Below are 229,135 nucleotides of genomic sequence, written 5' to 3'. Positions count from 1 at the left end.
GCAGTTCGCGGCGCGGGGCGTCAACCTGTCGCGGATCGAGTCGCGACCGCTCGGGGACCGGCTGGGTCGGTACTCCTTCTCGATCGACGCCGAGGGCCATCTCGCCGACGAGCGGGTGTCCGAGGCCCTGATCGGGCTGCACCGCGTGTGCCCGTACGTGCGCTTCCTCGGCTCGTACCCACGCGCCGACGGTGCGGTCACGGCGGTCACCCCCGGCACGGCCGACGCCGATTTCATCGCCGCCCGAACCTGGCTCGCGACCCTGCGCCCCTCGACCTGACCGGACGTCTCGCCGCAGGGTTCAGGCGCGGATCACCAGGGCGCCGGGATCGACGCGCGCCGTGATCTCCAGGGCTCGGCCCAGGACGTCGCCGTCCACCTGGACCGCTTCGGGACGGTCGGCGACGACGTGCACCGTGCGCGCCCTGGCGTGGTCGATGCGGCCGATCTTGCCGCGCAGGTCGTTGCGCAGGCCGACGCCCTGCAGCCCGACCTCCCCGAGCAGCTGGGCCCAGCCCGCGAGGCCGCCGCGGGTGTCGATGGCGGCGATGTCGAGCCAGCCGTCGTCGAGCACGGCGTCGGGCAGCAGCGTGATCCCGCCCGGGAGGCGCCCGCAGTTGCCGACCAGCAGGCTCCGCACCCGGCGTGCGACGACCGGCTTGTCGTCGAGCGTGATCCGCAGCTTCGGCCGACGACCGTGCAGGTGGCGCGCCCCGGCGAGGAAGTAGGCGATCCAGCCGATGCGCGCCTTGAGCTCCTCGTCGGTGTCGGCCACCATCGCGCCGTCGAAGCCGAGACCCGCGATGACCAGGAAGATGTGCTCGTGCAGCTCGCGAAACGGCGCAGCGTGGGGATCGTCGGGCACCGCGCGAGCCACGCGCAGCCAGCCGACGTCGATCGGTCGACCCGGAGCGGTCAGCGCGAGGCGCAAGAGCTCGGGCATGTCGGTGAGCGGCAGGTCCAGGTTCCGGGCGAGCAGGTTGCCGGTGCCCTGGGGGATCAGCCCCATGGGTACCCCGCTGCCCGCGAGGGCCTCGGCGACCGCGCGCACGGTGCCGTCACCGCCGACAGCGATCACCGCGACGGCGCCCAGCTCGATCGCCTTGCGAGCCTGGCCGACCCCCGGGTCGGCGACCGTCGTCTCGAACCAGAGCGGCTCGGGCATGAACCGCGCCGCGCACGCCTGGATGGCGGCGTCGCGCAGCTCGCTCGCGCCCGGCTTGGTCGGGTTCGCGACGAACGCGACCAGGTCGCCGCGCGTCGGCGCGGGGGCCAGCGGCTGCACCTCGGCGGGAGCCGGCGCGAATGTGGCGATCAAGCGCCGGGCCGCCTGTCCACCTGCGGCGCGGCGGGCCGACAGGGAGAGCACGAGTGCCCCGCCCGCGAGCACCAGGGCGATCAGGCTGAGCCATTCGGACCAGGACATGACGCAACGTTAGGGCCAGAGCGACGCGGGCGCGCACCGCTTGCCCCGGCCGGTCGGGGCCGCCGCAGCGAACTGGGTCGTTACCCTCAGGGGGTGATCGACCTGCGAATCCTCCGTGAGAACCCCGAGCTAGTCCGTACGAGCCAGCGCGCGCGCGGCGACGACCCCGCGCTCGTGGACGCCGTGCTCGACGCCGACTCCCGGCGTCGTGCCGCGCTCACCGACTTCGAACGGCTGCGCGCCGAGCAGAAGTCGCTCGGCAAGCAGGTCGCCGACGCGCAGGGTGAGGAGAAGACGAGCCTGCTCACCCACACCAAGGCGCTCTCGCGCGAGGTCAAGGCCCGCCAGGCCGATGCTGACGCGGCCGATGCGCTGCTCACCGAGACCGCGTACAAGATCGCGAACGTCGTCGAGGAGGGGGTGCCCGTCGGCGGCGAGGACGACTACGTCGTGCTGCGGACCGAGGGCGCCGTACGCGACTTCGCCGCCGAGTACGGACCCGACTTCCGGGTGCGTGACCACCTCGAGCTGGGCGAGATGCTCGGTGCGATCGACACCGAGCGGGGCGCCAAGGTCTCCGGCTCGCGGTTCTACTTCCTCACCGGGATCGGTGCGCGCCTCGAGCTCGCGCTGCTCAACGCGGCCATGGACACCGCGCTCGCGGCCGGGTTCACGCCCATGATCACCCCGACGATGGTCCGGCCCGAGATGATGGCCGGCACGGGGTTCCTCGGCGCGCACGCCGACGAGATCTACCGGCTCGAGGCAGACGACCTGTACCTGACCGGCACGAGCGAGGTCGCGCTCGCCGGGTACCACTCGGGGGAGATCCTCGACCTGACCGCGGGACCGAAGCGCTACGCCGGTTGGTCCGCGTGCTACCGGCGCGAGGCCGGCTCGTACGGCAAGGACACCCGCGGCATCATCCGGGTCCACCAGTTCCACAAGGTCGAGATGTTCAGCTACACCTCCGTCGAGGACGCCGCGGCCGAGCACCGCCGCCTGCTCGGCTTCGAGGAGGCCATGCTCGCCAAGGTCGAGCTGCCGTACCGCGTGATCAACACCGCCGCGGGAGACCTCGGGATGAGCGCCGCGCAGAAGTTCGACTGCGAGGCGTGGTTGCCGACCCAGAACCGGTTCCTCGAGCTGACCTCGACCTCGAACTGCACGACGTTCCAGGCCCGCCGGCTGAACACGCGCGAGCGGACTGCCTCGGGCGAGACGCGTCCGGTCGCCACCGTCAACGGCACGCTCGCCACGACCCGGTGGATCGTCGCGATCCTGGAGAACCACCAGCAGGCCGACGGCTCGGTGCGCGTGCCGGCGGGCCTGCGCGGCTACCTCGGCGGCCTCGAGGTGCTCGAGCCGGTCACGCGGTGAGCAGCCTCTCGAGGGGCTCGGCGGGTTCGATGGGCGACCCGCCCCCGGCCGCGTCGGGGGTCGGTCGCTCCGGGCTCGTCGGGTCCGGACCGATTCTCGTCGCGCTCGACATCGACGGCACCCTGATGACGTACGACGGCGTGCTCTCGGACGACCTGCGCGCGGCGATCACCGCGCTGCGGCTCGCGGGGGCGAACCTTGTCCTGGCGACCGGGCGCTCGATCCACGCGACCATGCCGGTCGTGCGCGAGCTCGGCCTCACGAGCGGCTGGGCGGTCTGCTCCAACGGTGCGGTCACCGTCCGGCTCGACGCCGAAGCCGACGCCGGCTACGAGGTGATCGACCGCATCACGTTCGATCCCGGCCCCGCGCTGCGGCTCATGCACGCCGAGCTCCCGGATGCCCACTTCGCGGTCGAGGACCTCGACTCCGGCTTCCGCATGAACAAGCTCTTCCCCGCGGGCGAGCTCGCCGGGCACCACGAGGTCGTCGACCTCGAGGATCTCTGGAGCGACCACGTCACCCGGCTCGTCGTGCGCAGCCCGGGTCACACCAACCAGGAGTTCCACGACCTCGTGCAGCGGATGGGCCTCGACGAGGTCATGTACGCCGTCGGCTGGACGGCGTGGATGGACATCGCCCCGAAGGGGGTCTCGAAGGCCAGCGCGCTCGAGGTCGTCCGGCGCCGGCTCGGGGTCGAGCCCGCGCGCACGGTCGCGATCGGTGACGGCAACAACGACCTGCAGATGATCGACTGGGCCGCGCGCGGGGTCGCGATGGGCCACGCCCCGCAGACCGTCCGGGAGGTCGCCGACGAGGTCACCGGCACGATCGACGACGACGGCGCCGTCGTCGTCCTGCGTAGCCTGCTGCGCTGACCGCTGTGGCTCCGGGTGGACGCCCGCCCCTGGCGGGTGGCACAGTCACGGGCGTGGCGCATGGCATCGATGACGTTGCCCGAGTCGCTGGGGTCTCCACGGCGACGGTCTCCCGTGCGCTCCGAGGCCTGCCCAACGTCTCCGCTGCGACGCGCGAGCGGGTTCAGTCCGCGGCCGCCCAGCTGGGGTACGTCGCGTCGCCGTCGGCGGCCTCGTTGGCCTCGGGCCGCACCCGGACGATCGGTCTGCTGACCCCGTTCGTCAACCACTGGTTCTTCTCGAACGTCATCGAGGGCGCGGAGCAGGCGCTGCGCGCGCAGGGCTACGACGCGCTCCTGCACACCTTCGAGGTCTCCCGGCGTGCACCCCGGCTCCGGGTCGACCCGGACGTGCTGCGCCGCCGGGTCGACGGGATCCTCATCGTCGGCTTCCCGCTCGACGAGGCGGAGGTCCAGTCGTTGCTGAGCCTCGGGCACCCCATGATCTTCATCGGGTCGAGCGTGCCGGGCCAGGTCACCATCCGGCTCGACGACTACGCGACCGGGCGGGAAGCCACCGAGCACCTCCTCGGCCTGGGCCACCGCTGGATCGGGCACATCAGCGGCTCGCCCGACGACGTGACCCCCTTCTCGCCGCCGGTCGCGCGGCGCCGGGGCTGGCTCACGGCCCTCGAGGACGCCGGGCTCCCGCACGGGCCGGAGCTCGAGGTGCACGGGCACTTCGACCTCGACGGTGGCAGGGAGTCGATGCACCTGCTCTTCCGGCAGTGCCCGGACGTCACGGCGGTCTTCGCGGCATCGGACGAGATGGCGATGGGCGCGATCCTCGCCGCCCGCGATCGGGGCCTGCGCGTCCCCGAGGACCTGTCGGTCATCGGCATCGACGGGCACGACCTCGGCGAGCTCGTCGGGCTGACGACGATGGTCCAGCCCGCCGTCGACGAGGGGGCGAAAGCGGCCTCCCTCCTGCTGCAGATGATCGCGGGGATACCCGTCCCGGGCGATGTCGTCTACCAGACGGAGCTGATCGAACGGGGATCGACCGGACCTCCCCGTTCGGCCACAGCAGATGAGACCAAATTGTTACCTGATTGAGGCCCGTTATCGCTTGCATCTGCCAGATGTAAGCGCTTACATAGTGCCCAAGGCCCGTACGGCGCAAGACTTCTAAGCGCTCGATCCGTGCGAGTTTCCATGACCACAACGCAGTGGAGGTCACCAGATGTCCAGCATTCGTTCTCGCCGCGTCCTCGCGGCGGTCGCAGGGGGGCTGGGGTTCGCCCTCGTCCTGACGGCGTGTTCCAGCTCAGACTCGGGCAGCAGCAGCACGAGCTCCGCGAGCGGCGACTGCGCTGCTTTTGCGTCCTACGGAGACCTGTCCGGCAAGGAGGTCAATGTCTACACCGGCATCGTGACCCCCGAGGACACGCCGTACATGGACTCCTACAAGCCGTTCGAGGACTGCACCGGCGCCAAGATCAACTACACCGGCGACAAGGCCTTCGAGACGCAGATCCTGGTCCGGGCCAAGGCGGGCAACCCGCCCGACATCGCGATCGTGCCGCAGCCGGGCCTGCTCCAGCAGCTCGTGGCGACCGGTGCCGCGGTCGAGGCTCCCAAGGCTGTCTCCGACAACGTCGACAAGTTCTGGGGCGCTGACTGGAAGGCCTACGGCTCGGTCGACGGCAAGTTCTACGCCGCACCGTCCGGGGCTTCCGTGAAGTCGCTCGTCTGGTACTCCCCGTCGGAGTTCGCCGACGCCGGCTACAAGGTCCCCACGACGCTCGACGAGCTCAAGACGCTCTCCGACACCATCGCGGCCACGGGCAAGAAGCCGTGGTGCGCAGGCATCGGCAGTGGTGAGGCCACCGGTTGGCCGATCACTGACTGGATGGAGGACTTCATGCTCCGTCTGTCCGGGCCGGACGTCTACGACCAGTGGGTCACCCACGAGATCGCGTTCAACTCGGCTGCCCCCACCGCGGCGCTCGACGCCGTCGGCGGGTACCTGAAGAACGACGCGTACGTCAACGGCGGGCTCGGCGACGTCAAGTCCATCGCATCGACGACCTTCCAGGACGGCGGCCTGCCGATCCTTGAGGGCACGTGCTCCCTGCACCGTCAGGCGAGCTTCTACGCGTCGAACTTCCCGGAAGGCACGAAGGTCGCCAAGGACGGCGACATCTTCGCGTTCTACCTGCCGGGCGTGAAGGCTGACGACCACCCCGTCCTCGGTGGTGGCGAGTTCAACCTCGCGTTCTCCGACAAGCCTGAGGTCCAGGCCTTCCAGACCTACCTCTCCACCGACCTGTGGGCCAACACCAAGGCCAAGATCAGCTCGGAAGCCACTGGTGGCGGCTGGATCAGCGCCAACAAGGGCCTCGAGGTGGCGAACCTGACGAACCCGATCGACGAACTCGCCGCGACGATTCTTCAGGACCCGAACACGGTCTTCCGTTTCGACGGCTCGGACATGATGCCCGCTGCCATCGGCTCGAACGCGTTCTGGAAGCAGGCGACCAACTGGATCACCGGTCAGAGCACCAAGGACACGGTCGACAACATCGAAGCGGCGTGGCCCGCTTCCTGAACGACCGGTTCTGACCTGATTTGACCGATCCGCGGCGGCCCGGGCGTGCATGCGAACTGCGTGCACGCCCGGGTACCCGTTCGCTCTCACGAGGAGGTGATGAGCTCAGATGGAAACTGCATCGAAATTCTTGTCCATGGCTCTCGCAATTCTGATCTTCGTTGCGGTGGTGGGGGTCATCCTCTTCATCGCGGGACGGTCGGAGCGCAAGGGTTCTTCGCGCGTCGCATTCCTGTTCCTGCTGCCGACCGGAGTCATGCTCACGATCGGGCTCCTGTACCCGGCGGTACGGACGATGTACTACTCGTTCTTCAACGCCGCGGGTGACGCCTTCATCGGCATCGGCAACTACCAGACGATCTTCGGGTCGGCCGAGCAGCTGACGGTGCTGCGCAACACGGCGCTGTGGGTGCTGCTGACGCCCTTCCTGGCGACCGCGATCGGGCTGCTCTACGCGATCCTCGTGGACGGTGCCCGCGGCGAGGCGCTGTCGAAGGCGCTGATCTTCCTGCCGATGTCGATCTCGTTCGTCGCGGCGTCGATCATCTGGAAGTTCATGTACGCGTTCCGGCCCGACCAGGGGAACATCAACCAGATCGGGCTGCTCAACCAGATCCTCGTGTGGATCGGGTTGCCTCCTCAACAGTTCCTCATCAATACGCCGTGGAACACGTTCTTCCTCATCGCCGTGATGATCTGGATCCAGGCTGGGTTCGCCATGACGATCCTGTCGGCCTCGATCAAGGCCATCCCGGACGACGTCATCGAGGCGGCTCGCCTCGACGGGGTCAACCCGGTCGAGATGTTCCGGTACGTCACCCTGCCCGCGATCCGGCCGTCGGTCGTGGTCGTCCTCTCGACCATCGCCATCGGCACCCTCAAGGTCTTCGACGTCGTGCGCACGATGACCGGCGGGCAGTTCGATACCAGCGTCGTCGCGAACGAGTTCTACTCCCAGAGCTTCCGCAGCGACAACCAGGGACTCGGTGCGGCGCTCGCCGTGCTGCTCTTCGTCCTGGTCATTCCTATCGTGGTCTACAACGTCCACCAGCTGCGCGCTTCGGAGGCACGATGAGCACCGTGACGCCCCAGCTCGACCTCACGCCCGAGGAGATGGCTGCACTCAAGGCCAAGACCTCGCTCGCCGGCCGGGCCGCGATCAATGCGAAAAAGAAGCTGACCTCGCCGTGGGCCTCCTTCGCCGCGGTCGTCCTCGCCGTCCTGTGGACCATCCCGACCTTCGGTCTGCTGGTGACCTCGTTCCGCCCCGAGAAGGCGATCAAGACGACGGGTTGGTGGACGTTCTTCTCCAACCCGGAGGTCACCCTCGAGAACTACAAGACCGTCCTGAGCACGGAGGGTTCTGCAGGGCTCGGCGGATACGTCATCAACTCGTTCGTGATCGTCATCCCCGCGGTGATCATCCCGATCTGTCTGGCGATCATGGCCGCGTACGCCTTCGCCTGGATCGACTTCCGTGGGCGGAACATGCTGTTCGTCGCCGTGTTCGCGCTGCAGATCGTGCCGATCCAGGTCACGTTGATCCCGCTGCTCACGCTCTTCGTGGACGCTGGGATCCCGCCGTTCTGGCGGATCTGGTTATCGCACTCGACCTTCGCGCTCCCGCTCGCGATCTTCCTGCTCCACAACTTCATGAAGGAGATCCCGAAGGAGCTCATCGAAGCGGCTCGGGTCGACGGTGCCGGCCACGTGAAGATCCTCTTCCGGGTGCTCCTGCCACTCATGGTTCCTGCGCTGGCTGCGTTCGGGATCTTCCAGTTCCTCTGGGTCTGGAACGACCTTCTGGTCGCTCTGACGTTCGCCGGCGACGCCAACGCGTCCCCGATCACGGTGGGGCTCGCGAACCTCAGCGGTACCCGTGACAACGCGTGGCAGCTGCTGTCGGCAGGTGCTTTCGTGGCGATCATCGTCCCGGTCGCCGTGTTCATCACCCTCCAGCGGTTCTTCGTCCGCGGGCTCCTCGCGGGTTCGGTGAAGGGCTGAAAGTGCTCCACCGGTCGGTCCGCGCGTCGCGATAGAACGACGTGCGGGCCGACCGCTGCTGTGTGGCGCAGGAACGTCTGCGTCGGGAACCTCCCGCCGCGCCGCCCGCGCGGCCATCCACAACTTGAGCACCGGAGAGCGAGCGTCATGGACACGGCCGAGGTACGCGAAGGCGTCCAGCTGATTGCGTATGCGGACCGGTTCGGCGGCAGCGTCGGCGCGCTCCGGGAGGTGCTCGACGGCCCGTTGGCCGGCCTGTTCACCGGGGTCCACATCCTCCCGTTCTTCACGCCGTTCGACGGCGCCGATGCCGGCTTCGACCCCGTGGACCACGCCGCCGTGGACCCGCGCCTGGGCACCTGGGACGACGTGCGCGCTCTCGGGGCCGAGTACACGCTGATGGTCGACCTCATCGTCAACCACGTCTCGGCGGACTCGGCCGAGTTCCAGGACGTGCTGGCGCGTGGCGACGACTCCCCGCACGCCGGGATGTTCCTCACGATGGACGACGTCTACCCGCTCGGGGCGACCGAAGCCGACCTGGTCGGCATCTACCGCCCGCGGCCCGGCCTGCCGTTCGCCGTCCTGACCCTCGGGAAGCGCAAACGCCTCGTGTGGACCACTTTCACGAGCCAGCAGATCGACCTCAACCTGGCCAACCCCACCGCGCGCGCCTACCTCGACCGGGTGCTCACCACGCTCGCCGACGGCGGCGTCTCGATGGTGCGGCTGGACGCCGTCGGGTACGCGGTCAAGACAGCCGGCACGTCGTCGTTCATGACGCCGCAGACGTTCACCTTCATCGACCAGCTGACCGCCCAGGCGCGTGCGCTCGGCGTGCAGGTGCTCGTCGAGATCCACGCGCACTTCGAGCGGCAGATCGCCATCGGCTCCGCGGTGGACCGCGTCTACGACTTCGCGCTCCCGCCGCTCCTGCTGCACTCGCTGTTCACCGGCGACGCCGCCCCGCTGCACCGGTGGCTCGACGTCCGCCCGGTCAACGCCGTCACCGTGCTCGACACGCACGACGGGATCGGCGTGATCGACGTCGGCCCCGACCAGATGGGCGACGGCCGCCCCGGGCTGCTGACGCCGGACCAGGTGCACGACCTGGTCGAGGGCATCCACGAGCGCTCGGGCGGGCACTCGCGCCAGGCGACCGGGTGGGCCGCCTCCAACCTGGACGTCTACCAGGTCAACTGCACGTACTACGACGCGCTCGGCCGGGACGACGTCGCCTACCTGATCGCTCGCGCGATGCAGTTCTTCACCCCCGGGATCCCGCAGGTCTACTACGTCGGGCTGCTCGCGGGGGGCAACGACATGGACCTGTTGGCCGCGTCCGGCGTCGGCCGGGACATCAACCGCCATCGCTACACGCGCACCGAGATCGACGCCGAGCTCCAGCGCCCGGTCGTCGCGGCGCTCGCGGGGCTGATCCGGCTCCGCAACACCCACGCGGCCTTCGGCGGCGAGTGCACGGTCGGTGGCGAGGGCGAGCGGCTGAGCCTGACCTGGACCGACGGCGAGCACACCGCGTCGCTCGACGTCGCGTTCGCGAGCCGCCGCGTCACGCTGATGTGGACGGGCGAGGACGGGAACATGCGCGTCTGCAACGACCTGCTCGAGCTCGCCTGACGCCCACCGCGCAGAGGGCGCACTACCGTGTGGGCGTGCAACCCCGACCCGGCCCCGGCTCAGCCCTCGATCGGGTCCCCGCGCTCGCGCTGTTCGTCGTCTCGGGCCTGACCCAGTATCTGGGCGCAGCCCTGGCGGTGGGCCTGTTCGCGGTGATCGCCGCGCCGAACGTCGCGTGGCTGCGGATCGTCGTCGCCGCGGGGGTGCTGCTCGCGTGGCGCCGCCCGTGGCGGGTGCGCTGGTCGCGCCGCGACCTGCTCGCGGTCGCGGCGTTCGGCACGGTCCTGGCCTCCATGAACGTCACCTTCTACTTCGCCATCGACCGCCTGCCGCTGGGCACGGTCGTCGCGATCGAGTTCATCGGACCGATCGCGGTGGCGGCGATCACGGGGCGCGGCCGACGCGAGCGGTTCGGGATCGCGCTCGCGGCCGCCGGCGTCGCCCTGCTCGCGGGGGTGACGCTCACGCAGGATGCCGGGCCGGACGCCGTCGTCGGCCTGGTCGCGACCCTCGCCGCGGCGGCGTGCTGGGCGGGCTACATCGTGCTCGGCCGGCGGGTGGCCATGAAGGGTTCGGGGGTGACGTCGCTGTCGTTGGCCATGACCGCCGGCGCGATCGTGTTCGCCCCGTTCCTGGCGCGCGGGGCCGCTCCCGTGCTGCACGACTGGCGGCTCGCCGCGGCCGTGCTCGGGATCGCGGTGCTCTCGTCGGTGATCCCCTACGCGATCGAGCAGGTCGTGCTGCGTCGCGTCACCGCCGCCACGTTCGCGGTGATGCTCGCGCTGCTGCCCGCGACGGCGGCGCTGGTGGGCGCCGTCGTCCTACGCCAGCTCCCGACGCTCCTGGAGCTGGTCGGCCTCCTGGCGGTCTCGGCCGCGATCGCCCTCACCACCACTCCCCAACCCCAAGCCCACAAACGCGGTTAGAGGTATTGGCCCGGGGCCTCGGGGAGTGGGGCGGCTACCGCGCCCAGCTCGGTGAGGGCTGGGGGGAGGGAGCGGCGCATGTTGGCCAGCTGGGACTGGGCCGCCATCTGCTGGGCCACCAGCGCGGTCTGGATGCCGTGGAACAGGCCCTCCAGCCAGCCGACGAGCTGGGCCTGGGCGATCCGCAGCTCGGCGTCGGACGGCACCTCGTCGACCCCCAGCGGCAGCGTGATGCGGTGCAGCTCCGCGACCAGCTCCGGGGACAGCCCGTCCTCGAGCTCGCGCAACGAGCGTTCGTGCACGGCCGCCAGGCGCGCGCGGGCCGCCTCGTCGAGCGGTGCGCTGCGGACCTCCTCGAGCAGCTGCTTGATCATCGTCCCGATACGCATGACCTTCGCGGGCTGGTCGACCATCTCGGTGGGGTTCTCCGCGGTGTCGTCCGGCTCTGCAGTGGTGCTCACCTCCGGGCCGACGACGACGCCGCGCGCCGGAGTCGACCCGTCGGGCGCGCGCTCGGCAGGGGCCTGGGGTGCGGCTGAGCCGTCGTCGTCGGTCATCTAGCCATCATCGCCCGACGGCGCAGGTGCTGCCCGCGCATCACGGGATCAGCAGCACCTTGCCGAACACCTGGCCGGACTCGAGCAGCTCGTGGGCCGCGGCCGCCTCGTCGAACGGGAGCCGCGCATGGACGATCGGCCGGAGCCGGCCGTCGTCGAGCATCGGCCAGGCGGCGGCCCGCACGGCCGCGACGATGGCTGCCTTCTCCTGCGCCGGGCGGGCGCGCAACGTGGTGCCGATGATCGACGCGCGCTTCGCCAGGAGCAGCCCGAGGTCGAGGTCCGCGTGCCGTCCCTGCTGCATCCCGATCACGACGAGCCTGCCCCCGATCGCGAGCGACGCCAGGTTCGCAGCCAGCGCACCCCCGCCGAGCACGTCGAGCACGACGTCGACGCCACCGCCGCCGGTCGCGTCCAGCACCGCGCGAACCGGGTCCTGCGCCCGGTGGTCGACGACGACCTCGGCCCCGAGGTCCGCGCACCGGGCGGCCCGCTCGGGCCCGCCGGCGGTCGCCACGACGTGCGCGCCGAGGGCGACGGCGAGCTGGATCGCGATCGATCCGACGCCGCCCGAACCGCCCTGGATGAGCACCCACTGGCCGGCCCGCAGCGAACCGGCGTCGACCAGGTTCGACCACGCGGTGCACACCGCCTCCGGGAGGGCGGCGGCGCTCACCAGGTCCAGCCCCGCCGGCACCGGGAGGAGCTGGGTGGCCGGCGCGACCACGAGATCGGCGTAGCCGCCGCCGCTGAGCAGCGCACAGACCCGGGTGCCGACCGGCCAGCTCGACACCCCCGGCCCGACCGCGGCGATCGTGCCAGACACCTCGAGCCCGGGCCAGAGCGGAGTGCCCGCGGGCGGCGGGTAGTGTCCCTCGCGCTGGAGGACGTCGGCGCGGTTGATCCCCGCCGCGGCGACGTCGATCAGCACCTCACCCCCACCCGGGGCGGGGTCGGGGAAGGTTCGTTCGGCGAGGACGTGGGGTCCTCCGGGGGTAGTGATCGTCACGGCGCGCACGTCTGGGAGCGTAGCGGGACGGGACGAATGGGGCGCTCAGGCGAATGCGCAGACGAATATCGCCTTCGGCCTTATAACCTGCCGATCACGCGCCGATGGGATGTGAACGGCACCAGACCGATCAGGTCGGGTCGATCGTCGGCAGACCACGCCGACAAAGTGACGGAGAGGGACCCATGCTGCGCAGGTTGGGCATCCGCGGGAAGGTACTCGCGGCTCTCGCTGTGCCCATCGTCGTCCTTTTCGGCGCCGCGTCGATCATCTCCGCGCAGTCGATCGAGGCGGGCAACGTGGCCCGCGCGGTCAACGAGCTCGTCAGCACGGCGGACGAGCTCAGCGCCCTCACGGGTGCGCTGCAGGTGGAGCGGCAGGAAGAGCTGGCGTTCCTCGCCAACCCGGCCGCGCCGCGCGATGCGCTGTACGCGGCCCGCGCGGACACGGACACCAAGTCCGCCCAGTACGCCGTCGCGATCGCTCCGATCGACGTCTCTGTGCTTGACCCCATCGTCGGCGAGAACCTCAGGGCGTCCCGCAAGGCCCGCGACACGGTGCCGACCATGCCGGCGCGGTTCGATGTCGTCGGCGCGCTGATGCCGGCGGTCGTCGACGCGCAGTACACGGCGATCATCAAGCAGCATGTCGGGACCGCACGCGCGATCGCCGACGTGCTGTCCGACCGCTCGCTGGCCAAGTACCTCGATGCGTACGGTCTCGTCGGCGAGGCACGCGAGGCGATCGTCCACGAGCTGCCCAGCGCCGTCGGGGTGATCTCGGCCCGGGGCTCAGACGCTCGCGCCGTCGTCAACCTCGCGCCGTCGGTCGTGGTGAACACCGCGCTCCGCGCGCAGGCTCGCACCGCCGTCAACCAGCTCCGGCTGACCGACCTCCAGCTCACGACCCAGGACGCGGCCTATGCGAGCCAGCGCCTGCTCCTGTCCTCCGGAAACGCGAGCGTCGTTGCGACGATGGACCTCGCGTCGTTCCAGACGTACTCCACCGCCGAGATCAATGAGCTGTCGATGGTCGGCGACCAGGTGCTGGTGCTGGCGGTCGACCAGGCGGAGAGCAACCAGGCAGCCACGGTCCGTGAGGCTCGGCTCACGATCGCAGCGACGCTGCTCGTCGTGTTCATCTCGATCGCGATCGCGTTCCTCATCGCCGGTCAGATCGTCGTCCCGCTGCGCCGCCTGACGAAGGCCGTCGGCGACGTGCGCGAGGCGCTGCCCTTGCTGGTCGAGCAGGTCGCCGCGCCCGGAGAGGCACCCCAGCTCTCGCTCGTCCAGATTCCCGTGACCTCCCGGGACGAGGTCGGCCGGCTGGCTCGGGCATTCAACGACGTCAACGCCACCACGATCCAGATCGCCCAGGAGCAGGCTGCCCTGCGCGGCTCGATCGCCGAGATGTTCGTCAACGTCGCGCGTCGCGACCAGGTGCTGCTCAACCGGCAGATCTCGTTCATCGACGCCCTCGAGCAGACCGAAGAGGACCCGAACGTCCTGGGGAACCTGTTCCGGCTCGACCACCTCGCCACCCGGATGCGCCGCAACGCCGAGTCCTTGCTCGTCCTCGCCGGGATCGAGTCCGGGCGCCGCATGCGCGACGCGATGCCGCTCTCGGACGTGATCCGCACCGCGTCGTCCGAGATCGAGCAGTACGACCGGGTCCAGCTCGAGCTGGGGATCGACCCGCCGATGGTCGGTTTCAGCTCGCTCGCCGCCGCGCACCTGCTCGCCGAGCTGCTCGAGAACGCCACTGTGTTCTCCGAGCCGGGCACCCCGGTCGAGGTCGCGACCTCGATCGACGGCGAGTACGTCCAGGTCGTCGTCCGCGACCACGGGCTCGGCATGTCCGACGAAGAGATCGACGCCGCCCAGCTCAAGATCCGGTCGACCGCGGCGGGCGACGTGCTCGGTGCACAGCGGCTCGGCTTCTACGTCGTGGGCCGGCTCGCGTTGCGCCTCAAGGCGCACGTGATCATCTCCAAGGCCGCCAACGGGAAGGGCACCGTGGTCGCGGTGCGTTTCCCCGCGCGCCTGTTCGAGCTGTCCCACGTGACCGAGTCCGACCGGGCCGGATCGTCGACCTATGCCGAGCCGGAGCCTCCCGTGGTCGAGGCTGTCGACCTCGCGGCGCTGACCGACGGGGAGACCGCGTTCGGCCTGCCACGCCGTCGCTCGCGCCAGGACGTCGAGGCGCAGGCGTCGGTCGGGGACTCGCAGCCCGACGGCGCTGTGCCTGTTGCGTCCGAGGGTTTCGAGGTCCCCGCTCTCGAGGGCGACGTGCTCGAGAGTGCCGGGTCGCCCGTCGAGGAGTCTGTTCCAGAGCGTGACGGCCGGATGTTCGTGCTGCCACCGCTCGAGCAGGCCCGACTGACCCCGGAGCTCGCGGTCCGCACCGGCGGGTGGGCACCGGAGGTCCCGGCGTCTGCCACCGGCTCCCGGCTCCCGAACCGCGCCGATGCTCTGCGCAAGCCCGGCGTGGATCCGACCGTCCCCCAGCCGTCCGCGCCCAAGGTCTCCAGGGCGGACCGCGGCGCGCTCTTCGGCGGTTTCCGGGGCCGTGCCGCTGACGTGCCGGCGCCCGCCGATCGTCTGCCGCTCGACCTCCGTACGATCCCGGGCGCCCACGACGTGGCCGAGACGGACATCGAGTACGTCGTTCCCGATCTGGTGACCGACGACGACGATGAGGACGCCTTCACGATTCCGCAGCTCGAGCCGGACGAGGAGCCGTGGGCGCCGGAGATGCAGCTCGCGGACTCGGGGCTGCTCGCACGCGCCGAGGCACCTGTGGCCGACGAGCCCGTGGTGGCGCCTGTGGAGGTGGCGCGGGAGGCAGCACAGCCCGTCGCGACGCCGAAGGCCTTCGAGTCGACCTTGAACGAGGCTCGCGCCTGGGGCGAGGAAGACCTCAGCGCGTCGTCGTGGCGACCCGCGCCCGTACCCGGCGAGGAGCCCGTCGTCGACCAGCCCGTCGTCGACCGGCCCGTCGTCGACCAGCTTGTCCAGCCGGAGCCTGTGCTCGCGGCCGGCCTTCCGGTCAAGGTCACGCAGCCGGTTGATGTGCGGCCGGTAGACATGCTGCCGCTCCACACGGTCGAGGTCGAGGTCGAGGCCGTGGCACCCGTACGCGTGCCCGTCGCCGAGGCCGTCGTCGCCCTGCCGATTGCCCTGCCGATCGCCCTGCCGATCGCCCAGCCGGAGCCCGCAGCGTCAGCGCGCCCCGTCAAGCGCCACTGGTTCAGCCGCCGATCGAACGCCCCCGCGGCCGACCTGCCGGAGCTCGCCGCTCCTGTGGTGCCGGACGTAGTCGTCGAGGCGCAGGTCCCGGTCGAGCCCTTCGTCCCCGAACCGTTCGTGCCGCGCGAAGTCGTCGCGCCCGAGCCCGACCACGAGCCCGCGCCGGCACCTGCCGAGGCCCTGCCGACCCGCGGCACGCTCGGTCGCCACGGCCGGCGCGACGCAGCCGTCCCGGACGTCTCGGTCTCTGCCATGGCCGCCGTCGTGCCGCCCGTCGTCCCGGCTCTCGAGACCGGCCCGGTCGATCCGGCGGATGCGCATCGGTCCTTGCAGGGGTTCTTCGGCCGCGGGGCGGGTGTCACCGCCGCAGCCGCCGTCGTGCCTGAGGTCGTAGTCGTGCCTGAGGTCGCCGTCGTGCCTGAGGTCGCAGTCGTGCCTGAGGTCGCCGTCGTCCCTGAACCGATCGTGGACCTCGCGCCGTTGAAGGTGCCGTGGGCGCCGACGTCGGTCGCGAGGATCATCGGTGAGGCCCTCGACGTGGCTCCCGCTCCCGATGCGCCGGTGGCGGGCTCCGCCCCGGACGTCGCTCGCGGGCGCTGGGGTCGCAAGTCCGGCGAGCTGCTCGAGAACGCGCCGTGGTTCGCCTCGGCCACCGAGCTCCCGCCGCACCAGTCGGACGAGGACGCGTTGACCTCGGTGCCGGCGCTCTGGCGTGCGATGACGGGTGAGATGCCGATCGTGGCCGCCGCCCAGGTGTCGGACGACGTCGTTCCCCTCGAGCCTCCCGCCCCGGTGGAGCCGCCCGCTGCCCTGGTTGCTCCGGTCCCAGTTGCTCCGGTCCCAGTTGCTCCGGCCCCGGTCGCTCCGGTCGTCGAGCCTGTGGTCGTGGTTGCTGTCACGCCTCCAGCCGATGTCGCTCCCGCCGTCGGACCGCCGCCCGTCCCTGAGGTCCTTGATGCCGCTAAGCCAGCGCGACGCGGTCCTCGGAGCTGGCTGGGCCACAAGTCCGCCACCACCACCACCGAATCGGCAAGCCCCGCACTGCCGACGCGTCTGCCGACCCGGGAAGCAGCGAGCCCGGCGGCAGCCGACGCGGCCGCGGACGCCGGTCGCTGGACCCCCTCCGTACCCGCGCCCCACTGGACCCCGCAGCGTGATCTGCCCGAGGTCGACGTGTACGCACCGACCACCGCGGCACCCGCGGTCCCGTCGGGCGGCTGGGCTGGACCGGCGTGGACCGACCAGACCCCCGACGGCGACGCTCCGAACGTCGCTGCGGACAACCGCGGGGTTCCGACCCCGGCGCTTCCGCCCGTGATCCCGCCGTCCGTGACGCGCGGTGGTCTCGACGCCGACGTCGCAGCGATGCTCGCGCTCCGCTCCGACATCCAGGAGCAGGCCTTCGCGGAGCTCGGTCAGCTCGCGGCCTACCGGCCGAGCGTGGTCGGGGCGAGCGCCAGCAACTCTCTCAAGCGCCGCGTCCCGACCGTCGTCCCGCCCCAGGCACCGCAGCCCGATGCCGCGCGCGCCACGACGCGGGACGCCGCACAGCTTCGCTCGCGCTTGTCGAGCTTCCAGTCCGGGACGAGTCGCGGACGAATTGAGGCCGAGCACTCGGTCGATAACGTACCGGGGGACACGAACGAACCCACGGGCGCCGGTACGGTCATCACGCGGTCACGGACAGCAGATGCTTCCGGGACCTCACATGAGGAGGAAGAGTGACAGCGCTCAGCACTGAGGCGGCCAACTTCGGCTGGCTCCTGGACAACTTTGTCCGGACGATCCCGGGGACCCGCCACACGATGGTGGTGTCCGCGGATGGATTGCTCATGGCCATGTCGGAGCAGCTCGATCGCACGAGCGGTGATCAGCTCGCGGCAATCGTGTCGGGCATGTCGAGCCTGACTCGGAGCGCGGCGCGTCAGCTCCAGGCCGGCGAGGTCCGGCAGGCGATCGTCGAGATGGATGACCTCTTCCTGTTCCTCATGAGCGTGTCGAACGGCTCGGTCCTGGCCGTGGTCGCCGACTCGAGCTGTGACGTCGGCCTGATCGGCTACGAGATGGCCATGCTCGTGTCCCGCACGGAAGCCACCCTGACCCCGCAGCTCATCACCGAGATGCGTGGCCAACTCCCGATTGACGGAGCCACTCGTGCTCCCGTGGGATGAGGATCCACGAGCGGCACCGGGTGAGTACGAGACCCGGTCAGTCCGGCCCTACTCGGTCACTGGGGGTCGGGTCCGGTCAGCTACGCCGGACATGCCGCTCGAAGCACTTGTCGAAGTCCTCCCTGGGGCGGTGGGCGGCGAAGGATTGCCGCCGGAGAAACGGGCCATTCTCCAGCACACGGCCCACACGTTTGTCTCCGTCGTCGAACTCTCGGCGCTGCTCCATCTGCCCATCGGGGTCGTCCGCGTCATCGTGGCCGACCTTGCGGACGCGAAATACGTTCGCGTCCACTCGTCAACACCGGTCGACGTCCGTACCGGACAGTCGCCTGACCTGTCCATGAGCGTGCTGGAGAGTGTTCTCAATGGCCTATCCGCCCTCTGATACCTCGGTGGCGGCTCCCTCGACCACGGGAGCGCGAGTTGCGCCCACCGTCGTCAAGATCGTCGTCGCCGGGGGCTTTGCCGTCGGCAAGACGACCTTCATCGGGTCCATCTCAGACATCGAGCCGCTCAACACCGAGGCGGCCATGACGGAGCACTCCGTGGGCGTCGACGACGCCGGCGGACGTTCCGACCGCAAGACGACCACGACGGTCGCCATGGACTTCGGCCGCATCGCGCTGCCGGGCTCCTTGTGGCTGTACCTGTTCGGCACACCGGGCCAGGATCGATTCCTGTTCATGTGGGACGACATCGTGCGGGGCGCCATCGGCGCCGTCGTGCTGGTCGACACCGACCGGCTCGAGCAGTGCTTCCCGGCGATCGACTACTTCGAGAGCCGCGGCATCCCGTTCGTCGTCGGGGTCAACTGCTTCGACGGCGTCGCCAAGCACTCGCTCGACGACGTGCGCGAGGCCCTGACGATCCCGCCGGGAGTCCCCGTGCTCTACACCGACGCCCGGTCCCGGGCGGCGACCAAGCAGTCGTTGATCCATCTCGTCCAGCTCGCGATGCAGCGGATGCACGGGGCCTGACAGACACCGGTTCGCGCCCTGTGCGCACCCCGGGGCACGGGTCATCGGCGTCACGGTGGGCCGATAGGCTCATGGGTGAAAAAGGCGTCGTCCGGCGCGTCGTCGCGATCGGGGCGTGATGCAGGTCTATGTCGACGGGTCGTCGCTGAGGCGGTACCTCTTCGACCGCCCGGGTTCGCCGGAGTGGCGCGTGTGGGCCGGTGCCCACGAGGAGTCCTTGGTGACGAGTCCGCTCGGCATGATGGAGCTCCACCGCGCGGCCGACGGGCTCGATGCCGTGTCCCGGACACGGGCGTTCGAGGTCCGGGAACGGCTCGCCGTCGTCCGATTCTCCGACCAGGCGATCGCGACCGCGGCGATGGCCTTGACGGTGCTCGCCCCGTTCGGTGCGCTGCACCTCGGGGTGGCGTCGTCGGACCCGGAGATCTCCGGGGTAGCGACCTACGACAAGCTGCTCGCGCGGGTGGCGGTCATCTATGGGCTCGAGGTGATCAGTCCCGGGTTCGGGGACCGGTGGTGGGAGCGGTAGACGCGGTACGGCACAATGCGTACTGGAGGGCTGTCTGAGTGGCCGAAAGAGACGGTCTTGAAAACCGTTGGTGTGGGTAACCCCATACTCGTGGGTTCGAATCCCACGCCCTCCGCTCTGGTTGTGACGATGCGGGTCCTGAAGGCGCGGTGACCTTCGGCTCTACACCCCCGCAGGTGGACCGCGGAGACGTGGGTTCTCCTAGGGCCCGCGACCGGGCACGACCTCGCCGTGGGTCCCCTCGCAAAGGGGTGGGACAGGAGTACCGGAATACCGCCCGGGGACCATGGAGATCGGGTGCGAAGTCAACGGCAACTACTGGCTGAGCGCGTTCGTCGACGTGATCGGTCGGGTCGACGAACAGGGTGTTCAGGTAGGGCCGATGGGTGGTCCGTAAGCGCGGTGAGTCATCCCGGGGTCCTCGTGCTGCCCGGCACGAGGGCCCCGGCTCGTCGGCGCGGATTTCGGGCCGCCGGTGCGCGCAGTCATGATTGTCCTGTGACTGCAGATCCTCCCGCCGAAGAAACCCTCGAGCCCGTCGAGCTGATCCGCCAGTCAGGGATCGTGCTCCGGACCGGCCGGCTCATGCTGGCGGCCGGCACGGGCTCCTATCGCGTGAAGAACGCCATGCAGCGCGTCGCCCGCGCGCTGGGCCTGGATCGGCACAACGCGCACGTGACCCTCACCGAGATCACCGCCACGTCGCACCGCGGGTCCATCTTCCGGACCGAGGTCACCGAGGTGCGTTCGATCGGGGTCAACTCCGACCGGCTCGCCGAGCTGGAGCGCCTCTCGCGCAGCCTCGCGCCGCGGGTCACGGTCGACGAGGTCGCGGCCGAGCTCGACCGGATCGAGAGCAAGCCCCCGCTGTACCCGCCCTTGCTCAACGCGCTGTGGAGCTCGCTCGCCTGCGGGGCGTTCGCGTTCCTCAACAACGGCGGCCCCATCGAGATCCTCGGGGTCCTGGTCGGCGCCGGTCTCGGGCAGTACGTGCGTCGCGCGTTCGCCCACCGGCGCTACAACCAGTTCGGCGCGGCCATGGTCTCCGCGGCGGTCGCGTGCCTGGGATACCTCGCGCTCATCCAGGCCCTCGAAGCCATGGGGGTCGTCGATCCGCGCCACGAGATCGGGTACGTCTCGGCGGTCCTGTTCCTCATCCCCGGCTTCCCGCTCGTGACCGCGGCCCTCGACCTCGCCAAGCTCGACTTCAGCGCCGGGGTCGCTCGGCTCACCTACGCGTTGATGATTCTCACCTCGGCGGCCCTGAGCGTGTGGGCGGTGTCGTCGATCGCCGGGCTGAGCCCGGACCCGGTCGCGCCGATGGACCTCGCGCCCGCCGCCATGGTGGCGCTGCAGGCACTCGCGAGCTTCCTCGGGGTGCTCGGGTTCGCGCTCCTGTTCAACTCCCCGGGCCGGATGGCGCTGACCGCGGCCGGCATCGGCATGGTCGCGAACGTCGTGCGCATCCAGCTCGTCGGGGTCGGGGCGGCACCCCAGGCCGGTGCGGCCGCTGCAGCGCTGCTCGTCGGCCTGCTGGCCGCCTGGCTCGCGCCGCTCATGAAGATCCCCAGGATCACCGTTTCTGTGCCCGCCGTGGTCATCATGGTGCCCGGCGCGGCCGCCTACCGGGCCGTGTTCTTCCTCAACAACGGCGACATGACGCGGGCGATCGCGTACGGGATGTCCGCGGGTCTGGTGGTCGTCGCGATCGCCATCGGGCTGGCCGGTGCACGTATGCTGACCGACCGGAACTGGGCGTTCGAGCACTAGCCCATCACCCCTGGTGAGGACGCTTTGCAGGGGGGTGCATCGGGCAGGTACCCTGTCCCCGCCTGGAGATGTCGCATAGTCCGGTCTAGTGCGCGACCCTGCTAAGGTCGTGAAGGGGCAACCCTTCCGTGGGTTCAAATCCCACCGTCTCCGCATCGCACGGCCCCGATTCCCTGGTGGAGTCGGGGCCCTCTGCATTTGCCCCTCGGTGCGGCCCTGAAAGCCGCGGATCTGGGAGCCGGTTTGGGCGTTCGGCTCAGGGACGCTATCCTCGACTCCGGCCGTAAGGCCAGGCGCCCGTAGCTCAACGGATAGAGCATCTGACTACGGATCAGAAGGTTGGGGGTTCGAATCCCTTCGGGCGCACCACGCAGGAACAGCCGGAATCTCGGGTAAGTCTCCCCGAGGTTCCGGTTTTTTCATGCCCCGAGCCCGCCTGGTCGCCCGCACGCCCGGCCGGGGCTCCACTCAGGTCTTGACAGTTTCTCCAACGTAGTAGAAGATTTCGATCAGCATCTTCTACATCCTTGTAGAAGCTGCGGCTGGATGCTCCGGCGCTGTTGGCGGGGCGATCGCACGAACCATGCAGCACCGGGTGGGGCGTGGGCCAGGCGCAGCCGAGACGAGGGCCGGTGCGCGCAACCCACGGTCTCGTTGACGCGGCCCTGGACACCCCGGCCTCGTCGCCCCACCAGTTACTGACAATGACGTTCACGTAGCGAACTCGAGAGGGACACATAGTGACGAAGCAGAAGGCGGTCTTCGCGGCGGTTGCCGCTGTAGCCATGGCGGGCGTTCTCGGCGCGTGCGGGGGCGGAGACTCGACAGCGTCGGCCGGTTCCAACGCCACGAACTGCACCAACAAGATCATCAACAAGGACGCACCGGTGGTCTCGGTCTGGGCCTGGTACCCGAACATGGCGAAGGTCGTGGACAACTTCAACAACGCCCACACCGACGTGCAGGTCTGCTGGACCGTCGCCGGGCAGGGCGCACCGGAGTACGCCAAGCTCCAGACCGCCGTCTCGGCGGGCAAGGGCGCGCCGGACGTCGTCATGCTCGAGGCCGACCAGCTCACCGGCTTCGAGATCCAGAAGGCGCTCGTCGATCTCAGCGAGTACGGCGCCAACGACGTCAAGGCGAACTTCAGCGCCGGCGCCTGGAAGGACGTCTCGCAGGGCGACGCGGTCTACGCGATCCCGGTCGACGGCGGCCCGATGGCCATGATCTACCGCACCGATGTCTTCGAGAAGTACGGCATCACGACCCCGCCGACCACCTGGGCGGAGTACGAGGCAGCTGCGCAGAAGGTCAAGGACGCCGGCGGGCCGCTCTTCGGCGACCTCGGCAGCAACGTCCCGGCGGCGCTCACCGCGCTGATGGCCCAGAAGGGCGCCGTGCCGTTCACCTACGACCTCGCCGACCCGCAGAACATCACGATCAAGCTGGACGACCAGGCGACGAAGGGCGTGCTCGACTACTGGGCCGGGATGGTCAAGAAGGGTCTGGTCGGCACCGCTGACCAGTTCACGACCGACTACATCGCCGGCGTCGTCGGCGGCGACTACGCGACCTACGTCTCGGCCGCCTGGGCACCCGGCTACCTGAGCGGGGCCGGCGTCGGCCAGGGGGCGGAGAAGGGCCTGTTCGCGGTGGCCCCGCTGCCCCAGTGGGATCCGAGCAACCCGGCCGTGAACTGGGGCGGTTCGGCCTTCGCGGTCACGACCCAGGCCAAGGACCCGAAGCTCGCCGCCGTGGTCGCCACGGGCCTGTACGCGGACCCGGCGTCGCTGGAGGACGGCTGGAAGACCCAGACGATCTTCCCGCTCAACCAGGACGTGCTGACCTCCGACGCGTTCACCAACAACGAGGTCGAGTTCTTCAACGGCCAGACGGCGAACAAGGACGTCTACATCCCCGCGGAGAACAGCTACGAGGGCTTCAACTACAGCCCGTTCTCCGTGTACTACTACGCGCAGCTCCAGGCTGCCGTGGTCAAGATCAACGCCGGCGAGATCACGGGGTCGCAGGCCGCGACCGACCTGCAGGCCACGATGGTGACCTACGCCAAGGGTCAGGGCTTCACGGTCAAGTAGGCGCACGAGACGGCAGACTCGTCCGCTGATCAGCGCGCGCGTCCGGGGTCGGCAGGTGTTCGCACCGGCCCCGGACGCGGGCGCAACCCACGCCGCAGCAGTCGCACATCAACATCGAGGGAAGAGCTATGGCACCGACAGGGTCGACGGCGACCGCGACGCCGCCACCGAGAATCACGCCTCCACCGAGCTCGACCTCGCAGGGGCCTGCCCGGCGCTCGCGGTCGACGAGCATGAACGGCCGCAGGTCGCTCGTGGGCTGGCTGTTCATCGCGCCGTTCGGGGTGGTGTTTCTCGTCTTCCTGGTCGCGCCGCTGGCGTACGCGTTCTACCTCAGCCTGTTCTCCAAGGGCCTGGCGACCGGAACCACGTTCACCGGCCTGCACAACTACGTCAAGGCCTTCACCGACCCGGACTTCCTCAACGGGGTGTGGTTCGTCGCGAGGTTCTCCCTCGTGCTGATCCCGGTCCAGATGGCGGTCTCGCTGGCTGCGGCGCTGGTGCTCGACAGCCTGACCACGCGGATGGCCAAGTTCTCGCGGCTGATGATCTTCCTGCCGTACGCGATCCCGGCCGTGATCGGTGCGCTGATGTGGGGATTCCTGTACAGCCCGAGCTTCGGCCCGCTGAAGGACATCTTCGAGATCTTCAGCGCGCAGGCCCCGTTCATGCTCAGCCAGGGGAACGTCTTCTACGGTCTGTTGAACGTCGTGACCTGGCAGTGGGCCGGCTACTACATGATCATCATCTTCGCTGCCCTGCAGGGCATCGACCCGTCGATCTATGAGGCCGCGAAGATCGACGGCGCCAACGCGCGCCAGGTGGCCCTGCGGATCAAGGTCCCCATGGTGTCGTCCGCGCTGGTCCTCATCCTCGTCTTCGCCCTCATCGGCACGCTGCAGTTCTTCACCGAGCCGCAGGTGCTCGGCCCGATCGCGAACGGCTCGATCACGCCGACCTTCACCCCGAACATCTACGCGTTCAACCTCGCGTTCTCGTACGCGCAGTTCAACTACGCGTCGGCGATCTCGTTCAGCCTCGGGATCGTCGTCTTCATCGCGGTGTACGTCTTCATGTTCTTCACACGCAAGCGCGGGGGTCTGATCAAATGAACACCGGCACCTTGGTCGCGGAACGGGCCAGCGAGGCACCGGTCGCCCGTCGCCCCAAGAAGCAGCGCCACACCGTCGCGCACCTGTTCCTGTTCGCGCTCGTGCTGTACATCCTCGTGCCGATCTGGTGGCTCGTCGTGGCCAGCACCAAGGACGCGCACGGGCTCTTCGGCGGCACCGGCGGAGCGCTCTGGTTCGACGAGAACTTCAACCTCGTCGCCAATCTCAAGGACCTGTTCACCTACAACGACGGCGAGTACCTGCGCTGGCTGGGCAACTCGGCGCTGTACGCGGTCACCGGGGGGATCGGGGCGACCATCCTGTCGGTCACCGCCGGCTACGGGTTCGCCAAGTACCGGTTCAAGGGACGGGACTTCACCTTCGCGCTCCTGCTCGGCTCGGTCATGGTGCCCCTGACGGCGCTGGTCATCCCGACCTTCGTGCTGGCCTCGAACCTGGGGCTCACCGACACGATCTGGGCCGTCATCCTGCCGTCTCTGCTCAGTCCGTTCGGGGTCTACCTGATGCGGGTCTATGCGGCCGACGCGGTGCCCGACGAGCTGCTCGACGCCGCGCGCATCGACGGCGCCGGGGAGTTCCGGGTCTTCCTCCAGGTCGCCGTGCCGTTGCTTCGGCCGGCCATCGTGACCGTGCTGCTGCTGTCGATCGTGGGGACGTGGAACAACTACTTCCTGCCGCTCGCGATGCTCTCGACGTCGAAGCTGTACCCGATCACCGTGGGCATCGGGCTGTGGTCCCAGCTGGCCAGCTCGAACAACGGCGGCGGGCACTCGCTCTGGAGCCTGATCATCATCGGCTCGCTGGTCTCGATCATCCCGTTGGTCATCGCGTTCGTCTCGCTGCAGAAGTACTGGCAGGGCGGCTTGTCGCTCGGCAGCCTGAAGTAGCCCCGCCCCGCGAGCAGACGTCGCGCCCGGCCCGCCCCACCGCACACCCCCACGAAAGCCGACCCATGCTCAACGCACACCTGACCCTCGACCCTCACTTCACCGTCGGTGCCATCGACCGCCGCGTGTTCGGGTCGTTCGTCGAACACCTCGGCCGTTGCGTCTACGACGGCCTCTACGAGCCCGGTCACCCCAGGGCCGACCCCGAGGGCTTCCGCCAGGACGTCATCGACCTGGTCAAGGAGCTCGGGGTGTCGACCATCCGCTACCCCGGGGGCAACTTCGTCTCGGGGTTCAAGTGGGAGGACAGTGTCGGACCGCGACCGGAGCGGCCGCGGCGGCTCGATCTCGCCTGGCACTCGACCGAGACCAACGAGGTCGGGCTGCACGAGTTCTCCGCCTGGCTCGACAAGGTCGGCAGCGACCTCATGCTCGCCGTCAACCTCGGTACTCGCGGCGTGCAGGAGGCGCTCGACCTGCTCGAGTACGCCAACATCGCCTCGGGCACGGCGCTGTCGGACCGCAGGATCGCCAACGGGAGGCCGGACCCGTTCGGGGTCTCGATGTGGTGCCTGGGCAACGAGATGGACGGCCCGTGGCAGCTCGGGCACCTGTCCGCCGACGACTACGGCAAGATCGCCGCCCGCACGGCCAAGGCGATGCGCCAGCTCGACCCGTCGCTCGAGCTGGTCGTCTGCGGATCTTCGAGCGCGCACATGCCGACCTTCGGCGAGTGGGAGCGGGTCGTGCTCACCCATACCTACGACGACGTCGACTTCATCTCGTGCCACGCCTACTACGAGGAGAAGAACGGCGACCTCACGAGCTTCCTGGCCTCCGCCGTGGACATGGACCGCTTCATCGAGTCGGTCGTCGCCACGGCGGACCACGTCAAGGCCGTCAACGGCAGCGCCAAGACGATCAACATCTCGTTCGACGAGTGGAACGTCTGGTACATCGACCGCTACCAGCTCCTCGACAAGGTCGAGGGGATCGACAACTGGCCGGTGGCACCCCGGCTGCTCGAGGACGCGTACTCGGTCGCGGACGCGGTCGTCTTCGGGAACCTGCTCATCTCGCTACTCAAGCACGCCGACCGCGTCACCAGCGCGTCGCTCGCCCAGCTCGTCAACGTGATCGCGCCGATCATGACGGAGCCGGGCGGCCCGGCCTGGCGGCAGACGACGTTCTTCCCGTTCGCGCTCACCTCCCACCTGGCCACCGGCACGACGCTCGAGGTGAAGCTGACGTCGGACCAGCACGAGACCGCGCAGTACGGGACGGTCAACACGGTCGACGCGGTGGCGACCCACGACGCGGCGACCGGGCGGACCGCCGTCTTCCTCGTGAACCGGAGCCAGACGCAGGAGGCGACCGTCGTCATCGACCTCGAGGCGATCGGCGTCGTGACCCTGGTCGACGCGCAGACCCTCGCGAACGACGACGTCACCGCCGCGAACACCCTCGCGCACCCGGAGCGGGTGGGACTGGAGCCGAACAAGTCGGTCGTCCTGGGTGCCGGGGTCGCGACGGTGGTCCTGCCCCCTGTGTCGTGGACCGCGTTGTCCTTCGGCTAGGAGTGCCGCCGGGCCGGGGTCTTTTCAACGTAGTAATCTTCAGCAGCGCCCAGGGGTCCGCACCTGGTCCGTCCGCCTACGAGTGCTGGGAGCTGGACTGATGTCGGTCACGATGCGTGAGGTGGCGAGCGTCGCCGGCGTGTCGATCAAGACGGTCTCGAACGTCATCAACGACTACCCGTTCATCAAACCGGCCACCCGTCAGCGGGTTCTCGATGCGATCGACGAGCTCCACTACCAGCCGAACCTGTCCGCGCGCAGCCTCCGCCTGGGCCGGTCCGGGGTCATCGGCCTGATCATCCCCGACCTCCGCAACGCCTACTTCGCCGAGCTCGCGGACGCGGTGATGCGCGCCGCGGCGCTGCGCGGGCTCTCGGTCCTGATCGAGCAGGTCGGCGGTGATCGGGAGAGCGAGCTGGCCGCGCTGCGCGGGCCGCGCTCGCGGCTGCTCGACGGCGTCCTGTACAGCGTCCTCGCGCTCGACCAGGACGACGTCGGCGTGCTCGAAGAGATCGACATCCCGATGGTGCTCCTGGGCGAGCGCATCTTCCACGGACCCACCGACCACGTCACGATGGCCAACGTCGCGGGTGCGGAGGCGGCCACGAGCCACCTGATCGCCGCCGGGCGTCGCCGCATCCTTGCCCTGGGGGCGCACGAGGGCGAGGTCATCGGCTCGGCGGGGCTGCGCCTGACGGGCTACCGGGCTGCGCTCGAGGCGGCCGGGATTGAGTTCGACGACCGGCTCGTGCGGCACGCCGGCACCTGGCACCGCCGCGATGGTGCGGAGGCCATGCGGATCCTGCTCGACGACGGGGTGGAGTTCGACGGCATGTTCGCGTTCAACGACGCCCTCGCGCTGGGTGCGATGCGCGTCCTGCAGGAGGCCGGCTTCCGCATCCCGCGTGACGTCGCGGTGATCGGGTTCGACGACATCGACGAGACCCGGTACTCGTTGCCCACGCTGTCGACCATCGCGCCGGGGAAGGACGAGATCGCCGAACGCGCGATCGCGATGCTGCTGGAGCGGATCGACGACCCGGACCGCACGATCGCGCCGCGGGAGGTCGAGACCGCCTTCAAGCTCGTCGTGCGGGAGTCGTCGAGCGGTAAGGCGGCGCCCAAGATCAGGCGCCGCACCGTGGCCGGCGTCCGTCCGGGTGCGGCCACCCCCGCAGGCGGTGGAGCACGATGGGAGCCATGACCACATTCGAGAGACTCACCGCCGACCTGACCACGTCCATGAAGGCCCGCACCGCGTTCCGGACGAACACGGTGCGTCAGATGATCGCGGCCGTGCGGGTTGCGGAGAAGTCCGGGACCGCCGCGCACGAGCTGACCGAGGAGCAGGTCCAGGCCGTCCTGGCCGGCGAGGTGAAGAAGCGTCGCGAGAGTGCCCAGATCTACACCGGTGCGGGCGCCACCGAGCGGGCCGAGACCGAGACGGCCGAGGCCGACCTCATCGAGGCCTACCTGCCGGCCGCCCTGAGCCCCGAGCAGCTGGACGCGATCGTCGCGGCGGCCATCGCGAGCACGGGCGCGACCACCGTCAAGGACATGGGCACCGTCATGAAGGCGGCCAACCTCGCGGCCGCGAGCGTGGGCCGCGTGGACGGCAAGGCCCTCTCCGGAGCCGTGCGGCAGGCGCTGAGCGGCGGTTCGGCGGCCTGACGCCTCCGCCCGGCCCGCCCAGCGCGGTCAGCGGGGCGCGACGCGTCCCACGAGGCACTGGGCGGCCGCGATGACCAGGGCGTGGTCGTAGGTGACGACGAAGTCGAACTCGCGGTCGCCGTCGGCCCCCTGGCTGCCGGCGTCGCGCGCCACGAGGGCCGCCGCCCGGTGGGCACCGAGGACGACGACGGTCCACTCGCGGGCGAGCGGGTCCTCGGGGGTCAGCGGCTGGCCGCGTACCCCGGGAGCGGGCGTCATCGGCATGTCCAGGCCGAGCGCGCACACGAACGCCAACCGGTGGGCCAGCTCGGTGTACCGGCGGGCGGTGGCCGAGCCGAAGAACTGGGCGCGCTCGAATCCCGCGACGAGCACCGGCGGTACCCGCAGGTCCAGCGCCATCAGCTCGAGCGTCCGGGAGATCGGGACGAGCATGCGTTTGGGTGCCCGGCGCACGTCCTTCGCGCGTCCGGCGAGCTGGAACGGCGTCGTGCACGTCGTCTCCCGGGTCGCGTGCGCCTCGAACCGCCGCAGGTCCCACTGTGCCGGGCCGACCGCGGGGGTGGGCGGCCCCCATAGCGAGCCCTGGCCCAGGGTGGCGCCGAGAATGAGCGCATGGGTGAGGTCGTCTTCGGTCTCGATGCCCTCGACGACGACCTCGGCGCCGGACACCTCGGCATACGCGCGGACCGCGCCGGCGATCGTGAGGGTCGTCCCCTCGCCGACGGTGCGCAGCAGGTCCAGGTTCAGCCGCACGACCTCGGGTCGCACCAACGGGACGAACGCGAGCGACTCCGGGCGGACGTCCAACGCGAGCGCGCAGCCCGCGTCGCGCAGCAGCTCGGCGCCCCGCAGGACCCCGGCGAGATCGTTTGCCAGGCCGTGCGCGGTGACCGCGACGACCACCCGGATGTCGGCGGCTCGATCGGCCACGGCGGCGAGGATCACCTCGGGTCGCTGGGTCAGCGTCTCGGGCTCGACCCGGACGAAGATCGTGACCGGCGTCGCGCGGGAGGACTGGGCGACGTGGGCCAGCGACGCGCGAAGCGAGCACCGCTCGAGATCGGCGAGACGGCCGTCCGCGCGCGCGGCGTTCAAGAGCACCCGGGGCGACTCCCACGCGCTGCCCGCCGGGCCCCGCAGCAGGGCTTCGTGAGCCACGACGGCGCGCGTGTCGAGGTTGACGAACGGCCGGTAGACGCAACGCAGCTCGCCCTCGCGCAGCAGGTCGTCGACCGGGACGCGAGGCGGACCGACGTCGGGCCGAGTCAGCGGAACCACCAGACCATCATTGATTAATAAAGGTACTACCACAGGCATTTGACGCGTGGAGATGGCGCAACGGCCCGGGCGGTGGATTCACCCCAGCCCGAGCACCCCGGCCGTGGCGGCCAATCCGTAGAGGAGATACACGGTCAGCGCGGCGCACAGCGCCCACTCCCGCGCGGACCCGGCGTTGCCGATCACCGGCAGGGCCACGTAGCCGCTGGCCTTCCACACGTGCCGCGTCCCCGGGATCGACCGGACGACGCGGGGTGGTTTGGGCAGCCAGGGCCAGAGCAGGGGCACGCCGGCGGTGGTGATCAGATCGCCCACGAGGTGCACCACGACCCCGACCATGACCGAGATCGGCAGCCACTCGAGCTGCTCCGGCGCCCGGACCAGGACGATGACGACCAGCGCGGCGGAGCTCAGCCACAGCATCGCCGTCCCGCCACGGGTGAGGTCCAGGGCCTTGGAGGAGAACGCGACCAGCGCGAGCAGCAGGAGCGCCGACCCGGCGTGAACCAGGCCGAGCACAGGGACGACGGCGTCCCACCGACCGAGCGCTGCGGAGAGCACGGTGAACCCGGCGACCGCGAGGATCGAGTGCAGGCCGTGCCGGTGGCCGCCGGAGACCGTGCTGGCCGCGGCCGACAGCCCCCACGTGAAGACCCCGCCCGAGCGTGCGATCGTCGCGCTGCGATGGTCGACGTCGGGCAGGAGAGCCGCGCCCGCGGTGACCAGGGCGCCGAACACGACGGACGCGACCGGGAGCGGGTGGGCCCCGAGGGTGAACGGCACCGTCGAGGTCACGGCGACCCAGGCGGCGGCGCCGCTGATCGCGTGATGCCCGCCCATCATGCGGCGAGGCCGATCGTGGGCGACGGCAGAGAGGTCGTGCGGCTCATGACGAGGGACACCCTTCGTGGACAGGGGCGAGGGTACGTCGGGGCGACGGGCAGGTCGCGGGCGAGTCGGGAATCTGCGGACATATCCCGACGAGGGTCCTCTCACAAAGGTCACATTTTTGTCGATGAGCGATCTGCCGGGGGCAGAGCACCGCTCCCTCCCGAGGACCCGCACCGCTCCGCCGACTCCCGAGGACCCGCCATGAGCGCCGATCCGACGCCCCGAACTGCCCCTGCCTCTGCCCTTGCTCCTGTATCGCGCGAACGGCGAGGCATGAGCTCATGGCTCGTCGACCGGTCCATCCGCACCAAGATCCTCACCGTGATCGGTCTGCTCGCGGTCGTGGCGGTCGGGACCGGGGCCCTGGCGGTCTCGGCCATGGGGACGATGATGACCGACACCGACCACATCGTGACGATCCAGAGCGAGGTGAGCTACGAGCGCGGACTCATCCACCAGAACCAGCTCAAGGCCCGGATGCTCGTGGGCGAGCTGGCGGCGCTCGAGTCGCCGACCGACATCGAGACCTGGCTCGCCAAGCAGGACAAGAACGACGCCGAGCTCGCCGGGAACATCACGGCGTTCGCCGCGACGGAGGGGGCCAAGCTGCCGAGCTGGAAGCCCTTCTTGGCCGACTACGCCGCCTGGGTCGTGGTTCGGGACGCCGAGCTTGTGCCGGCCGCGATCGGCGACACCGGGGGGTACGACGCCGTCCTGATCGACCGGAGCCTTCCCTTGATCTCGGTCTTCGTGGACGACCTCGACGCGCTCGACGCCGAGGTCACGGCGCTCGCCTCCGACCTGAACCGGGACTCCGATGCGAACTACGCCTCGGCCGTGCGCACCCTGATGGGCTCGCTCGCCGTGGCCCTCGTGGTCGCGCTGACGCTCGGGTTCCTGACGGCGCAGAACCTGCGCGGCGGAATCGAACGGGTCAAGACCTCGCTCGAGGCGATGGCCCGCGGCGACCTGACCGTGCCCGCCGACCTGAACAGCCGCGACGAGGTCGGGCGCATGGCGCACGCGCTGACCGCCGCTCAGGACGCGCTGCGCAGCACCCTGGTGGGCGTGGGCGATACGGCGCAGACCGTAGCCGCGGCCGCGGAGGAGCTCTCGGCCGCCAACTCTCAGGTCGCGTCAGGTGCCGAGGAGACCAGTGCGCAGGCAGGCGTGGTCGCCGCGGCGGCCGAGCAGGTCAGCCGCAACGTGCAGACCGTCGCGGCGGGCGCCGAGCAGATGGGCGCCTCGATCCGCGAGATCGCGCAGAACGCGAACGAGGCCGCCAAGGTCGCGGGTCGGGCCACCGGCGTCGCGGCGTCGACCAACGAGCTGATCACCCGGCTGGGAGTGTCCTCGGGGGAGATCGGCAACGTCGTCAAGGCGATCACGTCCATCGCGGAGCAGACGAACCTGCTCGCGCTGAACGCCACGATCGAGGCGGCCCGCGCCGGCGAGGCCGGCAAGGGGTTCGCCGTGGTGGCGAGCGAGGTCAAGGAGCTCGCCCGCGAGACCGCGCGCGCGACCGAGGAGATCACCCGCCGGGTCGAGGCCATCCAGGTCGACACCACCGGGGCCGTGACCGCGATGGACGAGATCTCCACGATCATCGCCTCGATCAACGACTACCAGCTCACCATCGCGAGCGCGGTCGAGGAGCAGACGGCGACCACCAACGAGATGTCCCGGTCCGTCGCGGAGGCCGCCACCGGTTCGGGGGAGATCGCGGAGAACATCACCGGGGTCGCCACCGGAGCCGCCACCTCGAGCGAGGTGCTGGCGCAGATGGGTGGGTCGGTGAACGAGCTGGCACGCCTGTCGGCCGACCTGCGTGAACGCATCGCGGCATTCAGCTACTAGCCCGCCGCGAACAGCAGCCACTCCGAGGACACAGCACCGTCGCGCCTGCGGGCGGTTTCGAACCCGTTTCGCGGTGAAATGTCGTGCCCTGTGGGTTGTGCACCCGTATTCCCGGAGAAACCGCCAGAAAAGTCCCGGTTGGAGTCCTCTCAACGCCGTCGATTCCTTGTCGATCGTTCAGTTTGCGAGGGTTCGTTGCGTCCTTGGGCCGGGGGCGTGGGACCGATCGCGGCATTGCCGGTTGGACCGCATCCGCGGGCCGGTGAGATCGCGTCCTGCACCTCCATCCCGACCTGAACTGCCTGATCACGACCGCCTATTGCTGAGGGGACGTTCACGTTCCCAGGTAGTCGAGCGCGACCGATGAGGGCACCCGGTGACCGATGGAGGTCCTGCAGGCGTCCGCAAGGAGGAGCTCCATGTTCCGCAGCGTGTCTTTGAGAGACCGGCCCGTCGGTTTCAAGATCGGGTCTCTCGTCGTGGCATTGTTGTCGCTTTCGCTCGGGCTGACGGTGCTTTCCGTTGTTCGACTTGGGCTTCTGCAGGGCAGTATCAGCACGATCAACGACCAGGCGCTCACGACGTCGACCCTGGCCGACCATCTGACCAGCGACCTGCTCACCGAGCGAGTCCTCGTCCTCGCTCACGCGGGGTCCGTCGACCGCGCGACGAAGGACAAGTACGGTGCGTCGATCACCGCGGCCCGGGTGACCACCGATGCTGATCTCGAGGCTTACGTGGCTGCGGCGCCGCGGGGCGGTGACGCCGTGGTCGAGTCGATCCGGTCTGGCCTCGCGGCCTATCGGTCCGTGATCGATGACGAGTACATCCCCGCGAGCCTCGCGGGGAACTCCGCCCTCGTGCAGGACCTCCGGGACCACAAGGCCGCGCCGATCGTCGCGACCATGACCGAGACCCTCGCCGCGGTGACGAAGGAGCAGGCAGCTCACGCGGCCAAGCTCGTCGCCGAGGCCAAGTCCCTGGTCTCCTCGACCCGCACCACCACCCTCGTTGCGCTGGCGGTGGGATCGATGCTCGGTCTTTTGCTCGGCAGCTACGTCACTCGGATGGTCACCCGGCCGATGAAGACGGTGGGCGGCGTCGTGGAGGCGCTGTCTCGAGGCGACCTCACGCAACGGTCCGGGCTCGCGTCGAAGGATGAGATCGGCGTCATGGCCGCGGGACTGGACCAGGCGTTGGCGGCCCTGTGCGCGACCCTGACGGAGATCGGGGAGACCTCGCAGACGGTGGCCGCGGCGGCCGAGGAGCTCTCGGCGGCGAACACCCAGGTCGCCGCGGGTTCCGACGAGACGAGCGTGCAGGCAGGGGTCGTTGCGGCCGCCTCGGAGCAGGTGAGCCGGAACGTGCAGACGGTCGCGGCAGGTGCGGAGCAGATGGGTGCCTCGATCCGCGAGATCGCGCAGAACGCGAATGAGGCCGCGAAGGTGGCGGGCCGCGCGACCGGGGTTGCCGCCACCACGACTGACCTGATCACGCGCCTCGGGGTGTCTTCGGGGGAGATCGGCAATGTCGTCAAGGCGATCACGTCCATCGCCGAGCAGACGAACCTGCTGGCGCTGAACGCGACCATCGAGGCCGCCCGCGCCGGCGAGGCTGGGAAGGGATTTGCGGTGGTGGCCGGGGAGGTCAAGGAGTTGGCGCGGGAGACCGCACGGGCCACGGAGGAGATCACCCGCCGCGTCGAGGCCATCCAGGTCGACACGAGCGGCGCTGTCGTGGCGATCGGGGAGATCTCCACGATCATCGCGTCGATCAACGACTACCAGTTGACCATCGCGAGCGCCGTGGAGGAGCAGACGGCGACCACCAACGAGATGTCCCGGTCCGTGACTGAGGCCGCCGCCGGTTCCGGCGAGATCGCCTCGAACATCTCGGGCGTCGCCGCCGGGGCGGCTAGCTCAAGCGAGGTTCTCGTCCAGATGGGCGGATCCGTCGAGGAACTCGCTCGCCTGTCCGCCGAGCTGAGTCAGCGGATCTCGATGTTCGTCTTCTGACAGCGCGCCGGCTCGTGACGGACAGCCGGGCGCCCCCCTCCGCGCCAGCGCGAACGGGGGCGCCCTGGTGCGGCCTCAGCCGGCCGGGGTGTCCGGGCTCTCGGGCGTGGTCGTGGACATCAGCGTGAACTGCTCCCCGGAAGGACCGCTGACCCGCGCCACGCGCCCGAACGGGCTGTCGCTCGGGCCGTCCAAGACCTGGCCGCCGAGCTCGACGACCTTGGCGGTCGTGGCGTCCGTGTCCGCCACCGCGAAGTAGGTGCGCCAATGCGGCGGTGTGCCCGGGGGCCGCGCGCCGCTCGCGCCGACTCCGCAGACCGCCTCCTCGGCGCTCTTGCCGGCAAGGCTCACGGCCGCGTACTCGAAACCCGGCCCCGACATGTCGGCGAAGTCGTACCCGAAGACGGACCCGTAGAACGCCTGGGCCGCGGCGAGGTCGTCGCTGACGGCCTCGTTCCAGATCAGCGAGCCCGGCTCGTTGACGAGGTTCGCGCCGGTGTGCGCCCCGGACTGCCAGAGGCCGACGACGGCGCCGGTCGGGTCCGCGAGCACGGCCATCCGGCCGAACTCCATCACGCCCATCGGTTCCATGAGCACCGTGCCGCCGGCGTCGGCCGCGCGGCGGACCGTCGCGTCGACGTCGTCCACGGCGATGTAGGTCGTCCACATGGCGGGCGGTGCCGCTTCGCCGCCCTGGGGCTCGCCGAGGCCGGCGACCGGTTGACCGTGCTTGAGGGCCATGGTGTAAAAGCCCGTCTCCGGGCCCCCCACCTCGAAGGACCAGCCGAACAGCGGGCCGTAGAACGCCTGCGCGGCGAGCCGGTCAGGAACCATCAGGTCGATCCAGGCGGGCGTCCCCTGGGGCCAGGCTTCCTCGTGGATCATCAGCTGCTCCTCGGTGTCCGCACCGTCCGGGCGACGGTGCCCAGGAACATCAGACCACCGCAGGCCCCGCAGGGGAATGGCTAGTCGGCGCGAGCTCGCTCGCCGGGACCGAACCGCTGGCGGGCACGTGATCGGCGGCCCAGTCGAACATCGCGTCGAAGAAGCTCTGGCGTGCGACCGGCCCGGACAGGGCGAGGTCGTGCACGCCGTCGGAGATCTGGACGATCGTGACGTCGGGGCCGAGGTAGGCCGAACGCGCGACGATCTGCTCCACCCCGAGCACGCTGTCGGTGGTCCCGATGTCGGGGTGCAGGCGGTCGTACGGCCCGCTCGCCGTCGAGCAGCACACCAGCACGGGGACGTCGATGTCGAGCCCCTGGGCGATCCGGGCGTGCCCGCGACGGATCGTGCGCAGCCAGCCGGCGCGCACGGGGAAGCCCGCGTGCGGCTTCCAGGTCAGGTCGTAGTCCCACTCGCCGCCGGTGTCCCGGTGCAGGCTGCGCCCGTAGTCGGAACCGGTCGTCCCGATCGGCACGCGCGGGGCGAACCGGCCGACGACGTCGACCGTCCGGGTGAGGACCACGCGCTCGAACCAGCTGCGGTTGAGGTCGAACCACGGGCTGTTGAGCACGACGGCGTCGATCACGCCGCGCCCCCGCCGCGCGTGCGCCCACATGCTCGCGATCAGCCCACCGGTCGAGTGGCCCAGGACGACAAGGACGTCGTGGTCGTCGCGCACCCGGATGATCTCGGCGGCGGCGTCGAGCTCCTCGAGGTAGTCCCGCAGGTCGGTGACGTAGTTTGGCGACTGACCCGGGCGGATCGAGCGGCCGTACTTGCGCAGGTCCAGCGCGTAGAAGTCGTAGCCGTGCTCGGCCCAGGCGTCACCGAGGTGCGCTTGGAAGAAGTAGTCGTCGAAGCCGTGGAGATACAGCACCGCGCGGCGGCTCGGTCCGGTCACGGGGTCGGCGGCGGCCGGGTCGCGGCGTACGAGTGTGGCGAGCACGGCACCCTCGTCGTCGGGCTCGAGGGTGATCGTGCGCTGGGTCCATCCCGGCCCGAGCACGTCCGGGACGGCGTCGTCGACCTGGGGGGCGGGGTGAACCGGCAGAGGGGTCATGGGCCCGATAGTGCCACTGCGCGACGTTTCCCGCCGGTCGTCACTGCAGGGGAAACGCAGCGGTTTCGACGGGGTCTCGTGGCGGCGTTCGGGCGGCGGTCTCAGGCCTTGACCGTGACGACGGGCTTGACGGCGACGACGGGGCAGCTCGCGTCGAGCAGGATCTGCTGGGCGTTGCTGCCGAGCAGCAGCTTGCCGACCGGGCTGCGCCGGCGCAGCCCGATGACGATCATCGTGGCGCCGATCTCGTTCGCCAGATCGACGATCTCCTGGGACGGCTCCTTGCCGCGCACGAGCTGGCGGACCTGGTGCTCGACGCCGGTCGCCTCGAGGGTGCGGGCGACCTCGGCGAGGTCTTCCTCGCCGGCCAGCATGTTCTCGGGGTGCGCTCCCGTGCCGATGTTGACCACGACGAGGGACTCGCCGTGCGCGCGGGCCTCGGCAATGGCGTGCTGCAGTGCGGCTCTGCCCTCGGGCTTGGTCGTGTACCCGACGATGATCGGCATGCGCTCGGTCCTCTCGTATCTGCTGGTTCGCGCGGCTCTGCTGGTTCGCGCGGCCCGGCGCAGCCGGACACGGCGTCGTGACCCGGTGGTGGTCGCAGTGATCTTGCCAGGTCGTGGTGGCATTCGGGGGACCGTCCCGGCGTTGCGGGTCCGCGGGAACGCGGCGCGCGGCGAGACGGGCCAGACTCGGACCACAGGCGATCCCGGAGGACCCACTCATGGCTGACAAGCTCACCACCCGCACCCAAGAAGCGTTGGGGGATGCGATCCAGCAGGCCTCGGCCGCGGGCAACCCCCAGCTCGAGCCGGTGCACCTCCTGGGAGCACTGCTCGCGCAGGAGGGCGGGGTCGCCGCGGGTCTGCTGGACGCGGTCGGCGCGGACCGCGCCGCGCTCGGTCGGCGGGTGCGCGCGGCGCTCGTCGCACTGCCCACGGCGAGCGGCTCGGCCGTCGCCCAGCCGACGCCGTCCCGCGCGACGTCGGCCGTGCTCGCGGCGGCGCGCACCGAGGCCGAGGCGCTCGGCGACGAGTACCTCTCGACCGAGCACCTGCTGCTCGGGATCGCCGCGGGGCAGTCCCCGGCGGCGGACGCGCTACGGGCGGCGGGCGCGACGCGCGACGCGCTGTTCGCGGCGCTGCCGTCGGTGCGCGGCAACGCGAAGGTCACGAGCCCGAACCCGGAGAACACCTACAAGGCGCTCGAGAAGTACGGCGTGGACCTCACGCAGGCCGCCCGCGACGGCAAGCTCGACCCGGTGATCGGCCGCGACAACGAGATCCGGCGGGTGATCCAGGTGCTCTCGCGCCGCACCAAGAACAACCCCGTGCTGATCGGGGAGCCCGGCGTCGGCAAGACCGCCGTCGTCGAGGGGCTGGCCCAGCGGATGGTGGCCGGCGACGTGCCGGCGTCCCTGGTCGACAAGCGGCTGATCGCGCTCGACCTGGCGGCGATGGTGGCGGGGGCGAAGTACCGCGGCGAGTTCGAGGAGCGGCTCAAGGCGGTGCTCGAGGAGATCAAGAGCTCGGACGGTCAGATCGTCACGTTCATCGACGAGCTGCACACCGTCGTCGGTGCGGGCGCGGCCGAGGGCAGCATGGACGCGGGCAACATGCTCAAGCCCATGCTGGCGCGCGGCGAGCTGCGCCTGGTCGGGGCGACCACGCTCGACGAGTACCGCGAGCGGATCGAGAAGGATCCGGCGCTGGAGCGCCGCTTCCAGCAGATCTTCGTCGGCGAGCCGAGCGTGGAGGACACGATCGCGATCCTGCGCGGCCTCAAGGCGCGGTACGAGGCGCACCACAAGGTCGGCATCTCCGACGCCGCCCTGGTCGCGGCGGCGACGCTCTCGAACCGGTACATCCCCGGCCGGCAGCTGCCCGACAAGGCGATCGATCTGGTCGACGAGGCCGCCTCGCGCCTGCGCATGGAGATGGACTCCTCGCCCGTCGAGATCGACGTGCTGCGACGCGCGGTCGACCGGCTGCTGATGGAGGAGCTCGCGCTGGAGCACTCCGACGACGAGGCCTCGGTCGAGCGGCTCGCGAAGATCCGGGCCGACCTGGCCGACCGCAAGGAGGAGCTCTCGGCCCTCACGGTGCGGTGGGAGGCCGAGACGGCCGGTCACAACCGCGTGGGCGACCTCCGCGTGAAGCTGGAGGAGCTGCGCGGGGTCGCGGAGCGGGCCCTGCGGGAGAACGACCTCGCCCGCGCGAGCCAGCTCATGTACGGCGAGATCCCGGCGGTCGAGCGGGAGATCGCCGAGGCGGAGGAGCGCGAGCACAGCGCCACGTTGGCTGAGGCCGCGGCCGCCGGTCAGGACGTGTCGGTCGACGTCGTCGGCCCGGCGCCTGCCCCGATGATCGCGGACAAGGTCGGCGCGGACGAGATCGCCGAGGTCGTCGCCGCCTGGACCGGGATCCCCGCCGGGCGTCTGCTCGAGGGGGAGAGCGCCAAGCTGCTGCGCATGGAGGACGCGCTCGGCGCGCGCCTGATCGGCCAGCGCCAGGCCGTGGCCGCCGTGTCCGACGCCGTCCGGCGCGCGCGGGCGGGCATCTCCGACCCCGACCGGCCGACGGGCTCGTTCCTGTTCCTCGGGCCGACCGGGGTCGGCAAGACCGAGCTCGCCAAGGCGCTCGCGGACTTCCTGTTCGACGACGAGCGCGCGATGGTGCGCATCGACATGTCCGAGTACTCCGAGAAGCACACGGTATCGCGGCTGGTCGGCGCTCCCCCCGGGTACGTCGGGTACGAGGAGGGCGGTCAGCTCACCGAGGCCGTGCGCCGCCGGCCCTACTCCGTGGTGCTCCTCGACGAGATCGAGAAGGCGCACGTCGAGGTCTTCGACATCCTGCTCCAGGTGCTCGACGACGGTCGGCTCACCGACGGCCAGGGCCGCACCGTCGACTTCCGGAACGTCATCCTGGTGCTCACCTCGAACCTCGGCTCGCAGTTCCTCGTCGATCCCCTGCTCGCCGACGACGTCAAGCGCGAGGCCGTGATGAGCGCGGTGCGGGCGGCGTTCAAGCCGGAGTTCCTCAACCGGCTCGACGACATCGTGCTGTTCGACGCGCTGACGCTCGCCGAGCTCGGGCAGATCGTCGACCTGCAGGTCGCGCTGCTCGCGGCGCGGCTCGCCGACCGGCGGCTGGTGCTCGAGGTCACCCCGGCGGCGAGCGAGTGGCTCGCGATCGAGGGGTTCGACCCCGCGTACGGCGCCCGGCCGTTGCGCCGGCTCGTGCAGCGTGAGATCGGTGACCGGCTCGCGCGTCTCCTGCTCGCGGGCGACGTGCACGACGGTCAGACCGTCGTGGTCGACCGCGCCCCCGGGGATGCAGTCGGGCTGGTGCTCTCGGTCCGCTGACCTCGGGGCTTCGGGGCCCGCGCTACGGGACGAGGGACTCCGTCAGGGGGGTGCCGTCCGCGTGCCGGAGCAGGCACAGGCCCGTGCGGTCACCGTTGCCCCACCCCTGCTCGGTCGGCGCCCAGGTGAGCGGCGTGAGGCCGGCCTCGGTCTCCGCGGGGCTGACCTCGCACGCCGTGGCGACGCGCCGGTCGGCCGCCGCCTGCCCGGGCCAGAGGGCGTCCTGCTCGAACTCGTACTGCGAGATCACCTGCGCCGCGTGCGGGTCGGCGCAGGGCACGACGCGGACGGTGTCGATCTCGCCGTCGTCGGGCAGGGGGTCGAGGCAGTTGCCCGGCACGAGCTGACGCGCGTGCACGTCGCGGGGTGCGGCGACGTCGTCGGCCAGGGGACGGGAGCCGAGCACGGCGGTCAGGGCGAGCGCGCCGACCACCCCGGCGACGATCGTGGTGACGGCGCCTACCGCGATGCCCGTGATCGCGAGCCCGCGGCCGCGCGAGCCGTGCCGACCGATCCGGACCAGCGCGGCGATGCCCAGGCCGACGGCGACGAGGCCGAGCCCGACCAGGCCCGTCACGAGCGAGGCGATCGCGAACCCGTCGGTGGGCGGTCGGGGGGTCTGCCAGCCCGGTGCGTAGTACGGCTGGTCGGCGGTCGGCGGCTGGGTCATGTGGTGAAGGCGTCCGACGGGATGGCCGCGAACAGGGCGAAGAAGGCGACGGCCCCGACGACGAACGCGACGGTCATGACGGCCCCGACGACGATGCCCGCGATCGCGAGGCCGCGTCCCTGGGTCCCGTCCCGCTTGATGCCGTTCAGCGCGACGATGCCCAGGACCAGACCGACCGGCGCGGTGATCGCGAAGAGGAACGCCGCCAGGCTCGTGACCAGCGAGGCGATCGCCAGGCCGCTGGTGCGCTGTGCCGCGTAGGTGTTGCCCGGGCCGTACGCGTAGTTGTACGACGCCAGGCCCCGATCGGCACCCGGGACCGGTGGGCCGTAGGGGTCGGCGGCGGGCTGGCCGGCGGCGTACTGCCCTGCGGGGTAGCCCTGTGCGGCGTACAGCGGGGGCGCGTACTGGGGCGCGGCGTTCTGCGGTGCGGCGTACTGAGGTGCGGCGTACTGAGGTGCGGCCGCGGGCGGTGCGCCGAACGGGGCGGCGTCGTAGGGGCTCGGCGCGTAAGCCGGCGCGGCGTACTGCGGCGCGGCGTACTGCGGAGGCGTGTACTGGGGCGCGGCGTACTGCGGCTGCGGGTACTGCGGACCCGACGGCGCGCTCCCGTCGCTCGGGGCGGCGTGGTCCGGCACGCGGAACGGGTCGACCGGAGCCGGCGCCGTCGGCGGTGCGTTCAACCCGAAGCCCCCCACCGTGTCGTCCTGGATCGGTGCGGGCGGTGCAGCCCAGCGGTCGTCGGGCGGCTGCGGGGACCAGGTGGGTGGCGTGCTCATGGTTCCGAACTTAGTGGCGCGCGGGTGGTGACCCGACGCGTTGACCCGATTGCGCGGCTCGGATCTGAACAGCCGGCCCTTGGGAGGTCGGGTGGCGAGATGCGCGGCAGGTCAGGAGGGCACGGTCAGCGGGACGGAGTCGCGTCAGTCGGAGAGATCGAGGATGACGGGCACGTGGTCGGACGCGCCCTTGCCCTTGCGCTCGTTGCGGTCGATCTCGACCCCCGTGGTCCGGGCCGCGAGGGCCCCAGACGCGTAGGCGAAGTCGATCCGCATGCCTTCGTTCCGGGGGAACCGCAGCTGCTGGTAGTCCCAGTAGGTGTACTTGCGGTCCTCGGGGATGTGCTCGCGCGTGACCTCGGTGTACCCGGCGGTGGCGAACGCGGCGAACGCGGCCCGCTCCTCGGGGGTGATGTGGGTCAGCCCGGCGAACGCCGCGAGGTCCCACACGTCGGTGTCCCGCGGGGCGACGTTCCAGTCGCCCACGAGCGCGACCTGGGCGGCCGGGTCGCCGTCGGGCGGGGTGAGCCAGCCCTCGGCCTGGGACTTGAGCTGGGCGAGCCAGGCGAGCTTGTAGGCGAAGTGCGGGTCGCCGACGGCACGGCCGTGCGGCACGTACAGGCTCCAGACGCGCACCCCGCCGCAGGTCGCGCCGATCGCGCGGGCCTCGACGGCGGGCTCTTTGCCCTCCGCGCCGAACATCGGCTGCCCGCTGAACCCCGTCTCGACGTCGGCCAGGCCGACCCTGGAGATCAGGGCGACTCCGTTCCACTGGCTGAAGCCGAACGTCGCGACTTCGTACCCCGCATCCTCGAAGGCCACGCGTGGGAACTGCTCGTCCTTGCACTTGGTCTCCTGCAGCGCGAGCACGTCGGTGCCGCTGCGCTCGAGAAAGGCGAGCACGCGGTCCGCACGGGACCGGATCGAGTTGATGTTCCAGGTAGCCAGCCGCATGGGGGTCAGGCTAGCGGCCGGGACCGACAAGCCCGTGCCGAATCGACGTCGGCCGGGCGAGCCACGGGGGGCCTGCCGCGCGCGCACTGCCGCCCCCCGTAGGCTGACCTCATGGCTACCGTTCTGATCACAGGCGCGAGTGCCGGCCTCGGCCTCGAGTTCGCCTGGCAGCTCGCCACGGCTCGGCACGACCTCGTGCTCGTGGCGCGCGACACCGAGCGCCTGGGGCGCCTCGCTTCCCAGCTCCACGCCGCGGCGGCGGTGGACGTCGAGGTCTTGGCGGCCGACCTGTCCGTGCCTGCCGATCTGGAGCGCGTCGCCGAGCGGCTGCGCTCGACGGAGCGGCCGGTCGGCCTGCTCATCAACAACGCGGGCTTCGGGCTGCACCAGCGTTTCGTCGGCGGCGACCTCGCGCTCGAGCTGGCCGCGCTCGACGTCATGGTGCGCGCGGTCCTCGTGCTGTCGCACGCGGCGGCCGGGCAGATGACGGTGCGTGGGCGGGGCGCGATCCTCAACGTGGCGTCCGTCGCCGCGCTGTTCGCGACCGGGACGTATGCGGCCCACAAGGCCTGGGTGCGCACGTTCACCGAGGGCCTCGCGGTCGAACTTGAGGGCACCGGCGTGACGGCCACCGCGCTGTGCCCGGGCTTCGTGCACACGGAGTTCCACTCGCGGGCCGAGGTCGACATGACGAACATCCCCGAGATCGCCTGGCTCAACGCCGACGCCGTCGTCGCGACGGCCCTGGCCGACGTGCGCCGCGGCGCGGTCATCTCCACGCCGAGCCTGCGCTACCGCGCGATCTCGGGCGTGATGCGCATGCTGCCGCGGTCCGCTGTCCGCTCGATCGGCAAGTACCGCAAGCAGATGGATGCGGTACCGCCCACCCCCACTCCGTAGCGGGCCCGCCGAGGGGTAGCTCGCCGCTGGGAGGCTCTTCGCGGGGGTACCCCGTGACGCGTTACCGCACACCGCATCGGCCGATTGCTGGCGTCTGCGCTGGATGACCGCCACGTCGGGCGAGCGGCGCATCCTGGTCGCGACCTCACGACGCTGGTGTCGTGCTGCCCCGGTTCGCCGCTTGGCTTGCTGTCACGCGCCGGGACCACGATCCGGGGTGAACTCCCGACTTGATCGTGGTTAATGAACCGCCCCCAGCCGGCCCCCACGAATGCTAATCCACAGATTTCGGAATGTTGTTCTTTGTCCACATCCCCTGCCCGACGACGCAGCGGGGAATGTCAGTGCCCCCGGTTAGTGTGGATTGCATCGGAAATGGTGAGGGTTCACCGGTTCTGAGGCAGCAAGGGTATTCCTGACGAGCGGCGACGGGGGGGTGTGAGATGACCTTTGAAGAGGACGAGCGCGCATCGTCGCAGCCGCCTGCACCCGCCCCTCCGGCCGCCCAGCCGCCCAAACCCACGCCCACACCCACGCCCACGCCCACACCCACGCCCACACTTACGCCTACGCCTTCGCTCGGCCTGGGGCCGTCGTCGCAACCACCCGCACCCACGCCGCCGCGCTCGTCCGCGCGGCTGGCGTCGTTGTCGTTTGCGGATCGGGCAGCGGCGATCCGGGAGCACGTGGACGCGTTGGCAGACGTGTCTCCGCGGGATCTGGACGGGGCCGGGGCCTTGGAGTTGTTCGACGTGGTGTTTGAGCTGTCGGACCGGATGCAGGCCATCGCCACCCGCGCGCTGCCCGTGGTGGAGTCCGACGTGCCGTGGAACGTCAGCGGGGCACGGACGTTTCCGACCTGGCTGGCCCGCCGCGCGCACCTGACCTATGCGAAGGCGAAGCGGATGACGCGCCTGGCTCACGCGTTGCGGGACGAGTTGCCGGTGACCGCCGCCGCGGTGGTCACCGGCGGTGAGGGGCGGGTCAGTGTGGAGCAAGCCGAGATCCTGACCACCGCCGCCGCGACCAGCGACGTGCGCCGTCAGGTGTTGGCCGACCCGCACGCCCCGGTGGGGGAACGGTTCCTGCTGAACCAGGCCGCGCAGGTCAGCGCCGACATGTTGCGCATGCTCGCCCGCCGCTGGGCGGCCGCGGCGGACCCGGAAGCGGACGAGCGCGGGTACCGCGACGCCACCGAGCGGGAGTTCTTCGACGTGTCCGCCACCACCGGTGGGTGCCACCTGTCGGGCTTCCTGAACACTGAGCACGGCCAAGGGCTCCTGGTCGCGTTGCAGGCCGTGCAAGGCGTCCCGGCCGCCGGGGATGACCGCACCGCGTCGCAACGTCGCGCGGGGGCGTTGTCGGACCTGGCCCGACTCACGTTGGACCAGGGCCTGACCGGCAAAGGCGCCTCCGTACGACCGCACATCTCTGTGCTGGTGGACTACCCGACCCTGATCGCCATGACCACCCGCGCCGGGGTAACCCACCTGCTCGACCCCACCCTGCACCCCACCGACTGCGACCAGGTGGACCCGGCCCTGCTCTTCCCGCCACCCGCACCGGGCGGGCTGCTCGACCACGGTCCGCTGAACCCCACGGTGCTCGACCCCGCAGTGCTCGACCACGAGCCACTCAACGGGTCACCGCTGGTCCCACAGGTGCTTCGCCCGGCAGTGTTCGAGGACGGGCAGCCGGTCCCGCGCGTCGTACTGGACCGACTGCTGTGCGACGCGGAGATCAGCCGGTTCATGTTCAGCCCGGACTCGCAACTCATCAATATCGGCCGCGCCAAACGCACCTTCACCGGCCAACTACGTCGGGCGATCATTGCCCGCGACAAACATTGTCAGTACCCGGGTTGCACCGCGCCGCCGCGCATGTGTGAATGCCACCACTCCATCCAATGGTTCCGTGATCACGGCGACACCGATGCCACCACCGGGGTGCTGCTGTGCTGGCACCACCACGACCACACCCACGACCACGGCATCGAGATCACCTGGACACCTCACGGGTGGCAGTTCACCGACCGCCACGGCACCGTCATCCGCCGCTGAACCGCTGAACCGCTGAACCGCTGAACCGCTGAACCGCTGAACCGCTGAACCGCTGAACCGCTGAACCGCTGAACCGCTGAACCGCGGACACCGATCCCCGACGCCGCGCTGCGTGCTGTCGACCGACCGTCAGGGGCTACCTACCAGCGCAGGCCGTGGCCTGCCGGGAAGAGCGGGTCCACCGTGTCGGACGGGACATCCGGGCGGGAGGCACGCACGGCGTCCATCGAGCGTGGCAGCTGGAACGGCAGTCGACCCTCGGGCGGTACGGCACCGGTCAGGGCCGCGGCGAGCGCCGGGCCGGACGTGCCGTAGGTCCCGACGATCGCCGTCGCGACGTCGGCCAGCGGGGTGAGGATGGCCGGCCGCTCGAGGTTCGCGTCCAGCACGACCGGCACGTGCGCGGCGAGCGCGCGCACCTGCGCGACGACCTCCGCCGAGTACTCGAGCGAACCGGCGTGGAACCACGCCTCGAGGAACATCGTGTCGCGCGGCTCGAACGGCGGGGCCAGGCGCACCACGGCCACGTCGGCGTCGGCGACGTCGTCGACGACGGTGCCCAGGAGCGCGGCTTCGTCGGGCGACAGGCCGAGAGTGAAGACCCGCAGGCCGGTCGCGAGCGGCAGCAGGGGGCGCCCGCTGAGCGTGGTCGGCACGTTGTTGGTCGGGATGTTGTTGGTCAGCACGGTCACCGCGCGGCTCTGCGCCCGCAGCCCGGCCGCGACCAGGTCCGCGCGCCCGACGACGACCTCGGCAGCGTCCTCGTCGACGTACGGGTCGTCGAACAGCCCGAGCTCGAACTTCACGCGCAGCAGTCGCCGCACCGACTCGTCGAGGCGATCCTCGGTGACGCGGCCGTCGCGCACGAGCTCGAGGAGCAGGTCGGGGCACTCCTCGCCGCCGAACTGGTCGCAGCCCGCCGCGAGGATCTTCTCCATCCGACCCGTCGCGTCGAGGTGCTCGGCACCCCACGCGCGGGCCGCCAGGACCTGGCCGCTCGCCACCACGTTGTCGTTGACGAGCTCCCAGTCGGTCACCACGACGCCGTCGTACCCGAGGGTCCCGCGCAGCAGCCCGGTGACGATCTGCTTGTTGTACCCGAACCCGACCTCCTCGATCGGCTCGCCGTCCACCACGAGGCCGACGGGCATGCCGTAGTACGGCATCATCGCGGCGGTCTGGTGCGCGATCGCGACCCGGAACGGCGCGAGGTGCTCCTCGAACCGTCCACCTGGGTACACCTGCTCGCGGCCGTACGGGAAGTGCGGGTCCTCGCCGTCCTTCTGCGGTCCGCCGCCGGGGAAGTGCTTCGTGGTGCACGCGACCGACCCGGCGCCGAGCGTCCCGGCCGGACCCTGGAAGCCGTCGAGGTAGGCGGCGGTGAAGTCGCTGGTCAGGAGCGTGTCCTCGCCGAAGGTGCCGAGCTGGCGGGGCCAGCGAGGCTCGGTCGCGAGGTCGACGCACGGGTGCAGCGCCGCGCGGATGCCGACGGCGGTGTACTCCTGGCGCGCGGCGTCGGCGAACTCGCGCACGAGGTCGACGTCGCCGACCGCGGCCAGCCCGAGCGAGTCGGGCCACTGCGAGAAGTGCCCCGCGGCGAATGACACCCCGGAGTTCTCGTGGAAGGCGTGCCGCGGATCCGTCGAGACGGTCACCGGGATGCCGAGCGGGGTGCGCTCCGCGAGTGCCTGGAGGTTGTTGTGCCAGCGTGCGGCCAGCCGCGGGGAGGGCAGGCGGTGCACGTTGAAGTGGTTGATCCGCTTGCCCTGCACCACGAGCGTCGTCGGGGACTTGCTGATGACCCCGAGGGACTCGACGAGCGTGCCGTCGTCGGCCGTCTCGATGACCGTCTGGAACATCAGGCCGGCCTTGTCCTCGAGCGTCATGCGCCCGAGGAGGTCCTCGACCCGGGCGGCGACCGGCAGGCGGGGGTCCTCGTACGGGTCGAGGACGCCGTTGGCGTTCAGGTCGCGGAACACGGTGCCGTCCGGTGCGGTCACGGTCGTCAGGGGCGTGGTCATGGGTGTCCTCGGAACGCAGGTGGGGGGTGGTCTGGCAGCGCTGTCAGTGCCGCCTCGACCTCCAGGGTCCCACGGGCGCGCAGGTCGCCCGTCCGGGCGGCGCTGAGCACCGGGATCGATCGGTAGCCTGGGCGCGTGACCGGACCCGATCCCGCCCTGATGTCCCCGACCCCGCGCGAGCAGCTGCGCGACCTGATCAAAGAGCTCGCCGTGGTGCATGGTCGCGTGACGCTCTCGTCCGGTCGCGAGGCGGACTACTACGTCGACCTGCGCCGGGTGACGCTGCACCACCGCGCCGCACCGCTCGTCGGGCACGTGCTGCTCGACCTGCTCGAAGAGGTCGGGCTCGGGACCGCGGAGGTGGACGCCGTCGGCGGCCTGACGCTCGGCGCCGACCCGGTCGCGACCGCGCTGCTGCACGCCGCCGCGTCGCGCGGCCAGGATCTCGACGCGTTCGTCGTGCGCAAGGAGGCCAAGGCGCACGGCATGCAGCGCCGGGTCGAGGGCCCGGACATCGCCGGGCGCCGCGTCGTCGTGCTCGAGGACACCTCGACCACGGGCGCCTCGCCGATCGCCGCCGTCGAGGCCGCGCGCGAGGCCGGGGCCGACGTCGTCGGGGTCGCGGTGATCGTCGACCGCGCCACGGGCGCACGCGAGCGGATCGAAGCGCTGGGCGTGCCGTACTACTACCTGTTCGACCTGCACGACCTCGGCCTGTAGCCGCGGATCAACGAGGAGAAGACCGCCGGTGGACCTGTCCGTGCTGCTCGTGCTCTCGGTCTTCGCGGTGCCCGCCCTCGGGATCGTCGCGTTCATCCTGCAGCGTCGCCGCGTGCGCACGCTGGCGGCGTGGGCGGCGCTGAACGGGTGGGAGTACCGCGCCTCGGCGCCGCAGCTCACCGAGTGCTGGCAGGGGCGGCCGTTCGGTGTCGGGACGTCGCGCCGGGCTACCGAGGTGCTCTCCGGTACGTGGCAGGGCCGGCCGGCGACCTCGTTCTTGTATCGGTACACGGAGAAGTCCGGCGACAACCGCCAGACGCACTCGTTCCACGTGCTCACGCTGACCCTGCCGGCCTTCCTGCCGACCCTCGAGCTCACGCCCGAGGGGCTCGGTACGCGCCTCGCCAAGGTCGTCGGCGGCCAGGACCTGCAGTTCGAGTCCGAGGACTTCAACCAGGCTTGGCGGGTCACCTCGCGCATGCCACGCTTCGCGTCCGACGTCGTCCATCCGCGCCTGATGGAGCGTCTGCTGCGGCCGGGCTCGCGCACGAACCTGCGCATCGAGGGCACCGAGATCCTCACCTGGTCCGCGGGCACCACCGATCTTGACCTCATCGCCCCCCGCCTGGGCCTGCTCGACGCCGTCGTGCGCTCGATCCCGCGCTTCGTCTGGCTCGAGCATGGCTACGATCCGAGTCCCACCACCCCGCTCACCCCGTTCGAGGAGCAGAAGTGACCGCAGGAACCATCGCGCTGATCGTCATCGTCGCGATCATCGTCATCACCGTGATCTGGGCCATCTCGACCTACAACGGGTTCGTGCGGTTGCGCAACCTCGTCCAGGAGGCGTGGCGCCAGATCGACGTCGAGCTGCACCGCCGGCACGACCTCATCCCCAACCTGATCGAGACGGTCAAGGGCTACGCCGCGCACGAGCGCGGCGTGTTCGACGAGGTCACCCGGGCGCGGGCGGCCGCCGTCGGCGGTGGGCCCACGAGCCCGGCCGTCCAGGCCGAGCAGGAGAACGTCCTGAGCCAGGCGCTCGGGCACCTGTTCGCCGTCGCGGAGAACTACCCCGTGCTGCGCGCGAGCGAGAACTTCCAGCAGCTGCAGGCCGAGCTCACGAACACCGAGGACCGGATTGCTGCCGGGCGCCGGTTCTACAACGCGAACGTCCGGACCCTGAACACCAAGGTCGAGTCGTTCCCGGCGAACACGATCGCGTCCGCGTTCGGGTTCACGCGCGCGGAGTACTTCGAGACGCAGGACCCGGCGGTGCGGGCCGTGCCGAACGTCAACTTCGGCACCACGCCGACCGCCGACCCGTCTGCCCCGACCGACTGAGCCTCGCTGGATCTGGCCCGACCCGCCACGGCGGGTGGGTCAGACCAGGGGGACGAGGTCCGCGATCGAGTCGACGATGTGGTTCGGGCGGAACGGGAACCGGCCGACGTCCTCGGCGCGGGTCGAGCCTGTGAGCACCAGGTAGGTCGCCAGGCCGGCCTCGATGCCCGCCACGATGTCGGTGTCCATCCGGTCGCCGACCATCGCAGTGTGCTCGGAGTGCGCGTCGATCTGGTTCAGGGCCGAGCGGAACATCATCGGGTTCGGCTTGCCCACGAAGTACGGGGCCCGCCCCGTCGCCCGCGTGATCAGCGCGGCCACGGCGCCCGTCGCGGGCAGGTCGCCGTCCTTGCTCGGGCCGGTCGCGTCGGGGTTCGTCGCGATGAAGCGCGACCCGCCCTGGATGAGCCGGATCGCCTTGGTGATCGCCTCGAACGAGTAGGTGCGTGTCTCGCCGAGCACGACGTAGTCCGGGTCGGAGTCCGTCATCGTGTACCCGGCCTCGTACAGCGCGGTCGTCAGGCCCGCCTCGCCGATGACGTACGCGCTGCCGCCCGGCAGCTGGTCCTTGAGGAACTGGGCGGTGGCCAGAGCCGAGGTCCACAGCGCGACCTCGGGCACGTCGATGCCCGAGATGGCCAGCCGCGCACGCAGGTCTCGCGGCGTGAAGATCGAGTTGTTCGTCAGCACCAGGAACGGCAGGCCCTTGTCGCGCAGCGCGGTGACGAACTCCGGGGCGCCGGGGATCGCGTGCCCCTCGTGCACCAGCACGCCGTCCATGTCGGACAGCCAGGAGTGGATCTCGCGGGTCACGGCTGCACGGCGTCGCGCGCAGAGTCAGCCACGGCGTCGGTCACGTCTTCCGCGATCTCATGTGCAGCTCGGCGGGCGGCACGGCGCTTGCGCCACAGCTCGATAGCCACGGGCGCCACGGAGACGAGCACGACCAGGATCAGGAGCGCTTCGATGTTGTTCTTGATGAAACTGATGTTGCCCAGGGCGTAACCGAGGAGCGTCACTCCAACGCCCCAGAGCAATGCGCCGACGAGGTCGTAGGCGACGAAGTGGCGGTATTTCATCCGGCCGACGCCTGCCGATACTGCGGAGTAGGTCCGAACGAACGGGATGAAGCGCGCGATGACGATCGTCCGACCGCCGTAGCGCTCGAAGTAGGCGTTCGTCTGGTCGATGTGTTCCTGCTTGAACACCCGCGAGTCCGGTCGGTTGAACAGTCGGGGACCGACCCGGCGGCCGATCCAATAGGCCGTCTGGTCGCCAAGGAACGCCGCCAGGAAGATCAGCAGGCAGAGGAGCCAGAGTGGGAAGTCGAGCTTCTGCTGGGCGACAAGTGCCCCAGCCGTGAACAGCAGCGAGTCACCCGGCAGCAGCGGGAAAAGCAGGCCCGTCTCGACGAAGACCACGATGCAGACGCCGATGAGGGCGTAGGCGCCGAACGATTCGATGAGGTGGTCTGGGTTGAGCCAGTTCGGCCCGAGGGCGTGGATCGGTCCGGCTGCGGGCAGGGAGGCCGCGAGGGCCGTCAGTTCGAGCACGGCATACACAATAGCCGGGGCACCTGTGCCCGACCTGGGTGGCCGCTGAGCAGGGCGGGGATCGGCCGGCGCCGCTGCTCGTTAGGGTCGTGCCCGGTCGTGGCTCGCGCGACCGGGCTCGAGAGGGAGTGGATGTCTGACGGCGACGCGGTGGCGGAGGTACGGGGTCCTGAGGTACGGGGCGCCGACGGACCCGACGGCGCGGCGCAGGCTCGGGAACCGGTCGGCGTCGGCCCCTGGCCCGGCGGCCCGGGTGCCTGGCCCGACGACGCGCGGTACGACCAGGAGCTCCTGGCCGAGGGCGACCGGCGCAACGTGGTCGACCGCTACCGGTACTGGACGATGGACGCGATCGTGGCCGACCTCGACACCCGCCGGCACCCGTTCCACGTCGCGATCGAGAACTGGGCGCACGACATGAACATCGGCTCGGTCGTGCGCACGGCGAACGCGTTCGCTGCCGCCGAGGTGCACATCGTGGGCCGTCGGCGCTGGAACCGTCGCGGCGCGATGGTCACCGACCGGTACCAGCACCTGCGCCACCACCCCGACGTCGCGGCGCTGCTCGTCTGGGCCGACGGGGCCGGGATCCCGGTCCTCGGGATCGACAACCTGCCCGGGTCGGTGCCGCTCGAGGGGTACGCGCTGCCCCGCGAGTGCGTGCTGCTGTTCGGGCAGGAGAGCGTCGGGCTGTCCGACGAGGCGCGGGCGGGGGTGCGCGACGTGCTGCACATCGCGCAGTTCGGATCCACGCGCTCGATCAACGCCGGAGCGGCTGCCGCCATCGCGATGCACGCGTGGATCGCGCAGCACGCGCACGTCGGGTAGCACTGCCGGTAGCCCCGATCCGGTCCGACGTCGGCCTGGCCTGGGCGTCCATGGGCGGGACGTCCCGGCTTGCGGCCGGTCATCCGTGCCAGAATCGGGGGGAAAACACCACCCCACACGCTTGAGGAGATCCGTCGATGGGCATCGCAACCCCCGAGGTATACATCGAGATGCTGGACCGGGCGAGGGCCGGCAAGTTCGCCTACCCCGCCATCAACGTGACGTCCTCCTCGACCATCATCGCCGCCCTCCAGGGCTTCGCTGAGGCCGAGAGCGACGGCATCCTGCAGGTCTCCGTCGGTGGCGCCGAGTACGCGTCCGGCTCGACGATCAAGAACCGCGTCTCCGGCACGCTCGCCCTCGCGGCGTTCGCCACCGAGGCCGCGAAGAACTACGGCATCACCGTCGCGCTGCACACCGACCACTGCGTCGCAGCGAACCTGGAGACCTGGGTCCGCCCGCTGCTCGCGATCGAGGCCGAGCAGGTCAAGGCCGGCAAGCTCCCCACGTTCCAGTCGCACATGTTCGACGGCTCCACCGTCCCGCTCGGCGAGAACCTCGTCATCGCCGAAGAGCTGCTCGCGCTCTCGGTGGCGGCCCGCACGCTGCTCGAGATCGAGATCGGCGTCGTCGGCGGCGAAGAGGACGGCCACACGGCCGAGATCAACGACAAGCTGTACACGACCGTCGCTGACGGCCTCGCCACGGTGAAGGCCCTCGGCTCGGGCGAGAAGGGCCGGTACCTCACCGCCCTCACGTTCGGCAACGTGCACGGCGCCTACAAGCCCGGTGCCGTCAAGCTGCGCCCGGCGATCCTCGCCGAGATCCAGAAGGCCGTCGGCGACTCGCTCGGCAAGGTCAACCCGTTCGACCTCGTCTTCCACGGCGGATCGGGCTCGACCCCGGCCGAGATCTCCGAGGCTGTCGACAACGGCGTCATCAAGATGAACATCGACACCGACACCCAGTACGCGTACACGCGTCCGGTCGCCGGTCACATGATGGCCAACTACGACGGCGTCCTGAAGATCGACGGCGAGGTCGGCAACAAGAAGAAGTACGACCCGCGCGCCTGGGGCAAGCTGGCCGAGGCCGGACTGGCCGCTCGCCTCGTCGAGGCCTGCCAGCAGCTGCGTTCGGCGGGCACCAAGATCTCCTGATCTCGGTTTCCACCTAGCTTCACCGCACCTAGCTTCACCGCCCTGGCGTTCGAGCGGTGACGTCCCCACGGACGTCTCCGCTCGGACGTCAGGGCTTTTGTGGTTCTGGAGGGAGCTCGTCGGGGACGACGTCGAGCAGCTCGCCGATGCGGGTGACCTCCAGCAGGAACCCGACCGACGGCGGCACCCGGAGCAGGCGGACCGGTGTGCTGCTGCGGGTCGACAGCCGGGCCAGGAACGCGACCCCGGACGAGTCCATGAACGTCACGTGGTGCGTGTCGACCTCGATCGGCAGGCGTGCCCGCTCGGCGGCGGCGCTCGCCTCGTGCAGCACCGTGCCGAGCTCGGCGTCGATCTCGCCGGCGAGCACGATCCGGGTGCGTTCGGCGCCGAGGAAGACGTGCACCGTGCCGGGATCGGAGACCGGCGCCCCGAACGACCGCGTGGTGGGGAGGGAGGCAGGCGGGAGCGATGTGGGTGGGAGCGATGTGGGTGGGAGCGTGGTGGGCGGGAGCGATGCCGGGGGCAAGCCGCCCGGCGGGCCGTCTGCGTCTGCCACGTTGTGCCTCCCCCACTTGACTGCACCGACCTGCGTCCGCGGACGCGCAGCCGTCACATGACCTCGATCGCACGCTAGACGATCCGGGGCGCCCGTGGTCGGTTTCTCGGCAACCGACATGGTCCACACTGTCCGCATGAGCCTCGATCACCCGACCTCCCGCAACCTTCTCGACGGCCCGGCGCCTGTGCTCCTGCCGACCACGCACCCGGACACCGCGGCCCGCGCCGCGCTCGCCGCCGGCGCGCCGGTGCGCGACGTCGTCCGGCAGGAGCCGGCGTCGTCCTACCTGTGGGCGCTGCTCGCCGAGGAGGCGCTCGCGCCGGCCGACGGCGATCAGCCCGACCCCGTCGCGGCCTACGCCTACGCGCGGACCGGGTACCACCGCGGGCTCGACGCGCTGCGGCGGGCGGGCTGGCGTGGCCAGGGCCCGGTGCCGGTCGACCACGTGCCGAACCAGGGCGTGCTGCGCGCGGTCCTCGCGCTGTCCGAGGCGGCCGCCGCGATCGGCGAGACCGCCGAGGCCGAGCGGTGCGCCCAGCTCCTCGTCGACTCCGGCACGACGTCGGCCGAGGTCGCGGCGCTGCGCTGACGCGGCGCGATCGCCGTCGGGCACCGATCGCCGTCAGGCAGGCGGGCGGGCGCGTGGGACGGACGGGCCCCCGACGCCGCCACCCGCTCGGGTAACCTCTATGCGGGGTTCCGGGCCACTGCCGTCCGTGCCCCGGCTGACGCGGTTCGACCGGGTGCCAGCCACCAAGGCAGGGCGAGAGTGGGAATCAGATGCCAGCCGTCGTAGTCGTCGGCGCCCAGTGGGGCGACGAAGGCAAGGGCAAGGCGACCGATCAGCTCGGTTCGCACGCGGACTACGTCGTGAAGTTCAACGGCGGCAACAACGCGGGCCACACGGTCGTGCTGGGCGAGGAGAAGTACGCCCTGCACCTGCTCCCGTCGGGCATCCTCTCGCCCGGGGTCACGCCGGTGATCGGCAACGGCGTCGTCATCGACCTCGAGGTGCTCTTCTTCGAGCTCGATGCCCTGATCTCGCGCGGCGTCGACGTGAGCCGCCTGCTCGTGTCGAGCGATGCGCACATCATCGCGCCGTACAACCGCACGCTCGACAAGGTCACCGAGCGGTTCCTCGGCAGCCGCAAGATCGGCACGACCGGTCGCGGCATCGGACCCACCTACGCGGACAAGATCTCCCGCACCGGGGTGCGGGTCCAGGACCTGTTCGACGAGAACATCCTGCGCCAGAAGGTCCAGGGCGCGCTCGACGTCAAGAACCACCTGTTCGTGAAGGTCTACAACCGCCGGGCCATCACGGTCGACGAGACCGTCACCGAGCTCCTCAAGTTCGCCGAGCGCCTGCGCCCGATGGTCGCGGACATCTCGATCGTGCTGAACCGTGCGCTCGATGCCGGCCAGATCGTTGTCTTCGAGGCCGGTCAGGCCACGATGCTCGACGTCGACCACGGCACCTACCCGTTCGTCACGTCCTCGAGCGCCACCGCGGGCGGCGCGTGCACCGGGTCGGGCGTCGGCCCGACCCGGATCGACCGCGTGGTCGGCGTCATCAAGGCGTACACGACGCGCGTCGGCGAGGGCCCGTTCCCGACCGAGCTGCTCGACGACATGGGCGAGCGCCTGCGCCAGACCGGCGGGGAGTTCGGCGTCACCACGGGGCGCCCGCGCCGCTGCGGCTGGTACGACGCCGTCGTGGCGCGCTACTCGGGCCGCATCAACGGGCTCACGGACCTCGTCCTGACCAAGCTCGACGTGCTCACCGGCCTGGACAAGATCCCGGTCTGCGTGGCGTACGACGTCGCCGGGGTGCGGCACGACGAGATGCCGATGAACCAGAGCGACTTCCACCACGCGACGCCGATCCTCGAGGAGTTCGACGGCTGGACCGAAGACATCACGGCGTGCCGGACGTTCGAGGACCTGCCTGAGAACGCGCAGCGCTACGTGCTCGCGCTGGAGAAGATGAGTGGCACCCGGATCTCGGCGATCGGCGTCGGCGCCGACCGCGAGGCGACGATCGTCCGGCACGACCTGCTGGACTGACCCCGGCACCGACCTGGCCCGGGTTTCTGGGTCAGGTCGTGGCGTGGCGCTCGAGGAAGGCGTACAGGTCTGAGTCGTCGACGCCCGGGAACGTGCCCTGCGGCAGCGGCGCGAGGATCTGCGCGTGCAGGCGCGCACTCGGCCAGGACTGGTCGGCCCACCGGGTTGCGAGGTCGCTCGGCGGGAGCCGGCAGCAGGTTTCATCGGGGCAGCGGGAGACCGCGCGACGAGTCGTCTCCCGCCCGCGGAACCACTTCGAGTGCGCGTACGGCACTCCCACGGTGATCGAGAACGGGCCCGACGACGTCGCCCCGGTCTGCGTGGTGCACCAGTACGTCCCGTGCGGGGTGTCCGTGTACTGGTGGAACTCCGTGGTGCGGTCGCGGCGCGCGAACGCTGCCCGGGCCGCCCAGTGCTTGCACACGAGCTGGCCCTCGATCGCGCCGGTCGGGTCGGTGCGGAAGCCGACGCCGTCGTTCTCGTAGCCCCGGTACAGCGCACCGTCGTCGCCCACCCGCAGGAAGTGCAGCGGGATCCCCAGGTGCACGGTCGCGAGGTTGGTGAACCGGTGCGCGGCCGCCTCGTGCGTGACGCCGAACGCGTCGCGGAAGTCCTCGATCGCGAGGTCCTTGACCTTCTTCGCGCCTGCGAGGTAGTCGAGCGCCGCGGTGCGCGGGATCAGGGCCGCCGACGCGAAGTAGTTGATCTCCACGCGCTGGCGCAGGAAGTCGGCGTAGCTCGCCGGCCGCTCGTGACCGAGCACGCGGTGGGCGATCGCCTGCAGCGCGAGCGAGCGGAGCCCGTGCCCGCCCGGGATCGACGCCGGCGGCAGGTAGATCCGCCCGTTCGCCAGGTCGGTCACGGTGCGCGTCGAGTGCGGCAGGTCGCGCACGTGGATGATCGTGAACCCGAGCTGCTCGGCCATCCGCGCCACGGTGCGGTGCGTGACCGCGCCCACGGTGTACCCGGCGGTGCGCACCATGTCCTCGCCGAGCTCCTCGATGTCGGGCAGGTAGTTGTCCTTGCCCCGCATCCACAAGCGCAGCTCGGTGTTCGCGCGGCGCGCCTCCTCGGGGGTCGCGATCGACTGGTTCGCCCGCCGCGCGAGCTCCGAGTGCAGGCCGACCAGCGACTCGAGCGCCTCCACCGGCAGCTTGCGGCCGGGGCGCACCGCGGGCAGCCCGAGGGAGGCGTACAGCGAGCCGCGCTGGGCCCGGTCGAGCGCGATCTCGAGCGCGGCGCGACGGCTCGGTGGCTCGGTGGCCAGGAGATCCGCGAGCGGCACGTCGAGCGCCGCGGCGATCGCCCGCAGGAGCGACAGGCGCGGCTCGCGGTGCCCGTTCTCGATCAGGGACAGCTGGCTCGGGGCGGTGCCCACTGCGGCGGACAGGCGGTCGAGCGTGAAGGATCGTTCGGTCCGGAAGTGCCGGATGCGGCGCCCGAGGGTGATCAGGTCGGGGGTCGCGCCGCGCGAGTCTCCGGTCGTGTCCTCGCCGTCGTCGGTCAGGGATGTGGTGCGCGGCGTCGGAACCATCTCTTGACGCTAGATCAAGAACTGCGATTCTTCTCGTGCTTTCGACAGGAAAACTGGCTACGCCGAGCGGAGGCTGAGTGCAACAGTAAGAGATCTCCACCGCTTCGAGAGGCAGATCGAATGACGCTCCTGGACAACTCCGTGGCCAACGTCCGTCGCACGCGCCTCGAGCTTCCCGTATTCGGCGGCGGCGAGCCGGTGCAGACCCGGCACGCTCGCCTGCGCGAGTGGGTCGCCGAGGTGGCGGCGGTGACCGAGCCCGCGCGGATCGAGTGGTGCGACGGCTCGGAGCAGGAATGGCGCCGGCTCACCGACCTGCTCGTCGAGCGCGGAACCCTGCTCCGGCTCGACCCGACCCTGCGCCCCGACTCGTTCCTCGCGCGCTCCGCGCCGTCGGACGTCGCCCGCGTCGAGGACCGTACGTTCATCTGCTCCGAGCGCGCCGAGGACGCCGGCCCGACGAACAACTGGCGCGAGCCACAGGTCATGCGCGCCGAGCTCAAGGGCGTGTTCACCGGCTCGATGCGCGGCCGCACGATGTACGTGGTGCCGTTCTCGATGGGCCCGCTCGGCGGCCCGATCTCCCAGCTCGGCGTCCAGGTCACCGACTCCCCGTACGTCGCGGTCAGCATGCGCACCATGACGCGTATGGGCGCAGCGGCGCTCGACCTGCTCGGGGCCGACGGCGACTTCGTCCCCGCCGTGCACTCGGTCGGGGCCCCGCTCGTGGACGCGGACGGCAACGATCTGCAGGAGGGCGGGCCGGACGACGTCGCCTGGCCGTGCAGCGACACGAAGTACATCGCGCACTTCCCCGAGACCCGCGAGATCTGGTCCTACGGCTCGGGCTACGGCGGCAACGCGCTGCTGGGCAAGAAGTGCTTCGCGCTGCGGATCGCCTCGGTCATGGCGCGCGACGGCGGCTGGCTCGCCGAGCACATGCTGATCCTCAAGGTGACGTCCCCCGAGGGTCGCCCGTTCCACCTCGCCGCGGCGTTCCCGTCTGCGTGCGGCAAGACGAACCTCGCCATGCTGACGCCGACCATCCCGGGCTGGAAGGTCGAGACGATCGGCGACGACATCGCGTGGATGCGTCCGGGCTCCGATGGCCGGCTGCGGGCGATCAACCCGGAGGCGGGTTTCTTCGGCGTCGCCCCCGGGACGGGGCACTCGACCAACCCGATCGCGGTCGCGACCATGACCGAGCGCACCATCTTCACCAATGTGGCCCTGACGGACGACGGCGACGTCTGGTGGGAGGGGCTGACCGACCAGGCCCCGGCCCACCTGATCGACTGGACAGGCGCGGACTGGACGCCGTCGTCCACCACCCCGGCCGCGCACCCGAACTCGCGCTTCACGGTGGCGGCCGAGCAGTGCCCGATCATCGCGGACGACTGGGAGGCGCCCGAGGGCGTCCCGATCGACGCGATCCTGTTCGGCGGCCGCCGCGCGACCAACGTGCCGCTCGTCGCGCAGTCCTTCGACTGGGCGCACGGCGTGTTCATGGGCGCTACGGTCTCGTCCGAGCAGACCGCCGCCGCGGAGGGCACCGTCGGCGCGCTGCGCCGGGACCCGTTCGCGATGCTGCCGTTCTGCGGCTACAACATGGCCGACTACTGGGGCCACTGGCTCGAGCTGGGCGACGCCCTCGGGGACGCCAGGCCGCTGGTCTTCCAGGTCAACTGGTTCCGCAAGGGCGCGGACGGGACCTACCTGTGGCCCGGGTTCGGGGAGAACTCGCGCGTGATCGAGTGGATCCTGCGCCGGGTCGAGGGGGTGGCCGACGCGGTTCCCGCGCCGGTCGGGCAGCTGCCGGCCGAGGGGGCGCTGTCCCTGGACGGGCTCGACCTCGCCCCCGAGGCGGTGCGCGCGCTGTTCGAGGTCGACCGCTCGTCGTGGCTCGCCGAGTGCGATCTCACAGATGAGTACTTCGCCCAGTTCGGCGACCACCTGCCCAGCGAGATGACCAGCCAGCTCGAGGCCTTGCGGACCCGCCTGACCACCCCATAAGCCACGCCCGCCGAGGCGTCGATTTCCGCCTGTCCTCAAGGGGCGGACGGGCGGAATTCGACTTTTCGGCGGGTGTGGCGGGGGTGAGCGGGCGGATAGGTTGGGCCGGTGAAGATTCTGGTGGTCGGGACCGGTGCCCGCGAGCACGCCCTTGTCCGAGCGCTCGCGGTCGCGCCCGACGGTGGCGCGAGCCCCGAGCTGCACGCCGCGCCGGGCAACCCCGGCATCGGTGCGCTCGCCGAGCTGCACGCCGTCGACGCGTTCGACGGCGCCGCGGTCGCCGCGCTGGCCACGTCGCTGGGTGCCGACCTGGTCGTCGTCGGCCCCGAGGGACCCCTGGTGGCCGGGGTGGCCGACGCCGTCCGCGCCGCCGGGATCGCGTGCTTCGGCCCGAGCGGCGAGGCCGCCGTGCTCGAGGGGTCGAAGGCGTTCGCCAAGGAGGTCATGGCGGTCGCCGGGGTGCCGACCGCGATGGCGCACGTGTGCACGACCCTCACCGAAGTCGCCGACGCGCTCGACGCGTTCGGTGCACCGCACGTCGTCAAGGACGACGGGCTGGCGGCCGGCAAGGGCGTCGTGGTCACCTCCGACCGGGCCGAAGCCCTGGCGCACGCCGCGGTCTGCCTGGACAAGCCCGGCGGGACGGTCGTGATCGAGGAGTACCTCGACGGCCCGGAGATCTCCCTGTTCTGCCTGACCGACGGCGTCACGGTCGTCCCGCTCGAGCCCGCGCAGGACTTCAAGCGCGCGCACGACGGCGACGCCGGCCCGAACACCGGCGGCATGGGTGCGTACTCCCCGCTGCCGTGGGCGCCCGAGGACCTCGTCGCGGATGTCGTCGAGCGGGTCGCGCAGCCGACGGTCGACGAGATGGCCCGGCGCGGGATCCCGTTCGCCGGCGTGCTCTACGTCGGCCTGGCGATGACCTCCCGAGGCATGCGCGTGGTCGAGTTCAACGCGCGCTTCGGTGACCCCGAGACGCAGGTCGTGCTATCCCGACTGAAGACCCCGCTCGCGGGCGTCCTGCTCGCCGCGGCGACCGGGCACCTCGACGAGCTGCCGCCGCTGCGTTGGCGCAAGCAGGCCGCGGTGACCGTCGTCGTCGCGGCGCACGGGTACCCCGAGCAGGTGCGCTCGGGCGATCCGATCTCGGGGATCGACGCCGCGGAGCAGGTGGACGGCGTGCATGTGCTGCACGCGGGCACGGCGCTGTCCGGCGGGGCGCTGGTCGCCTCCGGCGGGCGCGTGCTGTCGGTGGTCGGCGTCGGTGCGGACCTCGCGGCGGCCCGCGCGGCGGCCTACGCGGGCGTCGACGAGATCACCCTGGCGGGCTCCCATCACCGCAAAGACATAGCGGCAGCGGCCGCCTCGAGCTGACGAGTCTGAGCCCACGAGTCTGAGCCCATCGGGTTAGCCCACCGGGTGAGTTCGCTGGTTCGGGCTGAGTTCGCTGATCCGGACCGGCGAACTCGCGCCGAACCGGCGAACTCGTTGCGTCCACCGAGCGTGGCGCAGGCCTCGGACCCGGTCGCGGCACGGATGCGGGAGGATGGCCGCGTGAGCCTGCCCCCGTGTCCCCGCCCAGCGGTGCCCCCGAGCTGGTGGGCTGGACCCATGCCTACGCCGGCAAGGTCCGTGACCTGTACCTGCCGTCCGCCCCGCACGCCGACGGCGACGTCGTGCTCGTCGTCGCGAGCGACCGGATCAGCGCGTACGACCACGTGCTCCCGACCCCCGTGCCGGGCAAGGGCATCGTCCTGACGCAGCTCAGCCTGTGGTGGTTCGACCAGCTGAGCGACCTCGTGCCCAACCACGTCGTGAGCCTGGACGTCCCGGCCGAGGTCGCCGGGCGCGCCATGATCTGCCAGCGGCTGGAGATGTTCGCGGTCGAGTGCGTCGCGCGCGGCTACCTCACCGGCTCCGGTCTGGTCGAGTACCGCCGCGGCGGGCCCGACGGCGGCAGCGTGTGCGGCGTCCCGCTGCCCGCCGGGCTCGTGGACGGCTCCCGGCTGCCCGCCGCGATCTTCACCCCGGCGACGAAGGCCGCCGTCGGCGAGCACGACGAGAACGTGAGCTACGAGGTCGTCGCCGAGGCGATCGGGGCCGACGACGCGGCGCACCTGCGCGCACTCACCCTGGCGGTGTACGCGCGGGCCGAGGCCATCGCGCGCGACCGTGGGGTGATCCTGGCGGACACGAAGCTCGAGTTCGGCCGCGCGACGCAGGGCCCGTATGCGGGCGCGATCGTGCTCGGTGACGAGGTGCTGACCCCCGACTCGTCGCGGTTCTGGCCCGCCGACAGCTGGGTGCCCGGCCGCGCGCAGGAGAGCTTCGACAAGCAGTACGTCCGCGACTGGCTGACGTCGCCGGCGTCGGGCTGGGACCGCACGGGCACGACGCCGCCACCCGAGCTGCCGGCCGACGTCGTCGAGCGCACCCAGGCCCGGTACCTCGATGCCTACGCCCGCCTGACGGGCCACCCCCTCCGCCACCCCCAGTTGTAGCCCGACCAGCGGCCGCGCGAGCGGCGCCGTCGGCGCGGAGCAGGTGGCGCGTGGTGCTCGTGGGTCGCTGGCGCCCGCCCGGTTGGCTCGCTGCGCCTCACTCGTCGCGCGCTCCGCGCTGGCGGGTGGCGCTGGCAGCCGTACGTGGTGCTGGCGGTGCAGATGGGGTGGCTGAGCAGTCCCCTCGACCACCACAGCTCCAGGTGTCTCCCGCGCGGCTGCCAGCGTCGGTCCGAGAGCCAGGAACCCAACCGGGCCGGTCGACCGGTGGGTGCTTGACCGGCGCGTACCCGGCCGGCCGGGCGCGCGTTCGGGACTAACCTCCGAGTTCGGCGACATTGCCGAGGCGAAGCGATGGGGTGGCGGTCTCATGAGTGGATCGGTTCTGCTGGGCGGTGGGCGCCTGCTGGGGTCGTCGCAGCTGGTGGACGTGCTGGTCAGCGGCGGTCGCGTCGTCAGGATCGGCCCGGCCTCGGCTCCCGGCACGCACCCCGACACACCCGACGTCGGCCCGGCCCCCGCGCGGGTCGAGCTCGGTGGCCGCACCGTGCTGCGCGGCCTGCGGGACGCGCACGTGCACCTCACGCAGTGGGCCCTGGCCCGGCAGCGGCTCGACGTGTCCGGCGCGCGGTCTGCCGCCGACGCCGCCGCCCTCGTCGTCGCGCGCCTGCGGGAGCAGCCGCTCGAGACCGGCGCGCCGCTCGTCGGCTTCGGTTTCCGCGACGGGTTGTGGCCCGACACCCCCACCGCCACGCTGCTCGACGACGCGCTGCACGCCGCCGGGGTGCCGGAGACCTCCGTCGTGCTCGTCTCGGGAGATCTGCACTGTGCGTGGCTGAGCTCGGCCGCCCTGGCGAGGCATGGCGTCGTCGGGCATCCGACCGGGGTGCTGCGCGAGCGCGAATGGTTCGCCGTCAGCGAGGCCGTGAGCTCGGTGCCGGCGCCGGTCCTCGACTCGTGGGTGGACGAGGCGGCCCGGGCAGGCGCCGCGCGCGGCCTCGTCGCGGTGACCGACTACGAGCTCGCCGACAACCTCACGAGCTGGCGTCGGCGGATCGGTGCGGGGACGGACGTGCTGCGGGTTGCGGCCGGCGCGTGGCCCGACTATCTCGACCAGGCCGTCGCGCTCGAGCAGGCCACCGGGGACGTCGTGTCCCGCACCGGCGGGTTGCTCACGATGGGGCCGCTCAAGGTCGTCAGCGACGGCTCGCTCAACACGCGCACTGCCTACTGCCACCAGGCCTATCCCGGGCTGGAAGGGACGACGGCGTCCCACGGGGTGCTTGCCGTCGGACCCGCCGAGCTGACCCGGCTGATGGCCAAGGCGACGCGGCACGGGATCACGTGCGCGATCCACGCGATCGGCGACCACGCCGTCGGGCTCGCGCTGGATGCGTTCGCAGGGACGGGGGCGCGCGGCAGCATCGAGCACGTGCAGCTGTGCTCGCCGCAGGACCTGCCGCGGTTCGCCGCGCTCGGCGTCGTCGCGAGCATCCAGCCCGAGCACGCGCTCGACGACCGTGACGTCGCCGATCGGCACTGGGCCGGCCGCACCGACCGGGCCTTCGCCTACGCGGATCTGCACGCGGCGGGAGCCACGCTGGTGCTCGGCTCGGACGCGCCGGTGGCGCCGCTCGACCCGTGGCTCGCGATCGCTGCGGCGGTGCGCCGCACGCGGGACGGTCGCCCGGCCTGGCACCCCGAGCAGGAGCTGCCGCTCGACGTCGCGCTCGCGGCGTCGACCGGGGGCCGGGCCCAGGTGGAGGTGGGCGATGTCGCGGATCTCGCGATCGTCGAGGTCGACCCGTTCGAGGCCGATGCCGCGACGCTGCGGGCCATGCCGGTGAGCGGGACGCTGCTCGCGGGCCGCTGGACCTGGTGCACGCTGGACCGGTGATGCCCCACGCCGCGACCCCCGACCTGACGACGCCCCAGCCCACGACGCTTCTGCCGACCACATCCCCGCACACCATGCGGGCGGTCGTCTTCGAGCAGTTCGGCGGGCCGCTCGCGGTGCGCGAGGTGCCGGTGCCGGCGTGCCCGGCCGACGGCGTCGTCGTGCGGGTGGCCGCGACGGGCGTGTGCCGCAGCGACTGGCACGGCTGGCAGGGGCACGACGACGGGATCACCCTCCCGCACGTGCCGGGCCACGAGCTCGCGGGCACGATCGCTGCGGTCGGGCCCGCGGTGCGCGACTGGCGCGTGGGCGACGCCGTGACCGTGCCGTTCGTGTGCGCGTGCGGCACGTGCACGGCGTGCCTCGCCGGCGAGGGGCAGGTGTGCGAGCGCCAGACGCAGCCGGGGTTCACGCATGCCGGGTCGTTCGCCGAGCTCGTCGCGCTCGACCACGCGGACGTCAACCTGGTCCGCCTGCCCGACGGCATGTCGCCCGTGACCGCCGCCGCCCTGGGCTGCCGGTTCGCGACCGCGTACCGCGCGGTCGCGGTGCACGCGCGACCGCGCGCCGGCGACTGGGTCGCGGTGCACGGGTGCGGCGGCGTCGGGCTCTCGGCCGTCATGATCGCCGTGGCCGACGGCGCCCGCGTCGTCGCCTTGGACGTGTCGCCGGCGGCGCGCGCGGCGGCGGCCGGGTGCGGCGCCGAGGTCACGCTCGATCCCGGCGCGTGCGGGACCGGGTCTGCTGACGACGTGGCGACCGCCATCCGCGCGGCGACCGGCGGCGGGGCGCACGCCAGCCTCGATGCGCTCGGCACCCTGGCGACCGCGCTCGCATCGGTGCTCGGCCTGCGGCGCCGGGGCCGGCACGTGCAGATCGGGCTGCTGCTCGGGGCGCACGCGCGGCCGCCGCTGCCGATGGACCGGGTCGTCGGGTGGGAGCTCGAGCTGTATGGCAGCCACGGCATGGCTGCGCACGAGTACCCGGCGATGCTCGCGCGGATCGCGTCCGGGGAGCTGCGGCCGGACCGGCTGGTCGGGCGCGTGATCGGGCTGGACGACGCCCCGGCGGCGTTGGCCGCCATGGGTGGGCCGCCCACAGGACCTGGCATGACGGTCGTCGTGCCGTAGACCGGCAACTTGCCCCGCCGCCCCGTTCCCGGCCCCAGTCCCGGCCCGCCCCCGCCCCCCGCATGCCAGGTGCGGACAGCCGCATCAGGGACTCCTGGGGCGGGTGTGGCGCAGGAGACTCCGCGCGTGCACCACGCACCCCACCGGCCCCCCGTGCGGCTGTGGGCACCAGGCGCCCGCGCGGAGCACGGGACAGGTGGGGCTCGCGTGACCGGGTCGACCGAGTTTTCGAGCACTTCGGCACCACCGGCACCATGCTCCGCGCCGACGGATCCCACCCGCGATCACCAAAACGCAATCACCAAAACGCAATCACCGGCGCACATAGGTCGTTGAGTGATATATATCGGTGGTGGCCTTCCGGATGACCGAGCAGACGTACCTGGTGCTCTTGGCGCTCGCGCAACAACCGCGGCACGGCTACGGGGTGGCGCAGGCAGTCAAGGAGCTCTCCGACGGCGTGGTCCGCCTCGGCGCCGGCACCCTGTACGGGATTCTCGACAGGATCGTGACCGAGGGGTACGCCGAGGCGTCCGGCGAGCAGATCGTCGACGGTCGCCTGCGCCGCTACTACCGCCTCACGGATGCCGGCGGTGACGCCCTCGCCGCCGAGACTGCTCGCTTGCAGGCGATCGCCCGCCGCGCGCAGGTCGTGCTCCGGGCCCGCCCGGCCGGCCAGCTCGGGTTTTCGGGGTTCGTGCTGCGCGCAGCGGCGGGTTCGGTCTGATGCCCGACGACGCCCGCCCCGCGGCGCCGTCCCCCGACGGCGCGTCGAGCCGTCAGCCCGCCGGCAGTCCGCCGAGCTGGCAGTCCCCCGACGCAGTGCCGAGCCGGCAGTCCGCCGGGCCGGCCGACATGCCTGCCCCTCCTGGTCGGGTCGATCCCCGGTTCGCGCGCTCGGCCCGGTTCTGGCTGCGCGCGTACCCGCGCCGGTGGCGCGCCGCCCGGGCCGCCGAGATGACCGAGGTCCTAGCCGATCTCGCCGAACCCGGCGCCACCCGGCTGGACCTGCGCGGCGCCGCTGACGTAATCCGCAGCGGCTGGGCGACCCGGTGGCGCGAGCACCCACCGCCGCGGGCGATGCTCGCGTACCGGCTGTGGGATGGCCGGATGCCGGAGCGATACCACCCGTGGCTCTGGGACGACGTGACCGGAGCGCTGTACAGCGTCCGGCGGCTATGGCCGGTGCTCTTCATCGTCGTGGTCATGTGGATCGACGGCAGCTCGTACGCGGTCGTCGGTGCGCTGGTCGTCTGGGTGATCATGGTGCTCACCACCCGGGGCTATGTTCGCCGGGAGGCGCTGCGCCGGTTCTTCCCGCCGGAGCCGTCGATCCCGCTGATCTTCGCCGGACCGTCGGGCTACCGGTACGTCCCCCCGGCGCGGCTCGCGGCGCGCCCGATCCTCGGCGCAACCGCACTCGTCGGCCTCACGTCGGCCGGTGCGATGCTCCTGGCCAGCAGGTTCGCCGCCCCCGGCGACCACGGTGCGACCTACGAGTTCCTCGGCGGGACGCTCACACTCCCGCTGTTCCAGTACGGGTTCCCCACCGCGCTCCAGGTAACCCTCGGCGCCGTCGCCGTCGCACTGACCGTTCCGGTCACCGCCGCTCTCCTCGTCGGCGTCCCCCGTCGGGCCACCGGTCGACCCGCCCAGCCGCACCGCACCCTCCTCGGCTGCGGACGTACCGCCCGCTGGGTCGTCGCCGCGCTCGTCGCCTGGCACCTCCTGCTGGCGCTGCTCGTCTCCACCAGCACCGGGGTCGACTTCACCGTCGGCGTCCCCGCGACTGCCCTCGGCTCGCTGGTCGGCCCGGCGGCGCTGATCGGTTGGCTCGTCATACGCCGGACCGAGCACGACGGCGGCGCCCCGCTCGCCCTGGGCGACCTCGCCCACCTGGTGGGCCGACGACGCCGTCGGCCGCTGGAGGTCGACCAGCCCATGGCGGTCTGGACCTGGCCCGACCCGTATGCGATCCCCACCCCCGCACCCCGGCCGACGACCGCGTAGGACGGACGGTGCGAAGGGCAGGCGCTCGCTTCGGTATCCTGGGCGCACAGCCACCCGCGCACCTTTTGGAGTGATCCCCGCATGGGACGTGTCGTCGTCGATGTCATGCCGAAGCCCGAGATCCTCGACCCGCAGGGCAAGGCCGTCGCTGGCGCGCTCCCGCGGCTCGGGTTCGCGCAGTTCACGAGCGTGCGCCAGGGCAAGCGGTTCGAGCTCGAGGTCGACGGCGAGGTCACCCCGGAGGTGCTCGCCGCCGCGCTCGCCGCCGCCGAGACCGTGCTGTCGAACCCGGTGATCGAGGACGTCGTGCGGGTCGCCGTCGCGCCCGAGGTCGTCGGCTCGACCGAACCTCTCGCCTGATGCGCATCGGGGTCGTCACCTTCCCGGGCACGCTCGACGATCGGGACGCCGCCCGCGCGGTGCGCCTTGCCGGCGGCGAGCCCGTCGCGCTGTGGCACGCCGACGCCGACCTGCGCGCGGTCGACGCCGTCGTCCTGCCCGGTGGCTTCTCCTACGGCGACTACCTGCGCGCCGGGGCGATCTCGCGGTTCGCGCCGGTCATGGGCTCGATCATCGACGGGGCGAACGCCGGCCTGCCGGTGCTCGGCATCTGCAACGGCTTCCAGATCCTCTGCGAGGCGCACCTGCTGCCCGGCTCCATGATCAAGAACGAGCAGCTCACGTTCGTCTGCCGCGAGCAGCAGCTCGTCGTGGAGAACGCCGGGACCGCCTGGACCCGCGACTACGCCAAGGGTGCGCAGATCACCGTGCCGCTCAAGAACCAGGACGGCCAGTTCGTCGCCGACGAGCGCACGCTCGACGAGCTCGAGGGCGAGGGGCGCGTCGTCGTGCGCTACCAGGGCTGGAACCCGAACGGCTCGCGCCGCGACATCGCGGGCATCACGAACGCGGCCGGGAACGTCGTCGGCCTGATGCCCCACCCCGAGCACGCGGTCGAGGTCGGCTACGGCCCGGACGGGGTCAACGGACCGCGCACCGGCACCGACGGCCTAAAGTTCTTCACCTCGGTGCTGCACAGCCTCGTCGGCTGAGCTGTCGGCTGAGCTCGCCTGCTGAGCTCGCCTGCTGAGCTCACCGGCCGGGGTCGCCGGGCGGCCTCGCGCTCCATGCCCGACGGCGGCCCGTCGTCGGGTCGGGTGCGGCGGTGCCCGCCTCAGGCCGCGACGAGCGGCCGGCCGAGCGCGAGCTCGCAGGCCTCCACCACGCCGCCGGCGAGGCGGTACTTGCCGCGGAAGATCGCGTCGAGCACCTCGAGGTCGAGGAGCACCTGGGGCCGGACCATGCCGCAGCCGAGCAGCGCGCCGAGCGCGGCGCGCTGGTGCCGGGTCATGTCGGTGAGCCGGTGGGTCCCGGTGGGACGCAGGCCGTTCCGCTCGAGCGCGTCCGCGGCCGTGCGCAGGGCCAGCCCGAGCTCGCCGCCGGGGTTCCAGGGCGGGTACGGGAGGGCTTCGGCGGTGTCCATGAGGGCTTGGACGCTAGCACCGCCGGACGACACCGCTGGGTGTCTCCGCCGGGGCTCTGTGCCAGGACGTCCCCGGAGGAGGGCCGCGGGACTCACCCCTCCCGCGATGCCCGGCGGCGTGACCAGCGAACTTGTACCTCGTCCGGCGAACGGTGACACTCGACGGTCGTGAGCCCCGTCAGCCGAAAGCGCCAGAAGAAGCACCGCCCAAACCCCTCCGCGAACCGGCCGCGGGCCACGGCCCGGACCGAGCCGGTCGGCCGAACCGCGCTCGACGCGGTGTACGCCGACCTCGAAGAGGCGCTCGGCGGCTCGCTCGCCGCCGACGACCCGCTCGACGCCGAGATCCTGGTCACGGAGCTCCTCGGGTCGATGCGAGGGATCGAGGACCACAACCCCGGCGTTCCCGTGGGCACGCTGGACGCCTTCATCGACGGACTCGCCGCCCGCGCGAACCCCGCGGCCGGCGCTGCGCTCGTCACGCTCGCGCGACTGGCACCGGGCGAACCGTCGCGCCTGCGCGCGCTGCGCCGCGTGCAGGAGCTGCCGGCCGGGACCTTGCCGTCCTGGGCCGACGCGATCGACGCGTGGACCGCGGACCGGGCGATGGTGCTCGCGGACGCGTTCGGCGACCAGGCGACCGTCGCCGTGGAGTTCAGCGGCACCGGCCGCACCCACGCCCTGCTCGCCCACGTCGACTTCTCGCACCTCGGCGGCTGGTGCCCGGAGGTGTTCGTCGTCGAGGACCTCGGTGCGCTGCGCACCGCCATGGCGCGGGACGGCGACGATCCGCTCCAGCGGTACGTCGAGCTCGACCTCCTTGCCGCACGGTTCCTGCTCGAGCGCGCCCTGGCGGCGACCGACCGCACGGACGAGCCGCACACCGCGGCCGGTTTCGACGACATGCAGGCCCTGGCCGTGGCCCGGCTGCGACTGCTGCCGACAATCCCGGCCCCCACCGGCCCGGCGACCGACGAGGTGCGTGGCGCGCTCGCGGCGGCGGGACTGCCCACGCCGTCGGCCCTCGACACGCGAGGCGTCGTCGACCCGGCGACGCGCGCCGCGCTCGTGGCGCAGTTCCGCGGGTCCTCGCCCGCGACGGCGTTCGCCGACCTCGCGCCGGAGTCGGTCGAGCTGCTCGCGCGCGAGCTCGTCGACTACGGCTGCGACTACGACGACGGCCGCCCGCTGCGGCTGAGCCCGGTCAAGCTCGCGACCTTCCTCGCGCGCTGGCTGCCGCGACGCCTGACGCTCACCGCGGCCGACCGGACGGCACTACCGGTGGTGGTGGCCGCCTGGGTCGACTTCAGCCTCACCGAGCTGCCGATGCCGTCGGCGGCGGTCGACGAGCTGCGTGCCACGCTCCCCGGGCTCCTGGCCGCGGTCACGGCCTAGCGGGCCGCCCGGGCCGACCTGGGCCGAGCCGAGGGGCCCGGAGCAGGCTCAGGCGCTGAGCTGCAGCGCCCGCGCCAGGTCGTCGATCAGGTCGAGCGGGTCCTCGAGCCCGACGGACAGCCGCACCGTCGTCTCGGCGATGCCCACCGCCGCGCGCCCGGCCGGACCGAGCTTGCGGTGCGTCGTCGTCGCCGGGTGCGTGACGATCGACTTCGCGTCGCCGAGGTTGTTCGAGATGTCGATGACCTCGAGCGCATCGAGGAACGCGAACGTGGCCTTCTTCGCGGCGTCCGTCTCGGTGCCCTCGGGCACGGCGAGGTCGAACGTGACCACGGTCCCGCCGCCCGACATCTGCGCCCGGGCGAGGTCGTGCTGCGGGTGCGAGGCGAGGAACGGGTAGCGCACGCGCGCGATCTCCGGCTGCGCCTCGAGCCAGGTCGCGAGCTGGAGCGCCGCCGCCGTCTGCGCGCGCACGCGCAGCGACATCGTCTCGAGCCCCTTGAGCAGCACCCACGCGTTGAACGGGCTGAGCGACGGCCCGGTGTTGCGCAGGAAGAGCTGGACCGGCCCGGTGATGAACTCGCGCGACCCGAGGATCGCCCCGCCCAGCACCCGCCCCTGCCCGTCGATGTGCTTGGTCGCCGAGTAGACGACGACGTCGGCCCCCTGCGTGAGCGGTTTCTGCAGCACGGGCGTCGCGAACACGTTGTCGATCACGACGACGGCGCCCGCGGCGTGCGCGAGCGCGCTCACCGCGGCGATGTCGACGAGGTCCTGCATGGGGTTCGACGGCGTCTCGAAGAACACCACGGTCGCGGGCGTCGCCAGGACGCGCTCCCACTGCTCGGGCACGTGCGCGTCGACGTAGTCGGTGTGCACGCCCCACTTGGCGAAGATCTCGTCAAAGATCACGAGGCTCGAACCGAACAGCGCGCGCGCGGCGACGATCCGGTCGCCCGCCTTGACCAGGGCGGCCAGCGCGGTGAAGACCGCGGACATGCCGGTCGCCGTCGCGTAGCAGGCCTCGGCGCCCTCGATCAGGCGCAGGCGCTCCTCGAACGTCGCCACGGTCGGGTTGCCGTACCGCGAGTACAGGAACCGGTCGGTCTGACCCGCGAATGCCGCCTCGGCGTCGGCCGCGTGGGCGTAGACGTACCCCTGGGTGAGGAACAGTGCCTCGGACGTCTCGGCGAACGGCGTGCGCACGTGCCCGCCGCGCACGGCGAGCGTGTCCGGGCGCAGGCGCTCGAGCGGCAGGGACCCGTCGTCCCACGCGCCGGGCCCGGGGACGGCGCCAGTGCCCGACGGCGACCGGCCGTCGCCGCTCACGACTGCCGCCAGGGCAGGCCGGCGGCCCGCCAGCCGGTGCCGCCGCGGTGCGCGCCGGGGTCGAGGTTTCCCTCGAACCCCTCGAGGATGTTGTAGGCCGGGCCGAACCCGATGGCGGTCGCGGCCTTCGCCGCGGCGACCGAGCGCACGCCCGAGCGGCACAGGAACACCACGGGTCGCCCGTCGCCCGCGGCCAGGCCGGCCTCGGCGAGCTGCGCGAGGAAGTTCGGGTTCACGGCGCCGCTGGGGTAGCCGACCCACTCGACGAGCGCGGCCGCCCGGCCCAGCGAGCCGACATCGGGCACGCCCACGTACCGCCACTCCGCCTCGGTTCGCACGTCGACGAGGATCGCGCGCTCGTCGGCGGCGAGCAGGTCCCAGGCCTCGGTCGGGGTCAGGTCGCCTGCGTACCCGCTCATGCCGTCGCCGCCGGCTGCGCCGTGATCGCGGTCCACGTCGGCACCGCAGGCGGATCGTCCTGGATCGCGTGGTCCAGGACGACGGCCTGCGCCACGATTACCCGGGTGCCGTTGAACGTCACGGCGGGGTTGCCGTGCAGGCGGTACCCGTCGTCGAGCGCGGCGCTGACGCGCTCGCAGAACGTCCGGTCGTCGGGCCCGGTCAGCAGGCGGTACCGCAGCCGGTCCTCGCCGGTCCCGGTCGGGTCCGTCGCGGGGGTGGTCAGGGTGCTCATGCGTCCTCCATCGGTCCTGGCGGTAGCACCCTCGACCGCGGCCGGGGCTGCGGGGGGTTGCTGCGGCGTCGTCGAGCCAGATCTCTCGGCCGCTCTGGATGGTGACGAGGATCGTAGGTGCCGGTCGCCGATTCCGCCAAAAAGCGAGACTCAATTGTTCACATTTTGAGACGTTCCGATTCGGCGTTGACAGTCCGGCGACGCGTGGCTGATCCTCGTCACAGGTCACGAGTGCCAGCAGATAGCCCCGGCTTGCTGGCCGGCAACCCTCCTTCCGCGGTGGGGTGCCCCGGGTGACGACCTGGCTTCGACCGTCCGGTCGAGGCAAGCGCGGACTGCCTTCCGGTGGTCCGAAAGACCTGCCGGAGGACTCTCATGACCACTACCGCGACGTCGACCTGTGCGCCGACGATCTCCGCCCTCCCGAGCGCGCACCGGCCCGACCGGGCCGACGGCGCACTGCTGCCCGTCGTCGGCGCCGCGACCCGCGTGCCGCTCGTCGATGGCACGACCCGCACGTACGCCAACCTCGACTACGCCGCCAGTGCGCCCGCGCTCGAGTCGGTGGCCGCCCGGGTGACCGAGGTCCTGCCGCTGTATGCGAGCGTGCACCGCGGCGCGGGGTACCTCTCGCAGGTCTCGACGGCGCTGTACGAGGCGTCCCGGCAGACCATCGGCGCCTTCGTCGGCGCGCGCCCGGACGACGTCACGATCATCACCCGCAACACCACCGACGCGCTCAACCTGCTCACCGGCTGCGTCCCGGCGGGGGGGCGGGTGCTCGTGCTCGACGTCGAGCACCACGCCAACCTGCTGCCCTGGCAGCGCCTGGACGCCACCGTGCTGCCGATCGAGGACACCGTCGCGGCGACCCTGGCCGCGCTGGAAGGCGAGCTGGCGGCGTCGTCGTACGCGCTGGTCGCGGTCACGGGTGCCTCGAACGTGACGGGCGAGGCGCTGCCGATCGCGGACGTCGTCCGCCTGGCGCACGACGCCGGCGCCCGGATCGTCGTCGACGGCGCCCAGCTCGTGCCGCACCGCGGCCTCTCGCTCGCGGCGAGCGGCGCGGACTACGTGGCGTTCTCCGGGCACAAGACCTACGCCCCGTTCGGCGCGGGCGCGCTCGTGGGTCGGCGCGACTGGCTCGACGCGGGCGAGGCCTACCTCGCGGGCGGGGGCGCCGTGCGCGAGGTCCGCGCGGGCCGCACGATCTGGACGACGTCGCCCGCGAGGCACGAGGCCGGGTCGCCGAACGTGATCGGTGCGATCGCGCTGGCGCAGGCCTGCGAGTCGCTCGCCGCGCTCCCGGCGGGCGCGCTCGCGGCGCACGAGGGTCGGCTGCGGGCCCGGCTGGTCGAGGGTCTCGAGGCGATCGACGGCGTGAACGTGTTCCGGATCTGGCCCGACTCGACCGATCCGGTCGGCGTCGTGGCGTTCGACGTCGTCGGCCACGACCCGGGCCTCGTGGCCGCGTATCTCGCCGCCGAGCACGGGATCGGGGTGCGCGACGGCCGGTTCTGCGCGCACCCGCTGCTCGCCCGGCTCGGCGCGCCGCAGGGCGCGATCCGCGCGAGCGTCGGCGTCGGCAGCGAGCAGGAGTCGGTCGACCGCCTCCTCGATGCGGTCCGCACCTACGTGACGACCGGCCCGTCGGCCCCGTACACGATCGTCGACGGCTGCTGGACGGTCCCCCACGACCCCCGCCCCCTCCTGGCGGTCCAAGGCCTGACGGCCCTAGCCGCAACAGCAGCAGCCTGCACCCCCACCCCCACCCGGTAAACCACCGGGGCCTGCGTGTGCGGGAGGGAGAGGGCTGGGTTCAGTCCTGGACCGTGAGGCCCAGGTGGGCGGCGAGGTGCGGGGCGAGGTCGGTGAGCTGGTCCGTCGAGATGGTGGCGCCGCGGAGGTGGGCCAGGCCGCGGAGCGCGCTGTAGTCCGCGCCGCGCAGGTCGACGCGGTCGAGCGTCGCGCGGGTCACGTCGAGCTGGCCGACGCGGCACCCCGTGAAGGTCACGCGCATCAGGCGGGCGCCGATCAGGTCGAGCTCGCCGATCACGCAGTCCTCGAACACCACGTCGGTGAGCGCGCCGTCGCGCAGGTTCACGTAGTCGAGCTTGCCGCCCGTGATCCGTACGCGGGTGAGGTGCGTGCCGTAGGCCGTCACGGCGCCCAGCCGGCAGTCCGTGACGGCGACGTCGCGCCACGCCGAGTCGATGGCGTCCAGCGTGTGCGCGCGGAGCTCGGTCAGCACGCAGTCGGCGAGCTGCGCGCGGGTGAGCGCGACGTCATCGAGCACGCAGCCCGCGAGCCGGCAGCCGAGGAAGCGGGAGTTCTCCGCGTTCTGACCGCTGAGGTCGAGGTTGAGCAGCTCGACGCTGTCATAGTCGCCGTCGGCCTCGAGCTCCCCCGAGAACGAGGTGAGCTCCGGGAGTTCCACATGTCCGATGCGCCGTTTCACGCCCCACCCTCCCACGCCCCCAGGCCCCGCGAACTCGGAGGTTCGGCTCGAGCTAGGACACCCGGGTGTCCTAGCTCGCCGGAAACCTCCGAGTTCGCGGGGCACGGCGGGGTTTAGAGGGGGGTTACCTTTCCCGTGAGGTGGAGTTTCGACGAACCGGCGTTCCAAGCCGCGTACGAGTAGCCGGGGGCGCCCTTGTCGGCGGCCGCTATGCGGACCGTGACCGTTCCGGGCAGGAGCACCGGGCTGGCGAACTCCACCGTCCAGGTGAACGCCTCCGTCCGCGCCGGGCCGACGCCGGCCAGCGCGCGCGACGCGGTGTACATCCCGTGCGCGATGGCGCGGGGGAACCCGAGCGCCTTCGCGGTCAGGGCTGAGAGGTGGATCGGGTTCCGGTCGCCGGACACCGTGGCGTACCGTCGCCCGACGTCCCCGGCCAACCGCCATTGCGCGGTCGGAACCGGCGGAGTCCACGGGTCCGACCCGCGGCGGCCCGCGGTGCGTCCGCCCTCGGATCCTGCGTCGCCGGCGGGGGAGCTCTGGTCCTCGCCCACCGTCTGCCCATCGCCCAGCTCGTCCGGGCGGAGATGGGTGCCCTTCGCCAAGTAGGTCGACGTGCCGCGCCAGGCGAGCTCGCCGCCGCGTGACCCGCCGGGCACGCGAACCTCGGTGACCAGCTCGACCTGGGTCCCGGCGCGGTGGGCGCGCAGGTCACGCGCGTACGCCCGCACGTCGAGCTCCTCCCCGAGCGAGATCGGGCCGAACTGCTCGACGCGGTTCTCCAGGTGCACCATGCCGGCGAGTGGCAGCGGGAAGTCCCCGCGCACCATCAACGCCGTCGCGACGGGGAACGCCAGCACGTGCACGAACCCGGCCGGCAGCACGTCGGACGCGCTCTCGCCGAGCAGGTGTTGGTACGCGGTGAGGTGGCCCGGGTCCGCGCGCACGCCGTGCGCGACGTAGACGACGTCGGGCAGGGCGTCGACCGCCCGGCCGAGGCGGGTCGCGACCGCGATCCGGGCCGAGCCGGCGACGCCGCGCGCGTAGAGCCCGCCGAGCCCGGGGACGGTGGCGAGCGTGACCTCGACCCGCCCGGACTCCGGCCCGACGTCGGGCGTCCCGGTCAGGGTCGCCCCTGCGCGGGACGAACCAGCGCGGGACGAACCTGCGCGGGACGAACCAGCGCGGGACGCCCCGCCCGGGCCACGCTCCGTCTTCGGCAGCGCGACCCCCGCCCGTGTCTCGGGCGCCCTCATGCGCCGACCAGGTTCTGCCCGCACACCCGCAGCACGCGCCCGACGACGCCCCCCGCGGCCGGTGAGGCGAAGAACGCCACCGCCTCGGCGACGTCGATCGGCTGCCCGCCCTGCTGGAGCGAGTTCGCCCGCCGGGCGATCTCCCGGGATGCGAACGGGATCTTCGCGGTCATGTCGGTCTCGATGAACCCGGGTGCGACGGCGTTCGCCGTCCCGCCGAAGGCCGTGAGCAGCGGCGCGGTGGCGCGCACCATGCCGATGACGCCGCCCTTGGACGCGCCGTAGTTCGTCTGCCCCCGGTTGCCCGCGATCCCGCTGGTCGAGGCGAGCGAGACGATCCGCGGCGCGCGCGTGAACTCCCCCGAGACGAGCAGCTGCTCGTTCATCCGCAGCTGGGAGGCCACGTTGACCGCGAGCACGGCGTCCCACTTCTCGGGCGTCATGTTCACGAGCAGCTTGTCGCGCAGGATCCCGGCGTTGTGCACGACGATGTCGAGCGCGCCGTACCGCTTCAGCGCCAGCGCGAGGATCCGCTCGCCGGCGTCGGGCGCCGTGATGTCGAGCTGGACGGCTGTGCCGTGGATCCGGTTGGCGACCCGGGCGAGCGCCTCGCCGGCTGCGGGCACGTCGACGACGATCACCGTCGCGCCGTCCCGCGCGATCGTCTCGGCGATCGCCGCGCCGATCCCGCGCGCCGCCCCGGTGACGACGGCGACCCGGCCGGCCAGCGGGCGGTCCCAGTCCGCGGGCACCGTGCCGGCGGAGGTGTCGACGGTCAGCAGCTGCCCGTCGACGTAGGCGGACCGGGCCGATAGGAAGAACCGCAGCGCGCCGACCGCGGACGGCGCATCGATGCCGACCCCGCCCGCGAGCTGTACTCCGTTGCCGGTCGCCCCGCCGCGCAGCTCCTTGGCGAGCGAGCGCAGCAGCCCGTCCACCCCCTGCCGGGCGGCCGCGACGGCCGGGGCGTCGTCGGCCGTCGCCACGCGGGAGAGCGTGACGACGCGGGCGCCGCGGGCGAGCGAGCGCAGGACGGCCCCCGCCTCGAGCACCGGCGCGGACAGCTCGTCCGGGTGAGCGATCTCCGTGAGCACCAGCACGACGGCGCCGAACCGGTCGCCCGGCAACGCGTGCCGGCGCACGTCGAGGTCCCAGCCGACCAGGCTCTGCGCGACGGCGTCCGCCTCCTTGGCGCTGCTCTCGGCCGCGAGCACGAGCACGGGTCCGCTCACGAGCGGCTGCCCGGGGCGGTACCGCGTCAGCGGCACGGGGCGGGGCAGACCGAGCTGCTTGGCGAGCTTCTTCGTGAACCCCGAGTTGACGAGGTTCAGATAGGTGTCGGTCACGCCGCCTCCAGGATGACTGTGACGCCCAGGCCGCCAGCGGCGCAGACGGAGATCAGGGCGCGGACCGGGCGGTCCGCGTCGGTCGTGCCGGCGAGGGACGCCTTGCGGTCGGCCACGAGCTTCGCCGCGGTCGCGACGAGGCGCCCGCCGGTCGCGGCGAACGGGTGCCCGGCGGCGAGCGACGAGCCGGTCACGTTGAGCCGGTCGCGGTCGACGGAACCGAGCGCGCCGGTCAGCCCGAGCCGGGCCTTGCAGAACTCGTCGTCCTCCCATGCCGCGAGCGCGCACAGGACGGTCGAGGCGAACGCCTCGTGGATCTCGACGAAGTCGAAGTCGTCGAGCGTGAGGTTGTTGCGGGCGAGCAGTCGCGGCACCGCGAAGACCGGCGCCATGAGGAGCCCGTCCTTGCCGTGCGCGTAGTCCACCGCGGCCGCCTCGGCGTCGACGACGACGGCGAGCACCGGCAGGTCGTGCTCCGCGGCCCACTCGTCCGAGGCCAGCAGGACGGCGGACGCGCCGTCGGACAGTGGGGTGGAGTTCCCCGCGGTCATGGTGGCCGGCGTCTCGAGCTTCACGCCGAACGACGGCGCGAGCTTGCCGAGCTTCTCGAGCGAGCTGTCCGCGCGCAGGTTCTGGTCCCGCGTCAGGCCCCGGTACGGGGTCACGAGGTCGTCGAAGAACCCGGCCTCGTACGCGGCCGCGAGCCGGACGTGGCTGGCGAGCGCGAGCGTGTCCTGCGCCTCACGCGTGATGCCCCACTCGGCGGTCGTCAGGGCCTGGTGCTCGCCCATGGTGAGGCCGGTCCGCGGCTCGACTATCCGTGGCGGTGCGGGCGCGAGGTCCTTCGGGCGGATCGAGGCGACGGCCTTGAGCTTCTGGCCCGCCGTGCGCGCGCGGGACAGCTGCAGGAGCGCGCGGCGCAGCTTGTCGCTCACGGCGATCGGCGCGTCCGACGTCGTGTCGACCCCGGCCGCGATGGCCGAGTCGAGCTGGCCGAGGCGGATCTTGTTCGCCAGCCCGATGACGGTCTCGAGCCCGGTCGCGCACGCCTGCTGCACGTCGTAGGCCGGGGTCTCGGGCGACAGTGCCGAGCCGAGCACCGATTCGCGGGTCAGGTTGAAGTCCTGCGAGTGCTTGAGCACCGCGCCCGCCGCGACCGAGCCGATCCGTTCACCCTGCAGAGCGAACCGCGCCACGAGCCCGTCGAGGACCGCGGTGAGCATGTCCTGGTTGCTCGCGTTCGCATACGGCCCGCCTGCTCGGGCGAACGGGATCCGGTTCCCGCCGACGACGACGGCGCGTCGCACCGTCGGGGTCGTGCGGGTGTCGGGGGAGTTCGTGGGAGATGCCGCCATGGCAGTTCCTCTCGCGTAGTCGTTTCAGTGGTGTCGGTCGGTTGCGCAATCCAGCCGTGGTTCCTCGTGGAATGGGGACTCCCGGGACGCACCCCCGGGACCTCCGGCCCAGACCGGCCGAACCCCCTGTGATATGTGTCCGGAACCGACAGTACCTGATACTGTCCGTTTCGTGAGCCAAATCACAGGTCCTTCGTCGGGAATGGGCCCCCCGCTTCCCCTGCCGGGCGAGTCCGTCGACGGCCGGTCCACGCGGTGGGTCGATCACCGCGAGGCGCGCCGGGCCGAGCTCGTGCGCATCGCCCGCAAGGTCGTGCACCAACGCGGCCCGGACGTGTCGATGGACGAGATCGCGGCGGCCGCCAACACGTCGAAGTCGATCGTCTACCGCTACTTCAGCGACAAGCTCGGGCTGCAGATCGCCGTCGCCGAGTCCGTCGTGCTCCAGATCCAGGGGGCGCTCGAGGGCGCGCTGCGGGCCTCGGCCACCCCTCGGGACGGGCTGCGGGCGATGGTCGGGGTCTACCTCGAGATGATCGAAAGCTCGCCGAACGTCTACTTCTTCGTCACCCGGGAGGGATCGCTCGAGTCGGGGTCGCCGCTCGGGCGCTTCCTCGACGCGGTGACCGACCTCGTGGCCGCCCCGTTCGCGCACGCGCTGACCGACGCCGGCTCGCCTGCCGGTCCCGCGAGCCAGGTCATGGCCGAGACATGGGCCTCCGGCGCGGTCGGGTTCGTCCGCGGCGCGGGCGAGCGCTGGCTGCGCCACGGCGCAGAGCCCGACGCGCTGACCCGCACGGAGCTCACCGCCCAGGTCGCCGCGTGGCTCTGGGCCGGTCCCGTCGGGTTCCTCGCGCGGGGCCGCGCCCTCACCCTGCACGACGACGTTCCCGAACTCACCTCAGTCGCTGTCGCACCACCCAGTACTGCCACATCCAGCACCACCACCCCCAGTCCCTCGACCTCACCCGCACAGGAGACCTGATGAGCACCATGAACGAGCACCCCGCCACCCTTCCGGCCACGGGTCCGGCCGCCGCCATCGACGTCGCGCGGCTGGAGAACCTCCTTCTTGGCAAGTACGCCGACGTGCGCCGCGAGGCGCGCGTGTTCGCCGGCGACCCGCGGTTCGCCCGCATCGAGGGCCTGTCCGTGGCGGAGCACCGGGCACGCGTTCTGACCCAGGTGCAGACGCTCGCCGTCGAGGGCGACGTGCTGCGTGCGTTCCCGGCCGAGTTCGGCGGCGCCGACGACCACGGCGGCAGCCTGGCGCGGTTCGAGGAGCTGGTCGCCGCCGACCCGTCCCTGCAGATCAAGGCAGGGGTCCAGTGGGGCCTGTTCGCCTCCGCGATCCTGCACCTGGGGACCGCGGAGCACCACCAGCGGTACCTGCCGGGCGCGATGTCGGTCGAGGTTCCCGGGGCGTTCGCCATGACCGAGATCGGCCACGGCTCCGACGTCGCCAGCATCGCCACGACCGCGCAGTACGACGTCGCGACGCAGGAGTTCGTGGTCCACACCCCGTTCCGCGCGGCCTGGAAGGACTACCTCGGCAACGCCGGCCTGCACGGCACGGCCTGCGTGCTGTTCGCCCAGCTCATCACGGGCGGGGTCAACCACGGCGTGCACGCGTTCTACGTGCCGCTGCGCGACCCCGCGACCATGGAGTTCCTGCCCGGGATCGGCGGCGAGGACGACGGGATCAAGGGCGGGCTGAACGGGATCGACAACGGCCGGCTGCACTTCGACCACGTGCGCGTGCCGCGGGCCAACCTGCTCAACCGCTACGGCGACGTCGCTCCCGACGGCACCTACAGCTCGCCGATCGCGAGCCCGGGCCGGCGGTTCTTCACGATGCTCGGCACGCTCGTGCAGGGCCGCGTCTCGCTCGACGGCGCCGCCGTCAACGTGAGCAAGCTCGCCCTGGTCATCGCGATCACCTACGGCAACCAGCGTCGTCAGTTCGCCGGTGGCTCGGACACCGAGGAGGTCGTGCTGCTCGACTACGCCGAGCACCAGCGCCGCCTGCTCCCGCTGCTCGCCGAGACCTACGCCGGGCACTTCGCGCACGACACGCTCCTCGACAAGTTCGACGCCGTCTTCTCCGGGGCCGCGGACAGCGAGGAGGACCGCGAGGACCTCGAGACACTCGCCGCGGCGCTCAAGCCGATGTCGACGTGGCACGCGCTCACCACCCTGCAGACCGCCCGCGAGGCCTGTGGCGGGGCGGGCTTCCTCGCCGAGAACCGCCTCGTGTCGCTGCGCGCCGACCTCGACGTGTTCGTCACGTTCGAGGGCGACAACACCGTGCTGCTCCAGCTCGTGGCCAAGCGGCTGCTCGCCGACTATGCGCGCGAGTTCGTCGGCGTCGACGCCGGCGGGGTGGCGCGCTACGTGGCGACCCGCGCCGCGGACGCCGCCCTGCACCGCACGCCGCTGCTGCGCGCGGTCCAGACCCTGGCCGACGGCGGCAACGTGCGCCGGTCGGCCGGTCAGTTGCGCGACGCCGAGACCCAGCGCGAGCTGCTGACCGACCGCGTCGAGGCGATGGTCGCGGAGGTGGCGGTGGCGCTGCGCCCGGCGACGAGGTCGTCGCGCGTCGAGGCGGCCGCGCTGTTCAACGCGCACCAGCACGAGCTCATCGAGGCCGCGCGAGCGCACGCCGAGCTGGTGCAGTGGCAGGCGTTCACCGCCGCGCTCGAGCGCATCGAGGACCCGGGCACGCGTCAGGTGCTCACCTGGGTGCGGGACCTGTTCGGGCTGAGCATCATCGAGCGGAACCTGGCCTGGTACCTGATCAACGGCCGGCTCTCCGCAGGGCGTGCCCGGACCGTGACGTCGTACATCTCCCGGCTGCTCACGCGGCTGCGGCCGCACGCGCAGGACCTCGTGGACGCGTTCGGCTACGGACCCGAGCACGTGCGGGCACCGATCGCGAGCGGGGCCGAGCGCGAGCGGCAGGATGAGGCACGGGCGTACTACCGGGCGCAGCGCGCCTCGGGGGACGCGCCCGTGGCGGAGAAGTCGGCGCTGCGCGAGAAGAAGAGCCGGCCCGCGGTGGCGTGAGCTGCGGGCTCTGAGCTCAAGGAGCTGAGCTCGGATCGCAGAGCTAGCGGACGTCCTCGGCCCCGGTCGCCAGTTCGGCGATCGGGGCTTGGGCGTCCCGGATCCCGTCGCGCACCGCGCGGCGGATCACCCAGTACACCGCCAGCACGACGATCGTGACCGAGACGGCCACGAGCAGCATCGGGAGAATCAGGCTCGCGATCGTCATCGGGTCCATGGGCCGATGCTAGGGCTGCACGGTGGACATAGCAGGACGAAACGGAATCTGCCGGCAGCGGCCCATCGTCAGGGCGTGGGCCCCTCGGGCCGGCGCACCGAGTAGCGCAGCCGGAGCCGGCCCCCGGCCTCCAGGTCCGCGCTCAGCAGATCGAGCCCGACCGGCGATTCGTCGGGGCCGAGCGGGGGTGCGTCGAACAGGGCCGGAGTTCCGCGGCCGCCGATCAGGGCCGGCAGCAGGTCGACGTCGACCTCGTCGACCAGCCCCGCGCGCAGCAGGGCCCCGCCGAGCCGGCCGCCGCCCGTGCACACGACCGTGCGGACGCCGAGCCGCTCGGCGAGCAGGTCCATCGCCGCCGGCAGGTCCACCGGCCCGGCGCCGACGACGAGGTAGGGGATCCCGCGTTCGCGCAGCAGTGCGAGGTGCTCCGCGGGGGCCGCAAGGCTGGTCAGGACGAGCGCATGCCAACCGGCCCACGCCGGGTCCGGCCACTCGGTGAAGGTCAGGTCGACCCGCCCGCGCCCGTCGACCACCGTGAACCAGCGCCGCCCCGTGGCCGTGGTCACCGCGTCCGGGAGGAAGTGCTCGCCCATCGCGGCCGCGCCGTCCCCGCTGCGGCTGCTGCCGGGGTACGGGGCGTCGTCGTCGGGCACGAAGGAGCCGCTGCCCTCGAGGAGGACCTCGGGGTCGTGCTGCGCGCGCGCCCACTCGTAGGGGTCGCCGATGTCGGCGGTCAGCGCCGTCCAACGGGCGTCGCCGGTCAGCAGGCTGACGCCGGGCGCGATGGTCAGGCGCCCGTCGACCGAGGCGAGGTTGTACGTGACGACGCGTGGTCGGACCATTTCAACACCGTGACACCACCCGCAAGGCGACGCCACCTCCGTCGACGGCGATCACGTCGACGGCGATCACGTCGATGCTGATCCCGTCCGCGCGGAGCAGGTGACGCCTGGAGCTGCCGGGGCGATCTGTTGCGTCCGGCAGGCGACTGACGCCCCTCGGGTCACATGCTCCGCGCGGACGGGACGCGGCTGGCCGCGTGGAGCCAGGCGGTCGTCGCCGGGGGCACCAGAACGGCATCCAACGACTCGGGCGACTCGGGCGACTCGGGCGACTCGGGTGAAGAGGGCGACCCGGCGGGCAGGGGGCCGGACGACGCCGCGACGTCCGCCCGGACCGCGCCCGGCAGCAGACGGGCCAGCGGCCAGGTGCGTTTGGACGCGTTGAGCACGACGACGGCATCCCCGCGGCGCACGACGAGTGTCCCGGGCGGGGACGGCAACCACTCAAGGGCGTCGGACGGCGGCCGGTCGGCGGCTGGCTGGGCGGCGGCGGGCTGGGCGGCGTCGGTCGGGGTCCAGAGCCCGCGGCGGACCGTGAGGGCGCGGTGCAGCACGGACCAGGGGGAGTCGGCGTCCGCCTCCTGGCGGGAGCGCGCTCGGGCGCCCCAACCGGTCGGGGTCGGCAGCCACGGGGTTCCGGTCGTGAAGCCGTAGCCGGGTGACTCGGCGGTCCACGGCAGTGGGATGCGCGCGCCGTCGCGGCTCGGCAGGCGGCCGCCGGTGCGCACCGCCTGCGGGTCCTGCCAGTCGGCGCGGGGCACGTCGACCTCGGGCAGGCCGAGCTCGTCGCCGGCGTACAGGTAGAACGCGCCCGGCATGGCGAGCAGGAACAGGTGCAGCGCGAGCGCCGCGCCGGGTCCGCGCCGGGTGGCAACACGTGCGGAGTCGTGGTTGCCCAGGACCCAGGCGGGCAGCGCCCCGACGGCGCCGTGGGCCGTCAGCTGCGCGGTGATCTCGCGCCGGATCGCTGCCGCGGACCAGGTCACGCCCAGCAGCGGGAACGCGAACGCCTGCCCGAGCTCGTCGGGGCGAGCGAAGGCCGCGGTCCGCTCGGGACGGCCCCACGCCTCGGCGACCGCGAACAGGTCGGGTCCGGCGGCGTCGAGCACCCGCCGCCAGGACCGGTAGATCTCGTGCACCTCGGACCGGTCCCAGTGCGGGTGCTCGAGCTCGGGGACGACGGCGTCCGGGTGCAGGGCGTCGGGGAGCTCGGCGTCGGGGAGCATCGCGGTCGGGGTCGACCGCGCCGGGAGGCGGCGCACCTCGCTGTAGGTCGGGTCCTTCGCGAGGCCGCCTGCGACGTCGACCCGGAAGCCGTCCACGCCGCGCGCGGCCCAGAACTCGAGCGTCGCGGCGAAGTCAGCGCGGACCGCGGCGTTCGTCCAGTTGAGGTCCGGCTGCTCGGGGGCGAACAGGTGGAGGTACCACTCGCCGTCGGGCAGGCGGGTCCAGGCGGGGCCGCCGAACATCGACTCCCACCCGGTGGGCGGCAGCGTGCCGGCCGGGCCGCGCCCGGGGCGCACGTGGAACCGCCGTCGGGCAGGCGAACCGGGCGGGGAGGCCACGGCCGCGCGGAACCAGGGGTGCTGGTCGGAGACGTGGTTGGGGACGAGGTCGACCACGACGCCGAGGCCGAGCTCGTGCGCGCGCGCGGCCAGCGCGTCGAACGCCGCGAGGTCGCCGAAGAGGGGGTCGACGCCGCGGTGGTCGGCGACGTCGTAGCCGTGGTCGGCCTGGGGCGACGGGTAGAACGGGGTGAGCCAGACGGCGTCGGCCCCGAGGCGGGCGACGGCGTCGAGGTGCGCGGTGACCCCCGCGAGGTCGCCGATCCCGTCGCCGTCCGAGTCCGCGAACGAGCGGACGTAGATCTGGTAGACGACGGCGCGGCGCCACCAGCCGGCGGGGCGCGCGGGCCGGGGAGCGGGGTCGAGCGCAGGCAGGCCCGCGGGGTGATCGCCATTGATCACCCCGCGGGCCCGCCCGCCGGAGATGGACTCGGTCAGGGGTTCACCGGCCGTCCATCGACGTAGCCGGAGCCGAACTCCTCCATCGCGATGAGGGGTCGGACCGTGGCCTCGACCGCGCCGGTGCTGAACGCGGTCTTGAGCATGTCTTTGCCGAGCACGTTGCCGAGCGCGCCCATGACGATGCCCTGGTCGAGCGACAAGTAGCGCTTGGCCTGCGTGTTGCTGCGGACCGCCACCGAGTCGTAGAAGCCGCCGGGTCCGTAGGCCCCGAGGACGGTCTTGATGTTCTTGAGGTTGTCCAGGGACTCCCTCGGCGCGTACGGCAGGGCGAGGAACGCGGCGTGCGGGGTCACGACGCCGTCCCCGAAGACCGGGGTCGGGTTGGTGGCCGGGCGGCAGCCGTCGTAGCCGTTGTCGACGTTGGTGCGCTCCTTGTCGGAGGCGTAGCCCTCGGGGTTCATCCCGATCTCGTCGACGCCGTACTCGCGGTAGTTGGCGAACGGGTCGCTCGCGGGCGAGAAGCCCCAGTAGCCGTAGTCGGCCTGGACCATGCCGTGCTCGATCTGCGCGCGGACCGCGAGCGGGTGGTTCAGGCCCCAGCTCTTCGGGCCCCACTTCGCCTCGGGGACGAACAGGTCGGGCATGAGCTCCTCGAACATGGTGCCGCCCCAGGTCGGGACGATGTTCATGCCGCGGTAGGTGAAAGCACCCTCGAAGACGTCGAGGCCCAGGTACTGCTGGGTGACGCCGACCGGGCGGGTCTCGAGCCAGGACCAGTCGCAGCTGGCCGGGAAGGTGCGGCTCGTGGCGAAGTACGCGTTGGCCGGGATCTGGCCGCGCGAGATGCCGATGTACGTCACGATGCGCGGCTCGGAGTTGAGGATGTCGTAGTGGTTGCAGGTGAACTGCACCGCTGTGCCGTCGGCGAGCGTGCCCGGGCAGGCGGTCTGGGCGGGCTTGTCGGCCCAGAATCCGCCGTAGACCATGCCGGGTCGCGTGCCGCCGAACTGGTTGAGGTCGTAGAACGCGCCGAAGTCCATGCCCGCCAGGATCGACTCCGCCTGCGCGGCCAGCGACGGCTCGGAGGCCTTGACGACCATGAGTGCCGCCGCGAACCAGCCGTTGTCGACGCTCGACAGGAACGGGTCGACCGGGTCACCGGTCGGGAAGGTGGTGAGCTTCGCGCCCGTCGCCTCGTCGTACCAGTTGTAGAACATGCCGCTCGGCTGGTGCCGCTCCATGCCGGCCAGGGTGCTGAGCGTCTGCTTGAGCCGCTTCTTGGCCTCGCGGGAGCTGATGAGGTCGAGCTCCTCGGCCACGACGGTGCTCCACATGTAAGCGCCGATGTTGGTGGGCGAGGTGTAGCCGGAGCGCGACGTCGGGTCGAGGTCGCCCTCGATGTTGTCGGCCGGGAGGCCCGTCTTCGGGTCGGTCATCGCGGCGAACGACTTCCAGGTGTCCCGGGCGTAGCGCGTGAGGTCCGCGCGGTCGGCGCGGGACAGGCTCGTGCCGGCCGGGCGCGGGTCCTCGTGCCGCGTGCTCGCGACGGCGGGCGCCGCGAAGGCGGTCAGCAGGCACGCGGCGCTGGTGGCTGCGAGCAGACTTCGGAATCTCATCGTTGAGTCCTTCGGTTGGGTCCAGCGGGCGTGACGGATCGCGTCACGTGGTGCGGGCTTGTGGGTCGTCGTGTGGCTGGCGATCACTTGATCCCGGAGGTGGCGATCCCCTGGATGATCTGCTTCTGGAGGAACAGGAAGACGATCAGGACGGGCGCGACGACGGCGACGGCGCCCGCGAGCATCAGGCCGTAGTGGTTCTCGTTCTGGCCCGTGCTGTACAGCGCGAGCGCGACCGGGAGCGTGTACTTGTCCTCGCTGCTCGCGACGACCAGGGGCCACAGGAAGTTGTTCCACGACCCGAGGAACGTGAGGATGCCGAGCGTCGCCAGGGCGGGCTTGCACAGCGGCATGATGATCTGCGCGAAGATGCGCAGCTCGCTCGCCCCGTCGATCCGGCCGGCGTCGATGAGCTCGTCGGGCAGTGCGCTGATGAACTGCCGCATGAGGAAGACCCCGAACGGGCCCGCCAGGAACGGCAGGATCAGGCCGGCGTAGGAGTTCACCAGGCCGAGTCGGCTGACCAGCACGAACAGCGGGACCAGCATGACGATGCCGGGGACCATCATCGTGCCGAGCACGAGCCGGAACAGCCAGTCGCGGCCCCAGAAGTCGATCTTGGCGAACGCGTAGCCGAGCATCGAGCAGAACACCAGGTTGCCGAGCGTGACGAGCACGGCCACGACGGCCGAGTTGGTGAAGAACTGGGGGAAGTTCAGCCGCGTGAACAGCTCGGAGAAGTTCTCGAGCGTGAAGGTCTGCGGCCACCAGGTCGGCGGGTTCGCCCGGATCTCCGCCTCGGGCTTGAACGCGCTCAGCACCATCCAGACGAACGGCGTGAGCATCACCACGAGGCCGATGCCGAGGCTCAGGTAGAGCCACCACTGCGGACGCGCCTCACCGATGGCGATGGAGCGGGTCTTGTTCTGCTTGACGGCGGTCGAGGTCGAGCCCGGCGCCTTGTGGGTCATGGTGCTCATCGGGTGCTCCCCTCGGGTGCGGTCGTGGGGCTCGCGGGGCTAGCGGCGGGGCTCGCCTTCCGGGCCTTCTTGCGCGGCCGGGGGTCGCGCTCGCTGAGCAGCCGGAACTGGAGCAGCGTGAGCAGCACGATCGCGAGGAAGAGCAGGTAGCTCATCGCGGACGCGATGCCGTAGTTGCCGAAGCCGAACTGCCGGTAGATGTACAGGGAGACCGACATCGTGCTGTTCAGCGGCCCACCGCCGTTGGTCATCACGAGCGGCTCCTCGAAGAGCTGCAGGTACCCGATGCCGGTGAGGACCGCGCCGAACAGCAGGGTCGGCCGCATGATCGGGACCGTGATGAGGCGCAGGCGCTGCATCGCGTTCGCGCCGTCGAGCGCGGCCGCCTCGTGCAGGGAAGCGGGCACACCTTGCAGGCCGGCGAGGAAGATGACGATGAGTGTGCCCATGCTGCGCCAGACCGCCATCATGATGATCGCGGGCATGGACCAGCGCGGGTCGCCGAGCCAGTTGGGTCCGTCGACCCCGAACCAGCTGAGCACCACGTTGATGACGCCGTTGTCCGGCTTGAGCAGGAAGCGCCACACGACCGCGACCGCGACGATCGAGGTCACGACGGGCATGAAGTACCCGACTCGGAAGAACCCGGACAGGCGCGTGATGCCCGTGTTCAGGGCGATCGCGACCATCAGCGAGATGAACATGACGAGCGGGACACCGACGACGACGAAATAGCCGGTGTTGCGCGCGGCCTGCCAGAACAGGGGGTCCTGCAGGACGGCCGAGAAGTTGTCGATCCCGACGAAGTTCACGTTGAACGGGTTGCGCAGATCGCGGCTCTTGATGTCGGTGACGCTCATCAGGAGCGACGAGATGACCGGCCACGCCGTGAAGACGAGGAACAGCAGCACGAACGGGGCGGCAAAGCCCCAAGCGGCGAGGCTGCGGCGGCGTCGCAGCGGCGTCGAACGTCGAAGTGCGGGACCCGCCCCCCGCGCCGGCTTGTGCGCCGGCGCGGGGGACTTCGCGAGGATCGTCGTGGCCATGAGCTACGCGACCTTCAATTCGTCTCGGGGATCCTGGATCACAGTCCGGTCCCGATGGCCTCCGCCTGCTTCTGGATAGAAGTGGCTGCTTCCTGCGGGTCGAGCCCGCTCCGGGTGACCTTCTCGAGCTCGGTGTCGATCACGGTCGCGATCTGCTCCCAGTTCGGGATCGACGGCGGCGCGACGGCGGTCTCGAGCTGCGTGCCGAAGACCTTGAGCTGCGGGTCGGTGGCGAGTGCGCCGGTCTCCCAGGCTGCGGGGACGGACGGCAGGTCCTTCACGGCGTCGTACCAGGCGGCCTGCGTGTCGGCCTGACCCAGCCACTCGATGAACTTCCAGGCGCCGTCACGGTTCTTGGCGTTCTTGAACACGGCGAGGTTGCTGCCACCGATGAAGGACGCGAGCTTCTCGCCCTTGGGCAGCGGGGAGAGCGTGAAGTCCTTGTACCCGGCGTCGTTGAGGATGCCGATGTGCCACGGGCCGGACACCATCGCGCCGAACTCGCCGGAGATGAGCGACGACTCGAGCGTGCCGACGGGGACGTCCACAGGGGCGACGCCGTCAGTGAAGAAGGACTGGTAGAACTTCAGCGCGTCGACGAACTCCGGGGTGTCGAGCGTGAGCTTGCCGTCGGTGCCGAGGATCTCGCCACCGGCCTGCCACACGAACGGCATGAACGTCTGCCAGGCGCCGGTCTGGCCGGCCTGCAGGGTGATGCCGTACTTCGCGCCGGCTGCCTGCATGGCGGCCGAGGACGTCTTCAGCTCGTCCCAGGTGGCCGGGGAGGGCGACACGCCGGCCTTCGCGGCGGCGGCGGTGTTGGTGTAGAGCACGCGGGTCTCGACGTACCACGGGATGCCGTAGGCGACGTCGTTGACGACGGTGGTGCCCCAGGCGCCCGGGAAGAACGAGTCGGGCGAGATCGAGTCCGGTGTCGGGTCGAGCGCGTCGGTGGAGGCGAACTCACCCATCCAGGTCGTGCCGACCATCGAGACGTCGGGGGTCTGGTTGGCCGCGATCGCGGTCGAGATCTTGTCGTGCGCGGAGTCCCAGGGGATCGCGGTGACGGTGACCTTGGCGTCGGGGTTCTCGGCGGTGAACGCCTTCGCGAACTCGCCGAGCTTCTCGCCCTCGGTACCCATCGCCCAGACGGTGATGTCGCCGGTGGCCTTTCCTTCAGCCACCGGGGCGGCTGAGGTGTCCTCGGCGGGTGCGGCGTCGCTGCGCCCGCATCCGCTCATGGCCAGCGTCGCGGTCACCGCGAGCGCGGCGACGCTGACGCGCAGAATCTTGCTCATCGTCTGTCTCCTTGGGGGTGTGCACCACAGCTCGACCGGACCACCAGTTCGGCGGGCAGGACCTCGTGCCGGGGTGTCGTGCGGGTTCGGCTGATGCGCTCGTCGAGCACCTCGGCCGCGTGAGCTCCGAGCAGCCGCATGGGCTGGCGGACGGTGGTGAGACCAGGCCGGGCATGGCGGGCCGCCATGATGTCGTCCCAGCCGGTGATCGCGACGTCGACGCCGACGACGAGGCCGAGCTCCTCCGCCGAGCTGATGGCGCCGAGCGCGATCTCGTCGTTCGCGCACACGAGCGCGTCCGGCCGGTCGGGACCGGTGAGCACGTCCCGGGCCACGCGCGTGCCCGACTCGACGTCGAGGTTGCACGGGGTCAGGTCGAGCCGGGTGTCGGACTTGGCAAGGCCCTGGAAGATCCCGGCCCAGCGTTCGGCGACGTCGTGCGACGCGTCGGGTGAGCCGAGGAAGCGGACGGACGCGAAGTGGTGCGTGCCGAGGTGCTCACCGAGCGCGCGGGCCGCGGTCAGGTTGTCGACCCGCAGGCTGTCGGCGTTGCCGACGGGCGGGCGGGCGAGCAGGACCACGGGCAGGCCCCCGGCCAGCAGCTCCTCGACGAGCGCGTCGGGCACGGTGCGCCCGAGGACGACGAGACCGTCGACCCGGCCGGCGAGCTCGCGGGCCGCGGCGCCGGCGTCGGGCCGGCCGTTCGTCGCCTGGATGAGGACGCTGCGACCCAGGCGCGAGGCGGCCTCCTCGTGCCCCATGACGACCTCGGCGTAGTACGGGCCGGACAGGTCGGGGAAGAGGATGCCGGCCGCGGCGTGCCGCTTCTCGGCGAGCGAGGTGCCGAGGTAGCTCGGGCGGAACCCGAGCTCGGCCACGACTCGCAGCACCTTCGCGCGGGTCGCGTCGGCGACCGGGGCGGAGCCGCGCAGGGCGCGGGAGACGGTGGCGATGCCGACGCCGGCGGCGCGGGCGACGTCGTAGATGGTCACGTTCGAGGGTGTGACAACCGCTTCGACCGGGGTCGACGACGACGTCGATCTCGGGTCACCGTCGTTGGTGGGAAGCGCTTTCATATGAGCAGGGTCACACGGATGTCAGTGAATGTCCAAATCGAGATCGAGTGACTACCAAAACGAGATCTAGAGATTCCCAAGAAGTCGTCAGCGGGCCGGTCCGGCGACCACCCGATCCAGCACCTCGTCGGCGCCGGTAACCTGAGGCGGTCTCCGGCAGACCACACGGCAGGGAATCGATGACCACCGCACCCGATCGCCCGTTCCTCGACACAGTTGCGCACGCGACGTCGACCCCCGAGGCTTCGCAGCCCTGGGCCGATCTCGGGCTCAAGCCCGACGAGTACCAGCGCATCCGCGACATCCTCGGTCGACGGCCCACCGCCGCCGAGCTCGCGATGTACTCGGTCATGTGGTCCGAGCACTGCTCGTACAAGTCGTCCAAGGTGCACCTCGCCCAGTTCGGCGAGAAGACCACCGACGCCATGCGCGAGCACCTGCTCGTCGGCATCGGCGAGAACGCTGGCGTCGTCGACATCGGTGACGGCTGGGCCGTGACGTTCAAGGTCGAGAGCCACAACCACCCGAGCTTCGTCGAGCCCTACCAGGGCGCCGCGACCGGCGTCGGCGGCATCGTCCGCGACATCATGGCCATGGGCGCGCGCCCGATCGCCGTCATGGACCAGCTGCGGTTCGGCGCGATCGACCACCCGGACACCCCGCGCGTCGTGCACGGGATCGTCTCCGGCGTCGGCGGGTACGGCAACAGCCTCGGGCTGCCGAACATCGGCGGCGAGCTCGTGTTCGACCCGTCGTACCAGGGCAACCCGCTGGTCAACGCGCTGTGCGTCGGGTCGATGCGGCACGAGGACATCCACCTCGCGAACGCGTCCGGCGTCGGCAACAAGATCGTCCTGTTCGGCGCCCGCACCGGCGGCGACGGCATCGGCGGCGTCTCGGTCCTCGCCTCGGAGACCTTCGACGAGCACGGGAAGTCGGCCGCGAAGCGACCCAGCGTCCAGGTTGGCGACCCGTTCCAGGAGAAGGTGCTCATCGAGTGCTGCCTGGAGCTGTTCGCGGCCAAGGTCGTCGAGGGCATCCAGGACCTCGGCGGTGCCGGGCTGTCGTGCGCGACCTCGGAGCTCGCGTCCGCCGGTGACGGCGGCATGCACGTCGACCTCGACCTCGTCCCGCTGCGCGACCCGTCGCTGCGCGCCGAGGAGATCCTCATGTCCGAGTCGCAGGAACGCATGATGGCGGTGGTTCGCCCCGACCTGCTCGACGCGTTCCTCGCGATCACCCGCAAGTGGGACGTCGAGACCGCCATCCTCGGTGAGGTCACCGAGACCGGCCGCCTGGTCATCGACTTCAAGGGCGAAACCGTGGTCGACGTGCCGCCGCGCACGGTCGCGCACGACGGCCCCGTCTACAACCGCCCCTACGCGCGCCCGTCCTGGCAGGACGGCCTCGCGGCCGACACCGTCGACGCCGCGGGCCTGCTGCGACCGGAGACCCCGGCCGAGCTGCGGGCCACGCTGCTCGCGCTGCTCGCCTCGCCGAACCTCGCCTCCAAGGCCTGGGTGACCGACCAGTACGACCGCTACGTCCAGGGCAACACCAAGCTCGCCCAGCCTGACGACGGCGGCGTCGTCCGCGTCGACGAGGTCACGGGTCTCGGCGTCGCGCTGTCGACCGATGCGAACGGTCGCTACACCAAGCTCGACCCGTACACCGGCGCGCAGCTCGCGCTCGCCGAGTCCTACCGCAACGTGGCCTCGACCGGCGCGCGGCCACTCGCGGTCACGGACTGCCTGAACTTCGGTTCGCCGGAGGACCCTGACGCGATGTGGCAGTTCGCCGAGGCCGTCCGCGGCCTGGCGGACGGCTGCCAGTTCCTCGGCATCCCGGTCACCGGCGGCAACGTCTCGCTCTACAACGGCACCGGCGGGGCGGGCAAGATCGACTCGTCGATCCACCCGACCCCCGTCGTCGGCGTCCTCGGCGTGCTCGACGACGTGGCGCGCGCGACCAGCTCCGGCTGGACCGCGGCGGGTCTGACGGTCTATCTGCTCGGCGTCACGCGGGCCGAGCTCGACGGTTCGGCCTGGGCCGACGTCGCGCACTCCCACCTCGGCGGCGTGCCGCCTCGCGTCGACCTGGCCGCCGAGCGCACGCTGGCCGAGATCCTCATCAACGCCTCGCGGGACCACCTCATCGACGCCGCGCACGACCTGTCGGAGGGCGGCCTCGCGCAGGCGCTCGTCGAGTCGTCGCTGCGGTTCCGCACCGGCGTGCGCGTGAGCCTGGACGCGCTGTGTGCCCGCGACGGCGTCACGCCGTTCGAGGCCCTGTTCTCCGAGTCGACGGCGCGTGCGATCGTGGCCGTGCCCCGCTCCGAGGAGGTCCGGTTCCAGGACCTGTGCGGCGCCCGCAGCTTCCCGCTGCTCAAGCTCGGCGTCACCGCCGACACCCCGCTGGCGATGGCCGACGACGACGCGCCCGCGCCAGCCGTCGAGATCACCGGGCTGTTCACGGTTCCGCTCGCCGAGGCGCGCGCGGTCTCGGACGCGACGCTACCGAGGTACTTCGGATGAACGGGTGTCCGGCATGACCGAGCCCGAGGCCGCCTACGTGCCCCTCGCCGTGACGCGCGGCGAGGTTCCGCTGCCCTACGGCGCACCCGATGCCGACGCGGGCGCCGAGGTCGCCGCGCCCGGCTCGGCCGAAGAGGCCGTGCCGCGCAACACCGTGACCTGGGTCCTGGTGCCGCAGCCCCAGATCGAGATCGCGGTGCAGGACATCGCCGGCGTGTGCATCGCGCAGGCTGCCGGCGCGGACCGGGTCGAGCTGTGCGTGGCCCTCGGCGAGACGGGTGGGCTCACACCCCCGATCGGGCTGATCGAGGCGGCCGTGGCGATCGGGTTGCCGGTGCACACCCTCATCCGCACGCGGCCGGGCGGGTTCACCTACGACGCCGTCGAGCTCGACGTGCTGGTCCGCGACGTGCGGGCCGCGGTGCGCGCGGGTGCGGCGGGCGTCGTCGTCGGCGCGCTGACGGGCTGCGGCGACGTGGACGAGGACGCGATCCGGGCGCTCGTCGAGGCTGCGGACGGCGCGACTGTGACGTTTCACCGCGCGTTCGACGTCGTCGCGACCCCGCTGACCGCGCTCGACCAGCTCGCCGACCTCGGCGTCACGCGCGTGCTCACCTCGGGCGGTGCGGCGCGCGCGATCGACGGCCGGGTCGGGCTCAAGGTTGCCGCCGCGCACGCGCTCGCGACCGGGGGCCGCGTGCAGATCATGGCCGGCGGCCGGATCCGGACGCCGCACATCGGCGCGCTGCTCGTCACCGGCATCGACGCCGTCCACCTCTCGGCTCGCCGTGCGGTCACCGAGCCGGGCCCGGCCGGTCCGGGCGGCGGCACCGGCAGCTACGACGAGACCGACGCCGGCATGGTCCGCGCCGCCGTCCGAGCCGCCCGCGCCTGACGGGCGTCCCCTGCGCCCCCTCACCGGTGGGGCGCTTAGCCTGGACTCATGCCCCCCCGCCGCCGTACCGATCCCGCTGACGGGCGCGCGGCACTCGCCGTGTGGCGGGCGGATCCCGAGGGCGCGCCGCGTGCGGCCGTGCGCACCGCCGTGCGGTTCACGCTCGAGGAGCTGGCCGACGTGGCTCCTGGGCACGCCGTCGAGGTGCGCGTTCCGCCGGACGGTGCCGTCCAGGCGATCGAGGGACCGCGGCACACGCGCGGGACGCCGCCGAACGTGGTGGAGACCGACCCGCAGACCTGGCTCGCGCTGGCGTGCGGCCTGGTGAGCTGGGCGGACGCCGTCGGGCAGGGGAAGGTCTCCGCCTCGGGGGACCGCGCGAACCTGGCGGCGAACCTGCCCCTCCAGGCCGCCCGGAACCGCGACCTCCCGCCCCACGGCGGGCGCGAGTAGCCCGCTGGTTCACTTCCGTCCGCGCGGAGCGGGTGACCTGGGTGGCTGGTGAGGCTCGTGTGCAAGCCAGTTCGGCTTCGTCGGACTCCCCTGCCGCATGCTCCGCGCGGAGGAACGGGGTACGGCGCGAACCGGAGGTCGGTGCGGCCGTCGCGGGCGGGGGCCGTCGCGTAGCGTTGGCCGACGTGAGCAGCCAGGATCCCGCCCCGACGCCCGACAGCACCCCGGCAACGCACGACGCAGCGGCCACCCACGGGGTCGCGCGCCCGGCAGGCGACCTCGGGCGCCCTGCCGACGATGTCGCGCGCACGCCCGAGCGGGAGAGCACGCCGGTGGCCGAGGCTGCCGTCGTGCGGCACGCGCCGAGGTTCGCGGCGTTCGTCCGCACCGGCGTGCTGCTCGGTGCGGTGATCGGTGTGCTCGCGGCGGCGCTGACGCCGGCGAGCCCGGGCTCGCCGCGGTCGGCCGTGATCGCGCTGACCGCGCTCGCGCTCGCCGTCCTGGGCGCGATCGTGGGGGCAGGGCTCGCCGTGCTTGCCGACCGGCGGAGTCAGCGCCGGGTCGACCGAGCAGCCGGGGACGGCCCCTCCTCCTGACGGGACCTAGCGGACGGGCCATTGCGGACGAGGGCCCTGCTGACGGGTCCCCGGCGGCGCCTTTCCTGACCGCCCGGCGGCCTGTGCAACCATTGACCCGTGGCCCCCCGCGGAGACGGACTTCTTTCACACGACCTCCTACCCGGCGAGAAGGGCCCGCAGGATGCCTGCGGGGTCTTCGGCGTCTGGGCACCCGGCGAGGAGGTGGCCAAGCTCGCGTACTTCGGTCTGTACGCGCTGCAGCATCGCGGACAGGAGTCCGCCGGCATAGCCACGTCCAACGGGGAGCAGCTGCTCGTCTACAAGGACATGGGCCTCGTGTCCCAGGTGTTCGACGAGACGGCGCTCAACGCGCTGACCGGCTACCTGGCGATCGGGCACACGCGCTACTCCACGACCGGCGCGAGCACCTGGGAGAACGCGCAGCCCACGCTCGGCGCGACGGCCGGGGGCACGATCGCCCTCGCCCACAACGGCAACCTCACGAACACCGCCGAGCTCGTCGACCTCGTCGCCGAGCGGTACGGCGCGCAGCGGCGCGGCGAGCTCGCCCGCGGCAACACGACCGACACCGCCCTCGTGACCGCGCTGCTCGCCGGCGATCCGGACCACACCCTCGAGATGACCGCGCTCGAGGTCCTGCCGCGCCTGCGCGGCGCGTTCTCGCTCGTCTTCATGGACGAGCACACGCTGTACGCCGCGCGTGACCCGCAGGGTGTGCACCCGCTCGTGCTCGGTCGGCTCGAACGCGGCTGGGTCGTCGCGAGCGAGACCGCGGCGCTCGACATCGTCGGCGCATCGTTCGTGCGCGAGGTCGATCCGGGCGAGCTCATCTGCGTCGACGCCGACGGCCTGCGCAGCCAGAAGTTCGCCAAGGTCGAGCGCGCCGGCTGCGTCTTCGAGTACGTCTACCTCGCGCGGCCAGACACGTCGATCGCCGGCCGGTCGGTGCACTCCTCGCGGGTCGAGATGGGCCGCCAGCTGGCCCGGGAGTTCCCGGTCGAGGCCGACATCGTCATCCCGGTCCCCGAGTCCGGCACGCCGGCCGCGGTCGGCTACGCCGCGGAGTCCGGCATCCGGTTCGCGCAGGGCCTGACGAAGAACGCCTACGTCGGACGCACGTTCATCCAACCGTCCCAGACGCTGCGCCAGCTCGGCATCCGGCTCAAGCTCAACCCGCTGCGCGAGGTCATCCGGGGCCAGCGGATCGTTGTCGTCGATGACTCGATCGTGCGTGGCAACACCCAGCGCGCCCTGATCCGGATGCTGCGCGAGGCCGGCGCCGCGGAGGTGCACGTGCGCATCTCGTCGCCGCCCGTGAAGTGGCCGTGCTTCTACGGCATCGACTTCGCCTCGCGGGCCGAGCTGATCGCGACCGGCCTCACGCCGGCCGAGGTCGGCGCCTCGCTCGGCGCGGACTCGCTCGGCTACATCTCGCTCGAGGGCATGGTCGCCGCCACTGAGCAGCCCGTCGCCCAGCTGTGCACGGCGTGCTTCACCGGCTCGTACCCGATCGAGCTGCCACCCTCGGCGTCGCTCGGCAAGCATCTGCTCGAGCAGAGCGAGCTCCCGCTCGGGGCACCCGAGGACGGCCTGCGCACGCTCCTGCCGACGACCGGTGGCGCGACCGCGCTCGAGCAGCCGTGAGCGCCGACCGCACGTCCGACGCCGCAGTGCCTGATTTCGCAGTGCCCGACGGCGCCTCGAGCGCCGGCCTCACCTACGCCGCCGCGGGCGTCGACACCGCCGCGGGCGATCGCGCCGTCGAGCTGATGAAGGCGGCCGTCGCCCGTACGCACGGACCGCAGGTGCTCGGCGGAGCCGGCGGTTTCGCCGGGCTCTTCGACGCGAGCTCGCTCAAGGCGTATGACCGGCCGCTGCTCGCCTCCTCGACGGACGGCGTCGGCACCAAGGTCGCGATCGCGCAGGCGCTCGACATCCACGACACGATCGGCTTCGACCTGGTCGGCATGGTGGTCGACGACGTCGTGGTGTGCGGCGCCACGCCGCTCGTCATGACCGACTACATCGCGTGCGGTCGGGTGGTCCCGGAGCGGATCGCCGACATCGTCCGCGGCATCGCCGCCGCCTGCGAGGTCGCCGGCGTCGCGCTCGTGGGCGGCGAGACGGCGGAGCACCCCGGGCTGCTGGCCCCGGACGAGTACGACGTGGCCGGTGCGGCGGTCGGCGTCGTCGAGGCCGCGGACCTGCTCGGTCCGGCCAAGGTGCACGACGGCGACGTCGTCGTCGCGATCGCGTCGTCCGGGCTGCACTCGAACGGCTTCTCGCTCGTCCGCAAGGTCATCGAGGTGGCCGGGTGGAAGCTCGACCGGGACGTGCCGGAGTTCGGGCGCACGCTCGGCGAGGAGCTGCTCGTGCCGACGCGCGTGTACTCGGCCGATCTCCTCGGCCTGGCCCAGGACGCTGCCGCGCAGGTGCACGCGTACAGCCACATCACCGGTGGCGGGCTGGCCGCGAACCTGGCCCGCGTGCTCCCGGTGGGTCTGACCGCGACCGTGGACCGTTCGACCTGGACCGTCCCGGCAGTCTTCGACGTCGTGCGCGGGCTCGGCGGCGTGCCATGGAGCGACCTCGAGGCGACGCTGAACCTGGGCGTCGGCATGGTCGCCGTCGTCGGTGCGGACGGGGTCGATGCCGCGCTGCGTCATCTCGCTACGTGCGGGCTGTCGGCCTGGGTGCTCGGCACCATCGGGGTCGACGACGGCGGCGTGGGCGCGCACATCGTGCGCGGGACCAAGGGCGTGCACGGCGGGGCCGTGCACATGACGGGCTCCTACCGGACGACGTAAGAAGGACCCGGCCTACGAGGCCGGGTCTGGGGGAGCCGATGCGGGAGAAGGCCTGCACCCGGGTCGCACGAGGCGACCCGGGGGGACATCAACGTTCGTCCGTGGCCCATCGCGTATACGTGTCGGGATCGACCTCGTCGTTCGCGTCTGCTGGAGGCCTCCGCGTACCGGTCGCTAGATCGGTACGGCCCGGCGACGTGAGCTCTTGCTCGAGAGCTCGGTAGTTGGTGTCAGGACTGTAGTACTTCAGGTCCCGAGCAACCTTCGTCTGCTTTGCCTTCTGACGGCCGCGCCCCATGGCACCGACCCCCTTAACGTAGAAGCGGGGCTGGCTCGTGCGTACACGCGCGGCCCCGGGGTGCTGGATAAATGTCTGTTCCTGGTGAACTTTACATGGTCCCCGGCTATTCCGACCACTGACTCGGACGGGCGCCCTGCGTCGGGCCCCCGGTGTCGCCCGACTGGGTCAGTTCGGGCGATGCCAGCGCCCGACGATCGCCGTCAGCCGGTGGGACCGCGCGAGTGGTGCGCGTTTTCGCTCCGGATCTGCTCCGTGGCCGGTTCTCGGCAGGACGGCCATCTCGCATAATGGACAAAGTTCCGCTGAAAGCGAACACGTGCGGCGGCAGGGGTTTGCTCGGATTCGCCACAGACCACCTGTCTGCGGGTCTTTGTCCCGGTAAGAGCGGTTTTTTCCACGGCTCACAGGTCGCGCACAGGCGCCTCGGGGGGGGTCTTAGGACCTAGGTCCTCCTGCCCCACATCGGTGGATTTGGTACACCTGTAGGTATGACTTTTCCTCCGGGCGACACTTCCGGGACTTCCGGAACCCCCGTTGGTAGCTCGAGTCGTGACCCGATCGAACCCAGCGCGGCCCCTGATCACCTGGAGAAACACATGTCGTCCCACGTCCCCGACTCGGAGTCCCTGCTCACCCCGTCGGAGGTCGCGACCCTCTTCCGTGTCGACCCGAAGACGGTCACGCGCTGGGCCAAGGCCGGCAAGCTCTCCTCGATCCGCACCCTCGGCGGCCACCGCCGCTACCACGAGCTCGAGGTGCGCAACCTTCTCAACGGGATCCCCCAGCAGCGCCCGCTCGACGCCTGACACTCATCTTCGTCCGGGCGCCACGCCCCGACGCCGGTGTCAGCCATAGGAGTCTGACTCGGACCCGGCCCTCGCTGCCGTGTCCGAAAACCGCAAGCCGGGCCACCGGTCGAGCCTGAGAATAGGGACGTGACACTGTCCCCCACCTCGGCCGGTTGGTCCGACCATCACGTCGCATGGCCAGACGATCGCGCCGCCTACCGCGCGATCAGCGGGCGAGACCCCCGGTTCGACGGCCGGCTGTTCGTCGGGGTGCTCTCGACGGGCATCTACTGCCGCCCCTCGTGCCCGGCGCGGACGCCCCGACCGGAGAACTGCCGGTACTACCCCGCCGCGGCCGCCGCCGTCGCCGCCGGGTTCCGCGCCTGCCGCCGGTGCCGACCGGATGCGCTGCCCGGGTCCCGGGACTGGGACAGCCGCGGTGACCTGGCCGCTCGTGCGCTGCGGGCGATCGGAGACGGAGCCATCGACTCCGACGGGGTCGAGGGTCTCGCGCTGCGCCTGCACGTCAGCCCGCGGCACCTGCACCGCGTCCTGGTCGCCGAGATCGGTGCGTCGCCGCTCCAGCTCGCGCGTACTCGCCGCGCGCAGCTCGCCCGCATGCTGCTCGACCAGACCGAGCTGTCGATGATCGACGTCGCGTTCGCGGCCGGGTTCGCGAGCCTGCGGCAGTTCAACGACGTGATGCGGACCGAGTTCGGCGCGCCGCCGTCGAGCCTGCGGCGCCACCCGACGGGTCCAGCGGGCCGGGACGATGGCGGGCGCACACCCGTCGACGGGGCCGTGCTCACGCTGCGCCTGCGCCACCTGCTGCCGTACGACGCCGCGAGCTGGTTCGCCCACACCGCCGGCCGCGCGATCCCGGGCCTCGAGCTCGTTGACGGAGCACCCGGCACCGGCGGCGCAGTAGGGCTCCCGGCAATCACAAAATTGCTCGCCGCGCCCGGCGGAGCGGCCCGCGTGACGGTCTCCTTCGGGGGGCCAGGGGAGATCCTCGCCCGGCTCCAGCTGGCCGACCTCGCCGACCTGGCGGGGGTGGTGGTCCGGCTCCGACGCTGGTTGGACCTGGACGCCGACCCGCAGCTCGTCGACGGCGCGCTCGTGTCGGACCCCGGGCTGGCGTCCCTCGTGACCGCCCGCCCCGGGCTGCGAATCCCGGGCACGACGGACCCGTTCGAGCTCGCGGTCCGGGCCGTGCTCGGCCAGCAGGTCTCCGTCGCGGGCGCCCGAACCCTCGCCGGGCGCCTCGTCGCTGCGCACGGCACTCCGGAGCGCGGCACTTCGGAGCAGAGCGGCCCAGTGCAGAGCGGCCCAGGGCAGAGCAGCTCGCGTGGTTCGGGTCCGGGCCTGCTCCTCTTCCCGTCCGCCGCGACCCTCGCCGCGGCAGGTCCCGACCGGTTGCGCGAGATCGGCCTGACGGGGTCCCGCGCCGCGACGCTCGCCGGGCTCGCGGCGGCGGTCGCGGGCGGTCTGTCGCTCGCGCCCGACGCCGACCGCGGCCAGGTCCGTGTCGCGCTGCTCGCGCTGCCGGGCATCGGGCCGTGGACCGCGGACTACATCGCGCTGCGCGCCCTGGGTGATCCGGACGTCTTCCCCGCCGGCGACCTGGTGCTGCGCAAGGCGCTGGCCGGGCTGCCGGGCGGCGTCGGGCAGGCGGTCGATGTGGCGACGGCGACGGCCCGGGCGGCCGGGTGGCGACCCTGGCGCGGGTATGCCGCCCAGCACCTGTGGTCGGCATGGGCCGGCCGGGCACCCGGGGGCGCCCCGTCCGAAAACCGCGAGCAGGCGGCGACGAGTTCGGGGGAGGATGTCGGGTGAGCGGCCGGACGCACGGCCGCCAGCCCTCGACCGGAGCCCCCCGATGAACACCCTGCCCCTGACCGCCACGGCCGTGCCGACCCCGGCCGGGCCGCTCGCAGTCGTCGTGACCCCCGAGGACGCCGTCGTGCGCGGCGCGGGCTTCGAGTCCGTCGACCGCACCATCGCCCGCCTCCCGGCCGAGCTCGGCGAGCGGGGCGTGCGCACGCTCAGCCTCGAGGACGCGACCCAGGAGCCGTCGCTGGCCGCCGTCGTCGCGGCCGTCCAGCGGTACGCGGCGGGCGACGTGGACGCGCTGGATGCGATCCCGGCGGAGCAGCCGGGCGCGCCCTTCTTCCAGGCCGTGTGGACCGCCATGCGCGCGATCCCGGCCGGGCGGACGGCGTCGTACGCGGAGCTCGCCGCCAGCGCGGGCCGCCCGGCGGCCGTGCGTGCGGCCGGCGGGGCCTGCGCCCGCAACCGGCTCGCGCCGTTCGTCCCGTGCCACCGCGTGCTGCGCACCGGCGGCGGGCTCGGCGGCTACTTCTACGGGCTCGCGACCAAGCGCGCCCTGCTCGCGCACGAGGGCGCCGTCGTCGGACCCGACCGGGTCGCGGCGAGCGACGCCCGATGACGTCGGGCGCGACCCGCGGCTGGCTCGGTCCCTACCTCGTCCTCGCGCTGCTGTGGGGCTGCAGCTTCCTGTTCATCGCGATCGCGCTGCGGTCGTTCGCCCCGACCCAGGTCGCGTTCGGGCGGATCCTGATCGGCTTCGCGCTGCTCGTGGTCATCGTCGTGGTGCGCCGCGAGAGTGTGCGGATCTCCCGGGCACGGCTCGTGGACCTCGTGATCGTCGGGGCCGTGATGACGGCGGGGCCGTTCGTGCTGTTCGCGCTCGCCGAGCAGCGGGTGAGCTCGGTGCTCGCCGGGCTCGTGAACGCGACGACCCCGCTGTTCACCGCCATGTTCGTGGCGATCCTGATCCCGCACGAGCGACCCGACCGGGTGCAGCTGGTCGGGATCGGGGTGGGGTTCGCCGGGATCGCGGTGCTGCTCGGGGTGTGGAACCCGGGGGCGATCGACGTGCTCGGCGGGCTCATGCTCGTCGGCGCGACGCTCTGCTACGGCTTCGGTAACGCCTGGAGCCGCCGTCGGCTCACCGGGATCGGGCTGTCGCCGGTCACGCTGCCCGCCGTCCAGCTCGCCGTCGGCACGGTGCTGCTCGCGCCGTTCGCGCTGTCCTCGCCGCTGGTCGCGCCGGTCGCGCTCGGCCCGGCGCTCGCGCTCGCGGCGCTCGGGCTCGGCGGTACGGGGCTGGCATTCCTCCTGTACTGGCGCGTGATGGAGGTCGCCGGCGCGACCGTCACCGCGAGCGTCACCTACGTGATCCCACTGGTGTCGACCACGCTCGGCGTGCTCGTGCTGCACGAGGACCTGCACTGGTACGAGCCGGTCGGGGGCGTCGTCGTGCTCGCCGGGGTCGCGTTGACCCAGTGGGGCGCTGCCCGACGGCGACCGGCGTTCGCCCGCGCGGGCGTCAGCGCCGGCGAGCCACCGCGCTGATCAGGGTGACGACCCCGGCGACGCCGAGCGCTCCCAGCCCGAGGAGCTTGCGGGCGTGGTTGCGGGCGGCGGACGACGTGCTGGGATCCGTGCCGGCGTCGTGAACGAGCTGCTTGGCGTGCGTGACGGTCTCCGTCACCCGGACGCGGGGATCGAGGCGCTCGGTCAGCTCGTCGATCGTGGCGGCGAGGTCGGCACGGTTGCGCTCGAGGCGCGCCTCGATCTCGTCCGGGGTCGGGGCCGGCGTGGGCTTCGGCGTGGCATCTGACGTGGGGCTCGTCATGAGCGCAGTCCCTTCTTGATCATGGTGACGTCCTTGTTGACGTTCTCGGCGGCGCGGACGGTCGTCGACGCGCTGTCGAGCGACCGCTTGCCGACAGCCGCGAGGATCCCCGCGAGCAGGAGCAGCACGATCGCGACGATCAGGGCCGCGAGCCAGGCCGGCACCACGTTGGCGAGGCCGAGGATCGCCGTCGTGATGAGCACCCCGACGGCGAAGAAGACGAGCACCCCGGCGCCGGCGAACAGCCCGATGCCGATCCCGCTGGCCTTGGCCTTCGCGGAGATCTCTGCCTTGGCGAGCTCGATCTCGCCGCGCACCAGGTCGGAGGTCTGCGCCGACAACCGGCTGAAGAGCTCCCCGACGGACGGGCGACCCCCGGAGCCCGGCGTCGTCCACTGAGTGTCGTCCACGGCCAACCACATCCTTTGATCATCGTTGCAGCCAGGTCAGCGCCTCGACGCTGGCCCAGGGTCGGTTCTGTCGTCCGCACCTAGTCTGTCGGGCGCGCGCGCGGCGTGCGGCCGGTTCGGCGGAGTGTCGCCCGTCGGGCACAACGCAACAGCCCGTCGGGCACAACGCAACAGCCCCGCCAGAGGATCCGGGCGGGGCTGTGAACTGGTGGCCACGGGCGGGTTCGAACCGCCGACCTTCCGATTTTCAGTCGGACGCTCTACCAACTGAGCTACATGGCCACAACGACTGCGCCCGGTCTTGTGGACCGGGCGCATGTCAGCGACCCCGACGGGACTCGAACCCGCGACCTCCGCCGTGACAGGGCGGCGCGCTAACCAACTGCGCTACGGGGCCTTGTGTGTACACAAGGTACCTGGAAAACCAACAACTTTCGTACGTGTACGTACCCCCAACGGGATTCGAACCCGTGCTACCGCCGTGAAAGGGCGGGGTCCTAGGCCGCTAGACGATGGGGGCTAGACAACGCCCTGACGTCTGAGGCGTCGTGAGACCTCGCAAATCATAGGTCAGATTCTGGAGAGAACCAAAGCGGGGCCGGGCAGGGCAGGATGTAAGGCGTGGTGACGATGTCGCGCAGTGACTTTGAGGACGCCGTCCGGGACGCGCTGGACGAGATTCCCGGCGAGCTCGCGGCGCAGATGGACAACGTCGTGGTGCTGGTCGAGGACGATCCGCCGGCCGACGATCCGGACCTGCTCGGCGTGTACGAGGGCGTTCCGCTGACCGAGCGCGACGACTCGTGGGCCATGGGGGCGCTGCCCGACCGGATCACGATCTTCCGTCGGCCCACCTTGTCGATGTGCGAGACGAGGGCCGAGGTGGTCGAGGAGGTCCTCATCACTGTGGTCCACGAGATCGCCCACCACTTCGGCATCGACGACGACCGCCTCCACGCCTTGGGCTGGAGCTGACCCGAGCCCCCGTTGCACTCCCGGGTAGTTTGGGCGCATGGGTTCAGGCGGGGTTCGGTTCGGGGTCGTGCTTCTGCCACAGGACCGGTGGGCGGTGGCACGCGAGAAGTGGCAACGCGCCGAGGAGTACGGGTTCGACCACGCGTGGACGTACGACCACCTCGCCTGGCGGACGCTGGTCGACGAGCCGTGGTTCGCCACGGTGCCGCTGCTCGCGGCCGCCGCCGCGGTCACGACGCGGATCAAGCTCGGCACCTGGGTCGCGAGCCCGAACTACCGCCACCCGGTGCCGTTCGCGAAGGACGTCATGGGGCTCGACGACATCAGCTCCGGCCGCCTGCTGCTCGGGATCGGCGCGGGCGGGACCGGGGTCGACTCGCAGGTCATGGGCCCGGCGCAGACCGCGCGCGACCGCACCAAGCGGTTCGCCGAGTTCACCGCGCTGCTCGACCTGCTCCTCACGAGCCCGGTCACCGAGCACGTCGGGGAGTTCTACGAGGCGCACGGCGCCCGGATGTTCCCGGGCTGCGTGCAGCGCCCGCGGGTGCCGTTCGTGGTCGCGGCCAACGGCCCGCGCGCCATGGCTCTCGCGGCGCGGTACGGCCAAGGGTGGACCACGTTCGGCCCGACGTTCGCGGACGACGACGTCGCGTCGTCGCCCGCCCAGGCCCAGGAGCGCTGGTGGGCGGGGTTGGCGACCATGGTCGACCAGTTCGAGACGGCGGTGGCCGACGTCGATCGCGATCCGCGGACGATCGACCGGTACCTCAACCTCGACGGGGCGCCCGTGTACTCCCTCGACTCGTACGCCACCCTCGCCGAGGGGACGGCCCGAGCGGCCGCGCTCGGCTTCACGGACGTCGTCGTGCACTGGCCGCGGGCGGACGGGATCTACGCGGGCTCGGAAGCCGTGCTCGAGGAGATGGCCACGCGCCTGCCGGAGCTCCGGGGCGACGTCCTCCCCGCGAACTGAGCATGCAGCGTCCCGCCCGGTGCTGGGCGGGGGCGGCAGCTAGGCGGGGGTCGGCGTCGTGCTGGCCTGGCGGGCCTCCCACGCGCTGGCGACCATGTCGCGCAGCGTGTGCCGCATCTTCCAGTTGAGGTCGCGCGCGGCGAGCTCGCCCGAGGCGACGATGCGGTCCGGGTCGCCGGGGCGGCGCGGGCCGATCTCGGGGGTGAACTCGATCCCGGTGACCTCAGCCATCGCGGTCATGATCTCGCGCACCGAGATGCCGTCGCCGCTGCCGAGGTTGTAGACCGGCTCGAGGGGGTTGCCCGCGGCGAGCGTCTGGGCGGCCGCGACGTGCGAGAGCGCGAGGTCGGCGACGTGGATGTAGTCCCGGACGCACGTGCCGTCGGGGGTGTCGTAGTCGGTGCCGTTGATCCGCGGCGTGCGGCCGGCGACGAGCGCCTCCAGCACGAGCGGGAACAGGTTGTGCGGGCTGGTGTCGAACAGCTCCGGGGTGCCCGAGCCGACCACGTTGAAGTACCGCAGCGACGTGTGCCGCAGCCCGACGGCGACCTCCTGGTCGCGCAGCAGCCACTCCCCGATGAGCTTGCTCTCGCCGTAGGGCGACTCCGGGTCGGTCTGGGTCGCCTCCGTCACCAGGTCGGTGCGGGGGGTGCCGTACGTGGCGGCGCTCGACGAGAACACCATCGCGTCCACGCCCTCGGCGGCCATCGCCTCGAGCACGGACACCGTGCCGGTCACGTTCTGCTGGTAGGTATGGAGCGGTCGGGTCACGCTCACGCCGGCGTACTTGAAGCCCGCGACGTGCACGACGCCGGTGATCTGGTGCTCGGCGATCGTCTGGCGCACCAGCGCGGTGTCCAGGATCGAGCCCCGCACGAACGGCACGTCCGGCGGCACGAACTCGGCGAAACCGCTCGACAGGTCGTCCAGGACGACGGTCTGCAGGCCGACCTCCGCGAACGCGCGCACCACGTGCGACCCGATGTACCCCGCCCCGCCAGTCACCAGCCATGTCATGGTGAGGAGTTTACGCAAAGGGTGGAACCACTCTTCGTCGCGGGAATTGCTCAGTATGCTGAGCATTCGCCAGGGACAGGGGTTAGGGATGGTCGACGCAGCACGCTCCGTGAGCTCGAGTGGCGTCCGTGCGGGCGTCGTCGACCTCGCGACGACGTCGGCCGGGTCTGTCCCGCCCACGCCCGCCCACCGGCTCGCGCTCGACATCGAGGCGGGCCTGGAGACGACCCTGGCGGTCTTGAACCGCCACCTGCGCCAGGGGCGCGGCGATGCCGAGGCGATGGCTCCGGCGTACGGCGCCCTGTGGGCCGCGCTCGCGGACCAGGTCGGTGGCGGCAAGCTGCTGCGCCCGCGCCTGACGCTGGCCGCCTACCTCGGCTTCGGGGGGACCGACCTCGACGGCGTCGCCCCGATCGCGGCCGCTCAGGAGCTGCTGCACACCGCGATGGTGGTGCACGACGACGTCCTCGACCACGACGAGATGCGGCGCGGGCGGCCCAACCTCGCTGGCGCGCGCCGTGCGGAGCTGGCCGCGGCCGGCGTCGTCGGGAAGGCGGCCGAGGACCAGGTCCTGGCCGCTGCCCTGCTCGGCGGAGACCTTGCCCTGACGGGCGCCTTCGACCTCGTCGCGAGCGCGCCGATCGCCCCCGAACTGCGGCTGGGTGCGGTCGGGCTGCTCGTGCGCAGCGTGACGACGACCGTCGGCGGGGAGCTGCTCGACATCGCCGCGGAGCTCACCGGCCCGCTGCACGTCGACGCGATCCTCATCGCCGAGCTCAAGACCGCCGCGTACACGTGCAGCGGGCCGCTGGTGGTCGGTGGGCTCCTCGCGGGCGCTGACGCGGCCTCCCGCGCGCAGCTCGACCGCTTCGGCACGACCCTCGGCGTCGCGTTCCAGCTGATCGACGACGAGCTCGGCGTCTTCGGCGACCCGGACCAGACCGGCAAGTCCGTGCTTTCCGACATCCGCGAGGGCAAGCGCACCGAGCTGTTGCGGCTCAGCTACCTCCTGGCCGACGCCGAGGGGCGGGCCGTGCTCGACCGGCACGTCGGGGACCCCGACCTGGACGACGACGGCGCCGCTCGGGTCCGGGCGGTCATGGCTGACAGCGGGGCGCTCGACCGCACGCGGGGGATCGCTGCGGGCGCCGCGCGCACGGCCCGCCAGACGGCTCAGCTGCACCTGCCGCGCGACCTGGCGGACTACCTGTGCGCGCTCGTCGACGACCTCGCCGGCCGGGACGCCTGATGGCGCCAGACACGGGCGCCGCGCTCTACGACGAGACAGCGGCGCGGGCGAGCGGCGTCGTGCTGTCCGGGTACTCCACCTCGTTCGGACTCGGCACGAAGCTGCTGGGCGCGCGCGCCCGCCGCGGGATCGAAGCGGTGTACGCGCTGGTGCGCATCGCGGACGAGATCGTCGACACCCGGCGGGGCACGGACGCCGGCGCGCTGCTCGACGAGCTCGAGGCGCAGACCGCGCGCGCCCTGGAGTCCGGGTACTCGACGAACCTCGTGGTGCACGCGTTCGCGCGGACCGCGGCGCAGGTCGGCATCGGCCACCCGGAGATCGACCCGTTCTTCGCCTCGATGCGGATGGACCTCACGGTCGTGGTGCACGACCAGGAGAGCTATGAGCGGTACGTCTACGGTTCGGCGGAGGTGATCGGGTTGATGTGCCTCGCCGTGTTCCTCGACGCCGTGCGTCGCCCGGGCGACCCGGTCCCCGTGCCCGACGCACGGCTGCGGGCCGGCGCCCAGGCGCTCGGAGCCGCGTTCCAGAAGATCAACTTCCTGCGCGACCTCGGTGCCGACTACGGCGAGCTCGGGCGCAGCTACTTCCCCGGGGTCACGCCGAGCACGCTCGACCAGGCGAGCCTGGACGCGATCCTCGCCGAGATCGCCGCGGACATCGCCACGGCGCGGGCCTCCCTGCCGGGGTTGCCCCGGCGGGCGCGGTGGGCCGTGGCCTCGACGCTCGGCCTGTACGACCGGCTCACCACGGAGCTGGCCGCGACGGAGCCCGCGGAGCTGCTCGCGCGGCGCGTGCGGGTGCCAGGACCGATCAAGCTCGCGATCGTCGCGCGCTCGGTCGGCAATGAGATCGCCAGTGAGATCGCCCACGAGGCGCGAACAACGAGGGGCACGGCATGACCGACGACCTGACCGACCGCGTGACCGATGACCTGACCGACGCACCGGCGGACGGCGACGGGCGCCGCGTCGTCGTCGTCGGCGGTGGGATCGGCGGGCTCGCCACGGCGGCCCTGCTCGCCCGCGGTGGGGCGCACGTCACGCTGCTGGAGCGGCACGAGCGCCTGGGCGGCCGGTTCGGCACGATCGAGATCGACGGGTTCCGGTTCGACACCGGCCCGTCCTGGTACTTCATGCCCGAGGTGTTCGCGCACTTCTTCGCGCTGTTCGGCGAGGACATCGAGGACCACCTCGACCTCGAGCGGCTCGACCCCGCCTACCGCGTGTTCTACGAGCCGACGCCGGGCGAACCCGCGCGGACGCTCGACGTCGGCGCGGACGCCGAGGCCAACTGGGCCCGCTTCGACGCGCTCGAGCCGGGCGCCGGGGAGCGGATCCGCGAGTACGCGGCGAGCGCGACCGACGCGTACCGCATGGCCGTCGACCACTTCCTCTACACGACCTTCGCGCGCCCCGACAAGGTGCTCGGGCTCGACATCCTGCGCCGCCTGCCGGAGCTGCGGCAGCTGCTGTCCGAGACGCTGGCCGAACGGGTCGCCCGCACCGTGCAGGATCCGCGCCTGCGGCAGGTGCTGAGCTATCACGCGGTGTTCCTCGGCTCCTCGCCGTACCGCGTGCCCGGGCTCTACACGCTCATGAGCCACCTCGACCTGGTCGACGGCGTCCGCTTCCCGCGCGGCGGGATGTACACGATCATCCAGGCGATCGAGCGGCTCGCGGTGGCGGCCGGCGTCGAGATCCGCACCGGGTGCGAGGTCACCGCGATCGAGGTCGAGCCCGCCAAGCGCACCGCCCACGCCCTTCGCCGCACCGGCCTGGCCCGGGGCGTGCGCCTCGCGACGGGCGAGGTGGTGCCGGCCGACGTCGTCGTCTCCGGTGCCGACCTGCACCACACCGAGACGGTGCTGCTCGACCCGGCGTACTGCAACCTGCCCGAGAAGTCGTGGGAGAAGCGTGGGCCGGGGATCTCATCGCTGCTGATCATGCTCGGCGTGCGCGGCGAGCTGCCCGAGCTGCCGCACCACTCGCTGTTCTTCACGAACGACTGGCCGGGCAACTTCGAGGCCCTGCTCGGTCACGGCACCACGAGCCCGGTCGAGGACCTCCGGGTGCCGCAGGAGGGGTCGATCTACGTCTCGCGCACCTCGGCCACGGACGCCGACGCCGCCCCGCCCGGGCACGAGAACCTGTTCATCCTCGTGCCGTTCCCGGCCGATCCGTCGCTGGGTGCGGGCGCCGAGGGGCGCGCCGCGCTCGAGGCGCACGCGGACCGGTTCATCGACCAGGTGGGTAGCTGGGCGGGCGTGCCCGACCTGCGCGACCGCGTGGTCACGCGCCGCGTCTACGGCCCGTCCGACTTCGTCGACGACTTCTCCGCGTGGCGCGGCACCGCCCTCGGGATGGAGCACACCCTGCTCCAGAGCGCGCTGTTCCGGCCGGGCAACGTGTCACCGAAGGTGCCGAACCTGCTCTACGTGGGCGGCGGCACGATCCCCGGCGTCGGCCTGCCGATGTGCCTGATCAGCGCGGAGCTGGTGGCCAAACGGCTGCTCGGCGAGACGTCGTCGCACGCCCTGCCGACGCCGCTGCGCCCCGGCTTCCTGGACGCCTCGCGCGCACCGGACGCGTGGCCGGCGGCGGCGCGGGAAGCTCGATGATCGGACTGACGTACCTCGGTGCGCTGCTCGTCTCGCTCGGCGGCCTGGCGGTGCTCGACCGGCGCTTCCGGCTCGCGTTCTGGGCCGACTGGCGCCGGACGCTCGCGTGCCTGGGGATCGGCCTCGTGCTCTTCCTGGCGTGGGACGTCGCGGGGCTCGCGCTGGGCATCTTCGCCCGCGGGGAGAACCCGTACATGACGGGGCTGGTGCTCGCGCCCGAGCTGCCCGTCGAGGAGGCGTTCTTCCTGGTGCTGCTCTGCTACAACGCGCTGCTCGTGTGGTGCGCGCTGGACCGTCGAGCGGCTCGAGCCACGGGTCGGACCCCGTCTGGCGCGACGGGGGGCGGCGCGCGATGACCAACGCGATCCTCAACCTCGTCGTGCTCGTGGTGGTGGCACTGGTGCTCGCGCCACGCCTGCGCGGGCTGCGCCGCGGCCCGCTGGTGTGGACCGCGGTGATCATGGTGGCGCTCACGGTGGTGTTCGACTCGGCGATGATCACGGCCGGCCTCGTGAGCTACGCGCCGGACAAGATCCTGGGCGTGAAGGTCTGGGCCGCTCCGATCGAGGACTTCGCCTACGCGCTCGTCGCGGCCCTGCTGATGCCGGCGCTGTGGACGACCTTCCGCGACCGTGCCTCGCGCTCCGCGCAGGCCCGCAAGGCCGAGCGATGAAGCAGATCATCGCCGCGTCCCGGCCGTTCTCCTGGATCAACACCGCGTACCCGTTCGCCGCCGGCTACCTGCTTGCAACGGGCGGGCGGATCGACACCGCGCTCGTGGTCGGCACGATCTACTTCCTGTTCCCCTACAACCTGCTGATGTACGGCATCAACGACGTGTTCGACTACGCGTCCGACCTGCTCAACCCCCGCAAGGGCGGGATCGAGGGTGCGCTCGCGGAGCCGGCGACGGCGCGCGTCGTGCACCGGCGGATCCTGTGGGCGTGCGCGGTGACGAACATCCCGCTGCTGGTGTGGCTGTTCGCGCTCGGCGATGCCGCCGCGGCGGCCACCCTCGTCTTGGTCGTCTTCCTGGTGATCGCGTACTCCGCGCCGAAGCTGCGGTTCAAGGAACGTCCGGTCATCGACTCCGCGACCTCGGCCATGCACTTCGTGGGCCCGCTGCTCTACGCGCTCGTGCTGACGGGGACCGACCTGTCGGCGCGCACGGCATGGCCCGTCCTGGTCGCGTTCTTCGCCTGGGGGATGGGCTCGCACGCGTTCGGCGCCGTGCAGGACGTCCGGGCGGACCGCGAGGGCCGGATCGCCTCGGTCGCGACCGTGCTCGGGGCGCACCCGACGGTGGTCGCCGCGACCGCGGCGTACCTGGTCGCGTCAGCCGTGCTGCTCCTCGTGCCGTGGCCCGGCGTGCTCGCCGCCGTGCTGCCGCTGCCCTACGCGGTGAACACCGCCTCGTTCTGGTCGGTGCGCGACGACGACTGCGAGCGCGCCAACCGCGGGTGGCGGCGCTTCCTGTGGCTCAACCTCGTCACCGGGTTTCTCGTGACGATGCTGCTGATCGCGGTCGCGGTGTCGTCTTAGTTCAGCTTGACGCGGACGTGCGCTTGCCGAGCAGCTGAGCGGCGAACGTCACGCCGACGACGGCCAGGACGACCTGGATGGCGAGCTCGATCCAGTCGATCCCCCAGGTGTCGGCCACGCCGAGCAGGCGGGCCAGCGCGGTGCCCAGCAGGGCCGCGATGATGCCGACGATGATCGTGACGAGCACCGAGATGTTCTGCCGGCCGCGGGCGAACAGGCGGCCGAGGGCACCGATGAAGGCGCCGACGAAGATGGCGGAGACGATGGCCATGGTGGATCGAGCTCCTTAGGTCGGGGTGGTTGAGACCACAAGAAGTTAGTCGCCGGTGCTTGCTCCCGCATCTGGGCGGAGGTCAGCTGAGGCCGTGCGGAAGCTCCGGTAGCTCGGTCTCGGTGTCCTCGCACGCCGTGCGCAGCAGCGTGATCGTGGCCCACCCGCGCGCGAGCAGGCCCGCATCCGTGTCGACCTCGCGCGTGAGCTCGATCTCGGAGTAGGTGAGCATGAGGTTGCCGTGGGCCACCTCGCGGATCCGGGTCTGGACGGTGCCGAACGCGGCGAGCGGCGCGCGCCGCAGCCCCCGCACCTGGGCGACGGGCCGGTCGGGCACGTTCACGTTGACCACCCGGTCGGTGAGCGCGGACGCGAGCAGCCAGTCGACCAGCGGGCGCACGACGACGCCCGCGGTCTCCCAGTGCCGCGGGTCGGCGTCGGCGAGGGACACGGCCATGCCCCGAATGCCGTGCGTGACGGCCGAGAGCGCCGCTCCGACGGTGCCCGAGTGCAGCACGGCGTGACCGGTGTTGGCACCCTTGTTGACCCCGCTGAGCACGAGGTCGGGCTTTGGGCCGAACCCGCCGTGCGCGGCCACGAAGGCGATCAGGCCGGGCGCGGCGCGCACGGCGTACGACGGCACGTGGTCGGGCAGGCCGGGCGCCGCCTTCTCGTCGATGATCAACCGACCGTCGAGCTCGGCGCCGACGAGCGACGCGCTGGTGCCCGACGACTCGCGCGCGGGCGCCGCGACGATGACGTCGCACCCGGCGTCGACGGCGACCTGCGCCAGGACGGCCAGGCCGTGCGAGTCGATGCCGTCGTCGTTCGTGACCAGCACTCTCACGGTTCCTCCCGGTTCGAGCTGACCGTGTCGAGCACGCGGACCCGGACCTGGTCGGAGAAGCGTTCGATCTGCTCGCGGCGGCCGGTGCCCAGGCCGCGCCGGGAGACGTTCAGGGCCCCGGCGGCCGCCCCGAGCCGCACGGAGTCGACGATCGACATCCCGCGCCCGACGCCGACCGCGATCCCTCCCGTCATCGAGTCCCCCGCGCCCCGGTGGTCGACCGCCGTGACGGCGGGGACGGCGAACTCCAGCACGGCGTCGGCGGTGACGAGCAGCCCCGGCTCGGCGGCGTGCGAGACGACGACCGCACCCACACCCCGGTCGACCAGCCGGCGCGCGGCGTCGAGCAGCGAGCGGGCGTCGTCGTCGGCCGAGAACCCCCCGGCGATGAGCTCCTCGTGGCTCATCTTGAGCAGCGCGGGCGAGCCGGTGGCGACCGCGCGGGCGGTGTCGTCGGACACGTCGGCGATCACGGTCCGGCCCGCGGTGCGCAGGTCCTCGGCGAGGCGTCCGAAGAACCCGGGCGGGACGACGTCGGCCGGGTCGGCCCCGGTGAGCACGCACACGTCCGACTCGAGCGCCTCGACGAGCACCGTGCCGTACAGGTCGTCGAGCTCGTGCCGGTCGAGCCGGCGCGGGGGCATGGACGCGATGACCTGACGCTGGCCGTTGCGACGGTCGTGCACGTAGGCGCCGTTGCCGCCGTTGTACCGGGTCGCGCGCACCTGCAGGTTCTCGAGCGAGGCGAGGTGGGCGATCACCGTCCCGGTCTCGCCACCGAACGGGCCGCAGACGACCACCTCGGCCCCCAGCGAGTACGCCATCCGCGCGAGCCAGAGCCCCTGCCCCCCGGGGTGGACGTGCACGTCGGGGTGCTCGGGGCCGGCTACGCCGGGCCCGGCCGCGCTGCCTGCCTCGATCGTGACGGTGAGCAGCGGCGTCGCGGCCAGGACGCACACGCGCGGGGTGCGCACGATCGTCGTCGGGTCCGCGAGCGGTGCGGTCAGGTCGGCGCTCACGGGCGGCTCCTCGGGAGGCGGGGGTGGACGGCGGCGGCGGCGGGGCCGTCTCTTGGATTGTCGCGCCGGGGTCGCGCCGGCGCGCGCCGACGCCCGCTGCGACCCCGCCGGACCCCGCACTGACGCCCGCTGCGACCCCGCCGGACCCCGCACTGACGCCCGCTGCGACCCCGCCGGGCACCCACTCTGACGCCCGCTGCGACGGACGCGATGTCTACCCGCTCAGGTCGGACGCCTACCCTGGCCGCATGCCTGCAGCAGTGATCGCGACCGACACCGTGGACGTCATCGTGCCGATCGGCGCGATCGTCGCCGCCATCGCGGTCGCTTTCGTCCTCGCCACCCTCATCTCGGCCGTCGTCCGATCCGCCGCCCGGCGCTCGAACCTCGCGATGGACGTGATCCACAAGGTCCGGCGCCCGATGCGCGCGGTGCTGGTGGTCGTGTCGGTGTGGATCGCGCTGCGGCTGTCCACCGACAGCTCGGACTGGGTTATCGCGGCCGAGCACGCGCTGCTGATCGCGCTGATCATCTCGGCGGCGTGGTTGATCGGCGCGCTTGCGTTCGTCGTCGAGGACGCCGCCCTGGCGCGCTTCCGGATGGACGTGCCCAACAACCGTCACGCGCGCCGGATCCGCACCCAGATCACCGTGCTGCGCCGCCTGACGGTCGCGATCCTCGCGATCGCCGCGATGGCCGGCGTCCTGATGACCTTCCCCGACGCACGCGCGGCCGGTGCGACGCTGTTCGCCTCGGCCGGGGTGATCACGATCGTGGCCGGCTTGGCCGCGCAGAGCTCGCTCGCGAACGTCTTCGCCGGGCTGCAGCTCGCGTTCACCGACGCCATCCGGGTCGACGACGTGGTCATCGTCGACGCCGAGTGGGGCCGCATCGAGGAGATCACGATGACCTACGTCGTCGTGCACCTCTGGGACGACCGGCGCCTGATCGTCCCGTCCACCTACTTCACGACCACGCCGTTCCAGAACTGGACCCGGCGCGAGGCGAACCTGCTCGGCACGGTCGAGCTCGACGTCGATTGGGCGGTGCCGGTCGACGAGATGCGTGCCGAGCTCGTCCGGCTGCTCGAGGTCAGCGACCTCTGGGACAACCGGGTCGGTGTGCTCCAGGTGACCCAGGCGACGGGCGGGCTCGTGCAGGTGCGTGCGCTCGCCAGCGCCGTCGACGCCCCGACGCTGTTCGACCTGCGCTGCTACGTGCGCGAGGGGCTCGTCAGCTGGGTGCAGGCTTCCGCGCCGCAGGCGCTCCCGCGCACGCGCATCGAGGGCGCCGCGGTTCCGATCGCGCGCGCCCCGTCGTCCGACACGCAGCCAGCCCTGCCCGAGGGACCGCTGCCCAAGAAAGCGCTTGAGCTCGCCCGTCCCGATGACGCTCGTCCCGAAGGTGCCAGCCCCGACAGTCGCCAGCCCGACGGTGCCCGTCCCGACAGTCGCCAGCCTGACGGTGCCCAGCCAGACGGTGCTCATCCTGACGGTGCCCGTCCCGAGGAATCGCGGCGCGACGGAACCCGCCGCGAGCACGCTCGCCCCGACCGCACACTGCACGACGGCGACGTTCTGCCCGCCGCAGGCCCAGCACGCGAGCCGGCTGCCGCCGATCGCGGCGGACCGGACCGGTGGCGCGAGCAGACGACCGTGATCCCGGCGACCCGGTCCGCCGAACCCCCGACCAGGCGCACCACCCGTCGGGTCCCCGCCGCCGACGAGACCGTGCAGTTCACGACTCGAACCGACTCCCGGCTCTTCACGGGCAGCATCGACGCGGTCGAGCGCGCCCAGGCGTTCGCGGGCCCGGGTCCCGAGGTGCTGGCGGAGCGCGAGCAGACCGCGGAGCGTGCCCTCCGCGAGCACGAGTCGACCAACACGACGGAAAACCCCCACGCCTGACCCTTGGCCCGAGGTGGCGCAGGCCGACACCGGAGCTGTCCACCCAGTGGACGATCTGGACGGGCAGGCTTGCATTCGGGCGCGAGGCTTGTGACGGTGGAGGGGACCGCAGGTGCCTGGACCGCTCGCCATCCCCCCGGGGGATGACGACTCCTGGCGCCGAACCCGGCTACCGGAGGAGCTCCCTTGCTCACCCTGACCGAGAACGCTCGCACCACCGTCCAAGACCTCACCGACACCGCGGGACTGCCCGAGACCGGGGGCCTGCGCATCGCGACCTCCACGTCTGACCAGGGCGGATTCGACCTCGCGCTGGTCGCCGAGCCAGCCCCCGGCGACGCAGTCGTCGAGGCGGGCACCGCCAAGATCTACCTCGAGCCCACCGCGGCCGAGCTGCTCGCGGATCAGACGCTCGACGCTGATCCCGAGAACGCGACCACGAGCTTCATGGTGGTCCCGCAGGTCTGAGAACCTCGCACGACCAGGGCCGTCCGCAGATCGTTGCGGGCGGCCCTGGCGTCGTCTTGACCCCGCCCGGCCTCGGTGCTGACGCCACCTCGCACGCCGTCCGCACGCGGGGCGGCCGGCAGGCAACGCGCTGTGCCGGCCGTCAGGCAACGCGAGCATCTGACGTCCGGAAGAGGTCGTCGGGGTAGATCTCGCGCGCGTCGATCGGCGCATCGACCTGAGTGAGGTCGAGCTCGTTCGGTGGTTCGGGTGGTCGTGGTGGTGCGGGCGGTTGGATCCCGGGTGGTCCGGTCTGTCGGAGTTGTCGTCCGGTGGGGTCGGTGAATTGGTACCAGACGCGGGCGATGCCGGTGATGGCGTCGTAGTCGCGTGTGGTGTGGCGGGTCAGGGTGAGGTCGAGTCGGTGGACTTCGTGGTGGTGGAAGTTGCACAGCAACGCGCCGTTTTCTACGGAGGTGACTCCGCCGTCGCGTTGCCACCAGGCCAGGTGGTGGATGTGGCACCAGCGGGCGTGGGCGTGGCAGTCGGGCCAGGCGCATTCGCGGTCGCGGGCGATGACGGCTTTGCGTTGGGGTCCGGTGAACAGTCGTTCGGTGCGCCCGAGGTCTAGGGGGACGCCGTCGGCGTTGATGACGATGCGGGTCAGTTCGCAGTCGCACATGATCACGCCGAGCTCGGAGGCGGGCACGGGTGTGCCGTCCTCGAGGGTCGCCGGCGCATACCCCAGCACGGGGAGCACCGCAGGCCCCGCCCCGCACCGCGAGTCGTTCGTCGTGTCGCTGCGCCCGGAAACCTCCCAGTCGTCGTCGTTGTCGGTGGCAAATCCGAAGGTGGCCAGGGCGGTGCGGCGGCGGTCGCGGTCGGCTTGGGCGGCGGCCCAGGTCGCTTCGGTCAGGATGACGGACACCTGGGGTGGCACGTGGGCGCCCGGTTTGGTGTCCACCGACGCCAGGATCCGCTCGGCGATCGCCCCGAGGGCGTCGGCGTTGCGTTGGCCGTGGTCGCGGTCGTCGTCGGCGGCGGGTCGGGGGTGGCGGCTTCCAGGGCGAGGGCGACCTGGTGGCCGGTGAGGGAGTCGAGCAGTCCTTTGAGGTGGGTGCCGTGCGGGGTGTGGGTCAGGTGCAAGAACCTGGCGCGGCGTTGGGCTTGGTGGTCGCGTTCCAGGCCGGCGGGGTCCACGTGGGCGGCCCACCGGTCGGCGGTGCGCGCGAACGTGCCCGCGTCCTGCCCGGCCGCCAACCCCAACAACGTCTCTTGCCCGGCGGGAGAGGTGGCGGCTTGGCGTTGGGCGGGGGTGCCGGTGGCGGCGACCTTGGCGATGATGCCGGCGTGCTCCAGCGGGATACGCCCGTCGGTCACGGCCTCGCGCACGTCGGGGACGGTGTCGAGCTCGGTGGCTTGGCGCACTCGGGCGGCGCCGCCGCGCTTGCCGAGGCGGGTCTTGCGTCCGACCCAGGCTTCGAAGGTGGGGTCCCCCGACCCGCGCCACGTGTCGGCGTCCCGCTCAGCGATGAGCACGGCCGAGCGGATCGCTTGCAGGGTGTCGATCGTCAGGTTCAGCGCGGTGAGGATGCCCTGCCGCTCGGGCCCGGCCCACCCTGACGCCCCTGCCGCAGCAGCGGCGAGCGCCGCAGCGGCGGCGCGCAACGCGGCCACCTCGCCGCCGGCCCCGCACGTGGGCGGCGCGACCGGGCCGCCGTCGGCCACGGCCCGAGAAGAACCTGACACAGCAACGGCGTCGGCCACTGGAATGTGGGCGGTGGCAGCCAGGCTGGCGGGCGACGCGACCGCGACGGGCGCGAGGGGAGGCGCAGCGGTCACGTCCACAGCTGCCCCCTCTCGCCATCGAGTCGCTAGAACCGAGTCAGAAGATCGAACACCTGTGCTAATCGTACCCAACCCGGACGAAACGGTCAAGAGGCAACGGGACTGGTTCCCGGAGCGGCTTCGATGCCGACGTGTCCGATGACTTGCCGGCACGAGCGCACCCGAGGCCATCGCGAGATTCCGCCGCCTCGCGCACGCGCCGACGACGCCGCGCGGCGGCACGAGGGAGAAGGCGATCGCGACGGCGGGCAGCACCGCGCTCATGTCGTGACAGGCCTACCGCACCCGCGAGCCCGGTGGCGACGGCCGCGATGAGGTCGACGAGGGTCGGTGAGGTCGACGAGGGTCGGTGAGGTACGGCCGGTGATCTGGGAGTTCGTGAGCAGGTCGGTCGTGCTCGCCAGCACGATCCAGTGCCCGACGCCGAGCGATGAGCGGCGACGGGTGGCTCACGGCCGTCGTCGTGCACGACGACGCGATGGTGGGCCCCGTCGGGCTCGAACCGACGACCAACGGATTAAAAGTCCGATGCTCTACCAACTGAGCTAGAGGCCCGGGGGATACGGGAGATGATCGGGAGAACCCTCAGGAGAACCTTCGGGACAACCCCGGGTGCTTCCGCCCCGCCGGGACAGCCTACTGGAGCGCGTGAGAGGTGGAGTGTCGGCGCGATTCTCCTGCTTCCTTCGAATCCCGCGAGCGCGCGCTGACGGAGGTTGCATAGTTGCCCCGCGGTGCCCCGCGACGATGTGTGTCAATTCTCAGGAGGAATCATGGCGAGGCCGCCTGCGTCGGAGCTCAGCCAGACCCGGTTGCGGCGGCATCTCCCGCTGTGGACCTACCTCAGCATCCCGATCGGCTTCATTGCCTGGGTGATTGTCATGGAGGAGGTCGTCCACCCCAGCGTCGCGCGTTTGCTCTTCTCGACCTGGTCCGTGTCCACCGTGCAGATCTACACCCTGGCGCTGGCTGCGGTAGCTCTTGCAGTGCTGGCCTGGTTCGATCTGACGCGTCGCACGCTGACGCCCGGCGCGCACGCACGTCTGTGGGTGGCGGTGATGTGCACGGTCCCTGTGACGCTCCTGGTTCAGCTGCCTGCACGGCAGTTCGGCCGGCAGGGTGCTGAGCGGCTCGTCCGAGAGTTGGGTTACGAGCTCGGCACGACGGAGAACACGGTAGGCGCCACTGTCTTGTTCGCAGCGATTCCGACCGTTGCCCTGTGTGGTGTGCTGCTCTGGTGGGCCTCGGGGCATTCGGGCAGGGTCCCGTTCGCGTACGCCGCCTTGATCGTGTGGTTGCTCGTGGTCGCGTTCACCGGATGGGCGTTGGGGCACCCCTGAGCCGCGGGTTGCCGGCTAGCTCATGACGGGCGCCCTGGCCTGGGCCAGACTCGGGTGATGAGCGACGACTGGGCCGTCTCCCGCCAGCTCTTCCGCGATGCGGCCGACTGGTTCGTCGCCACGACCGCGCAGGTCGGCGACCGCTGGTCGGAACCTGGCCTCGGTGACTGGGACGTGCGGGCCCTGGTGGGCCACACCTCTCGGTCGCTGCTGACGGTCCAGACCTACCTCGGCATCCCCGCGCCGGCCGTCGACCTCGACTCCACGACCGCGTACTACCTGGCCACCAGCTCGATCGCTGCGGGTCCGGAGGTCGCCCAGCGTGGTCGAGATGCGGGCGAGGCGTTGGGTGTCGACCCTGCCGCTGCTGTGGCGGCGATCGCCCGGCGAGTGCTGCCGCTGCTGGACAACACAGACGGCACCGAGCTGGTCACCACCGTGGCTGGCGGGATGCGACTATCCGCCTATCTGCCCACTCGCACCTTCGAGCTCGTGGTGCACACGCTCGACCTCGGGGCGACGCTGGGCCTTGTCGCGGACCCGCCCCCGGGCGCCGCGTCGCAGAGCCTGCGAATCGTGGCCGACCTGGCGGTTGCCAGGGGGCTGGCTGCGCCTCTGCTGCTCGCTGCCACGGGTCGGACCCTACTTCCAGCCGGGTTCAGCATCCTCTGAGATCGAGTAGCGCCCGTCCGGACCGCAATGGTGCCCTCGAACGACTTCACCGCACGACGCCGGGTGCGAAACGGCGCGGGTGCGTGACCTGGTTGCGTGTCCCGGCAGACCGAGCCCGGGCGGTATGACCGACCTGGACGTCGAGCTGTGCGAGTCGGGCGAGCTGGTCTTTGAAGCAGGGCTCACGGACGGCAGTGGGGCCAACTTCCCAGATCGTGGACGTCGTCCACCAGGGGATCGAGGTCCGGCGGGTTGCGGAGGGGCCGCCCGACGTCTGACAGCCGTCTGACCGAGTCGGTTCAGGAAGCGCGGGGTAGGGCGGTTCGACGGGACACCGGGCCGAGACGCCGTCGGGCACCTGTCCGAGCAACGGACGGGGCTGACGTCGCGGGTGGCGCAACCGCTACCTGGCCGGGATCGGCCGGATCTGTCGCAGCGCCTCGATTTCGGGGTTGAGGATGGCCAGCGGGGGCCGGCCGTACAAGCCGGGATCGGGCAGCCCCGAACGGGTGCCGAGCTCCGCCAGCGCCGCCAGGGCGATCTTGCCCTGCTCGTAGGAATCCTTCGCGAGAGCGGCAGTGCTCTCGAAGTCGAAGATGGTCGTCGGGATCGATTCGGGCACCGGGAGGTACAGCACGGGGACGTCGGCGGCCACGGCAAGGTCGACCGTGACCTGCTGGCGACCCGCGATGGCGAGCGCCTGCACGAGCACGGCGACCAGGCCCTCCGACCACCTGCCCTCAGCCCCGAAGATGCCGCAGTCGAGGACGATCACCGACCGTGCACCCCGCATCACGGCCTGGCGCACCGGGATGTTGGCGACGAGACCGCCGTCGACGAGGCGGCGGCCGTCGCGCTCGACCCACGGGTACGCGACCGGCACCGCGGACGACGCCAGCAGAGCGGACCGGAGGTCGCCCGCGTCGAGGTCGACGCGGACCCCCGTGTCGAGGTCGGTGGCGATGGCGACGAACGGGAGCTCGAGGTCTTCGATCCGTGACACGGGCAGGTACTCGGCGAGCAGGTCGGACAAGGGCGTCGGGTCGAACACGAAGGGGCGCCGGGCCGACGTCGCGGCGATGGTCCTCAGCAGGAAGCCGCCGGGGAATACCTGCTGACGGTCGATCCGCGGCCAGATCTCCCCGAGCTTGGCCGCCGCGCCATCCGGGTCGGCCGCGACGACCGCCCCGTTGAGCGACCCCACGCTGGTCCCGATCACCAGGTCCGGACGCAGGTCCGTCTCTGCCAGCGCACGGAGCATCCCGAGCTGGACGGCGCCCCGCGACCCACCTCCGCCCAGGACGTACGCGAGCGGGCGAGGAATCATGTGCGCGAGCTTCACCAGGTCATCGGCCACGGCGTCATCCTTGCATCGGACCCCGGTCGGCGCAGGCCATGGCCCGCGTGCTCCCGTCTCCCCGAATCGGGCATCACCTGGCACGATGGTGCACCTTCGCCCGTCGCGGGGAAGTCCTTCAGGGTTGCTGACGCCGCCGATGCTCGGCGGAGGGGAGACGGGTGTGCTGACCACCGAGATGGACGTCGCGGTCCCGCACGCCCCGCCGCGCTGGCGCGCCTACTTCGGCGCGAGCTGGGCCGGGCTGGTCGGCGCGGTCTTCGGCCTCGGGGCCGCGCTCACCCCGTCTCTCCTCCCGCGTCCGGCCGTCTTCGAGGGCATCCTCGCGGGCATCGGCGCGGTGCTCGGCTACGGGCTCGGGGTGCTGCTCGCGTGGGCCGTCCGCAAGGCGGTTCCCCGCGAACCGAGCGCTGCGGTCAAGCGGCGGATCTGGCGGATCACGATCGTGGCCGCACCGGTGCTCACCGTGGTGTGGGTCGTCCTCGGGGTCCGGTGGCAGGACGACGTGCGCCGCCTCGTCGGGGTGAGCGCCGGCGGCGCCGGATCGATCCTTGTCATCGGCGCGATCGCGGTGGCGACGTTCGTGGTCACCCTCGGGGTCGCGCGCGCTCTCCGACGGCTGGCCGGCTGGCTCGCGCTTCGACTGGCTCGCGTCATCCCGTTGCGGATCGCCGGCCTGGTCGCCACGGTACTGATCGCCCTCGGGATCTACTGGCTCATCTCCGGCGTCCTGTTCGCGGGCTTCACCTCGCTGGCCGACCGCTTCTACGCGGGCACGAATGCGGACACCGTCGCGGGGATCTCGCAGCCGACCGATCCCGCGCGGTCAGGGTCGCCCGCCTCGTTGGTGTCCTGGGAGTCGCTGGGCAGGGAAGGCCGCAACTTCGTCGCGCGCGGCCCGTCGCCCGCCGTCCTGACCGCGTTCTCCGGCCGGGCCGCCGTGGAACCCATCCGGATCTACGTCGGGGTGGACACGGCTCCCGACGCGCCCTCCCGGGCCGCGCTCGCCGTGCGCGAGCTCGAGCGCACCGGGGCGTTCGACCGGCCGGTGCTCGTGGTCGCCGGGACCACGGGGACCGGGTGGCTCGAGCCGCAGTCCACCGATGCGCTGGAGTACCTGTGGAACGGCGACACCGCGATCGTCGGTATCCAGTACTCGTACCTGCCGAGCTGGATCTCGACCCTCGTCGACACCCAGCGGGCCGCCGACGCCGGCCGAGAGCTCTTCGATGCCGTGTACGCGCGCTGGCAGGAGCTGCCCGCGGACGATCGGCCCCAGCTCATCGCGTACGGGCTGAGCCTGGGCTCGTTCTCCATCCAGTCTGCCTTCGCCTCCGGGGCCGACCTGGCCAGCCGGACCGACGGCGCGCTGCTCGTCGGCAGCCCGAACTTCAGCCAGCCGTGGGGCGACATCACGAGGTTTCGCGACGCGGGCAGCCCCGAGTGGCAGCCGGTCTACCGCGCAGGCGAGAGCATCCGCTTCGCCTCGGGCCCCCCGGCCGAGGCACTCCCCTCGGCCACCGGGTCGGTGCCGCGGATCCTGTACCTCCAGCACGCGTCCGACCCGGTCGTGTGGTGGAGCACCGACCTGATCGCGCGGGAACCCGACTGGCTGACCGAACCGCCCGGCCCCGACCGGTCGGCGTTCATGAGCTGGTTCCCCGTGCTGACCTTCGCGCAGGTGACCGTGGACCAGATGGTCGGGACGTCGGTGCCGAACGGGCACGGCCACAACTACCCGGACGCGATCGTCAGCGCATGGTCCGCGGTGGTTCCGGCCCCCGTCTCGAGCACCGCGGAGTCGGCTCGGCTCCAGGCGCTGATCGACACCTACGCAACGGAGTAGGCCCCTGGCGCCAGGTGCGAGTCCCCCTGTGTTCGGGCGATCGATGGTGGGAAACTGGACACATGACCAACGAAACTCCAGCAACCAGCGCAGACCCCGAAACCGGCACCGAAGGCGACACCGACCAGCTCACGCAGGAGGACACCCTGATCGACCGGGGCGTTGACGACCTCCTGGATGAGGGCTATTCGCCGCTGGACCACCCGCGGGCGAACCAGTTCGGCGACACGGATGCGGAGCAGGAACGCGGGGAGAGCCTCGACCAGCGGTTGGGCGAAGAGGAGCCGGAGGTCTGGGTCGCCCCTGAGCGCGGCGCCCGAGAGGCCGCTCGCGCCGGCCGTCTCGTGGCGGACGACGATGCGCTCGACGGGCATCGCCCGAACGACGTGTTCGCGCAGGACGTCGGCGTGGACGGGGCGGGCGCCAGCGCGGAAGAGGCTGCCGTGCGGGTCGTCGACGAGCCCAACGACTGACCAGGGCTGACCGCTACGTCAGACGGGTTGGTTCAGGAGGACTCCCGAACCACCAGGTGCACGGGGAGGACCAGATGGTCGCTGCCCTGCGGGTCGGGGAGGTCGTCCGCCCGGGGTGCCGCGAGATCCGGTCGGGCGGTCGCGAGGAGCAGATGCACCATCGCCCGGCCCTGCAGGATCGGCTGCTGGCGGATCGTGGTCAATGGGGGATCGGCCAGTGCCGCGAGCGCGATGTCGTCGAAGCCGACGACCGCGACATCCTCCGGCACGCGCCGCCCGGCCCGGCGAAGCGCGCTCATCGCACCCAGGGCCATGAGGTCGGAGGCGACGAACAGCCCGTCGAGGTCGGGCGCGCGTCCCAGCAACCGGCCGACGGCGATCTCCCCGCTCAGCTGGGTGAAGTCGCCCCCCTCGACCCGGTCGGCCCGGAAGGCCCGGCCGAGTCCGGCGGCGAAACCCGCGAGCCGGTCCACACCGGCGGACATGTCCTGCGGTCCCGTGATGGTGCCGATGACGGCGCAGCCGCGGGCGAGCAGGTGCTCTACGGCGAGCAGCGCCCCGGCGACGTTGTCGTTGTCCACGTAGCCGATCGCGAGGCCGGGTTGGAGGGGCCGTCCGCCGATGATGAGCGGAACGCCGGCCTGGATCATCGCCGCCGGTAGCGGGTCATAGCCGGCGTGCTCGGAGATCAGCAGGACCCCGTCGGGGGGAGCGGCGCGCAGGCTCTTCTCGATCCGGTCGAGGTCGCGTTGGGACTGCGCCATCAGGAGCACCATCTGGAGGCCGGCGTCGATGAGCCCCTGGCTGACGCCGCGCACGATGCCGCCGAAGAACGGGTCACCGAAGATTCGTTCGTCCGGTTCTGACACCACGAGCGCGACGGTCTCGGTGCGCTGCGTCACCAGCGTGCGGGCCGCTTGGTTGGGCACGTAGCCGAGCTCCGCGATGGAGCGCTCGACCCGTGCGCGCAGCTCGGGATCCACCGACGCCCAGCCGTTGACGACGCGTGACACGGTCGACCTGGAGACCCCCGCCAGAGCGGCTACGCGCTCGAGATTGGCGCGTCCCGGCGCCTTGCTCGACTCCGTCACGCTGCCTCCCGTGGTGACCCTCGTGCTCTCGCCTCCCTGAGGGGCATGGAGCGCCGGGGCTCGGCCGTCCGGGGAGCGGATGGAGAAATCGTAGCCGTACCACCTGGGCTGTTGCCGTTTTGTCGTGATCGTGCCACTCTCGCGGAGAGCGCTCTCTGGGACTCAGCGTGGAGTCCCCTGCACGGCGCTCACGCACGGCGCGACACCTCACCTCACCCGGCCCACTCCCAGAAGGCAGGTCATCGCCCATGACTTTGAAGGACGCGCACAAGAGGACATTCCCGAGGCGCCACAGGTCTCAGGGAGCGGGCCGACTCGGCCGCGGACTGCTGATCCTGGCCCTCGCCGCCGCCACCTCGGCCTCGATGACCGACGTGGCCACGGCGGCCCCGCCGGCGGGGCCTGACCTCGGGCCCAACGTCAGGGTCTTCGACCCGGGCATGCCGGTGGCCCAGATCCAGGCGGAGGTCGACGCGATCGCCACCCAGCAGGTCGACGACGAGATGGGCACGCACCGTTACGCCCTGCTGTTCAAGCCCGGGACCTACGGCACCGCGGCCGAGCCGCTGGACTTCCAGGTCGGCTACTACACCGAGGTGGCCGGTCTGGGTGCATCCCCGACCGACGTCACCATCAACGGTCACGTCGACGTGTACAACCGGTGCCTGACGGCCGACAACTGCATCGCGCTGAACAACTTCTGGCGCTCGCTGTCGAACCTGACCATCCATGTCACGGGCCTCGCCGACTGCCGGAGCTCCGGCAACTTCTGGGCGGTCTCCCAGGCGGCGCCGATGCGGCGGGTGAACATCACCGGCGGCAACCTCACGTTGATGGACTACTGCACCGCCGGCCCGCAGTTCGCGAGCGGCGGCTTCATCGCCGACTCCAAGACCGACTTCGTGATCAACGGGTCCCAGCAGCAGTTCCTCGTGCGCGACAGCACCATCGGCGGCTGGTCGAACGGCGTGTGGAACCAGGTCTTCGCCGGGGTCCAGGGCGCACCGGCTCAGTCGTTCTCCACCACCCCGGGCGACCCCCCATACACCACGCTCGCCACGAACCCGGCGAGCCGCGAGAAGCCGTTCCTCTACGTCGACGCGTCGAACAAGTACAACGTCCTCGTCCCGGCGCCGCGGACGAGCTCCGCAGGGACGACCTGGCAGAACGGCCCGACGGCGGGTCGCTCGATCCCGCTGTCGGACTTCTTCCTCGCGAAGCCGTCCGACTCCGTGAAGAAGATCAACAACCAGCTTGCCCGGGGCCGCAACCTGATCTTCACCCCGGGCGTGTACGACATCGATCGGACCATCACGATCAAGCGGGCCGACACGGTCGTGCTCGGCCTGGGCATCGCCACCCTCACGGCGCAGGACGGGGTCGTCCCGATGACCGTCGCGGACGTCAAGGGCGTCGACATCGCGGGCCTCATGTTCGACGCCGGCGCGGACAGCTCTCCCGCCCTGCTGCGGGTCGGCACGAAGCACGGATCCCATGAAAAGGGGCGTGGGCACAACCACGGGAGCGACCCCGCCGACCCGACCGCCCTGCAGGACGTGTTCTTCCGCATCGGCGGACCGCACGTCGGGAAGGCGACCGTCAGCCTCGAGGTCAACAGCGACAACGTCATCCTCGACGACATCTGGGCCTGGCGGGCCGACCACGGCCAGGGCGTCGGCTGGACCCTCAACACCGCTGACACCGGCGTCATCGTCAACGGCGACAACGTCACCGCCACCGGGCTGTTCGTCGAGCACTTCCAGAAGTACAACGTGATCTGGAACGGCGAGAACGGCAAGACGGTCTTCTTCCAGAACGAGCTGCCGTACGACGCGCCGAACCAGGCTGCCTGGGGGCACGACGGCGTCCTCGGCTGGGCCGCGTACAAGGTCGCGGACTCGGTCAAGACCCACGAGCTGTGGGGCGGGGGCAGCTACTGCTTCTTCAACGTCGATCCGAGCATCCATGCGACGCGCGGCTTCGAGGTCCCGGTCACCCCGGGGGTCCGGCTGCACGACCTGCTCACCGTCTCGCTCGGTGGGGTCGGCACCATCGACCACGTGGTGAACAGCACCGGCGCCGCCGCGCAGGGCGTGGGCACGCCCCCGGTCAACCTGGTGAGCTTCCCCTAGGGCGCGACCTCGCCGGTCCGGCTGACGACGACCCGTGGCGGGATGGTCACGCCACGGGTCGTCGTCAGGCCTTGCGGCGCAGGGCGGCGACCGCACCGAGGATGGACGCGACGCACCAGAGGCCGAGCACGACGAGCGACCGGCCCGGCATGGCGAACTGGTCGGGCGCGAGACCCGCCCGGATGAGCTGCGCCATGGGCTCGACGGGCAGGAACTCGTGCGCGGTCGCCAGCCGGGTGGGCAGCCGGTCGGCCGGGTAGCTCACGGGGGAGAAGAGCATGACCGTGAAGATGATCATCTGGGTCAGGAGCGTGGCCACCGACGGCGGCAGCAGGGTGGCCATCGCGTAGCCGACCGACGCCGCCGTCACCGACACGACGAGCGCCGCGGCGACGATCCACGGCGCCGGCGACAGCGGCGACGCGCCGACGGACCTCGCCGCGGCGATCTCCGGTCAGCTCGCCGCGTCCGTCGACGATCCCTCGATGCTGCTCGTGCTCGAGGTCCTCGCGTACGCCGTGCGGCACCCAGAGGCGCGACCGGAGCTCGCCGGGCTCATAGCCGCGTCGATCGGCGTCCTCGCCGTCGCCAACATCGCCGCGATGCTCGCCGCCATCTCGGTCGCGCCCCGGCTGTCGATCGACGCGGGCGCGAGAGTCGTGCGCAGGCTCCTGGGGCGCGAAGGCTAGACGGTGGTCGCCGGTCCGCCGGTCCCCCAGTTCTTGATCACGTAGTCCATGTCCTTGTCGCCGCGCCCGCTCAGGTTCACGAGGATCGTGCCGGTCTTCATCTCGCGCGCCTTCACCAGTGCGTGCGCGACGGCGTGGGCGCTCTCGAGGGCGGGGATGATGCCCTCCTTGCGGCTCAGGGCGAAGAACGCGTCGCGGCACTCGTCGTCGGACGCCGACACGTACTGCACGCGGCCCGCGTCCTTGAGGTAGCTGTGCTCGGGGCCGACGCCGGGGTAGTCGAGGCCGCTGGCGCACGAGTACACCGGGGACGGTTCGCCGGCGTCGTCCTGGAGCAGGTAGCACTTGAAGCCGTGGATGATCCCGGCGTGGCCGTAGGTCATCGTCGCCGCGTTGTCCCCGACGGCCGTACCGCGCCCGAGGGGCTCGACGCCGATCAGCTCGACCGGGTCGGCGAGGAACGCCGAGAAGATGCCGATCGCGTTGGACCCGCCGCCGACGCACGCCTCGACGACGTCCGGCAGGTTGCCGGTCATCTCGTGGAACTGCTCGCGCGCCTCGATCCCGACGACGCGCTGGAAGTCGCGCACCATGAGCGGGAAGGGGTGCGGGCCGACGACGGAGCCGATGCAGTAGATCGAGTTCTCGTAGTCGGCCATGTACGCCTCGAAGGCCGAGTCGACGGCTTCCTTGAGCGTCTGCAGGCCGCGGGTGACGGGGACGACCGTCGCGCCGAGCAGCTGCATCCGGCTGACGTTCGGCGCCTGCTTCTCGATGTCGACCACGCCCATGTGGATCTCGCACTCGAGACCGAAGTGGGCGGCGGCGGTCGCGAGCGCGACGCCGTGCTGACCGGCGCCGGTCTCGGCGATGACCTTCTTCTTGCCCATGTACTTGGCCAGCAGGGCCTCGCCCATGCAGTGGTTGAGCTTGTGGGCGCCGGTGTGGTTGAGGTCCTCACGCTTGAGGTAGATCTGCGCGCCACCGTTGAGCAGCGACAGCGTGCGGGCGTGGTAGACGGGCGTCGGGCGGCCCTGGAAGTGCTTGCGCAGGTAGCGCAGCTCGGAGATGAACGCGGCGTCGTTCTCGATCTCGTGGTACGCCTTCGTGATCTCCGCGAACGGTGCCTCGAGCTGCGGTGGCAGGAACTGCCCGCCGTACGCGCCGAAGAAACCGTTCACGTCGGGTACTGCCTGCCGCTGGGGCATCTGCCACGTATCGGTCTGCTCGGCCATGAGTCACCTTCGTGCGCTGTGGGGTTTGTTCCTGCGACAGGCGCAACTCTAGCCAGTGCGGTCGAGCCCTCAGGTGGTTTCGTGCGGGCTCCCGGGACGTTCGGCACTACGACTGCGCTCCCTCTGCGTGCCAGCGTGGTGCTCAAGGGAACCGCTGCGCCCGGTCGTCACTCCCTTCGTCCGGTCGCGACGGCGATTTCGACGAGGCGCTCGCACGACGGAGATCCGCTCGCTAGCGTGGAACGGTCACGGCCCCACCCAGGGGAGGAACTGATGGTCCAACGAGACAGCCTGTCGCTCGTGCTCAGCGACTTCGCCCGGACGCTGCTCACCGACTTCCCGATCCAGGAGATCCTCGATCACCTCGTCGAGCGGATCGTCGGCGTGCTCCCGATCACGGGAGCGGGCGTCACGCTGATCGATCCGGGCCTGACGCCGCGCTACGTCGCGGCGTCCGACAAGGTCGCGCTCCAGTTCGAGAGGCTCCAGTCCGACCTCGGTGAGGGACCCTGCCTGATGGCCTACCAAACGGGCGATGCCATCTCGGTCCCCGACCTCGCCCGCGAGAAGCGGTTCCCGGCGTTCGGCCCGCGGGCGATCGACCTGGGGATGAGGGCGGTCTTCACCTTCCCGCTCCGGCACGACGGCGGTCGCCTGGGCGCGCTCGACCTGTACCGGGACACCACCGGGTCGCTGAGCAGATCGTCGTCGTCGGCTGCCCAGACGCTCGCGGACGTCGCGGCGGCCTACCTGATCAACGCCCAGGCCCGCGAACAGGTGCAGCAGGCGGCCGACTGGTACCGGGACCGGGCCCTGCACGACGCGCTCACCGATCTGCCGAACCGCATCCTGCTGCAGGAGCGGCTCGAGCACGCGACCCACCGCGCCCGCCGGTCGCACACCGCGGCCGCCGTGCTGTTCATCGACCTCGACAACTTCAAGCGAGTCAACGACGCCTACGGTCACCAGGTCGGTGACGAGCTCCTGGTCGCCGTCGCCCGGCGGCTGGCCTCGCTGGTTCGTACCGGCGACACGCTCGCGAGGGTGTCGGGGGACGAGTTCGTGTTCCTGTGCGAGGACCTCAGGGAGCCGGCCGACGTGGACGCGCTCGTGGAGCGGATCGACGATGCCTTCGATGCGCCCTTCCGGCTGACCAGCGGGGAGCTGCGCGCGTCCGCCAGTGTCGGGATCGCGTTCTCGGGCCCTGGCCGGGCCGTGACCGACAGCCTCGTGCTCGACGCCGACATGGCCATGTACCAGGCGAAGCGCCGTGGCGGCGGCACCCACCAGATGATCGACCTGCGCGCGGCGCTCGAGGACCATGAGCGCAACTGGCTCGAGCAGGACCTGCGCGCGGCGCTGGCCCAGGGTGAGCTCGACGTGGCGTACCAGCCGATCGTCCGGTCGACGGACGGCGACATCTCCGGCGTCGAGGCACTGCTGCGCTGGACCCACCCGACCCAGGGCGCCGTGCCCGCCCTGACGGCGATCGCCATCGCCGAGCAGAGCGGGCTGATAGCGGGGCTCGGCGCCTGGGTGCTGGACCGGGCCTGCCGCGACTGGGTCTCCTGGCGGACGCAGGTCCCCGACCGGGTGCTCGATCTGTCGGTCAACGTCTCCGCCCGTCAGCTCATGGCCCCCGACTTCGTCGAAGTCGTCGCGGACGTGCTCGCGGAGACCGGGATGGACCCGGCGTCGCTCGTGCTCGAGGTCACCGAGGGCGTCCTGCTCGAGGAGGACGGCCGCGGGCTGCGGGTGCTGGGCAACCTCAAGCGGCTCGGGCTGCGGCTCGCGCTGGACGACTTCGGGACGGGGTACTGCTCGCTCGCGTACCTGCAGAAGTTCCCGGTCGACATCGTCAAGATCGACCAGACGTTCGTGCTGAGCATGGGGCAGGATGCGGCTGCATCGACCATCGTGTCGGCCGTCACCCAGCTGGCCCACAACCTGGACATGACCGTCACGGCGGAAGGGGTCGAGACTGAGGCCCAGCGGGACGAGATGATCGACATCGGCTGCGACCTCGCGCAAGGCTTCCTGTTCGCCCACCCGATGTCGGCGCGCGAGCTGGCGGACCAGCTCGTCTGAACTGCGGCAGGAGGGACGGACATGACGTTCGAAACCCTTGCCGTCATCTCCCTGATCGCCGTCCTCGGCCCGGTCCTCGCGTGGCCGCAGCGGTGGCACGTGTCCGTCGTCGTCGGCGAGCTGATCGCGGGGGTCGCCGTCGGCCCGATGGGGTTCGACTGGCTGGACACCGGCGACCCGACCCTGGTCTTCCTGGCGCAGGTCGGGTTCGTCATGGTGATGTTCGTGGCCGGCTCGCACGTCCCGGTGCACGACCCCTACCTGCGCGCCGGGATCCGGATCGGGGCGCTGCGCGCGGTCGCGGTGGGGATCATCGCCGCCGGGCTCGGGGTGGTCATCGCGCAGATCTTCGGCACCGGGCATGCGGCGCTGTACGCGGTGCTCATGGCGTCGTCGTCGGCCGCGCTGATCCTGCCCGTCGTGTCGTCGCTGCGGCTCGGCGGCGTGCCCGTGCTGCAGATGCTGCCCCAGGTCGCGATCGCCGACACCGCGTGCATCGTGGCGCTGCCCCTGGCGATCGATCCCCAGAACGCCGCGCGCGCCGCGATCGGCACAGTGGCCGTGCTGGCGACGGCGGCCGGTCTGTATTTCCTGCTCCGCTACCTCGAGAGCAGCGGTCTGCGCCGGCGCGCGCACCGGATCTCCGACGAGCGCAAGTGGGCCCTCGAGCTGCGGATGAACCTCGCGTTCCTGTTCGGCCTCGCCGCGCTAGCGGTGCGGACCGAGGTGTCGATCATGCTCGCGGGATTCGCGTTTGGAGTCGCCGTGGCGCTTGTCGGCGAGCCGCGGCGGCTGGCCCGGCAGGTCTTCGCGGTGACCGAGGGCTTCCTCGGGCCGCTGTTCTTCGTCTGGCTCGGGGCCACGCTCGATCTCGGTGAGCTGGTGCGCAGGCCGGCGTTCGTGGCGCTCGGGCTGGCGCTCGGGGTCGGCGCTGTCCTGGCGCACGTCGCGATGCGGCTGCTCGCGCAGCCCGTGTCGATGGGGGCCCTGGCGGCGGCCCAGCTCGGGGTGCCCGTCGCGGCGGCCACGGTGGGTGATCAGCTCGGCGTGCTGGCGCCCGGGGAGTCCGCGGCGCTGATTCTCGGCGCGCTCGTGACCATCGCCGTCACGTCGGTCGCAGGGGGCATGGCGGTCCGGCAGGGGCTGGTCGCCGAGGCCCGCAAGGCACGCAAGCCCGACCGCCGGACCGGCGGTGAGCCCGACCGCCGGGCGAGCGCCTGAGCTACCTGATCGGGCGCACGCTGCCGTTCGCGACGGCGAGCGCCCACGCGATCAGCGGGGCCTGCAGCGGCAGGCGCGCCCACGTGATCGCGGACCGACGCCGGTTCGCCGCGAACGGTCGGGCGTCCAGGGCCATCTGGACGTTGCCGGGGAAGACCGCGACGAAGAGGGCCGCGCTCGCGAGACCACCCGCGCGGCGCGTGGGGGGGAAGGCGAGGGCGACGGCGCATGCCAGCTCGGCCACGCCGCTGGCCAGCACCCACGCGCGCGGGTTGCCGAGCGAGCGCGGGATGAGCGGCTCGTAGACGCGCGGCCGCGCGAAGTGCGTGCCGCCGGCGGCGCCGAGCAGGACTGCCAGGCCGGTGGCGGACGGGGAGAACAGGTGCGGCGAGGGCGCGTCGTCGGGCATGGGCACCACCGTAGGTGCGGCGACGGCGCCCGGGGCGTCGCCGTGGTGCTCGTCAGCCAGCCGCGCGAGTCAGCAGCACAGTGCCGGGTCCTCGCGGCGGGGAGCGCGGAGCCCTGCTATTGCGCTCGTGAACTGCAGCGTCACTGTCTGGAGCGTGACGCGCACGCCGGTGCGGACGGGTGCGCGCGAGGTCGTGGGAGGAAGGGCTCGTGCCCGCCTGGCCTCGTCGGACCGGGCAGCGAGCTCGTCGTGACGGTGTTGGTGGACCTGCAGCCAGTACTCGGCGGAAAGCATCGGTTCTCCTCGGACGGGGTGGTGGGTGATGGGCGAGCGTGGTCGGAACGGGGCGGGACGGGCCGGCTAGGCAGCGGGTTTGACCGCGCGGATGATCGCGCCGTGCAGGCCCGAGGCCTCGCGGCCCGAGAAGCTCACCGGATGCGTGAAGGTGACCGAGGCGTCGCGGAAGCCTGCGGCGGTGAGCCCGGCGAGGTACTCGGACCGGGACAGGGCGCCGGCGATGCACTCCACGTAGCCGCCCGCCTCGGCGCGCTCGGCCGGGGTCAGCCGGTCCTCGGCGACGACGTCCGAGATGCCGAGCCGGCCGCCCGGCACGAGCACCCGGAACGCCTCCGCGAGCACCGCCGGCTTGTCCACGGACAGGTTGACCACGCAGTTCGAGATGACGACGTCGACGCTCGCGTCGGGCAGCGGGACCGCCTCGATGCGCCCCTGGAGGAACTCGACGTTGTTCGCCCCGGCCTGGGCGGCGTTCGCCCGGGCGAGGTCGAGCATCTCGGGGGTGAAGTCGACGCCGTAGGCGAAGCCGGTCGGACCCACCCGTCGCGCGGACAGCAGGACGTCGATCCCGCCGCCCGACCCGAGGTCGAGCACGCGCTCGCCGGGCCGCAGGTCCGCGACCGCCGTCGGGTTGCCGCAGCCCAGGCTCGCCAGGACGGCGGCGTCGGGGAGCGTGGCGGTGTCGCCCGGCGAGTAGAGCGCGCGGCCGAAGATGACCGACGTCGGGCCGGCGGGCTCGCAGCAGCCGGTAGCGGGGGTCGCTGTCGTCTCGGCCATCGCTGTGGTCTCGGCCAGCGCTGTTGCTTCGGCCGACGCCGCGCGGGCGGCGGCGGCGTAGTGGGCACGAACTGCGTCGGTCAGGTTCTGGGCCATGGGACGTCCTCCGTGACATCGATCTGCGGTGACACTCTGCTGCGTTAACATCGATCAGCGTCGATGTCTGCATCATGGCGCAAGACATCGACAAGTGTCAATATCTTGCGCCATACTCGGGGGGTGACCACGTTGCCTCCCGCCCCTGCCGCCGTGATGCTGCCCGTGCTCGACGCGGCCGCGTGCTGCGCGCCGCTCGCGCGCGCGCCGCTCGCCGCCGATCAGGCGGAGCAGCTCGCGCGTCTGCTCAAGGCGATCGCCGATCCCGCGCGGCTCCGGCTGCTCTCGCTCGTGGCCACCCAGGACGACGGCACCGTCTGCACGTGCGACGCGACCGACATCCTGGGGCTCTCGCAGCCGACCGTGTCGCACCACTTCAAGGTGCTGGTCGACGCGGGGCTGCTCACGCGCGAGAAGCGTGGGGTCTGGGCCTACTACTCGCTCGTGCCGGGGGCGCTCGACGCGCTCGCGGGGCTGCTCGTGACCCCGGGCGCACGGTGAGCGCGGGCCGTCTGGTGAGCGCGGGTCGTGCGGTGAGCGACACCCGCGTCCGCCCGCTGGCCGACGACGACGCCGCGGCCGTCCTGGCCATCTACGCGGAGGGCATCGCCACCGGCACCGCGACCTTCGAGACCAGCGTGCCCTCGTGGGAGTCGTGGGACGCGGCTCACCTGGCCGCGCACCGCGTCGTCGCGATGGACGACGACGGCGCCGTCGTGGGCTGGGCGGCCGCCTCGCCGGTGAGCGGGAGGTGCGTCTATGCCGGGGTGATCGAGCTGAGCGTGTACGTGGGCGCGGCCGGCCGGGGCCGCGGCCTGGGCGGGGCGCTGGTGGACGCGCTCGTCGACAGCGCCGAGGCAGCCGGGGTGTGGACCGTCGAGGCCGGGGTGTTCGCCGACAACGCGCCGAGCCTCGCGCTGTTGGAGCGGCACGGCTTTCGCCGCGTGGGGGTGCGCGAGCGGTTGGCTCAGCGCGACGGCTTGTGGCGCGACATCGTGCTCTTGGAGCGGCGCTCGTCGGTGGTCTGAGGGGTTGTCGTCGTCGTCGTCGTCGTCTCGGCGGTCGGCTCGACCGCGGCCGGGGCCGTCGGGGACGACGACGGGTCCACCGTCGGTGCGGGGTCGACCACCAGTTCGGGGGCGGCGACCGTGGCGGGCGGCACTGCGGCGGAGGGCTCCGGCACAGGGAACTGACCGGCCGTCCAGTTCGCTGGCACCCACCAGAGGTTCGACGTCAGGAGTCCCTTGAGCCAGGCGGCTCTCGCCGGCCCGGTCAGAAGGGTGACCTCGTCCACCAGCGCGCCCGCGCTGGGGTGGTCGGTCCGGCCGCCGATCGTGAAAGTGCTCGGGCCTTTGGGGTCCGACGGGGTCCACGTCGTCTTGACGGCCTCGGCAGCAGCGCCGTCGACCGTGAGCCCGAGCGCGTCCCCGTCGAACGTCGCTGCGACGAGATGGGCCGCGCCCTTGACCTTGGTCGAGAGCGAGAGCGTGGCGGCCTTGTCGCTGCCGGGGACGCTGAGGTTCACGGTGGAGCCCGACAGCCCGAGCGTGAGCTCGCCGGTCGAGTTGCTCACCGAAGCGAGCTCGCCCTCGGCCTTCGCGTCAGGCGAAACCCAGAGCAGCAGGGTGAACGAGGTAGTCAGGGGCTGACTAGCGACGGCGAGCCCGGCCGTCCCCCCCTGGGTGAGCCGGAGCGATCCGGGCGCGGTCTTGGTCTCGGGGAAGTCGGCCGGGTCGCACTGCAGGAGGCCACGCGCCTCGGTCCCGGGCCGGGATGCGCCCTCGGCCGGTGCGTCGCCGGGCAGGACCCCGTCAGAGAAGCTCCACCGCAACGCCGGCTTGGCCTGGTCGAGGAGTCCGGACGTGTACGCCTGCGCTTGAACTTCCTTCTGCACGAGGCACGCCTCGCGGGCCGTGATCGAGGACTCGGTCGTGGACGTGCTGGTGAAGGTCGCCGCCGTCGTCTCTGGGCCCGTCGTGAACCCGGCCGCCAGCAGTGCAGCGACGGCGACGAGCGCGAGTCGCGGTCCCGCCGAACGGCGCAGCTCAGCCGAGAAGCCCATCGTGGACCACCACCTTGGCGACGGCGCCCGTGGCGGCAGCCGGCTTGACAGCCTTGGCGCGGCGGAGTGCGACGACCGCGGCGATCTCCATGCCCGCGAGGACCGCGAGCGGTGGCGTGAGCAGCGTGAACCGCCCGCTCGGGGAGTTGGCCCAGTCGAGGATCGCGCCCCATTGGGGGTGGACCGTGAGGACCACGCCGCGCACCCGGGTCAGCGGGGTCGCATCTGGGTCGGGCGTCGCGTTCGCGTCACCCTTGGTCAGGATGTAGGGCCGCAGGATGGGCTGGGAATCAGCGTCCAGCTTCGGGACCATGCGCCCCGTGGCCTCGTCCTGCTCGAGCAGAGGGAGCATCTTCAGCGCCGTGATGCGGTGGGTGACCAGGGTGTTCGACCCCGGCGGCCAGAACGAGGCCACCTGGCCGACCCGGAGCTCGGAGGGGTCGTTGATCTGCCGCATCACGACCGCGTCGCCCGCGTCGAAGTACGGCGACATCGAGCCCGACGAGACGATCAGCAGCCGCTGGTGGTGGAGCTGGTACCAGAGCGGCACGAGCAGCGAGCCGCTGTACGCCACCAGGCACAGCCCGACGATCGACCACAGCGCGCCGTACGCTATCCGCCCGCGCAGCGACGTCGGGCGTCGCCGCCCCGACCGAGCGGCCGAGGGCGCAGCGCGGCGCTCCGGCTGGGCGATCAAGGGCGTGTGCATGGCAAATCAGGGACCGATCAGTTGTGGGCGGTCTGTTCTGCGTTGAAGGTCAACGTCAGGTTCGCCGAGGTCTTCTGGTACTGGTTTCCCGCGTCGATCGACATGTGCAGGCCGACGCAGAGCACATCGGCCTTGCCGTTGGCCAAGATCTCAAGCTCGGTGTTCGCGCCGGTCGACTTGCCGACTCCCGTCGTCCCGATGATGTCGGTGGGCACCAGCTTCGCCTCGCCGGCGGCGACGGTGGCGAGGTGGACGCTCCCGACTGCCGGTCCGTCCACCGGGCTGCACGCCGCCGTGTCGGCGACCTTGTCGATCGTGACGCCGAGCTGCGAGGACAGCAGGGCGCCGTCGGTCCCCGTCGTTTTGTCGGCGACGGCGTAGTTCACCGCGTAGCGCAGCGCCAGCGACCCGTCGTTGGAGACCGTGACCGGACCCCAGACGTTGTCTCCAGGAGCCAGGTTGTCCGAGGTCAGGATGGTCGCCGCGGGGAGGTTCGCGATGTTGACCGAACCCGTGGTGAACAGGTTCGAGTCCGCGGCGTCGTTGTCGGTGAACAGCGCGGACGTCGTCAGCGACGTGACCCCGATCACAGCGAGCCCGACGGTCGCCGCGCTCATCACCAGGCGACGGCGTCTGGCGCGGTCGTGGCCGGTCGGTCCAGCGGGCTGGATCATCTCCTGAAGCAAGTCATCCATCGGTGCGCTTCCTTCGGGTTTCATGCGGTGGTGATCGGCACGTCGCCGGCTGGACTTGAGCCACCGGGTGAAATTGGTAGTACGTGTCTTGTGCCAGCGGCCTCGGGGCTCGGTCGCTGCGTGGGCAGGAGGGCCGCGCGGACTGCGGCCACCTCGTCGGCCGGAACGGCCTTCGAGTAGAGAAAGCCCTGGGCCTGGTCGACGCCCAGCGCGGCGAGGCGGCTGGCGGTCCGCACGTCCTCGACCCCCTCGGCGATGACGACGAGGCCGAACGAGTGCGCGAGGTCGACCATCGCCTGGACGACGACCTCGGAGCCCTGCTTCTCGGCGCCGCTCCCCAGGTCGGAGACGAAGAGCTGGTCGATCTTGAGCTGCGCGACGGGCAGGTCGCGCAGCTGCGAGATGGACGTGGTGCCGATCCCGAAGTCGTCGATCGACACCCGGATGCCCATGCCGTCGAGCCGCGTCAGGACGGGCACGATGCGGGACGGGTCGGCCACCAGGGCGGTCTCGGTGATCTCGACCTCGAGCAGCTCGGGCGGCACGTCGTGCTTGGCCAGCAGCTCCACGATCGTGTCCACGACCGTGAACGACGTGAGGTTGTGGGCCGACAGGTTGACCGCGACGGCGAGCGGCTCGCCGTCGTCCCGCCAGGCCGCAATCTGCGCGACCGCCGTCTCGAGCGCGAACTTCGTCAGGTCGTTGATCAGGCCGGTCTGCTCGGCGAGCGGGACGAACAGGGTCGGCGGCAGCATGCCGCGCGTCGGGTGCTGCCAGCGCATCAGCGCCTCGACGCCGACGGTCGCCCCCGTGTGCAGGTCGATCTTCGGCTGGTAGTGGAGCACGAGCTCGCCGGACCGGGTCAGCGCGCGGTGCAGGTCCCCGAGCAGCACGAGCCGGGCCGGCGACGAGTCGTCCTCGTCCGGGGAGTACATCGCGACGCCGAGCCGGTGCACCTTGGCGGCGTACATCGCGACGTCCGCGCGACGCATGAGGGTCGAGCCGTCGGTCGCGTGCTCGGGGAGGCACGCGACCCCGATCGACGTCTCGACGTGCAGCTCCATCTCGCCGAGCTGGAAGGGCGGGCAGAACACGCCCCGGACGCGGTCGGCGAGGTGGGCGGCGTCCGAGGCCTCGTGGATCGAGGGCAGCAGCACCGCGAACTCGTCGCCGCCGAGGCGAGCGACGAGGTCGTCGTCGCGCAGCGCGCCCTGCAGGCGCAGCGCGACCTGGGTGAGCAGCTCGTCGCCCATGTCGTGCCCGAGCGAGTCGTTGATGTCCTTGAACCGGTCGATGTCGAGGACCACCAGCCCGACGCCGGTGCCCTCCTCCGTCGCCGTCTCGACGGACCGGGCGAGCCGGTCGAGGAGCATGCGCCGGTTCGGCAGCCCGGTGAGCGGGTCGAGCAGGGCGAGCCGTGCGTTGTCGAGCGCGGTGGACTGCAGCCGGCGGGAGAACGTGCGGACCGTGCGGTACAGCAGCAGCCACACCAGGAGCAGGCCAATCACGACGACCGACGTGATGGTCAGGTTGGCGCGCGCGAGGGTCGCGGCGGTGCCGCTGTTGTCCAGCACCACCTCGGCCGCGCCGACGACGACCGAGCCGTAGGCGATCGGCACGTAGACGTCGAGCACCTGCTGCGTCGTGCTCGCGCTGGTCTGCAGGCTCTGGTCGCCCTGCACGTCGGTGATCATGCGCGCGTTGGGCCGGTTGGCACGGACCGCGGTGTCCAGGCGGTTCCCGTCGGGGAACCCGGTCGGGGCGATCGAGGCGGAGTCGTAGAGCATCTCGCCGTCCGCCGTCCACAGCCGCAGCGCGATCAGGCGACCGGCGAACCCGTCGACGGAGGTGCCGACGGCGGTGCGTTCCTCCGGGGTCAGCAGGCCGAGGGTGTGCGCCTCGAGCGGGACGGCTCGTTGGGCGTAGGACTCGACCGTCTGTGCGGTCTCGATGCCCACCTCGAGCGCACGATCACGCATGACCTGGGACGTCGTGACCACCAGGGCCACGCCGAGCGTCAGCATCGAGACGACGCTGACGACCGAGAAATACCGGGTCAGGGGCGTGCGTTTGCGTGCGGAGCGGGTCACGGCTGGTCACATCTCGAGTGTCTCGGCAAGGTCGTCCACCCAGGGGTGTCTGAGGCGACAGTACGGGACATCTGGGGTCGAAAACGGGACCGCCGGAAAGGTCCTAATTGTCAGGCAGAGCTCGCCGCGACGAGAAAAATCCCGCCCAGAACGGCCGCACCGACGGTCACCGCGCCGAAGAAGGCCACCCAGACGAGCGCCGGCACGTGCGTCAGCCGGGCCAGGACGTCGGCGTCAGATCCGCCCCCGCGGCGCACGCGCAGCTCGACCACAGGTCGGGGTGCGCCGAGCAGCAGGAACCACGTGATCGCGTACGCGGTCGCGGACTGCCAGGGGCCCGTCGCCCACCAGGTGACGGCGACCAGCGCGGTCCCGGTCACGAGCACCGACCACAGCCCGAACCAGTTGCGGATCTGGACGAGCACGCCGACCAGCAGGAGCAGCAGGATCCACAGCACGGCCACGGCATGCCCGCGCGAGGCGAGCCAGGCGGCACCGAGCCCGAGCACCCCCGGGCCGACGTACCCGGCGGCCGCCGTCGCGATCATCCCGGGACCGCGCGGTCGCCCCACCGACACGGTCAGCCCGGAGGTGTCCGAGTGCAGCCGGATCCCGGCGAGCCGGCGTCCGGTCAGCACAGCGACGGTCGCGTGCGACGCCTCGTGGACCAGCGTGATCGCGTGCCGTACGACGGGCCACGTCCGGGGGGAGAGCACGAGAAGCGCGGCGATCCCGGCCGCGACCAGCACGACTGTCCGGGAGGGTGCGGGTTGGATCGCGATGATCCGGTGCCAGATCTCGCCCACGAGCTGCGCGACCCCGATTCCTCCCACGGCGCCTACCGTACGGGCTGCAGCATGGCGCCCTCGGTCGGCTCGCTCCCGAGGACGCGGCCGAGCAGCTCCGTCGCAAAGTCGCCCGCGACGGCGGGCATGAACAGGAACCCCTGCCCGGTGGCGCAGCCGATCTCCTGCAGGAACGTGAGCTGGTCGTGCGTCTCGACGCCCTCCGCGACGACGGCCAGGCCGAGCGCCTTGCCCATCGCGACGATCACGCGCACGAGCTCGGACTTGCGGTCGCCGGTCGTCAGCCCGCGGATGAACGAGCGGTCGATCTTGAACGCGTCCACGGGGAACTTGTGCAGCGAGTCCAGCGAGGAGTACCCCGTCCCGAAGTCGTCGATGTGGAGGCGCAGGCCGGCGTCGTGCAGATCGCCCAGGAGGCGGCGCGCGATCTCCGGTCGCCGCATGATGACGCCCTCGGTGATCTCGAGGGTGAGGCGGTCCGCGGTGATGGCGTGGCGCGCCAGGCTCCGCAGGATGTGCGGCAGCAGCTCCGGGTGCCAGAACTCGCGATCCGAGACGTTGACCGCGACGTTGACGACCCCCGGGCCCCACTCGGCGAGCTGCCGGCAGACCTCGTCGATGATCCAGTGGCCGAGCCGGACGATCAGGCCCGCCTCGTCCATGAGGGGCAGGAACTCCTCGGGCAGCAGCATCCCGCGTTCGGGGTGCTGCCAGCGCACCAATGCCTCGAACCGGTCGGTGCGCCCGGTCGTGAGGTTGACGATCGGTTGGTAGTGGACCTCGAACTGGTGCTCGTCGAGCCCCTTGCGGATCTCGGCGTGCAGGCGCAGCTGGTGCACCGCGTGCGCGTGCATCGCCGCGTCGAAGAACGACACGGTGCCGCGCTCGGTCCCCTTGGCGTGGTACATCGCCGTGTCGGCGTCGCGCAGCACGTCCTCGGCGCACGAGTACTCGATCGCGCTGGTCGCGACGCCGAGGCTGGCCTGGATCGCAAACTCGTGCCCGTCGAGCTCGATGGTCTCGAGCAGCGCGGCCTGCACGCGCTGCGCCACCTGGAGCACGTTGTCGGGCGCGACGTTGCTCAGCAGGATCGCGAACTCGTCACCGCCGAACCGCGCGCCGGTGTCGACCGAGCGCAGCTCTCGCTCGATCCGGGCGCCGACGGCGTGCAGCAGCCGGTCGCCCATCTGGTGCCCGAGCGAGTCGTTGACGACCTTGAACCCGTCGAGGTCGAGGAAGAGCACCGCGAACGGCTCGCGCGCGCGCTGCCACCGCGCGACGGCCTTGCCGAGGCGGTCGAGGAAGAGTCGGCGGTTCGGCAGCCCGGTCACGGGGTCGACCGTGGCGTGCTCGCGGAGCTGGTCCTCGAGCGACCGGCGATCGTGGATGTCGGAGAGCGAGCCGACGATGCGTTCGACCGGTCCCCCGCCCGAGCGCACCCCGAGCGCGCGCGAGAGCATCCACCGGTACGTGCCGTCGGCGATCCGGACCCGGTACTCGGAGTCGATCGACTCGTCCTGGCCGAGGGGGGCGGTCCGCATCCCGCGGCGCATCTCGGCCCTGTCGTCGGGGTGCACGAGCTCCTGCCATTCGACGAGGCGGTCCCCCGACGCGTCGGGCGCGAGCCCGAGCAGCGTGCAGCAGCGGTCGGAGAGGAACACCCGGCGCGAGCGGGCGTCCCACTCCCACAGCCCGTCGTTGGTCGCTCGCGCTGCGAGCGCGTAGCGCTCCTCGCTCGCGCGCACCGCGTGCTGGAGCTGCTCGGCCTCGAGGGATGCGCACAGCAGGGCCGCCCAGTGGTGGTACGTCTCCCGGCTGGAGGTCGTGTCGATCGCGCCGACGACGGCGAGCAGCCCCCAGTCGCGCTCGGCGGTCCGGACCGGCACCACGATGCACAGCTCGCCGGCCGGCGCCCGAGCCGCCGCGATGAGCGGGGTCGGCGGGAAGCGTTGGGTGGTCAGCGCGCTGCCGAGAAGGTCCGGGAGCACGTTCGCGCGGTCGTAGCACCCCGCGACCCGCAGCCTGCCCGACGACGGCTCGTCCTCCCAGAGCGCCAGGACCCCGGCCCGCACGTGCGTGCCGGCCAGCCACCCGAGCCGGCGCGGGTTCGACCCACCGGACCTGAGCAGCCCCTGGTCGACGGCGATCTGCTCGTCGAGCGCGACCTCGAGCTCGGCGGTCTGCCCGCGGAAGGACCGCGCCTGCAGCTGCCACAGGGACGCCGAGACGCGCGCCGCCGCGGCCGAGGTGGGGGAGCTCGGCGCCTCGTGGTCGGACGCGGTCCGTTGGAGGTAGTCGGTGAGCGCTCCGATGGTGCGGCGCCGCACGGTCGGTTCCGGGGCGATCAGGTCCAGCGAGGTCGCCAGGGTCTGTGTCGTCGCCGACGGCAGTGTCGTTGCCGACGGCAGCGTCGTCCCGCCCCCGAGGAGCCGGTCCACCTCGACAGCGAGCGCGCGGACGTCGTCGGACGTCGGATCCGCTTTCGCGGCGCCGACCGTGAGCAGCGCGCCCTCGAGCGCGTGGGTGATCGCGGTGACCGCGGAGCCGTGCGTCGAGGCGCCGACCGCGTGCAGCGGGGCGCGTAGGTCCACACCCCGAGGGCCAGGTCGTCCGGTGGTCCCGCAGCCGCACGAGCCGCGCAGGGCGAGCCCCGCCGCGGGGGTGGCGTGCGGGGCGTAGGGAACGGCCTCGCCGCGGATCTGGGCGAGCACGAGCCGCCCGGCAAGCGCGCCGACCTCGTCGAACCGCTGGTTGACGCTCGACAGCGGCGGGGTCGCGAACGACGCGGCCGCGATGTTGTCGAAGGACATGATCGCCAGGTCGCGCGGGATGCTCAGGCCCGCGTTCGCGAGCGCGTTCATGAGGCCGATTGCCGCGCGGTCGGTCGCCACCATCAGGGCCGACGGCGGCGCGGCGGTAGCGAGCACGGCCGCGGCGGCCTCGGCCCCGCCGAGTGCTGTGTTCTGCGGGGCGAGGAACTCGAGCTCGGGCCCCGACTCCAGTCCGTGCGCCTCGAGCGTGCGACGGTAGGCGGCAAGGCGGTCGTCGATGTCGGAGTGGTGCGGGATCGTGACGAAGCCGATGCGGGTGTGGCCGTGCGCGATCAGGTGCTCGACGGCGGCGACGGTGCCGGCGTCGTTGTCGGGCAGCGCGAGCGGTGCGTCGAACCCGTCGATGCGCGCGCTCGCGACGACGACCGGCTTCCCGGCGTCGCGCAGGCGCTGCAGGTAGGCACCGGAGACCGCGGCGGTGATCGCCACGGCGCCGTCCACCTCGGACCACGCGGCGGGTGTGGAGTAGGACGAGATCCCGTCGAGCTCTTCGGAGCGCTCGTCGGGACCGAGCGTCTGGACGAGAACGACCCGACCGCCAGCGGCGGTGAGCTCACGCGTCAGCCCGTTGAGGACCTCCCCGTAGTAGGGGCCCCCCGTGCTCGGAGAGAGGGCGAGCACGGTCGTTCGGTGAGTCACGGTCCGCCTCCCGTCCGCGGGCCAGCGGCACGGCGCCGCATCCCCTGCTCCGCATCAGGTACATCGGCCCTGCGGAACGGGAAGTGAGCAGGTCACGCGGGTGAATGCCGCCGCGTCCCGTGGTGCTCCCTCGACCTGTCCCGCCATCGTCCCGGCCGCCGCGGCGGGCAGCAGCTGGCGGGTGAAATGCGGCAGATCATGGGATGAAACCGGGTCAGGGTGCCCGGCCAGGTACACTTGTCGACCGTGGGCCGCTTTCTGCGAGCCCCGACGTCGTGGAGCACCTGCGAGTTCACGCGGCGAGCCCCGACTCATCTAACGCCGGAAAGGCGACCTTTACATGCCTACGTTCTCTGATCTTGGTGTGCCCGAGACCCTCGTGCGCTCCCTCGCGGAGAGCGGGATCACCTCCCCGTTCCCCATCCAGACCGCCACCCTGCCGGACACCCTGCTCGGTCGCGACGTGCTCGGCCGTGGCCGTACCGGCTCGGGCAAGACCCTCGCGTTCTCCATCCCGATGGTCGCGCGGCTCGCCGCGTCGAAGGGGCAGCGCAAGCCCGCCCGTCCGCGTGCGCTCGTGCTGGCACCGACCCGCGAGCTCGCCAACCAGATCGCGGAGGTCATCGCGCCCCTCGCCAAGACCCAGCACCTGAGCGTCACCACCGTGTTCGGCGGCGTGTCCCAGGGCCGCCAGGTCTCGGCGCTCAACGGCGGGATCGACATCCTCGTTGCGTGCCCCGGCCGGCTCGAGGACCTCATCAAGCAGCGGCTCGTCTCCCTCGCGGGCGTCGAGATCACCGTGCTCGACGAGGCCGACCACATGGCCGACCTCGGCTTCCTCCCCGGCGTCAAGCGCCTCATGGACCAGACCCCGAAGGTCGGCCAGCGGCTGCTCTTCTCCGCGACGCTGGACAACGGCGTCGACATGATCGTCAAGCGCTACCTGACGAACCCGCTGCACCACTCGGTCGACTCGGCGGACTCGCCGGTCGAGAAGATGACGCACCACGTGCTCGCCGTGCACGACGCCGAGTCCAAGCGGCTCGTGGTGAACGAGCTCGCGTCCGGCACCGGCCGCCGGCTGCTGTTCACGCGGACCAAGCACCAGGCGAAGAAGCTGGCCAAGCAGCTCACCGCCGCCGGGATCCCCGCCGTCGACCTGCACGGCAACCTCAGCCAGCCGGCGCGCGAGCGCAACCTCGCCGCGTTCGCCGCGGGCGAGGTGCGCGTGATGTGCGCGACCGACATCGCGGCGCGCGGCATCGATGTGCACGACATCGAGCTCGTGGTGCACGTCGACCCGCCCGCCGAGCACAAGGCCTACCTCCACCGCTCGGGTCGGACCGCCCGTGCCGGGCACGAGGGCGTCGTCGTCACCGTCATGCTCCCCGAGCAGGCGGGCGACGTCCGCACCCTGACGCGTCAGGCCAAGATCAACGTCACACCCGTGCGGGTGGGACCGGGCTCGCCGGTCATCGCCAAGCTCGTCGGCGAGGTGGCCGACATCGTCATGCCGACCGCGCCGCCCGTCTCCGTGCCGCACCAGGGTTCTTCGCGTGGCGGTGACTCGGCCGGCCAGGGTCGCGGCCGTCGCAGCACCGGTCGCAGCCCGCGCCGTGGTGGCGCCGGCACCGGTGGTTCCGGTCAGGGTGCAGCCGCCGGTCAGGGCCGTACCGGCGCCGGTCGCGGCGCAGGGCAGCCCGCGCGGGCCAGCCGTCCCGCCCAGGGTGGCTCGACGGTCATGTACACCTCCACGACGGGTGGCCGCAGCGGCGCCGTCGAGATGTCCCGCGGCTCGGACGCCGGCCGCCGCCGCTCGCGCTGACTCCGGCCGTGCGTCGAGTTCGCTGATTTCGCCCGAGTTCGCTGGTTCAGACCGGCGAGCTCGGCGCAGATCAGCGAACTCGCATACCACCGTTCGTGACGTCGACGCCGGTCAGCAGCGCCCCGCGGCGTCGAGGGTCTGGACGACGACGAGCCGGGCCCCGGACGCCGCTGCTTCCTCGGTGCGGGCTTCGGGGTGACCCGCGCTGTCGATTGCGCCACTCCCATCGACGGTCGGGCGCTGCGCGTGAGGCTCGGCACGGGCGAAAATGGGGCAGACCGCCCGGGGAATCCCCGTCGACCGAGGCTGGTTGACACCACGTGGGTCCCCGACGGTTCCGCGACGAGGTCCCGCCCGAACGGACGAAGGAGCGCACATATGGCCGCCTACCCGGTACAACGCAGCGACGACGAGTGGCAGCTCGAGCTCAATCCGCAGGAGTTCAGCGTGCTGCGGCGTGCGAGCACCGAACGACCCTGGACCGGGGCCCTGCTCGGTGAGAACCGCGAGGGCATCTACCGGTGCCGGGCATGCCGCGCGGAGCTGTTCCGCTCCGACACGAAGTTCGACTCTCACTGCGGCTGGCCGAGCTTCTACTCGCCTCTCGCGGGCGACGCGGTCGAGCTCATCGAGGACCGGAGCCTCGGCGCAGTACGCACGGAGGTGCGTTGCGCGACGTGCGGATCGCACCTCGGGCACGTGTTCGACGACGCACCGCAGACCCCGACGGGGGACCGCTTCTGCATGAACTCGGTCTCGCTGACCTTCGAACCCGACCCCGCCGTCTGATCAAAGGTGTGACTATGGGTCTGACCAGCGGAGCGGCCTGCGCTGAACAGTGAACTTCAGGCCGGGACCTGCCGATAGGACCAGCATGTCCTCGACCCTCACCGTGCGCCGGTGGAACCGTCTCGGTGCTGACCGGCTCGTGGTCACCGCCGACACCGGTGCGAGCGTCGGCTGGATCGATCTGACGTCGGGCGAGGTCGTCGTCGACCACCCGGCGGGTGAGGGTGCGGTGCGTCGCGCCGCGCAGGCCTACCTACGCGCTGACGTGCTCGAGCTGGTGCTGCCGCAACCGCGCCGCGCGTTGGATGCCTTCGATGCGTTCGGTCGGGACGAGACCGCGCGCGCGGACGCCGTCAGCCCGGCCGACGAGGGGATAGCGGCGAGGCTGGAGCGCCTCGTGGCCGTCGGTTGGCTCGCGCTGCACGACCTGCCGGTGGGGCTCCAGGGCGGGCTGCTCGACCATCTCCTGATCGGACCGGGCGGCGTCTACGCGATCCGGTCTTACGCGCATCCCGGCTCCGTCGCCTGCCTGAGCCGGACGGGGATCGTCGTGGACGGCCGTTCGACCAACTACCTGCGGGACGCGCAGCTCGAGCAGGCCCGCGTGGAGCACCTGCTCGGCGCGGCCGCCGGCCTGGTGGTCGAGGTGCGTGCGGTGATCGTCCTCGATGCGGTGGTCTTCGCGCCAACCCGGAGGCCCGACGCCGCGTTGGTCGTCACCCGTGACGACCTGCCAGACGTGTTCCGCCGAGTGCCGCCGCGGCTCGCCGCGACGAAGGTCGAGGCGATCCGCGCCGCCGCGGGCCGCCGGGCGACCTGGCGCTCCTAGCGCGACGACCCGGTGGGCCGTACCGGGTGTCATCGGGGCTGACCCGGGCTCTTCGGGGAGAATGGGGACCATGACTCCAGGCAAGGTCGCACGATGAGTGATCCACGCCCGACACCGAGCAGGCCACGCCGCCCGGCGATGCTCGACCCGCGTGCCGCGGACGAGCTCCCCGGGGACAGTGATCCGGCCCTGCGCTCGGAGATCGCCCACACGACCGCGGGCGCCATCGTGCACCGGGCCCGGGCGTCCGAGGACCCCGAGGTCGTCGAACGGCTCGTGCGCCTCGTCGAGGCCGAGGGGCTCGACGAGCTTGCCGCGCTATGGGCCGACAGCCCTGCCGGCACGCTGCCCGGGGCGCTGTGGCGGCTCTACGTGCTGCGCGAGTGGGTGCGGCGTGACCCGGCGACCGTGGCCGAGCGGTACCGGTCCGGCGCGGCCGCGGCGCAGGTGCCCGGGGTCGTCGCCGGGGTGGCCATGCCGCCCGGGCCCGACGACGTCCGCCGCGTCGCCGACGCCGTCCTGTCGGGCGTCTTCGCCGGCGACCTCGCGGTCGCCCTCGAGCGGGGCGCGGCCTTCTGCCGGGTGCTGGCCACGGGCGCCGCGTTCGACGCGGACGGGGTGGACGACGTCGATCCGGACGGCGCGCGGCGGCTCACGCGGGGCGCGTCCTCCCTCATCCGCACGGCGGAGGAGCTCGAGCTTTCGGCCGAGCTGTGGCGCCAGGGGCGACTGGACTAGCCCTGGTATCCGGGGGTGCTGGCGTAGAGTGTTGCGACGACGTCGGGCCGCGGTAGCCCCGGGCTCCACATATCGCCGCCTCGAGCGGCCTTCGCGCCGACAGGCGCTTCCCGGTCCGGCGTCGTCTTCTTACTCTTTCTGGTGACCCGGATGATCCGTAGTTCATCTGGTGTTGGTTAGGTGTTCACCTGACGGCTGCTCTAGCCTGTGGGCGACCCAGCGTCCCCCCTTCGGAGCCCTCCAGTGCGCATGCGCCTGACCCCGCGTGATACGTCGTTCTTTGATCTGCTCGCCGTGACGGCTGAGCACCTGATCACCGGCGCCAACCTCCTTGCCGAGCTTCTCGGTGCGGACCGTCAGGCGCGGATCGCGATCGGAGCTCGGCTAGCGGACGTCGAGCACCTCGCCGACGAGTCGACGCACGCGATCATGCACCGCCTGAACAAGACGTTCGTGACCCCGTTCGACCGGGACGACATCTCCAATCTCGCCTCGGCGCTCGACGACTGCATGGACTACATGGAGGAGGCCGGCGACCTCATCGTGCTGTACAAGCTCGATGCGCTGCCCGATCGGGTGTCCGAGCAGGTGCAGGTGCTGCAGCGGGCCGCCGAGCTGACCGCCGACGCGATGCCACGGCTGCGCTCGATGGCCGATCTGCCGCCGTACTGGGTCGAGGTGAACCGTCTTGAGAACCAGGCTGACAAGGTGCACCGCGAGCTCCTCGGGCAGCTGTTCGACGAGGTCACCGACCCGATTCAGCTGATGAAGCTCAAAGAGGTAGTCGAGCGGCTCGAGGATGCCGTGGACGCGTTCGAGACGGTGGCCAACGCCGTCGAGACCATCGCTCTCAAGGAGTCCTGAGAAGCGGTGGAGCTTGTTCTTGTCGTGATCGTGGTCGTTGTCGCGCTCGGTTTCGACTACACCAACGGGTTTCATGACGCCGCCAACGCCATCGCCACCTCGGTCTCGACCCGTGCGCTGACACCGCGGGTCGCGCTCGTCATGGCGGCCGTGTTCAACGTCATCGGCGCGCTGCTCGGCACCGGGGTGGCGCTCACCATCGGGTCCGGCATCATCGACATCTCGTCCGACTCGGGCGTGCAGGGCCTGGTGGTCGTGCTCGCCGCTCTGGTCGGCGCGATCACGTGGAACCTCATCACCTGGTGGCTCGGGCTGTCGTCGTCGTCGACGCACGCACTCATCGGGGGGCTGACCGGGGCCGGGCTCGCGTCGTCGACCACTGTGCACTGGAGTGTGATCCTCGACAAGGTCGTCCTGCCGATGGTCATTTCGCCGCTGGTCGGCTTCGGGCTCGCGTACCTGCTCATGGTCGGCGTGCTGTGGATCGTGCGGAGCATGGCGCCGGCCAAGACGATGCGTCGGTTCCGCCTCGCCCAGACGGCCTCGGCGGCCGCGATGGCGCTGGGCCACGGGCTGCAGGACGCGCAGAAGACCATGGGCGTGATCGTGCTGGCGCTCGTCGCGGGCGGCCTGATGCCGAGCGGCTCCGACATCCCGCTGTGGGTCAAGCTCGCGGCCGCGACGGCGATCTCGCTGGGCACCTACTCCGGCGGGTGGCGCATCATGCGCACGCTCGGACGAAAGATCATCGAGCTCGACCCGTCGCGCGGGTTCGTGGCCGAGACCGTTGCGGCGTCGGTGCTCTACACGACGGCCTTCGTGTTCCAGGCCCCCATCTCGACGACGCACACCATCACGTCGGCGATCATGGGCGTCGGTGCGACCAAGCGACTGTCGGCCGTGCGCTGGGGTGTCGCGAAGAACATCGGCATCGGCTGGATCCTCACCATCCCGATGGCCGGACTGGTCGCCGCCGGCATGTACGCGATCTTCAGCCTCTTCCTGTAGCAGACACCGTCGGTCGACAGCACGCAGTAATCCGTCGGGGGATCGTGCGTCCAGGGTGCAGCGGGGCGTCGGGTCAGCGGCGGATGACGACGCCGTGGCGGTCGGTGAATCGCCACCCGGTCGGTGTCCAGGTGATCTCGATGTTGTGGTCGTGGGTGTGGTCGTGGTGGTGCCAGCACAACAACACCCCCGTGGTGGCATCGGTGTCACCGTGATCACGGAACCATTGAATGGAGTGGTGGCATTCGCACATGCGCGGGGGCGCGGTGCAACCGGGGTATTGACAGTGTTTGTCGCGGGCGATGATCGCGCGACGTAATTGGCCGGTGAAGGTGCGTTTGGCGCGACCGATATTGATGAGCTGCGAGTCCGGGCTGAACATGAACCGGCTGATCTCCGCGTCGCACAGCAGTCGGTCCAGTACGACGCGCGGGACCAGCTGCCCGTCCTCGAACACCGCCGGACGCAGCACCTCCGGCACCAGCGACGACCCGTGGGTCCGTGCAGGGTCGAGCACACCGGGGACGTGCCCCGCGGGGTCGAGCAGGCCTTGGTCGAGCAGCCCGGGGTCGAGGAGTCCGCCGGGTGCCGGTGGCGGGAACAGCAGGGCCGGGTCCACCTGGTCGCAGTCGGTGGGGTGCAGGGTGGGGTCGAGCAGGTGGGTCACCCCGGCGCGGGTGGTCATGGCGATCAGGGTCGGGTAGTCCACCAGCACGCTGATGTGCGGGCGCACGGAGGCGCCTTTGCCGGTCAGGCCCTGGTCCAACGTCAACCGGGCCAGGTCCGACAACGCACCCGCGCGCCGCTGCGACGCGGTGCGGTCATCCCCGGCCGCCGGGACGCCTTGCACGGCCTGCAACGCGACCAGCAGTCCTTGGCCGTGCTCAGTGGTGAGGAAGCCCGAGAGGTGGCACCCCCCGGTGGTGGCGGAGATGTCGAAGAACTCCCGCTCGGTGGCGCCGGTGTACCCGCGCTCGTCCGCCTCCGGGTCCGCGGCCGCGGCCCAGCGGCGGGCGAGCATGCGCAGCGTGTCGGCGCTGACCTGCGCGGCCTGGTCCAGCAGGAACCGTTCCCCCACCGGGGAGTGCGGGGTCGGACAACACCTGACGGCGCAGGTCGCTGGTCGCCGCGGCCGTGGTCAGGATCTCGGCCTGCTCCACACTGACCCGCCCCTCACCCCCGGTGACCACCGCCGCCGCGGTCAACGGCAGCTCGTCGCGCAGGGCGTGGGCCAGGCGCGTCATCCGCTTGGCCTTCGCATAGGTCAGGTGCGCACGGCGGGCCAACCACGTCGGGAACGTCCGGGCGCCGTTGGCGTTCCACGGCACGTCGGACTCGACCACGGGCAGCGCACGGGTGGCGATGGCCTGCAACCGGTCCGACAGCTCAAACACCACGTCGAACAACTCCAACGCCCCGGCCCCGTCCAGATCCCGCGGCGACACCTCCGCCAACGCATCCACCTTCGCCCGGATCACCGCCATCTGCTCCGCCAGCCACACCGACGACACCGATGACGACGACACCGATGACGACGAGGCCGGCGGCGTGGGCGGCTGGGACGACGACCCGGTGTTGAGCGGAGAGGTGCGCGCGGGCGTCGACGCGCCCGGCGGGATAGCTGGCGGCGTGGACGCAGGCTGCTGCGCGGCGGCTGGCGGAGTGGGTCCAGCCGGCCGCGACGACGCGCGCTCGTCCTCTTCAAAGGTCATCTCACACCCCCCCGTCACCGCTCGTCAGGAATACCCCTGCTGCCTCAGAACCGGTGAACCCTCACCATTTCCGATGCAACTCACACTAACCGGGGCCACCGACATTCCACGCCCCGTCGTCGGGCAGGGGATGTGGACAAAGAACAACGCACAGAAACCTGTGGATTGGTATTCGGAAAGGATGCCTGTGGGTGGCCCGTCGACCACATTCCTCGAGCACATCCGCCGGCGCTCACGGCTTCAGGGACCGGTGTGCGCGCACCCCGTCAGACTCCCCGAGAGCCGCGTCTGGCGGGGCCGGACGACCGGGGACCAGCCCGCGTCGCCCCCGAGCGCCGAGAACCCGGGGGGTTCAGCCGCGCGTCGGGGCAGCGGGACGGTGGAGCTCGACGCCCAGGACACGGGGGCCCTTGGCGGTCTGGCCGATGTGCGAGACGAGCACCTGGCCCGGCTGCAGGTACGGGTCCTTCGTGGGCAGCGTGCTGGCCACTGACCGGCGCGAGTGCTGCCCGAGCACGTCGAGCACGGTCGGGAGCACCGGCCGGTGCGTGCACATGACGACGTCCTGACCCGACTGGAGCAGCCGCCACACCTCGCCGGCGACCTTGCTCGGGGACCGCTCGTGCGCCGCCTCCGTCAGGTCCGAGTAACCCGGCTCGATCCCGGCCGCGCGCGCATACGGCTCGATCGTCCGTGCGCAGCGCTCCCAGGCGCTCGTGACGACCTCGCGGATGCCGAACGCGGCGAGGACAGGGACGAGCGACTCGGCCTGCGCGCGGCCGGGGCCGGTCAGCGGGCGGTCGGTCTCGTCACCGTGCCAGGACGCGCGGGTCTGCGCCTTCGCGTGCCGCGCCACGGCGAGCACGGTGGTGTCGAGCCGCCCCTTCTCGTGCAGCGAGACGAGCTCGGTGAGTGGGATGCGGTCGTCGGCGCGGGTGAGGGTCTGTGAGGCCTTCTCGACGCTCATCCACTCGATGTCGTCGATCTCCTCGACGCTGGCCGGGGTGACCGGGACGCGGGCGGCGTGCGCCGGCGCGTCCGCCTCACCCACCACGCGAGCCGACCACAGCCGCACGCGCTTGATCCGGCCGTCCGTGAGCCGGTACCGCAGTCCCGGCAGGGGCATGCCGAGGACGACGTCGTGCCCGGTCTCTTCGCTCACCTCGCGCACACCTGCGGCCGGCAGCGACTCACCGGGGTCGACCTTTCCCTTGGGCCACGACCAGTCCTGGTAGCGCGGTCGGTGCACCAGCAGCACCTCGAGCGACTCCGAGCCGGTACGCCATACCAACGCGCCGGCGGCCATCACGGGCGGCTGGCGCGGTCCGGAGCTGCTCACCGCGCGCGGGCCGGGCGGCGGCGTTGCGCGATGTGCCAGGCCTGCAGGTCGGAGAGCGGCGTGCCGTCCTCGCGCAGGGCGTGGCGCACCCAGGATCCGTCGGCGTGCAGGTGCCACGACGAGGTGTCGTCGCTCATCGCCCGGTCGTTGAGGTCGATCAGCTCGGCGATCTGCTCGGGGTCGACGATCCGGATGAGGGCCTCGACGCGCCGCTCGAGGTTGCGGTGCATCAGGTCGGCGGATCCGATGAACACCTCGGGGCCGTCGCCGGAGGAGTCCGCGAACGCGAAGATCCGGGAGTGCTCGAGGAACCGGCCGAGGATCGAGCGCACCTGGATGGTCTCGCTCAGGCCCGGGACGCCGGGGCGCAGCGCGCAGATCCCGCGCACGACGAGCTCGATCGGCACCCCCACCTGGGAGGCCCGGTACAGCGCGTCGATCACCGACTCGTCGACGATCGAGTTCACCTTGATCTTGATCCAGGCAGGTCGACCCCCGACCTGAGCGGCGGCCTCGCGGTCGATCCGTTCGATGAGGCCGGGGCGCAGCGAGCGCGGCGCGACCAGCAGCCGGTGGAACCGCGACTTGGGCGCGTACCCGCTGAGCTGGTTGAACAGCCGGGTCAGGTCCTGACCGACGTCGAGGTCGCAGGTGAGCAGCCCGTGGTCGGTGTACAGCCGCGCGGTCTTCGGGTTGTAGTTGCCCGTACCCACGTGGCAGTAGCGCCGCAGCCCGTCGGACTCCTGGCGGACCACGAGGCTCAGCTTGCAGTGTGTCTTGAGCCCGACGATGCCGTACACGACGTGCACCCCGGCCTGCTCGAGCTTGCGGGCCCACGAGATGTTGGCCTGCTCGTCGAACCGCGCCTTGATCTCGACCAGGGCGAGCACCTGCTTGCCCGCCTCGGCCGCGTCGACCAGGGCGTCGATGATGGGCGAGTCGCCCGAGGTCCGGTACAGGGTCTGCTTGATCGCGAGCACGTTCGGGTCCGCGGCGGCCTGCGCCAGGAAGGTCTGGACCGACGTCGAGAAGGAGTCGTACGGGTGGTGCAGCAGGATGTCGCCCTCGCGGATCGCGGCGAACACGTCGGTGGGCTTGGCGCTCTCCACCTCGGCGAGCTGGCGGTGCGTGGCCGGCACGAACCGCGGGAAGCTCAGGTCGGCGCGGTCGAGGTCGGCGATGAGGTTGAGGCCGGTCAGGTCGAGCGGGGCGGGCAGCTCGTAGACCTCCTCCTCGGTGACGCCCAGCTCGCGTACGAGCAGGTCCCGGATGCGCGGCTGGATCTGCTCGGCGAGCTCGAGGCGCACCGGCGGCCCGAACCGGCGCCGCAGCAGCTCCTTCTCCATCGCCTGCAGGAGGTTCTCGGCGTCGTCCTCCTCGACCTCCACGTCCTCGTTGCGGGTGACCCGGAACGTGTGGTGCTCGACGATCTCCATCCCCGGGAACAGCTGGTCGAGGTGCTGGGCGATGACGTCCTCGACGGGGACGAACGACATCGGGCTGATCTTCGTGGACTCGGCCTGCGCACCCGGGCCGCCCGGCGCGCTCGGCCGGCCGCGCGCGTCCACGGCGATGAACCGCGGCAGCAGCGGTGGCACCTTGACGCGTGCGAAGTGCTCCTTGCCCGTCGCGGGGTTGAGCACGACGACGGCCAGGTTGAGCGAGAGCCCGGAGATGTACGGGAACGGGTGGGCGGGGTCGACGGCGAGCGGCGTGAGCACCGGGAAGATCTGCTTGCGGAAGAACTTCTGCAGCCGTTCGTGCTCCGTCTGCGCCAGGTCGTCCCAGTGCACGAGCGTGATGCCTTCGGCGGCCAGGGCCGGCTGGACCTGCTCGGAGAACACCCGCGCGTGGCGGTCCATCAGCTCGTGCGACCGCTCGCCGATGACCTCGAGCACCTGGCGGGGGCTCAGGCCCGACGCCGCCGTCACGGCCAGCCCGGTCGCGATGCGTCGTTTCAGGCCCGCCACCCGGACCATGAAGAACTCGTCGAGGTTGGACGCGAAGATCGCCAGGAACCGCACGCGCTCGAGCAGCGGCTGGTGCGGGTCCTCGGCGAGCTCGAGGACCCGCTGGTTGAAGGCGAGCCAACTGAGCTCACGATCACTGAACCGGTCCTCCGGGAGCGCCGCGGCGACGTCCAGCACGGCGCGCACGTCGCTGGTCGCCTCGCGGGCCTGCGCCACGGCGGGGACGGGTCCGGGGGCAGCGGCGATCGGCGGCCGGCGAGTCTTCGAAGTCCGGGGACGGGCGGTCGGTTCACTCATGCGCCCATGGTGCCACCGATGGGTGAACGGGAGGTGCCGCGCCCGGCGTCGTCCGAAACTGCAGCCCGAACTGCGCGTCTACCCGAACTGCGCGTCTACCCGAACTGCACGTCCACCCCCGCGCGCCTGAAGCCGACGCGGGTGTAGGCGCGGATCGCGATCTCGTTGTCGGCGTCGCAGTACAGGATGGCGCGCGTGAGTCCGCGGCGAGCCAGGTGGTCGAGCCCCTCGTGCAGCAGGGCGCCCCCGAGCCCCAGCCCCTGGGCGTCCGGGTCGACGCTGATGACGTAGATCTCGCCGGCCGCCGGCTGGGTCCCGTCCGCGAGGTGCACCTTGGTCCACACCGACCCGAGCAGGACGCCGTCGCGCTCGGCGAGCAGGAAGCCGGCGGGGTCGAACCACGGCTCGGCCATCCGCGCGTCGAGGTCCTGCCGGGTGATCCGTCCCTGCTCGGGGTGGCTCGCGAACGCCCTCGCGTTGGCTCGCCGCCACTCGTCCTCGTCCCGGCCGGGCACGAACGCGCGCACGACGACGCCCCGCGGCCGCGGCGCCGGCTCGGCGGCGGGCCACCCGGTGAGATCGAGGCTCATGAGCCACAGCTCGCGGACGACGCCGAGGCCCGCGCCCGCCGCCAGGGCGCGCGCCGCCGGCAGGTCGCCGTGCGCCCAGACCGTGAAACGGCGTCCGTCCGGGTCCTCGGGCCCGTCGGCGGCCAGCGCGCGAGCAGCGTCCAGGAGCCCCCGCCCGATCCCGCGGCGCCGGGCCGCGGGATCGACCACGAGCTCGAGGCCCGCAGCCCCGGGCGCGCCGAGGTCGAGCTGCGCGTACCCGACGAGCGCGCCGCTGCTGGCGCTGTCGGCGGCGGCGCCGTCATAGGCGAGAAGGTGCACCGTGTCGTCGGCCGTGCCGTCGTCACCGGGGGCGATCAGGCGCAGCAGGGGCTGCTCGGAGAGGGGGGCGACGCCGTCGGTCGCGGCGGCCCGGCCGGCCAGGTCACGGATCGCGGCGGCCGCCGGAGCAGAGATCGGGCCTCGGAGGGTGACGGGCAGCGGGGACATCATGGCCTCCATCCCATCACGGGAGCGCGCGGCCGAGGGACGGTTCGTCGTTCGCCCACCGGTCGTGGCACCGTTGATCGGATGAAGGACTCCCACGGCACGCGCGTCGACGTCGTCGTGATCGGGGCCGGCCAGGCGGGGCTCTCGGCGGCGTACTACCTGCGCCGTGCCGGCCTCGCGCCCCGCGGACCCGGTCGGGCTGCGGCCGCCGGCGGCTTCGTGGTGCTCGACGACGCTCCGGCGCCCGGGGGTGCGTGGCGTCGCCGCTGGGACTGGTTGCGGATGCAGGACGCGCACGGCGTGCACCAGCTGCCCGGTCGGCCGCTGCCCGCCGGGGATCCCGAGGAGCGTGCGTCCGTCGCCGTCGCGCGCTACTTCGCCGAGTACGAGCGTGCGCTCGAGCTGCCCGTGCTGCGGCCGGTGCGGGTCCGGGCCGTGCGCGACGTCGGCGGGCCCGGTGGTCTGCTCGCCGTGGAGACGCCCGACGGCGAGTGGCTCACCCGCGCGGTCATCAACGCGACCGGCACCTGGCAGCGTCCGTTCTGGCCGGCGTACCCGGGCCGCGAGACGTTCGCGGGAGAACAGCTGCACGGCCGTGACCTGCGGTCGGCCGCGGACTACCTCGGTCGGCACGTCGTCGTCATCGGTGGTGGCACGTCGGCGGTCCAGCTCCTGCTGCAGCTCGCGGAGATCACCACCACCACGTGGGTCACCCGCCGAGCCCCCGAGTTCCTGACGCGCCCGTTCGACGAGGAGTGGGGGCGGGCCGCCGTCGCGCAGGTCGATGCGCGGACCCGGGCCGGACTGCCGCCCCAGAGCGTGGTCGGCGTGACCGGCCTGCCGCTCACCGAGGTGTACCAGCGCGGGATCGACGCCGGCGTGCTGGTCCCGCTGCCGATGTTCGACCGCATCGTGCCCGACGGCGTCGTGTGGGACCCGAGCCTGGTGCCGCCGGCCCCGGCCCACCTGCGTGCGGACGTGCTGCTGTGGGCGACCGGCTTCCGTGCGGACCTGGGCCACCTCGCACCGCTCGGGCTGCGGACCCGGGGCGGCGGGATCGTGATGGACGGCACGCAGGTGGTCGCCGATCCGCGCCTGCAGCTCGTGGGCTACGGCCCGAGCGCAAGCACGATCGGCGCCGCCCACGCCGGCCGCGAAGCGGTCCGCAACCTGCGCCGCCTCCTGACGTTCTGACGCGCACGCGTCGAGCGGTCAGTTCGCTGTTCGTGCGCGAGTTCGCCGGTTCAGACCAGCGAACTCGCGCCACACCAGCGAACTGACCGCCAGCGACTTAACGGCCGACGGACGTCAGCGCGAGGTGGGGATCGCCGGCTTGTCCAGGCCCTTCGCGATCAGATCCATCACCGACGAGTCGGCCAGGGTGGTGGCGTCCCCGACCGTGCGGTGCTCCGCGATGTCGCGCAGCAGCCGGCGCATGATCTTGCCCGAGCGGGTCTTGGGCAGCTCCTGGACCACCAGGATCCGCTTCGGCTTCGCGATCGGCCCGATCTCCTTGGCGACGTGCGTGCGCAGCGTCTCCACCGTGTCGCCGTCCTCCTCGATCCCGCCGCGCAGGATCACGAACGCGACGACGACCTGCCCGGTCGTCTCGTCCGACGCGCCGACGACGGCGGCCTCGGCCACCGACGGATGCGAGACCAGCGCCGACTCGATCTCGGCCGTGCTCAACCGGTGGCCGGACACGTTCATCACGTCGTCGACCCGGCCGAGCAGCCAGATGTCGCCGTCCAGGTCCTTCTTCGCACCGTCGCCCGCGAAGTAGAGCCCGGCGAACCGCGACCAGTAGGTGTCCTGGAACCGCTCCGGGTCGCCCCAGATCCCGCGCAGCATCGCGGGCCACGGCCGGGACACCACGAGGTAGCCGCTGCCGCCGTCGGGCACGGGGTGGGCCTCGTCGTCGACGACGTCGGCGCTGATCCCGGGCAGCGGGGTCTGGGCCGAGCCGGGCTTGAGCGACGTGATCCCGGGCAGCGGGGAGATCATCATGGCGCCGGTCTCGGTCTGCCACCACGTGTCCACGATCGGGGTCACGTCCGAGCCGATGACCCGGCGGTACCAGGTCCACGCCGCGGGGTTGATCGACTCCCCGACGCTGCCGAGCACGCGCAGCGACGACAGGTCGTGCGCCGCGGGGTACTCCTCGCCCCACTTCATGCAGGTCCGGATCGCGGTGGGGGCGGTGTACAGGATCGAGACCTTGTACTTCGCGATGATCTCCCACCAGCGCGCGCGGGTCGGGGTGTCCGGGGTGCCCTCGTAGATCACCTGGGTCGCGCCGTTCACGAGCGGCGCGTAGGCGACGTACGTGTGCCCGGTGACCCAGCCGACGTCGGCCGTGCACCAGTACACGTCGGTCGCGGGCTTGAGGTCGAAGACGTTGAGGTGCGTGTACGCCGCCTGCGTGAGGTAGCCGCCGGTCGTGTGCAGAATGCCCTTCGGCTTCCCGGTCGTCCCGGACGTGTAGAGGATGAACAGCGGGTGCTCGGCCTCGACCCAGACCGGGGTGTGCTGGTCGGACGCCGCGGCGAGCGCCTCGTCCCACCAGACGTCGCGACCGTCGGTCCAGGCGGTGTCCTGGCCGGTACGGCGCACGACGAGCACGTGCGCGACGGACGGGGCGCCCTTCGCGAGCGCGTCGTCCACCGCCGGCTTGAGCGCGACCGCGGAGCCGCGCCGGTAGCCGCCGTCGGCCGTGATGACGAGCTTGGCCTCGGCATCCTCGATCCGGGAGTGCAGCGCCTCGGCGGAGAAGCCGCCGAACACGACCGAGTGCAGCGCGCCGATCCGGGCGCACGCGAGCAGCGAGATGACGGCCTCGGGGATCATCGGGAGGTAGACCGCGACCCGGTCGCCGGTCGTGACGCCGAGCGCCTGGATCGCGTTGGCGGCCCGGGACACCTCGCGCTGCAGGTCCGCGTAGGTGATCGCCCGCGTGTCGCCGGGCTCGCCCTCGAAGTAGATCGCGACCCGGTCGCCTTTGCCGGCCTCGACGTGCCGGTCGACGGCGTTGTAGCAGGCGTTCAGCGAGCCGTCGGCGAACCAGCGCGCGACCGGGGCCTTCGACCAGTCGAGCACCTCGGTGAACGGCGTGTGCCAGCTGATCAGGCCGCGGGCCTGCTCCGCCCAGAACCGCTCCGGGTCCGCGGTGGCCGAGGCGTAGACCTCCGGGGTCGCGTTGGCCTGAGCAGCGAAAGCCGGGGCCGGCGGGAAGCGCAGCTCCTGCGTCGTGTTGTCCGGGCCGGTTGAGGTCGAGGCGTCATGGGTCACAAGTTCCTCCAGCGCGCAGCGTCAATGGTGCGTGATCTCGGGTCTACCGACCCGCTGGGGGCGACTCTAGTGCGCGGTCAGGACTCGCGGGCCTGTTCGCGGAAGGCTCCGAGAGCCAGTCCGCGGCGGCGCGCGAGCGACAGCGCGGTCGCGGCCGCGAGCAGCAGGATGCCGGTGAGGAACAGGCCGCCGGTCGTCGCCGCGGTGATCGAGTTGACCACCGTGAGGTGGTTCTGCTCGGTCGAGATCAGGCGCACGGTCTCCCGGTGGGCCTGGTACGGGGCGAACAGGTAGGCCGCGCCGAGGGCGATCAGGACCAGCCCGCCGGTCAGCGGCGCCGTGGGCGTCCACACGCCCGCGAGGACGATCGCGCCCGCGACGAGGACTCCGATCGAGACCAGCACGATCCCGAGCGTCTCGGGCGTGACGTCGGACCGGCCGACCCCCTGGGCCAGGATGCGCGACTGGCCCAGCACGAGGAAGCACCCGGCGACCAGCGCCAGCGCGAAGCCCACGAGGGTGCCGAGCACGTGCCCGCCGAACCCGGTGGTGCGCGGTCCGGTCGGGACCGGGAACGCGTCGCCGCTCGGGGTGCGGTCGTCGCTCGGGGTGCGGTCCTCGCGGTCGCGACGCGGTGCCTCGTCCGTGAGGTTCTCGTCCGGGGCGGTGACGGGGGCGAAGCCCTGGCCGGGCTCGGGTGCGGGCGGGTCTGTCAGCGGCGAGCCTGCGGGTTCTGGGCTCGGGACCTGCGGCTGCTCGGGGGTGCTCATCGGTGCTCCGTTCGCGGCGGCGTGGCGGTGCCCTGAGGTGCGGCTCCGACGATGGGCAGCATAACTACCGCTCACGGTCGGTCCGGGGAGGCGGCGATCAGGACGTGCGGTCGGCGAGCGCGGCCGGCGCGGGGACGACCGGCGCGGGGACGACGGGAAGGGTGCGGCGACCGGCCACGACGGCGTAGGCGACGCCCACGACGACGGCCCCGCCCACCAGGTTGCCCAGGCCGACGAAGAGGAGGTTGTGCCCGAACTCCGCGAGCGTGGCGCCCGGCAGGCCGGCGAGGAGCCCGAGGGAGAACGTCGTCATGTTCGCGACCACGTGCTCGAAGCCCGAGGTGATGAAGGCGAGCAGGCACCAGAAGATCACGAAGAGCTGGGCACCCTCGGAGCGCAGCCGCGCCGCCGACCACATCGCGAGGCACACCAGCATGTTGCAGAGCACGCCGCGCCAGAACAGCTGGCTGCTCGGCTCCTCCGCTTTGGTCGCGAGCATGCCCGCGAGCATCTTCCCGGCGGGGGTCTCGGGGCGAGCACGCCCGACGAGTGGACCATGAACGCGAAGATGAACGCCCCGACCAGGTTCCCGACGAACGAGAACGCGAGCGTCCCGGCTGCGGGCCGCCACCCGATCGTCTTGCCGATTGCGCCCTGGGTGAGGGTCATCATGTTCGACGTCGCGAGCTCGCCGCCGGCCGCGAAGACCAGCGTGAGCGCGACCCCGAAGACGAGACCCGACACCAGCTTGGTCCACGCCGACCCACCGACGTACAGCCCGCCGGCGGCGCTCACCATGAGCACCACGGCGATGCCGATGTACGAGCCGGCGAGCGCCGACTGCACGAGATAGGCGACCGGGCGTCGCGTCCCGGCGACCTTCGTCGCGGCGTAGTGGACCTGGTAGTCCATGGTCTCGCTCATGTTCAGCACCGTCCCAGGGTCCCCTATGTCGGGCTGGTCCTGTCGGGACCAAGGCCCGGGAATGGGCTCTGGGGATGCGTAGGTTGCTCAAGTGTGACCAGTCAACTGTTCGAGCCCCTGACCCTGCGTGGCACCACGTTCGCCCATCGGATCTGGCTCGCGCCCATGTGCCAGTACTCCGCGATCGACGGGATGCCGAACGACTGGCACCTCATGCACCTCGGTGCGCGCGCCGCCGGCGGGTTCGCTCTCGTGCTCGCCGAGGCAGCCGCGGTGGTGCCCGAGGGGCGGATCACCGCGCAGGACGTGGGCCTGTGGTCCGACGAGCAGGCCGTCGCGTGGGCTCGCATCGTCGACTTCGTGCACGCGCGCGGCACGCGCATCGGCATCCAGCTCGCGCACGCGGGGCGCAAGGCCTCGACGCAGCTGCCGTGGTCGCCCGGTCGCGGGTCGGTCCCGGTGGCCGACGGCGGCTGGCAGTCGCTCGCCCCGTCCGCTTCGCCGTTCCCGGGGTACGCCCCGCCGGTGGCCATGACGGCCATCCAGATCGCCGCTCTGCCGGCCGCGTTCGCCGCGGCCGCGGCGCGGGCGGAGGCCGCCGGGTTCGACGTCGTGGAGATCCACGCCGCGCACGGGTACCTGCTGCACGAGTTCCTGTCGCCGCTGTCCAACGACCGCACCGACGAGTACGGCGGCTCGCTCGAGAACCGCGCGCGGCTCGTCGTCGAGGTGGTCGACGCCGTTCGCGCCGTCTGGCCCGCGGACAAGCCGGTCTTCGTGCGGTTCTCGGCGACGGACTGGACCGCCGGCGGCCTCACGGTCGACGAGGTGACCCAGGTCGCCAAGGAGCTAGCCGCGCACGGGGTCGACCTCGTCGACGTGTCCTCGGGCGGCAACGTGCCCGCCGAGATCCCGCTCGGACCGGGCTACCAGGTCCCGGCCGCCCGGGCGGTGCGCGAGGGTTCCGGGCTCCCCGTGGGCGCCGTCGGGCTGATCACGACGGCGCACCAGGCCGAGCAGGTGCTGGTCGACGGCGCCGCGGACGCCGTCTTCCTCGGCCGGGCCGCGCTGCGCGACCCGATGTTCCCGCTGCGCGCGGCCCACGAGCTGGGCGTCGGTGTCAACGAGGCCGGCTGGCAGCCCCAGTACATCCGAGGCGCCTGGCCCCGCTGATTCAGGCCCCGCTGATTCAGGCTTCGCTGACTCAGGCTTCGCTGACTCAGGCTTCGTCGCGGGCGGCCTTCTCGACCGCGGCGGCCACGACCGTCGTGACATCCGGGTGGAAGACGCTCGGGACGATGTAGGTCGCGTTGAGCTCGTCGTCCGTGACGACCGACGCCAGGGCCGTTGCCGCCGCTAGCAGCATCGACTCCGTGATCTGGTGCGAGCGCGCGTCGAGCAGGCCGCGGAAGACGCCCGGGAACGCCAGCACGTTGTTGATCTGATTGGCGAAGTCGGACCGGCCGGTGCCGACGACGGCGGCGTGCACGGCGGCGTCGACCGGGTCCACCTCGGGACGCGGGTTCGCCATCGCGAACACGATCGAGTCGGCTGCCATCGTCGCGACGTCGTCGCCTGTGATGACGTCGGGGGCGGACACCCCGATGAACACGTCCATCCCGGCGAGGGCACCGACCAGCGTGCCGGTCACGCCGCGCGGGTTCGTGTTCTCGGCGGTCCAGACCAGCTGCGGCGCCAGCCCGGGGCGGCCTGCGTGCACGACCCCGTCGACGTCGGCCACCACCACGTCGCGCGCCCCCGCCGCGAGCAGCAGCTTGAGGACCGCGGTGCCGGCGGCGCCCGCGCCCGAGAGAAGGATCTTCACGTCGGGCAGCTGCTTGTCGACGACCCGCAACGCGTTGGTGAGCGCGGCGACGACCACGATCGCGGTGCCGTGCTGGTCGTCGTGGAACACGGGGATGTCCAGCCGCTCGCGCAGGCGCCGCTCGATCTCGAAGCAGCGCGGCGCGGAGATGTCCTCGAGGTTGATCCCGGCGAACACCGGGGCGATCGCGACGACCGTCTCGACGATCTGGTCGACGTCGGTCGTGTCGAGCGCGATGGGGAACGCGTCGATCCCGGCGAACCGCTTGAACAGCACCGCCTTGCCCTCCATCACCGGCAGCGCGGCGAGCGGGCCGAGGTTGCCCAGGCCGAGCACGGCCGTGCCGTCGGTGACGACCGCGACGGTGTTGCGCTTGATGGTCAGGCGGCGCGCGTCCTCGGGGTGGGCCGCGATCGCCTCGCAGACGCGGGCGACGCCGGGCGTGTAGACCATCGACAGGTCGTCGCGCGTGCGCAGCGGCACCTTCGACTCGATCGAGAGCTTGCCGCCCAGGTGCAGCAGGAAGGTCCGGTCGCTCACCCGGTCGACGACGACGCCCGGCAGCACGCGCAGCGCGTCGACGATCTCGGCCGCGTGCTGCTCGCCGCGCGTCGCGCACGTGACGTCGACCGTGATGCGCTCATGGGCCGACGACGTGACGTCGAGCGCGGTCACGATGCCGCCCGCGCGCTCGATCGCCGTGGTGAGCTCGCTGACCGCCGTCGGGCGGGCCTCGACCTCGAGCCGGGCGGTGATGGACGAGGAGACGCTCGGCGCTGAGGACATGGGCCGAGTGTGCCACCGGGGGTGGGTCCTGGAGCGCTCATTGGCAGCGCTCCTTGGCGGGTGACGCCTCGCCTACGCTGACCGGCGTGACGACCGACCCGCTCCTGCCCCTCGCCGACCTGCCCGGGGTCGCCGACGCCGTCGCGCGCGCCCGGGCGGCGTGCGAGGAGCTGCGCTGGCACGAGGCGTTCCGCCGCAAGTGGCGCGAGGTGCGGGCCGAGTCGACCGTGCGGTCGGCCCGGGCCAGCGCGGCGCTCGAGGGGGCCGGCGTCCCGCTCGAGCTGCTCCGCGACGCCGCCCGGGGCGCCACCGAGATCCCCGCGGACGGTCAGGGCCGGTTGGCGTTCGGGGCCTTGCGTGCGACCGCGGAGGTCGAGCGGCTGCTCCCGGCGCTCGGAGCCCGGAGCACCCCCGCGCTCCCGCCGTTCGGGCAGCTGCTCGCGCGGCTGCACACGGCTGCGGCGGCCGGGCTGGCCGACGCGCCGGACCCGGCCGCGACCGGGGTGGCGCACCTGGACGACGTCGGCCGCCCGCGCGGTCACGCGTCGCCGCGCGACCTCACGGGACTGGGGCCGTCGGTGTCGGGTCCGCAGGTGTCCGCCCGGCTCGACCTGCTCGGCGAGCTGGTGCGCACCTCGACGGCGCCGGCACTCGTGGTGGCGGCCGTCGCGCACGGGGAGCTGCTCGCGCTGCGACCGTTCGTGATCGGCAGCGGCGTGGTCGCGCGCGCGACGTTCCGGCTGCTCGTGGCCTCGCGCGGGCTCGATCCGACGGGTTCGGTCGTGGCCGACGTCGCCTGGCTGGGCTCCGTCAACGGGTACCTGGGCGCGGCGGCCGGGTTCGCCACCGGGACCCCGGTGGGGTCGCGACCTGGTTGGTGGCCTGCGCGGACGCGGTGCGGGTCGGCGCCGACGAGGGTCGGGCGATCGCGGACGCCGTGCTCGCCGGGCGGCTCGAGGGCCCGGCGAGCGCTCCTGAGTAGGTGAACGACTCAGGAGGTGAACGACTCAGTAGGTGAAAGCCGCGATGCGTTCGCGCAGCTCGGCGGACATCCGGGCGAGCTCGCCGACGGACCCGCCCATCTGAGCGAGCACCTCGCTCGACGTGGCAGCGCCGGCGGCCAGGCCGGTGATGTTGATCGCGATCTCGCCCGAGCCGGTGGCCGCCTCGGTGACCGATCGGGACATCTCGGTGGTCGTGGCGGTCTGCTCCTCGACCGCGGACGCGATGGTGAGCTGGTAGGTGTTGATCGACGCGATGATCGTCGAGATCTGCCCGATCGCGACGACGGCGCCGGTCGTGTCGACCTGGATCGCGGCTACCCGACGGGTGATCTCCTCGGTCGCGCGGGCCGTCTCGCGGGCCAGGTCCTTGACCTCGCTGGCGACGACGGCGAAGCCCTTGCCCGCCTCACCGGCGCGGGCGGCCTCGATGGTCGCGTTCAGGGCGAGCAGGTTGGTCTGCTCGGCGATCGAGTTGATCGCCTTGACGACGTCCCCGATCTCGCCCGACGCCACCCCGAGCTTGCTGATCAGCACATTCGTCGACGCAGCGACGTCGGTGGCCTGGTTCGCGACCTTGGCGGCCTCGTTCGCGTTCTGGGCGATCTCCCGGATGGAGGCGCCCATCTGCTCGGCGCCGGCCGCGACGGTCTGGACGTTGCGGCTGACCTGCTCGGCCGCGGCGGCGACGACGCCGGCGCGGACGCTGGTCTCCTCCGACCCGGCGGTGACCTGGGAGTTCGAGGCCGAGAGCTCCTCGGCTGACGCCGCGACGGTCTGGGCGGTCTCCATCACGCCGGCGACGACGTCGCGCAACGCGTCCTGCGCCGCGATCAGGCCCCGGGCCATCTGCCCGATCTCGTCCGTCGACCGCACCTCGGGACGGACCGTGAGGTCGCCGAGAGCCATGGCGTCGACGGACCGCTTGACCGAGACCACGCCCTTGCGGATGGAGTTCGCGAGCACGACGCCCGTGATCGTGGCGAGGATGAGGCCCGCCGCGAGGATGGCGATCGTCACGATGATCGCCCGGTCGGCGGTCGCCTCAGCGGCGACCACGCTCGCCAGGATCTTGGCGGGCTGTGCCTTGGCCATCGCGGAGATGTCGCTGCGCAGGGCTCCGAACGCGAGCACGGCGAAGATGCCCAGGCCGAGGGAGAACACCGCGAACACCGCGACCAGCCCGAGGATCTTCGTGCGGACCGAGGCGCGCGCAGAGCGCGTCTCGGCAACGGGCTGGGCGGATGGGGGGGTGATCGGGCTCACGTGGCGCTCCTCAGGTGTGGTGATTCACCTATCGGTCGCGCCGAGCGGAGTTCCACGGGTCACAGGGGGTGAAAGGTGTGACCAATATCACTCATCGGGGGGAAAGCGGGGGTCCGGGAGCCGGACCGAACAACGGCGCCCCGGGGGACGCCGTCGCCGACAACGAAGAAAAGAGAGGTATCAAGCGTGCAACATCAGATGTCGCTACGGGTCGAGCCCGGTCGGCATGTCCTTACGAGGACAATTCGCGCGTGGGTTCTCTCTCCTCGGTGCTGTTGTAGGTCATTCCTACTCCACTGCGTCCGGCTTGGGAAGGGTTCGGAGCGTTGTGCCAGGTCGGGCTTCGGGAGGCGTCCGGATCCTGGACCGACGGTCTAGTAGATGAACGTGGAGATGCGCTCGCGGAGCTCGGCCGACAGGCGCGCGAGCTCGCTCACGGACCCGCCCATCTGCTCGAGGACCGCGCTCGACGTGGCCGCACCGGTGGCGACGCCGGTGATGTTCGCCGCGATCTCCCCCGACCCGGCGGCTGCCTCGGCGACCGAGCGGGACATCTCGTTGGTCGTCGCGGTCTGCTCCTCCACGGCAGAGGCGATGGTCAGCTGGTAGTCGTTGATCGAGGCGATGATCGCGCTGATCTGGTCCATCGCGGTCACCGCGCCGGAGGTGTCGACCTGGATGGCCTCGACTCGCCGAGTGATCTCCTCGGTCGCCCGCGCGGTCTCCCGAGCGAGCTCCTTGACCTCACCTGCCACGACCGCGAAACCCTTGCCGGCTTCCCCGGCCCGGGCCGCCTCGATGGTGGCGTTCAGCGCGAGCAGGTTCGTCTGTTCCGCGATCGAGGTGATGGCCTTCACCACGGTGCCGATCTCCCCCGAGGATGTCCCGAGGCGGGTGATCAGGTCGTTCGTGGACACCGCGACCCCCGTGGCGCGGCTTGCGACCTTGGCCGCTTCGTTGGCGTTCTGCGCGATCTCGCGGATCGAGGCGCCCATCTCCTCGGCGCCCGCGGCGACCGTCTGGACGTTGCGGCTGACCTGCTCCGCAGCAGCGGCGACCACTCCCGCGCGCGCGCTGGTCTCGTCCGAGCCGGCGGTCACCTGCGAGGTCGCCGCCGAGAGCTCCTCTGCTGCCGCGGCGACGGTCTCTGCGGTCTCCCGCACGCCGGTGATGACGTCCCGGAGCGCATCCTGGGCGATGACGAGCCCTCGCGCCATCTGCCCGATCTCGTCGTTCGAGCGGACCTGGGGGCGCACCGTCAGGTCGCCGTGCGCGAGGGCGTCCACGGCCCGCTTGACCTCGACCACGGCCCGTCGGATCGAGTTGGCGAGCGCGAAGCCCACCAGCACGGCCACGAGCAGACCGACGACGAGGATGGCGATCGTGGTGCGGACGGCGGTGTTCGCGACGGTCTGCGCACGGTCGGCGATCGTGACCATGGTGGTGGTGACCTCGTCGCTGACCTGCGTGAGGTCGCCGATCATCTTCGCGCCCAGGTCGGCGGCGCCGCCGGCGCGGATCGCGGCGAAGCCCGGCCGGTCGTTGGCCATGGCGGCCGTCATCAGGTCGCCGTCGACCATGGCGCGGTAGTTGGCCCACGAGGCTGTGAAGTCGTCCCAGTTCGCCGGGGCGGCGCCGTCCGCGGCCTCGAACGCGGCCAGGAAGTCGGCGGACGACGTCTCCATCACGCCGTACGCAGCCTGCAGCTTGTCGAACTGAGCCTGCTTGCCGGCGCCGTCGTAGGCGATGACGAGCGGGATGTACATCCGGACGTTCCAGAGCGCGTCCTTGAGGTTCTGCAGGGAGACGTTGACGGTGGCCTGCGTGTCGGCCATCTTCGCGGCGTCGGACTTGATCGTCTCGAACCCGATGGCGGCGAACGAGCCGAGTCCGATCGAGAACACGGCGAACACCGCGACCAGGCCAAGGATCTTGGCGCGCACCGTCGTGCGCAGACGCGAGGTGCCGATCGGGGCGGCTGGGGTGCTGGTCGGGCTCATGTGGCGCTCCTAGGTGTGGTCAATATCACCTATCGGTCGCGCTGAGGGACGTTCCACGGATTCGATTTCAAGAAAGATATGATTAATCTCACAGTGCGGGATCGGGCGGGCTCAACCCCGGCGCGAGCGCAGGTGTGCCACGGTGCGCCATGCGACCACGGCCACGCCGGCGGCGACGGCGACCGCTCCGACGGTGAGGACCGGCGTCGGTGGGGCCAGCCGGGAGCGCAACGAGACCGGACGGCTGAACGTCAGCACGCCCCAGCCGTTGCTCTCCGCGAACCGGCGCAGGGCGCGGTCGGGATTGACCGCGAACGCATGCCCGACCGCCGACAGCATCGGGGTGTCGGTGATCGAGTCCGAGTAGGCGTAGCTCGTCGCGAGGTCGTACCCGACGCGCTCCGCGAGCTCCGTGATCGCCGCTGCCTTGTTCTCGCCGTAGGCGTAGAAGTCGATCGCGCCGGTGTACCGGCCGTCGGCCACGGTCATGCGCGTGGCGATCACGTGGTCGGCCCCGAGCACCGCGGCAATGGGCTCGACGACCTCGGCACCCGACGCGGACACGATGACGACGTCGCGCCCGGCCGCGTGGTGCCCCTCGATCAGGGCCACCGCCTCCGCGTACACGGTGGGGTCGATCAGCTCGTGCAGGGTCTCGGCGACGATCTGCGACACCTGGGCGACGTCCCAACCGACGGCCAGGGCGGAGAGCTGCGCCCGCAGGCGTTCGGTCTGGTCCGCATCCGCGCGGCCGACGAGATAGACGAACCGGGCGTACGCGGTGCGCAGCACGTCCCCACGCGTGATGAGCCCGCCGTCGAAGAAGGGACGCGAGAAGGCGGTCGCCGACGACGTCGCGATGATCGTCTTGTCCAGGTCGAAGAACGCTGCGCTGCGGTGCGCGTGCGTGCGGTCGGCTGCGGTGGCGTCGGAGGGCGACCCGGTCGGTGCGCTCATGGACCCTCCCTCCGCGATCGTGTGCTCCCGCCAGAGCCTAGCCAGTGCGCCCGGCCGACCCCAGGACCCTGCGGGATGGCCGCGACGCACCCCGGTGCGGGCCGGGGGTGCCGCGGGTCGGTGCCGCGGGTGACCCTGGCTGCTCGAGCGAGGGCGCGAAGGGCGGTGGGCGGTGGAGGCTGGGCAAGCGATCGGGGTCATCGGTGCGCGGGGCGGGCTCGGCGCGTCGTCGCTGGCGGCGTCGCTCGCGTTCCGGCTGGCGGGTCGTCCGCCGGGCCATGGCGCCCGGGGACGGGACGGCGGCTCCCGGCCGGGCGGAGCGGGTCGGGTCGGCCGCGGCGGGTCGGGTGCACCGCGCGCCGTCGCGCTCGTGGATCTGGACACCGGCGCGGGGATCGACGTGCTGCTGGGGGTCGAGGGGGTGCACGGGCTGCGCTGGCCGGACCTGACCGGTGCCCGCGGCGAGGTGCCCGGCGCGGAGCTGACCGCGCTCCTGCCGCGGTGGGCCGGGGTGGCGGTGCTCAGCGCGGACCGGGCGCGGCCGGAGGCGCCGCGCGCCGACGTCGTCGCGGACGTGCTCGACGCGCTGGTGGCCTGCCACGACCACGTCGTGCTCGATCTCGACCGGCGCACTGTTCTCGTCGAGCGCGGCCCGCTCAACCGCTGTGCGGCGGTGCTCGTGCTGGCCGGGCGGGACGTGCGCTCCGTCGCGGGCGTGCTCGCGCTCCGGGACGGTCTGCTCGGTGCGGTCGAGGACGTGCGGCTGGTCGTACGGGGACCCGCCCCGGGCGGGCTCGGCGTGCTCGAGCTCGCGCACGTCGTGGACCTTCCGGTCGCCGCCTCGATGGCGCCGCAGCGGGGGTTCGACGGTGCGCTCGAACGCGGTGGCGGGCCCGTGCCACGGCGGCGCGGCCCGCTCGCTCGCGCCGTCGACCGGCTCGCGGTCGGTCTGGCGTGAGGGCGGCGCGCAGATGACCCTCCTCTCCGACGCCAGCACTCGGCTCGACCGGACCCTGCTGGCCGACGTGCACGCGCGCCTGGCCCGCGCCGGCGGCGCGCCGTCGGCCGAGCAGGTGACCGCGGTGGTCCGGGAGTGTGGTGCGGTGCTGGGCAGCCGCGCGCTGGCCGACCTGGTCGCCGTCGTGCGCGCGGAGCTGCTCGGGGCCGGTCCGCTGCAGAGCCTGCTCGAGGAGCCCGACGTCACCGACGTCCTCGTCAACGGCCCGCGGGACGTCTGGGTCGAACGTGCAGGGCGGCTCGTGGCGGTCGACGTCGACCTCGGTGGGCCGGAGCAGGTCCGCGCGCTCGCGGTCCGGCTCGCGGCCGCCGGGGGTCAGCGGCTCGACGACGCGTGCCCGGTGGTCGACGCGCGCCTGGCCGACGGCACGCGCCTGCACGCCGTGCTTCCGCCGGTGGCCGGCGGATGCACGCTGCTGTCGTTGCGGGTGCTGCGCCGCCACGCGTTCACCGTGGCGGGACTGGTTGCGGCGGGCGGGGTCGCGCCCGCTCTCGAGCCGGTCCTGCGCGGGCTCGTGGCGACGCGCGCCAACGTGCTGATCTCGGGCGCGACGGGGACGGGGAAGACGACCCTGCTCGCGACCCTGCTCTCGCTCGTGCCGCCGACGGAGCGGATCGTCTGCATCGAGGAGGCGGGTGAGCTGGAGCCGGACCATCCGCACGTCGTGCGGCTGCTCGCCCGGCGCGCCAACGTCGAGGGGGTCGGCGCCGTGGGGCTGCCCGACCTGGTGCGGCACGCGTTGCGGATGCGGCCGGACCGGATCGTGCTCGGCGAGTGCCGCGGCGCCGAGGTGCGGGAGGTGCTCACGGCGCTGAACACGGGGCACGAGGGGGGGTGGGCGACCGTGCACGCGAACCGGGCGGCCGACGTCCCCGCACGGCTCGAGGCGTTGGCGGCGCTGGCGGGCATGGGGCGCGAGTCGGTCGCGGCGCAGGCGTCGAGCGCGATCGACGCGGTCCTCCACCTGCGCCGCGACGGGGGCCGACGGCGGCTGGCGGAGGTGGGCGTGGTCGCGCGGGGGCCGGGCGGGGAGCTCGTCGTGCTGCCGGCGCTGACGGTGACGGGCGGGCTCGAGGTCGAGGTCGGGCCGGGGTGGGACCGGTTGGCCGACCGGCTCGGGCTCGCCAGCTCCCGGGGGGTCGGCGGACCATGACCGCCATCGACGTGCTGATCGCCGGCTGCGTCGCGGTGGCGGTCCTGGCTGCGCGGGGTCCGGGTGGTCGGCGTCCGCGACGGCTCGCGCGAGCCGCACCGGCCAGGTGGCGCGGTCGGTGGGCCGCGGCGAGAGCGCGCGTCCATCGGCGCGGGGCGGTCGCGGGCGGAGCACCGGACCTCACAGTCGTCGTCATCGAGGTCGCGTCCCAGCTGCGGGCGGGGGCCGAGCCCGGGCAGGCGTGGGCGCGGGTCCTCGGCCGGTCCGGTGGCCCGGACGGGAGGCCGAACCTCGACCGGCTCGCCGAGGTCGGCTCGGGTGCGCCTGCGCAGGCTGCGGCCGTGGTTGCGGCGTGCGATCTCGCACGCGTGCTCGGCGCGCCGCTGGCGCAGGTGCTCGATCGGGTGGCGGAGGGGTTCGTCGCCGCCGCCGAGGCGGACGGTGACCGCCGGGCCGCGCTCGCGGGACCACGCGCCACGGCGCGGGTGCTCACGGGTCTGCCGGTGCTCGGGGTCGGGCTCGGCGCAGCGGTCGGCGCGGACCCGATCGGGGTGCTGCTCGGGGCGGGCTCGGCACCCTCGCGCTGGTCGCCGGCCTCGGGCTGCTCGGCCTCGGGCGGTGGTGGATCGCACGGCTCGTGCGGGCAGCGGCTCGTGCGGGCAGCGGCGCGGCACGGGATGCCTCGTGAGGGACCGGCGGTGACGACGGCGGGGCTGGCCGTCGCACTCACGGCGTGCCTGCTCGGGGCGGGGGCCCCCTGGGTGGCGACGCGGTCGGCTGCCCGGCTGTCGACAGTGGTCGGACGCCGTCCGGCCGCACCCGTGACCGCGGGATCACGCTCCCCTCGATCCCGGGTGTCGCACCTCGACGTGCTCGTGCTGCTGGATCTGCTCGGCGCGGCGATCGCCTCCGGCGCGAGCCTGCCGCGGGCGTTGGCCGCCGTCGGAGGCTGCGCGGGCGGCGCCGACGGCGAGGCGCTCACCAGGGCGTCGTCGGCCCTGGTGATGGGGGCTGACTGGTGGACGGCGTGGGCCGGGGCGCCGCCTCGACTGGTCCCGGTGATCGACGGTCTGGCTCCGACGTGGGTGACGGGGTCCGCCCCCGGGCCGGCGCTGCGGGCGGCCGCCGACCAGGTGCGTCGCGCGCGACGCAGTGCTGCGCGTGAGGCCGCCGGTCGGCTCGGGGTGCACCTCGTGCTGCCGCTGGGGCTGTGCTTCCTGCCCGCCTTCCTCCTGATCGGGCTCGTGCCCGTGCTGGTGTCGCTCGGCGCCGGGCTGCTCGGGGCCGGGTAGCTCAACTCTGGGCGCCCCGGTCGAGCCACCCCCAGGCGGCCTGCCATGCGGAGGATCCCCCGCCGTCGGCCCGGATCGCGCGCCGCACGGCGGTGCTCGCGCACGGTGGAACGCCTCAACCACCCACGTCGAAGGGACTCCTCATGACAACGCATCTCGCCGCCGTCGCCGCCCGACTGCGGGAGCAGGCCGAGGCCGGCATGGCCACGGCCGAGTACGCGATCGCCACGGTCGCGGCCGCCGGGTTCGCCGGGCTGCTCGTCGTCATCCTGCGCAGCGCCGAGGTGCGCGGCCTGCTGTTCGGGATCATCCGCGGGGCGCTGTCGCTGTGATCCGACGGGAGCGCGGCAGCGTCACGGTCGAGCTCGCGCTCGCGCTGCCGGCCGTGGCGCTCCTGCTCGCCGCGGTGCTCGTGCTGACGTCGGCCGCCGTCGGGCAGCTGCGGTGCGCGGACGCGGCCCGGGCAGGGGCCAGAGCCGCGGCGCTCGGTGAGCCGCTGGACCAGGTTCGCGCTGTTGCGGCCCGCGTCGCCGGTGGGGCGGCGGCGATCGTGATCGACACGCATGCGGGCTGGGTCACGGTGAGCGTGAGCCGCGCGGTGGTCGCCGGACCGTTCGCCGGGGCTCCGCTGCGCGCGCACGCCTCGGCCAGCGCCCGGGTGGAACCGCTCGCTCGGGTGGAACCGCTCGCCCAGGTCGCGCCATGACCGAGCCGTCGAGATGGACCGGGACCTCGAGACGGACCGGGAGCTCGAGATGGACCTGGCCTCCAAGATGCGCCGGACCGGCGAGCCGGTTCGGGCCGCCCGAGCGCGGCTCCGGGACTGTGGTGACACTCGGGCTCGTGGCCGTGGCGTTGCTGCTGCTCGCGCTGCTCTCGCTGCTGGGGCGGGCGCAGGCCGCGCGTGGCGCCGCCCAGACGGCGGCCGACCTCGGCGCGCTCGCGGCGGCGCAGCACCTGGTCGGGGCCGCGAACGGACCGGATGTCGGCACCGCGTACACGATCGGCGGGGCCGGGGCGGCCTGCGACATCGCTCGCGACGTGGTCGTGCGCAACGGTGCCGTCCTGACCGGGTGCGCGATCCTGGACGGCGGGATCGTACGGGTGAGCACCGCTCGAGCCGGCGGCCCGGGTACCGCGCGAGCACACGCCCGCGCGGGTCCGGGTTCGCCGGGCCTGCGACCGGGGCCGGCCGCGCCCCAGGTGTGGTGGCCGGTGGTGGTGCCCGCTCCGAGCCCGGACAACGGGGGTTCCCCGTGAGCCTCAGGGCGTCCCCGGGTCGTGGGCGAGGACGGCGTCCAGGAGCCGGATCGCCGCGGCCTTCTCGAGGGGGTTGTTCGCGTTGCCGCACTTGGGTGACTGCACGCAGGCCGGGCAACCCGTCGAGCAGCGGCAGGTCGCGATCGCCTCGCGGGTCGCCCGCAGCCAGGTTGCACCGAGCTGGAAGCCACGCTCCGCGAAACCCGCCCCCCCGGGGTACCCGTCGTAGACGAAGACGGTCGCCTGCTCGGTGTCGACGTGCAGTGCGGTCGAGACCCCGCCGAGGTCCCAGCGGTCGCACGTCGCGAGCAGGGGCAGCAGCCCGATCGACGCGTGCTCGGCGGCGTGCAGCGCGCCGGGTGCGATCTCCGCGGTGATCCCGGCCTCCTCGAGCACGGAGGCGGGCACCGTCCACCACACGGCGGTCGTCGACAGGGTCCGCGGGGGGAGGTCGAGGAGCTCCGTGCCGAGCACCCGCATCTCGGGAATCTTCTTGCGCTGGAAGCTCATGACCTGCGTCGTGACGTCCACCTGGCCGAAGCCCCAGGACACCGGGCCCCAGGACCGCTCGCGCGCCGTGGCGCGGATGTCGATCGAGGTCAGCCACCGGGCCCACGTCCCGAAGTCGACGTCGCGCTGCCCGACGAGGGCGATGCTGTCCGCCTGGTTCAGCTCGGTCACGACGAAGGTCGCGCCCTGGTGCACGTACACGGCGCCCGGGTGCACGGTCGAGTCCGCGGCCGCTGCATCGACCGTGCCGAGCAGGCGGCCGGTCGAGCCCTCGACCACGCGGACCGGGTCGCCGTCCGCGCCGCGGAGGTTGGTGAGCCGGGCCGCGCTTTCGCGGTGGGTCCAGTACCAGCCGGACGCCCGCCGCCGGAGCGCGCCCCGGTCCACGAGCACGTCGAGCAGGGCCCGGGTGTCGGCCCCGAAGAGGTCGAGCTCCTCCGCGCGCAGGGGCAGCTCGGCAGCGGCGGCGCACAGGTGGGGGGCGAGCACGTAGGGGTTCGCCGGATCGAACACGGTCGCCTCGACGGGCGCCGCGAAGATCGCCTCGGGGTGGTGCACCAGGAACGTGTCGAGCGGGTCCTCGCGCGCGACGAGAGCGACCAGCCCGTCGGCGCCTGCGCGTCCGGCGCGACCCGCCTGCTGCCACAGCGACACCCGGGTGCCCGGCCAGCCGGCGATCAGCACGACGTCGAGCCCCGAGATGTCGACGCCCAGCTCGAGCGCGTTGGTGGTGGCGAGCGCGCGCAGCCGGCCGTCCCGGATCGACGCCTCGAGCGCGCGCCGCTCCTCGGGCAGGTACCCGCCGCGGTAGGCGGCGACCTGGCCGGCGAGCCGGTGGTCGACCGCGGTGAGGTGCCGCTGGGTCACGATGGCCACCGATTCCGCCGCCCGTCGCGACCGCGTGAACGCGAGCGTGCGAGCTCCCGCGATCGTGAGGTCCGCGAGGAGCTCGGCGATCTCGGCGGTCGCCGAGCGGCGGGGACGGTCCGGGTCGTCCTCCACCGGTCCCCAGGGCGTGGGACCTGCACCCCCGGCGGGGCGGCCACCGGCCGGGTCCGGCTCGACGGCGTCCGACGCCCAGGGGTCGACCTCGAGCGGGGAGCTCGACCAGGGTGCGGCCGCCCCTGGCAGCTCGGGCGGCTGCCAGAGTGCGAACGTCTTGCGCCCCGCGGGCGAGGCGTCGTCGGTCACGGCGACGACGTCGTCCGCGTCGACCCCGAGCAGCCGCGCGGCACTCGCGGCGGGGTCCGACGTCGTCGCGGACGCGAGCACGAAGGTCGGGCCCGGCCCGGTCCCGTAGTGCTCAGCGAGCCGGCGCAGGCGCCGCAGGACCAGGGCGACGTGCGCCCCGAAGACCCCGCGGAACGCGTGGCACTCGTCGACCACGACGTAGCGCAGCGACGCGAGCAGCCGCGCCCAGCGGCGATGCCCCGGCAGGAGCGAGAAGTGCAGGAAGTCGGGATTGGTCAGGACCACGTCCGCGTAGTCCTGGACCCACCGGCGCTCCGAGAAGTCGGTGTCCCCGTCGCAGGTCGCGACCCGCACGTCCCGCGACTTCGCCGCGGTGAGCAGGCGGTCGAGCCCGGCGAGCTGGTCCGCGGCGAGCGCCTTGGTCGGGCACAGGTACAGGACCGAGCCCCGGCGCTGCACCGACTCGATCCGACCGGGGTCGAGGGTGCTCGCACCGATGTCGGCGCGCACCGCCGTGAGCGCGGGGAGCCAGAACGCGAGCGACTTGCCCGAGCCGGTGGAGGTGGCGATCACGGTGTGCCGACCGGACCATGCCGCCTCGGCTGCCTCGACCTGGTGCCGCCACGGCCGATCCACGCCCAGGGCGCGGTACCCGGCCACGAGGGAGGAGTCCGACCAGTCCGGCCAGTCGACCTGGACCCCGGTGCGGGCCGGGAGGTGCTCGACATGGGTGAGCCGGTCCGCCCGGCGCCCCCCTGCGAGCAGGACGTCGAGCAGCGCATCCGTGTCACTCACCGACGACCACCGCCCTAGTCTCCCATCGTGGAAGTGGCCCGATGCTGGTCCACGGCTCGGAGTTTGGTTCACTGTGTCCCTGACAACCAAGGGGTTGAGTCATGGAGCTCTCCGTCACGAGCCACGACCGCGGCGATCTGACGATCGTGGTGGTTGAGGGCGAGGTCGACGTGTACACGGCAGCGGTGCTCCGCGAGAAGCTCATCGACGTCATCGACGCCGATCACGCGGACGTCATCGTGGACCTCACCGGCGTCGGGTTCCTCGACTCCACCGGTCTGGGCGTGCTCGTCGGTGCGCTCAAGAAGATTCGCGGGTTCAGCGGTCGGCTGCAGCTGGTCATCGACCAGGAGAAGGTCATGAAGGTCTTCCGGATCACCGCGCTCACCCAGGTGTTCACCATCCACGAGTCCCTCGAGGACGCGCTCGACAGCTGAGCCGGCCGGCTTTCCGGAGCGGGCCGCGGGTCGGGCCGTCCGCCCGGAATGCCCCCGCGAACGACGCGAATCGCCGTCCTCCACTGGCTAGACTTCGGCTCGACCGCACGGCGACGAGGCCGCGTGGACCAGGGGGCCGATCGATCACAGGCCGCTGCGTCGTCAAGGAGGACGGATGCTTACGCTCGGTTCCACGAGCCTCACCATCGTCAGTGTCGTCGCCGCGATCGCGGTCGCCTGCCTCTTCTTCGCGATGGTGCTGCGCCGGCAGGTCCTCGCCGCGAGCGAGGGCACGCAGAAGATGCAGGACATCGCGGCAGCCATCCAGGAGGGCGCCGCGGCCTACCTCAACCGACAGTTCCGCACCTTGGCGCTGTTCGCCGCCGTCGTCTTCGGGCTGCTCTTCCTGCTGCCGGGCGATACGGGGATCCGGGTCGGTCGGTCGCTGTTCTTCCTTCTCGGTGCCGGCTTCTCGGCCGCGATCGGCTACCTCGGGATGTGGCTCGCGACCCGCGCGAACGTGCGCGTCGCTGCTGTCGCGTCGCTGCCCGGGGGACGCGCGGCCGGGGCGCAGATCGCGTTCCGGACCGGCGGCGTCGTCGGCATGTGCGTGGTCGGGTTCGGGCTCGCGGGCGCCGCCTCCGTGGTGCTCATCTACCGCGGGGACGCGCCGGCCGTCCTCGAGGGCTTCGGGTTCGGCGCGGCCCTGCTCGCCATGTTCATGCGGGTGGGCGGTGGCATCTTCACCAAGGCCGCCGACGTCGGGGCCGACCTGGTCGGCAAGGTCGAGCAGGGCATCCCGGAGGACGATCCGCGCAACGCGGCCACGATCGCCGACAACGTGGGCGACAACGTCGGCGACTGCGCGGGCATGGCCGCGGACCTGTTCGAGTCCTATGCCGTCACGCTCGTCGCCGCCCTGATCCTCGGCAAGGCCGCGTTCGGCGAGCAGGGCCTGGTCTTCCCCCTGATCGTGCCGGCGATCGGCGCGCTCACCGCGGTGCTCGGCGTCATCATCACCCGGGTGCGCGGCGAGGAGAGTGGGCTGGCGGCCATCAACCGGGGGTTCTACATCTCCGCGTTCGTCGCGGCCGTGCTGTCCGGGGTCGCGGCGTTCGTCTACCTGCCGGCCTCGATGGCCGACCTGCCGGGCATCGGCGCCTCCCTGGCCGACAACTCGGCCGACCCGCGCCTGATCGCGACCGGCGCCGTCATCATCGGCATCGTGCTCGCGGGCATCATCCTCAAGCTCACGGGCTACTTCACCGGCACGACGTCGAAGCCCACGCTGCACGTCGCCCGCACCTCGCTCACCGGCGCGGCGACCGTCGTCCTGTCGGGGATGGGCGTCGGCTTCGAGTCGACCGCGTACACCGCCGGCATCATCGCCGCCGCGATCTGCGCGGCCTTCCTGCTCTCGGGCGGCTCGGTCCTGCTCGCCCTGTTCCTCATCGCGCTCGCCGGGTGCGGCCTGCTGACCACGGTCGGCGTGATCGTCGCGATGGACACGTTCGGCCCCGTGAGCGACAACGCCCAGGGCATCGCGGAGATGTCGGGCGACGTCACGCCGGAGGGCGCGAAGGTCCTCACCGACCTCGACGCCGTCGGCAACACGACGAAGGCCGTCACGAAGGGCATCGCGATCTCGACCGCCGTGCTCGCGGCCACGGCGCTGTTCGGCTCGTACGCGGACACGGTCACGACCTCGCTCGCGGACCTCGGCACGAAGGCGGAGGTCGGCGGCATCCCCGCCGCCATGCTCGCGTACGACATCATCTCGCCCATCACCCTGGTCGGCGTGATCCTCGGTGGTGCGACGGTCTTCCTGTTCTCGGGGCTGCTGATCGACGCCGTGACCCGCGCCGCGGGCGCGATCGTGTTCGAGGTGCGCCGCCAGTTCCGCGACAACCCCGGGATCATGACGGGCGAGGTGCGGCCGGAGTACGGCAAGGTCGTCGACATCTGCACGAAGGACTCGCTGCGCGAGCTCGCCACCCCCGGCCTGCTCGCAGCCTCGGCCCCCATCGCCGTCGGCTTCGGTCTCGGCGTCGGCCCCCTCGCCGGCTTCCTGGCCGGCGCCATCGCGACCGGCGTGCTCATGGCCGTGTTCCTCGCGAACTCGGGCGGCTCGTGGGACAACGCGAAGAAGATCGTCGAGGACGGCCACTACGGCGGCAAGAACTCCCCCGCCCACGAGGCCGTGGTGATCGGCGACACCGTCGGCGACCCGTTCAAGGACACCGCCGGCCCCGCGATCAACCCGCTGATCAAGGTCATGAACCTGGTCTCGCTGCTCATCGCCCCCGCGATCGTCGCGGTCACGGTGGGGGAGGGTGCGAGCACCCCGGTCCGGCTCGCCATCGCGACGGCGGCGGCGGCGGTCGCGTTCGGTGCGGTGATCGCCTCGCGGCTGCGCGCGGCCCGGCTGGGCGCGGAGGTCGAGTCGCACGCCGTCTCGGCCAAGGAGTCGGAGCCGGTCTGATCCCCCGGCTGCGGGTGATGACCTACAACATCAAGTCGCTCCAGCTCGATCCGGACGCGCTCGTCCAGGTCGTGCGCGCGGCGGCGCCGGACGTGCTCGCGCTGCAGGAGCCGCCGCGCTGGCTCGGGCCCCACCGGTTGCGGGAGCTCGCCGCGCAGACGGGGCTACGGGTGGCGGTCGGGGGCACGGCGCCCGCACGACGGCGCTCCTGGTCGCCCCCGGCCTGACCGTCACCGACGCGCGCGCCCACCGACTGCCGTGGCGGCTGCGGACGCTGCGGGGGTACTCCGTCGCGCGGGTCGACGGCGTCCTGGTCGTGGTGCTGCACCTCGCGCTCGCCGCCGCCGAACGCCTCGAGCACCTGGACCGGATCCTGAGCACCATCGCGCACGAGACCGGTCCGCGCATCGTCGTCGGCGACCTGAACGAGCAGCCCGGCGGACCCACCTGGGAACGGCTGACCGCCACCGGCCTGCGCGACGCCGTCGATCCCCCGCTCCCGACGTTCACCGCTGTGCGGCCGCGCCGCCGCCTCGACGCGGTGCTCGTGAGCGCCGAGCTGCGCGTGCTGGGCAGCGACGTGCCCGACGACCCGGTCGCCCGCCGGGCGAGCGACCACCTCCCGATCGTCGCCGACCTGTCCGTTTCCTGACGCCGGGTCCGACCGACGCGGGCGCACGGGAGAATGGCGCGGTGAGCCTCACGAGCGTGCCGCGTACCGATCCCGCCCTCCTCGACGCCCTGCGCGCCGACCTCACTCAGGCCGGGTACACCGTGCCCGCCGTCGAGGAGCTGCTCGGACCGCTCGCCTCGGCGGCGCTGCACCGCGAGGAGCCGCTCCCCGCGCTGCGGGCGACCGCCTCCTCGAGCCACCCGATCGCCGCGCTCGTCCGCCTGTTCGTCCTCGGCGCCGAGATCCCCCGCAACGCGGTCGAGGCGGCCTTCCCGAGCCTCGGGGCCGACGGCGTCGCCCGGCTCGGCCTGGTCGAGGTCGCGGGTGCGCAGGACGGTGACGCGGTGCGCGCCGTCGTCGACCTGCGTCCCTACGAGGCCGCCGATGCCGCGGGCACCGTCGACTGGTGGCTCGCCTCCGACCTCGGCGAGCTGGCCACGGGCCGCGCGCTGCACACCGACCACGTGCTCGGCGTCGGCGGGGCGTCGACCACCCTCGCCCAGGTCACGGTCCGCGACCCGCGCGACCGGGTGCTCGACCTCGGCACGGGCTGCGGGATCCAGGCCCTGCACGCCTCGCGGCACGCCCGCGCGGTCGTCGGCACCGACATCTCGCACCGCGCGCTCGCATTCGCGCGGTTCAACGCCGCCTTGGCGGGCCTGAGCCCCGAGCGCCTCGAGCTGCGCGCCGGGTCGATGCTCGAGCCGGTCGCGGGCGAGCTCTTCGACCTCGTGGTCTCCAACCCGCCGTTCGTGATCACCCCGCGCTCGGCCGGCGTCCCGGAGTACGAGTACCGGGACGGCGGCCGGGCGGGCGACGCGATCGTGCGCGAGCTGGTGACCGGCGTCGGCCGCGTGCTCGCCCCGGGCGGGGTCGCCCAGCTGCTGGGCAACTGGGAGGTGCGTGCCGGCGAGCAGTGGCACGAGCGGGTCGGCCAGTGGCTCGATGCCGCGGGCCTGGACGGCTGGGTGATCCAGCGCGAGCTGCAGGACCCGGCCGAGTACGCCGAGACCTGGATCCGCGACGGCGGGTCGACCCCCGACCGGGACCGCGCGGCCTGGGACGCGCAGTACGCGGCCTGGCTCGACGACTTCGCCTCGCGGGACGTGGCCGCCGTCGGGTTCGGGATCGTGACGCTCCGACGCCCGGTCGCGGGAGCGCCCACCCTCCGCCGCCTCGAGGAGCAGACCGGCACCCTGCACCAGCCGCTCGGCGCGCACCTGGCCCTGAGCCTGGCCGCGCACGACTGGCTCGAGGCCACGGACGACGCCGGGCTGGCGGCCGCGCACCTCACGGTCGCGGGCGACGTGACCGAGGAGCGCTACTTCACCCCGGGCAGCGCGGACCCGAGCGTCCTGCTGCTGCGGCAGGGCGGCGGGCTCGGGCGCGCGGTCCAGGCGGGCACGGCGCTCGCCGGCCTGGTGGGCGCGTGCGACGGCGAGCTCACCGTCGGGCAGATCGTGGGTGGTCTCGCGGTGCTGCTCGAGGTCGCGGCCGACGACGTCGCGGCGGACGTGCTGCCGTCGGTGCGCGGTCTGATCCGCGACGGATTGCTCCTGATCACGCCCTGACCGCCGTCGAATCGCCCCGCGTTCGAGGGGGCGTTTGGATCGCCGATGGTCAGGACTTGGTGATTCGCCGGGATTGGTACCGCTTCGTCCTCGGTCGATTCACAGGCTCTTCATGGGGTGGTGCTGGGGCCGGTACAGGCCCGCTTCCTACTGTCGTTGACGTCCACGTAGACGCACGTCGTCAGGGAGATCATGCTCACGCTGTTGAGGCGAACCCGCCCCCGGACCCGGTTGGCCGCCGGGATCCTCACCGTCCTGGTCGTCGCGGCCGCGGTCTACTGGTTCGGCATCCGGGATGCCTCGGCGACGACGGCGACGCCGGCCGCCACGAGCCGGTCCGTCGCCGCGAGCCTGACGACCATGGAGAAGTCCGTCGCCGCGAGTGGGACGGTGACTCCCACGGTCCAGGAGGATGTCAGCTTCGCGTCGAGCGGGACCGTCACCGCCGTCGCGGTCGCGGCGGGGCAGACGGTCACCGTCGGTCAGACGCTCGCCACCATCGACACGCTCCAGCTCAACGCCGACCTGCTCTCCGCGAAGGCGACCCTCGCCTCGGCGGCCGCGAAGCTGTCCGACGCCGAGGATGCCGACGACGGCACCGACTCCGCGGCGGCCCAGATCGCCGCAAGCTCCGCGCAGGTCGACGTCGCGCAGGCGCAGGTGGACGACGCCACCACGGCGATGGCGGGTTCGACCCTCACCGCCCCGGTCGCCGGGCTGCTCACCTCAGTCAACCTCACGGTCGGCGAGGCCGTCACCGGGACCGACTCGTCGTCGGGCAGCGGCTCGACCGGAGGTGCGCCGGGTGCGACGGGCACGACGGGCGCGGCAGCGACGACCACGACGTCGTCGAGCGCGCAGTTCGTGATCGTCGGCACCGACAGCTGGCAGCTGGACGTCACCGTCGGTGACTCCGACGTGGCGCTCATCGCCGTCGCCGACCAGGTCGAGATCACGCTGGACGGCGCCGACGCGCCGATCTTCGGCACGGTCTCCGAGATCGGCCTCATCTCGACGTCCACCGGCGGGGTGGCCGGGTTCCCGGTCGTCGTCGCGGTCACGGGCACCCCCGAGGGGTTGCACGACGGCGTCGCCGCCGACGCGGTGATCGTCTACCAGCGCCGGGTCGACGTGCTCACGGTTCCGAGCGCCGCGGTCCGCACCGTCGACGGCGTGTCGACCGTGACGCAGGCCGGTAAGGGCGACAACGCCGCAGACGTGACCACGGTCGTGACCGTGGGGGACACGGTCGACCAGATGACCGAGATCCTCACCGGCCTGTCCGAGGGGGACGAGGTGCTGGTCGCGATCGTGCAGACGTCCACGCAGGACAAGTCGACTCAGAACCAGCTGCCGAGCGGCTTCCCGACAGATTTCCCGAGCGGCTTCCCCGAAGGCGGCTTCCCCGGCGGCTTCGTACCGGGTGGGCAGAGCAATGGCTGAGGTCCGCACGCTCACCGACGAACCCACCGACGCTTCCACCGCCCGATCGGCACGGCACATGGCCGACCCCGTCATCGACCTGCGGGGCGCGGGAAAGACCTATCGCACCGGCACGCTCGAGTACGAGGCGCTGCGCGGGATCGACCTGGAGATCCACGAGGGGGAGTACGTCGCGATCATGGGCCCGTCCGGCTCGGGCAAGTCGACGCTGATGAACATCATCGGGTGCCTCGACACCCTCACGGTCGGCGAGTACCACCTCAGCGGCGATGACGTCAGCGAGCTGGACGAGGTCGAGCTCGCCCAGATCCGCAACCGGCGGATCGGGTTCGTGTTCCAGCAGTTCAACCTGCTCGCCTCCATGTCCGCCTGGCGCAACGTCGAGCTGCCGCTGATGTACGGCCGGGTGCCGATGCACGAGCGCAAGCGCCGTGCGATCGAGGCGCTCGAGCGGGTGGGGCTGGGGGACAGGCTGGCGAACCGTCCGGGCGAGCTGTCCGGCGGCCAGCAGCAGCGGGTCGCCGTGGCCCGAGCGCTCGTCGGGGAGCCGTCCCTGATCCTGGCCGACGAGCCCACCGGCAACCTCGACTCCACCTCGACGAAGGACGTGCTCTCTTTGTTCGACGAGCTGCACGCGCAGGGCCGCACCCTCGTGCTCATCACGCACGAGCTCGAGGTCGCTCAGCGCGCCCGGCGCATCGTCTGGGTCCGCGACGGCCAGATCCACACCGACGAGGTGAATGACCGATGACCTGGACCGAGACCCTGCGCACCGGCCTGTCGGCGGTTCGCGCCCACGGCCTGCGCTCGACCCTGACCGTCCTGGGGATTCTCATCGGCATCGCCGCGGTGATCCTCACGGTCGGGCTCGGGCTCGGCACCCAGAAGGACGTGTCCGCGCAGATCAGCGCGCTGGGCAGCAACCTCCTGATCGTCACGCCGGGGAGCAGCACGGACACCGCGGGGTTGCGCGGCGGGTTCGGGTCGAGCGCCACGCTCACCCGCGCCGACGCCGCTGCGCTCACCTCCGAGGTCACCGCTCCCGACATCGCCGCGGTCGCCGCCGAGAAGTCGAGCTCGCTCTCCGTCGCGACGAGCTCGACCAACTGGACCACCTCGGTGGTCGGCACGAGCGAGCAGTGGCCCGCCGTGCGCGGTCGCGAGCTCGCCTCGGGCTCGTTCTTCACGGCTGCGGACAACACCGCGGGGGCAGCCGTCGTCGTGCTCGGGTCGCAGGCGGCCACGGAGCTGTTCGGCACGACCGACGCCGTCGGCCAGGTGGTCACGATCGAGGACATCACGTTCACCGTGGTCGGCGTGCTCACCTCGGAAGGTTCCGACTCGGCGAGCGACCTCGACGACCTGGCCGTCATCCCGCTGTCGACGATGGCCGACCAGGTCGTGGGGGGGACGAGGCGCAACTCCGTCTCGACGATCTACCTCCAGGCCGCCTCGACCGACCAGCTCTCGGCGGCCAACCAGGAGGCCCAGACGCTGCTGCTCAACCTGCACTCGATCAGCAGCGTGGACGGGGCCGACTTCTCGATCAACAGCCAGGACTCGCTCGTCAGCACGGCCACCGCCGTCTACCGGACGCTGACCGTGCTGCTCACCGGGATCGCCGCCCTGTCGCTGCTGGTCGGGGGGATCGGCGTCATGAACATCATGCTGGTCTCGGTCACCGAGCGGACCCGCGAGATCGGGCTGCGCAAGGCGCTCGGCGCTCCCCCGTGGGCGATCCGGCGCCAGTTCCTCGTCGAGGCGACCGTGCTCGGGCTGGCCGGCGGCCTGCTCGGGGCCGGGCTCGGGATCGTGGCCGCGAGGGTCCTGCCCGACCTGCTGGACACGTCGATCGTCGTCTCCGGCGTCGCCGTCGTCGGCTCCATCGCCATCGCGATGGCGATCGGCCTGGTGTTCGGGGTCTACCCCGCGACCCGCGCGGCGCGGCTCGCCCCGATCGATGCGCTGCGCAGCGAATGAGGCCCGTGAGTGAACGCCGCGGCGTGAGCGATGCCGGCCGCCCGTCTTCCATCCTTCCCGCACGACGTCAGGAGAACCCCATGTCCCGCACACGCCTCGCCCGGTTGCCCCAGCTCACGGTCCCCGTCGCGGCGGTCGCCGCGCTGCTCCTGCTCGCCGGGTGCTCCGGCGACGCGACCGGCTCGACGTCCCCGACCGGCGCGGCGGCCCAGCCCGGGGCGGCGTCGGGTGAGCGGGGCGGGGGCATGCCCGACGGCGGCGGCGGCGTGACCGGCACGATCGCTGCGGTCACAGGCGCGGTGCTGCAGGTCCAGAGCACCGATTCCCAGACCGCCGTGACCTACACCGACGCGACCGTGATCACGCAGACGGTGGCGGCGACGCTCGACCAGGTCACGGTCGGCTCGTGCATCCTGGCGATCTCGCCGGCGGCCACGGACGGCACTGCGACGGCCGACAGCACAGCGACGGCCGACAGCACAGCGACCGACTCGAGCGCGGTTGCCACGACGGCGACGAGCGTGAGCATCACCGCCGCCGTCGACGGGGCCTGCGCGACGGGCTTCTTCGGGGGTGGGATGCCGGGCGGCATCGCGCCGACGGACCTCCCCACGGACTTCCCCACCGACATGCCAACCGACATGCCGACCGACCTGCCGACCGACGGCACGATGCCCGCCGGCGGCCAGCTGCCGGGCGGGTTCGGGCCGCGCGTCGGCGGTCTCGTCACCGCGGTCAGCGGGACCACGATCACGGTCCAGGTGACCGGGCCGGACGACGCGACCTCGACCGAGACGGTGGAGGTTGCAGCTGTCGGCGCGACGACCGCGACCACCTACACCTCGACCGTGGCCGCCGACGCGACGGCGATCGTCGTCGGGCAGTGCGCCTTGGCGCGGGGTGCGAGCGACGACAGCGGTCAGATGACGGCGACCTCGATCGTCCTGTCGGTGGCGGGTGCCGACGGCTGCACGCAGGCCGCAGGCCCCGGTGGCCCGATGGGTGGCGGGATGGGCCGCGGCCCGGCCGGGAACGCGGCCAGCAATGACTGACCGGACTGTCGACCGCGGGATCGCCCGGAAGGTGGCCGCTCGTCGCCGGACCCGGCGGCGTCGGTTGTTCGCCGGCGGCGCTGGGCTGCTGGTGCTGTGCCTGGCCGGCGGCGGGGTCGCGCTCGCGGCCGGCCGCGAGTCGGGTCCGGCCTATCGGACCGCGACGGCGGCAGTCGGCTCGGTCGAGCAGACCCTGGCCGCGGTCGGCACGATCTCGTCCGCGACCCGGTTCGACACCGCCTTCTCCGTCGCGGGCACCGTCGCGACGGTGCCCGTCACCGTCGGCACCACCGTGACCGCCGGTGCGGTGCTCGCCACGCTTGAGACCGCCTCGCTCGAGGCGGCCGTCGAGGATGCGGCGTCGACGCTGGCGGACGCCGAGCAGCAGCTCTCGGACGATCTCGCCTCGCAGACCGCCTCGGCCACGAGCACCGCAGCCACCTCGGCGGCCGGTACGGCGACGGCCACCCCGGCGGCAGCCACCCCGGCGGCGGCTGCGTCGTCGGCCACGCCGACGACGGGTGCGGGCACGACGGGGCCGGCCACCGGCGGGTCCGCGACCGGGCCCACCGACGCCGTTGCCGTGGCGGTCGCGGCGGTCAAGCGGGCGCAGCAGGAGCTGCTCGCCCAGTACGAGCTCGCGGCGGCCGCGCTCGAGGTGAGCGCCACGTCCGTCGTGACCTCGAAAACCAGCTGCGAGGCCTTCCTGGCAGCAACGGATACGCCAACGGATACGCCGACGGATACGCCGACGGATACGCCAACGGATACGCCAACGGATTCCCCGACGGACACCCCGACGGACAGCCCGACGGACACCCCGACCGCTGAGCCCTCGACGACAGCCGAGGCGCTCGCGGCCTGCCAGGAGGCGATCGGGCAGGTGCTCACCGACCAGAAGAGCGTGGACACCGCGCAGGCGTCCGTGCTCACCCTGGCGACGGCCCTGGATCGCGCGGTCACCGGTGTACAGACTGCGGTGGCCGCCGCGGCCGCCGCGCCGTCCGCCACCCCATCCACGCCGACGGCGACCCCGACGACCGGCACGCCATCGGGTGCCACGCCCGCCGCGACGACCACTTCCGCAGTGCAGGCAGCAGCGTCCCCCACGAACGCCGGGGGACAGGCGACGATCGTCGCCTCCGCTGCCACGATCCTCGCGGACAGGGCGGCGATCGCCGCGGCCGAGGGTGAGGTCGCGATCGCCAAGGATGCGGCTACGCGCGTCGACCTGACGAGCCCGATCGCGGGCACCGTGGCAGCGGTCTCGCTGGCGGTCGGTGACGCGGTGACGGCGTCGCCTACCACGGCGGTGATTACGGTCATCGGCCAGGACGGCTTCGTCGCGACGACCACAGTGCCGCTCTCGGCGATCGACACCGTCGAGGTGGGCCAGAGCGCGACGCTCACCGTGCCGAGCACGACCGTGGGCCTGACGGGCAAGGTCAGCAGCATCGGCGTCCTCGACACGTCGAGCTCGTCCGACCCGTCGTACACGGTGGTCGTCGCGGTGGACGCGACGGACGAGCCGCTCTTCAACGGGTCGTCGGCGCAAGTGGTGGTGACCGTCGCCAGCAAGGCGGGGGTCCTGACCGTGCCGAGTTCGGCCGTGCACGTCGACGGTTCGTCGACCACCGTCCAGGTGCTCGACGGCGACGGGGTGGCGGCCGACGTGACGGTCAAGATCGGCGCGGTCGGCACCGAGCTGACCGAGATCCTGTCCGGTCTGACGGAGGGCGACCAGGTCGTCCTCGCCGACCTGTCCGAGGTGCTGGTCAGGGACACGAGCACGGACTCCAGCCTGACCTCGTTGGGAGGGTCCACCGAGCAGTCCGGCCCGGCCGGGATGCCCGACTTCGGCGGCCAGATGCCGGCCGGCGGTCCAGGGGGGATCAGGCCCGGCGGCTGATCGTCGTCGGTCTCACAGCGGGGTGATAGTCCCGCCCCAGGCTCGCTGCAGCCTGGGGCGGGACTCTCGTCTCAGGTGGCCGTGAGGTCGCCATCTACGTCGCTGACGCAGCGATACCGGCCCGATGAGAGGACTCGCCATGACGGACACCAGTGGACCGCAGCACGACGAGCCGCGCGACCCGCAGCAGGCAGTGCCGATGTGGGTGGAGCCGGCGCAGCCGGGCGCGATCTACCCGCCCGGCTTCGAACCGGGCGCACCGGAGGCGAGCCCGGCCGAAGGGATCGCAGGCTCCCCGGTCTGGGGGCACGCGGATCTGGCCGCGGGCGGCGCGACGGAGCCGAGACGTGCCTCCCGTCGCCGACCGGTCGTCGCCGGTGTCGTGGGCGGTGCTCTCGTCGCCCTCCTGGGCTTCGGCGGCGGCTACGCCGTCGGTCACCTCAACGGGGACGACAGCGGCCAGTTCTCCACCCAGGGCGTCTCCCGGCTCTTGCCCCCCGACGAGGGCCACGGCGACGGAGATGGCGACGTCGGTCCGGGTCAGCGGCTGGCCCCCGGCGGTGGCCTCCCCGGCGCCGGAACCCAGGAATCCGGCACCGACACCTGACCGACGGCACGGAACGGTCGGAGGAGTGCCAGATCTCGCAGACATATGAGATTGTGCTCGATGAACCGCCCCCAGGTCGCTTTCGCGAATGTTAATCCACAGATCTCGGTGTGCTGTTCTTTGTCCACACCCCCTCCCCGACGACGGGGCAGTCAATGTCAGTGGCCCCGGTTAGTGTGGATTGCATCGGAAATGGTGAAGTTTCACCACTTCTGAGGCAGCAGCGGTATTCCTGACGGGCGGCGGCGGGGGTGTGGCGTGACCTTTGAAGAGGACGAGCGCGCGTCGTCGCGGCCGCCTGCACCCACCCCGCCGGCCACCTCCCCGCCGGCTGCCCAGCCGCCCACACCCACACCCACACCCATGACTACCTCTTCGCTCGGCACGGGGCCGTCGTCGCAGCCGCCCACACCGCCGAACTCGTCCGCGCGGCTGGCGTCGTTGTCGTTGGCGGATCGGGCGGCGGCGATCCGGGAGCACGTCGACGCGTTAGCCGAGGTGGAACCGCGGGACCTGGACGGCGCGGGCGCGTTGGAGTTGTTCGACGTGGTGTTTGAGCTGTCGGACCGGTTGCAGGCCATCGCCACCCGTGCGCTGCCCGTGGTGGAGTGTGAGGTGCCGTGGAACGCCAGCGGTGCGCGCACGTTCCCGACCTGGTTGGCCCGCCGGGCGCACCTGACCTACGCGAAGGCTAAGCGGATGACGCGCCTGGCCCACGCCCTGCGTGACGACCTGCCCCTGACCGCGGCGGCGGTGGTCACCGGGGGTGAGGGGCGGGTCAGTGTGGAGCAGGCCAAGATCCTGACCACGGCCGCGGCGACCAGCGAGGTGCGCCGGGCGGTGTTGGCGGACCCGGACGCCCCGGTGGGGGAACGGTTCCTGCTGGACCAGGCCGCGCAGGTCAGCGCCGACACGCTGCGCATGCTCGCCCGCCGGTGGGCGGCCGCGGCGGACCCGGAGGCGGACGAGCGGGGATACAAAGATGCCACCGAGCGGGAGTTCTTCGACGTGTCCGCCACCACGGGTGGGTGCCACCTGTCGGGGTTCTTGACCACTGAGCACGGCCAAGGTCTCCTGGTCGCCCTGCAGGCTGTGCAGGGCGTCCCGCCGGCCGGGGATGACCGGACCGCGTCGCAGCGCCGCGCGGGTGCGTTGTCGGACCTGGCCCGACTCACGTTGGACCAGGGCCTGACCAGCAAAGGCGCCTCAGTACGACCGCACATCAGCGTGCTGGTGGACTACCCGACCCTGATCGCGATGACCACCCGCGCCGGGGTGACCCACCTGCTCGACCCGACCCTGCACCCGACCGACTGCGACCGGGTGGACCCGGCCCTGCTGTTCCCGCCCCCCGCACCGGGCGGGCTGCTCGACCCCGGGCTGCTCGACCCCGCGGTGCTCGACCCCGCGGTGCTCGACCCCGCAGTGCTCGACCACGGGCCGCTCAACGGCTTGCCGCTGGTCCCGCAGGTGCTTCGTCCGGCGGTGTTCGAGGACGGGCAACCGGTCCCGCGCGTCGTGCTGGATAAGCTGTTGTGCGATGCGGAGATCAGCCGGTTCATGTTCAGCCCGGACTCGCAGCTCATCAATATCGGCCGATCCAAACGCACCTTCACCGGCCAATTACGTCGCGCGATCATCGCCCGCGACAAACATTGCCAATACCCGGGTTGCACTGCGCCGCCGCGCATGTGTGAATGCCACCACTCCATTCAATGGTTCCGTGACCACGGTGACACCGATGCCACCACCGGGGTGCTGCTGTGCTGGCACCACCACGACCACACCCACGACCACGGCATCGAGATCACCTGGACACCTCACGGCTGGCAATTCACCGACCGCCACGGAACCGTCATCCGCCGCTGACCCGGGGGACCACCCCGATGACCTGGAACGCTCCGCCGGTTGGTCGTCCTCGGCGTGGGGGTGGTGCGGCTAGGGCTCGCGAGTCGCTATCGGTTCGCCCGGCCAGTCGCCGAACAGCTCGAAGACGTCAGACGGCGACAGGTAGGAGGCATTGGAGGCGGGGTCCACCAGGCTCGTGGCACCCAGAACCCGTGACCCCTGCTCGACGCTCATCGAGATCCCTGGCTGCCAGGCGGGCCACGTCCACAGCACTCGGATGCCCTGCTCGAGCACGACCTCGGGGTCAACCGTCGAGGCTGCGTCCATGACGAGATGCGCGTGGATCTCTTTGCCGTAGTCCGTCCGGGTGCCGAAGTCTTCGACCGCGCTCACGCCGTCGATGGCGGCGAGGGCCGAGCGGAGGTCGTCCTTGGCCGCCACCTCGTCCACCGTGGGAGCGCACGCGGCGACGAGGGCCAGCCCCAGCAGGGCCGGCAGCGCCGCCGAGAGGGCAGAGGCGATCGCGCGGCGGCTCACGGGGTCACCCGTTCGTACTGGTAGTCGAGGACACTCGACTCCGCTGACTGGCGGAAGAAGGGCTCGGCGGACGCGGTGAACGCCTGGACGCTCGGATCGGTCGAGGTATCCACGGCTCCCCCGCCCGCGATGTAGCGCTGGTAGTCGTGCGCGTTGCCGGGGTGCAGGTACTCCGTCTTCGGCCCGTCGTCGGTGAACGTCACCGTCGTCCAGTTCGGGCGATCGAGGCCGTTGTACCCATCCAGCCGAGGGACCACGTCCCTGCTGTCTTGCAGGGCGAGCACCTGGACGCCGTCGGGCACGGCGACGCGGTCGATCGGTGACCCGCCCGTGACGACGTGGGTGACGTTGTAGTCCCGCTGGGCGATTTCGTTCGCGGCGACGTTGGCCGCGGTGATCCCGCCGAGCGAGTGGCCGGTGAGCATCACGGGCTCCCCGGTGAGGATCGCCGAGCGCGCCAGGACGTCGAGCACCGCCTGCTCGTACTGCGTCTGGCGCTCGGCCATGAGCAGGACGTCGGAGCTGAGGTCCGCCAGGGTCGGCCCGGCGCTGGGGCTCCACTCCTGCGTACCGGGCAGCTGGATGATCCACGCCGACGAGCCGTCCGGCTGAGGCACCTGGATGACCCTGATTCGACCGGCGTCGTCCTTCATCAGGTCGTCGTCGTTCGCACTGTCGACGCCGGCATAGCCGACCTCCATCTGCCCACGGAAGACGTCGGCGACGCCGTGCGGGATCACCGCGACCGCGGGTGTCGTGCCCAGCTTCGGGCTGACGAAGGCCCTGTCCTGGAACGCGCCGACCGACTGCCCGAGCCCGATGATGCGGCCGACGGCGTCGGCGTAGGACGTCGGGGGCAGCGGCTTGCCGCCCGCGAGCAGCGCGCCGGCGAGGACGATGCCGCCGGGTAGCAGGAGGGCACCCGTCGCGAGGCCGGCCTCGAGGCCGGTCACCAGGCCGGGCGCGCCCAGCGCCAGCGTCACGGCAAGGTCGGCCACGAGCGGGGTGACGACGCCGCGGGTGAAGGACTCGAGGTCGTGCCGCATTGCGGCGCCGACGTCGACCGGGTCGCCGGTGAACAACCAGTCGACCGACTCGGTGACGGCGCCCTTCGCGCCGCTCAGCACCACAGCCGCTGGTACGACGACGACGGCCGCCACCGCGGCCACGGCGACCGCACCGACGGCGAGCGGTACGGCGACGAAGCCGAGGGCAAAGCCGGTGACGTCGGCACGCAGCTCCGCGAGCGCGGCCAGTGCCGCGTCGACCGTCTCGTAGGCGTCGACGGCGGCGGTGAGAAAGAACCCCGTCGCGTTGACCTGGACCGCCGCGACCACGAGTCGGGCGGCGGCGTCGATGATCTGCACCTTGGCGACGGCGCCCGTCACGGGCGCCAGGACGAGCGAGGACGCGAGGTCGCCGTCGGCCGCGATCGCCCCGACCGAGACGGACCAGCCGATCAGGTCGACTCGGACCGAAGCGAGGATGCCCGCGGTGGTGCGCATGTCGTCGTGGTTGGCCCGGACACCGCCGGCCCCGCCCAGGACCGTGACCTCGCTCACGAGTCGCTCGGCGGGTTCTGGCCTAGCGCGGTGGCGAGGGCGAGCACGAGCGCGCGGCGCATCGTGGTCAGGCTCTGCCCGGTGACGCGCACCTGGGCGCCGTGCGCGATGTCCTGCGCCGATCCTGCCGTGCCGGTCAGTGCGACGCTGAGTCCGCGCCAGCCGTCCGAGCCCAGGATCCAGTGCCCGGTGCTCCGGTGGGGTGCGGGCGAGCCCGGCCGGGCAACAACGGTCACGTCAACCCCGCCGAGCACGCCGAACTCCAGGCCACGCAGCGCGATCGGCCACTCGTCGAGGTCGGCCCGGCCGACGACGGCGTCGACCACGGCGGTGTCGCCCGCGGCGAGGGCGAGCAGGAACGCCTCGGAGTCGACGAGGCCGAGGGTCGCCGCGGGCAGGTCGGGGTCGGCATCGGCGCCGTCGGGCCAGAGGTCCGCGACCAGGTCGACGAGCCCGGTCATCGTGTCGATGGAGAGCTCGATCGGATCGAGCTCGATCAGCGGCACGGGTGCCGGGGCCGTCCCTGCGTGGTCAACCGCCCGGCCGCGCACGAGCCCGACGACGACGTCGCCTCGCGCGGCGAACCAGCCGTGCCGCACGAGGTCGAGGTCCCACGCCGTCACCTCGACGGCGACCGACGGTTTGGCTGCCGCCGCCCACCACAGGGCGCCGAACGGGGTGAGGGAGCTGTCCAGACGGGGGTCGGTGATGTCGGGGGAGTCGGCGCGCAGCCTTGCGACGGGGCCGCTGATCAGGCGCGCCTCCCGCAGCCGCCCCAGGCTGGCGACGGTGCGCTCTGCCCGCTCGGCCGGGGGGAGTGCCGGGTCCCAGTCCAGGTCGAAGGCCGATGAGAGCGAGATCTGCGGCAGGCCGCGCAGGAGGACGACGAGATCCTGTGCGCCGAGGCGACTCTGGGCGACCCACGGTCGGGCCGCCATGGCTGCGAGGGCCGCCTTCTCCGCGTCGTCCGCTCCGGGGTTCTTCATCGGTGCTCGATCTGCGCGCGCAGCTGCAGCCAGCCGATCGAGCCGGCCTCGGGCGCCGACGCGAACACGAGCGAGATCACGTCGCGGGAGCGTTCCACGGCGCCGGTCGCGGTCTCGTAGGCCCCGGTCACCGTGTCCGCGACGGCATCCGCCGCCGTGGCCAGCAGCCGGTGGGCCGCGTGGACCTGGTCGTCGACCCAGTCCTGCGCGGCGCGGATCGCGGCTTTCGTCGCGTCCACCTCGTCGGCGTGGTGCTCGAGGTCGCTCGCGGCCTGGTCGACCTCGTCGGCCAGCGTCCGAAGCTCGGCGCCCGCAGTCGCGAGGTCGGCTCGATAGCGGTCCGCAGCGGTGGAGACCCAGTCGGCGCCCGCTGCCGTGCCGGTGGTCAGAGCACGGTCGCGGAGGTCGAGGGAGATCTGCCGCAGCCCGCGCACCTGCCTCCGGAAGACCTCGGTATCGATGAACATCAGCCCGGTTCCCCCGTCGGTGGTGCGTGTGCACAACCTAGAGCACGGTCAGGGAGGATCGTCCGTCACGGTGCGTGCGTCACGGTGCGGCGGGGAGGGTCACCGTGAACGCCGTGGCGCCCGGTGCGGTGTCCACATCGATGCGACCGCCGTGCGCGGTCACCACGGCGTCGACGATCGCCAGGCCCAGGCCGGTCGAGCCGGCACCCGGTGACCGGGCTGCGTTGCCCCGGGTGAACCGCTGGAACAGGTGCGAGCGCAGCGGTTCGGGGATCCCGGGACCGTTGTCCTGGATGCGGACCGTGACGTTCTCGCCGTCGGCCCGGATCGTGGTGCGCACAACGGTCCCGGGCGGGGTGTGCACGCGGGCGTTGGAGAGCAGGTTGACCAGGACCTGCTGCAGCCGATGGTCGTCCCCGATCACGACGGCGCGTGGTGCGTCGGGCTCGTCGCTGTCGCCCTCACGCTCGCCGTCCTCGCCCTCGCCGTCCTCCCGGTCGCCGTCCTCCGGGTCGGCGGACGCGACGCCGTCGGCCAACTCGCGGTCGTCGGACCAGTCCTCGCCGCCGGGCAGGTCGAGCTGCCAGACGTGGTCGGGGCCGGCCGCGTGCGCATCCGCGACCGCGTCCACGGCGAGCGCCGCGAGGTCGACGTCGTCGGTCCCGAGCGGCCGGCCGGCGTCGAGCCGCGCCAGCAGCAGCATGTCCTCGACCAGGGCGGTCATCCGCAGCGACTCCGACTCGACCCGCCCCATGGCGCGCAGCGCGTCCGGGTTGAGCTCGCCCGGCAGGTGTCGGACCAGCTCCGCGTAGCCGCGGATGGCCGCGAGCGGGGTGCGCAGCTCGTGGCTGGCGTCGGCGACGAACTGGCGCACCTGCGTCTCGCTCTCGTGCCGCGCCTCCAGGGCGGCCTCGACGTGGCCGAGGAGCCGGTTGAGGGCCGCCCCCACCTGGCCGACCTCGGTGCCGGGATCGGTGTCGACGTCCGCCACGCGTTCGGGCAGGGCGACCGCGCCGCGGTCGAGCGGCCGTTCGGCGACGCGGGTGGCGGTCGCCGCCACGCGCTGCAGCGGGCGCAGCTCGCGGCGCACCAGCACCATCCCCGCGACGAGGGCGAGCAGGAGCCCGAGCGCGGCGACCGCCACCTCCACCGCGACGTAGCCCCGCACGGTGTGGGTCGCCGCCGCGGTCGACAGGCCGGTGACCACGAGATCGCCGCCCGACGTCGTCGTCGCGATCGCGCGGTAGGTGCCGAGCTCGGGGACGTCGACCATGTGCGGGTTTCCGTCGGCGGGAAGCGCCTCGAGCACGGCGACCTGGCCTGAGGTGAGCTCCTGGAAAGCACCGGTGGAGTCGATGTACCCCGACTTCGTCACGCCGTCGTGCTCGAACAGGCTCAGCGTCCCCGCGCCTTGCCCGGGCACCCGCAGACCGGGGGGGAGGTCCTCGACGTCGATGTCGCTGTCCGGCTCGGTCGGACGCTCCAGGAGTGACGGGGCGGTTCGCTGCGGGGCGTTCGCGGCACGCTCGCTGGCCGCGACGAGCTGGGAGTCGAGCTGGCCGATCAGCGACCCGCGCAGCGCGAGCGCCGAGGCCACGCCCATGATGCTCGCGACGGTGGCGAGCAGGACGATCAGGACAGCGACCAGCCGGCGCCGCAGCGTCCAGCGCCCGCGGCGAGAGATCACGGTCGTCACTGCTGGGTCGAGTCCTCGCCGGGCTTGAGCAGGTAGCCGACCCCCCGCAGGGTGTGGATCATCGGCGTGCGACCCGCGTCGATCTTGCGCCGCAGGTAGGAGACGTACAGCTCGACGATGTTCGCCTGGCCGCCGAAGTCGTACTGCCACACGCGGTCGAGGATCTGTGCCTTGGACAGGACGCGCTTGGGGTTGCGCATGAAGTACCGGAGGAGCTCGAACTCGGTCGCGGTCAGGTGGATCTCCAGCCCGCCGCGCGTCACCTCGTGACTGTCCTCGTCCATCGTCAGGTCGCCGACCACCAGGGTGGCCTCCTCGCGCTCCGCGGTCGCACCGGCGCGGCGCAGCAGAGCCCGCAGCCGCGCGACGACCTCCTCGAGGCTGAACGGCTTCGTCACGTAGTCGTCGCCGCCCGCGGTCAGGCCGGCGATGCGGTCCTCGACGGCGTCCTTGGCGGTGAGGAACAGGACCGGCACGTTCGGGTTCGTCACCCGGATCCGACGCAGGACCTCGATGCCGCTGATGTCGGGCAGCATGACGTCGAGCAGGATGACGTCCGGCTCGAGGTTGCGGGCGGTCCGGATGGCGGCCTGCCCCGTCAGCGCGGACTCCACCTGCCAGCCCTCGTAGCGCAGCACGGTTGAGAGCAGCTCACCGAGTGCAGGTTCGTCGTCGACGACGAGGGCTCGAATCGGCGAGCCGTCCGCCCGGGTCAGGTTCTCGCGACCGCGGGCCGAAGTGGTGGTGGTGGACATGCATCCAGTCTGATCCTTGTCGCTGTGTCGCGACTGGTTCTCCCCTGTGAGAAACCTGTGTGCGTTTCGCGCCGAAGCGGTCGGGCTTCACAGCCACGCCGACCGCGGGACCCAGGAAGTTCACAGCCATCCGGGTCAGAGTCAGGGACGTGGTCGACCATCCCGGACGGCCCGAAGGAGGTCACCATGAGCACTGTCCTGGAGTCGGGCACCGTGCGAGCAGCGGTGGCGCAGCGATTCGTCTCGTCGCAGCGCATCCCCGCGTCGCAGCGGACAGTGGTGACAGACGACCCGACCTGGATCACCGCCACGATCCGGCCGGTCGGGAGCTTCGGGCGCGACGACACGAGCCGCCTGCGCGCGCTGCTCGACGCCCTCGCCGCGTGCGCCTCGATCGTCGTGCTGGACCTGCAGGCCGCGCGGCTGCGCAGCTCGCGCGCCGCCGAGGTGATCGAGGACGCCGCGTGGGACCTCGAGCGTCGCGGCGGCTGCCTGATGTGCGTCAACGTCGACGACGAGGCGCGTGCTTGCCTGGCCTCCGTCGGGGACCACGCCATTCTCATGGGCGCGGTGCCGGACGGCGTCGGGCGCGATTGAGCGTGCGTTGACCAGTGCGTCGACCCGCCGCGGGAATCGCTCGGCCGTCCGGGACGTCGCCTACCGTGGAACCGTGAACCCCACCGGACCCGTCGCAGCGCCCTGGCCGGCCACGCGTCCGGCTGCCGCGCCTCGGGTCGTCTCTAGGGTCGGCATCGCCCTCGGGCTCACGACGGCGCTCGTGTCGGCCGCGGGCGTCTGGCTCACCTGGCGGATCTTCGTCGCGTCCGTCCCCGGCCAGCGCGTCGACCAGGCCGTCTTCGAGGGGGCCCGCTACGGGCGCAACCGCCTGTGGCAGCTGGCCCAGCCCGTGCTCGACGTCGTCTCGGTCCCTTACATTGCGCTCGTGCTGATCGCCGCGGTGCTGATCGCCGTCGTGCGTCGGCGCTGGGGCCTCGCCATCCAGGTCGCGCTCCTCGTGGCGGGGGCCAACCTCACGACCCAGGTGCTCAAGAACGTCGTGTTCGACCGCCCAGACCTCGGTGCCACCCCGGTGTTCTCCAACGCCCTCCCGAGCGGGCACACGACGGCGGCCGCCTCCGTGTCCGCGGCGCTGGTCTTCGTGGTCCCGCCGCGTGCCCGACCCTGGGCGGCCGTGCTCGGGGCGGTCTACACCGCAGCCACCGGGGTGTCGACCCTGATCGGGGGCTGGCACCGGCCGGGCGACGTCGTGGCCGCGGTGCTGGTCGTGCTGGCGTGGAGCGGGCTGGCGTGCGCCCTCGCCGCGGCCTCGCCGCCGCGGCCCACCGCCGACCTGGCTGCCACCGCGACCGGGCAGATCGTGCTGCCGACCTCAGCCCGGTCAGGGGCTGCGCGACGGCGTCGCGGCTTCGCCGGGTTTGGTCTCGGCGGGGTCCTGCTCGTGCTGGTGGCGCTCGTTTCCGCGCTCCCGGCCGCCTATTCGATGGTCGTCTCGTGGACCACGGCGCAGCCCCTCGACTCCCGCGCGGAGCTGCTGGTGGCGTACGCCGGGGGTGCGTTCGGAGTGGTCGCGGTGAGCAGTCTCGCGTTCGCGGTGCTGCTGGTCGTTCGGCAGTCGGCTGGCGCAGTGGTCGACCAGACGTCGTAGAGTGCCCGATCGACGCCCCATTGTTCTCGCTCTCCCGCCCCATCGTTCGACCAGGTTGTCAAGGAAGCAGGTCCGCATGTCCCGCAAGCTCGTCATCGTGGAGTCGCCGGCAAAGGCGCGCACGATCGCCAGCTACCTCGGCTCGGGGTACGAGGTCGAGGCCAGCGTGGGGCATATCCGTGACCTGCCGCAGCCGTCCGAGCTGCCCGCGGACATGAAGAAGGGCCCCTTCGGCAAGTTCGCCGTCGACGTGACGAACGGCTTCGAGCCGTACTACGTGGTCGACGCCGACAAGAAGAAGAAGGTCGCCGAGCTCAAGCGGCTGCTCAAGGACGCCGACGAGCTCTTCCTCGCAACTGATGAGGACCGCGAGGGCGAGGCCATCGCGTGGCACCTGCTGCAGGAGCTCAAGCCCAAGGTGCCGGTGCACCGGATGGTGTTCCACGAGATCACCCCCGAGGCGATCGCCCGCGCGCTCGAGAACACCCGCGACCTCGACACCCGGCTCGTCGACGCCCAGGAGACGCGCCGCATCCTCGACCGGCTGTACGGCTACGAGGTCTCGCCGGTGCTGTGGCGCAAGGTGCGCCAGGGACTGTCGGCCGGCCGCGTGCAGTCCGTCGCGACCCGGCTCGTCGTCGAGCGTGAACGGGAGCGGATGGCGTTCCGCGCCGCCGACTACTGGGACGTCAAGGGCCAGTTCGCGACCGCTGACGCGGGCGAGCCCGTCTTCGGCGCCCGCCTCACGACGGTCGACGGCGCTCGCGTCGCGACCGGCCGCGACTTCAACGACCAGGGCGAGCTGACCACCCGGTCCACCGTGCACCTCGACGAGGATGCCGCCCGGGTGCTGGTCGCGGCGCTCGAGACGGCCGACTTCGCCGTGCGCAGCCTCGAGACCAAGCCGTACACGCGCAAGCCCGCCGCCCCGTTCACCACGTCGACGCTGCAGCAGGAGGCGTCGCGCAAGCTGCGCCTGGGTTCGCGCCAGACGATGCGCACCGCGCAGTCGCTGTACGAGAACGGGTACATCACCTATATGCGGACCGACTCGCCCGCGCTGAGCTCGCAGGCGATCGACGCCGCGCGTCGCCAGGCCGCCGAGCTGTACGGCGCGGAGTTCGTGCCCAACGCGCCCCGCATCTACACCTCGAAGGCCAAGGGGGCCCAGGAGGCCCACGAGGCCATCCGCCCCGCGGGTGACTCGTTCCGCACCCCGGCCCAGGTCGCTCGCGAGCTGTCGGGCGACCAGTTCAAGCTCTACGAGCTCATCTGGAAGCGCACTGTCGCCTCGCAGATGGCCGACGCCCGTGGGTCGACCGCCTCGGTGAAGCTCGGTGCGCACGCCAGCGACGGCCGCGACGCCGTGTTCTCGGCATCGGGCACCGTCATCACCTTCCGGGGCTTCATGGCCGCCTACGAGGAGGGTCGCGACACCGAGCGCTACGCGGACGACGTCGCGCCGCCGTCGGGCAAGGGCACCGACGACGCCCGCCTGCCCCAGCTTGCGCAGGGTGACCCGGTCACGGCGAACGACCTGACCGCCGACGGGCACCAGACCTCCCCGCCGCCGCGATTCACCGAGGCGAGCCTGATCAAGGCGCTCGAGGAGCGCGGCATCGGTCGGCCGTCGACCTACGCGGCGACGATCTCGGTGATCCAGGACCGCGGCTACGTGTCGAACCGCGGGCAGGCGCTCGTGCCGAGCTGGCTCGCCTTCGCGGTGACCCGCCTGCTCGAGGAGAACTTCCACTGGCTGGTCGACTACGACTTCACCGCAAGCATGGAGGAGGACCTCGACGCGATCGCGGCGGGGGACAAGAACCGCGTCGAGTGGCTGACCCGGTTCTACTTCGGCGACGCGGACGGCGCAGGCGCGGGCGAGATCGAGGGTCTGAGTCACGCGGTCGAGAACCTCGGGGAGATCGACGCACGCGAGGTCAACTCGATCGACATCGGCGACGGCATCACGGTGCGCGTGGGTCGGTACGGGCCGTACATCGAGGAGATCGCGGTCGCCGGCGCCGTGGGGGACCCCAAGCGGGCCGCCGTCCCGGAAGAGCTGGCCCCCGACGAGCTCACCGTCGCCAAGGCGCGCGAGCTGCTCGAGACCCAGGCCGAGGGCGACCTCGTGCTCGGCGTTGACCCCTCGACCGGCACGACGATCGTCGCCCGGAACGGGCGCTACGGGCCGTACGTGACCGAGCAGCTGCCCGAGCCCGAGCTCGCGCCCGACCTGTCGGCCGCCGCGAAGAAGAAGGCGCTCGCCGCGTTGCCCAAGCCGCGCACGGGTTCGCTCCTGTCGACCATGCAGCTCGCGACCATGACGCTCGCGGATGCGCTCAAGCTGCTGTCGCTGCCGCGCGTCGTCGGGGTGGATCCGGAGTCCGGCGACACGATCACCGCCCAGAACGGGCGCTACGGGCCGTACCTGAAGAAGGGCACGGACTCGCGCACGCTGCCGACCGAGGACGCGATGTTCGACGTCACGCTCGACGAGGCGCTCGCGATCTATGCGCAGCCCAAGCGTGGCCGCGGCGGTTCGGCGGCCGCCCCGCTGCGCGAGCTCGGCGAGGACCCGGTCTCGAAGAAGCCGATCGTCGTCAAGGAGGGCCGGTTCGGGGCGTACGTGACCGACGGCGAGACGAACGGGACGCTGCGGACCGAGGACGCGGTCGCGACGATCACGCTCGAGCGAGCGGCCGAGCTGCTCGCCGACAAGCGCGCCCGCGGCCCGGTCAAGGGCCGCAAGAAGACGGCAGCGAAGAAGACGGCGGTCAAGAAGACGGCTGCGAAGAAGACGGCGGCCACGAAGACGGCAGCGAAGTCGACCGCAGCGAAGAAGACGCCGGCGAAGAAGGCCGCCACGAAGACGACGGCGACCGCGCAGCGCTGACGCGACGGATTGAGGAGGGGGAGGGCTCGCTTGGTGGCGGGACCCTCCCGGCCGAGCAGGAGCGCTTCGTGGCACTTCGTCGGCGCGGGGGGATCACCTCGCAGATCGGTGCGGCGCAGCTTCGTCTCGCTGGGCGAGTGATCCAACCGGGTGGAGGCTGTTTTCCGAACCTTCAACCACAGTTGTCGCCACACCGCTCCCGCATCCCCCTGCGAGGCGGGAACGCGACCGCGCAGGAGGTATGACTCCTAAGCGCGGTCGGTATGACCAATCTACGCCAGTGTTCGGGCACGACACGAGTCCGAACCCCTGGTTCTCGCCAGAAACCTGTGACTCGTGCGGCGGAATCGGCAAAAACTGGTCTGGATCCGTCCGGTCAGGACCACTCGATTGCCGACGTCGTGCTCGCGGAGCTCCAGTCGTCCGATCGGGGAACCTCCGCCCCACTAGGTTGGGGTCATGGCACACGTGGACGACCCTCGCACCGCTCCGTCCCTCCGCTGGGGAATCCTCGGCGCAGGTTTCATCGCTGGAGCGTTCGCGGACGCGGTGAACTCGCACACCCGATCGCCCATCCTGGCGGTGGGTTCGCGTAACCGCGACCGCGTCGAGCGGTTCGCGACGGCGCACGGCATCCCCTCGACGCACCTCGGCTACCGCGGGCTCGTCGAGGACCCCCAGGTCGACGCGGTGTACATCGCCACCCCGCACTCCGAGCACCGCGCGCACGCCCTGCTGGCGATCGCTGCGGGCAAGCACGTGCTCGTCGAGAAGGCCTTCATGCGCAACACCGGCGAGGCCGAGGAGGTCTTCGCCGCCGCGCGTGCCGCCGGGGTGTTCGTGATGGAGGCCATGTGGACCCGCTTCCTGCCGCACGTGGCTGCGCTGCACCAGGTGATCGCGGCCGGCGAGATCGGCGAGATCGTCAACATCACTGCCGATCACGGGCAGTGGTTCGAGCCCAACCCGACCGGTCGGTTGTTCGACCCGAAGCTCGCGGGCGGCGCGCTGCTCGACCTCGGGGTGTACCCGGTCTCGTTCGCGCACGACTTCCTCGGGGTGCCCGACGCCGTGACCGCGGTCGGCAAGATGACCGACACGGGCGTCGACGGCCAGGTGAGCATGGTTCTTTCGTACGGTGAGCGCGCGCAGGCCACCTTGTCCACGACCCTGTGGTCGAAGACGCCGACCACCGCGTCGATCTCCGGCACCGAGGGTCACATCCAGGTCGCCGGCGACTTCTACGCACCGACGGCCTTCACCGTCACGCGTCGCGACGGCGCGAAGTGGACCTTCGACCGTCCGGCGGTCAAGGGGCTCCAGTACGAGGCGGCGGAGGTCGCGCGCCGCGTGGCTGCCGGTGAGACCGAGAGCCCCAGGATCACCTGGAACAACACGCTCGAGGTCCTGCGCACGCTGGACGCGGTCCGCGCGCAGATCGGCCTGGTCTACCCGGGCGAGTAACCCGCGCCGCGGGCTCGTCGGTGGGGACCGATATCCTGAGGTCCGTGAGCACTCAGCCCCGTCCCGGTTTCTTCCTGTCCTTCGAGGGCGGCGAAGGCGTCGGCAAGTCGACGCAGGCCGCGCTGCTCGGTGACTGGCTGCGCGCTGCGTACGGTCGCGAGGTCGTGCTGACGCGCGAGCCCGGTGGCACCACGCTCGGCAACGAGCTGCGCAACGCGGTGCTCCACGGAGAGGACGTCGACCCGCGCACCGAGGCGCTGCTGTACGCCACCGACCGCGCGCACCACGTGCACTCCCTCGTCCGGCCGGCGCTCGCGCGAGGCGCCGTCGTGATCACCGATCGCTACCTCGACTCGTCGGTCGCCTATCAGGGCAACGGTCGCGACCTGGGGGCCGACGAGGTCGAGCGCCTGTCGCTCTGGGCGACCGAGGGCCTGTTGCCGCAGCTCACGGTCCTGCTGGACCTGGACCCGTTGATCGGCCTCACCCGGCTGACCGGTGACCCCGACCGCCTCGAGCGCGCGGGGGACGAGTTCCATCGGCGCATCCGGCGGGCCTTCCTCGACCGCGCCGCCGCCGACCGCGGCCGCTGGCTCGTCGTCGACGCCTCCCGGACCGTCGCCGAGATCCAGGCCGACATCCGCAGCCGCGTCGCCGAGGTGCTCGCCACCGACCTGCCGGCCACCCCTCTCCCTACCACCGACCTGCCGGCCACCGACCCGCGCACGCACGCGTTGCTCGCCGACGACGCCGGCCCCCGATGAGCGTCTGGGACGACATCGTCGGCCAGGAGGCCGCCGTCGAGGTCCTGCGCGGAGCCGTGGCCGACCCGGCCGCGATGACGCACGCGTGGCTGATCACCGGCCCGCCCGGCTCGGGCCGCTCCAACGCCGCGCGGGCCTTCGCGGCGGCCCTGCAGTGCCTCGAGGGGGGCTGCGGCTACTGCCTCGCCTGCACGACGGCGCTTGCCGGCACCCACGCGGACGTGACCGTCGTCGCCACCGAGACCGTCGGCATCAAGATCGACGAGACCCGCGCGCTGGTCTCGCTCGCCCAACGCGCCCCGTCGGGCGGCCGGTGGCGCGTGATCCTCATCGAGGACGCCGACCGGATGGCAGAGCGCACGTCCAACGTGCTACTCAAGGCGATCGAGGAGCCGCCGCCGCGGACGGTGTGGTTGCTCTGCGCACCGAGCCCGCAGGACGTCGTCGTGACGATCCGCTCGCGGGCCCGGTCGCTCGCGCTGCGCGTGCCGCCGGTCGAGGCGGTCGCCGCCCTGCTCGTCTCCCGCGACGGCATCGACCCGCAGGTCGCGGCGGTCTCCGCGCGCGCCGCCCAGAGCCACATCGGGATCGCCCGGCGCCTGGCACGGGATCCGGAGGCGCGCGAGCGGCGCGCGCAGGTGCTCGCCATCCCGGCGGCGATCCGCGGCGTCGGTGATGCCGTGCTCGCCGCCGGTCGGCTGGTCGAGGTCGCGCAGGCCGAGTCGAAGTCGGCGACCGAGCACCGGGACGCCGAGGAGAAGTCCGCGCTGCTGCGCGCGCTCGGGGCTGAGGGCGCCGCGACCCTGCCGGCGAGCCTGCGCTCGCAGGTCACCCAGCTCGAGAAGGACCAGAAGAGCCGCGCGACCCGGGCGCAGCGCGACGTGCTCGACCGGTCCATGATCGACCTGCTCTCGTTGTACCGGGACGTGCTCGTCGTGCAGCTCGCGGCCGGGGTCGACCTCGTCAACGCGACGTTGGACGACCAGGTCCGGCTGCTGGCCGCGGGCAGCACCCCCGAGCAGACGTTGCGCCGGATGGATGCGATCGGGCTGGCGCGCACGCGGCTGGCGGGCAACGTCGCTCCGCTGCTCGCGATGGAGGCGATGACGATCGCACTGCGACCGCAGGGGTAGCAGCGCGTCGAGTTCGCGGCCAGTGGCCCAGCATTCCCGGTTACCGTTGGGGAGTGCCTCGCCCCACCGACCGACCTGTCAGCAGCTCTCCCGCCGCCCCCGAGCACGCGTTCGCGCGCCGCCGGGCAGCGACCCGCCGCAGGCGTGCCGTCGTGGCCGTGACCGCGCTGGCGCTCGTCCTCGTCGGGTGCAGCGCGCCCAAGCACCAGGCGGCCGTCGAGTCCGCGACGTCGTCGGGCACGGGCGAGGTCGTCGACGCGGCGCTCCAGCCGTTCTACGACCAGGAGATCGCGTGGAGCGCGTGCGACGCGTTCGAGTGCGCGAAAGCCACGGTCCCCGTCGACTACGCCGAGCCGGCGGCCGGTTCCATCCAGCTGGCGCTGAAGCGCGCGCCCGCCACGGGCGGCAAGCCGATCGGCTCGCTGCTGATCAACCCGGGCGGCCCGGGGGCGTCCGGGGTCGATCTCGTGGACTCCGTCGTGACCACGTTCGGCAAGGACGTCCTCGCGCAGTACGACGTCGTCGGCTTCGACCCGCGCGGGGTGGCGTCGTCGAACCCGGTGACGTGTCTCGACGACGCGGCGAAAGACGCGCTGCTGAGCAAGGACTTCGCCTACTCGACCGATGCGGGGATCGCGGCGGCGACGGCGGCGTACACCGCCATGGGCGCCGTGTGCGAGACGAACACCGGCCCGCTGCTCGGGCACGTCGACACCGTGAGCGCGGCGAAGGACATGGACGTGCTCCGCGCGGCGCTCGGCGACGAGAAGCTGACCTACCTCGGCTACTCCTACGGCACCGCGCTCGGCGCGACCTATGCCGGGCTGTTCCCCGCGAAGGTCGGGCGGATGGTGCTCGACGGCGCGCTCGACCCGGCGCTGTCGTCCACCGAGCTCGGTCTCGGTCAGGCGGTCGGGTTCGAGGGGGCGCTGCGCGCCTACGTGACGGACTGCCAGGGCGGCGCGTCCTGCCCGCTCACCGGCTCGGTGGACGACGGACTCGCGCAGATCAAGGACCTCCTGGACCGCGCGCGGCGCAGCCCGCTGCCCACGTCCGGCGACCGGACCGTGACCGGCACGCTCGCGTTCTACGGGATCGCGGTCACGCTCTACGACAACGCGTCCTGGAAGTACCTCACCCAGGCGCTGACCGCGGCGATCAACGACAACGACGGCTCGACCCTCCTGCAGCTCGCGGACTTCTACAACGAGCGGAACGCCGACGGCTCCTTCGCGTCGAACTCCACCGAGGCGTTCACGGCGGTCAACTGCCTGGACAGCACCTCGTCCGCCGACCCGGCCGTGATGCAGGCCGAGGCGGCACAGCTCGAGGCGGCCGCTCCGACGGTCGGGTACTTCTTCGGCTACGGCGGGGTCATCTGCGCGGGCTGGCCGTACCCGCCGACCGGGACGCCGGGGCCGATCACCGCCGACGGCGCCCCGCCCATCGTCGTGATCGGCACCACGAACGACCCGGCCACGCCGTACAAGTGGGCCGAGAACCTCGCGAACGAGCTCTCGTCGGGGGTGCTGCTCACCTATGAGGGTGAGGGGCACACCGCGTACGGTCGCTCGAACGCGTGCATCCTCGACGCCGTCGATGCCTACCTGCTCGAGGGGACCGCGCCCGCCGCAGGAACTCGCTGCTGACCGGCGGCCGGGCCGGGTTCCGCGTCGGCGTCGACCTGCACGCACCAGGCCCGACGGCGCGGCTCGCCTTGCGCGATCCCGCTCGCTTTGGCACCAGCCGGGTCGTGTAGGTAGAGTGGCCCCGCTCGCCCGGGCTTGTGGTCATGGGCGGTGCCGCCTTAGCTCAGTCGGTAGAGCGTCTCACTCGTAATGAGAAGGTCAACAGTTCGATTCTGTTAGGCGGCTCCACAGAAAGAAAGACCCCTCACCTGCGGATATGTAGGAGAGCGGGGACGTAGGCGACCATCACTGGCTATCGACAAGGGCCGGCCCGAGCGGCTCGACGTCGCGCCCCGATCGTGGTGCGGGTGACGCCGGCCAGCGGGACCTCGCGTGGTGGGTGTACCTATCGGGCGCCGGAATCGACCGCGTGACCGACGCTCGAGCGTGCGGTCGGGGTGCCGGAGGTCCACGCCTGGCGTTGTTCTGGGGTGACGTTCGTGATCGTGCGGTCCTGGAGCCAGTGGTCGAGTTCGACCGCGGGCACGGGTCTGGACACGACGAAGCCCCGAGCCTGGTCACACGCCAGACGTGCGAGCGCGGTGTAGGTGACGTCGTCCTCGACACCTTCGGCGACCATCCGTAGGCCGAGGCTGTGGCCCAGGGCGATGATCGACGCGACCAGGGCCGCGGCGCGGGCGTCGTCGGACATCGGGGCGACGAAGGAGCGGTCGATCTTGAGCTCGTCGATGGGCAGGTCGCGAAGGTAGGACAGGGAGCTGTAGCCGGTGCCGAAGTCGTCGATGGAGATCTGTATGCCACTTTGTCGCAACCGGGCCAGGATGGCCCGGGCCCTTTCGCGGTCGGCCATCAGGAACTCCTCGGTGATCTCTAGCTGGAGCACACAGGGAGCGAGGTTCCGGGCGGCGAGCATCGCGGCGACCTGATCGGGAAGCTCGGCGTCGACCAACGAGCTCGCGGAGAGATTCACCGCCACGCTCAGGTGCTGGCCGTGGGCCCACCAGGTGGCGACCTGGTCGAGGGCGATCTGCAGGACCACCCGAGTCAGGGAGCGCATCAGCCCGGCCTCCTCGACGAGGTCCAGGAACTGGTCGGGGTAGAGCAGGCCCCGGGTGGGGTGGTCCCACCGAACCAGGGCCTCGACGCCGTGAACGTCGCCGGTGCGAAGGTCGACCTTGGGCTGGTAGTGCACGACGAGCTGCTGGCCGGCCAAGGCAGTTCGCAACTCCTCGATCGTGCGCAACCTGGTGGCGCCGTCGTCGTCGGCCCCACCGTAGACGTGGATCTCGCCTGAGGCCTTGGCCTTGTACATCGCGATGTCGGCCTTGCGCAGCAGAGTGCCCAGGTCGGTGCCGTCCTCGGGGAACAGCGCGATCCCGATGCTGACGGTGCTGTGGATGGTCATGTCCGCTAGCGCGAACGGCTGGGACACAGTGGCGGAGGCGATCTGTGCCATGGCCACGGCCTCAGCGTGGCCGGCGTTGTCGAGCAAGATCGCGAACTCGTCGCCGCCGAGACGCACGAGCAGGTCCGCGGTCCGCAGGTGCTCACCGAGGCGGGCGCCGACGCCGATCAACAACTGGTCGCCGAAGTGGTGGCCGAGTGAGTCGTTGACCTCCTTGAAGCGGTCCAGGTCCAGCATGAGCAGGGCCTGGCGTCGGCACTGCGGGTCTGCCAGCCGGGCCGCGGCCTCGGAGTACAGGGACCTGCGGTTGGGTAGCCCGGTCAGGTCATCGGTGCTCGCCTGGTCCTGCACCCGGCGCAGCATGTGGACCATCCTGACGATGACGAGCAGCCCCAGGACGGCGGAAGCGGCTACGACCGGGCCCGCGCGCAGTGGGACACCGGCGATCAGCTCACCGGCGATGATCGCCGGGCCGATCAGCAACGCTGCCGCGAGGGTGACGAGTTGCCCTGCGTGCGCCGAGTCGGCGCGGGTGAGGGTCGGCGCGGAGAATGCGCGCATCGACGGGTGAAGCGCGACCGCACCAGCCACCACGAACACACCCAGCCACCACGGATCCAGCAGCGTGGGGTGGACGTTGATGGTCGGCATCAGGGTGGAGACCTGCAGCAGACTCTGCACCGCGAGCATCGCGCCGACCAGCCCCGCCACCACCCGGGACGCGGCGCACCCAGGCCCGGGGGCCTTGGCCAGGCGCACCAACGCTCCGAAGAGCAGTACATTGCCCAGCGGGTAGGCAACGTCGACGAGGCTGTCGAGAATCGGCTTCTGGGAAGCGACCCAGGCGGGCTCGATCAAGAACACCCAGGACAGCAGCCCCACGCCCACCGCAAGGATGGCGCTGTCCACAAGCGCGGTGGGACGGGCTTCGCGGCCCCGGCCGCGAGCAAACAGGAGAAGACCACCGACGACCAGCGGATAGGCGGCCAGGCACAACGCATCCGTGGGTGAGGCGTACCCATCGACCCCACCGCCGTCAAGCCACGCGTCCACTGCGCCTGCCAGAACCCACGACCCCATGCCGGCCGCGAGGAGATACCAGGCGATCGGCTGGGTGGGCCTGTTCCTGCGCGCGCCCACCACCATGGCGACTGATCCCGAGGACGCAACCAGGCAGTACAGGGCGTCTCGCCCGACCCCGACCGGCAGTAAGACGTCAGCCACGGCGGCCAGCACACCGACGAGCAGGTACCGCCCCCATAGCGACCTCATCGCGCCCCTCTCTTGCCCCTTCTCACTCATCGGTGACCAACGACCAGAGTTGAAGCCTTAGCGGCCCTCGGCGCGGCCGCGGGACCTCAGGGCGCCATCGTGCGCTGCAGCGAACCGCTGTAGCCCGGCCCAGCCACGACCGCGGAGTCGGCCACCGACGTGGAGGCCCACGTCGACGACCGACGCGGTTGGCCAGCCTTCGATGCCGCCATCGCGGCCCGCTCACCCCATCGGTAGTGACCGACGCCGACTCACCGCCCCACGCCTGACGACCATCGTCCCGGTGGACCCGGCGAGCCCCAGCCGTTCGGGCGCCGACGTTGTCTAGGTTCGCACCCAGTCAGGCGAGGTGCCGTGGCCGTTGCCGCGGATAAGGTTGTCCAGCACGTCGGGGCGCCCGATGTGGTAGCCCTGGGCGAAGTCGATCCCTTGGTCCGCGACGAAGCGCAGGGTGTTCTCGTCGCCGACGAACTCGGCGACAGTTTGCTTATTCAGGCCGTGGGCGATGGTGACGAGGGCCTGGATGACGAGCTGGTCGGTCTGGTTCGCGATGCAGTTGGCGATGAACTCGCCGTCGATCTTGATGTAGTCGAAGTGCAGGTGCTTGAGGTCGTAGAAGGACCCGAACCCTGAACCGAAGTCGTCCAGGGCGAACTGGCAGCCGATGTCGGTGAGCCGTTCGGCGAAGGTCCGTGCCGCTGGGACGTTGCCGATCGCCGCGGTCTCGGTGATCTCGAACACCAGGCGGGACGGGTCGGCACCGGTCTGGCGGAATTGCTCCTCGAGGAAGGTGAGCAGGTCGGCGTCTCCGACGGACAGCCCGGAGATGTTGACCTCCAGGACGGTTTCCGGGGATAGATCCGGGTGGGTGAGCAGGTCGATGGCTTGGCCGGTCACCCACCGGTCAATGCGTGCGATCAGGCCGGTTCTCTCGGCGGTGTGCAGGAACTCATCGGGGCCTATCGTGGCGCCGTTGTCGTCGAGCATCCGCAGGAGCAGCTCGTACCGGCTGACCTGGCCGGTGTGCAGATCGAGGACCGGCTGGGCGTGCAGCTCGAAGCGGTCCTTTTCCAGCGCGACGTTGATGCGCTCGACCCAGTCCAGCCGGGTCTTGGTCGGAGGTTGCTTGGGGACGGCGCCGTCATAGAACGACGACCGATTGCGGCCGGCGCCCTTGGCTGCGTACAACGCGACGTCTGCGTTGAGCAGGACCCCCTCGCCGCTGAGGCCCGGGTCGTCGAACATCGCCACCCCGGCGCTCGTGGTGACCACGCGCCGATGGCTACCGGACAGCACGGTGACCTGGTTGCGGACCGCGCGCAAGATCTTCTCAGCGGCGGCCTGCGCCTCCTGGCGATCAGCGTGGGGGAGGATGACGGCGAACTCGTCGCCTCCTAGGCGCGCGACGACGTCGGTGCCGCGCACGCTCCGGTTCAGGACTCGGGCGATCGAGGCGATCAGCTCGTCCCCAGTCAGGTGCCCGAGGGTGTCGTTGACCTCCTTGAAGTGATCCAGGTCCAACATGATGAGCGCTCCGGACGGACCGTATCGGGCAACCTCACCGGCCTTACGGTCCAGCTCGGCCTCGAAGCCGCGCCGGTTGAGCAGCCCCGTGAGCGGGTCATGCATAGCGAGGCGCGCCAGGTTGGCCTCCGACAGGGCCAGAGCCCGCGCAGCGGCGTCACGTTCCGTGGCATCGCGCCAGGTGATCGACAGCTCGTCACCGGCCCGCACTCCGCGGAGGTCGTGGTGACGTTCGGCACCGCCCTCGCGCGCCAGGGGATACACGACGTTGTCCAGGATCAGGGGATCGCCGGTCTCGAGGACCTGCCGGTAGAGCTCCATCAAGTTCAGACCCTCCTGGCCGGGCAACAGCTCAAGCACCCGCATCCCCACAAGACGGTCATGGTCGAGGTGGGAGTTCTCACACGCAGCCGGGTTGGCATCGACATACCTGAAGTCCACGATGCGACCTACCTCGTCGCGGACCGCCGCCAGCAAGACCTGCGGGTCCAGCATCGAGTCCACGATCGCGCGCAGGCGCGCCCGGTCTGCCGCGGCCCTCTCCTCTGCACGCACGAGTTCGTCGACGTCCCTCAGCGCGGTCGCGACACCCACCGGGTTGCCGGCGTCATCCGTCAACGCCGTGGCAGCTGCAGACATCCACCGGTAGCCACCGGCCACGGTCCGCATCCGGACCACGAGCGCTCCCGCGGACGCCGGGGGCTCTAGCGAGGAATCGATCCGCACCCGCTTGTTGATGGAAGGTTCGTGGTCATCGGGATGAATCAGGTCGTCGAACACGGTGCCCACGAGGTCCGCAGGGGCCCATCCCAGCACGGAAGTGACTGCGGGCGATACCCAGGTGACCTGGCGATCGGGGTCGGACAGTACGACGACATCCGACGTGTTCTGCGCCAGCAGCTGGTCATGCCAGCTGCTGGCTCGCAGCTCCGCCTCCGCCTGGCGTTGTTGGGTGACGTCGCGCGCCGAGACCAAGAGCCCGTCCCCGAACCGGGAGGCGGTGAGGCTGAAGGAACCCTCCACCCCGTTCTCCTGAAACCACGGCACGTCGAACACCACGGGCAACCCAGACTCGATCACCCCGACCTCGGCATCAAAGAGTCCCAACTCCTTGACCGACGGAAAGAGCTCGACCAACCCGTGCCCGAGGACCGCCTCGACTGGCAGGCCGTAGAGCCGGGCCACCGCGTCGTTCACATACGTGTACATCAGCTCCACGACCGAGCCGTCCGCAGCACGGACGGCTTTCATGATGAACACCGGATCCGGCAACGCCGCCAGCGCGGACCTCAACTCGACGCCCGAGGCCACCCCCGGACTCCGAGCGCCCTCATCACCATCCGGTGTGCTCACGAAAGACTCCACGCGAGAGACAACAATGTCCCTCCAGGTAACCACTTCCTCACCCAAGCGTCACCAGGAAGTCATCCGGCACCGAGCCCCACGGGGCGATAGCCCGGTACGAGCGAGAGCGGTCGCGCGCGACCGCGCCGTCGAATCCCCTTCCAGGCACCCCAGCGACCAGGCTGGCCCGCGTCGACGTCACCTGCCGAGCGGAAAGGTCTCGGTCACCCACGCCCCCAGTCGCTCGGCCCAGCCTGCCGGTGTGGTCCGGGTGAGGATCACGGGAGACAGGGTGCCGTCGTCGTTCGGGATGTTCAGCGTGAGGGTGTTCCCGTGGACGGTCCCGAGCCGTCCTCCACCCAGGAGATGGTCGTCGTGCCGGTCGTATCGCCCCCGGAGAAGGTGGCGGGCCCGCTGGGCGGCGCCATGACGGCATACGTGACGACGGCGATGGCGAGCAGCACGCAGGTGAGCAGCGCCCACCAGGGGTTGAGGCGACGGCCGCGAGCGCGGTGGACGACCGGCGCGTGGTATGTCCGCGCGCCAAGGCCCGCGCCCCCGCGGCTGACCCGAGAAGCGAGAGCCGCCTGGGGCGAGTGCTCACGTGATCCCCCTGCGCAGCGGCAGGCTGGAGTTCACCCCCGGCCCCTTCTGCACCTTATCGGGCCCTACCAACAACCAACCGCTGGTTTACGTGCGCGGACCACGCCCCCGCGCGAAGTACGCGATCGGGCCCACGTAGTTGATCCCGATGACCAGCGCCCACACCGCCTTGCTCCCGTTGACGGCCGCCGCCGGGCGCCGAGCGAGGTCGATCCACGCGCCGGCGGCGAGCGCGAACTGGACCGCCGTCGACACCCGCAGCGCGGTCTGCTGCCGCGGGCTCATGTCGCTCCATCGCTGCGCCTTCATGGCCTTCATGGTGTCTCCCCTGCTCGGTGGTGGCCCGTGATCGGTGGTCCGGGGCCGTCCCCTCCATCGTGCCGGTCGTCGGGTCCCGGTGCAGGGGCGAACGGCCCACCGCGGGAGCGTCGGCCGCGGCCGGACGCGCACCCGGACCGGGCCTTTCGCCCCTGTTCCCATGCGCGAGGCGGCCGCCACGCTGGTGCTCTCGACGAGTGGGGGCACGTGGCCATGCGGACATCTGGAACCGGCACGACACGTTCGGTGCGAGCGGCGGCGCTGCGAGCGGCGGCGCTCGTCGGCGTGCTCGCGGTGGCCCTGCTGTCGGGGTGCGACAACAACGCCACGTCGCCCGCGCCGTCGTCGGGCACGTCGTCCGGCGCGAGCAGCACGGCCTCGCCCAGCGCGTCGGCCGAGCTCATCACCGTGCCCGTCTACTACGCGACGGACACGGGCACCGACCTCAAGCTCGTCCGGGAGTTCCGTGCGCTGCCCGACGCCGGCGGGCCGGCGCTCACCGCCGCGCAGGCGGTGCTGGCGGGGGAGCCGCTCGACCCCGACTACACCGGGCTCTGGGACCCCGCGGGCACCGTGCTGGGGATCGACGAGTCCTCGGGACAGATCGAGGTCGACCTCTCGGCCGAGGCGACCACCACGACGACCGGGTCGGCCGGCGCCGAGCTGGCCGTGCAGGCGCTCGTGTACGCCGTGACCGGGGCGCTGCAGACCGACGAGCCGGTCCGGATCCTGGTCGAGGGGGAGCCGGTCGACGAGCTGTTCGGCGTGCTCGACGTCCGCCAGCCGATCGCCCGCGCCGACCCGCTCAGCGTGCGCCTGCTCGTGCAGTTCAACGACCCGAACGAGGGCGACGTCGTCGGGTCGCCGGTGGCAGTGTCGGGCGAGGCGGCGGTGTTCGAGGCCACCTTGCCGTGGCGCGTCGAGACTCCCGACGGCGCGGTCGTGCAGGCCGGCGTGACCCAGACCGCCGAGGGTCAGACCTTCTCGCCGTTCTCGTTCGAGGTGTCCCTCGAGCCGGGTGAGTACGTCGTCATCATCACCGAGGACGACCCGTCCGACGGCGCCGGCGGTCCGCTGCAGTCCGACTCGCGGGGGTTCGTCGTCCAGTAGCCGGCCGGACCCGGCCGGGCGCTCGTTAGCCTCACCCGGTGACCTCCTACCGCATCGCCCTGGGCGTCGGGCTCCTGCGCCCCGGCACCCTGCCCGACGACGTCTTGCCCGCGGCGGCCGGTGCCGCCCGCGCGACGACGACCGTCGAGTCGTACGACCTGGCGATCGTGCGTGGCCAGGCGCGCATCAACGTCCGGTTCCTCGCCCAGAGCAACGAGGAGGCGGTCGTGGTCGCGCGGTGCGTGCTCGCCACCGTCCGAAAACTGGCGTCCGTGACCGGTCCGGACCTGGCGCGCCAGTACGGTCCGCGCTGGCACCCGGTGTCCTGGGTGCCCTGAGCCCCGCGAGAAATCATCCGCACGAACCCCTCAGAGCCGGCGTCCCCGGCCGAAGGGAACTGTGCGAGGTCTTCTGACGACGTGTCCATCGACTTCGACCGTGACGACGGTGGACGACGACGCAGGGACCGGACCGACCGATGGAGTGCACGCAACCGACCGTGACCCGGCGAGAGCTTCGCCTGGCCGCGGCGCGCTGCACCCAGGTGGACCCGGTCTCGGTGACTCGGCGGGACCTGCGCCTGGCCGAGAAGCGGGCACAGCGTCGGCGTCTTGCCCCCGTGCGACCGGCCAGCTCCACCGCGATGGCGGTCACGATCGCGCTGACGGCCGCGCTGCTCGGCTGCGGCGCAGCGCAGGGGTATGGCGATCACCAGGTCCGGGTCGCGCAGCAGCGCGTCGAAGCGGCGGTCGCCCTGGCGTTCGCGAACCGGGTCCGCGCCGATCGCGCCGATGGTGCGCGCCTCGGCGGCGCCGCGATCGCGTTCGCGACGGTCAAGCGGAGCGAAGCCGTCGGGCACGCGCGCGCGGTGGTCGCGCAGGCGGTGTCGGCCCGGGCGACGTCCGCCCCGGACGTCACGCCGGAGACCCTCACCCCGCTCGACGACGCTCTGGTGAGCCTCAGTGCACTGATCGAGGCCGCCCCGATCGCCCCGGTCGCCCAACCTGCGCCCGTGCTGTTCGAGCTGTCCGCGACCGCTCCGGCCGACGACCCGTTCGCCCTGGGCACCCCCGATCCCACCGCCACCACCGCCGACCGGCCGGCGGGCTCGGCAGGGTCAGCCGTCCCGGCCGGGGCGACGAACCCGTCCAAGCCTGCTGCGGCGCCCGACGCCGCCCCGCCCGCCGGGACCACCGCGAAGGCGGACGCCGACGCCGGGACCACCGCCATGGAGGCCGTGGACCTCGGTCTCAGCGCCCAGATGCTCGTGGCGGCCCAGCTCGTCACCGACCTGTCCGCACAGGTCCAGGCCGTCGCCGAGACGAACGTGGCCACCGCGGCCGCCGCCGCGGAGCAAGAAGCCGCGCAGGCTGCCGCAGCCGAAGCCGCCCGGGTGGCTCGGGAAGCTCAGCGGGCCGCCGCGGCGGCGGTCGCGCGCAAGGTCGAGGCGGTCAAGGACTCCCCGAACGGGGCCATCCCCGCCGACCTCCTGTGCGGGGTGTCCTTCGACGACTCCGCCCTCATCCGGTGCGACGCGGCGCAGGCGCTCGAGCTGCTCGCTGCCGGGTACCGCGCCGAGTTCGGCAGCTTCCCCGGGATCGTCAGCTCGTACCGCTCGTTCTCGGAGCAGATAGCGGTTCGGCAGTCGCGCGGCGGTCTGGCGGCGGTGCCCGGCTCGTCCAACCACGGTCGGGGCCTGGCGGTCGACTTCGCGAACTTCGGCTCGGTCGGCCAGTTCAGCGCGCCGACCTACCGTTGGATGTCCGACCACGCCGACGAGTTCGGCTGGCACCACCCCGCGATCATGGAACCGGGCGGCGGCGGGCCGCAGGAGCCGTGGCACTGGGAGTTCGACACCGACTGACCCTGCCTACGGCGCCGCTGGCGCCCGGTGCAGCTCGACCCCGAGCGCGTCCAGCAGCTCGGCGGTGCCCTGCTCGCGGTACTCGGGGCGGTCCAACCCGTCGAGGTACGCGCCCTGCTCGGTGAACACCAGGCGTGTGCCGACGCCGTCGGGCCAGAGCTCGATGGTCACCACGGACACGGAGATCCGCCGACCGTCGAGGCGCAGGTCGTAGGTGTACACGATCCGCTCGTCCGCGACGATGTCCTGGAAGACGGCGTCGAGCTCGTGGACCGGGCCGCTCGTGGGCCCGCCGCGATTGACCTCGCGCCCACCCACCCGGAAGTCCATCGACCACTGCGGGCGGACCCAGTCGCCGGGCCCGGCGAACCACCGGCCCTTGACCGCAGGATCCGCGAAGGCGGCGAACACCTGGGCCGGCGGCGCGCCGTAGACGCGCTCGATGACGAAGGTCGCGTGCACGGTGCGGCGCTCGGACATGACCTACTCCCCCGGTGGTGGGCGATCGCGGTCCCGGCTCGGCTGGACCCGCTTCGGCTCGCCCGGCATCTTGGGGTACTCCGGCGGGTACGGCAGGTCTTCCTGGCCGTGGTCACGCTCGTCGGCGTCGGCGAGCTCGAGCAACGGCTCGAGCGAGTACGCGAGCCGGTCCGGCTCGCCCGCGGCGGGGGCGCTCAGGGCCGCGAACAGATCTCCGACGGCGGCGAATCGCGCGGGCATCGTGATCACGTCGAAGTCGGTCGGGACGACGTCGGCCACCTCGTCCCAGCGCAGCGGCGCCGACACGGTCGCGCGCGGGTTGGCACGCACGGAGTAGGCGGACGCGATGGTCCGATCTCTCGCCATCTGGTTGTAGTCCACGAACACCTTGACGCCGCGCTCCTCCTTCCACCAGTTCAGGGTCACCTGGTCGGGCAGGCGGCGGACGAGCTCGCGGCCGACGGCGATCGTGGCGCGCCGGGCCTGCGTGAACGTCCACCGGGGCTGGATCGGGACGAACACGTGCAGGCCGCGCCCACCGGATGTCTTGGGGTAGCCCTCCATGCCGAGCTCGTGCAGCAGGGCGCGCAGCTCGGGGGCCACGCGTGCGGCGTCCGAGTAGTCGGTGCCGGGCTGGGGGTCGAGGTCGATCCGGAGCTGGTCGGGGGAGTCGACGTCCGCGCTGCGCACGGGCCACGGATGGAAGGTGAGCGTGCCCAGGTTGGCCGCCCATGCCACCACCGCGAGCTCGGTCGGGCAGACCTCGTCGGCGGTCCGCCCGCTCGGGAACGCGATCGTCGCGGTCTGGACGTAGTCCGGGGCGCCCTGCGGGACCCGTTTCTGGAAGAACGCGTCCCCGGTCGAGTCCGTCCGGGTGGCGAGCCGGGCGCCCTCGAAGACCCCCTTGGGCCAGCGTTCGAGCGTGGTCGGACGGTCCCGCAGGGCGCCGAGGATGCCGTCCCCGACCACGAGGAAGTACTGCACGACCTCGAGCTTCGTCAGGCCGCGTTCGGGGAAGACCACCCGATCCGGGCTGGTCACCCGAACCGTGCGGCCTGCTACCTCGAGCTCTGCTGCGGGCGTCGTCGCGCGTGCCATGGCCCCACGCTAGCCACGGGCGGGGGGTTGTGCCGGGGTTAGGCGGCCGAGGCGAGCGGGGCGACGGTCGGGGCCGTGATCGCGGCGGTCGCCACCTGGAGCTCGCGCAGGACCGAGAGCAGGATCCGGTTGAACGCGGCGGGCGCGTGGCTGTTCACGTCGTGCCCCGCGCGGGGCACGACCGTCAGGCTGGTACCGGGCAGGGCCGCGAGGTACCGCCGCTCGTCCAGGCGCAGGAGGTCCCGCTGGCCGTTGACCAGCCACACCGGCTCCACCATCTGGCGCAGGTCCGCGAGCGAGGAGTGGCCCTTCATGGCCGCGAGCATGTCGGCCACGACGTGCCACGAGCCGCCGGTCGGACCCCAGGCCCGGTCCACCTGGATGGACAGGCTGCGATACGCGGCCAGGGGCTTGCCGCGGATCTCGGTCGAGCACCCGGAGAGCACGACGCCGGCGACCGAGCCGCGGTGCCGCGCGGCATACGCGAGCGACGTGTAGCCGCCGAGCGAGAGCCCGACGAGCAGGGGCGGCGTCGCGCAGCTGCTGACCGCCGCGTCGATCGTGCGCATCGCGCCCTGGAGCGTGAATCGCTCGGCCGATCGAGCGCCATGACCGGGCAGGTCGACCGCGACGGACTCATGACCCTCGAGATCCATCGCCGCGATCTGGGCTGACCAGATGGCCGAGGACGTGCGGAGTCCGTGGACGAAGACGATGGGCGCGATGGTGAGGCCGTTCCAGGAGGAGGGCGCGGCCAGGTCCGGAGATTCTCAGTGTGGTCGCACCGCGCTTCGTCGACCCTGAGAGACGAGATGCTAATCGACCATCCTGGGAGAAACCTGAGGTTTCCGGGCACGACGAACGGCCCGTGGCCGCCGTCGGCGACCGCGGTCCGTTCGTCCCGGTGGGGGGTCAGGCTTGCTGGGTCAGGCTTTCTGGGCCTGGCTCGCGTGCTCGATGGTGCAGTCGGGCCCGGGGAAGATCAGGGACTCGTGCCCGTTCTCGTACCGGACGAGGTAGGGCGGAGCACCGGCCTCCCCGTGGATCTCGATGACTTCGGCCAGCTGCTCTGTCTGCCCGACCGCCCGGCTGTGCACGTGCAGTCGGTCCCCGATGGCTGCCTGCATGGCTGCTCCTTCCGTCGTCTTCCCACTGTGCACCTGGGGGACCAGCGAGGGAAGGGGCGAACGGTCTACGCGCGCCTCACGTGTAGCGGTGGCTCGTCTCGGAGTGTCCGAGCGGACGCTTGCACGCCTTGCCGGCCATGCTCCGGTGACCGCACAGCTCGGGGCTGACCTCGTCCGTCACGGTGGGGGTGGCGGCGACGGCGGCGGGCTTGCGCGACTTCGCGGGTGCCTTTGCTCGGGTCTTCGACCCGGTGGCCGGTTCGGTGGCCGGGGCGCTGGATCGGGCCGGCCGGCTGCCAGCTCCCGAGTGCGCCGCGTCGTACTTGGCGGCGCGCATCGCGCGCTGGGCGTCGAGTTTGCTCATGATCTCCAGGGTAGAGGACTCGCGCCCCGCCTCCGGTGGGTCGTCCCCACCCTGAGGGTGCACCCCCGCAAGATCAGGGCCCGGTCAGGGATGTACCCGATGGACCCGGGGCGGTGGCGGGACCAGGCTGAAGGCATCCGAACATCGGACCGCGTCGACCAGGTAGTCAGCAACACGTCTTCCACCGGGTCGACGAACGTCAACGACAGAGAGCAGACGAACCACCGTGACCGACCTCCATGACTCCTTCGCACGACAGGGGCTCATCCGCCCGCGCAACGGCCGCGTCCTGGGGGGCGTGTGCAGCGGGCTCGGCCGCCGCTTCGGTCTCGACCCGTGGCCGGCCCGGCTGCTGTTCCTCCTCGTCCTCATGGTTCTCCCGGGCAGCCCGCTGGTCGTCTACCCGATCCTCTGGATCCTCATGCCCTCGGAGGAATGGGTCGGCGGCACGGCCGATGCGTACCGCGCGCCGTCCGAGGGCCGCCCGGGCATCTAGCGGCCGGCAATCGGCGTCGGGCAATCGGCGTCGGGCAATCGCCGTCCGACGGGCGACCCCGATGTGACCTGGGCGTCGTCGTCGGGCAGAGTGTGCCCATGAGCGGCCAAGACGAGTCGCGCCCCGGTCCGGAGAAGTCCTCCCGGACCTCGTTGGAGCTCGTGGCCGGCGGCCGGGACGCCGCGGTGGGGCGGGACGGGTCCGACGAGCTGTGCCTCGTGGCCAGCACGTCCTCGGCGCGGACGGCGCGGCACTGGGTGATGAACGAGCTCGCGGCCGAGGGGGTGTTCGGCGCCGACAACCAGGTCGTCGAGCTGCTCACGGGCGAGATCGTGGCCAACGCCGCGCTGCACGGCCCAGCCGACGGCCAGATCCGGGTTCGCGTGGGCCGCGCAGGCCTTGTCGTGCGGGTCGCGGTCCGCGACGAGAGCATCGCGGTTCCGGTCGTGCGCCACCCGGAGCCGACGGCGGACAGCGGCCGTGGGCTCGAGCTCGTCGACTCGCTCGCGACGGCGTGGGGCATCCAGCAGCACGGCGACGGCAAGACGGTCTGGTTCAGCGTCGACCTCGAGCCGTCCTAGGCTCCCCAGCGGCGCCGAGCCGTTCCAGCCTCCGCAGCGGCGCCTAGCTCGATCTCGACGGCCAGCGCCCGGTGGTCCGACATGCCGAGGTCCAGGCCCGCGCCGTCGGACGTGGGGTGCACGGCGCCGCGGCCGAGGATGTGGTCGAGCTGGCGGACCGGTGCCGTCACGGGGATGGTGCCCGCGTTCGCGAGCGGCCGCATCCCGGTCGCCCGGGCGGGCCAGGCACCCGCCAGGTTCAGGTCCCCGAGCACCACGAGCGGGCCGGGCAGGTCGCGGGCGTGACGCAGCGCGTAGCGCAGCTGCAGGACGTTCCAGCCAGGGATGAGCGTCAGGTGCGTGGTCAGGACGGTGAGCGGGCCGTGGGCGGTCTCCAGAACGGCGGCGATCGCGGCCCGCGGCTCGTCGCGGACGATGGTCGGCCGGGGGCTGCCGGGCAGGAGTACGGGGATCCGGCCGTGCAGCACGGGCAGGTGGATGGTGCGCCACTCGCGCACGGGGATCCGGCTGAGCAGCGCGACACCGTAGCTGGGGCCGTCGAGCGGGCTGTCCTCGGCGGCGGGCGACCAGCGGGGCGGGGCGCCGGCCATCGTCGCCACGTACCGGTGCTCGAGCGCACCCATCGCGTCGGCCGCGACCGCCGCGAGGTCTGCACCGTGCGAGCGCGGCTGGCCGCGGTCGACCTCCTGCAGCGCGAGCACGTCGGCATCGAGGGTCCCTACCGCCGCGGCGAACCGGTCGACGTCGACCAGGCCGTCCGCGGGGGACTGACCGTGGAGGATGTTGAATGTCGCAAGCCTCATCGAGGGTGGATCTCTTCCGTTGTGCACGTCAGGGCCGCCGTCGATCGTAACGAAGTTCGGTGGAGCGACCGCGACCCCCTAGGGGCAGGCAGGAATCCGCGCGGTGAACGCACGGGGTCGGGGGTCCGCGTGCGCCCGTCAGCCGCCGTAGCGCCGGGCGAAGTTCGCCAGGATGCGGGGCGGCACCCCGACCTGTGCGTCCCGCACCCGGGCGATGACCTGGTCGGCCTCGTCGGGCGGAAAGTAGCCGGCGTGGCGGTAGGTCTTGATCCGCAGCGTGATCCCAGGGATGTCGAGCTCGGGGTGGAACTGGGTGGCGTACAGGTTCTGCTTGACCCGGAACATCTGGACCGGGCACGTCGGCGAGGACGCCAGCAGGGTCACGTGGTCCGGCAGCGACCGGCACGCCTCCTTGTGGCCGACGAGCGCGTCGAACGTGGTGGGGATCCCGGCGAGGAGAGGATCGGCACGCCCCGCGGCCGAGAGCGTGATCGGCACCGCGCCGATCTCCTCGGCGAACGTCGAGTCGATCACGGCGCCCTGGTGGACCCCGAGGGTGCCGACGCCGTAGCAGGCACCCAGGAACGGGAAGTCGCGGTCCACGATCTCGTCCAGCAGGACCGACAGCTCCGACTCGACGCGCCGCTGGACCGCGGACTTCAGCTCGATCGGATCGCTCGAGTTGAACGGGCTTCCCCCGATGAAGGCCCCCGCGTAGTGGTCGAGATCGAGCGGCGGCAGCGGCTCGGCCTCCATCCGCAGGTGGACGAGGCGTTCGGGGGGCAGCCCGGCGTAGCGCGCGAAGGCGGCGTACTCCTCGGCGGCCGCGCGGTCGTCCGCCCGCGTGGACAGGAGCAGGAATGGCTTCATAAGCCGCGAGCGTAGGCGCGGATCCCGCTCGGGTCGGCCAGATCGCGCCGCGCCGTCAGCTCAGAAGGGTGAACTGCTTGCAGAGCCGTCCGCCGGGAGGGTGACTTGGCGCCCGTAACCCTTGTCAATACCATTCCGCGGTCGATAATCCACATACCATCGGCCAGTCTCGATGGGCCAGGCGGCGGTGCGGTCGGACGAGATGAGGCGGCGATGGTGGGGCGAACTGGCACCACGCTCGTCCCGACGGGGGAGTTCGGACCGTTCGACCTGCTCGCCGACCTCGCCCATGGGATGTACATCGACGGCTACTCCGAGCGTTCGGTCCGCGCCTGCCGCGCGGGGGTGGTCCTCACCCTGGCAGCGGGCGACCGGGTCACGACCCAGTTCCTGCGGTACATCGAGGGCGTCGCCCTGCAGGAGGTCGGCCGGCACCGCGAGGCGGTGACCGTGGCCCTCGACCTGCTCGACGAGCTCGAGGACGAGCCGGACCCCCTGTGGCGGGCCAAGGCCCTGGCGCTCCTCGCGGAGGCCTCGGTCCAGGTCTCCGAGGTCAGCCGGGCGATGGATGCGCTCGCGGAGGCGACGTGGATCGTCGCGCACACCACGCCCGGCCTGTACAGCCACCTCTCGGCGAGCATGGCGGTCGCCCTCGCGCTGCGCGCGGTCTACCTCTTCGAGCAGGCCGACGCGATGCTCGCCGGCATCGAGACCGTGGGCAACCTCGAGGCGGACCTCTTCGTGGTCCAGGAGCAGGCGCTGCTCAGCGCCTACTGGGCGACGACCCTGCTCGTCGTCGGGGACCCCGCCGCCGCAGCCCCGCAGCTCATCCGGGCCGCGGAGCGAGCGCTGCGGATGGGTCGCGTCGCGGCGAGTGCGGGCAACGTGGAGATGGTCGCCCGGGCCGAGGTCATCGAGGCGTACGCGTTCAGCAAGCTCGGGTACGTGGGCTTTGCCGCCGGGCGTGTCCGCGAGGCCAGCACGCGGTTCCGGTTGCGCGACGAGCTCATCGAGACGAACCTTGCGCGACTGGTCCTCGGCGAGGCCGCGACCCAGGACGGCGACTTCGCTGCCGCCCGGATGCACCTCGGCGCGGCGTGGAAGAGCGCCCAGCGTGCCAGTCGCGACATCTGGTCGGCCGCCGCCATGGAGGCGATGGCCGACGTCGACGTGGCCGAGCACGGCCAGCACCCGGCGGTCGACCTCTGGAAGCAGCTTGCCCGCGAGGCGCTCGGCCGCGTGTGGGTGGAGCGGGACGGGCGGTTCACGTCGCTCCAGACCCGCAACCAGGTCCGCGCGCTGACCGCCGAGACCAGCCGGATGGGGCAGGCGGCGCTGCTCGACCCCCTCACCGGGCTGGGCAACCGGCGCATGCTCGCCGGTGCCGTCGACCAGGCCGGCGACGACCTCGCCGCGGTGTTCGTCGACGTCGACCAGTTCAAGCTGGTCAACGACCACTTCTCGCACGCCGTCGGGGACGAGGTGCTGCGCCGGCTGGCCGTGATCCTGCGGGCGCACTGCCGCGCGGACGACGTCCTCGTGCGGTACGGGGGCGACGAGTTCGTCATCCTCGTCTTCGGCGGCGGGCTCGCGGCCGAGGAGGTCGCGGACCGGCTGCACCATGCCGTGCGGCACGCCCCGTGGGGGCTCATCGCGGCCGGTCTCGCGGTGACGGTCTCGGTCGGGGTCGGTCGTCCCGTCCCGGCGCACGGCGCGATCGCCGCGGCGGACTCTGCCCTGTACGCCGCAAAGCGGGCAGGTCGGGATCGCGTCGTCGCGGTCTGAGCCTGCTCTCTCAGAGCGGAAGGCACGGGTCGCGGTGCACGTCAGGGGGCTTTCGGGGCAACTGGGTACCGGACTGTGATGCGGCCGGGTTGTGCATACCGTTCCCCTGCGCCCCGCTCTGCGCTAGGCTTGCGCGTGAAGTTGCTGTGCATCGAACGTCTTAAACGCTACGGCTTCGGCTGGAGCGCCTTGTTCCTTTCCCGGAGCGGACGACGAACACTGCGACGAGCGACCCCGACAGTCGGGGTCGACCGAACGCTCCTGGAGGAGATTTTCTAATGGCTACTGGCACCGTGAAGTGGTTCAACGCCGAAAAGGGCTTTGGCTTCATTGCTCCCGACGACGGCGGCGCTGACGTCTTCGCCCACTACTCCGCGATCTCGAGCAGCGGCTACCGCTCGCTCGACGAGAACCAGAAGGTTGAGTTCGACGTCACGCAGGGCCCGAAGGGCCCGCAGGCCGAGAACATCCGCCCCCTCTGATTTCATATCTCAGGGTGTGACGGGCCTGTCTGACAGGCTCTAGAACCTCGCGAATGCCCCGGCCTTGCGCCGGGGCATTCGTGCGTCCGGGGCCGGTTCGTGCGTCCGGGGCCGGGTCGGCCGTGCCGGCGGGGCTCAGGGCAGCTGGCTGACGTCCACCTCGAAGTCGTAGCCGTCGAGCACTCCGGCCGCGTGCTCGTAGGCAGCTGACGTCGCGGTCGCGAGGTCGGGCGCCTCGCCGAGGACCTCGAACCGGACCTGCCCACCGGGCAGCTCGTGATCCTCGCTCGCACCGAGCGCATCACCCATGCCGAGCCGCTCGTCGTCGTCGAGCACGGGCGAGACGATGATCCGGGCGAGGTAGGCGGGCATGGGTCCATCTTGACCGAACCGGTGCCGGAATGGGATTCCTGCGTGAACCCGGCGTAGGTTCGACGGTCATAGGTCTGGCCAATCCGCGAGGCGATGTCGTAAGCAGGTCGGGATGAGTGGGAAGCAGATCGATGAGTGAATCCGAAGACGGGCCGCCGGTCGAGGGCTCAGCGCACGCCGAGGTCCGCCGGGACGGGACGGCCGAGCTCGTCGCCGACGGCACCGTGCACCGCTTCGCGGCCGCGAGCGTGGGGGCTGCGGGCGGCATGGTCACCGAGTTCATGGCGCGCCGCGCCGCCGACGAGGGCCGGGTGCTGACCCTGAGCATCGAGGACCCGGACGGCGAGTGGCTGCTGACGATCCACCCCGACGGTACCGTCGAAGAGGCCGACAGCCCGCTCGTCGAGAGCCGTGGCCACCGCGGGCCGACCGGGCCCGACGACGGGCCCGACGACGTGCCCGACGCCCCGTCGCGCGTCGCCGCAGCCGCCCCGGAGCGGGTCCGCTCGCGGCACGGGCTCCCGACGCTCGACGACCTGCTCGCGACCCGCCCCGAACCGCCCGCCGGCCCGGCCGAGTGGGGCTGGCGCCGCAGGATCCGGCACCTGACCTTCGGGTCCATCCACCCCGCCCCGGGCCGCGCCGAGCGGATCCACCGCGACGCGATCAGCTCGGTGCAGCGCAGCCTGGACGGACCCAAGACGGTGGTCGTGCTCAACCCCAAGGGGGGCGCGCACAAGACGACGGCCACGCTGCTGATCGCGGCGACGTTCGGGATCCACCGGGGTGGGTACACCCTCGCGTGGGACAACAACGAGACCCGCGGGACGCTCGGCTGGCGATCGGCGCACGCGCGGCACGCGAACACGGCCGTGACGCTCCTGCGGGACCTTGCGCGGTTCACCGACCTGCGTTCGGCGCGGGTGGGCGACCTCGACAACTACGTCCGCTCGCAGGGTTCGGCGCAGTTCGACGTGCTCGCCTCGGACGAGGACGCCGCCTCGGCCGCGTCGATCGACGCGGCGGCGTTCACCGCGCTCCACCGCACGCTCGTGCGGTTCTACCGCGTGATGGTCATCGACACGGGCAACAACATGCGGGCCAGCAACTGGCAGGCCGCGATCAAGGCCGCCGACCAGCTCGTCATCGTGTCGACGGTCCGCGAGGACACCGCGCAGTCGGCGGCGTGGGCGATCGACGCGCTCCGGGCAGCCGGGTACGAGGACCTCGTGAGCCGCGCGGTGACGGTGCTGTCCGCTCCGGGGGACGACGTCGACGCCAAGCTCCGCGCGCGCCTGCACCACCACTTCGGGCAGCTCACCCGGGTCGTCCTCGACGTGCCGCACGACCCCGCCCTGGTGCCCGGCGGGCCGCTGCTCGTCGAGTCCCTCCAGGAGGGCACGCGCGAGGCCTGGCTCAAGGTCACGGCCGCCGTCGCAGACGGCCTCTGACGGCGAAGGCCTCTGACGGCTCGCGGGATCCGGGTGCAAGTAGCGGCCGGGTCGCGACACAGTGTCCATGTAGGTAGCCGCGCTCTGTTTCGTAGCCGCGCTCTGTTTCGTAGCCGCATTGTGCTTCTTAGCCGCACTGTCTGGAGATCTCCGTGCCCTCCCGCGACGACGCCTGGTTCGAGGGCCTCTTCCGTGCTCATGCCACCGCGCTGTACCGGTACTTCGTCCGACGCGGACCCCGCGACGACGCCGAGGACCTCACCGCTGACGTGCTTGCCATCGCCTGGCGGCGCCGCGACGACGTGCCCGACGGCGCGGAGCTGCCCTGGCTGTACCGGACCGCGGGCTTCGTGCTCGCCAACCATCGGCGCAAGGGCCGGCCGGTGCCCGTCGGGGACGTTCCCGACGAGGTGGATGACGCCGACCCGGCCACGCTGGCCGTCGACGACGTCGAGCTGCGCGCCGTCCTCGCGGCGCTGAGCGTGCGCGACCGCCGCATCCTGGTGCTGCACGGGTGGGAGGGTCTCGGCGCCGACGAGCTCGCCGCGGTGCTGGGGATCTCGCGCGGCGGGGCCGACGCCGCACTGTCTCGGGCACGGGCCCGGCTGCGCGAGGCCTGGACGGAGCGGCTGGGCGCCTGATCGCCGTCGGGCAGGTGCCGGGCACCTGCAAGTAGCCCCGCGCTCGGGACATAGGGCAGGTAGAGGATCCACCCGCCCCGCCCGCCCCAGGAGGTCGCCGTGAACGACAGCATCAACCCGCCCGAGCAGCCCGACGCGATCTTCGACCGGCTTCGCGCGGCAGACCCGGCGCGCGGCGTCGAACCGGACCTGGCGGCGCTCGACGGCGCGGTCCGGGCCCGGCTCGCCGAGCCGGTCGACGAGCTCGCGGCCGCGCGGTCGCGCCGCGGGTGGGGGACCTGGTGGCCGGTGGCCGCGGTCGCGGCCAGCGCGCTCATGTTCGGCACGGCGGGCTTCGCGATCGGCAACGACGGGGGCGGGAGCGGCGTCGCGACGAACACGGCCGGGGCAGCGATCACGCTCGGCCAGCCGGGCTCGGCTGAGCAGGCGGCTCCGAACGCGGTCGCGGGGTCGGCGGACAGCAAGCTCAGCAGCTCGATGGTGGCGCCCTGGTACGGGGGGCGGACGGTCTTCACGGGCGTGAACCTCCCGCGCGAGACGGGCTCGGCCCAGGCGTGGACGTTCGATCCCGCGCAGGTGTTCACCGCCGAGACCGTCGAACGGGTCGCCCGCGCGCTCGGTCTGGCCGGCACGGCCGCGCTGACCGACGGCGCCTGGACGGTCGGCCCGACCGATGGCACCGGGGCCTCGCTGCAGCTGCAGCCGGACGGCCTCGCGAGTGTGAACTTCTACGACCCGGCGCTCGATCCGTACGCGTGCTCGACAGGAGGCGGCACCCAGAGCGTCGAGCCCGGCTCGACGGGTGCGGCTGGTTCGGCTGGCTCGGCTGGCTCGGGCGACTCAGGCGACTCGGCCGTCGCGCCGGACATCATGCCCGTGCCCGAGCCAACGCAGGCGTGCACGGACGCCGCGATCGGCAACGCGCCGCAAGGCGACGCGGCCGTCGCGAAGGCCCGTGACCTGATCGCGGCGATCGGTCTCGACCCCGGCGCGTTCGAGTACGAGACCTCCGAGTCCGGCACCCCGCAGGCCGCCTACGTCGCGGCCTACCAGGTGCTCGACGGCCAGCGCACGGGGGTGTCCTGGAGCATCGGCCTGGTCGGTGACGGGGTGCAGTCGCTGTACGGGTCGATGGCACCGGTCGTCTCGCTCGGGACCTACGACATCGTGAGCGCGACCGACGCGGTCGCCCGCCTGGCCGACCCGCGCTTCGGCGCCAGCTACGGCGGCCCGATGATGTACGCGGCCGAGAAGGGCGTGGCCGCGGACAGCACGACGTCGACCCTCGGCACGGCCGAGATCGCCCCGGCGCCCGAGCGCACGGTCCCGCCGACCGCCGAGCCCGGCAGCCCGATCTCGTGGCCGGTGACGGAGATCGCCCTGACCTCGTCCCGGCTCGGCCTGACGATGTACACGCAGCCCGACGGTTCGACCGTGCTGCTGCCCGCATACGAGCTGAGCAGCGAAGATGGTCAGATCTGGTCGGCCGTGGCCGTGGTCGAGGCGCAGCTGAACTTCTCGTCGGTCGGGTGAAGCCCGATGAGGTCGCACATTCGGGTGCGGTCCGCGCGCTTCAGGCCCCCCGAAACGCGCTAGCATAAGTGTGACGGCCCGACGTTCCCAGCCCCCTGCGGATGCGTCGGGTCGTCCTTTCTTGTCTCGGTGCCCTGCCGGTGCGCCCCGGGCGGGTCCGGGTGAACTAGCGTCAGAGCATGGGCGCGACGGAGCTGCTGCTGGTTCGGCACGGCGAGAGCCTCAGCAACGTCGCGGCCGATGCCGCCGAGGCGGCGGGGGCTGAGGTGATCGAGCTCGCGATGCGCGACCCGGACGTGCCGCTCACCCCGCGGGGAGTCCGGCAGGCGGAGGCGCTCGGCGACTGGCTCGGTCGGCTCGGGCCGGCTGGGGCCCCGCACAGCATCTGGTGCTCACCCTTCGTGCGGGCGCTGGACACCGCGCAGATCGCGGTCGCGAGCAGCGGGCTCCCGCTGCGGATCGCGATCGATGAGCGGCTGCGCGACCGCGAGCTCGGGATCCTCGACCTGCTCACCACGGCCGGGGTCGAGGCGCGGGCGCCCGAGGAGGCCGCCCGACGGCGGTGGCTCGGGAAGTTCTACCACCGACCTCCTGGGGGCGAGTCCTGGGCCGACCTGGCGCTGCGGGTCCGTGCGCTGCTCGTGGACCTCGACCGGCAGGAGCACGACCGGCGGGTGCTCGTCGTCTGCCACGACGCCGTCATCCTGGTCATCCGCTACATCTGCGAGGGCCTGTCCGAGGCCGACGTGCTCGCCATCAGCGAGTCCGCGGCCGTGCGGAACGCGTCGGTGACCCGGCTGGTCCGCCCGGACGGCGAGGGTCGATGGTCCGTGGACGTGTTCAACCTCGAGTCGCACCTGGGCGAGCACCGCACCGGCGGGCCGGCGACCGGCCCCGTTCCGACGACGGCGCGACGCACCTGGCCCGCTCCCCGGGCGTAGCGTTCTGCCATGCCGGAGCCCCACCAGCCACTGCTGCTGCTCGACACCGCCTCGCTGTACTACCGCGCCTTCTTCGGGATCCCGGACTCGATCCGGTCGCCCGACGGCGTGCCCGTCAACGCCGTGCGCGGGCTGCTCGACATGACGGCCCGGCTGATCGTCGACCGCCGCCCCGGCGGGCTTGTGGCCTGCTGGGACGACGACTGGCGGCCGGCGTTCCGGGTCGCGGCCATCGGGACCTACAAGGACCACCGCCGGGTGCCCGGGACCGACGCCGAGGAGACCCCCGAGGGGTTGATCCCACAGATCCCGGTGATCGTCGAGGTCCTGGCGGCCCTCGGGATCGCGCGCGTCGGCGCCCCCGGGTACGAGGCCGACGACGTGATCGGCACCCTGGTGGCGCGCGAGGCGGCGGGCCAGGAGTCGTCGGGCCAGCCGTCGTTGGGCACGACGGCGATCGGCCGCCGCGTCGAGATCGTCACGGGGGACCGCGACCTGTTCCAGCTCGTGGACGACGACGCGGGGGTGCGCGTGCTGTACACGTCGCGCGGGGTGAGCGACCTGGACGTCGTCGACCAGGGGCGGCTGCGGGAGAAGTACGGGGTGCCGACCGGGCAGGCGTACGCCGACATGGCCGTGCTGCGCGGGGACCCGAGCGACGGGCTGCCCGGCGTGCGAGGCATCGGCGAGAAGACCGCCGTCGCGCTCCTCGGCCGGTACGGCGACCTGGCCGGGGTCCTCGCCGCCCGGGACGCGGGCGACCCCGGGCTCACGGCCACCCAGCGCGCGCGGCTGACGGAGGCCGCCGCCTACCTCGAGGTGGCGCCCGGCGTGGTCCGCGTGGTGCCCGACGCCCCGGTCGGCTCGGTGGACGACGCGATCCCCCTCACGCCGGCCGACCCGGACGCGCTCGTCGCCCTGGCCGAACGCTGGGGGCTCGCGTCGAGCGTGACCCGGATCGTGACCGCGATTTCGGCTGATCGCTGACCGGATCGCGGCGGACCGACCGCCGCGGGACTACGGCTCGAGGAGGAAGAGCGGGATCTCGCGCGGGGTCTTGGTCTGGTAGTCCGCGTAGGGCGGGTAGGCCGCCACCGCGCGCTCCCACCACAGCGCCTTCTCGGCACCCGTGATCTCGCGTGCGGTCAGGTCCTGGCGGACCGGGCCGTCCTGGAGCTCGACCTGCGGGTGGGCGACCACGTTGTAGTACCAGACGGGGTTCTTCGGGGCGCCGCCCAGCGAGGCGACGACGGCGTAGACGCCGTCGTGCTCGACCCGCATGAGCGCGCTCTTACGGAGCTTGCCGGACTTCGCCCCCAGGGTGGTGAGGACGACGACGGGCATGCCGCGCAGCGTCGTGCCCTGCGTGCCGCCCGAGCTCTCGATGAGCTCGACCTGGTCGCGGACCCACTTCTCGGGGCTGGGCACGTACTCACCGGAAAGAGGCATGGGGCCAGTCAACACCCCGCGAGACCCGGCCGGCCCGGGGTGGGGCAGGGCAGGGCAGAATGCTCCCGGTCCGGGCACCTCCGGGCGCGATGCGAGGAGCGCCACGTGATCACGGTCAGCACCGACGGTTCCTGCCTGCGCAACCCGGGCGGCGCGAGCGGCTGGGCGTGGGTGAACCACGACGGGACGTGGTCGTCGGGCGGGATCGCCTCGGGAACCAACCAGCTCGCCGAGCTGATGGCGGTGCGGGACGCGATCGAGTCCCACCCCGGGAGCGAGCACCTGCAGATCGAGTCGGACTCGCAGTACGCGATCAAGTGCGCGTCCGTGTGGGTGCAGGGCTGGAAGCGCAAGGGCTGGCGGACGGCGGGCGGCGCACCCGTGCAGAACCTCGCCGTCGTCCAGGGCATCGAGAAGGCGATCGCCGACCGCGCCGGCCCGGTGGCGTTC

General features: G+C 71.9%; 206 protein-coding genes, 8 tRNA genes, 2 pseudogenes and 2 riboswitches (2 of these 218 cut by a window edge). Of the genes and pseudogenes, 126 read left to right on the top strand and 90 right to left on the bottom strand.

Features of this window, described 5'->3' with window-relative positions; translation table 11 throughout:
- Positions 1-280 carry the end of a prephenate dehydratase gene (gene pheA, locus VTA80_RS08205; RefSeq protein ID WP_407344899.1) on the top strand. 674 nt of this gene lie to the left of the window's left edge, so 280 of the gene's 954 nt are visible here — the last part of the coding sequence; its start codon lies beyond the left edge, outside the window; the stop codon is at positions 278-280.
- 21 nt (positions 281-301) lie between these two features.
- Here the strand turns inward: pheA and VTA80_RS08200 are convergent, their stop codons facing one another.
- Entirely contained in the window at positions 302-1,426 is a 1,125-nt protein-coding gene (locus VTA80_RS08200) for a diacylglycerol/lipid kinase family protein (RefSeq protein WP_407344898.1), read from the bottom strand.
- 93 nt (positions 1,427-1,519) lie between these two features.
- Here VTA80_RS08200 and serS point away from each other — a divergent pair, with 93 nt between their 5' ends.
- The 8 genes from serS (at position 1,520) to VTA80_RS08160 (ending at position 10,841) form a co-directional block, all read left to right on the top strand.
- The gene (gene serS, locus VTA80_RS08195) at positions 1,520-2,806 is read left to right on the top strand and encodes a serine--tRNA ligase (protein WP_407344897.1); all 1,287 of its coding nucleotides are present in this window, start codon (positions 1,520-1,522) and stop codon (positions 2,804-2,806) included.
- Complete coding sequence (locus VTA80_RS08190) at positions 2,803-3,684, top strand: HAD family hydrolase (RefSeq protein ID WP_407344896.1); 882 nt, start codon at positions 2,803-2,805, stop codon at positions 3,682-3,684. Before serS ends, VTA80_RS08190 begins: the two co-directional genes overlap by 4 nt.
- A gap of 53 nt (positions 3,685-3,737) precedes the next feature.
- Positions 3,738-4,778: a LacI family DNA-binding transcriptional regulator gene (locus tag VTA80_RS08185; protein WP_407344895.1), complete on the top strand. Its 1,041-nt coding sequence runs from the start codon at positions 3,738-3,740 to the stop codon at positions 4,776-4,778.
- A 127-nt stretch (positions 4,779-4,905) separates the two neighbouring features.
- The gene (locus VTA80_RS08180; protein WP_407344894.1) at positions 4,906-6,273 is read left to right on the top strand and encodes an ABC transporter substrate-binding protein; all 1,368 of its coding nucleotides are present in this window, start codon (positions 4,906-4,908) and stop codon (positions 6,271-6,273) included.
- Positions 6,274-6,409: 136 nt separating this feature from the next.
- Complete coding sequence (locus VTA80_RS08175; RefSeq protein ID WP_407344893.1) at positions 6,410-7,348, top strand: carbohydrate ABC transporter permease; 939 nt, start codon at positions 6,410-6,412, stop codon at positions 7,346-7,348.
- On the top strand, positions 7,345-8,277 hold the full coding sequence (locus tag VTA80_RS08170) for a carbohydrate ABC transporter permease (RefSeq protein ID WP_407344892.1): 933 nt from the start codon (positions 7,345-7,347) through the stop codon (positions 8,275-8,277). The genes VTA80_RS08175 and VTA80_RS08170 overlap by 4 nt, the downstream gene beginning before the upstream one ends.
- A gap of 147 nt (positions 8,278-8,424) precedes the next feature.
- Positions 8,425-9,915 carry a sucrose phosphorylase gene (gtfA, locus tag VTA80_RS08165; RefSeq protein ID WP_407344891.1) on the top strand — a complete coding sequence of 497 codons (1,491 nt, stop codon included), beginning with the start codon at positions 8,425-8,427 and terminating at the stop codon, positions 9,913-9,915.
- A 35-nt stretch (positions 9,916-9,950) separates the two neighbouring features.
- The gene (locus VTA80_RS08160; protein WP_407344890.1) at positions 9,951-10,841 is read left to right on the top strand and encodes an EamA family transporter; all 891 of its coding nucleotides are present in this window, start codon (positions 9,951-9,953) and stop codon (positions 10,839-10,841) included.
- On the opposite strand, the gene VTA80_RS08155 is transcribed toward VTA80_RS08160, so the two are convergent.
- Both VTA80_RS08155 and VTA80_RS08150 read right to left on the bottom strand, forming a co-directional pair.
- Positions 10,838-11,398, bottom strand: a complete 561-nt coding sequence (locus tag VTA80_RS08155) for a bacterial proteasome activator family protein (RefSeq protein WP_407344889.1) — start codon at positions 11,396-11,398, stop codon at positions 10,838-10,840. The two genes, VTA80_RS08160 and VTA80_RS08155, sit on opposite strands and share 4 nt — an antisense overlap.
- A gap of 40 nt (positions 11,399-11,438) precedes the next feature.
- Positions 11,439-12,416 (bottom strand): NAD(P)H-quinone oxidoreductase, encoded by a 978-nt coding sequence (locus tag VTA80_RS08150; protein ID WP_407344888.1) that lies wholly within the window; start codon positions 12,414-12,416, stop codon positions 11,439-11,441.
- A 176-nt stretch (positions 12,417-12,592) separates the two neighbouring features.
- Here VTA80_RS08150 and VTA80_RS08145 point away from each other — a divergent pair, with 176 nt between their 5' ends.
- The 15 genes from VTA80_RS08145 (at position 12,593) to VTA80_RS08075 (ending at position 28,466) form a co-directional block, all read left to right on the top strand.
- Entirely contained in the window at positions 12,593-17,380 is a 4,788-nt protein-coding gene (locus VTA80_RS08145; RefSeq protein WP_407344887.1) for an ATP-binding protein, read from the top strand.
- The gene (locus tag VTA80_RS08140; RefSeq protein ID WP_407344886.1) at positions 17,377-17,826 is read left to right on the top strand and encodes a roadblock/LC7 domain-containing protein; all 450 of its coding nucleotides are present in this window, start codon (positions 17,377-17,379) and stop codon (positions 17,824-17,826) included. The genes VTA80_RS08145 and VTA80_RS08140 overlap by 4 nt, the downstream gene beginning before the upstream one ends.
- On the top strand, positions 17,810-18,211 hold the full coding sequence (locus tag VTA80_RS08135) for a DUF742 domain-containing protein (protein ID WP_407344885.1): 402 nt from the start codon (positions 17,810-17,812) through the stop codon (positions 18,209-18,211). Before VTA80_RS08140 ends, VTA80_RS08135 begins: the two co-directional genes overlap by 17 nt.
- Complete coding sequence (locus VTA80_RS08130) at positions 18,192-18,803, top strand: GTP-binding protein (RefSeq protein ID WP_407344884.1); 612 nt, start codon at positions 18,192-18,194, stop codon at positions 18,801-18,803. Before VTA80_RS08135 ends, VTA80_RS08130 begins: the two co-directional genes overlap by 20 nt.
- 220 nt (positions 18,804-19,023) lie before the next feature.
- Positions 19,024-19,332, top strand: coding sequence for a hypothetical protein (locus VTA80_RS08125; protein ID WP_407344883.1), 309 nt, complete (start codon positions 19,024-19,026; stop codon positions 19,330-19,332).
- A 24-nt stretch (positions 19,333-19,356) separates the two neighbouring features.
- Positions 19,357-19,447 (top strand) — tRNA-Ser (locus tag VTA80_RS08120).
- Between the two features lie 383 nt (positions 19,448-19,830).
- A complete protein-coding gene (locus tag VTA80_RS08115) occupies positions 19,831-21,102 on the top strand; it encodes a threonine/serine exporter ThrE family protein (RefSeq protein ID WP_407344882.1) in 1,272 nt (423 codons plus the stop codon).
- Positions 21,103-21,166: 64 nt separating this feature from the next.
- A tRNA-Ser gene (locus tag VTA80_RS08110) sits at positions 21,167-21,255 on the top strand.
- Between the two features lie 140 nt (positions 21,256-21,395).
- Positions 21,396-21,471 (top strand) — tRNA-Arg (locus VTA80_RS08105).
- A gap of 371 nt (positions 21,472-21,842) precedes the next feature.
- Complete coding sequence (locus tag VTA80_RS08100; RefSeq protein ID WP_407344881.1) at positions 21,843-23,198, top strand: extracellular solute-binding protein; 1,356 nt, start codon at positions 21,843-21,845, stop codon at positions 23,196-23,198.
- A 233-nt stretch (positions 23,199-23,431) separates the two neighbouring features.
- Positions 23,432-24,310 carry a carbohydrate ABC transporter permease gene (locus tag VTA80_RS08095; protein WP_407344880.1) on the top strand — a complete coding sequence of 293 codons (879 nt, stop codon included), beginning with the start codon at positions 23,432-23,434 and terminating at the stop codon, positions 24,308-24,310.
- Positions 24,307-25,218 carry a carbohydrate ABC transporter permease gene (locus VTA80_RS08090; RefSeq protein ID WP_407344879.1) on the top strand — a complete coding sequence of 304 codons (912 nt, stop codon included), beginning with the start codon at positions 24,307-24,309 and terminating at the stop codon, positions 25,216-25,218. The genes VTA80_RS08095 and VTA80_RS08090 overlap by 4 nt, the downstream gene beginning before the upstream one ends.
- Positions 25,219-25,283: 65 nt before the next feature.
- Positions 25,284-26,795 (top strand): alpha-N-arabinofuranosidase, encoded by a 1,512-nt coding sequence (locus VTA80_RS08085; protein WP_407344878.1) that lies wholly within the window; start codon positions 25,284-25,286, stop codon positions 26,793-26,795.
- Positions 26,796-26,895: 100 nt separating this feature from the next.
- Entirely contained in the window at positions 26,896-27,999 is a 1,104-nt protein-coding gene (locus VTA80_RS08080; protein WP_407344877.1) for a LacI family DNA-binding transcriptional regulator, read from the top strand.
- Complete coding sequence (locus VTA80_RS08075; RefSeq protein ID WP_407344876.1) at positions 27,996-28,466, top strand: GatB/YqeY domain-containing protein; 471 nt, start codon at positions 27,996-27,998, stop codon at positions 28,464-28,466. The genes VTA80_RS08080 and VTA80_RS08075 overlap by 4 nt, the downstream gene beginning before the upstream one ends.
- Before the next feature lie 27 nt (positions 28,467-28,493).
- Here VTA80_RS08075 and VTA80_RS08070 read toward each other — a convergent pair whose 3' ends face one another.
- Positions 28,494-29,744 carry an EAL domain-containing protein gene (locus tag VTA80_RS08070; protein ID WP_407344875.1) on the bottom strand — a complete coding sequence of 417 codons (1,251 nt, stop codon included), beginning with the start codon at positions 29,742-29,744 and terminating at the stop codon, positions 28,494-28,496.
- A 78-nt stretch (positions 29,745-29,822) separates the two neighbouring features.
- On the bottom strand, positions 29,823-30,587 hold the full coding sequence (locus tag VTA80_RS08065) for a metal-dependent hydrolase (protein ID WP_407344874.1): 765 nt from the start codon (positions 30,585-30,587) through the stop codon (positions 29,823-29,825).
- 321 nt (positions 30,588-30,908) lie between these two features.
- Here VTA80_RS08065 and VTA80_RS08060 point away from each other — a divergent pair, with 321 nt between their 5' ends.
- Both VTA80_RS08060 and VTA80_RS08055 read left to right on the top strand, forming a co-directional pair.
- Positions 30,909-32,492 (top strand): methyl-accepting chemotaxis protein, encoded by a 1,584-nt coding sequence (locus VTA80_RS08060; RefSeq protein WP_407344873.1) that lies wholly within the window; start codon positions 30,909-30,911, stop codon positions 32,490-32,492.
- Positions 32,493-32,911: 419 nt separating this feature from the next.
- Positions 32,912-34,507: a methyl-accepting chemotaxis protein gene (locus tag VTA80_RS08055; protein WP_407344872.1), complete on the top strand. Its 1,596-nt coding sequence runs from the start codon at positions 32,912-32,914 to the stop codon at positions 34,505-34,507.
- A gap of 75 nt (positions 34,508-34,582) precedes the next feature.
- On the opposite strand, the gene VTA80_RS08050 is transcribed toward VTA80_RS08055, so the two are convergent.
- The 3 genes from VTA80_RS08050 to VTA80_RS08040 form a co-directional block, all read right to left on the bottom strand.
- A complete protein-coding gene (locus VTA80_RS08050; protein WP_407344871.1) occupies positions 34,583-35,392 on the bottom strand; it encodes a VOC family protein in 810 nt (269 codons plus the stop codon).
- 49 nt (positions 35,393-35,441) lie between these two features.
- Positions 35,442-36,512 carry an alpha/beta hydrolase gene (locus tag VTA80_RS08045; protein WP_407344870.1) on the bottom strand — a complete coding sequence of 357 codons (1,071 nt, stop codon included), beginning with the start codon at positions 36,510-36,512 and terminating at the stop codon, positions 35,442-35,444.
- A 101-nt stretch (positions 36,513-36,613) separates the two neighbouring features.
- On the bottom strand, positions 36,614-37,018 hold the full coding sequence (locus VTA80_RS08040; RefSeq protein WP_407344869.1) for a universal stress protein: 405 nt from the start codon (positions 37,016-37,018) through the stop codon (positions 36,614-36,616).
- 218 nt (positions 37,019-37,236) lie between these two features.
- Here VTA80_RS08040 and clpB point away from each other — a divergent pair, with 218 nt between their 5' ends.
- Positions 37,237-39,879, top strand: coding sequence for an ATP-dependent chaperone ClpB (gene clpB / locus VTA80_RS08035; RefSeq protein WP_407344868.1), 2,643 nt, complete (start codon positions 37,237-37,239; stop codon positions 39,877-39,879).
- Between the two features lie 22 nt (positions 39,880-39,901).
- Here the strand turns inward: clpB and VTA80_RS08030 are convergent, their stop codons facing one another.
- The 3 genes from VTA80_RS08030 to VTA80_RS08020 form a co-directional block, all read right to left on the bottom strand.
- Positions 39,902-40,549 (bottom strand): DUF4190 domain-containing protein, encoded by a 648-nt coding sequence (locus VTA80_RS08030; RefSeq protein ID WP_407344867.1) that lies wholly within the window; start codon positions 40,547-40,549, stop codon positions 39,902-39,904.
- Positions 40,546-41,328, bottom strand: coding sequence for a DUF4190 domain-containing protein (locus VTA80_RS08025; RefSeq protein WP_407344866.1), 783 nt, complete (start codon positions 41,326-41,328; stop codon positions 40,546-40,548). The genes VTA80_RS08030 and VTA80_RS08025 overlap by 4 nt, the downstream gene beginning before the upstream one ends.
- 144 nt (positions 41,329-41,472) lie before the next feature.
- Positions 41,473-42,282, bottom strand: coding sequence for an exodeoxyribonuclease III (locus VTA80_RS08020; protein ID WP_407344865.1), 810 nt, complete (start codon positions 42,280-42,282; stop codon positions 41,473-41,475).
- 111 nt (positions 42,283-42,393) lie between these two features.
- Between VTA80_RS08020 and VTA80_RS08015 the strand changes: the two genes are divergently transcribed.
- Positions 42,394-43,182: an SDR family NAD(P)-dependent oxidoreductase gene (locus VTA80_RS08015; protein WP_407344864.1), complete on the top strand. Its 789-nt coding sequence runs from the start codon at positions 42,394-42,396 to the stop codon at positions 43,180-43,182.
- 686 nt (positions 43,183-43,868) lie between these two features.
- The gene (locus VTA80_RS08010; RefSeq protein WP_407344863.1) at positions 43,869-45,242 is read left to right on the top strand and encodes a DUF222 domain-containing protein; all 1,374 of its coding nucleotides are present in this window, start codon (positions 43,869-43,871) and stop codon (positions 45,240-45,242) included.
- Between the two features lie 140 nt (positions 45,243-45,382).
- On the opposite strand, the gene VTA80_RS08005 is transcribed toward VTA80_RS08010, so the two are convergent.
- Positions 45,383-47,263, bottom strand: a complete 1,881-nt coding sequence (locus tag VTA80_RS08005) for a glycoside hydrolase family 3 protein (RefSeq protein WP_407344862.1) — start codon at positions 47,261-47,263, stop codon at positions 45,383-45,385.
- A 159-nt stretch (positions 47,264-47,422) separates the two neighbouring features.
- Between VTA80_RS08005 and pyrE the strand changes: the two genes are divergently transcribed.
- The 3 genes from pyrE to VTA80_RS07990 are packed head-to-tail and all read left to right on the top strand — an operon-like array spanning position 47,423 to position 49,327.
- On the top strand, positions 47,423-47,983 hold the full coding sequence (gene pyrE, locus VTA80_RS08000) for an orotate phosphoribosyltransferase (protein ID WP_407345727.1): 561 nt from the start codon (positions 47,423-47,425) through the stop codon (positions 47,981-47,983).
- 28 nt (positions 47,984-48,011) lie between these two features.
- Complete coding sequence (locus VTA80_RS07995; RefSeq protein WP_407344861.1) at positions 48,012-48,719, top strand: hypothetical protein; 708 nt, start codon at positions 48,012-48,014, stop codon at positions 48,717-48,719.
- Positions 48,716-49,327, top strand: a complete 612-nt coding sequence (locus VTA80_RS07990; protein ID WP_407344860.1) for a LemA family protein — start codon at positions 48,716-48,718, stop codon at positions 49,325-49,327. Before VTA80_RS07995 ends, VTA80_RS07990 begins: the two co-directional genes overlap by 4 nt.
- 39 nt (positions 49,328-49,366) lie before the next feature.
- Here VTA80_RS07990 and VTA80_RS07985 read toward each other — a convergent pair whose 3' ends face one another.
- Together VTA80_RS07985 and VTA80_RS07980 are read right to left on the bottom strand one after the other, a co-directional pair.
- Complete coding sequence (locus VTA80_RS07985) at positions 49,367-50,140, bottom strand: HAD-IIA family hydrolase (protein WP_407344859.1); 774 nt, start codon at positions 50,138-50,140, stop codon at positions 49,367-49,369.
- Positions 50,137-50,889 (bottom strand): DedA family protein, encoded by a 753-nt coding sequence (locus VTA80_RS07980; protein ID WP_407344858.1) that lies wholly within the window; start codon positions 50,887-50,889, stop codon positions 50,137-50,139. Before VTA80_RS07980 ends, VTA80_RS07985 begins: the two co-directional genes overlap by 4 nt.
- 123 nt (positions 50,890-51,012) lie before the next feature.
- Here VTA80_RS07980 and VTA80_RS07975 point away from each other — a divergent pair, with 123 nt between their 5' ends.
- Positions 51,013-51,708, top strand: a complete 696-nt coding sequence (locus tag VTA80_RS07975; protein WP_407344857.1) for a TrmH family RNA methyltransferase — start codon at positions 51,013-51,015, stop codon at positions 51,706-51,708.
- Positions 51,709-51,845: 137 nt separating this feature from the next.
- Complete coding sequence (gene fbaA / locus VTA80_RS07970) at positions 51,846-52,868, top strand: class II fructose-bisphosphate aldolase (RefSeq protein ID WP_407344856.1); 1,023 nt, start codon at positions 51,846-51,848, stop codon at positions 52,866-52,868.
- An 88-nt stretch (positions 52,869-52,956) separates the two neighbouring features.
- Here fbaA and VTA80_RS07965 read toward each other — a convergent pair whose 3' ends face one another.
- Positions 52,957-53,427 (bottom strand): STAS domain-containing protein, encoded by a 471-nt coding sequence (locus VTA80_RS07965; RefSeq protein WP_407344855.1) that lies wholly within the window; start codon positions 53,425-53,427, stop codon positions 52,957-52,959.
- A gap of 136 nt (positions 53,428-53,563) precedes the next feature.
- Between VTA80_RS07965 and VTA80_RS07960 the strand changes: the two genes are divergently transcribed.
- Both VTA80_RS07960 and VTA80_RS07955 read left to right on the top strand, forming a co-directional pair.
- On the top strand, positions 53,564-54,019 hold the full coding sequence (locus VTA80_RS07960) for a DUF3151 domain-containing protein (RefSeq protein WP_407344854.1): 456 nt from the start codon (positions 53,564-53,566) through the stop codon (positions 54,017-54,019).
- Positions 54,020-54,210: 191 nt separating this feature from the next.
- Positions 54,211-55,497, top strand: coding sequence for an adenylosuccinate synthase (locus tag VTA80_RS07955; RefSeq protein ID WP_407344853.1), 1,287 nt, complete (start codon positions 54,211-54,213; stop codon positions 55,495-55,497).
- Positions 55,498-55,528: 31 nt separating this feature from the next.
- On the opposite strand, the gene VTA80_RS07950 is transcribed toward VTA80_RS07955, so the two are convergent.
- Positions 55,529-57,031 carry a helix-turn-helix domain-containing protein gene (locus tag VTA80_RS07950; RefSeq protein ID WP_407344852.1) on the bottom strand — a complete coding sequence of 501 codons (1,503 nt, stop codon included), beginning with the start codon at positions 57,029-57,031 and terminating at the stop codon, positions 55,529-55,531.
- 120 nt (positions 57,032-57,151) lie between these two features.
- Here VTA80_RS07950 and VTA80_RS07945 point away from each other — a divergent pair, with 120 nt between their 5' ends.
- From VTA80_RS07945 to purQ, 9 genes are all read left to right on the top strand, one after another.
- The gene (locus tag VTA80_RS07945) at positions 57,152-59,044 is read left to right on the top strand and encodes a phosphoenolpyruvate carboxykinase (GTP) (protein ID WP_407344851.1); all 1,893 of its coding nucleotides are present in this window, start codon (positions 57,152-57,154) and stop codon (positions 59,042-59,044) included.
- A gap of 108 nt (positions 59,045-59,152) precedes the next feature.
- Positions 59,153-60,421, top strand: coding sequence for a phosphoribosylamine--glycine ligase (purD, locus tag VTA80_RS07940; RefSeq protein WP_407344850.1), 1,269 nt, complete (start codon positions 59,153-59,155; stop codon positions 60,419-60,421).
- 194 nt (positions 60,422-60,615) lie between these two features.
- Positions 60,616-61,548 (top strand): phosphoribosylaminoimidazolesuccinocarboxamide synthase, encoded by a 933-nt coding sequence (locus VTA80_RS07935; protein ID WP_407344849.1) that lies wholly within the window; start codon positions 60,616-60,618, stop codon positions 61,546-61,548.
- 370 nt (positions 61,549-61,918) lie between these two features.
- Positions 61,919-63,445: an amidohydrolase gene (locus VTA80_RS07930; protein ID WP_407344848.1), complete on the top strand. Its 1,527-nt coding sequence runs from the start codon at positions 61,919-61,921 to the stop codon at positions 63,443-63,445.
- Between the two features lie 74 nt (positions 63,446-63,519).
- Entirely contained in the window at positions 63,520-64,575 is a 1,056-nt protein-coding gene (locus VTA80_RS07925) for a zinc-dependent alcohol dehydrogenase family protein (RefSeq protein ID WP_407345726.1), read from the top strand.
- A 364-nt stretch (positions 64,576-64,939) separates the two neighbouring features.
- Positions 64,940-65,302 carry a PadR family transcriptional regulator gene (locus VTA80_RS07920; protein WP_407344847.1) on the top strand — a complete coding sequence of 121 codons (363 nt, stop codon included), beginning with the start codon at positions 64,940-64,942 and terminating at the stop codon, positions 65,300-65,302.
- Positions 65,302-66,585 (top strand): hypothetical protein, encoded by a 1,284-nt coding sequence (locus VTA80_RS07915; RefSeq protein WP_407344846.1) that lies wholly within the window; start codon positions 65,302-65,304, stop codon positions 66,583-66,585. The genes VTA80_RS07920 and VTA80_RS07915 overlap by 1 nt, the downstream gene beginning before the upstream one ends.
- Before the next feature lie 81 nt (positions 66,586-66,666).
- Entirely contained in the window at positions 66,667-66,945 is a 279-nt protein-coding gene (gene purS, locus VTA80_RS07910; RefSeq protein WP_407344845.1) for a phosphoribosylformylglycinamidine synthase subunit PurS, read from the top strand.
- Positions 66,945-67,637, top strand: a complete 693-nt coding sequence (gene purQ, locus VTA80_RS07905) for a phosphoribosylformylglycinamidine synthase subunit PurQ (protein WP_407344844.1) — start codon at positions 66,945-66,947, stop codon at positions 67,635-67,637. The genes purS and purQ overlap by 1 nt, the downstream gene beginning before the upstream one ends.
- A gap of 122 nt (positions 67,638-67,759) precedes the next feature.
- On the opposite strand, the gene VTA80_RS07900 is transcribed toward purQ, so the two are convergent.
- The gene (locus VTA80_RS07900; RefSeq protein WP_407344843.1) at positions 67,760-68,068 is read right to left on the bottom strand and encodes a hypothetical protein; all 309 of its coding nucleotides are present in this window, start codon (positions 68,066-68,068) and stop codon (positions 67,760-67,762) included.
- A 168-nt stretch (positions 68,069-68,236) separates the two neighbouring features.
- Here VTA80_RS07900 and VTA80_RS07895 point away from each other — a divergent pair, with 168 nt between their 5' ends.
- Complete coding sequence (locus tag VTA80_RS07895; RefSeq protein ID WP_407344842.1) at positions 68,237-69,463, top strand: hypothetical protein; 1,227 nt, start codon at positions 68,237-68,239, stop codon at positions 69,461-69,463.
- A gap of 48 nt (positions 69,464-69,511) precedes the next feature.
- Here the strand turns inward: VTA80_RS07895 and VTA80_RS07890 are convergent, their stop codons facing one another.
- Genes VTA80_RS07890 through VTA80_RS07880 form a run of 3 tightly spaced genes read right to left on the bottom strand, consistent with a single transcriptional unit; the run spans position 69,512 to position 71,486 of the window.
- Complete coding sequence (locus VTA80_RS07890) at positions 69,512-70,792, bottom strand: O-succinylhomoserine sulfhydrylase (protein WP_407344841.1); 1,281 nt, start codon at positions 70,790-70,792, stop codon at positions 69,512-69,514.
- A complete protein-coding gene (locus VTA80_RS07885; RefSeq protein WP_407344840.1) occupies positions 70,789-71,211 on the bottom strand; it encodes a rhodanese-like domain-containing protein in 423 nt (140 codons plus the stop codon). The genes VTA80_RS07890 and VTA80_RS07885 overlap by 4 nt, the downstream gene beginning before the upstream one ends.
- Entirely contained in the window at positions 71,208-71,486 is a 279-nt protein-coding gene (locus VTA80_RS07880) for a DUF1737 domain-containing protein (RefSeq protein ID WP_407344839.1), read from the bottom strand. The genes VTA80_RS07885 and VTA80_RS07880 overlap by 4 nt, the downstream gene beginning before the upstream one ends.
- Before the next feature lie 4 nt (positions 71,487-71,490).
- Positions 71,491-71,591: riboswitch (SAM riboswitch) on the bottom strand.
- Between the two features lie 118 nt (positions 71,592-71,709).
- Positions 71,710-71,823, top strand: a riboswitch (SAM riboswitch).
- A 38-nt stretch (positions 71,824-71,861) separates the two neighbouring features.
- Here VTA80_RS07880 and VTA80_RS07875 point away from each other — a divergent pair.
- Positions 71,862-73,265 carry an aminotransferase class V-fold PLP-dependent enzyme gene (locus VTA80_RS07875; protein ID WP_407344838.1) on the top strand — a complete coding sequence of 468 codons (1,404 nt, stop codon included), beginning with the start codon at positions 71,862-71,864 and terminating at the stop codon, positions 73,263-73,265.
- Positions 73,266-73,305: 40 nt separating this feature from the next.
- On the opposite strand, the gene VTA80_RS07870 is transcribed toward VTA80_RS07875, so the two are convergent.
- The 4 genes from VTA80_RS07870 to VTA80_RS07855 form a co-directional block, all read right to left on the bottom strand.
- Positions 73,306-73,944 (bottom strand): pentapeptide repeat-containing protein, encoded by a 639-nt coding sequence (locus VTA80_RS07870; protein ID WP_407344837.1) that lies wholly within the window; start codon positions 73,942-73,944, stop codon positions 73,306-73,308.
- 113 nt (positions 73,945-74,057) lie between these two features.
- Positions 74,058-75,200: a MaoC/PaaZ C-terminal domain-containing protein gene (locus VTA80_RS07865; protein ID WP_407344836.1), complete on the bottom strand. Its 1,143-nt coding sequence runs from the start codon at positions 75,198-75,200 to the stop codon at positions 74,058-74,060.
- Entirely contained in the window at positions 75,197-76,546 is a 1,350-nt protein-coding gene (locus tag VTA80_RS07860; protein ID WP_407344835.1) for a 3-oxoacyl-ACP reductase, read from the bottom strand. Before VTA80_RS07860 ends, VTA80_RS07865 begins: the two co-directional genes overlap by 4 nt.
- The gene (locus VTA80_RS07855; protein WP_407344834.1) at positions 76,543-77,901 is read right to left on the bottom strand and encodes an acetyl-CoA C-acetyltransferase; all 1,359 of its coding nucleotides are present in this window, start codon (positions 77,899-77,901) and stop codon (positions 76,543-76,545) included. The genes VTA80_RS07860 and VTA80_RS07855 overlap by 4 nt, the downstream gene beginning before the upstream one ends.
- Positions 77,902-78,103: 202 nt before the next feature.
- On the opposite strand from VTA80_RS07855, the gene VTA80_RS07850 reads away from it, so the two are divergent.
- Positions 78,104-78,886, top strand: a complete 783-nt coding sequence (locus tag VTA80_RS07850; protein ID WP_407344833.1) for a TetR/AcrR family transcriptional regulator — start codon at positions 78,104-78,106, stop codon at positions 78,884-78,886.
- The gene (locus VTA80_RS07845; protein ID WP_407344832.1) at positions 78,886-80,967 is read left to right on the top strand and encodes an acyl-CoA dehydrogenase; all 2,082 of its coding nucleotides are present in this window, start codon (positions 78,886-78,888) and stop codon (positions 80,965-80,967) included. Before VTA80_RS07850 ends, VTA80_RS07845 begins: the two co-directional genes overlap by 1 nt.
- Before the next feature lie 43 nt (positions 80,968-81,010).
- Here VTA80_RS07845 and VTA80_RS07840 read toward each other — a convergent pair whose 3' ends face one another.
- The 8 genes from VTA80_RS07840 to VTA80_RS07805 all read right to left on the bottom strand — a co-directional run bounded on the left by VTA80_RS07840 (position 81,011) and on the right by VTA80_RS07805 (position 89,925).
- Entirely contained in the window at positions 81,011-81,184 is a 174-nt protein-coding gene (locus VTA80_RS07840) for a hypothetical protein (RefSeq protein WP_407344831.1), read from the bottom strand.
- Between the two features lie 68 nt (positions 81,185-81,252).
- Positions 81,253-82,026 carry a dihydrofolate reductase family protein gene (locus tag VTA80_RS07835; RefSeq protein ID WP_407344830.1) on the bottom strand — a complete coding sequence of 258 codons (774 nt, stop codon included), beginning with the start codon at positions 82,024-82,026 and terminating at the stop codon, positions 81,253-81,255.
- 161 nt (positions 82,027-82,187) lie between these two features.
- A complete protein-coding gene (locus VTA80_RS07830) occupies positions 82,188-83,993 on the bottom strand; it encodes an alpha-amylase family glycosyl hydrolase (protein ID WP_407344829.1) in 1,806 nt (601 codons plus the stop codon).
- A 32-nt stretch (positions 83,994-84,025) separates the two neighbouring features.
- The gene (locus tag VTA80_RS07825) at positions 84,026-85,609 is read right to left on the bottom strand and encodes a glucoamylase family protein (RefSeq protein ID WP_407344828.1); all 1,584 of its coding nucleotides are present in this window, start codon (positions 85,607-85,609) and stop codon (positions 84,026-84,028) included.
- A gap of 83 nt (positions 85,610-85,692) precedes the next feature.
- Positions 85,693-86,589: a carbohydrate ABC transporter permease gene (locus VTA80_RS07820; protein ID WP_407344827.1), complete on the bottom strand. Its 897-nt coding sequence runs from the start codon at positions 86,587-86,589 to the stop codon at positions 85,693-85,695.
- Positions 86,586-87,635, bottom strand: coding sequence for a carbohydrate ABC transporter permease (locus tag VTA80_RS07815; RefSeq protein ID WP_407344826.1), 1,050 nt, complete (start codon positions 87,633-87,635; stop codon positions 86,586-86,588). Before VTA80_RS07815 ends, VTA80_RS07820 begins: the two co-directional genes overlap by 4 nt.
- A gap of 38 nt (positions 87,636-87,673) precedes the next feature.
- Entirely contained in the window at positions 87,674-88,933 is a 1,260-nt protein-coding gene (locus tag VTA80_RS07810; protein ID WP_407344825.1) for a sugar ABC transporter substrate-binding protein, read from the bottom strand.
- Complete coding sequence (locus VTA80_RS07805; protein ID WP_407344824.1) at positions 88,930-89,925, bottom strand: LacI family DNA-binding transcriptional regulator; 996 nt, start codon at positions 89,923-89,925, stop codon at positions 88,930-88,932. Before VTA80_RS07805 ends, VTA80_RS07810 begins: the two co-directional genes overlap by 4 nt.
- 263 nt (positions 89,926-90,188) lie before the next feature.
- Here VTA80_RS07805 and purL point away from each other — a divergent pair, with 263 nt between their 5' ends.
- The 6 genes from purL (at position 90,189) to purM (ending at position 97,297) form a co-directional block, all read left to right on the top strand.
- Positions 90,189-92,543, top strand: coding sequence for a phosphoribosylformylglycinamidine synthase subunit PurL (gene purL, locus VTA80_RS07800; RefSeq protein ID WP_407344823.1), 2,355 nt, complete (start codon positions 90,189-90,191; stop codon positions 92,541-92,543).
- A gap of 13 nt (positions 92,544-92,556) precedes the next feature.
- A complete protein-coding gene (locus VTA80_RS07795; RefSeq protein WP_407344822.1) occupies positions 92,557-93,438 on the top strand; it encodes a copper homeostasis protein CutC in 882 nt (293 codons plus the stop codon).
- A 48-nt stretch (positions 93,439-93,486) separates the two neighbouring features.
- The gene (locus VTA80_RS07790; protein WP_407344821.1) at positions 93,487-93,891 is read left to right on the top strand and encodes a sterol carrier family protein; all 405 of its coding nucleotides are present in this window, start codon (positions 93,487-93,489) and stop codon (positions 93,889-93,891) included.
- A 185-nt stretch (positions 93,892-94,076) separates the two neighbouring features.
- The gene (locus tag VTA80_RS07785) at positions 94,077-94,487 is read left to right on the top strand and encodes a histidine kinase (RefSeq protein WP_407344820.1); all 411 of its coding nucleotides are present in this window, start codon (positions 94,077-94,079) and stop codon (positions 94,485-94,487) included.
- 99 nt (positions 94,488-94,586) lie between these two features.
- On the top strand, positions 94,587-96,134 hold the full coding sequence (gene purF, locus VTA80_RS07780) for an amidophosphoribosyltransferase (protein ID WP_407344819.1): 1,548 nt from the start codon (positions 94,587-94,589) through the stop codon (positions 96,132-96,134).
- 41 nt (positions 96,135-96,175) lie between these two features.
- The gene (purM, locus tag VTA80_RS07775; protein WP_407345725.1) at positions 96,176-97,297 is read left to right on the top strand and encodes a phosphoribosylformylglycinamidine cyclo-ligase; all 1,122 of its coding nucleotides are present in this window, start codon (positions 96,176-96,178) and stop codon (positions 97,295-97,297) included.
- Positions 97,298-97,385: 88 nt separating this feature from the next.
- Here the strand turns inward: purM and VTA80_RS07770 are convergent, their stop codons facing one another.
- Positions 97,386-97,595, bottom strand: a complete 210-nt coding sequence (locus VTA80_RS07770) for a DUF3073 domain-containing protein (protein ID WP_407344818.1) — start codon at positions 97,593-97,595, stop codon at positions 97,386-97,388.
- 599 nt (positions 97,596-98,194) lie between these two features.
- Here VTA80_RS07770 and VTA80_RS07765 point away from each other — a divergent pair.
- From VTA80_RS07765 to VTA80_RS07750, 4 genes are all read left to right on the top strand, one after another.
- Complete coding sequence (locus tag VTA80_RS07765) at positions 98,195-98,404, top strand: BldC family transcriptional regulator (protein ID WP_407344817.1); 210 nt, start codon at positions 98,195-98,197, stop codon at positions 98,402-98,404.
- A 129-nt stretch (positions 98,405-98,533) separates the two neighbouring features.
- Positions 98,534-100,222 (top strand): DNA-3-methyladenine glycosylase 2 family protein, encoded by a 1,689-nt coding sequence (locus VTA80_RS07760; protein ID WP_407344816.1) that lies wholly within the window; start codon positions 98,534-98,536, stop codon positions 100,220-100,222.
- Between the two features lie 43 nt (positions 100,223-100,265).
- The gene (locus VTA80_RS07755; RefSeq protein WP_407344815.1) at positions 100,266-100,835 is read left to right on the top strand and encodes a methylated-DNA--[protein]-cysteine S-methyltransferase; all 570 of its coding nucleotides are present in this window, start codon (positions 100,266-100,268) and stop codon (positions 100,833-100,835) included.
- Complete coding sequence (locus VTA80_RS07750; protein ID WP_407344814.1) at positions 100,832-101,764, top strand: DMT family transporter; 933 nt, start codon at positions 100,832-100,834, stop codon at positions 101,762-101,764. Before VTA80_RS07755 ends, VTA80_RS07750 begins: the two co-directional genes overlap by 4 nt.
- On the opposite strand, the gene VTA80_RS07745 is transcribed toward VTA80_RS07750, so the two are convergent.
- From VTA80_RS07745 to VTA80_RS07725, 5 genes are all read right to left on the bottom strand, one after another.
- Positions 101,739-102,047, bottom strand: coding sequence for a DUF3618 domain-containing protein (locus VTA80_RS07745; RefSeq protein WP_407344813.1), 309 nt, complete (start codon positions 102,045-102,047; stop codon positions 101,739-101,741). The genes VTA80_RS07750 and VTA80_RS07745 overlap by 26 nt on opposite strands.
- Positions 102,044-102,457 (bottom strand): phage holin family protein, encoded by a 414-nt coding sequence (locus VTA80_RS07740; protein ID WP_407344812.1) that lies wholly within the window; start codon positions 102,455-102,457, stop codon positions 102,044-102,046. Before VTA80_RS07740 ends, VTA80_RS07745 begins: the two co-directional genes overlap by 4 nt.
- A 206-nt stretch (positions 102,458-102,663) precedes the next feature.
- Positions 102,664-102,739 (bottom strand) — tRNA-Phe (locus tag VTA80_RS07735).
- 41 nt (positions 102,740-102,780) lie between these two features.
- Positions 102,781-102,854 (bottom strand) — tRNA-Asp (locus VTA80_RS07730).
- A gap of 50 nt (positions 102,855-102,904) precedes the next feature.
- Positions 102,905-102,977, bottom strand: a tRNA-Glu gene (locus VTA80_RS07725).
- A 110-nt stretch (positions 102,978-103,087) separates the two neighbouring features.
- Between VTA80_RS07725 and VTA80_RS07720 the strand changes: the two genes are divergently transcribed.
- Both VTA80_RS07720 and VTA80_RS07715 read left to right on the top strand, forming a co-directional pair.
- Positions 103,088-103,432, top strand: coding sequence for a metallopeptidase family protein (locus VTA80_RS07720; RefSeq protein ID WP_407344811.1), 345 nt, complete (start codon positions 103,088-103,090; stop codon positions 103,430-103,432).
- 94 nt (positions 103,433-103,526) lie between these two features.
- Positions 103,527-104,405, top strand: coding sequence for an LLM class flavin-dependent oxidoreductase (locus VTA80_RS07715; protein ID WP_407344810.1), 879 nt, complete (start codon positions 103,527-103,529; stop codon positions 104,403-104,405).
- A gap of 39 nt (positions 104,406-104,444) precedes the next feature.
- Here VTA80_RS07715 and galE read toward each other — a convergent pair whose 3' ends face one another.
- Positions 104,445-105,422 (bottom strand): UDP-glucose 4-epimerase GalE, encoded by a 978-nt coding sequence (gene galE, locus VTA80_RS07710; RefSeq protein ID WP_407344809.1) that lies wholly within the window; start codon positions 105,420-105,422, stop codon positions 104,445-104,447.
- 88 nt (positions 105,423-105,510) lie between these two features.
- Here galE and VTA80_RS07705 point away from each other — a divergent pair, with 88 nt between their 5' ends.
- The 6 genes from VTA80_RS07705 to VTA80_RS07680 are packed head-to-tail and all read left to right on the top strand — an operon-like array spanning position 105,511 to position 110,836.
- A complete protein-coding gene (locus VTA80_RS07705; protein ID WP_407344808.1) occupies positions 105,511-106,671 on the top strand; it encodes a polyprenyl synthetase family protein in 1,161 nt (386 codons plus the stop codon).
- Complete coding sequence (locus tag VTA80_RS07700) at positions 106,671-107,576, top strand: phytoene/squalene synthase family protein (protein WP_407344807.1); 906 nt, start codon at positions 106,671-106,673, stop codon at positions 107,574-107,576. The genes VTA80_RS07705 and VTA80_RS07700 overlap by 1 nt, the downstream gene beginning before the upstream one ends.
- Complete coding sequence (crtI, locus tag VTA80_RS07695) at positions 107,573-109,294, top strand: phytoene desaturase family protein (RefSeq protein ID WP_407344806.1); 1,722 nt, start codon at positions 107,573-107,575, stop codon at positions 109,292-109,294. The genes VTA80_RS07700 and crtI overlap by 4 nt, the downstream gene beginning before the upstream one ends.
- Entirely contained in the window at positions 109,291-109,650 is a 360-nt protein-coding gene (locus VTA80_RS07690) for a lycopene cyclase domain-containing protein (RefSeq protein ID WP_407344805.1), read from the top strand. Before crtI ends, VTA80_RS07690 begins: the two co-directional genes overlap by 4 nt.
- Complete coding sequence (locus VTA80_RS07685; protein WP_407344804.1) at positions 109,647-109,967, top strand: lycopene cyclase domain-containing protein; 321 nt, start codon at positions 109,647-109,649, stop codon at positions 109,965-109,967. The genes VTA80_RS07690 and VTA80_RS07685 overlap by 4 nt, the downstream gene beginning before the upstream one ends.
- Positions 109,964-110,836, top strand: coding sequence for a prenyltransferase (locus VTA80_RS07680; RefSeq protein WP_407344803.1), 873 nt, complete (start codon positions 109,964-109,966; stop codon positions 110,834-110,836). The genes VTA80_RS07685 and VTA80_RS07680 overlap by 4 nt, the downstream gene beginning before the upstream one ends.
- Before the next feature lies 1 nt (position 110,837).
- On the opposite strand, the gene VTA80_RS07675 is transcribed toward VTA80_RS07680, so the two are convergent.
- From VTA80_RS07675 to VTA80_RS07665, 3 genes are all read right to left on the bottom strand, one after another.
- Positions 110,838-111,107, bottom strand: coding sequence for a GlsB/YeaQ/YmgE family stress response membrane protein (locus VTA80_RS07675; protein WP_407344802.1), 270 nt, complete (start codon positions 111,105-111,107; stop codon positions 110,838-110,840).
- A gap of 82 nt (positions 111,108-111,189) precedes the next feature.
- Positions 111,190-111,954, bottom strand: coding sequence for a 5'/3'-nucleotidase SurE (gene surE, locus VTA80_RS07670; RefSeq protein WP_407344801.1), 765 nt, complete (start codon positions 111,952-111,954; stop codon positions 111,190-111,192).
- Positions 111,951-112,973 (bottom strand): 1-phosphofructokinase family hexose kinase, encoded by a 1,023-nt coding sequence (locus tag VTA80_RS07665; protein ID WP_407344800.1) that lies wholly within the window; start codon positions 112,971-112,973, stop codon positions 111,951-111,953. The genes surE and VTA80_RS07665 overlap by 4 nt, the downstream gene beginning before the upstream one ends.
- 248 nt (positions 112,974-113,221) lie before the next feature.
- Here VTA80_RS07665 and VTA80_RS07660 point away from each other — a divergent pair, with 248 nt between their 5' ends.
- The gene (locus tag VTA80_RS07660) at positions 113,222-114,880 is read left to right on the top strand and encodes a mechanosensitive ion channel domain-containing protein (protein ID WP_407344799.1); all 1,659 of its coding nucleotides are present in this window, start codon (positions 113,222-113,224) and stop codon (positions 114,878-114,880) included.
- Positions 114,881-115,066: 186 nt separating this feature from the next.
- Positions 115,067-115,348 carry an iron-sulfur cluster biosynthesis family protein gene (locus tag VTA80_RS07655; RefSeq protein ID WP_407344798.1) on the top strand — a complete coding sequence of 94 codons (282 nt, stop codon included), beginning with the start codon at positions 115,067-115,069 and terminating at the stop codon, positions 115,346-115,348.
- A gap of 142 nt (positions 115,349-115,490) precedes the next feature.
- On the opposite strand, the gene VTA80_RS07650 is transcribed toward VTA80_RS07655, so the two are convergent.
- The 3 genes from VTA80_RS07650 to VTA80_RS07640 form a co-directional block, all read right to left on the bottom strand.
- On the bottom strand, positions 115,491-116,291 hold the full coding sequence (locus tag VTA80_RS07650) for an HNH endonuclease signature motif containing protein (RefSeq protein ID WP_407344797.1): 801 nt from the start codon (positions 116,289-116,291) through the stop codon (positions 115,491-115,493).
- On the bottom strand, positions 116,240-117,169 hold the full coding sequence (locus tag VTA80_RS07645) for a hypothetical protein (RefSeq protein ID WP_407344796.1): 930 nt from the start codon (positions 117,167-117,169) through the stop codon (positions 116,240-116,242). The genes VTA80_RS07650 and VTA80_RS07645 overlap by 52 nt, the downstream gene beginning before the upstream one ends.
- 485 nt (positions 117,170-117,654) lie before the next feature.
- Positions 117,655-117,730: transfer RNA gene (locus VTA80_RS07640), tRNA-Lys, on the bottom strand.
- Between the two features lie 257 nt (positions 117,731-117,987).
- Between VTA80_RS07640 and VTA80_RS07635 the strand changes: the two genes are divergently transcribed.
- Positions 117,988-118,515: a hypothetical protein gene (locus VTA80_RS07635; protein ID WP_407344795.1), complete on the top strand. Its 528-nt coding sequence runs from the start codon at positions 117,988-117,990 to the stop codon at positions 118,513-118,515.
- Between the two features lie 57 nt (positions 118,516-118,572).
- Positions 118,573-119,187 carry a maleylpyruvate isomerase N-terminal domain-containing protein gene (locus VTA80_RS07630; protein ID WP_407344794.1) on the top strand — a complete coding sequence of 205 codons (615 nt, stop codon included), beginning with the start codon at positions 118,573-118,575 and terminating at the stop codon, positions 119,185-119,187.
- Between the two features lie 403 nt (positions 119,188-119,590).
- On the opposite strand, the gene VTA80_RS07625 is transcribed toward VTA80_RS07630, so the two are convergent.
- Positions 119,591-120,544 carry a patatin-like phospholipase family protein gene (locus VTA80_RS07625; RefSeq protein WP_407344793.1) on the bottom strand — a complete coding sequence of 318 codons (954 nt, stop codon included), beginning with the start codon at positions 120,542-120,544 and terminating at the stop codon, positions 119,591-119,593.
- A gap of 163 nt (positions 120,545-120,707) precedes the next feature.
- On the opposite strand from VTA80_RS07625, the gene VTA80_RS07620 reads away from it, so the two are divergent.
- Both VTA80_RS07620 and VTA80_RS07615 read left to right on the top strand, forming a co-directional pair.
- Positions 120,708-122,390, top strand: coding sequence for an alpha/beta hydrolase (locus VTA80_RS07620; protein ID WP_407344792.1), 1,683 nt, complete (start codon positions 120,708-120,710; stop codon positions 122,388-122,390).
- Positions 122,391-122,452: 62 nt separating this feature from the next.
- Positions 122,453-122,863, top strand: coding sequence for a DUF5709 domain-containing protein (locus VTA80_RS07615; RefSeq protein ID WP_407344791.1), 411 nt, complete (start codon positions 122,453-122,455; stop codon positions 122,861-122,863).
- A gap of 32 nt (positions 122,864-122,895) precedes the next feature.
- Here the strand turns inward: VTA80_RS07615 and VTA80_RS07610 are convergent, their stop codons facing one another.
- Positions 122,896-123,954: a LacI family DNA-binding transcriptional regulator gene (locus VTA80_RS07610; protein ID WP_407344790.1), complete on the bottom strand. Its 1,059-nt coding sequence runs from the start codon at positions 123,952-123,954 to the stop codon at positions 122,896-122,898.
- A 248-nt stretch (positions 123,955-124,202) separates the two neighbouring features.
- On the opposite strand from VTA80_RS07610, the gene VTA80_RS07605 reads away from it, so the two are divergent.
- A complete protein-coding gene (locus tag VTA80_RS07605) occupies positions 124,203-126,086 on the top strand; it encodes an adenylyl cyclase (protein ID WP_407344789.1) in 1,884 nt (627 codons plus the stop codon).
- 64 nt (positions 126,087-126,150) lie between these two features.
- Here VTA80_RS07605 and VTA80_RS07600 read toward each other — a convergent pair whose 3' ends face one another.
- Complete coding sequence (locus tag VTA80_RS07600; protein WP_407344788.1) at positions 126,151-126,456, bottom strand: hypothetical protein; 306 nt, start codon at positions 126,454-126,456, stop codon at positions 126,151-126,153.
- 115 nt (positions 126,457-126,571) lie between these two features.
- Here VTA80_RS07600 and VTA80_RS07595 point away from each other — a divergent pair, with 115 nt between their 5' ends.
- Positions 126,572-126,775: a hypothetical protein gene (locus tag VTA80_RS07595; RefSeq protein ID WP_407344787.1), complete on the top strand. Its 204-nt coding sequence runs from the start codon at positions 126,572-126,574 to the stop codon at positions 126,773-126,775.
- On the opposite strand, the gene trpB is transcribed toward VTA80_RS07595, so the two are convergent.
- Positions 126,772-128,010: a tryptophan synthase subunit beta gene (trpB, locus tag VTA80_RS07590; protein WP_407344786.1), complete on the bottom strand. Its 1,239-nt coding sequence runs from the start codon at positions 128,008-128,010 to the stop codon at positions 126,772-126,774. The genes VTA80_RS07595 and trpB overlap by 4 nt on opposite strands.
- A 273-nt stretch (positions 128,011-128,283) precedes the next feature.
- Here trpB and VTA80_RS07585 point away from each other — a divergent pair, with 273 nt between their 5' ends.
- Positions 128,284-130,098 carry a putative bifunctional diguanylate cyclase/phosphodiesterase gene (locus VTA80_RS07585; RefSeq protein ID WP_407344785.1) on the top strand — a complete coding sequence of 605 codons (1,815 nt, stop codon included), beginning with the start codon at positions 128,284-128,286 and terminating at the stop codon, positions 130,096-130,098.
- 21 nt (positions 130,099-130,119) lie between these two features.
- Positions 130,120-131,319, top strand: a complete 1,200-nt coding sequence (locus VTA80_RS07580) for a cation:proton antiporter (protein ID WP_407344784.1) — start codon at positions 130,120-130,122, stop codon at positions 131,317-131,319.
- Between the two features lies 1 nt (position 131,320).
- On the opposite strand, the gene VTA80_RS07575 is transcribed toward VTA80_RS07580, so the two are convergent.
- The 3 genes from VTA80_RS07575 to arsM form a co-directional block, all read right to left on the bottom strand.
- Positions 131,321-131,728 (bottom strand): hypothetical protein, encoded by a 408-nt coding sequence (locus tag VTA80_RS07575; protein ID WP_407344783.1) that lies wholly within the window; start codon positions 131,726-131,728, stop codon positions 131,321-131,323.
- Between the two features lie 69 nt (positions 131,729-131,797).
- Complete coding sequence (locus VTA80_RS07570) at positions 131,798-132,022, bottom strand: hypothetical protein (protein WP_407344782.1); 225 nt, start codon at positions 132,020-132,022, stop codon at positions 131,798-131,800.
- A 66-nt stretch (positions 132,023-132,088) separates the two neighbouring features.
- A complete protein-coding gene (arsM, locus tag VTA80_RS07565) occupies positions 132,089-132,898 on the bottom strand; it encodes an arsenite methyltransferase (RefSeq protein ID WP_407344781.1) in 810 nt (269 codons plus the stop codon).
- Positions 132,899-133,054: 156 nt separating this feature from the next.
- On the opposite strand from arsM, the gene VTA80_RS07560 reads away from it, so the two are divergent.
- A complete protein-coding gene (locus VTA80_RS07560) occupies positions 133,055-133,399 on the top strand; it encodes a metalloregulator ArsR/SmtB family transcription factor (RefSeq protein ID WP_407345723.1) in 345 nt (114 codons plus the stop codon).
- A 32-nt stretch (positions 133,400-133,431) separates the two neighbouring features.
- Entirely contained in the window at positions 133,432-133,926 is a 495-nt protein-coding gene (locus VTA80_RS07555; RefSeq protein ID WP_407344780.1) for a GNAT family N-acetyltransferase, read from the top strand.
- Here the strand turns inward: VTA80_RS07555 and VTA80_RS07550 are convergent.
- The 6 genes from VTA80_RS07550 to VTA80_RS07525 all read right to left on the bottom strand — a co-directional run bounded on the left by VTA80_RS07550 (position 133,866) and on the right by VTA80_RS07525 (position 142,730).
- A complete protein-coding gene (locus tag VTA80_RS07550; RefSeq protein ID WP_407344779.1) occupies positions 133,866-134,960 on the bottom strand; it encodes a LamG-like jellyroll fold domain-containing protein in 1,095 nt (364 codons plus the stop codon). The genes VTA80_RS07555 and VTA80_RS07550 overlap by 61 nt on opposite strands.
- Positions 134,944-135,669, bottom strand: coding sequence for a signal peptidase I (locus VTA80_RS07545; RefSeq protein WP_407344778.1), 726 nt, complete (start codon positions 135,667-135,669; stop codon positions 134,944-134,946). Before VTA80_RS07545 ends, VTA80_RS07550 begins: the two co-directional genes overlap by 17 nt.
- Before the next feature lie 17 nt (positions 135,670-135,686).
- Positions 135,687-136,364 carry a TasA family protein gene (locus VTA80_RS07540; protein WP_407344777.1) on the bottom strand — a complete coding sequence of 226 codons (678 nt, stop codon included), beginning with the start codon at positions 136,362-136,364 and terminating at the stop codon, positions 135,687-135,689.
- Between the two features lie 20 nt (positions 136,365-136,384).
- Positions 136,385-138,454: a putative bifunctional diguanylate cyclase/phosphodiesterase gene (locus VTA80_RS07535; RefSeq protein ID WP_407344776.1), complete on the bottom strand. Its 2,070-nt coding sequence runs from the start codon at positions 138,452-138,454 to the stop codon at positions 136,385-136,387.
- A 110-nt stretch (positions 138,455-138,564) separates the two neighbouring features.
- On the bottom strand, positions 138,565-139,287 hold the full coding sequence (locus VTA80_RS07530; protein ID WP_407344775.1) for a M50 family metallopeptidase: 723 nt from the start codon (positions 139,285-139,287) through the stop codon (positions 138,565-138,567).
- 5 nt (positions 139,288-139,292) lie between these two features.
- Positions 139,293-142,730, bottom strand: a complete 3,438-nt coding sequence (locus VTA80_RS07525; RefSeq protein WP_407344774.1) for an EAL domain-containing protein — start codon at positions 142,728-142,730, stop codon at positions 139,293-139,295.
- A gap of 340 nt (positions 142,731-143,070) precedes the next feature.
- Between VTA80_RS07525 and VTA80_RS07520 the strand changes: the two genes are divergently transcribed.
- The 6 genes from VTA80_RS07520 (at position 143,071) to VTA80_RS07495 (ending at position 148,783) form a co-directional block, all read left to right on the top strand.
- A complete protein-coding gene (locus VTA80_RS07520; protein ID WP_407344773.1) occupies positions 143,071-144,555 on the top strand; it encodes a DEAD/DEAH box helicase in 1,485 nt (494 codons plus the stop codon).
- Positions 144,556-144,933: 378 nt separating this feature from the next.
- Positions 144,934-145,344 (top strand): peptide-methionine (R)-S-oxide reductase MsrB, encoded by a 411-nt coding sequence (msrB, locus tag VTA80_RS07515; protein WP_407344772.1) that lies wholly within the window; start codon positions 144,934-144,936, stop codon positions 145,342-145,344.
- 85 nt (positions 145,345-145,429) lie between these two features.
- On the top strand, positions 145,430-146,173 hold the full coding sequence (locus VTA80_RS07510) for a nuclease-related domain-containing protein (protein WP_407344771.1): 744 nt from the start codon (positions 145,430-145,432) through the stop codon (positions 146,171-146,173).
- A gap of 138 nt (positions 146,174-146,311) precedes the next feature.
- Positions 146,312-146,911 carry a hypothetical protein gene (locus VTA80_RS07505; protein WP_407345722.1) on the top strand — a complete coding sequence of 200 codons (600 nt, stop codon included), beginning with the start codon at positions 146,312-146,314 and terminating at the stop codon, positions 146,909-146,911.
- 243 nt (positions 146,912-147,154) lie between these two features.
- Positions 147,155-147,775 (top strand): DUF47 domain-containing protein, encoded by a 621-nt coding sequence (locus VTA80_RS07500; protein ID WP_407344770.1) that lies wholly within the window; start codon positions 147,155-147,157, stop codon positions 147,773-147,775.
- A gap of 6 nt (positions 147,776-147,781) precedes the next feature.
- Positions 147,782-148,783 (top strand): inorganic phosphate transporter, encoded by a 1,002-nt coding sequence (locus VTA80_RS07495; protein WP_407344769.1) that lies wholly within the window; start codon positions 147,782-147,784, stop codon positions 148,781-148,783.
- 73 nt (positions 148,784-148,856) lie between these two features.
- On the opposite strand, the gene VTA80_RS07490 is transcribed toward VTA80_RS07495, so the two are convergent.
- The 5 genes and pseudogenes from VTA80_RS07490 to mshD all read right to left on the bottom strand — a co-directional run bounded on the left by VTA80_RS07490 (position 148,857) and on the right by mshD (position 155,159).
- Positions 148,857-149,861 (bottom strand): DUF222 domain-containing protein, encoded by a 1,005-nt coding sequence (locus tag VTA80_RS07490; protein ID WP_407344768.1) that lies wholly within the window; start codon positions 149,859-149,861, stop codon positions 148,857-148,859.
- A 67-nt stretch (positions 149,862-149,928) separates the two neighbouring features.
- A pseudogene (locus tag VTA80_RS07485) lies at positions 149,929-150,267 on the bottom strand (DUF222 domain-containing protein); the annotation flags it as partial.
- Between the two features lie 580 nt (positions 150,268-150,847).
- Positions 150,848-151,834 (bottom strand): NUDIX hydrolase, encoded by a 987-nt coding sequence (locus VTA80_RS07480; protein ID WP_407344767.1) that lies wholly within the window; start codon positions 151,832-151,834, stop codon positions 150,848-150,850.
- Positions 151,831-154,101: an RNA degradosome polyphosphate kinase gene (locus tag VTA80_RS07475; protein ID WP_407344766.1), complete on the bottom strand. Its 2,271-nt coding sequence runs from the start codon at positions 154,099-154,101 to the stop codon at positions 151,831-151,833. Before VTA80_RS07475 ends, VTA80_RS07480 begins: the two co-directional genes overlap by 4 nt.
- A gap of 95 nt (positions 154,102-154,196) precedes the next feature.
- Positions 154,197-155,159 (bottom strand): mycothiol synthase, encoded by a 963-nt coding sequence (mshD, locus tag VTA80_RS07470; protein ID WP_407344765.1) that lies wholly within the window; start codon positions 155,157-155,159, stop codon positions 154,197-154,199.
- Between the two features lie 81 nt (positions 155,160-155,240).
- On the opposite strand from mshD, the gene VTA80_RS07465 reads away from it, so the two are divergent.
- Positions 155,241-156,353, top strand: a complete 1,113-nt coding sequence (locus VTA80_RS07465) for an FAD-dependent oxidoreductase (protein WP_407344764.1) — start codon at positions 155,241-155,243, stop codon at positions 156,351-156,353.
- A 114-nt stretch (positions 156,354-156,467) separates the two neighbouring features.
- On the opposite strand, the gene acs is transcribed toward VTA80_RS07465, so the two are convergent.
- The 4 genes and pseudogenes from acs to VTA80_RS07445 all read right to left on the bottom strand — a co-directional run.
- On the bottom strand, positions 156,468-158,447 hold the full coding sequence (acs, locus tag VTA80_RS07460; RefSeq protein WP_407344763.1) for an acetate--CoA ligase: 1,980 nt from the start codon (positions 158,445-158,447) through the stop codon (positions 156,468-156,470).
- Between the two features lie 77 nt (positions 158,448-158,524).
- Positions 158,525-159,217, bottom strand: a complete 693-nt coding sequence (locus VTA80_RS07455; RefSeq protein ID WP_407344762.1) for a hypothetical protein — start codon at positions 159,215-159,217, stop codon at positions 158,525-158,527.
- 97 nt (positions 159,218-159,314) lie between these two features.
- Positions 159,315-159,716: a formate/nitrite transporter family protein gene (locus VTA80_RS07450; protein WP_407344761.1), complete on the bottom strand. Its 402-nt coding sequence runs from the start codon at positions 159,714-159,716 to the stop codon at positions 159,315-159,317.
- 95 nt (positions 159,717-159,811) lie between these two features.
- Positions 159,812-160,129 (bottom strand): annotated as a pseudogene (locus VTA80_RS07445) (formate/nitrite transporter family protein); the annotation flags it as partial.
- Between the two features lie 105 nt (positions 160,130-160,234).
- On the opposite strand from VTA80_RS07445, the gene VTA80_RS07440 reads away from it, so the two are divergent.
- A complete protein-coding gene (locus tag VTA80_RS07440) occupies positions 160,235-161,314 on the top strand; it encodes an NADH:flavin oxidoreductase/NADH oxidase (protein ID WP_407344760.1) in 1,080 nt (359 codons plus the stop codon).
- A gap of 46 nt (positions 161,315-161,360) precedes the next feature.
- Here VTA80_RS07440 and VTA80_RS07435 read toward each other — a convergent pair whose 3' ends face one another.
- Complete coding sequence (locus VTA80_RS07435; RefSeq protein ID WP_407344759.1) at positions 161,361-162,752, bottom strand: NAD-dependent malic enzyme; 1,392 nt, start codon at positions 162,750-162,752, stop codon at positions 161,361-161,363.
- Positions 162,753-162,838: 86 nt separating this feature from the next.
- Here VTA80_RS07435 and VTA80_RS07430 point away from each other — a divergent pair, with 86 nt between their 5' ends.
- Complete coding sequence (locus tag VTA80_RS07430) at positions 162,839-163,738, top strand: cell filamentation protein Fic (protein WP_407344758.1); 900 nt, start codon at positions 162,839-162,841, stop codon at positions 163,736-163,738.
- Between the two features lie 21 nt (positions 163,739-163,759).
- Here the strand turns inward: VTA80_RS07430 and VTA80_RS07425 are convergent, their stop codons facing one another.
- The 3 genes from VTA80_RS07425 to VTA80_RS07415 all read right to left on the bottom strand — a co-directional run bounded on the left by VTA80_RS07425 (position 163,760) and on the right by VTA80_RS07415 (position 167,976).
- The gene (locus VTA80_RS07425; RefSeq protein WP_407344757.1) at positions 163,760-165,019 is read right to left on the bottom strand and encodes a methyl-accepting chemotaxis protein; all 1,260 of its coding nucleotides are present in this window, start codon (positions 165,017-165,019) and stop codon (positions 163,760-163,762) included.
- A 374-nt stretch (positions 165,020-165,393) separates the two neighbouring features.
- On the bottom strand, positions 165,394-167,019 hold the full coding sequence (locus tag VTA80_RS07420; protein ID WP_407344756.1) for a methyl-accepting chemotaxis protein: 1,626 nt from the start codon (positions 167,017-167,019) through the stop codon (positions 165,394-165,396).
- 111 nt (positions 167,020-167,130) lie between these two features.
- Entirely contained in the window at positions 167,131-167,976 is an 846-nt protein-coding gene (locus tag VTA80_RS07415) for an HAD family hydrolase (protein ID WP_407344755.1), read from the bottom strand.
- Positions 167,977-168,148: 172 nt separating this feature from the next.
- Here VTA80_RS07415 and VTA80_RS07410 point away from each other — a divergent pair, with 172 nt between their 5' ends.
- The 6 genes from VTA80_RS07410 to VTA80_RS07385 all read left to right on the top strand — a co-directional run bounded on the left by VTA80_RS07410 (position 168,149) and on the right by VTA80_RS07385 (position 172,699).
- Positions 168,149-168,934, top strand: a complete 786-nt coding sequence (locus VTA80_RS07410) for a pilus assembly protein FlpE (protein ID WP_407344754.1) — start codon at positions 168,149-168,151, stop codon at positions 168,932-168,934.
- Between the two features lie 13 nt (positions 168,935-168,947).
- Positions 168,948-170,147, top strand: a complete 1,200-nt coding sequence (locus tag VTA80_RS07405; protein WP_407345721.1) for a TadA family conjugal transfer-associated ATPase — start codon at positions 168,948-168,950, stop codon at positions 170,145-170,147.
- On the top strand, positions 170,144-171,439 hold the full coding sequence (locus VTA80_RS07400; RefSeq protein ID WP_407344753.1) for a type II secretion system F family protein: 1,296 nt from the start codon (positions 170,144-170,146) through the stop codon (positions 171,437-171,439). Before VTA80_RS07405 ends, VTA80_RS07400 begins: the two co-directional genes overlap by 4 nt.
- A gap of 143 nt (positions 171,440-171,582) precedes the next feature.
- Entirely contained in the window at positions 171,583-171,771 is a 189-nt protein-coding gene (locus VTA80_RS07395) for a DUF4244 domain-containing protein (protein WP_407344752.1), read from the top strand.
- A complete protein-coding gene (locus tag VTA80_RS07390; protein WP_407344751.1) occupies positions 171,768-172,145 on the top strand; it encodes a TadE family type IV pilus minor pilin in 378 nt (125 codons plus the stop codon). Before VTA80_RS07395 ends, VTA80_RS07390 begins: the two co-directional genes overlap by 4 nt.
- Positions 172,146-172,282: 137 nt before the next feature.
- Entirely contained in the window at positions 172,283-172,699 is a 417-nt protein-coding gene (locus VTA80_RS07385; RefSeq protein WP_407344750.1) for a histidine kinase, read from the top strand.
- A 3-nt stretch (positions 172,700-172,702) separates the two neighbouring features.
- Here VTA80_RS07385 and VTA80_RS07380 read toward each other — a convergent pair whose 3' ends face one another.
- Entirely contained in the window at positions 172,703-175,195 is a 2,493-nt protein-coding gene (locus tag VTA80_RS07380) for a DEAD/DEAH box helicase (protein WP_407344749.1), read from the bottom strand.
- A 101-nt stretch (positions 175,196-175,296) separates the two neighbouring features.
- Between VTA80_RS07380 and VTA80_RS07375 the strand changes: the two genes are divergently transcribed.
- From VTA80_RS07375 to VTA80_RS07325, 11 genes are all read left to right on the top strand, one after another.
- Complete coding sequence (locus VTA80_RS07375; protein WP_407344748.1) at positions 175,297-175,632, top strand: STAS domain-containing protein; 336 nt, start codon at positions 175,297-175,299, stop codon at positions 175,630-175,632.
- A 175-nt stretch (positions 175,633-175,807) separates the two neighbouring features.
- Positions 175,808-178,114 (top strand): sodium-translocating pyrophosphatase, encoded by a 2,307-nt coding sequence (locus tag VTA80_RS07370; protein WP_407344747.1) that lies wholly within the window; start codon positions 175,808-175,810, stop codon positions 178,112-178,114.
- A 118-nt stretch (positions 178,115-178,232) separates the two neighbouring features.
- Complete coding sequence (locus VTA80_RS07365) at positions 178,233-178,766, top strand: endonuclease/exonuclease/phosphatase family protein (RefSeq protein WP_407345719.1); 534 nt, start codon at positions 178,233-178,235, stop codon at positions 178,764-178,766.
- A 41-nt stretch (positions 178,767-178,807) separates the two neighbouring features.
- Positions 178,808-180,358, top strand: a complete 1,551-nt coding sequence (locus VTA80_RS07360) for a methyltransferase (RefSeq protein ID WP_407344746.1) — start codon at positions 178,808-178,810, stop codon at positions 180,356-180,358.
- Between the two features lie 204 nt (positions 180,359-180,562).
- On the top strand, positions 180,563-181,801 hold the full coding sequence (locus tag VTA80_RS07355; RefSeq protein ID WP_407344745.1) for an efflux RND transporter periplasmic adaptor subunit: 1,239 nt from the start codon (positions 180,563-180,565) through the stop codon (positions 181,799-181,801).
- Complete coding sequence (locus VTA80_RS07350; protein ID WP_407344744.1) at positions 181,794-182,552, top strand: ABC transporter ATP-binding protein; 759 nt, start codon at positions 181,794-181,796, stop codon at positions 182,550-182,552. Before VTA80_RS07355 ends, VTA80_RS07350 begins: the two co-directional genes overlap by 8 nt.
- Entirely contained in the window at positions 182,549-183,781 is a 1,233-nt protein-coding gene (locus tag VTA80_RS07345) for an ABC transporter permease (protein WP_407344743.1), read from the top strand. Before VTA80_RS07350 ends, VTA80_RS07345 begins: the two co-directional genes overlap by 4 nt.
- Before the next feature lie 80 nt (positions 183,782-183,861).
- Positions 183,862-184,833 (top strand): hypothetical protein, encoded by a 972-nt coding sequence (locus VTA80_RS07340; RefSeq protein ID WP_407344742.1) that lies wholly within the window; start codon positions 183,862-183,864, stop codon positions 184,831-184,833.
- Positions 184,826-186,742 carry an efflux RND transporter periplasmic adaptor subunit gene (locus VTA80_RS07335; RefSeq protein WP_407344741.1) on the top strand — a complete coding sequence of 639 codons (1,917 nt, stop codon included), beginning with the start codon at positions 184,826-184,828 and terminating at the stop codon, positions 186,740-186,742. Before VTA80_RS07340 ends, VTA80_RS07335 begins: the two co-directional genes overlap by 8 nt.
- A gap of 139 nt (positions 186,743-186,881) precedes the next feature.
- Positions 186,882-187,349 carry a hypothetical protein gene (locus VTA80_RS07330; RefSeq protein ID WP_407344740.1) on the top strand — a complete coding sequence of 156 codons (468 nt, stop codon included), beginning with the start codon at positions 186,882-186,884 and terminating at the stop codon, positions 187,347-187,349.
- Positions 187,350-187,712: 363 nt separating this feature from the next.
- Positions 187,713-189,218, top strand: a complete 1,506-nt coding sequence (locus VTA80_RS07325) for a DUF222 domain-containing protein (RefSeq protein ID WP_407344739.1) — start codon at positions 187,713-187,715, stop codon at positions 189,216-189,218.
- 69 nt (positions 189,219-189,287) lie between these two features.
- On the opposite strand, the gene VTA80_RS07320 is transcribed toward VTA80_RS07325, so the two are convergent.
- The 6 genes from VTA80_RS07320 to VTA80_RS07295 form a co-directional block, all read right to left on the bottom strand.
- Complete coding sequence (locus tag VTA80_RS07320; RefSeq protein ID WP_407344738.1) at positions 189,288-189,734, bottom strand: hypothetical protein; 447 nt, start codon at positions 189,732-189,734, stop codon at positions 189,288-189,290.
- Positions 189,731-191,296, bottom strand: coding sequence for a hypothetical protein (locus VTA80_RS07315; protein ID WP_407344737.1), 1,566 nt, complete (start codon positions 191,294-191,296; stop codon positions 189,731-189,733). Before VTA80_RS07315 ends, VTA80_RS07320 begins: the two co-directional genes overlap by 4 nt.
- Positions 191,293-192,282: a hypothetical protein gene (locus VTA80_RS07310; RefSeq protein ID WP_407344736.1), complete on the bottom strand. Its 990-nt coding sequence runs from the start codon at positions 192,280-192,282 to the stop codon at positions 191,293-191,295. Before VTA80_RS07310 ends, VTA80_RS07315 begins: the two co-directional genes overlap by 4 nt.
- Entirely contained in the window at positions 192,279-192,749 is a 471-nt protein-coding gene (locus VTA80_RS07305) for a hypothetical protein (RefSeq protein WP_407344735.1), read from the bottom strand. The genes VTA80_RS07310 and VTA80_RS07305 overlap by 4 nt, the downstream gene beginning before the upstream one ends.
- Positions 192,750-192,828: 79 nt before the next feature.
- Positions 192,829-194,445, bottom strand: coding sequence for a sensor histidine kinase (locus tag VTA80_RS07300; RefSeq protein WP_407344734.1), 1,617 nt, complete (start codon positions 194,443-194,445; stop codon positions 192,829-192,831).
- Positions 194,442-195,200 (bottom strand): response regulator transcription factor, encoded by a 759-nt coding sequence (locus tag VTA80_RS07295; protein WP_407344733.1) that lies wholly within the window; start codon positions 195,198-195,200, stop codon positions 194,442-194,444. Before VTA80_RS07295 ends, VTA80_RS07300 begins: the two co-directional genes overlap by 4 nt.
- A gap of 186 nt (positions 195,201-195,386) precedes the next feature.
- On the opposite strand from VTA80_RS07295, the gene VTA80_RS07290 reads away from it, so the two are divergent.
- The 8 genes from VTA80_RS07290 (at position 195,387) to VTA80_RS07255 (ending at position 205,000) form a co-directional block, all read left to right on the top strand.
- Complete coding sequence (locus tag VTA80_RS07290; protein WP_407344732.1) at positions 195,387-195,797, top strand: hypothetical protein; 411 nt, start codon at positions 195,387-195,389, stop codon at positions 195,795-195,797.
- A 73-nt stretch (positions 195,798-195,870) separates the two neighbouring features.
- The gene (locus VTA80_RS07285; protein ID WP_407344731.1) at positions 195,871-196,866 is read left to right on the top strand and encodes a phosphatase PAP2 family protein; all 996 of its coding nucleotides are present in this window, start codon (positions 195,871-195,873) and stop codon (positions 196,864-196,866) included.
- Positions 196,867-196,942: 76 nt separating this feature from the next.
- Positions 196,943-199,762, top strand: coding sequence for a type I DNA topoisomerase (gene topA, locus VTA80_RS07280; protein ID WP_407344730.1), 2,820 nt, complete (start codon positions 196,943-196,945; stop codon positions 199,760-199,762).
- A 459-nt stretch (positions 199,763-200,221) separates the two neighbouring features.
- Entirely contained in the window at positions 200,222-201,226 is a 1,005-nt protein-coding gene (locus VTA80_RS07275; protein WP_407344729.1) for a Gfo/Idh/MocA family protein, read from the top strand.
- A 44-nt stretch (positions 201,227-201,270) separates the two neighbouring features.
- A complete protein-coding gene (tmk, locus tag VTA80_RS07270; protein WP_407344728.1) occupies positions 201,271-201,990 on the top strand; it encodes a dTMP kinase in 720 nt (239 codons plus the stop codon).
- Positions 201,987-203,123, top strand: a complete 1,137-nt coding sequence (locus VTA80_RS07265; protein WP_407344727.1) for a DNA polymerase III subunit delta' — start codon at positions 201,987-201,989, stop codon at positions 203,121-203,123. Before tmk ends, VTA80_RS07265 begins: the two co-directional genes overlap by 4 nt.
- A 53-nt stretch (positions 203,124-203,176) precedes the next feature.
- Positions 203,177-204,772, top strand: a complete 1,596-nt coding sequence (locus VTA80_RS07260; protein WP_407344726.1) for an alpha/beta hydrolase — start codon at positions 203,177-203,179, stop codon at positions 204,770-204,772.
- A gap of 152 nt (positions 204,773-204,924) precedes the next feature.
- A tRNA-Thr gene (locus tag VTA80_RS07255) sits at positions 204,925-205,000 on the top strand.
- 157 nt (positions 205,001-205,157) lie between these two features.
- Here the strand turns inward: VTA80_RS07255 and VTA80_RS07250 are convergent.
- The 3 genes from VTA80_RS07250 to VTA80_RS07240 all read right to left on the bottom strand — a co-directional run bounded on the left by VTA80_RS07250 (position 205,158) and on the right by VTA80_RS07240 (position 211,238).
- Positions 205,158-207,449 carry a putative bifunctional diguanylate cyclase/phosphodiesterase gene (locus VTA80_RS07250; protein ID WP_407344725.1) on the bottom strand — a complete coding sequence of 764 codons (2,292 nt, stop codon included), beginning with the start codon at positions 207,447-207,449 and terminating at the stop codon, positions 205,158-205,160.
- A gap of 324 nt (positions 207,450-207,773) precedes the next feature.
- Positions 207,774-210,326: an EAL domain-containing protein gene (locus VTA80_RS07245; protein WP_407344724.1), complete on the bottom strand. Its 2,553-nt coding sequence runs from the start codon at positions 210,324-210,326 to the stop codon at positions 207,774-207,776.
- A gap of 681 nt (positions 210,327-211,007) precedes the next feature.
- Complete coding sequence (locus tag VTA80_RS07240; RefSeq protein ID WP_407344723.1) at positions 211,008-211,238, bottom strand: PLD nuclease N-terminal domain-containing protein; 231 nt, start codon at positions 211,236-211,238, stop codon at positions 211,008-211,010.
- Positions 211,239-211,451: 213 nt separating this feature from the next.
- On the opposite strand from VTA80_RS07240, the gene VTA80_RS07235 reads away from it, so the two are divergent.
- From VTA80_RS07235 to VTA80_RS07225, 3 genes are all read left to right on the top strand, one after another.
- Positions 211,452-212,348 carry a Gmad2 immunoglobulin-like domain-containing protein gene (locus tag VTA80_RS07235; protein ID WP_407344722.1) on the top strand — a complete coding sequence of 299 codons (897 nt, stop codon included), beginning with the start codon at positions 211,452-211,454 and terminating at the stop codon, positions 212,346-212,348.
- 38 nt (positions 212,349-212,386) lie between these two features.
- Positions 212,387-212,686 carry a hypothetical protein gene (locus tag VTA80_RS07230; protein WP_407344721.1) on the top strand — a complete coding sequence of 100 codons (300 nt, stop codon included), beginning with the start codon at positions 212,387-212,389 and terminating at the stop codon, positions 212,684-212,686.
- A gap of 161 nt (positions 212,687-212,847) precedes the next feature.
- Positions 212,848-214,212: a D-alanyl-D-alanine carboxypeptidase family protein gene (locus tag VTA80_RS07225; RefSeq protein ID WP_407344720.1), complete on the top strand. Its 1,365-nt coding sequence runs from the start codon at positions 212,848-212,850 to the stop codon at positions 214,210-214,212.
- A 6-nt stretch (positions 214,213-214,218) separates the two neighbouring features.
- Here VTA80_RS07225 and VTA80_RS07220 read toward each other — a convergent pair whose 3' ends face one another.
- The 5 genes from VTA80_RS07220 to VTA80_RS07200 form a co-directional block, all read right to left on the bottom strand.
- A complete protein-coding gene (locus tag VTA80_RS07220) occupies positions 214,219-214,692 on the bottom strand; it encodes an SRPBCC family protein (protein WP_407344719.1) in 474 nt (157 codons plus the stop codon).
- 3 nt (positions 214,693-214,695) lie between these two features.
- The gene (gene ligD, locus VTA80_RS07215) at positions 214,696-215,790 is read right to left on the bottom strand and encodes a non-homologous end-joining DNA ligase (protein WP_407344718.1); all 1,095 of its coding nucleotides are present in this window, start codon (positions 215,788-215,790) and stop codon (positions 214,696-214,698) included.
- Between the two features lie 38 nt (positions 215,791-215,828).
- Complete coding sequence (locus VTA80_RS07210) at positions 215,829-216,506, bottom strand: alpha/beta fold hydrolase (RefSeq protein WP_407345716.1); 678 nt, start codon at positions 216,504-216,506, stop codon at positions 215,829-215,831.
- A gap of 210 nt (positions 216,507-216,716) precedes the next feature.
- On the bottom strand, positions 216,717-216,917 hold the full coding sequence (locus VTA80_RS07205) for a DUF1918 domain-containing protein (RefSeq protein ID WP_407344717.1): 201 nt from the start codon (positions 216,915-216,917) through the stop codon (positions 216,717-216,719).
- Between the two features lie 76 nt (positions 216,918-216,993).
- Positions 216,994-217,281 carry a hypothetical protein gene (locus VTA80_RS07200; RefSeq protein WP_407344715.1) on the bottom strand — a complete coding sequence of 96 codons (288 nt, stop codon included), beginning with the start codon at positions 217,279-217,281 and terminating at the stop codon, positions 216,994-216,996.
- A gap of 226 nt (positions 217,282-217,507) precedes the next feature.
- On the opposite strand from VTA80_RS07200, the gene VTA80_RS07195 reads away from it, so the two are divergent.
- A complete protein-coding gene (locus VTA80_RS07195; protein ID WP_407344714.1) occupies positions 217,508-217,777 on the top strand; it encodes a PspC domain-containing protein in 270 nt (89 codons plus the stop codon).
- Between the two features lie 98 nt (positions 217,778-217,875).
- The gene (locus VTA80_RS07190; RefSeq protein ID WP_407344713.1) at positions 217,876-218,358 is read left to right on the top strand and encodes an ATP-binding protein; all 483 of its coding nucleotides are present in this window, start codon (positions 217,876-217,878) and stop codon (positions 218,356-218,358) included.
- On the opposite strand, the gene VTA80_RS07185 is transcribed toward VTA80_RS07190, so the two are convergent.
- Both VTA80_RS07185 and VTA80_RS07180 read right to left on the bottom strand, forming a co-directional pair.
- A complete protein-coding gene (locus tag VTA80_RS07185) occupies positions 218,355-219,161 on the bottom strand; it encodes an endonuclease/exonuclease/phosphatase family protein (RefSeq protein WP_407344712.1) in 807 nt (268 codons plus the stop codon). The genes VTA80_RS07190 and VTA80_RS07185 overlap by 4 nt on opposite strands.
- Before the next feature lie 138 nt (positions 219,162-219,299).
- The gene (locus VTA80_RS07180; RefSeq protein WP_407344711.1) at positions 219,300-220,031 is read right to left on the bottom strand and encodes a glutamine amidotransferase; all 732 of its coding nucleotides are present in this window, start codon (positions 220,029-220,031) and stop codon (positions 219,300-219,302) included.
- A 213-nt stretch (positions 220,032-220,244) separates the two neighbouring features.
- Here VTA80_RS07180 and VTA80_RS07175 point away from each other — a divergent pair, with 213 nt between their 5' ends.
- Positions 220,245-221,816 carry a GGDEF domain-containing protein gene (locus tag VTA80_RS07175; protein ID WP_407344710.1) on the top strand — a complete coding sequence of 524 codons (1,572 nt, stop codon included), beginning with the start codon at positions 220,245-220,247 and terminating at the stop codon, positions 221,814-221,816.
- A 278-nt stretch (positions 221,817-222,094) separates the two neighbouring features.
- Positions 222,095-222,298 carry a cold-shock protein gene (locus tag VTA80_RS07170; RefSeq protein WP_130102167.1) on the top strand — a complete coding sequence of 68 codons (204 nt, stop codon included), beginning with the start codon at positions 222,095-222,097 and terminating at the stop codon, positions 222,296-222,298.
- Between the two features lie 135 nt (positions 222,299-222,433).
- On the opposite strand, the gene VTA80_RS07165 is transcribed toward VTA80_RS07170, so the two are convergent.
- Positions 222,434-222,670, bottom strand: a complete 237-nt coding sequence (locus tag VTA80_RS07165; RefSeq protein ID WP_407344709.1) for a hypothetical protein — start codon at positions 222,668-222,670, stop codon at positions 222,434-222,436.
- 131 nt (positions 222,671-222,801) lie between these two features.
- Here VTA80_RS07165 and VTA80_RS07160 point away from each other — a divergent pair, with 131 nt between their 5' ends.
- The 5 genes from VTA80_RS07160 to VTA80_RS07140 all read left to right on the top strand — a co-directional run bounded on the left by VTA80_RS07160 (position 222,802) and on the right by VTA80_RS07140 (position 228,223).
- Positions 222,802-224,121 (top strand): MinD/ParA family protein, encoded by a 1,320-nt coding sequence (locus tag VTA80_RS07160; RefSeq protein ID WP_407344708.1) that lies wholly within the window; start codon positions 222,802-222,804, stop codon positions 224,119-224,121.
- Positions 224,122-224,273: 152 nt separating this feature from the next.
- The gene (locus tag VTA80_RS07155) at positions 224,274-224,762 is read left to right on the top strand and encodes an RNA polymerase sigma factor (RefSeq protein WP_407344707.1); all 489 of its coding nucleotides are present in this window, start codon (positions 224,274-224,276) and stop codon (positions 224,760-224,762) included.
- Between the two features lie 99 nt (positions 224,763-224,861).
- A complete protein-coding gene (locus tag VTA80_RS07150; protein ID WP_407344706.1) occupies positions 224,862-226,295 on the top strand; it encodes a hypothetical protein in 1,434 nt (477 codons plus the stop codon).
- Positions 226,296-226,474: 179 nt separating this feature from the next.
- Positions 226,475-227,236 (top strand): histidine phosphatase family protein, encoded by a 762-nt coding sequence (locus VTA80_RS07145; RefSeq protein ID WP_407344705.1) that lies wholly within the window; start codon positions 226,475-226,477, stop codon positions 227,234-227,236.
- A 9-nt stretch (positions 227,237-227,245) separates the two neighbouring features.
- The gene (locus VTA80_RS07140; RefSeq protein ID WP_407344704.1) at positions 227,246-228,223 is read left to right on the top strand and encodes a 5'-3' exonuclease H3TH domain-containing protein; all 978 of its coding nucleotides are present in this window, start codon (positions 227,246-227,248) and stop codon (positions 228,221-228,223) included.
- A 30-nt stretch (positions 228,224-228,253) separates the two neighbouring features.
- Here VTA80_RS07140 and VTA80_RS07135 read toward each other — a convergent pair whose 3' ends face one another.
- Positions 228,254-228,685 carry a nitroreductase family deazaflavin-dependent oxidoreductase gene (locus tag VTA80_RS07135; RefSeq protein WP_407344703.1) on the bottom strand — a complete coding sequence of 144 codons (432 nt, stop codon included), beginning with the start codon at positions 228,683-228,685 and terminating at the stop codon, positions 228,254-228,256.
- 105 nt (positions 228,686-228,790) lie between these two features.
- On the opposite strand from VTA80_RS07135, the gene VTA80_RS07130 reads away from it, so the two are divergent.
- Positions 228,791-229,135, top strand: the 5' portion of a protein-coding gene (locus VTA80_RS07130; protein WP_407344702.1) for a ribonuclease H. It continues 135 nt past the right edge of the window; only the first 345 of its 480 coding nucleotides appear in the window; the start codon lies at positions 228,791-228,793; its stop codon lies beyond the right edge, outside the window.

This window comes from Pengzhenrongella phosphoraccumulans (assembly GCF_045689905.1).
GTDB lineage: Bacteria > Actinomycetota > Actinomycetes > Actinomycetales > Cellulomonadaceae > Pengzhenrongella > Pengzhenrongella phosphoraccumulans.
Note: the sequence above shows the minus strand (reverse complement) of the source record. Positions and strands in the feature narration are given on the sequence as shown.

Coding starts and splice junctions, on each gene's coding strand:
- VTA80_RS07520 (WP_407344773.1), top strand. CDS start 143,071: ATGCCTACGTTCTCTGATCTTGGTGTGCCCGAGACCCTCGTGCGCTCC.
- VTA80_RS07510 (WP_407344771.1), top strand. CDS start 145,430: ATGTCCTCGACCCTCACCGTGCGCCGGTGGAACCGTCTCGGTGCTGAC.
- VTA80_RS07250 (WP_407344725.1), bottom strand. CDS start 207,449: ATGAGGTCGCTATGGGGGCGGTACCTGCTCGTCGGTGTGCTGGCCGCC.
- VTA80_RS07950 (WP_407344852.1), bottom strand. CDS start 57,031: ATGGTTCCGACGCCGCGCACCACATCCCTGACCGACGACGGCGAGGAC.
- VTA80_RS07560 (WP_407345723.1), top strand. CDS start 133,055: ATGCTGCCCGTGCTCGACGCGGCCGCGTGCTGCGCGCCGCTCGCGCGC.
- VTA80_RS07685 (WP_407344804.1), top strand. CDS start 109,647: ATGACCAACGCGATCCTCAACCTCGTCGTGCTCGTGGTGGTGGCACTG.
- VTA80_RS07885 (WP_407344840.1), bottom strand. CDS start 71,211: ATGAGCGGGTACGCAGGCGACCTGACCCCGACCGAGGCCTGGGACCTG.
- VTA80_RS07420 (WP_407344756.1), bottom strand. CDS start 167,019: ATGAGCCCGACCAGCACCCCAGCCGCCCCGATCGGCACCTCGCGTCTG.
- VTA80_RS07790 (WP_407344821.1), top strand. CDS start 93,487: ATGCCCCCCCGCCGCCGTACCGATCCCGCTGACGGGCGCGCGGCACTC.
- clpB (WP_407344868.1), top strand. CDS start 37,237: ATGGCTGACAAGCTCACCACCCGCACCCAAGAAGCGTTGGGGGATGCG.
- VTA80_RS07185 (WP_407344712.1), bottom strand. CDS start 219,161: ATGAGGCTTGCGACATTCAACATCCTCCACGGTCAGTCCCCCGCGGAC.
- VTA80_RS07135 (WP_407344703.1), bottom strand. CDS start 228,685: ATGCCTCTTTCCGGTGAGTACGTGCCCAGCCCCGAGAAGTGGGTCCGC.
- VTA80_RS07770 (WP_407344818.1), bottom strand. CDS start 97,595: ATGGGGCGCGGCCGTCAGAAGGCAAAGCAGACGAAGGTTGCTCGGGAC.
- VTA80_RS07340 (WP_407344742.1), top strand. CDS start 183,862: ATGTCCCGCACACGCCTCGCCCGGTTGCCCCAGCTCACGGTCCCCGTC.
- VTA80_RS07705 (WP_407344808.1), top strand. CDS start 105,511: ATGGTCGACGCAGCACGCTCCGTGAGCTCGAGTGGCGTCCGTGCGGGC.
- VTA80_RS07450 (WP_407344761.1), bottom strand. CDS start 159,716: ATGCTCGCGACCAAAGCGGAGGAGCCGAGCAGCCAGCTGTTCTGGCGC.
- VTA80_RS07925 (WP_407345726.1), top strand. CDS start 63,520: ATGCGGGCGGTCGTCTTCGAGCAGTTCGGCGGGCCGCTCGCGGTGCGC.
- VTA80_RS07220 (WP_407344719.1), bottom strand. CDS start 214,692: ATGTCCGAGCGCCGCACCGTGCACGCGACCTTCGTCATCGAGCGCGTC.
- VTA80_RS08015 (WP_407344864.1), top strand. CDS start 42,394: ATGGCTACCGTTCTGATCACAGGCGCGAGTGCCGGCCTCGGCCTCGAG.
- VTA80_RS07955 (WP_407344853.1), top strand. CDS start 54,211: ATGCCAGCCGTCGTAGTCGTCGGCGCCCAGTGGGGCGACGAAGGCAAG.
- VTA80_RS07865 (WP_407344836.1), bottom strand. CDS start 75,200: ATGAGGGCGCCCGAGACACGGGCGGGGGTCGCGCTGCCGAAGACGGAG.
- VTA80_RS07395 (WP_407344752.1), top strand. CDS start 171,583: ATGACAACGCATCTCGCCGCCGTCGCCGCCCGACTGCGGGAGCAGGCC.
- VTA80_RS07875 (WP_407344838.1), top strand. CDS start 71,862: ATGACCACTACCGCGACGTCGACCTGTGCGCCGACGATCTCCGCCCTC.
- VTA80_RS07690 (WP_407344805.1), top strand. CDS start 109,291: ATGATCGGACTGACGTACCTCGGTGCGCTGCTCGTCTCGCTCGGCGGC.
- VTA80_RS08050 (WP_407344871.1), bottom strand. CDS start 35,392: ATGATCCACGAGGAAGCCTGGCCCCAGGGGACGCCCGCCTGGATCGAC.
- ligD (WP_407344718.1), bottom strand. CDS start 215,790: ATGGCACGCGCGACGACGCCCGCAGCAGAGCTCGAGGTAGCAGGCCGC.
- VTA80_RS07575 (WP_407344783.1), bottom strand. CDS start 131,728: ATGCCCGACGACGCGCCCTCGCCGCACCTGTTCTCCCCGTCCGCCACC.
- VTA80_RS07200 (WP_407344715.1), bottom strand. CDS start 217,281: ATGAGCAAACTCGACGCCCAGCGCGCGATGCGCGCCGCCAAGTACGAC.
- VTA80_RS07855 (WP_407344834.1), bottom strand. CDS start 77,901: ATGGCGGCATCTCCCACGAACTCCCCCGACACCCGCACGACCCCGACG.
- VTA80_RS07745 (WP_407344813.1), bottom strand. CDS start 102,047: ATGACGAGCCCCACGTCAGATGCCACGCCGAAGCCCACGCCGGCCCCG.
- VTA80_RS08085 (WP_407344878.1), top strand. CDS start 25,284: ATGCTCAACGCACACCTGACCCTCGACCCTCACTTCACCGTCGGTGCC.
- topA (WP_407344730.1), top strand. CDS start 196,943: ATGTCCCGCAAGCTCGTCATCGTGGAGTCGCCGGCAAAGGCGCGCACG.
- VTA80_RS07820 (WP_407344827.1), bottom strand. CDS start 86,589: ATGAGCACCATGACCCACAAGGCGCCGGGCTCGACCTCGACCGCCGTC.
- VTA80_RS07755 (WP_407344815.1), top strand. CDS start 100,266: ATGAACACCCTGCCCCTGACCGCCACGGCCGTGCCGACCCCGGCCGGG.
- VTA80_RS07720 (WP_407344811.1), top strand. CDS start 103,088: ATGTCGCGCAGTGACTTTGAGGACGCCGTCCGGGACGCGCTGGACGAG.
- purQ (WP_407344844.1), top strand. CDS start 66,945: ATGCGCATCGGGGTCGTCACCTTCCCGGGCACGCTCGACGATCGGGAC.
- VTA80_RS07265 (WP_407344727.1), top strand. CDS start 201,987: ATGAGCGTCTGGGACGACATCGTCGGCCAGGAGGCCGCCGTCGAGGTC.
- VTA80_RS08065 (WP_407344874.1), bottom strand. CDS start 30,587: ATGATGGGCGGGCATCACGCGATCAGCGGCGCCGCCGCCTGGGTCGCC.
- VTA80_RS07275 (WP_407344729.1), top strand. CDS start 200,222: ATGGCACACGTGGACGACCCTCGCACCGCTCCGTCCCTCCGCTGGGGA.
- VTA80_RS07580 (WP_407344784.1), top strand. CDS start 130,120: ATGACGTTCGAAACCCTTGCCGTCATCTCCCTGATCGCCGTCCTCGGC.
- VTA80_RS07750 (WP_407344814.1), top strand. CDS start 100,832: ATGACGTCGGGCGCGACCCGCGGCTGGCTCGGTCCCTACCTCGTCCTC.
- VTA80_RS07630 (WP_407344794.1), top strand. CDS start 118,573: ATGAGCGACGACTGGGCCGTCTCCCGCCAGCTCTTCCGCGATGCGGCC.
- VTA80_RS07570 (WP_407344782.1), bottom strand. CDS start 132,022: ATGCTTTCCGCCGAGTACTGGCTGCAGGTCCACCAACACCGTCACGAC.
- trpB (WP_407344786.1), bottom strand. CDS start 128,010: ATGGCCGAGCAGACCGATACGTGGCAGATGCCCCAGCGGCAGGCAGTA.
- VTA80_RS07405 (WP_407345721.1), top strand. CDS start 168,948: ATGACCCTCCTCTCCGACGCCAGCACTCGGCTCGACCGGACCCTGCTG.
- VTA80_RS07435 (WP_407344759.1), bottom strand. CDS start 162,752: ATGTCCTCAGCGCCGAGCGTCTCCTCGTCCATCACCGCCCGGCTCGAG.
- VTA80_RS07165 (WP_407344709.1), bottom strand. CDS start 222,670: ATGCCCGCCTACCTCGCCCGGATCATCGTCTCGCCCGTGCTCGACGAC.
- VTA80_RS07160 (WP_407344708.1), top strand. CDS start 222,802: ATGAGTGAATCCGAAGACGGGCCGCCGGTCGAGGGCTCAGCGCACGCC.
- VTA80_RS07550 (WP_407344779.1), bottom strand. CDS start 134,960: ATGGGCTTCTCGGCTGAGCTGCGCCGTTCGGCGGGACCGCGACTCGCG.
- VTA80_RS08055 (WP_407344872.1), top strand. CDS start 32,912: ATGTTCCGCAGCGTGTCTTTGAGAGACCGGCCCGTCGGTTTCAAGATC.
- VTA80_RS07850 (WP_407344833.1), top strand. CDS start 78,104: ATGGGCCCCCCGCTTCCCCTGCCGGGCGAGTCCGTCGACGGCCGGTCC.
- fbaA (WP_407344856.1), top strand. CDS start 51,846: ATGGGCATCGCAACCCCCGAGGTATACATCGAGATGCTGGACCGGGCG.
- VTA80_RS07505 (WP_407345722.1), top strand. CDS start 146,312: ATGCTCGACCCGCGTGCCGCGGACGAGCTCCCCGGGGACAGTGATCCG.
- VTA80_RS07465 (WP_407344764.1), top strand. CDS start 155,241: ATGAAGGACTCCCACGGCACGCGCGTCGACGTCGTCGTGATCGGGGCC.
- VTA80_RS08175 (WP_407344893.1), top strand. CDS start 6,410: ATGGCTCTCGCAATTCTGATCTTCGTTGCGGTGGTGGGGGTCATCCTC.
- VTA80_RS08200 (WP_407344898.1), bottom strand. CDS start 1,426: ATGTCCTGGTCCGAATGGCTCAGCCTGATCGCCCTGGTGCTCGCGGGC.
- VTA80_RS07825 (WP_407344828.1), bottom strand. CDS start 85,609: ATGAGATTCCGAAGTCTGCTCGCAGCCACCAGCGCCGCGTGCCTGCTG.
- VTA80_RS08020 (WP_407344865.1), bottom strand. CDS start 42,282: ATGCGGCTGGCTACCTGGAACATCAACTCGATCCGGTCCCGTGCGGAC.
- VTA80_RS07810 (WP_407344825.1), bottom strand. CDS start 88,933: ATGAGCAAGATTCTGCGCGTCAGCGTCGCCGCGCTCGCGGTGACCGCG.
- VTA80_RS07680 (WP_407344803.1), top strand. CDS start 109,964: ATGAAGCAGATCATCGCCGCGTCCCGGCCGTTCTCCTGGATCAACACC.
- VTA80_RS07915 (WP_407344846.1), top strand. CDS start 65,302: ATGCCCGACGACGCCCGCCCCGCGGCGCCGTCCCCCGACGGCGCGTCG.
- VTA80_RS07975 (WP_407344857.1), top strand. CDS start 51,013: ATGTCTGACGGCGACGCGGTGGCGGAGGTACGGGGTCCTGAGGTACGG.
- VTA80_RS07190 (WP_407344713.1), top strand. CDS start 217,876: ATGAGCGGCCAAGACGAGTCGCGCCCCGGTCCGGAGAAGTCCTCCCGG.
- VTA80_RS07675 (WP_407344802.1), bottom strand. CDS start 111,107: ATGGCCATCGTCTCCGCCATCTTCGTCGGCGCCTTCATCGGTGCCCTC.
- VTA80_RS08005 (WP_407344862.1), bottom strand. CDS start 47,263: ATGACCACGCCCCTGACGACCGTGACCGCACCGGACGGCACCGTGTTC.
- VTA80_RS08030 (WP_407344867.1), bottom strand. CDS start 40,549: ATGACCCAGCCGCCGACCGCCGACCAGCCGTACTACGCACCGGGCTGG.
- purS (WP_407344845.1), top strand. CDS start 66,667: ATGGGACGTGTCGTCGTCGATGTCATGCCGAAGCCCGAGATCCTCGAC.
- VTA80_RS07310 (WP_407344736.1), bottom strand. CDS start 192,282: ATGAAGAACCCCGGAGCGGACGACGCGGAGAAGGCGGCCCTCGCAGCC.
- VTA80_RS07400 (WP_407344753.1), top strand. CDS start 170,144: ATGACCGCCATCGACGTGCTGATCGCCGGCTGCGTCGCGGTGGCGGTC.
- VTA80_RS07345 (WP_407344743.1), top strand. CDS start 182,549: ATGACCTGGACCGAGACCCTGCGCACCGGCCTGTCGGCGGTTCGCGCC.
- VTA80_RS08155 (WP_407344889.1), bottom strand. CDS start 11,398: ATGACCGACGACGACGGCTCAGCCGCACCCCAGGCCCCTGCCGAGCGC.
- VTA80_RS08170 (WP_407344892.1), top strand. CDS start 7,345: ATGAGCACCGTGACGCCCCAGCTCGACCTCACGCCCGAGGAGATGGCT.
- VTA80_RS07900 (WP_407344843.1), bottom strand. CDS start 68,068: ATGGACACCGCCGAAGCCCTCCCGTACCCGCCCTGGAACCCCGGCGGC.
- VTA80_RS07140 (WP_407344704.1), top strand. CDS start 227,246: ATGCCGGAGCCCCACCAGCCACTGCTGCTGCTCGACACCGCCTCGCTG.
- VTA80_RS07765 (WP_407344817.1), top strand. CDS start 98,195: ATGTCGTCCCACGTCCCCGACTCGGAGTCCCTGCTCACCCCGTCGGAG.
- msrB (WP_407344772.1), top strand. CDS start 144,934: ATGGCCGCCTACCCGGTACAACGCAGCGACGACGAGTGGCAGCTCGAG.
- mshD (WP_407344765.1), bottom strand. CDS start 155,159: ATGTCCCCGCTGCCCGTCACCCTCCGAGGCCCGATCTCTGCTCCGGCG.
- VTA80_RS07325 (WP_407344739.1), top strand. CDS start 187,713: ATGACTACCTCTTCGCTCGGCACGGGGCCGTCGTCGCAGCCGCCCACA.
- VTA80_RS08080 (WP_407344877.1), top strand. CDS start 26,896: ATGTCGGTCACGATGCGTGAGGTGGCGAGCGTCGCCGGCGTGTCGATC.
- VTA80_RS07170 (WP_130102167.1), top strand. CDS start 222,095: ATGGCTACTGGCACCGTGAAGTGGTTCAACGCCGAAAAGGGCTTTGGC.
- arsM (WP_407344781.1), bottom strand. CDS start 132,898: ATGGCCCAGAACCTGACCGACGCAGTTCGTGCCCACTACGCCGCCGCC.
- purL (WP_407344823.1), top strand. CDS start 90,189: ATGACCACCGCACCCGATCGCCCGTTCCTCGACACAGTTGCGCACGCG.
- VTA80_RS07945 (WP_407344851.1), top strand. CDS start 57,152: ATGACGCTCCTGGACAACTCCGTGGCCAACGTCCGTCGCACGCGCCTC.
- VTA80_RS07145 (WP_407344705.1), top strand. CDS start 226,475: ATGGGCGCGACGGAGCTGCTGCTGGTTCGGCACGGCGAGAGCCTCAGC.
- VTA80_RS07845 (WP_407344832.1), top strand. CDS start 78,886: ATGAGCACCATGAACGAGCACCCCGCCACCCTTCCGGCCACGGGTCCG.
- VTA80_RS07375 (WP_407344748.1), top strand. CDS start 175,297: ATGGAGCTCTCCGTCACGAGCCACGACCGCGGCGATCTGACGATCGTG.
- VTA80_RS07305 (WP_407344735.1), bottom strand. CDS start 192,749: ATGTTCATCGATACCGAGGTCTTCCGGAGGCAGGTGCGCGGGCTGCGG.
- VTA80_RS07795 (WP_407344822.1), top strand. CDS start 92,557: ATGACCGAGCCCGAGGCCGCCTACGTGCCCCTCGCCGTGACGCGCGGC.
- crtI (WP_407344806.1), top strand. CDS start 107,573: ATGACCGACGACCTGACCGACCGCGTGACCGATGACCTGACCGACGCA.
- VTA80_RS07205 (WP_407344717.1), bottom strand. CDS start 216,917: ATGCAGGCAGCCATCGGGGACCGACTGCACGTGCACAGCCGGGCGGTC.
- VTA80_RS07295 (WP_407344733.1), bottom strand. CDS start 195,200: ATGTCCACCACCACCACTTCGGCCCGCGGTCGCGAGAACCTGACCCGG.
- VTA80_RS07235 (WP_407344722.1), top strand. CDS start 211,452: ATGCGGACATCTGGAACCGGCACGACACGTTCGGTGCGAGCGGCGGCG.
- VTA80_RS07615 (WP_407344791.1), top strand. CDS start 122,453: ATGACCAACGAAACTCCAGCAACCAGCGCAGACCCCGAAACCGGCACC.
- VTA80_RS07605 (WP_407344789.1), top strand. CDS start 124,203: ATGACTTTGAAGGACGCGCACAAGAGGACATTCCCGAGGCGCCACAGG.
- VTA80_RS08090 (WP_407344879.1), top strand. CDS start 24,307: ATGAACACCGGCACCTTGGTCGCGGAACGGGCCAGCGAGGCACCGGTC.
- VTA80_RS07455 (WP_407344762.1), bottom strand. CDS start 159,217: ATGAGCACCCCCGAGCAGCCGCAGGTCCCGAGCCCAGAACCCGCAGGC.
- VTA80_RS07545 (WP_407344778.1), bottom strand. CDS start 135,669: ATGCACACGCCCTTGATCGCCCAGCCGGAGCGCCGCGCTGCGCCCTCG.
- pyrE (WP_407345727.1), top strand. CDS start 47,423: ATGTCCCCGACCCCGCGCGAGCAGCTGCGCGACCTGATCAAAGAGCTC.
- VTA80_RS07335 (WP_407344741.1), top strand. CDS start 184,826: ATGACTGACCGGACTGTCGACCGCGGGATCGCCCGGAAGGTGGCCGCT.
- VTA80_RS07660 (WP_407344799.1), top strand. CDS start 113,222: ATGCCTGCAGCAGTGATCGCGACCGACACCGTGGACGTCATCGTGCCG.
- VTA80_RS08095 (WP_407344880.1), top strand. CDS start 23,432: ATGAACGGCCGCAGGTCGCTCGTGGGCTGGCTGTTCATCGCGCCGTTC.
- VTA80_RS07415 (WP_407344755.1), bottom strand. CDS start 167,976: ATGAGCGCACCGACCGGGTCGCCCTCCGACGCCACCGCAGCCGACCGC.
- VTA80_RS07370 (WP_407344747.1), top strand. CDS start 175,808: ATGCTTACGCTCGGTTCCACGAGCCTCACCATCGTCAGTGTCGTCGCC.
- VTA80_RS07700 (WP_407344807.1), top strand. CDS start 106,671: ATGGCGCCAGACACGGGCGCCGCGCTCTACGACGAGACAGCGGCGCGG.
- VTA80_RS08040 (WP_407344869.1), bottom strand. CDS start 37,018: ATGCCGATCATCGTCGGGTACACGACCAAGCCCGAGGGCAGAGCCGCA.
- VTA80_RS07290 (WP_407344732.1), top strand. CDS start 195,387: ATGAGCACTGTCCTGGAGTCGGGCACCGTGCGAGCAGCGGTGGCGCAG.
- VTA80_RS08025 (WP_407344866.1), bottom strand. CDS start 41,328: ATGAGCACGCCACCCACCTGGTCCCCGCAGCCGCCCGACGACCGCTGG.
- VTA80_RS07930 (WP_407344848.1), top strand. CDS start 61,919: ATGAGTGGATCGGTTCTGCTGGGCGGTGGGCGCCTGCTGGGGTCGTCG.
- VTA80_RS07175 (WP_407344710.1), top strand. CDS start 220,245: ATGGTGGGGCGAACTGGCACCACGCTCGTCCCGACGGGGGAGTTCGGA.
- VTA80_RS07960 (WP_407344854.1), top strand. CDS start 53,564: ATGAGCCTCGATCACCCGACCTCCCGCAACCTTCTCGACGGCCCGGCG.
- VTA80_RS07540 (WP_407344777.1), bottom strand. CDS start 136,364: ATGGATGACTTGCTTCAGGAGATGATCCAGCCCGCTGGACCGACCGGC.
- VTA80_RS07330 (WP_407344740.1), top strand. CDS start 186,882: ATGACGGACACCAGTGGACCGCAGCACGACGAGCCGCGCGACCCGCAG.
- VTA80_RS08145 (WP_407344887.1), top strand. CDS start 12,593: ATGCTGCGCAGGTTGGGCATCCGCGGGAAGGTACTCGCGGCTCTCGCT.
- VTA80_RS07880 (WP_407344839.1), bottom strand. CDS start 71,486: ATGAGCACCCTGACCACCCCCGCGACGGACCCGACCGGGACCGGCGAG.
- VTA80_RS07595 (WP_407344787.1), top strand. CDS start 126,572: ATGCTGCTCGTGCTCGAGGTCCTCGCGTACGCCGTGCGGCACCCAGAG.
- VTA80_RS07815 (WP_407344826.1), bottom strand. CDS start 87,635: ATGGCCACGACGATCCTCGCGAAGTCCCCCGCGCCGGCGCACAAGCCG.
- gtfA (WP_407344891.1), top strand. CDS start 8,425: ATGGACACGGCCGAGGTACGCGAAGGCGTCCAGCTGATTGCGTATGCG.
- galE (WP_407344809.1), bottom strand. CDS start 105,422: ATGACATGGCTGGTGACTGGCGGGGCGGGGTACATCGGGTCGCACGTG.
- VTA80_RS08045 (WP_407344870.1), bottom strand. CDS start 36,512: ATGACCCCTCTGCCGGTTCACCCCGCCCCCCAGGTCGACGACGCCGTC.
- VTA80_RS07840 (WP_407344831.1), bottom strand. CDS start 81,184: ATGGACCCGATGACGATCGCGAGCCTGATTCTCCCGATGCTGCTCGTG.
- VTA80_RS07180 (WP_407344711.1), bottom strand. CDS start 220,031: ATGAAGCCATTCCTGCTCCTGTCCACGCGGGCGGACGACCGCGCGGCC.
- VTA80_RS08180 (WP_407344894.1), top strand. CDS start 4,906: ATGTCCAGCATTCGTTCTCGCCGCGTCCTCGCGGCGGTCGCAGGGGGG.
- VTA80_RS07475 (WP_407344766.1), bottom strand. CDS start 154,101: ATGAGTGAACCGACCGCCCGTCCCCGGACTTCGAAGACTCGCCGGCCG.
- VTA80_RS08060 (WP_407344873.1), top strand. CDS start 30,909: ATGAGCTCATGGCTCGTCGACCGGTCCATCCGCACCAAGATCCTCACC.
- VTA80_RS07350 (WP_407344744.1), top strand. CDS start 181,794: ATGGCTGAGGTCCGCACGCTCACCGACGAACCCACCGACGCTTCCACC.
- VTA80_RS07585 (WP_407344785.1), top strand. CDS start 128,284: ATGGTCCAACGAGACAGCCTGTCGCTCGTGCTCAGCGACTTCGCCCGG.
- VTA80_RS07835 (WP_407344830.1), bottom strand. CDS start 82,026: ATGGTCCGACCACGCGTCGTCACGTACAACCTCGCCTCGGTCGACGGG.
- VTA80_RS07920 (WP_407344847.1), top strand. CDS start 64,940: ATGACCGAGCAGACGTACCTGGTGCTCTTGGCGCTCGCGCAACAACCG.
- VTA80_RS08075 (WP_407344876.1), top strand. CDS start 27,996: ATGACCACATTCGAGAGACTCACCGCCGACCTGACCACGTCCATGAAG.
- VTA80_RS08130 (WP_407344884.1), top strand. CDS start 18,192: ATGGCCTATCCGCCCTCTGATACCTCGGTGGCGGCTCCCTCGACCACG.
- VTA80_RS07240 (WP_407344723.1), bottom strand. CDS start 211,238: ATGAAGGCCATGAAGGCGCAGCGATGGAGCGACATGAGCCCGCGGCAG.